General features: G+C 36.3%; 201 protein-coding genes, 17 tRNA genes, 6 rRNA genes, 2 other RNA genes, 2 pseudogenes, 3 riboswitches and 1 other annotated feature (2 of these 232 only partly in view). Of the genes and pseudogenes, 35 read left to right on the top strand and 193 right to left on the bottom strand.

Going from position 1 to position 230,686, the window contains the following annotated elements; genetic code table 11:
• Positions 1-345: the final stretch of a gamma-glutamyl-gamma-aminobutyrate hydrolase family protein gene (locus CAR_RS02225; RefSeq protein ID WP_013710102.1), read on the top strand. The gene continues 384 nt to the left of window position 1, outside the view; the window shows 345 of its 729 coding nt (coding positions 385-729); its start codon lies beyond the left edge, outside the window; the stop codon is at positions 343-345.
• Between the two features lie 82 nt (positions 346-427).
• Here the strand turns inward: CAR_RS02225 and CAR_RS02220 are convergent, their stop codons facing one another.
• The 5 genes from CAR_RS02220 to CAR_RS02200 all read right to left on the bottom strand — a co-directional run bounded on the left by CAR_RS02220 (position 428) and on the right by CAR_RS02200 (position 5,901).
• On the bottom strand, positions 428-901 hold the full coding sequence (locus tag CAR_RS02220; protein ID WP_238526702.1) for a PH domain-containing protein: 474 nt from the start codon (positions 899-901) through the stop codon (positions 428-430).
• Entirely contained in the window at positions 891-2,411 is a 1,521-nt protein-coding gene (locus tag CAR_RS02215; protein ID WP_013710100.1) for a PH domain-containing protein, read from the bottom strand. Before CAR_RS02215 ends, CAR_RS02220 begins: the two co-directional genes overlap by 11 nt.
• Positions 2,404-2,886, bottom strand: a complete 483-nt coding sequence (locus CAR_RS02210) for a PH domain-containing protein (RefSeq protein WP_013710099.1) — start codon at positions 2,884-2,886, stop codon at positions 2,404-2,406. The genes CAR_RS02215 and CAR_RS02210 overlap by 8 nt, the downstream gene beginning before the upstream one ends.
• 130 nt (positions 2,887-3,016) lie before the next feature.
• A complete protein-coding gene (gene celB / locus CAR_RS02205) occupies positions 3,017-4,354 on the bottom strand; it encodes a PTS cellobiose transporter subunit IIC (protein ID WP_013710098.1) in 1,338 nt (445 codons plus the stop codon).
• Between the two features lie 122 nt (positions 4,355-4,476).
• A complete protein-coding gene (locus CAR_RS02200) occupies positions 4,477-5,901 on the bottom strand; it encodes a 6-phospho-beta-glucosidase (protein ID WP_013710097.1) in 1,425 nt (474 codons plus the stop codon).
• A 198-nt stretch (positions 5,902-6,099) separates the two neighbouring features.
• On the opposite strand from CAR_RS02200, the gene CAR_RS02195 reads away from it, so the two are divergent.
• Entirely contained in the window at positions 6,100-7,071 is a 972-nt protein-coding gene (locus tag CAR_RS02195; protein WP_013710096.1) for a LacI family DNA-binding transcriptional regulator, read from the top strand.
• Between the two features lie 163 nt (positions 7,072-7,234).
• On the opposite strand, the gene CAR_RS02190 is transcribed toward CAR_RS02195, so the two are convergent.
• From CAR_RS02190 to ald, 9 genes are all read right to left on the bottom strand, one after another.
• Complete coding sequence (locus tag CAR_RS02190) at positions 7,235-8,077, bottom strand: MetQ/NlpA family ABC transporter substrate-binding protein (RefSeq protein ID WP_013710095.1); 843 nt, start codon at positions 8,075-8,077, stop codon at positions 7,235-7,237.
• A 107-nt stretch (positions 8,078-8,184) separates the two neighbouring features.
• Positions 8,185-8,889 carry a methionine ABC transporter permease gene (locus tag CAR_RS02185; protein ID WP_041556088.1) on the bottom strand — a complete coding sequence of 235 codons (705 nt, stop codon included), beginning with the start codon at positions 8,887-8,889 and terminating at the stop codon, positions 8,185-8,187.
• Positions 8,873-9,913 carry a methionine ABC transporter ATP-binding protein gene (locus CAR_RS02180; RefSeq protein ID WP_013710093.1) on the bottom strand — a complete coding sequence of 347 codons (1,041 nt, stop codon included), beginning with the start codon at positions 9,911-9,913 and terminating at the stop codon, positions 8,873-8,875. Before CAR_RS02180 ends, CAR_RS02185 begins: the two co-directional genes overlap by 17 nt.
• Positions 9,914-9,979: 66 nt before the next feature.
• Positions 9,980-10,244: a binding site (T-box leader), on the bottom strand.
• 50 nt (positions 10,245-10,294) lie between these two features.
• On the bottom strand, positions 10,295-10,645 hold the full coding sequence (locus CAR_RS02175; RefSeq protein ID WP_013710092.1) for a glycine cleavage system protein H: 351 nt from the start codon (positions 10,643-10,645) through the stop codon (positions 10,295-10,297).
• A gap of 24 nt (positions 10,646-10,669) precedes the next feature.
• Positions 10,670-11,026 (bottom strand): arsenate reductase family protein, encoded by a 357-nt coding sequence (locus CAR_RS02170; RefSeq protein ID WP_013710091.1) that lies wholly within the window; start codon positions 11,024-11,026, stop codon positions 10,670-10,672.
• A gap of 29 nt (positions 11,027-11,055) precedes the next feature.
• Entirely contained in the window at positions 11,056-12,231 is a 1,176-nt protein-coding gene (locus CAR_RS02165; protein ID WP_013710090.1) for an FtsW/RodA/SpoVE family cell cycle protein, read from the bottom strand.
• A gap of 168 nt (positions 12,232-12,399) precedes the next feature.
• Complete coding sequence (locus CAR_RS02160) at positions 12,400-13,395, bottom strand: YihY/virulence factor BrkB family protein (protein ID WP_013710089.1); 996 nt, start codon at positions 13,393-13,395, stop codon at positions 12,400-12,402.
• A gap of 143 nt (positions 13,396-13,538) precedes the next feature.
• On the bottom strand, positions 13,539-13,769 hold the full coding sequence (locus CAR_RS02155) for a DUF2969 family protein (protein ID WP_013710088.1): 231 nt from the start codon (positions 13,767-13,769) through the stop codon (positions 13,539-13,541).
• Positions 13,770-13,880: 111 nt separating this feature from the next.
• Positions 13,881-14,996 (bottom strand): alanine dehydrogenase, encoded by a 1,116-nt coding sequence (gene ald, locus CAR_RS02150; RefSeq protein WP_013710087.1) that lies wholly within the window; start codon positions 14,994-14,996, stop codon positions 13,881-13,883.
• Between the two features lie 273 nt (positions 14,997-15,269).
• Here ald and CAR_RS02145 point away from each other — a divergent pair, with 273 nt between their 5' ends.
• Positions 15,270-15,641: a hypothetical protein gene (locus tag CAR_RS02145; RefSeq protein WP_013710086.1), complete on the top strand. Its 372-nt coding sequence runs from the start codon at positions 15,270-15,272 to the stop codon at positions 15,639-15,641.
• 243 nt (positions 15,642-15,884) lie between these two features.
• Positions 15,885-16,251: a transfer-messenger RNA gene (ssrA, locus tag CAR_RS12880) on the top strand.
• A gap of 315 nt (positions 16,252-16,566) precedes the next feature.
• On the opposite strand, the gene argF is transcribed toward ssrA, so the two are convergent.
• From argF to CAR_RS01815, 67 genes and pseudogenes are all read right to left on the bottom strand, one after another.
• Positions 16,567-17,526 carry an ornithine carbamoyltransferase gene (gene argF / locus CAR_RS02140; protein WP_041556086.1) on the bottom strand — a complete coding sequence of 320 codons (960 nt, stop codon included), beginning with the start codon at positions 17,524-17,526 and terminating at the stop codon, positions 16,567-16,569.
• Positions 17,527-17,551: 25 nt separating this feature from the next.
• Positions 17,552-18,742: an acetylornithine transaminase gene (locus CAR_RS02135; RefSeq protein ID WP_013710084.1), complete on the bottom strand. Its 1,191-nt coding sequence runs from the start codon at positions 18,740-18,742 to the stop codon at positions 17,552-17,554.
• Entirely contained in the window at positions 18,735-19,538 is an 804-nt protein-coding gene (gene argB / locus CAR_RS02130; protein ID WP_013710083.1) for an acetylglutamate kinase, read from the bottom strand. Before argB ends, CAR_RS02135 begins: the two co-directional genes overlap by 8 nt.
• Positions 19,539-19,547: 9 nt before the next feature.
• Positions 19,548-20,783 (bottom strand): bifunctional ornithine acetyltransferase/N-acetylglutamate synthase, encoded by a 1,236-nt coding sequence (gene argJ, locus CAR_RS02125; RefSeq protein ID WP_041556773.1) that lies wholly within the window; start codon positions 20,781-20,783, stop codon positions 19,548-19,550.
• 22 nt (positions 20,784-20,805) lie between these two features.
• Positions 20,806-21,840: an N-acetyl-gamma-glutamyl-phosphate reductase gene (gene argC / locus CAR_RS02120; RefSeq protein WP_013710081.1), complete on the bottom strand. Its 1,035-nt coding sequence runs from the start codon at positions 21,838-21,840 to the stop codon at positions 20,806-20,808.
• A 201-nt stretch (positions 21,841-22,041) separates the two neighbouring features.
• Positions 22,042-22,824 carry a Cof-type HAD-IIB family hydrolase gene (locus CAR_RS02115; RefSeq protein WP_013710080.1) on the bottom strand — a complete coding sequence of 261 codons (783 nt, stop codon included), beginning with the start codon at positions 22,822-22,824 and terminating at the stop codon, positions 22,042-22,044.
• A gap of 37 nt (positions 22,825-22,861) precedes the next feature.
• Complete coding sequence (locus tag CAR_RS02110) at positions 22,862-23,536, bottom strand: histidine phosphatase family protein (protein WP_013710079.1); 675 nt, start codon at positions 23,534-23,536, stop codon at positions 22,862-22,864.
• Positions 23,537-23,661: 125 nt separating this feature from the next.
• Positions 23,662-25,656, bottom strand: coding sequence for a fructose-bisphosphatase class III (locus CAR_RS02105; protein WP_013710078.1), 1,995 nt, complete (start codon positions 25,654-25,656; stop codon positions 23,662-23,664).
• Between the two features lie 175 nt (positions 25,657-25,831).
• A complete protein-coding gene (locus tag CAR_RS02100) occupies positions 25,832-26,305 on the bottom strand; it encodes a glutathione peroxidase (RefSeq protein WP_041556085.1) in 474 nt (157 codons plus the stop codon).
• 110 nt (positions 26,306-26,415) lie between these two features.
• Complete coding sequence (gene smpB, locus CAR_RS02095; RefSeq protein WP_013710076.1) at positions 26,416-26,874, bottom strand: SsrA-binding protein SmpB; 459 nt, start codon at positions 26,872-26,874, stop codon at positions 26,416-26,418.
• 32 nt (positions 26,875-26,906) lie between these two features.
• Positions 26,907-29,270, bottom strand: a complete 2,364-nt coding sequence (gene rnr, locus CAR_RS02090) for a ribonuclease R (protein ID WP_013710075.1) — start codon at positions 29,268-29,270, stop codon at positions 26,907-26,909.
• 3 nt (positions 29,271-29,273) lie between these two features.
• Positions 29,274-30,026 carry an alpha/beta hydrolase gene (locus CAR_RS02085; RefSeq protein WP_013710074.1) on the bottom strand — a complete coding sequence of 251 codons (753 nt, stop codon included), beginning with the start codon at positions 30,024-30,026 and terminating at the stop codon, positions 29,274-29,276.
• 182 nt (positions 30,027-30,208) lie between these two features.
• Positions 30,209-30,445 carry a preprotein translocase subunit SecG gene (gene secG, locus CAR_RS02080; protein ID WP_035021456.1) on the bottom strand — a complete coding sequence of 79 codons (237 nt, stop codon included), beginning with the start codon at positions 30,443-30,445 and terminating at the stop codon, positions 30,209-30,211.
• A 100-nt stretch (positions 30,446-30,545) separates the two neighbouring features.
• Positions 30,546-31,793, bottom strand: coding sequence for a DUF1015 domain-containing protein (locus CAR_RS02075; RefSeq protein ID WP_013710072.1), 1,248 nt, complete (start codon positions 31,791-31,793; stop codon positions 30,546-30,548).
• 8 nt (positions 31,794-31,801) lie between these two features.
• Entirely contained in the window at positions 31,802-32,983 is a 1,182-nt protein-coding gene (locus CAR_RS02070) for a 3-phosphoglycerate dehydrogenase family protein (protein ID WP_013710071.1), read from the bottom strand.
• A 4-nt stretch (positions 32,984-32,987) separates the two neighbouring features.
• Positions 32,988-34,067 (bottom strand): 3-phosphoserine/phosphohydroxythreonine transaminase, encoded by a 1,080-nt coding sequence (gene serC, locus CAR_RS02065; RefSeq protein ID WP_013710070.1) that lies wholly within the window; start codon positions 34,065-34,067, stop codon positions 32,988-32,990.
• Positions 34,068-34,534: 467 nt separating this feature from the next.
• On the bottom strand, positions 34,535-35,032 hold the full coding sequence (locus tag CAR_RS02060; protein ID WP_013710069.1) for a mannose/fructose/sorbose PTS transporter subunit IIB: 498 nt from the start codon (positions 35,030-35,032) through the stop codon (positions 34,535-34,537).
• 57 nt (positions 35,033-35,089) lie between these two features.
• The gene (locus tag CAR_RS02055; RefSeq protein ID WP_013710068.1) at positions 35,090-37,930 is read right to left on the bottom strand and encodes a sigma 54-interacting transcriptional regulator; all 2,841 of its coding nucleotides are present in this window, start codon (positions 37,928-37,930) and stop codon (positions 35,090-35,092) included.
• 455 nt (positions 37,931-38,385) lie between these two features.
• Positions 38,386-39,684, bottom strand: coding sequence for a phosphopyruvate hydratase (gene eno / locus CAR_RS02050; RefSeq protein ID WP_013710067.1), 1,299 nt, complete (start codon positions 39,682-39,684; stop codon positions 38,386-38,388).
• A gap of 200 nt (positions 39,685-39,884) precedes the next feature.
• Positions 39,885-41,414, bottom strand: a complete 1,530-nt coding sequence (gene gpmI, locus CAR_RS02045; protein ID WP_013710066.1) for a 2,3-bisphosphoglycerate-independent phosphoglycerate mutase — start codon at positions 41,412-41,414, stop codon at positions 39,885-39,887.
• Positions 41,414-42,169 carry a triose-phosphate isomerase gene (tpiA, locus tag CAR_RS02040; protein WP_013710065.1) on the bottom strand — a complete coding sequence of 252 codons (756 nt, stop codon included), beginning with the start codon at positions 42,167-42,169 and terminating at the stop codon, positions 41,414-41,416. Before tpiA ends, gpmI begins: the two co-directional genes overlap by 1 nt.
• 31 nt (positions 42,170-42,200) lie before the next feature.
• The gene (locus CAR_RS02035) at positions 42,201-43,388 is read right to left on the bottom strand and encodes a phosphoglycerate kinase (protein WP_013710064.1); all 1,188 of its coding nucleotides are present in this window, start codon (positions 43,386-43,388) and stop codon (positions 42,201-42,203) included.
• Positions 43,389-43,513: 125 nt separating this feature from the next.
• Positions 43,514-44,518, bottom strand: coding sequence for a type I glyceraldehyde-3-phosphate dehydrogenase (gene gap, locus CAR_RS02030; RefSeq protein ID WP_041556084.1), 1,005 nt, complete (start codon positions 44,516-44,518; stop codon positions 43,514-43,516).
• A 41-nt stretch (positions 44,519-44,559) separates the two neighbouring features.
• On the bottom strand, positions 44,560-45,597 hold the full coding sequence (locus CAR_RS02025; protein ID WP_013710062.1) for a sugar-binding transcriptional regulator: 1,038 nt from the start codon (positions 45,595-45,597) through the stop codon (positions 44,560-44,562).
• 270 nt (positions 45,598-45,867) lie between these two features.
• Entirely contained in the window at positions 45,868-46,395 is a 528-nt protein-coding gene (locus CAR_RS02020) for a thioredoxin domain-containing protein (protein WP_041556083.1), read from the bottom strand.
• Between the two features lie 184 nt (positions 46,396-46,579).
• Positions 46,580-47,173 carry an ATP-dependent Clp endopeptidase proteolytic subunit ClpP gene (gene clpP, locus CAR_RS02015; RefSeq protein WP_013710060.1) on the bottom strand — a complete coding sequence of 198 codons (594 nt, stop codon included), beginning with the start codon at positions 47,171-47,173 and terminating at the stop codon, positions 46,580-46,582.
• 319 nt (positions 47,174-47,492) lie between these two features.
• Positions 47,493-48,473, bottom strand: a complete 981-nt coding sequence (locus CAR_RS02010) for a tRNA dihydrouridine synthase (protein WP_013710059.1) — start codon at positions 48,471-48,473, stop codon at positions 47,493-47,495.
• A 321-nt stretch (positions 48,474-48,794) separates the two neighbouring features.
• Positions 48,795-48,866, bottom strand: a tRNA-Arg gene (locus CAR_RS02005).
• A gap of 177 nt (positions 48,867-49,043) precedes the next feature.
• A complete protein-coding gene (whiA, locus tag CAR_RS02000; protein WP_013710058.1) occupies positions 49,044-50,000 on the bottom strand; it encodes a DNA-binding protein WhiA in 957 nt (318 codons plus the stop codon).
• Positions 50,001-50,034: 34 nt separating this feature from the next.
• A complete protein-coding gene (locus tag CAR_RS01995; RefSeq protein WP_013710057.1) occupies positions 50,035-51,051 on the bottom strand; it encodes a gluconeogenesis factor YvcK family protein in 1,017 nt (338 codons plus the stop codon).
• A complete protein-coding gene (gene rapZ / locus CAR_RS01990) occupies positions 51,048-51,935 on the bottom strand; it encodes an RNase adapter RapZ (protein ID WP_013710056.1) in 888 nt (295 codons plus the stop codon). The genes CAR_RS01995 and rapZ overlap by 4 nt, the downstream gene beginning before the upstream one ends.
• 247 nt (positions 51,936-52,182) lie before the next feature.
• Positions 52,183-53,910: a phospho-sugar mutase gene (locus CAR_RS01985; RefSeq protein ID WP_013710055.1), complete on the bottom strand. Its 1,728-nt coding sequence runs from the start codon at positions 53,908-53,910 to the stop codon at positions 52,183-52,185.
• A gap of 249 nt (positions 53,911-54,159) precedes the next feature.
• Complete coding sequence (gene trxB / locus CAR_RS01980; protein ID WP_013710054.1) at positions 54,160-55,125, bottom strand: thioredoxin-disulfide reductase; 966 nt, start codon at positions 55,123-55,125, stop codon at positions 54,160-54,162.
• A 105-nt stretch (positions 55,126-55,230) separates the two neighbouring features.
• Positions 55,231-55,662 (bottom strand): tetratricopeptide repeat protein, encoded by a 432-nt coding sequence (locus CAR_RS01975; RefSeq protein WP_013710053.1) that lies wholly within the window; start codon positions 55,660-55,662, stop codon positions 55,231-55,233.
• 139 nt (positions 55,663-55,801) lie between these two features.
• A complete protein-coding gene (gene galU / locus CAR_RS01970) occupies positions 55,802-56,683 on the bottom strand; it encodes a UTP--glucose-1-phosphate uridylyltransferase GalU (protein ID WP_013710052.1) in 882 nt (293 codons plus the stop codon).
• 45 nt (positions 56,684-56,728) lie between these two features.
• Positions 56,729-57,733, bottom strand: a complete 1,005-nt coding sequence (locus tag CAR_RS01965) for an NAD(P)H-dependent glycerol-3-phosphate dehydrogenase (protein ID WP_013710051.1) — start codon at positions 57,731-57,733, stop codon at positions 56,729-56,731.
• 15 nt (positions 57,734-57,748) lie between these two features.
• Positions 57,749-58,597, bottom strand: a complete 849-nt coding sequence (gene lgt / locus CAR_RS01960; RefSeq protein ID WP_013710050.1) for a prolipoprotein diacylglyceryl transferase — start codon at positions 58,595-58,597, stop codon at positions 57,749-57,751.
• Positions 58,598-58,613: 16 nt separating this feature from the next.
• The gene (gene hprK, locus CAR_RS01955) at positions 58,614-59,549 is read right to left on the bottom strand and encodes an HPr(Ser) kinase/phosphatase (RefSeq protein ID WP_013710049.1); all 936 of its coding nucleotides are present in this window, start codon (positions 59,547-59,549) and stop codon (positions 58,614-58,616) included.
• A gap of 322 nt (positions 59,550-59,871) precedes the next feature.
• On the bottom strand, positions 59,872-60,222 hold the full coding sequence (locus CAR_RS01950) for a phage holin family protein (RefSeq protein ID WP_013710048.1): 351 nt from the start codon (positions 60,220-60,222) through the stop codon (positions 59,872-59,874).
• A complete protein-coding gene (locus tag CAR_RS01945) occupies positions 60,222-60,527 on the bottom strand; it encodes a PspC domain-containing protein (protein ID WP_041556082.1) in 306 nt (101 codons plus the stop codon). The genes CAR_RS01950 and CAR_RS01945 overlap by 1 nt, the downstream gene beginning before the upstream one ends.
• 32 nt (positions 60,528-60,559) lie before the next feature.
• The gene (liaX, locus tag CAR_RS01940; RefSeq protein ID WP_041556081.1) at positions 60,560-62,146 is read right to left on the bottom strand and encodes a daptomycin-sensing surface protein LiaX; all 1,587 of its coding nucleotides are present in this window, start codon (positions 62,144-62,146) and stop codon (positions 60,560-60,562) included.
• Positions 62,147-62,517: 371 nt separating this feature from the next.
• Entirely contained in the window at positions 62,518-65,382 is a 2,865-nt protein-coding gene (uvrA, locus tag CAR_RS01935; protein WP_013710045.1) for an excinuclease ABC subunit UvrA, read from the bottom strand.
• A gap of 165 nt (positions 65,383-65,547) precedes the next feature.
• The gene (locus tag CAR_RS01930; RefSeq protein ID WP_013710044.1) at positions 65,548-66,192 is read right to left on the bottom strand and encodes an HD domain-containing protein; all 645 of its coding nucleotides are present in this window, start codon (positions 66,190-66,192) and stop codon (positions 65,548-65,550) included.
• A 143-nt stretch (positions 66,193-66,335) separates the two neighbouring features.
• Complete coding sequence (gene phoU, locus CAR_RS01925; RefSeq protein ID WP_013710043.1) at positions 66,336-67,016, bottom strand: phosphate signaling complex protein PhoU; 681 nt, start codon at positions 67,014-67,016, stop codon at positions 66,336-66,338.
• Positions 67,017-67,057: 41 nt separating this feature from the next.
• The gene (gene pstB, locus CAR_RS01920; RefSeq protein WP_013710042.1) at positions 67,058-67,822 is read right to left on the bottom strand and encodes a phosphate ABC transporter ATP-binding protein PstB; all 765 of its coding nucleotides are present in this window, start codon (positions 67,820-67,822) and stop codon (positions 67,058-67,060) included.
• Between the two features lie 11 nt (positions 67,823-67,833).
• Positions 67,834-68,640 (bottom strand): phosphate ABC transporter ATP-binding protein PstB, encoded by an 807-nt coding sequence (gene pstB / locus CAR_RS01915; protein ID WP_013710041.1) that lies wholly within the window; start codon positions 68,638-68,640, stop codon positions 67,834-67,836.
• A 55-nt stretch (positions 68,641-68,695) separates the two neighbouring features.
• Positions 68,696-69,580, bottom strand: coding sequence for a phosphate ABC transporter permease PstA (pstA, locus tag CAR_RS01910; RefSeq protein WP_013710040.1), 885 nt, complete (start codon positions 69,578-69,580; stop codon positions 68,696-68,698).
• Positions 69,580-70,500 carry a phosphate ABC transporter permease subunit PstC gene (pstC, locus tag CAR_RS01905; protein WP_013710039.1) on the bottom strand — a complete coding sequence of 307 codons (921 nt, stop codon included), beginning with the start codon at positions 70,498-70,500 and terminating at the stop codon, positions 69,580-69,582. Before pstC (CAR_RS01905) ends, pstA (CAR_RS01910) begins: the two co-directional genes overlap by 1 nt.
• A gap of 116 nt (positions 70,501-70,616) precedes the next feature.
• Positions 70,617-71,480, bottom strand: coding sequence for a phosphate ABC transporter substrate-binding protein PstS family protein (locus CAR_RS01900; protein WP_013710038.1), 864 nt, complete (start codon positions 71,478-71,480; stop codon positions 70,617-70,619).
• 299 nt (positions 71,481-71,779) lie between these two features.
• Entirely contained in the window at positions 71,780-72,445 is a 666-nt protein-coding gene (gene phoU / locus CAR_RS01895; protein WP_041556080.1) for a phosphate signaling complex protein PhoU, read from the bottom strand.
• A gap of 30 nt (positions 72,446-72,475) precedes the next feature.
• On the bottom strand, positions 72,476-73,228 hold the full coding sequence (gene pstB / locus CAR_RS01890; protein ID WP_041556079.1) for a phosphate ABC transporter ATP-binding protein PstB: 753 nt from the start codon (positions 73,226-73,228) through the stop codon (positions 72,476-72,478).
• Positions 73,228-74,043 carry a phosphate ABC transporter permease PstA gene (pstA, locus tag CAR_RS01885; protein ID WP_013710035.1) on the bottom strand — a complete coding sequence of 272 codons (816 nt, stop codon included), beginning with the start codon at positions 74,041-74,043 and terminating at the stop codon, positions 73,228-73,230. Before pstA (CAR_RS01885) ends, pstB (CAR_RS01890) begins: the two co-directional genes overlap by 1 nt.
• Positions 74,044-74,045: 2 nt before the next feature.
• Complete coding sequence (pstC, locus tag CAR_RS01880) at positions 74,046-74,906, bottom strand: phosphate ABC transporter permease subunit PstC (protein ID WP_041556078.1); 861 nt, start codon at positions 74,904-74,906, stop codon at positions 74,046-74,048.
• 239 nt (positions 74,907-75,145) lie between these two features.
• Positions 75,146-76,048: a substrate-binding domain-containing protein gene (locus CAR_RS01875; RefSeq protein ID WP_052303128.1), complete on the bottom strand. Its 903-nt coding sequence runs from the start codon at positions 76,046-76,048 to the stop codon at positions 75,146-75,148.
• Between the two features lie 298 nt (positions 76,049-76,346).
• On the bottom strand, positions 76,347-78,122 hold the full coding sequence (gene pnpS / locus CAR_RS01870) for a two-component system histidine kinase PnpS (protein WP_041556077.1): 1,776 nt from the start codon (positions 78,120-78,122) through the stop codon (positions 76,347-76,349).
• The gene (locus CAR_RS01865; RefSeq protein ID WP_013710031.1) at positions 78,122-78,847 is read right to left on the bottom strand and encodes a response regulator transcription factor; all 726 of its coding nucleotides are present in this window, start codon (positions 78,845-78,847) and stop codon (positions 78,122-78,124) included. Before CAR_RS01865 ends, pnpS begins: the two co-directional genes overlap by 1 nt.
• A 48-nt stretch (positions 78,848-78,895) precedes the next feature.
• Entirely contained in the window at positions 78,896-80,074 is a 1,179-nt protein-coding gene (locus CAR_RS01860) for a PDZ domain-containing protein (protein WP_148229380.1), read from the bottom strand.
• A 229-nt stretch (positions 80,075-80,303) separates the two neighbouring features.
• Positions 80,304-81,515 (bottom strand): C40 family peptidase, encoded by a 1,212-nt coding sequence (locus tag CAR_RS01855; protein WP_013710029.1) that lies wholly within the window; start codon positions 81,513-81,515, stop codon positions 80,304-80,306.
• Between the two features lie 55 nt (positions 81,516-81,570).
• Positions 81,571-82,458, bottom strand: coding sequence for a permease-like cell division protein FtsX (gene ftsX, locus CAR_RS01850; protein WP_013710028.1), 888 nt, complete (start codon positions 82,456-82,458; stop codon positions 81,571-81,573).
• Positions 82,448-83,134: a cell division ATP-binding protein FtsE gene (ftsE, locus tag CAR_RS01845; RefSeq protein ID WP_013710027.1), complete on the bottom strand. Its 687-nt coding sequence runs from the start codon at positions 83,132-83,134 to the stop codon at positions 82,448-82,450. The genes ftsX and ftsE overlap by 11 nt, the downstream gene beginning before the upstream one ends.
• Before the next feature lie 369 nt (positions 83,135-83,503).
• Positions 83,504-84,617 (bottom strand): peptide chain release factor 2 gene (prfB, locus tag CAR_RS01840; RefSeq protein ID WP_148229379.1). Its coding sequence is split into 2 segments (ribosomal slippage): positions 83,504-84,544 and positions 84,546-84,617, totalling 1,113 coding nucleotides; the frame shifts between segments, so codons are not numbered across the junction.
• A gap of 109 nt (positions 84,618-84,726) precedes the next feature.
• Positions 84,727-84,807, bottom strand: a pseudogene (locus tag CAR_RS13450) (SEC-C metal-binding domain-containing protein); the annotation flags it as partial.
• A 65-nt stretch (positions 84,808-84,872) separates the two neighbouring features.
• Positions 84,873-87,255, bottom strand: a pseudogene (gene secA, locus CAR_RS01835) (preprotein translocase subunit SecA); the annotation flags it as partial.
• 290 nt (positions 87,256-87,545) lie between these two features.
• Positions 87,546-88,088, bottom strand: a complete 543-nt coding sequence (hpf, locus tag CAR_RS01830) for a ribosome hibernation-promoting factor, HPF/YfiA family (protein ID WP_013710024.1) — start codon at positions 88,086-88,088, stop codon at positions 87,546-87,548.
• Between the two features lie 136 nt (positions 88,089-88,224).
• A complete protein-coding gene (locus tag CAR_RS01825; protein ID WP_013710023.1) occupies positions 88,225-88,911 on the bottom strand; it encodes a ComF family protein in 687 nt (228 codons plus the stop codon).
• Positions 88,908-90,257 (bottom strand): DEAD/DEAH box helicase, encoded by a 1,350-nt coding sequence (locus CAR_RS01820; protein ID WP_013710022.1) that lies wholly within the window; start codon positions 90,255-90,257, stop codon positions 88,908-88,910. Before CAR_RS01820 ends, CAR_RS01825 begins: the two co-directional genes overlap by 4 nt.
• Positions 90,258-90,388: 131 nt before the next feature.
• Positions 90,389-91,240: a DegV family protein gene (locus CAR_RS01815; protein WP_013710021.1), complete on the bottom strand. Its 852-nt coding sequence runs from the start codon at positions 91,238-91,240 to the stop codon at positions 90,389-90,391.
• A gap of 182 nt (positions 91,241-91,422) precedes the next feature.
• Between CAR_RS01815 and CAR_RS01810 the strand changes: the two genes are divergently transcribed.
• Positions 91,423-92,061 (top strand): YigZ family protein, encoded by a 639-nt coding sequence (locus CAR_RS01810; protein ID WP_013710020.1) that lies wholly within the window; start codon positions 91,423-91,425, stop codon positions 92,059-92,061.
• 149 nt (positions 92,062-92,210) lie between these two features.
• Positions 92,211-93,260 carry an LCP family protein gene (locus tag CAR_RS01805; RefSeq protein WP_013710019.1) on the top strand — a complete coding sequence of 350 codons (1,050 nt, stop codon included), beginning with the start codon at positions 92,211-92,213 and terminating at the stop codon, positions 93,258-93,260.
• Between the two features lie 45 nt (positions 93,261-93,305).
• Here the strand turns inward: CAR_RS01805 and CAR_RS01800 are convergent, their stop codons facing one another.
• The 15 genes from CAR_RS01800 to CAR_RS01730 all read right to left on the bottom strand — a co-directional run bounded on the left by CAR_RS01800 (position 93,306) and on the right by CAR_RS01730 (position 111,315).
• A complete protein-coding gene (locus tag CAR_RS01800) occupies positions 93,306-94,385 on the bottom strand; it encodes a glycosyltransferase family 4 protein (RefSeq protein WP_337999049.1) in 1,080 nt (359 codons plus the stop codon).
• 139 nt (positions 94,386-94,524) lie between these two features.
• Positions 94,525-95,241, bottom strand: a complete 717-nt coding sequence (locus CAR_RS01795; RefSeq protein ID WP_013710017.1) for a GntR family transcriptional regulator — start codon at positions 95,239-95,241, stop codon at positions 94,525-94,527.
• 10 nt (positions 95,242-95,251) lie between these two features.
• A complete protein-coding gene (gene nagB, locus CAR_RS01790; protein WP_013710016.1) occupies positions 95,252-95,959 on the bottom strand; it encodes a glucosamine-6-phosphate deaminase in 708 nt (235 codons plus the stop codon).
• 33 nt (positions 95,960-95,992) lie between these two features.
• Positions 95,993-97,123, bottom strand: coding sequence for an N-acetylglucosamine-6-phosphate deacetylase (gene nagA, locus CAR_RS01785; RefSeq protein ID WP_013710015.1), 1,131 nt, complete (start codon positions 97,121-97,123; stop codon positions 95,993-95,995).
• A gap of 74 nt (positions 97,124-97,197) precedes the next feature.
• Positions 97,198-99,096 (bottom strand): LTA synthase family protein, encoded by a 1,899-nt coding sequence (locus tag CAR_RS01780; RefSeq protein WP_052303127.1) that lies wholly within the window; start codon positions 99,094-99,096, stop codon positions 97,198-97,200.
• A 36-nt stretch (positions 99,097-99,132) separates the two neighbouring features.
• On the bottom strand, positions 99,133-100,077 hold the full coding sequence (locus CAR_RS01775; RefSeq protein ID WP_041556764.1) for a glycosyltransferase family 2 protein: 945 nt from the start codon (positions 100,075-100,077) through the stop codon (positions 99,133-99,135).
• A 134-nt stretch (positions 100,078-100,211) separates the two neighbouring features.
• Entirely contained in the window at positions 100,212-101,039 is an 828-nt protein-coding gene (gene nadE, locus CAR_RS01770) for an ammonia-dependent NAD(+) synthetase (RefSeq protein ID WP_013710012.1), read from the bottom strand.
• A 124-nt stretch (positions 101,040-101,163) separates the two neighbouring features.
• Positions 101,164-102,642, bottom strand: a complete 1,479-nt coding sequence (locus CAR_RS01765; RefSeq protein WP_041556076.1) for a nicotinate phosphoribosyltransferase — start codon at positions 102,640-102,642, stop codon at positions 101,164-101,166.
• A gap of 80 nt (positions 102,643-102,722) precedes the next feature.
• On the bottom strand, positions 102,723-104,144 hold the full coding sequence (locus CAR_RS01760; RefSeq protein WP_013710010.1) for a glycosyl hydrolase family 28-related protein: 1,422 nt from the start codon (positions 104,142-104,144) through the stop codon (positions 102,723-102,725).
• A gap of 29 nt (positions 104,145-104,173) precedes the next feature.
• On the bottom strand, positions 104,174-104,629 hold the full coding sequence (locus CAR_RS01755; protein WP_013710009.1) for a SprT family protein: 456 nt from the start codon (positions 104,627-104,629) through the stop codon (positions 104,174-104,176).
• A 170-nt stretch (positions 104,630-104,799) separates the two neighbouring features.
• The gene (locus tag CAR_RS01750; protein WP_013710008.1) at positions 104,800-106,977 is read right to left on the bottom strand and encodes a Tex family protein; all 2,178 of its coding nucleotides are present in this window, start codon (positions 106,975-106,977) and stop codon (positions 104,800-104,802) included.
• A gap of 155 nt (positions 106,978-107,132) precedes the next feature.
• On the bottom strand, positions 107,133-107,969 hold the full coding sequence (locus CAR_RS01745) for a metallophosphoesterase (protein ID WP_013710007.1): 837 nt from the start codon (positions 107,967-107,969) through the stop codon (positions 107,133-107,135).
• A 72-nt stretch (positions 107,970-108,041) separates the two neighbouring features.
• Positions 108,042-109,559: an ABC transporter permease/substrate-binding protein gene (locus CAR_RS01740; RefSeq protein ID WP_013710006.1), complete on the bottom strand. Its 1,518-nt coding sequence runs from the start codon at positions 109,557-109,559 to the stop codon at positions 108,042-108,044.
• Position 109,560: 1 nt separating this feature from the next.
• Positions 109,561-110,541: an ABC transporter ATP-binding protein gene (locus CAR_RS01735; protein ID WP_013710005.1), complete on the bottom strand. Its 981-nt coding sequence runs from the start codon at positions 110,539-110,541 to the stop codon at positions 109,561-109,563.
• 39 nt (positions 110,542-110,580) lie between these two features.
• Positions 110,581-111,315, bottom strand: a complete 735-nt coding sequence (locus CAR_RS01730; RefSeq protein WP_041556762.1) for a metallophosphoesterase — start codon at positions 111,313-111,315, stop codon at positions 110,581-110,583.
• Positions 111,316-111,508: 193 nt separating this feature from the next.
• On the opposite strand from CAR_RS01730, the gene CAR_RS01725 reads away from it, so the two are divergent.
• The 3 genes from CAR_RS01725 to CAR_RS01715 are packed head-to-tail and all read left to right on the top strand — an operon-like array spanning position 111,509 to position 114,317.
• Complete coding sequence (locus CAR_RS01725; protein ID WP_013710003.1) at positions 111,509-112,372, top strand: efflux RND transporter periplasmic adaptor subunit; 864 nt, start codon at positions 111,509-111,511, stop codon at positions 112,370-112,372.
• Between the two features lie 14 nt (positions 112,373-112,386).
• Positions 112,387-113,076 (top strand): ABC transporter ATP-binding protein, encoded by a 690-nt coding sequence (locus CAR_RS01720; RefSeq protein ID WP_013710002.1) that lies wholly within the window; start codon positions 112,387-112,389, stop codon positions 113,074-113,076.
• 14 nt (positions 113,077-113,090) lie between these two features.
• Positions 113,091-114,317: an ABC transporter permease gene (locus tag CAR_RS01715; protein WP_013710001.1), complete on the top strand. Its 1,227-nt coding sequence runs from the start codon at positions 113,091-113,093 to the stop codon at positions 114,315-114,317.
• A 446-nt stretch (positions 114,318-114,763) separates the two neighbouring features.
• On the opposite strand, the gene CAR_RS01710 is transcribed toward CAR_RS01715, so the two are convergent.
• The 3 genes from CAR_RS01710 to CAR_RS01700 all read right to left on the bottom strand — a co-directional run bounded on the left by CAR_RS01710 (position 114,764) and on the right by CAR_RS01700 (position 120,712).
• Positions 114,764-116,155 (bottom strand): L-cystine transporter, encoded by a 1,392-nt coding sequence (locus CAR_RS01710; protein WP_013709999.1) that lies wholly within the window; start codon positions 116,153-116,155, stop codon positions 114,764-114,766.
• 329 nt (positions 116,156-116,484) lie between these two features.
• Positions 116,485-117,837 carry a DUF1576 domain-containing protein gene (locus CAR_RS01705; protein WP_041556075.1) on the bottom strand — a complete coding sequence of 451 codons (1,353 nt, stop codon included), beginning with the start codon at positions 117,835-117,837 and terminating at the stop codon, positions 116,485-116,487.
• Between the two features lie 202 nt (positions 117,838-118,039).
• Complete coding sequence (locus CAR_RS01700) at positions 118,040-120,712, bottom strand: cation-translocating P-type ATPase (protein ID WP_013709997.1); 2,673 nt, start codon at positions 120,710-120,712, stop codon at positions 118,040-118,042.
• 238 nt (positions 120,713-120,950) lie between these two features.
• Between CAR_RS01700 and CAR_RS01695 the strand changes: the two genes are divergently transcribed.
• Positions 120,951-121,640, top strand: a complete 690-nt coding sequence (locus CAR_RS01695) for a zinc metallopeptidase (RefSeq protein ID WP_041556074.1) — start codon at positions 120,951-120,953, stop codon at positions 121,638-121,640.
• 70 nt (positions 121,641-121,710) lie between these two features.
• Here the strand turns inward: CAR_RS01695 and CAR_RS01690 are convergent, their stop codons facing one another.
• The 22 genes from CAR_RS01690 to CAR_RS01590 all read right to left on the bottom strand — a co-directional run bounded on the left by CAR_RS01690 (position 121,711) and on the right by CAR_RS01590 (position 137,716).
• A complete protein-coding gene (locus tag CAR_RS01690; protein ID WP_013709995.1) occupies positions 121,711-122,124 on the bottom strand; it encodes a hypothetical protein in 414 nt (137 codons plus the stop codon).
• Positions 122,125-122,250: 126 nt separating this feature from the next.
• Entirely contained in the window at positions 122,251-123,993 is a 1,743-nt protein-coding gene (locus tag CAR_RS01685; protein ID WP_013709994.1) for a Na+/H+ antiporter NhaC family protein, read from the bottom strand.
• Between the two features lie 98 nt (positions 123,994-124,091).
• A riboswitch (Lysine riboswitch) is annotated at positions 124,092-124,272 on the bottom strand.
• 86 nt (positions 124,273-124,358) lie between these two features.
• On the bottom strand, positions 124,359-124,535 hold the full coding sequence (locus tag CAR_RS13370; RefSeq protein ID WP_274413424.1) for a DUF554 family protein: 177 nt from the start codon (positions 124,533-124,535) through the stop codon (positions 124,359-124,361).
• Between the two features lie 38 nt (positions 124,536-124,573).
• Complete coding sequence (locus tag CAR_RS01680) at positions 124,574-125,047, bottom strand: DUF554 domain-containing protein (protein WP_274413423.1); 474 nt, start codon at positions 125,045-125,047, stop codon at positions 124,574-124,576.
• 234 nt (positions 125,048-125,281) lie between these two features.
• On the bottom strand, positions 125,282-126,640 hold the full coding sequence (glmM, locus tag CAR_RS01675) for a phosphoglucosamine mutase (RefSeq protein ID WP_013709993.1): 1,359 nt from the start codon (positions 126,638-126,640) through the stop codon (positions 125,282-125,284).
• A gap of 53 nt (positions 126,641-126,693) precedes the next feature.
• Positions 126,694-127,860 (bottom strand): CdaR family protein, encoded by a 1,167-nt coding sequence (locus CAR_RS01670; protein ID WP_013709992.1) that lies wholly within the window; start codon positions 127,858-127,860, stop codon positions 126,694-126,696.
• The gene (cdaA, locus tag CAR_RS01665) at positions 127,860-128,699 is read right to left on the bottom strand and encodes a diadenylate cyclase CdaA (protein ID WP_041556073.1); all 840 of its coding nucleotides are present in this window, start codon (positions 128,697-128,699) and stop codon (positions 127,860-127,862) included. The genes CAR_RS01670 and cdaA overlap by 1 nt, the downstream gene beginning before the upstream one ends.
• 175 nt (positions 128,700-128,874) lie before the next feature.
• A tRNA-Lys gene (locus CAR_RS01660) sits at positions 128,875-128,947 on the bottom strand.
• Positions 128,948-128,964: 17 nt separating this feature from the next.
• Positions 128,965-129,080: ribosomal RNA gene (gene rrf, locus CAR_RS01655) — 5S ribosomal RNA — on the bottom strand.
• Positions 129,081-129,119: 39 nt separating this feature from the next.
• A tRNA-Gln gene (locus CAR_RS01650) sits at positions 129,120-129,191 on the bottom strand.
• A gap of 4 nt (positions 129,192-129,195) precedes the next feature.
• Positions 129,196-129,279, bottom strand: a tRNA-Tyr gene (locus tag CAR_RS01645).
• A 41-nt stretch (positions 129,280-129,320) separates the two neighbouring features.
• A tRNA-Thr gene (locus CAR_RS01640) sits at positions 129,321-129,393 on the bottom strand.
• A gap of 22 nt (positions 129,394-129,415) precedes the next feature.
• Positions 129,416-129,487 (bottom strand) — tRNA-Glu (locus CAR_RS01635).
• 208 nt (positions 129,488-129,695) lie between these two features.
• On the bottom strand, positions 129,696-129,974 hold the full coding sequence (locus CAR_RS01630; protein WP_013709990.1) for a GNAT family N-acetyltransferase: 279 nt from the start codon (positions 129,972-129,974) through the stop codon (positions 129,696-129,698).
• Between the two features lie 90 nt (positions 129,975-130,064).
• Positions 130,065-131,060: a zinc-dependent alcohol dehydrogenase family protein gene (locus tag CAR_RS01625; RefSeq protein WP_013709989.1), complete on the bottom strand. Its 996-nt coding sequence runs from the start codon at positions 131,058-131,060 to the stop codon at positions 130,065-130,067.
• Between the two features lie 273 nt (positions 131,061-131,333).
• Positions 131,334-131,406, bottom strand: a tRNA-Thr gene (locus CAR_RS01620).
• A 38-nt stretch (positions 131,407-131,444) separates the two neighbouring features.
• Positions 131,445-131,518 (bottom strand) — tRNA-Asn (locus CAR_RS01615).
• Positions 131,519-131,530: 12 nt separating this feature from the next.
• A 5S ribosomal RNA gene (gene rrf / locus CAR_RS01610) occupies positions 131,531-131,646 on the bottom strand.
• Positions 131,647-131,735: 89 nt separating this feature from the next.
• Positions 131,736-134,656 (bottom strand): 23S ribosomal RNA (locus CAR_RS01605).
• Positions 134,657-134,819: 163 nt separating this feature from the next.
• A tRNA-Ala gene (locus CAR_RS01600) sits at positions 134,820-134,892 on the bottom strand.
• Between the two features lie 102 nt (positions 134,893-134,994).
• A 16S ribosomal RNA gene (locus tag CAR_RS01595) occupies positions 134,995-136,556 on the bottom strand.
• The 16S, 23S and 5S rRNA genes sit together here with 3 tRNA genes alongside, the layout of an rRNA operon.
• 455 nt (positions 136,557-137,011) lie before the next feature.
• On the bottom strand, positions 137,012-137,716 hold the full coding sequence (locus tag CAR_RS01590; protein WP_013709988.1) for an O-methyltransferase: 705 nt from the start codon (positions 137,714-137,716) through the stop codon (positions 137,012-137,014).
• Positions 137,717-137,940: 224 nt separating this feature from the next.
• Between CAR_RS01590 and cbpA the strand changes: the two genes are divergently transcribed.
• On the top strand, positions 137,941-138,582 hold the full coding sequence (cbpA, locus tag CAR_RS01585; protein WP_013709987.1) for a cyclic di-AMP binding protein CbpA: 642 nt from the start codon (positions 137,941-137,943) through the stop codon (positions 138,580-138,582).
• A gap of 48 nt (positions 138,583-138,630) precedes the next feature.
• Here the strand turns inward: cbpA and CAR_RS01580 are convergent, their stop codons facing one another.
• The 16 genes from CAR_RS01580 to CAR_RS01505 all read right to left on the bottom strand — a co-directional run bounded on the left by CAR_RS01580 (position 138,631) and on the right by CAR_RS01505 (position 154,924).
• The gene (locus CAR_RS01580; RefSeq protein ID WP_041556072.1) at positions 138,631-139,122 is read right to left on the bottom strand and encodes a QueT transporter family protein; all 492 of its coding nucleotides are present in this window, start codon (positions 139,120-139,122) and stop codon (positions 138,631-138,633) included.
• Positions 139,123-139,131: 9 nt separating this feature from the next.
• Positions 139,132-139,177, bottom strand: a riboswitch (PreQ1 riboswitch).
• A gap of 110 nt (positions 139,178-139,287) precedes the next feature.
• The gene (locus CAR_RS01575; RefSeq protein WP_013709985.1) at positions 139,288-139,638 is read right to left on the bottom strand and encodes a type II toxin-antitoxin system PemK/MazF family toxin; all 351 of its coding nucleotides are present in this window, start codon (positions 139,636-139,638) and stop codon (positions 139,288-139,290) included.
• Between the two features lie 27 nt (positions 139,639-139,665).
• Positions 139,666-139,914 carry a hypothetical protein gene (locus CAR_RS01570; protein WP_013709984.1) on the bottom strand — a complete coding sequence of 83 codons (249 nt, stop codon included), beginning with the start codon at positions 139,912-139,914 and terminating at the stop codon, positions 139,666-139,668.
• Between the two features lie 284 nt (positions 139,915-140,198).
• Positions 140,199-140,549, bottom strand: a complete 351-nt coding sequence (gene acpS / locus CAR_RS01565) for a holo-ACP synthase (protein WP_013709983.1) — start codon at positions 140,547-140,549, stop codon at positions 140,199-140,201.
• 209 nt (positions 140,550-140,758) lie between these two features.
• Positions 140,759-142,345 carry a DEAD/DEAH box helicase gene (locus CAR_RS01560; RefSeq protein ID WP_041556071.1) on the bottom strand — a complete coding sequence of 529 codons (1,587 nt, stop codon included), beginning with the start codon at positions 142,343-142,345 and terminating at the stop codon, positions 140,759-140,761.
• A 488-nt stretch (positions 142,346-142,833) separates the two neighbouring features.
• Positions 142,834-143,544, bottom strand: coding sequence for a Bax inhibitor-1/YccA family protein (locus CAR_RS01555; protein ID WP_041556070.1), 711 nt, complete (start codon positions 143,542-143,544; stop codon positions 142,834-142,836).
• Positions 143,545-143,624: 80 nt separating this feature from the next.
• Positions 143,625-145,019, bottom strand: coding sequence for a UDP-N-acetylmuramoyl-tripeptide--D-alanyl-D-alanine ligase (locus tag CAR_RS01550; protein WP_041556069.1), 1,395 nt, complete (start codon positions 145,017-145,019; stop codon positions 143,625-143,627).
• Positions 145,020-145,130: 111 nt separating this feature from the next.
• Positions 145,131-146,222, bottom strand: a complete 1,092-nt coding sequence (locus CAR_RS01545; protein ID WP_013709979.1) for a D-alanine--D-alanine ligase — start codon at positions 146,220-146,222, stop codon at positions 145,131-145,133.
• Positions 146,223-146,464: 242 nt separating this feature from the next.
• The gene (locus CAR_RS01540; protein WP_013709978.1) at positions 146,465-147,232 is read right to left on the bottom strand and encodes a hypothetical protein; all 768 of its coding nucleotides are present in this window, start codon (positions 147,230-147,232) and stop codon (positions 146,465-146,467) included.
• Between the two features lie 480 nt (positions 147,233-147,712).
• Positions 147,713-147,988: a type B 50S ribosomal protein L31 gene (locus tag CAR_RS01535; RefSeq protein WP_013709977.1), complete on the bottom strand. Its 276-nt coding sequence runs from the start codon at positions 147,986-147,988 to the stop codon at positions 147,713-147,715.
• Positions 147,989-148,130: 142 nt separating this feature from the next.
• On the bottom strand, positions 148,131-149,426 hold the full coding sequence (gene rho, locus CAR_RS01530) for a transcription termination factor Rho (RefSeq protein WP_013709976.1): 1,296 nt from the start codon (positions 149,424-149,426) through the stop codon (positions 148,131-148,133).
• 12 nt (positions 149,427-149,438) lie between these two features.
• Entirely contained in the window at positions 149,439-150,707 is a 1,269-nt protein-coding gene (locus tag CAR_RS01525) for a UDP-N-acetylglucosamine 1-carboxyvinyltransferase (protein ID WP_013709975.1), read from the bottom strand.
• Between the two features lie 266 nt (positions 150,708-150,973).
• On the bottom strand, positions 150,974-151,831 hold the full coding sequence (fba, locus tag CAR_RS01520; RefSeq protein WP_013709974.1) for a class II fructose-1,6-bisphosphate aldolase: 858 nt from the start codon (positions 151,829-151,831) through the stop codon (positions 150,974-150,976).
• Between the two features lie 133 nt (positions 151,832-151,964).
• Positions 151,965-153,563, bottom strand: coding sequence for a CTP synthase (locus CAR_RS01515; protein ID WP_013709973.1), 1,599 nt, complete (start codon positions 153,561-153,563; stop codon positions 151,965-151,967).
• 267 nt (positions 153,564-153,830) lie between these two features.
• A complete protein-coding gene (gene rpoE / locus CAR_RS01510) occupies positions 153,831-154,448 on the bottom strand; it encodes a DNA-directed RNA polymerase subunit delta (RefSeq protein ID WP_013709972.1) in 618 nt (205 codons plus the stop codon).
• Positions 154,449-154,492: 44 nt separating this feature from the next.
• The gene (locus CAR_RS01505; RefSeq protein WP_013709971.1) at positions 154,493-154,924 is read right to left on the bottom strand and encodes a DUF1934 domain-containing protein; all 432 of its coding nucleotides are present in this window, start codon (positions 154,922-154,924) and stop codon (positions 154,493-154,495) included.
• 208 nt (positions 154,925-155,132) lie between these two features.
• Here CAR_RS01505 and CAR_RS01500 point away from each other — a divergent pair, with 208 nt between their 5' ends.
• Genes CAR_RS01500 through yidA form a run of 3 tightly spaced genes read left to right on the top strand, consistent with a single transcriptional unit; the run spans position 155,133 to position 158,229 of the window.
• The gene (locus CAR_RS01500; RefSeq protein WP_013709970.1) at positions 155,133-156,002 is read left to right on the top strand and encodes a lipoate--protein ligase family protein; all 870 of its coding nucleotides are present in this window, start codon (positions 155,133-155,135) and stop codon (positions 156,000-156,002) included.
• Positions 155,999-157,393, top strand: coding sequence for an HD domain-containing protein (locus CAR_RS01495; RefSeq protein WP_013709969.1), 1,395 nt, complete (start codon positions 155,999-156,001; stop codon positions 157,391-157,393). The genes CAR_RS01500 and CAR_RS01495 overlap by 4 nt, the downstream gene beginning before the upstream one ends.
• Positions 157,390-158,229, top strand: coding sequence for a sugar-phosphatase (yidA, locus tag CAR_RS01490; protein ID WP_013709968.1), 840 nt, complete (start codon positions 157,390-157,392; stop codon positions 158,227-158,229). The genes CAR_RS01495 and yidA overlap by 4 nt, the downstream gene beginning before the upstream one ends.
• Positions 158,230-158,360: 131 nt before the next feature.
• On the opposite strand, the gene CAR_RS01485 is transcribed toward yidA, so the two are convergent.
• The 12 genes from CAR_RS01485 to arfA form a co-directional block, all read right to left on the bottom strand.
• Positions 158,361-159,446 (bottom strand): GntR family transcriptional regulator, encoded by a 1,086-nt coding sequence (locus CAR_RS01485; protein WP_013709967.1) that lies wholly within the window; start codon positions 159,444-159,446, stop codon positions 158,361-158,363.
• 165 nt (positions 159,447-159,611) lie between these two features.
• The gene (gene araA, locus CAR_RS01480) at positions 159,612-161,036 is read right to left on the bottom strand and encodes an L-arabinose isomerase (RefSeq protein ID WP_013709966.1); all 1,425 of its coding nucleotides are present in this window, start codon (positions 161,034-161,036) and stop codon (positions 159,612-159,614) included.
• A gap of 15 nt (positions 161,037-161,051) precedes the next feature.
• A complete protein-coding gene (locus CAR_RS01475; RefSeq protein WP_013709965.1) occupies positions 161,052-161,756 on the bottom strand; it encodes an L-ribulose-5-phosphate 4-epimerase in 705 nt (234 codons plus the stop codon).
• A 14-nt stretch (positions 161,757-161,770) separates the two neighbouring features.
• Positions 161,771-163,378 carry a xylulokinase gene (locus CAR_RS01470; RefSeq protein ID WP_041556068.1) on the bottom strand — a complete coding sequence of 536 codons (1,608 nt, stop codon included), beginning with the start codon at positions 163,376-163,378 and terminating at the stop codon, positions 161,771-161,773.
• A gap of 247 nt (positions 163,379-163,625) precedes the next feature.
• Positions 163,626-165,074 (bottom strand): alpha-N-arabinofuranosidase, encoded by a 1,449-nt coding sequence (locus CAR_RS01465; protein WP_013709963.1) that lies wholly within the window; start codon positions 165,072-165,074, stop codon positions 163,626-163,628.
• A 31-nt stretch (positions 165,075-165,105) separates the two neighbouring features.
• A complete protein-coding gene (locus CAR_RS01460) occupies positions 165,106-166,062 on the bottom strand; it encodes a glycoside hydrolase family 43 protein (RefSeq protein ID WP_013709962.1) in 957 nt (318 codons plus the stop codon).
• A 24-nt stretch (positions 166,063-166,086) separates the two neighbouring features.
• Entirely contained in the window at positions 166,087-167,505 is a 1,419-nt protein-coding gene (locus CAR_RS01455) for a glycoside hydrolase family 43 protein (protein WP_041556067.1), read from the bottom strand.
• A 54-nt stretch (positions 167,506-167,559) separates the two neighbouring features.
• Positions 167,560-167,964, bottom strand: coding sequence for a hypothetical protein (locus CAR_RS01450; protein WP_041556066.1), 405 nt, complete (start codon positions 167,962-167,964; stop codon positions 167,560-167,562).
• Positions 167,965-167,979: 15 nt separating this feature from the next.
• Complete coding sequence (locus tag CAR_RS01445; protein ID WP_013709959.1) at positions 167,980-168,822, bottom strand: carbohydrate ABC transporter permease; 843 nt, start codon at positions 168,820-168,822, stop codon at positions 167,980-167,982.
• 14 nt (positions 168,823-168,836) lie between these two features.
• Positions 168,837-169,757 (bottom strand): carbohydrate ABC transporter permease, encoded by a 921-nt coding sequence (locus tag CAR_RS01440; RefSeq protein WP_013709958.1) that lies wholly within the window; start codon positions 169,755-169,757, stop codon positions 168,837-168,839.
• Positions 169,758-169,845: 88 nt separating this feature from the next.
• Positions 169,846-171,102: an extracellular solute-binding protein gene (locus CAR_RS01435; RefSeq protein WP_041556065.1), complete on the bottom strand. Its 1,257-nt coding sequence runs from the start codon at positions 171,100-171,102 to the stop codon at positions 169,846-169,848.
• A gap of 18 nt (positions 171,103-171,120) precedes the next feature.
• Complete coding sequence (gene arfA / locus CAR_RS01430) at positions 171,121-172,617, bottom strand: arabinosylfuranosidase ArfA (RefSeq protein ID WP_013709956.1); 1,497 nt, start codon at positions 172,615-172,617, stop codon at positions 171,121-171,123.
• Positions 172,618-172,870: 253 nt separating this feature from the next.
• On the opposite strand from arfA, the gene CAR_RS01425 reads away from it, so the two are divergent.
• Complete coding sequence (locus CAR_RS01425) at positions 172,871-173,773, top strand: ArsR/SmtB family transcription factor (RefSeq protein WP_013709955.1); 903 nt, start codon at positions 172,871-172,873, stop codon at positions 173,771-173,773.
• 115 nt (positions 173,774-173,888) lie between these two features.
• Here CAR_RS01425 and CAR_RS01420 read toward each other — a convergent pair whose 3' ends face one another.
• Positions 173,889-174,068, bottom strand: a complete 180-nt coding sequence (locus CAR_RS01420) for a 2-hydroxymuconate tautomerase (RefSeq protein WP_013709954.1) — start codon at positions 174,066-174,068, stop codon at positions 173,889-173,891.
• A gap of 163 nt (positions 174,069-174,231) precedes the next feature.
• Between CAR_RS01420 and CAR_RS01415 the strand changes: the two genes are divergently transcribed.
• Positions 174,232-174,672, top strand: a complete 441-nt coding sequence (locus CAR_RS01415) for an organic hydroperoxide resistance protein (protein ID WP_013709953.1) — start codon at positions 174,232-174,234, stop codon at positions 174,670-174,672.
• A 57-nt stretch (positions 174,673-174,729) separates the two neighbouring features.
• Here CAR_RS01415 and CAR_RS01410 read toward each other — a convergent pair whose 3' ends face one another.
• Together CAR_RS01410 and CAR_RS01405 are read right to left on the bottom strand one after the other, a co-directional pair.
• Positions 174,730-175,197, bottom strand: coding sequence for an NUDIX hydrolase (locus CAR_RS01410; RefSeq protein WP_013709952.1), 468 nt, complete (start codon positions 175,195-175,197; stop codon positions 174,730-174,732).
• Between the two features lie 122 nt (positions 175,198-175,319).
• Entirely contained in the window at positions 175,320-175,835 is a 516-nt protein-coding gene (locus tag CAR_RS01405) for a folate family ECF transporter S component (RefSeq protein WP_013709951.1), read from the bottom strand.
• Positions 175,836-175,876: 41 nt separating this feature from the next.
• A riboswitch (THF riboswitch) is annotated at positions 175,877-175,979 on the bottom strand.
• A gap of 825 nt (positions 175,980-176,804) precedes the next feature.
• Between CAR_RS01405 and CAR_RS01400 the strand changes: the two genes are divergently transcribed.
• From CAR_RS01400 to CAR_RS01380, 5 genes are all read left to right on the top strand, one after another.
• Complete coding sequence (locus CAR_RS01400) at positions 176,805-177,878, top strand: methionine ABC transporter ATP-binding protein (protein WP_013709950.1); 1,074 nt, start codon at positions 176,805-176,807, stop codon at positions 177,876-177,878.
• Between the two features lie 13 nt (positions 177,879-177,891).
• Positions 177,892-178,572 carry a methionine ABC transporter permease gene (locus CAR_RS01395; protein WP_013709949.1) on the top strand — a complete coding sequence of 227 codons (681 nt, stop codon included), beginning with the start codon at positions 177,892-177,894 and terminating at the stop codon, positions 178,570-178,572.
• Positions 178,573-178,593: 21 nt separating this feature from the next.
• Positions 178,594-179,418 carry a MetQ/NlpA family ABC transporter substrate-binding protein gene (locus CAR_RS01390; RefSeq protein WP_041556064.1) on the top strand — a complete coding sequence of 275 codons (825 nt, stop codon included), beginning with the start codon at positions 178,594-178,596 and terminating at the stop codon, positions 179,416-179,418.
• A 48-nt stretch (positions 179,419-179,466) separates the two neighbouring features.
• On the top strand, positions 179,467-180,666 hold the full coding sequence (locus CAR_RS01385; RefSeq protein ID WP_013709947.1) for an amidohydrolase: 1,200 nt from the start codon (positions 179,467-179,469) through the stop codon (positions 180,664-180,666).
• 198 nt (positions 180,667-180,864) lie between these two features.
• Positions 180,865-183,414 (top strand): vitamin B12-dependent ribonucleotide reductase, encoded by a 2,550-nt coding sequence (locus tag CAR_RS01380; protein ID WP_013709946.1) that lies wholly within the window; start codon positions 180,865-180,867, stop codon positions 183,412-183,414.
• A gap of 41 nt (positions 183,415-183,455) precedes the next feature.
• Here CAR_RS01380 and mgsA read toward each other — a convergent pair whose 3' ends face one another.
• Positions 183,456-183,884, bottom strand: coding sequence for a methylglyoxal synthase (gene mgsA / locus CAR_RS01375; RefSeq protein ID WP_041556063.1), 429 nt, complete (start codon positions 183,882-183,884; stop codon positions 183,456-183,458).
• Positions 183,885-184,053: 169 nt separating this feature from the next.
• On the opposite strand from mgsA, the gene CAR_RS01370 reads away from it, so the two are divergent.
• From CAR_RS01370 to CAR_RS01355, 4 genes are all read left to right on the top strand, one after another.
• A complete protein-coding gene (locus CAR_RS01370) occupies positions 184,054-184,572 on the top strand; it encodes a type 1 glutamine amidotransferase domain-containing protein (RefSeq protein WP_013709944.1) in 519 nt (172 codons plus the stop codon).
• A gap of 532 nt (positions 184,573-185,104) precedes the next feature.
• Positions 185,105-187,747, top strand: a complete 2,643-nt coding sequence (locus tag CAR_RS01365) for a cation-translocating P-type ATPase (RefSeq protein ID WP_013709943.1) — start codon at positions 185,105-185,107, stop codon at positions 187,745-187,747.
• A gap of 215 nt (positions 187,748-187,962) precedes the next feature.
• Positions 187,963-188,784, top strand: a complete 822-nt coding sequence (gene proB, locus CAR_RS01360) for a glutamate 5-kinase (protein ID WP_013709942.1) — start codon at positions 187,963-187,965, stop codon at positions 188,782-188,784.
• A gap of 18 nt (positions 188,785-188,802) precedes the next feature.
• Positions 188,803-190,047: a glutamate-5-semialdehyde dehydrogenase gene (locus CAR_RS01355; RefSeq protein WP_013709941.1), complete on the top strand. Its 1,245-nt coding sequence runs from the start codon at positions 188,803-188,805 to the stop codon at positions 190,045-190,047.
• 66 nt (positions 190,048-190,113) lie between these two features.
• Here CAR_RS01355 and CAR_RS01350 read toward each other — a convergent pair whose 3' ends face one another.
• Positions 190,114-190,551 (bottom strand): Lrp/AsnC family transcriptional regulator, encoded by a 438-nt coding sequence (locus tag CAR_RS01350; protein ID WP_013709940.1) that lies wholly within the window; start codon positions 190,549-190,551, stop codon positions 190,114-190,116.
• Positions 190,552-190,813: 262 nt separating this feature from the next.
• Here CAR_RS01350 and CAR_RS01345 point away from each other — a divergent pair, with 262 nt between their 5' ends.
• Both CAR_RS01345 and CAR_RS01340 read left to right on the top strand, forming a co-directional pair.
• Entirely contained in the window at positions 190,814-192,235 is a 1,422-nt protein-coding gene (locus CAR_RS01345) for an aspartate ammonia-lyase (RefSeq protein ID WP_041556061.1), read from the top strand.
• A 282-nt stretch (positions 192,236-192,517) separates the two neighbouring features.
• Positions 192,518-193,648, top strand: a complete 1,131-nt coding sequence (locus CAR_RS01340) for an NAD(P)/FAD-dependent oxidoreductase (protein WP_013709938.1) — start codon at positions 192,518-192,520, stop codon at positions 193,646-193,648.
• Positions 193,649-193,770: 122 nt separating this feature from the next.
• Here the strand turns inward: CAR_RS01340 and CAR_RS01335 are convergent, their stop codons facing one another.
• Positions 193,771-194,616 (bottom strand): hypothetical protein, encoded by an 846-nt coding sequence (locus CAR_RS01335; protein ID WP_013709937.1) that lies wholly within the window; start codon positions 194,614-194,616, stop codon positions 193,771-193,773.
• Between the two features lie 239 nt (positions 194,617-194,855).
• On the opposite strand from CAR_RS01335, the gene mscL reads away from it, so the two are divergent.
• Positions 194,856-195,263 (top strand): large conductance mechanosensitive channel protein MscL, encoded by a 408-nt coding sequence (mscL, locus tag CAR_RS01330; RefSeq protein ID WP_041556060.1) that lies wholly within the window; start codon positions 194,856-194,858, stop codon positions 195,261-195,263.
• A gap of 115 nt (positions 195,264-195,378) precedes the next feature.
• Here mscL and rsmI read toward each other — a convergent pair whose 3' ends face one another.
• From rsmI to ffs, 14 genes are all read right to left on the bottom strand, one after another.
• Entirely contained in the window at positions 195,379-196,257 is an 879-nt protein-coding gene (rsmI, locus tag CAR_RS01325; protein WP_013709935.1) for a 16S rRNA (cytidine(1402)-2'-O)-methyltransferase, read from the bottom strand.
• Positions 196,235-196,591, bottom strand: coding sequence for a GIY-YIG nuclease family protein (locus CAR_RS01320; protein ID WP_013709934.1), 357 nt, complete (start codon positions 196,589-196,591; stop codon positions 196,235-196,237). The genes rsmI and CAR_RS01320 overlap by 23 nt, the downstream gene beginning before the upstream one ends.
• The gene (locus tag CAR_RS01315; protein WP_013709933.1) at positions 196,578-197,354 is read right to left on the bottom strand and encodes a tRNA1(Val) (adenine(37)-N6)-methyltransferase; all 777 of its coding nucleotides are present in this window, start codon (positions 197,352-197,354) and stop codon (positions 196,578-196,580) included. Before CAR_RS01315 ends, CAR_RS01320 begins: the two co-directional genes overlap by 14 nt.
• A 66-nt stretch (positions 197,355-197,420) precedes the next feature.
• Positions 197,421-198,407, bottom strand: coding sequence for an NAD(P)H-quinone oxidoreductase (locus CAR_RS01310; RefSeq protein ID WP_013709932.1), 987 nt, complete (start codon positions 198,405-198,407; stop codon positions 197,421-197,423).
• Positions 198,408-198,595: 188 nt separating this feature from the next.
• A complete protein-coding gene (locus CAR_RS01305) occupies positions 198,596-198,940 on the bottom strand; it encodes an initiation-control protein YabA (RefSeq protein ID WP_013709931.1) in 345 nt (114 codons plus the stop codon).
• A 53-nt stretch (positions 198,941-198,993) separates the two neighbouring features.
• Positions 198,994-199,980: a DNA polymerase III subunit delta' gene (gene holB / locus CAR_RS01300; RefSeq protein WP_013709930.1), complete on the bottom strand. Its 987-nt coding sequence runs from the start codon at positions 199,978-199,980 to the stop codon at positions 198,994-198,996.
• A gap of 12 nt (positions 199,981-199,992) precedes the next feature.
• Positions 199,993-200,322, bottom strand: coding sequence for a cyclic-di-AMP receptor (locus CAR_RS01295; RefSeq protein ID WP_013709929.1), 330 nt, complete (start codon positions 200,320-200,322; stop codon positions 199,993-199,995).
• Between the two features lie 20 nt (positions 200,323-200,342).
• Positions 200,343-200,978, bottom strand: coding sequence for a dTMP kinase (gene tmk / locus CAR_RS01290; protein WP_013709928.1), 636 nt, complete (start codon positions 200,976-200,978; stop codon positions 200,343-200,345).
• A 103-nt stretch (positions 200,979-201,081) separates the two neighbouring features.
• Positions 201,082-202,512, bottom strand: coding sequence for an aminotransferase class I/II-fold pyridoxal phosphate-dependent enzyme (locus CAR_RS01285; protein WP_013709927.1), 1,431 nt, complete (start codon positions 202,510-202,512; stop codon positions 201,082-201,084).
• A gap of 23 nt (positions 202,513-202,535) precedes the next feature.
• Positions 202,536-202,775, bottom strand: a complete 240-nt coding sequence (locus CAR_RS01280; RefSeq protein WP_013709926.1) for a YaaL family protein — start codon at positions 202,773-202,775, stop codon at positions 202,536-202,538.
• Positions 202,776-202,802: 27 nt separating this feature from the next.
• The gene (recR, locus tag CAR_RS01275) at positions 202,803-203,399 is read right to left on the bottom strand and encodes a recombination mediator RecR (RefSeq protein ID WP_013709925.1); all 597 of its coding nucleotides are present in this window, start codon (positions 203,397-203,399) and stop codon (positions 202,803-202,805) included.
• A gap of 101 nt (positions 203,400-203,500) precedes the next feature.
• Complete coding sequence (locus tag CAR_RS01270) at positions 203,501-203,812, bottom strand: YbaB/EbfC family nucleoid-associated protein (RefSeq protein WP_013709924.1); 312 nt, start codon at positions 203,810-203,812, stop codon at positions 203,501-203,503.
• 28 nt (positions 203,813-203,840) lie between these two features.
• A complete protein-coding gene (gene dnaX, locus CAR_RS01265; protein WP_013709923.1) occupies positions 203,841-205,658 on the bottom strand; it encodes a DNA polymerase III subunit gamma/tau in 1,818 nt (605 codons plus the stop codon).
• A 195-nt stretch (positions 205,659-205,853) separates the two neighbouring features.
• An RNA gene (ffs, locus tag CAR_RS12875) (signal recognition particle sRNA small type) lies at positions 205,854-205,940 on the bottom strand.
• 276 nt (positions 205,941-206,216) lie between these two features.
• On the opposite strand from ffs, the gene CAR_RS01260 reads away from it, so the two are divergent.
• A complete protein-coding gene (locus CAR_RS01260; RefSeq protein WP_041556059.1) occupies positions 206,217-206,966 on the top strand; it encodes an ABC transporter ATP-binding protein in 750 nt (249 codons plus the stop codon).
• A complete protein-coding gene (locus tag CAR_RS01255; RefSeq protein ID WP_148229378.1) occupies positions 206,959-207,708 on the top strand; it encodes an ABC transporter permease in 750 nt (249 codons plus the stop codon). Before CAR_RS01260 ends, CAR_RS01255 begins: the two co-directional genes overlap by 8 nt.
• Positions 207,709-207,782: 74 nt before the next feature.
• Here the strand turns inward: CAR_RS01255 and CAR_RS01250 are convergent, their stop codons facing one another.
• The 3 genes from CAR_RS01250 to CAR_RS01240 all read right to left on the bottom strand — a co-directional run bounded on the left by CAR_RS01250 (position 207,783) and on the right by CAR_RS01240 (position 209,962).
• Positions 207,783-208,757 carry an ABC transporter substrate-binding protein gene (locus CAR_RS01250; RefSeq protein ID WP_041556058.1) on the bottom strand — a complete coding sequence of 325 codons (975 nt, stop codon included), beginning with the start codon at positions 208,755-208,757 and terminating at the stop codon, positions 207,783-207,785.
• Positions 208,754-209,512, bottom strand: a complete 759-nt coding sequence (locus CAR_RS01245; protein WP_013709919.1) for a polysaccharide deacetylase family protein — start codon at positions 209,510-209,512, stop codon at positions 208,754-208,756. Before CAR_RS01245 ends, CAR_RS01250 begins: the two co-directional genes overlap by 4 nt.
• Positions 209,513-209,689: 177 nt before the next feature.
• Complete coding sequence (locus CAR_RS01240) at positions 209,690-209,962, bottom strand: hypothetical protein (protein WP_013709918.1); 273 nt, start codon at positions 209,960-209,962, stop codon at positions 209,690-209,692.
• Positions 209,963-210,232: 270 nt separating this feature from the next.
• On the opposite strand from CAR_RS01240, the gene alr reads away from it, so the two are divergent.
• Positions 210,233-211,405 carry an alanine racemase gene (alr, locus tag CAR_RS01235; RefSeq protein WP_013709917.1) on the top strand — a complete coding sequence of 391 codons (1,173 nt, stop codon included), beginning with the start codon at positions 210,233-210,235 and terminating at the stop codon, positions 211,403-211,405.
• 63 nt (positions 211,406-211,468) lie between these two features.
• Here alr and CAR_RS01230 read toward each other — a convergent pair whose 3' ends face one another.
• Both CAR_RS01230 and CAR_RS01225 read right to left on the bottom strand, forming a co-directional pair.
• Positions 211,469-211,987: a GrpB family protein gene (locus tag CAR_RS01230; RefSeq protein ID WP_013709916.1), complete on the bottom strand. Its 519-nt coding sequence runs from the start codon at positions 211,985-211,987 to the stop codon at positions 211,469-211,471.
• 41 nt (positions 211,988-212,028) lie between these two features.
• Positions 212,029-213,987 carry an ABC transporter ATP-binding protein/permease gene (locus CAR_RS01225; protein ID WP_013709915.1) on the bottom strand — a complete coding sequence of 653 codons (1,959 nt, stop codon included), beginning with the start codon at positions 213,985-213,987 and terminating at the stop codon, positions 212,029-212,031.
• 263 nt (positions 213,988-214,250) lie between these two features.
• Between CAR_RS01225 and CAR_RS01220 the strand changes: the two genes are divergently transcribed.
• Positions 214,251-215,237 (top strand): biotin--[acetyl-CoA-carboxylase] ligase, encoded by a 987-nt coding sequence (locus CAR_RS01220; protein ID WP_013709914.1) that lies wholly within the window; start codon positions 214,251-214,253, stop codon positions 215,235-215,237.
• Positions 215,238-215,266: 29 nt separating this feature from the next.
• Positions 215,267-215,797 carry a biotin transporter BioY gene (locus CAR_RS01215; RefSeq protein WP_041556057.1) on the top strand — a complete coding sequence of 177 codons (531 nt, stop codon included), beginning with the start codon at positions 215,267-215,269 and terminating at the stop codon, positions 215,795-215,797.
• Between the two features lie 110 nt (positions 215,798-215,907).
• Here the strand turns inward: CAR_RS01215 and CAR_RS01210 are convergent, their stop codons facing one another.
• The 5 genes from CAR_RS01210 to CAR_RS01190 all read right to left on the bottom strand — a co-directional run bounded on the left by CAR_RS01210 (position 215,908) and on the right by CAR_RS01190 (position 220,659).
• A complete protein-coding gene (locus tag CAR_RS01210) occupies positions 215,908-216,117 on the bottom strand; it encodes a YwbE family protein (RefSeq protein ID WP_013709912.1) in 210 nt (69 codons plus the stop codon).
• A gap of 93 nt (positions 216,118-216,210) precedes the next feature.
• Positions 216,211-216,771: an anaerobic ribonucleoside-triphosphate reductase activating protein gene (gene nrdG / locus CAR_RS01205; RefSeq protein ID WP_013709911.1), complete on the bottom strand. Its 561-nt coding sequence runs from the start codon at positions 216,769-216,771 to the stop codon at positions 216,211-216,213.
• Positions 216,758-218,974 (bottom strand): anaerobic ribonucleoside-triphosphate reductase, encoded by a 2,217-nt coding sequence (gene nrdD, locus CAR_RS01200; protein ID WP_013709910.1) that lies wholly within the window; start codon positions 218,972-218,974, stop codon positions 216,758-216,760. Before nrdD ends, nrdG begins: the two co-directional genes overlap by 14 nt.
• A gap of 162 nt (positions 218,975-219,136) precedes the next feature.
• Positions 219,137-219,673, bottom strand: coding sequence for a methylated-DNA--[protein]-cysteine S-methyltransferase (locus CAR_RS01195; protein WP_013709909.1), 537 nt, complete (start codon positions 219,671-219,673; stop codon positions 219,137-219,139).
• 17 nt (positions 219,674-219,690) lie between these two features.
• Positions 219,691-220,659: a tocopherol cyclase family protein gene (locus CAR_RS01190; protein WP_013709908.1), complete on the bottom strand. Its 969-nt coding sequence runs from the start codon at positions 220,657-220,659 to the stop codon at positions 219,691-219,693.
• A gap of 154 nt (positions 220,660-220,813) precedes the next feature.
• Between CAR_RS01190 and proC the strand changes: the two genes are divergently transcribed.
• A complete protein-coding gene (gene proC, locus CAR_RS01185; RefSeq protein WP_013709907.1) occupies positions 220,814-221,626 on the top strand; it encodes a pyrroline-5-carboxylate reductase in 813 nt (270 codons plus the stop codon).
• Positions 221,627-221,664: 38 nt separating this feature from the next.
• On the opposite strand, the gene tadA is transcribed toward proC, so the two are convergent.
• The gene (gene tadA, locus CAR_RS01180; protein ID WP_013709906.1) at positions 221,665-222,189 is read right to left on the bottom strand and encodes a tRNA adenosine(34) deaminase TadA; all 525 of its coding nucleotides are present in this window, start codon (positions 222,187-222,189) and stop codon (positions 221,665-221,667) included.
• A 124-nt stretch (positions 222,190-222,313) separates the two neighbouring features.
• Between tadA and CAR_RS13365 the strand changes: the two genes are divergently transcribed.
• Entirely contained in the window at positions 222,314-223,177 is an 864-nt protein-coding gene (locus CAR_RS13365) for a helix-turn-helix domain-containing protein (RefSeq protein ID WP_013709905.1), read from the top strand.
• 64 nt (positions 223,178-223,241) lie between these two features.
• Here the strand turns inward: CAR_RS13365 and CAR_RS01170 are convergent, their stop codons facing one another.
• The 13 genes from CAR_RS01170 to CAR_RS01110 all read right to left on the bottom strand — a co-directional run.
• Complete coding sequence (locus CAR_RS01170; RefSeq protein ID WP_013709904.1) at positions 223,242-223,625, bottom strand: hypothetical protein; 384 nt, start codon at positions 223,623-223,625, stop codon at positions 223,242-223,244.
• 126 nt (positions 223,626-223,751) lie between these two features.
• On the bottom strand, positions 223,752-226,244 hold the full coding sequence (locus tag CAR_RS01165; RefSeq protein WP_013709903.1) for an ATP-dependent Clp protease ATP-binding subunit: 2,493 nt from the start codon (positions 226,242-226,244) through the stop codon (positions 223,752-223,754).
• Positions 226,245-226,268: 24 nt separating this feature from the next.
• Positions 226,269-226,730 carry a CtsR family transcriptional regulator gene (locus tag CAR_RS01160; protein ID WP_013709902.1) on the bottom strand — a complete coding sequence of 154 codons (462 nt, stop codon included), beginning with the start codon at positions 226,728-226,730 and terminating at the stop codon, positions 226,269-226,271.
• A 376-nt stretch (positions 226,731-227,106) separates the two neighbouring features.
• Positions 227,107-227,180: transfer RNA gene (locus CAR_RS01155), tRNA-Pro, on the bottom strand.
• A 30-nt stretch (positions 227,181-227,210) separates the two neighbouring features.
• Positions 227,211-227,284 (bottom strand) — tRNA-Arg (locus tag CAR_RS01150).
• Positions 227,285-227,287: 3 nt separating this feature from the next.
• Positions 227,288-227,376, bottom strand: a tRNA-Leu gene (locus CAR_RS01145).
• Between the two features lie 50 nt (positions 227,377-227,426).
• Positions 227,427-227,498, bottom strand: a tRNA-Gly gene (locus CAR_RS01140).
• Between the two features lie 7 nt (positions 227,499-227,505).
• Positions 227,506-227,578, bottom strand: a tRNA-Thr gene (locus tag CAR_RS01135).
• 35 nt (positions 227,579-227,613) lie between these two features.
• Positions 227,614-227,698, bottom strand: a tRNA-Leu gene (locus tag CAR_RS01130).
• A gap of 41 nt (positions 227,699-227,739) precedes the next feature.
• Positions 227,740-227,812: transfer RNA gene (locus tag CAR_RS01125), tRNA-Lys, on the bottom strand.
• Position 227,813: 1 nt separating this feature from the next.
• Positions 227,814-227,889 (bottom strand) — tRNA-Val (locus CAR_RS01120).
• 27 nt (positions 227,890-227,916) lie between these two features.
• A 5S ribosomal RNA gene (gene rrf, locus CAR_RS01115) occupies positions 227,917-228,032 on the bottom strand.
• Positions 228,033-228,122: 90 nt separating this feature from the next.
• Positions 228,123-230,686 (bottom strand): 23S ribosomal RNA (locus CAR_RS01110) (it continues 357 nt past the right edge of the window).

Below are 230,686 nucleotides of genomic sequence, written 5' to 3'. Positions count from 1 at the left end.
GATGTTTCAGATTACCCGGACTTGACTGTTCAACACATTCAATTGACACACTTTGAAACCGGTGCTCACACGATCACCATTGATCCTGAAAGTAAGATTGGAAAGATTTTTGGCGACCAATATGTAGTCAATACGTATCACCACCAAGCCATCAAAGAGTTAGCTGAACCCTTTAAAGCTGTGGCTTGGAGTAAAGATGGCTTGATTGAAGCATTCGAAGCAAAATCTCCCCACCAAAGTATCGTAGCCGTGCAATGGCACCCCGAATTAATGATTCCGTACGATTTGATGATGCAACGTTTATTTACTGACTTTGTCAAACGCACCATCAAAAAAATGAATTAAAAAAAGCTCGTCCAGATTCTTTCCTTCACAACAGTAGTTCTTCTACTATTGTGGGTCAGATCATGAACGAGCTTTTTTTGTATTATAAACTGTTGCGAATCAATCGCTGAATCCTTTTTTTTAATTCCAAAGCCTCTTCTTCAGGCATCTCCGGCAACTTATGACTTGTAGCAGCTGTTGAGATGGTTAAAGACATGACGCCTAATTTTTTTGCTAACGGTCCTACATTGGATTCGATATTTTGGATGCGAATGATTGGAACCGTGATTCGTTTTTTAATAAAAATACCTGAGATGAAATCAATCTCATCCATTCTATAGTTTACTCTCCAAGACCGATAATGCCACGTTGGCAATACATAAATAGAGATAAATCCTCCAACCAGAGCCAAAGCAATGGTAATATAAATACCTTCTTCTGGCAATGGAGTATGGGGCATGATTTGGTAAAAAAAGTTATACACTAGTGCAACAATGACCATTGGAATGCTATTCATAAACCCATGTATCCTCCATAATTTTAAAACTAGAGGATCCAGCTCTTTTTCAGGCTCCATGCTTTTCACTCCTCTCTTTTGCCATGAACCAATCAAATAATCGCTCACAGTCGGCTTCTTCGATAAAAGACAGTTCTTTACTTTGGGAAGTATCTCCTAAAGCACTAAAGACTTCTACTTTCCCCAATCGACTTCTTTTCAAAAAAGGATTTTGTTTGATCGTTAAATTTAAAATACGATCTTTACGCAAGTAAATGATCTCGGTACCTAGAAAGGTTGTCAACTGAAAGGTCGCTTCTTCTGTGGATAAAGCATAACCTGTCTTTTTGTAACTGCGGTAGCCATAAAAAAGTGACAGCAAGCTACCCGCTAAACCGATCGTCCATGCGTAAGACCATAAAAAGTAAGAAACTAAAGCTGCTGCAATGATCCATAATAGCAATGGAAATTGTACAAACCGTCTAAACGATCGAATTGGAATGATTGTTTGAGCAGGCTGAAAGTTAAACTGCGGAATAATCTCAGCTCTTAACGCTGCAAGTTGATCTTTTTTTATTAACGGCAACAATAAAATTTTTCCTTCTTCAGTGACTTCACTCGCAGCATTTTTCTTATCCACTTCATCATCACTGGTAATCCCTACCCAAAAGGTTGTATAGCCAGCCAGTTTTTGGAACCAATTTTGTTTTTCCCACACGCTTTGAACATTAGCTAAAGCAATCGTCTGGCTTTTAACTTCGAGTAATCCTTTTTCAATAGTCACGTGATTTTTTGTTAATTCAACTTTGTATTCAAAATTCTTAATAATCGAAAGGACTGTAGCTACAACATACAATAAGATAAACAGTAGGACCCCAATAAAAAGGAAAGAGGTAATCGCCGTTTGGCTAAAAATTGTTCCCGCTTGATTAAAAATTGAATCAGGAATAAAATCCCCAAAAACATTTATTGCTCCTACCATTATGATCAGACCTTTAAAAACAGTCCCTCCCATAAAATTCATCTTGAGGATATCTACTAAACTCATGGAATACAATTTTTTCGTGACTCCTGCTTCTTGCAATGAAAAACCACTGTGTCGGTCAATCTGTTTTTCTTCATGTTCTTCATTTCTATCCCTGTCAACATCAAGTGATGTTTCTTTAAGGTAATGCAGTTGGTTCGCCAATTTCAGTGCATCTTCTTTAGACAATGCATCTAACGATATCCCTTTTCCAGGAGTCTTGATCTCCAACTTTGTGACATTAAAAATACGGTGAATCAAATTTTCACTGTAATCAATGCTTTGAATCCGACTAATTTGAACGTCTTTTTCTTTTTGAATAAATAATCCGCTTTTTACTACAAATCGATTTCCTGCGATCCAAAAAGTTGTCCGTATGTACCTTAAAACGTCCACTAGGTACGACAACCCAAAAATCGTAAAGAAAAGGAGTGGCAAAATAAATCCAAATCCTTCCATATCTGGACCGGCAAAAGCAAAGAAAAGAATAGGCAAGATAAAAGAAATCAAGCGTTTATAAGCCTCAGTAACCAGTGTTAATGGGTGTAATTTTTTTTCATTATACATCTGATTTCACCGCCTTTATCTGGTCTAGCAATTGAATTCTTAGCTCTTCTGCATCCTTTTTCAACAACAGTGGGATCTCATGTCCGGTTCCTGCAGTAAAGACTTCGATTATTTGGATTCCATATCTCCTAGTCAATGGTCCTTCTTTGACGACCACGTGTTGGATCCGCTCAATTGGAATCAAAGTTCTCTTTTTAAAAAAAAGCCCCACCATAATTTCAAGATGAAGCGCATGCATCTCATAACGTACAGCCTTTAACTTTAAATAAGGCAATAAGAATAGACTCAATAAAAAATCAATGATCGGCAAAATAATCCAGATAGCCATCAACCAGATTGGCCAATTAAATCGGATAGTCAAAAACATTAAAAGGACAAAAACAGCTAAGGTAAAAAAACTTTCAATAATATCTTTTGTTCGTTCATAGCGAATGGCACGTTTATCTAATTTTTTCGCTGGCATTTCTTTATACACACTAATCACTCCCAACCATTATCCTTTCTTTGAGTGTATCATTATCTTGAAAAGAGTACTATCTAAAACGCTGTTTTAAAGACATAAAAAAAACGAGTGAGAGATCCACTCGTTTTTTTCACTGATTGATTTAAACTGTTTTCGTTTCAGTAATAGAAATGGCTTCTTCCATTTCACTATTTACAGCATCTTGACCTTCAGTTTCAATCATATAGGCTTTGTTATCTACCAGTTTAAAGAACGGATAGTAGATAACTGTACTGGCAGCAATTTGAATGATTTGGAAAACGGCGCCTCGCCAACCACTAACCAAGAAACCTGCAATGACTGGTGGTGTTGTCCATGGTATATTGGCACCATTCGTTATTGGAACGAGTCCAATCGACATAACAAAGTAAGTTGACACAGCCATTAGAATCGGAGTAATCAAAAATGGAATCAGCATGATTGGATTCAACACGATCGGTAATCCAAAAATCAGTGGTTCATTGATATTAAATAAGGCTGGGCCAAACGCTAATTTGCCCAATGTCTTAAACTGTGCTGATTTAGCCATCACTAAACAAAGTAAGGCTAATCCGATCGTTCCACCAGCGCCTCCTACTTTTATGAAGTTTTGATAAAATTGATAGTTTACAATATTGGGAAGTGTTTCTCCCAGACTGAAAGCAGCAGCATTTTCTGCTGTTAACGATAACCAAATGGGTTGCATCACTGCACCAACGATATTAGAACCATGGATTCCAAATGACCATAATAAGATTTCAAAAATTACAATAACTAATGTCGCTGGCAATGAACTGCCTAAAGCAGTCAGTGGTGTTTGTAAAAATTGGAAAATAAACGTTTGAGCTGTTTCATATGAGGTAAAGCTAAACCCGATACGCGTAAAATTAAAGAATAAAATAACAAATAATGCCGGTATTAAAGCTGTAAATGATTTAGCTACGTTTGGTGGAACAGATTCAGGCATTTTGATGGTCCAACCTCTTGCAACCACCCAACGAGTGATTTCAACGGCAACAATTGCTGTAATCATCCCAACAAATAATCCACTTGCTCCTAAATTGTTCACAGGAATTCCAACTATACCCTCTTCTGTAGAAATAGTGGGTGTTAAAACTAAGAAAGCCACAACTGAAATTACGATTGCTGCTAGATCATCTAGATCATAGTATTCAGCTAATGATTTTGAGATACCAAAGATAACAAAAATCGTCATGATGTTCATAGTCATATCATACGGTACCATAAAGTAGGTGGACCAATTTTCACCTAATATAGAAGCCATAAATTCTGGGTAGCCCGTTATAGGTAAGTTAGCAAACAAAAGAAAAATTGAACCTAAAATCAAAATAGGCATAGCGCCAAAAAAACCTGTCTTTATAGCAGATAAATAGCGATTTGAATCTAGTTTATAGGCAATAGGCCCCATCTTATCTTGAAGAAATTCCATAAATTTATCCATTTTTCATTCTCCCTCCATTTTAAAAAGCGCTTACATAATAACTTTTAAATTACTTACCTAGGTTACTAAAAATAGTAGACATAGGTAAGCTCTTTTAATCGGTATTTGCTCACGTTAGTTTATTAGACCATTTGAGCTGGAATTTCTTTATAGTTGCTTTCCATTAACTGATCAACATAGCTAGTTGTTTCAGGTTGGTCAGCTTCGATTTCTTTGATTTTCTCTGCAAATTGTGGCAGGTGTTCTTTATGCGCATACAACATTTCATCAAGTATGGTTTTTGCAAGCGTGCCGCCTGGTACTAAAGGATTGATGGTAAAGGCTTGTAAAGCTGCTCCATAATTCCCTTCAATAGCTGCTCGAATCACCGTTTCCTCCATGGCTTTCATGTTTTGAATGATGCCACGTGCTGCTGGAGTAAATGTGCCCCAGTTGTAAGGCTCTACTCCATGTGCCGTAACGGATCCCGATACTTCAACGATGCTATCATATGGCAAGTCATCGATTGTACCATTGTTTTCCGTTGAAACGACCATATCTGTCCGCTTGTCATTTTGAATGGAAGCAATGATCTCACAAGCTGCGTCACTGTAATGAGTCCCGCCACGTTGTGATAACTCTTCTGGTTTATAATTTAGTGCCGGATCTTTATACAATTCAAATAATCGTGTTTCAGTAGCTTTTACAACTTGTGCTCTTGTTTCACCGTTTTCAAACTCTTCAATAGAATGTTTTAGCATCTCATCTTCAATGTAATAGTAACGGTGGTATCCGCATGGCAGCATACCCAAGTCTTTGATTTGTTCATAGTGGAATTCAGCGTCATGGATATTTTTAAAATCTGTATTTTCGCCTTCTTTATGAGGTCCATAAATCATATCGATCAGTTCAGCAGTTCTTTCTTTTCCTGTTTTATCCCAAACACGGTGCCAGTGGAAATGATTGATCCCAGCAAATTTAAAGAAAAGCTCATCTTCTGGTATGCCTAATTTTTGTGATGCCGTTGAACAGTGTCCAATCGGAACATTACATAAACCAACTGTCTTTTTCCATCCTCCATGTTTAATAGCTGCTTCAGTTACCATACCTGCTGGATTTGTGAAGTTTACCAACCAAGCATCCGGACAAACTTCTTTCATATCTTTAATAATATCTAAAATGATTGGAATGGTTCTAAAAGCTTTCAACATTCCACCGGCTCCATTTGTTTCTTGTCCTAATACACCATGGGATAAAGGAATTCTCTCGTCCTTGATTCGCGCATCCAACAATCCAACGCGAAATTGCGTAGTAACGAAATCGGCATCTTTCAACGCTGTTTTTCGATCTAATGTCAGTTCAACAGTCCAATCTAAACCGGCAGCCTCAATTTGACGCCTAGCCATTGCACCTACAATTTCAAGTTTCTCTTTTCCAGCTTCAATATCTACTAAAACGATTTCTTTAATTGGTAGTTGGTCCTTGCGTTTGATATACCCCTCAATTAATTCCGGAGTGTAGCTTGATCCTCCACCAATTGTAACGATTTTTAATGCTGTTTTCGACATTTATTCTTCCTCCTTATTAAAACGTTTTCAATTCCTACATTTACTATAGTTTATGTAATGCATTACATGTCAAGTACAAACTTTTTATTTATCAAAAATAATTTCAGGATTTTTCTTAGCTGTGTTCTGCGTATTTTTTCTATCGATCATTTGTTATACTGATTACTATACAACCGTTTACAGAAAGAGGTTTTCGAAATGACGAATATGAAAGATATTGCAAAAATTGCTGGTGTATCTTCTGCTACCGTTTCAAGGGTCATTAACAATAATGGTTATGTCAGCCATATTACTCGCCAAAAAGTCGAAAGCGCTGTGGAAAAATTAGATTATGTTCCAAACAGTCAAGCGATTTCGTTGAAAAAAGGAGCGACCAAAACCATTGGCATCATTGCACCGAATATTACTGAGACCATTACTGTGTTAGTCAAGAATTTTACATTAGCTGCCCAAAAAAAAGGCTATACGGTCATTCTTTATTTAACTGAAAATGATCCTAAAAAAGAATTAAGTGCTTTAGAGCTGATGCGCAGTAAACAATTAGATGGTATTTTTTTGATCATTCGTTCGAACGACTGGTCAACTATTGAATCGTACACAAAATATGGTCCTATCGTTACTTGGCAGAGAGTCAAATCTTCTTGTATTTCGTCTGTTTTTATTGATCAGTATGATGGCTATCTTTTGGGGCTTGAACATCTTTATGCTACAGGATGCCGTACGATTATCAATCTATACAGCGATATTCGCCGCTTGAATACTAAAAGCCGAATCAAAGCTTATGAATATTTTTGTGAAAAGTACGACTTGACCCCACATTCACCCGAACGGTTCAATAATATCAACAGCATCCAAGATGGTGAGCGCATTGCTCATTGGTTAGACGAACAAAAAATCAAGCCCGATGCCTTCATGACAAGCTCTGACGCTGTTGCAGCTGGTTTAGTTTCGCAAGCAAAACGTTTAGGGTACTCTTTACCTGAAGATTTTTCAGTGATCGGTTTTGATAATATTGAAATCTCACATTTGTTAGACATCACTACCATTGATTACTCTATACATAAGCAAGCCGAAAATGCGTTTAAGATAATCAACAATGATCTGACTTTACAGAAATTAACACCTGAAGAACTAGCCTTTACTTTAATCGTACGTAAAACAACAAAATAAAACAGCAATCATGACAATTACAGGCTTTTGACGTTCGTTCCCCAAGGGTTTCTAAATTTATCCCGTCTATTCCAAAATAAATTTAACCCCATCGACTTAACTTATTTATCTGCACAAAAAAAGTAAGAAGCCATTTTATCTGCTTCTTACTTTTTTATTTAGCTTATTCTTTTACGGGCACAACTGCTCCATCCCATTCTTCTAAGATGAAATCTTGTACTTCTTCAGATTTCAATACTTCTATCAATTTCAAAATAGCTGGATCTTCAGCATCTTCTGAACGTACAGCAACAATATTTGCATATGGTGAAGACGAACTTTCAATAGCAATTGAATCGTCAAGCGGGCTGATATCTTGATCTACAGCAAAGTTTGAGTTGATGGCAATTAATTCTGCTTCATCTTGTTGGTACAATGTCGTCATCAATGCTGGATCATTTTCGTATTCAAATTTCAAGTTCTTAGGGTTTTCATCAATGTCATCAAATGTAGCTGTTGTAAGGTCTACGCCATCTTTCACGGTTACTAGACCAGCTTCTTGGAAGATTCCAATTACGCGTCCCCAGTCTGCTTGGTTGTTGCTGACTAAGACCGTTGCGCCATCTTCTACATCTTCTAAGCTTTCATAACGTTGAGAAAAAATAGCTAAAGGTTCGATATGAATGCTTCCAGCATTCACAAAATCATAACCATTTTCTTCTACAGCTGCGTCAAAAAATGGAATATGTTGGAAGTAGTTGGCATCAATTTCACCTTCATCTAAAGCCACATTTGGAATGACATAATCGTTATAAGTTGTGATGTCTAATGTGACGCCTTCTTCTTCAAGGATAGGTTTTGCAAACTCAAGAATTTCAGCATGTGGCACATTGCTAGCCCCAATTTTGATTGTTGTTTCTTCTGTTCCTGAACCGCTTGATTCGTTGCTTCCTTCGTTGCCACAAGCAGCTAATGTTAGTACTACCCCTGTTGTTACTAATGCTGATAAAATTGTTTTCTTTTTCATCTTTAAATCCCCCTATTTTTCACTGTTTTTTTAACGCTTTTAAATCCCCTATTTAAACTGCAATACTGTTTTTTAATCAGCTAATGATTATTATTTATTTAGCTGTTTTAACGTTTGTCTACTTTCTTAACGATCACATCTCCAATGGCTTGAATAATAAAGACAATGACTAAAATGATCAATGTTGCAACTAGAGTTACGGCTGGCTGGTTTCGTTGGAATCCATCAAGATAAGCGAGGTTTCCTAAACCGCCTGCCCCAATCACGCCGGCCATTGCGGTATACCCTACTAAAGAGATGGTTGTGACTGTAATTCCTGATACAATAGCTGGCAGACTTTCTGGAATCAAGACTTTATAAATAATTTGCCATTTGCTGGCCCCCATTGCTTCAGCTGCTTCAACAACACCTTTATCGATTTCTCGAAATCCAATTTCAACCAGTCGTGCAAAAAATGGTGCTGATGAAATAATCAATGCTGGCAATGCAGCTATTGGCCCAATGATAGACCCTACAAGTGTTTTTGTGATTGGTATCAGCAATACGATTAAAATAATGAAAGGAATAGAGCGGAAGATATTGACTAAAATAGCAACGACTCTGTACAATGTTTTAGCTGCCAACGTATCTTTCCCATTTGTTTCATACAATAGTAAACCTAGCAGCAAACCTGCAAAAAAGATGATAACTACTGAACCGATTGTCATACCGATCGTCTCTAAAGTTGCTTCTTGCATTTTTTCCCAATCAACTTCTGAAAAGTCGAGATATTGTGATAAAACACTCGCTCCTAAATTAAGCTTCGACAACATGTTCTACCACCTCTACTTCTACTTTTAGTTTTCTTAATTCTTCGATAGCCACTTCAATTTTTTGATTTTCGCCTGTTAGTTGGACATAAAGAGAACCAATTGCGCCATCTTGTGTTTGTTGAATGTTTCCTTGAATGATGCTTAAATCAACGCCATCATCTCGAACAATTTTTGACATGATTGGCAACTTGGCTTGTTGTCCGTGGAACGTTAAGTGAACGATTTTTCCTTCTGGATATTCTGCCAATAATTCCTCAAAAATCATATCGGTGTCTTCACTGTCTGGATTTGCATCTTGGCGGATAAAGCGTTTAGTAATATCTTGCTGTGGTTTTTTGAATACATCAATGACAGAACCTTCTTCAACAATTTTCCCATCATCCATGACTGCAACTTTATCACAGATTTTGCGAATCACGTGCATCTCATGTGTGATCAAGACAATCGTTAGATTTAAGCGCTTGTTGATGTCTAATAGTAAATCGAGTACTTCATCCGTAGTCTGCGGATCAAGTGCACTTGTTGCCTCGTCACACAACAATAATGTTGGATCATTAGCTAATGCTCGTGCAATTCCTACACGTTGCTTTTGACCACCTGAAAGTTGAGACGGATAAGCTTTTTCTCTTCCTTCCAACCCTACTAAACCAATTAGTTCTTTTGCTCTAGCTTCGCGTTCATTTTTAGGCATTTTTGCCAATTCAAGTGGAAAAAGAATATTTTCTTCAACTGTCCTAGACCATAAAAGGTTGAAATGTTGAAAGATCATCCCAATTTTTTGGCGTTCTTTTCTAAGTTTTTTTCCTTTTAATTGCGAAATAATATTTCCTTCAATAGATACGGTACCGTCTGTTGGCGTTTCTAACCCATTGAACATTCGAACCAATGTACTCTTTCCAGCTCCAGAATACCCAACGATTCCATAAATTTCACCATCTTTGATGGAAACATTGATATCTTTAACAGCCGTTAAACTGCCTTGTTTTGTTTGAAATACTTTTTTTATATTTGTTAGTTCAATCACTTCTGGTCACCTCCTAATTCATTCAAATAAAAAAACTTCCATCCCTATACCAAGCGCACTGCTTACTATAAGGACGAAAGTTCTGACTTTTCGTGTTACCACCTTAATTTGTTGATTCATCACTAAATCAACCTCATACAGTACTCAAGCATTTTTCAACTTTTTTATACTGTGGCACGTTATCGGGTGCACCCGGAATAGGCTTATGCCAAGGCATTCACTTATTCTGCTCAAAGACCATCTTCGGTTCAATTCCCATTACCTATTTTCAGCAAACAAGGCTCTCTATAAATGGTTATTACAAACGTACTCTTCTTATCATCGCGTTATTGATATTTAACATATTCTAACAGAGCATTTTTTCCCTGTCAACTTTAATTTCTAGACTTCAGCCGACAATTTTTCAAAAGCTTCTGGTTCTACATCTTTTAATTCAAGAATCCAATTGTCGTTTTTGTCCATGCTGTTTAGTTTTTCAGGATTATCTGTTAGTTCTGCATGGAATTGAACGACTACACCCGTTAATGGAGACAATAATTCAGTAACAGCTTTTGCCCCTTCAACTCCTAGTAAGACATCATTTTCACGCACTTCAGCTAGCATACTTGGAAGTTCAACAAACATGACTTCTCCTAAATCGTCTTGCCCTTTTTCAGATAATCCAATACGGTAATTGTCGCCTTCTTTTAGTACCCACAAGCCATTTTCACTATATTTCATTTGCTTTTCCAATTTGATCGCTCCATTCTGGTTTTTTTATTTTATCCAAGTCTGTTCATAGACATCTTCTTTAAAACCAAGAGTCGTTGTTTTGCCATCAGTTAGTAAAGGCCTTTTAATCAACATTCCATCTGAAGCCAAAACAGCTGCACATTCGGTTATATCCATGTTTGGCACCCTCGTTTTCAACCCTAATTCGCGGTATCGGTTCCCGCTAGTGTTAAAAAAGCGAAGTACAGAAAGATCCGTTTGTTTCATCAAGTTGATTAATGTTTCTTGTGTTGGTGGATTCTCAATCATATTTATCGCACGGTACTCGATTAAATGGTCATCCAGCCATTTTCTTGCAGCCTTACAGGTTGAACACGTCGGATGCTGATACAATTCAAGCATTGAAACTCACTCCAATATAGTACTCTTTTTTATTTAAAATCTTCATCTTCCTGAGAGAACATGTAACTGCGGTAATGGTACCTCATGGACATAATGAGTCCAACACCCATCATATTTCCTAACAGCGCCGTTCCTCCTTGAGAAATAAATGGCAGTGGTATCCCAGTTAATGGAAGCAATCCAATACTCATCCCAACATTTTCAAAAACATGGAATAGAATCATCATGATAACGCCTGTCGCAATATATGCATAAAATTCGTTTTTCGTATCAAAACAAATGCGGATCATCTGATAGATCAGTAAGAAGTAGATAAAGATTAAAATACAACTACCAAGAAAACCAAAATTTTCTCCAATCGTTGAAAAAATCATGTCAGACTCTCGAACGGGTACATACACTTCTGATGTCCCAAATCCTTTACCAAACATTTTACCTGACCCGATTGCTTTAATACTCTGAATCAGTTGATAAGAGGTATCACCTGAATCTCCGTATGGATTTAGCCAGGAATCTATCCGAGAAAATTGATACGGTTTAAAACCCAATCGTAGTAAAAAGTCACGATTGTATACAACTAATATAAGTAAGGTTCCACCAAGCGCGGCCACTCCTGCAAATAGTGGCATAATGATCTTCCAAGAGACTCCTGAAATCAACACTAAACCAATAATAATGGCAATAAACACTAATGTTGAACCTAAGTCATTTTGTAGCATAACTAGTACAAGTGGCGGAATAGACGTTAATATGATTTTGCCTAACAATAAGAAATCTGCTTTAGGGTAATGAGTGGGGTAATCGCCGTTGTGTTTTGTAACTACACGAGCCAGCATTAGAATAAAGGCTATTTTCATGATCTCCGAAGGCTGAAAGGTTAGTGGACCTATCTTAAACCAGCTTTTTGCTCCGGTACTTAACTCAGTCGGCCGGTCATAAAAGAATAGCACCAGCACTAACAGAAAGAGCCCAAATCCATATGCTACCGGTGCCAATTTCCATAACTGTTCAGAATCAAACTGCATGATCACAACGATGGCAACTGCACCAACGACGTACCAGATGACTTGCATCAATGTAGCACCGATTCCAGAGTTCCCAGTTAAATGAGTGGTTGAATAGATAGTCGCAATACTAATGATTGCTAGCAACAATACGGATAAGATAATCCCATAATCTATTTTTGTTTCTTTATTTTCTATCATTTTTTAAAATTCTCCTTGTGTCCTATCTATTAAAAAATGTCTTTATCAAACTTCATCCATTATATAAGAAAACCAAGCTAAAAAAAAGGGCTGTCTCCTTTCTTAGAAAAATCTTACGGTGCTCTTCTATTAACTACGACTAAAGAAAAAAGAAAACTGAGTCTTCACTCAGTCTTCTTTGTGTTTCTCTACTGTTTTTAATTTCACTAATTTTTTATGTTGAATTGCTTCTGATTGATCTGGGTACTCTCTTTCAATTTCGACTTTTTCTTCTTTATCTTTTTCAATCTTAACTTCCTGAACCGATTTACCTATTTTAATTTCAAAGTAAACGGCATTGATTAGTGCACCTAACAGTAAAATTATAGCCGATAAATAGAGCCACAGCATTAAAACAATGAATACCCCAAACGTCGCACTAGCAGCTGCTTCTCCTCCAGCAAATTGCACATAGAGTGTAAAGGCTTGTGATAAGACCATCCAACCTATCGTAGCAAATACTGCTCCTGGAAGAGCATATTTGATGTGCATACGATGATTTGGTACTAAGAAATAAACCATTGTAATGATTAGAATCAAGACGATAAATAAAACCAACCATTTATAACTAAACACTTGTAGAACTAAGTCTAACTCAATTCCAACAAAATCTTCAAGGAATAACAAAATAAATTCACCAAAGACAAAGACAAAAATCACTACCCCTACAATAGCCACAATAGCTAACTGTACTAAGAAAGAAACTAATCGAACAATAATAAAATTATTTCTTTTTTCTACACCGTAGACCTCATTCAATACATCTTGCAAAGCATTAAAAGCTTTACTGGCCGACCACAATGACGTAATCAAACCAATAGATATAGCGCCTCCGCTTGAACTACTTAAATAATTTTCTAGAATTGGAGCTAAAACATTGTAAATATCCGGCGGGACAGCTGTTTCTACCATTGGCAGTATGTCAGCTGCATCTATAGGAAAAAGGGGAATAACGTTCGCTACAACCAATAAAATTGGGAATAAGGATAATAGGGTGAAGTAAGCAAGTTGAGCTGCATTTGCTGATACTTCAGCTCTTGCCCAATTGGGTTTAAATACTTCTAGGAAATGCTTAAATTTATCTTTAAAAGAAGCTGACTTGGCATTCGTTGACAAAACAATCACATCCTTTACGTTATGTATAGAAAAAGCATAGCATAGATGGGTTTAAAAAGCTTTTAGGACGCTCTTAATAACAGCATCCATAAAAAAAGATCGATCCTAAAGCAGGATCGATCTTTTAGATTTAATTTGTTATACGTTCAAATTTACATTTGGTATAAATTATAGTCCATAATTAATTTATTTATACCTTCATCAACAGTTCTCACTTTAGACTCTGTTCCTGAATTGGTTTTTACGGTAACAGTTTGGCCTTCTTCTTGTTGCAATTGACCAATTTTTTCGTCATTCACATAAAGCTCTAACTCAACAAAACCTTCTCTATTATTAGGGGTTTCTTTTACTTCTACTTGAATTTTTTTATTTCCTTTTGACATGCGAATGCTCCTTTTTGCAGTTAGTTTCTTCATTAGTATACTGCATTTCGGAAAGAAATTCATTTATTTATGCATTTAATGCAACTTCTACTTCAAAACACACTGGCTTGATTATATAAACGAACTCAATGCTTCATGATACGGAAGATTTAATGACTCTCCAACTTCTTTTTTAGTCAATTTTCCAGCCATAACATTAATGCCTGTATAAATTGTTGCATTTTCTTTAGCGGCTTTTATCAACCCTTTATTTGCGATCTCAACTGCATAAGGAATAGTTACATTGGTTAAAGCTAGAGTAGATGTTTTTGGAACAGCTCCTGGCATATTGGCAACTGCATAATGTACAACTCCATGTTTTACGTACACAGGATCATCATGTGTCGTCACTTCAGATGCTGTTTCAAAAATCCCCCCTTGGTCAACCGCTATATCAACGACAACCGAACCTGGCTCCATTTGTTTAACCATTTCTTCTGTCACTAAGGTTGGTGCTTTAGATCCTGGAATTAATACAGCTCCGATTACTAAATCTGCTTCTTTAACCGCTTTTGCAATATTGTATTCATTTGACATCAGTGTGTTGATTCTATTTTCAAATAAATCATCTAATTCTTCTAATCGTTTAGGATTGACATCTAAAATGGTCACTTCTGCTCCCAGACCAATTGCAATTTTAGCTGCATTCGTTCCGGAAACTCCGCCACCTATAATGGTTACTTTTCCTTTTTGAACTCCAGGTACTCCGCTTAACAAGATACCTTTTCCTTGATTGACACTCTCAAGAAATTCAGCACCGACTTGTGCAGCCATTCTTCCGGCAATTTGGCTCATTGGCGTCAACAAAGGTAACGTTCCGTCAGTTCCAACCATTGTTTCATAGCCGATAGCTGTAACTTCAGCCTTCATCAGCTCTTTAGTTAATTCTAAAGCTGGCGCTAAATGCAAGTAAGTGAACAGTATCATACCTTTTTTGAAATACTTGTATTCACTCGGAATAGGTTCTTTTACTTTAATGATCATTTCAGCATCCCAAATTTGCTCAGCATCTTCAAGCAACGTGGCTCCTGACAGTTGATAGTCTTCATCCGTAAATCCGGCAGTCTTTCCTGCATTCACTTCTATGATGACTTCGTGTCCATTTTCCACAAGGCTATTTACACCGGCAGGAGAAATAGCTACTCGACTTTCGTTGTTTTTTATTTCTCTTGGTATCCCAATCTTCATTGTTCGTAACCTCCATCTTTATAACTTCTATGTCCATTGTAACGCTGAATCAAATAGAACCCAACTATTTTGGAGCATTCTCTTTATTTCTCTTTCATTATTCTTTATCAAATCTATTCATTTTCAAAGCTAATTTAAACAATTCTTAGTATCCTAGACATATTTTGTCTATAAGAACACCTATTATTTAATTCTATTTTTAAATTCTATGTTCATTCTGTTTAGAATATTATATAATCAGTTGTTGTTATTGTTATTGTGGAGGTGTAATTAGTGTTAATCGATGTTAACGATATGTTTTTTAATGAATTAGAAGAGGTTTCAACTTCACTAGATATGACTGTTGGAGAATACTTAGAAAACCTTCATGAAAAAAACCAAAATTTAAAACATGTTTTACTAGAAGATAAAGAAGGTCTCCAAGAATTCGTAAAAAAATACCATACATTATTAGACGATTTGTTTATACTGAATCGGGAAGCCTTAGCTATTGTTAGCGAACATGATGATGCTGAGCTTATGAAACCTGTATTTTTGAAATTATCAAAAATTGCAAATGGTGATATTACTGTATTGTCTAAATTATACGATGTTTACGTTCAAGCATCCGAACAGCAAATAGTAAGTTCTTCAACTTTAGAATAACTTACATCCATTCTAATGACTAAAATAGAAACCAAAAAACACATCTTTTTAAGATGTGTTTTTTAATTTCTATATTATCTTGAAGTACCTAGCGCAATCCTTAATCATTTCTAAGAAATCAATCTAGAAACTGTTTCTCACCCTTTATTTTCTTTTCCGCTAAAATATGTTATACTATTTAGAGAGAGTTAACCAGATTAATGATGATTCAAAACAGAACATTCTCTGTATACATCCCATTTAGGGAGCGTTACGGAATCGACAGGTATAGGTCGAGCTTGGATCGCGTTTCGTAGGTTACGGCTACGCTAAAACGTTACAGTTAAATATAACTGATAAAAACAATAATAACTCTTACGCTTTAGCTGCGTAATAACAGCTTAGTGTAGATCCTCTCGGTATCGCCCATGTGCTCGAGCAAGGGTCCTATAATTAGTGGGATACGCTAAAACTTTCCGTCTGCAAGTTTTAGAAGAGATCATCAGACTAGCGACGTATGATGCCTGTTGTGCGGCTAATACTGAGCGAAACCTTAATAGTACAACTATGAACGTAGACGTCTAGGTGCCGATATATTTGGACAGGGGTTCGACTCCCCTCGCTTCCATAGGAAATTAGTTGGAACAACTAGTAAGATAAGGTTTGGTAAATACTGCTATTTCAGTATTTATCGGCCTTTTTTTTGTAGTTATTTACTAATTTGCGCGAGTATTGTCAATCATCTTTCTGGAGGAATAGGAAGTACTTGTAGCCATGTAAAGGCAATAAAGTAGTCGTTATGAATAAGTCTCCTCTTAAAATGAAGTTGACTGCTGACTTATTCATTAATAATGTTGTTCTACTTTTAGCCAACTCAGTATCTAGTGTACAATTTTGTGTCATCTAACCTAAAAAAGCCATCAGGAATTAATTCCTGATAGCTTTTTTAGATTTTAAGATTTTCCATTAATTTTTTCAATACAGCTTTTTGGGCATGCAAGCGATTCTCTGCTTCATCAAATACAACGGAGTGGTTGCCATCAATAATTTCAGCGGTCACTTCTTCGCCGCGATGTGCAGGTAGGCAATGTAGGAATATAAAATCCTCTTGTGCATAATGAGTCAGTGCTGCATTCACTTGATAAGGCAGAAATGCCGTTAATCGTTCTGTTTCTTCACTTTCCATTCCCATACTTGTCCATACATCCGTTACAACAATATCTGCTTCTTTTACTGCTTCTATTGGATCATATGTAAAGTGGATAGTGGCTCCTAGTTTTTCAGCTTTGGTTTTTGCGTGTTGAAAAACAGCTTCTAGAGGTTCATACCCTCTGGGACTAGCTATGCGCATATTCATTCCCATAATGGCGGCTCCCTCCATTAATGAATGGGGCATATTATTGTTCCCATCTCCTACATAAGCCATTGTTAATCCTTCTAATTTTCCCTTTTTTTCATAAATCGTCATTAAATCTGCTAGAACTTGCATCGGGTGGTGTTCATTGGTTAATCCATTTATAATAGGCACCGACGAATTTTCTGCAAATTCCTCAATGATTTCGTGTCCAAACGTGCGAATCATTAGTCCATCCACATAACGAGAAAGCACTTTTGCAGTATCCGCGATACTCTCACCTCTACCTAATTGGATATCCTTCGAACTTAGAAATAAGGCATGGCCTCCTAATTGCGTCATACCTACTTCAAAAGATACCCGTGTTCGTGTAGAAGACTTTTCAAAAATCATACCCAGTGTTTTCCCTTGCAAGTGTGGATGTGGAATTCCTGCTTTGGTTTGTTGTTTCATGACGATTGCATCTTGAATAAGTGCAGTTAACTCTTTTCTTGTTAAATCCACTACTTGTAAAATATCCTTTTTGCTTAGTTCCCAATTTTGTTCTGCCATTCTCAATTTCTCACTCACTTTCTCTTCACTTATTCTTTTGTATTGAAATGAGCACTTCTTCAAATTTTTGAAGAAACTCGTTTATTTCTTCAGTTGTAACGGTCAAAGGTGGCAAAACACGTAAGACTTGTGGACCTGCTGTTAACGTCAAAACATACTTTTCTTGCAATAAAGTTACGAGTTCTTTGGCTTCCATATCTACTTCAATTCCGATTAGAAAACCCATTCCTTTTACATTTTTTATCACATTAAACCGATTGGTTAAGTGTTCCAATTGTTCTTTAAAAGAAGTTGCTTTTTTCTGTACGTCTTTCATAAATCCCTGTTTGGTCATTTCGCTTAAGGTAGCTACTCCGGCTGCTGCTGCTAATGGGTTCCCTCCAAAAGTTGTGCCGTGGGTTCCTGGAGTAAAAGAATCTGCAACATATTTTTTGGCTAGCATTGCTCCAATCGGAAAGCCCGATCCCAAACCTTTTGCTAGGGTCATAACATCCGGCTCAATACCGTATTGTTCATAAGCAAATAACGTTCCCGTTCTTCCCATACCCGTTTGAACTTCATCAACCATTAAAAGAATGTCGTACGCTTGGCAGATATCTTGCAAAGAATGAAGCCACTCTTTATGTGCCGGATTGACTCCACCCTCGCCTTGAACAAGTTCCAACAAGACTGCAGCTGTTTTTCCGTTATGAATTTTCCCAAGGTCAGATTCTTCATTAAATTTTAAAGACCGTACACCTGGCATTAAAGGTTCATACCCCGTTTGAACTTTTTCTTGTCCGGTTACAGACAATGTGGCAAAAGTTCTTCCATGAAAGGAGTCTTTAAAGGAAACTATAGATGTGCGTTCTGAATGACCATGATCTTTTGCGTATTTACGAGCAATTTTTAACGCTGCTTCATTAGCTTCTGCTCCGCTATTGCAAAAAAAGACTTGATCAAATTGCGAATAATGAACGAGCTCTTCTGCTAATTGGGTTTGCAATGGAATCTCATATAAATTGGAACAGTGCCATAATGTATCTAATTGTTGGTGCAACTTTTGTGCTACTGAATCAGGAACGTGTCCTAAGTTGCATGTCGCAATACCCGATGTAAAGTCTAAGTACCTTTCATTTTTTTCATCCCATACATACGTTCCTTTTCCTTTAGTAATGGTGATTGGAAAACGCGCATAAGTTGACATAAGAACGGTCTGGTTTTCTTCTTTAGCCATATATTACTTCCTCCTTATAGACAAATCGTGTACCTACTTCATTTCCCTTTAGATAACTTGCAATGTCTTCTGGTTTCAGTCCATTCAAAATAACCGCTTGTTTCATATGAACAGAAAGACTTCCAATAGCAGAACGCACTTTAGGAATCATTCCATCAGTAATGATTTCTTCTTTGATTAATTGTTCTGCTTCTCCTTTTGTTAGTGAAGAGTGAATTTTCAAATAATCTTTTTTTTGTTCCATGACTCCAGAAACATTGCTGATAAAAGCTAGCTTTCCGCCTAACGCTTTTGCGATAGCTGCTGCTGCCATATCCCCATTGATATTGTAATGTTGACCTGTCTCATCCATTCCTATAGGTGAAATCACTGGAATAATATTATTTTCCAGTAAGTTCATTAGAAAAGCTGTATTGACATCAGTCACTTCTCCAACAAAACCGATTTCTTCAGTAGTTTGGATAGGTTTGACCTTTAGCAATCCATGATCAATGCCACTCATTCCAATAGCTTGTAGTTGTTGAATTTGGCAGTGAGTCACGATTTCATTGTTGATGGATCCGCTTAAAACCATTTCTACTACTGTTAAAACTTCTTTTGTGGTCACACGCAATCCATTGACAAATTTTGTAGGAATCGCTAATTTTTCCAATAACTCATTAATCATTGGACCTCCGCCATGAACAATCACCGGATAACATTTTTTCGTTTGTTGCAGTTGGGCAATCATTTGATAGAATGACTCTGGTAATTTATCTTGTATGCTTCCGCCGATTTTCATAATCAGTATATCCATTTTCTCACCTCATGTCCGATAGGATGAATTGATTCGAATGTAATCATAGGTTAGATCGCAGCCCCATGCTGTTGCTGAATGCTGATCTTGTTGTAAATCGATGGTCAACTTGACATCATCCTTCACTAACGTAAGCATAACGGCTTCTTCATCGAAAGGAACGCCGATCCCTTTCTCAACCACTACTGTATCGCCAATTAAAACTTTTACGTGTTCCGGTTCAATTTTTTGATTGCTATATCCTATTGCTGTGATAATTCTTCCCCAATTGGCATCTGAACCGTACATTGCTGTTTTTACTAAATTCGATGAAATAACTGATTTGGCCACAGCTTGAGCCACTTCGTCTGTTTTTGCTCCGATCACTTCTACTTCGATTAATTTGGTAGCACCTTCTCCGTCACGTGCGATTGATTTAGCTAGCGTTTTGCAAACGTATTGAAAGCCTTCCAAAAAAACTGCCCATTGTGGATGATCTTGAGTTAAAAGAGTGTTACCTTGTGTTCCATTGGCTAACGCGAGTACCATATCATTGGTACTCGAGTCTCCATCAACCGTAATCATATTAAACGTCTTATCAGTCGTTGCTTTCAATGCTTGCTCTAAGCTTTTGCTATCTACAATAGCATCTGTTGTAATAAAACCAAGCATCGTTGCCATATTAGGGTGGATCATACCCGAGCCTTTTGCAGCTCCTCCAATCGTAATGTGTTTCCCATCAATCTCAAATTCCACCGCAATATGCTTCGTTTCAATATCCGTTGTTAAAATAGCCCGTTCAAAATCAGATACATTTTGACAAAGCGGATCGTTTAGGTAGTGAATGCCAATTTTTATCGGTTCAAATGGTAGCGGAATGCCAATAATCCCAGTAGATGCAATGGCTACTAAATGCTCTTCAATGCCTTTTTCTTTCGCAACCAATTCCGCTGTTGCTTGAGCTTTTTTCATACCGTCTTCACCCGTACAAGAATTAGCATTTCCAGAATTCACTACTATTGTCTGGATTTTTCTTTCTGTATCTACATGCTGTTTGGTCAGCTTCAATGGGGCCGCTTGAAAACTATTCAAGGTGTAGACTCCTGCCGCAGTAGCAGGTACTTCTGAATGGATCCATCCAAAATCAAGAGCTGCTTTTCGTAAACCAGTATGCACACCTCCAGCTGTAAAACCTTTTGGAGACGTAACATGTCCATCCTCTACTATATGGATTTTTTGTGTAGGCTGCGTAATATCTATTACCATCATCATTTTTCTCCTCACTTTTTCAAGGGTATAAGGGACTATACTCTAGTCCTTCGTCAATCGGCCAGTTGTTCATCAAGTTCAAGTTTTGAATAGCTTGACCTGCTGCTCCTTTGACTAAATTATCTATCGCTACAACAACGATCAATTGTTCTGTTCGTTCATCGACATGAATGCCTATATCAACGTAATTGCTCCCAGTAACTTGTTTCGTTTGAGGCAATGATCCAAGTGGTTGAAGGCGAATAAAAGGATCATGTTCATAAAAGGATTGGTACAGCTCCCAAATGTCTTTTGACGTTACGGATTGGTTCAATGGAAGATACATTGTACACAAGAGGCCTCTGGTCATAGGTACTAAGTGGGTCGCTAAGGTCACTTTTATTTCTTCGCCCGCTTCTTTAGATAAGTAATGCTCAATCTCAGGTGTATGCTGATGCTTTCCAAACTTATAAGGAATGAGTGCTTCATTCATTTCTGAAAAATGAGTCATTCTTGAAAGTGTCCGTCCTGCGCCTGAAGTACCACTTTTGGCATCAATAACGATGCCCTTTTTGGTAATCCATTCCGTTTGGACAATAGGAATCAATCCTAATAAAGCAGCGGTTGAGTAACATCCTGGATTAGAAATGAAAGCAGCATTTTTTATTTCTTCTTTGTAAATTTCAGCTAATCCAAAAGTGGCTTTTTCTTGCACTTCACTTGCTGCAGCCTCTGCTCCATACCATTCTTCATAATCATTTTTTAATAATCTAAAATCTCCACTTAAATCAATGCATTGCAAAGACGTTTTTAAGACCTCCGGAATCAACGACTTACTAATACCAGACGGCGTTGCAAAAAATAATACATCTACTTCTTTTTCAAGATAAGGAAGATCATATTCAATCATAGGTTTTTCAATAATAGACTTCATATGAGGGTACATATCACTTAGCAATTCTTCATCATGAGAATGCGAAATCATTTCCGTAACGGTTACATGTGGGTGACGGTTTAATAAACGGATAAGTTCTAATGCGCTATATCCCGTTGCACCAACAATAGCTGCTTTCATCAATTCTTAACCTTCTTTCATGTAATTTTAATTATTCTTATTATAACAAAACGAATTATTTATGCAACTAAAAAGAGTAAATTAATTATTTTATACAATTATTAATTGTTTAATGTATAAAAAATGCATAATACGATTAATTAATACAAAAAAAGAGACGTTAGGAAAAATCCTAATGCCTCTTTTTAAAGCTTTATCAGCTTATTTAATTAAGTCGTAAAACTCTAATCCTTCAATAATTCCGCCTTCAACGTGACTAGACGTTATATAATCCGCAGTATTTTTTAACACATCAATACCATTTGCCATGGCTACACCGTAATCAGCATGACCTACCATCTCTAAATCATTTGGACCGTCTCCAAATGCATAAGTTGGAATATCATCAAATTGCATTAATTTGACCAATTCTTGAATACCAGTAGCTTTTGAATTGCCTTTTGTGATCACATCGATGCTGAATGGTGTATTTCTGTAGAAGGACAACTCAGGAAATTTTTCTCTAAATTGATCATCAATAGACGTATCAGTCGTTAAAATCAAGGCCATTAAGACTTCTTCATTTAAATGAATAGCAGCATCGACAGCCGGTGCTTTTGCATGAAGAAAGTTATAGGCGCGCTCGACTTCTTGGGAAGTAGACGTAACCCGAATTTTATCACTTGTATAGAAAGAAACGGCTAGATCTAAATCGTCAGCCGCTTCTTTTAAGCGAATTAATAACTCTTTAGGCATTTGACTGCGATAGATTTCTTTGCCTTCATACATAATGTATTGACCGTTAAGCGTAATAAACGATTCAATAGGCGTCGTGTCTAATACATGTTGAATTTCAAGAGGACTTCTTCCAGTGGCGATAAATGGAACTCCCCCATTTTCTTTCAGTTTTTCTAAAGCATGAGTGACTTCTTGGTCTACTTCAGATTTACTATTTAAAAGTGTCCCATCTAAATCGAAAAAAACTAATGCTTTTGGCAATACCATATTGATCTCCTTTTTGTAAAAAACTTTCAACTTACTATTACAACTCTATAAAATGCCCAACTTCATTGTAGGCTTCCAAATGGTATCTCCCATTGTAATATTTTACAACTGAGACACTTGCATTCAATAATGGTTGTGGATTTTCAAGTTCAGGAACCAGATTATTCAGCAAGTAGCGAATGGTGTTTCCGTGAGCCACAATCATGACTTTATCTCCGGTATCACGATGTTTGTCCACTAGTTTCATCAATCCTTGTTCTACTCTTAGCCAAAACGTTAAAAAGTCTTCAGCATCGTGGTAAGGATCAGCTTTTTTAAAGGCATTCATTTGTTCAGGAATAGACGTTTCAGCCCACATCTCAGCAACACTTGAATAACCCATTTCTTCATTCACTTTTCCCCAAGTTTCATCCACATCGCTACCTTCGAATGATCCGAAGAAAACTTCACGAAATTCTGGCATCGATTTCAGTGTCATATCTTTGCCTTTTTTATTTTCTTCTAATATGATTGTCGCTGTTTCAATCGTACGACTTAAATCACTTGTATAAGCGGCATCAAATTCAACATCTGCTAAACCTCTTCCACTGCTGCGAACATCTTCGCGTCCTTTTGGCGTTAACGGAGTGTTAGACCACCCTTGCATTCTTTTGTAATGATTAAAGTAAGTTTGGCCGTGACGTACAAAATAAAAAGTGCAGCCTTCTTCCATAAAAAATCTCCTCCAGTACAGTAGTTGTGTTTATTCTTTTAGTGTCTACCTCATTGTACCAAAAAAACGAGCCATAATATAAATATCCGTTTAATTTTAAGTAAACATTGTATTAAAAACCTTTATTACTTAAGAATGGTGTAATTCTGTTTTGGCTTTTCAATGATATCTCCATTACGATAAGCTTCTAATAATTCTTTCAAATCACTAACTTGCTTAGTCAGTTCTTTACCCACATCGGTTTCTCGAACCTTTTTACGGTCTAATTCTCGGTCAATCACTCTTCTGGTAGACATGATGTCTATTTCATTTTCAATCGCGTCATTTACAGAAGTGAACGGTTGATGAGAAACTAAAACCATTCCATAGGAGTTGTACAACAAGGTATACCCTGCTAACCCAGTTGTCCCTTGATACGCTTTAGAAAATCCGCCATCAATGACAATGATCCGGCCATTCGCCTTTATAGGATCCTCTCCGCGTTTTTCTTTCACGGGGGTGTGTCCATTAATGATATGCCCTTTAAGAGGATCTAATCCAAACTCACTTAAAATCTTTTCGCATGTTTTTTCATCATTGCGCATAGCATAATAAGCATTTTTCTTTTCTTCATGAGTAACTTTATCCGCAACGTAATACCGTTCGAATGTCGTCATTTGATCTTTTCCAAAAAGTGAAGATACTGGACCGGTCCATAAATACCAAATGTAGTCTAAATACTTGTCATTGTCTTTATGGCCTTTATTTAAATACCCTTTTCGTAGTACTTCCTCAAACTTGTCCAATAATTTTTTTCCAGCGTATTGCTCCCCTTGGATTTCCATTCCCATAAACTCACCGGTTTCCGTCAGAGGCATACAGCCATGGAACAATAAATTATCATTATACGTGAGGTACATATTGCCTTTGCTGTACAAATAAGAAATATGATGCTGCAGGCGCCCACAATTTTTAAATGCTGTGATTAATTTTTCAACAACAAACTCTTCTTCTAAAGTTAATTTATAAGGATCAGCTGGATCAATCGTTGGAAAATTGGTATTTAATAACGGGTAATCTTTTCCTTTGATTGAAATTGTCCCATTTTCATAATCAATTCCGTTTAACACTAATCGGTGGTCTAATTGAAACTCAGGATGTCTGTTAATGATTTCACCCTCAAGTTTAAACTGAATCACTGAAATAGCTTGATGCATTTTGGTGATTTGGCGAATTTCATCTTCAAAATAATCTTCTTTATTTGAATCCACTTTAGGATAAAAACAACTTTTTAGGTCTTCTGGATACGTCATTTCCGCAAAAGTAAGCAATTGACGTAACGAAATGCCGTAAGCGTCTTCAATAATTTCTAAATTATCATAGCGAGCACTGATGCGCAGGACATTTGCAATACAAACCGCTGAACCACTTGCTGCTCCCATCCACAAGATATCATGGTTTCCCCATTGTACATCCACCGAATGATGTTCCATTAGTGTATCAATAATTTTATCAGGGTAAGGACCTCTGTCATAAATATCCCCAACAACATGCAATTGATCCACTACAAGCCTTTGGATCAGATAGGATATAGCTGTAATAAAATCAGTTCCTCTATCCAATGAAATGATGCTGCCAATAATTTCACTGTAGTAATCTTCTTTATTTGTATAGCCATCTCCATCTTTTGATAACAGCTCTTCAATAATATACGCAAATTCATTTGGCAAAGCCTTTCGGACTTTTGACCTGGTGTACTTTGAAGCTACAAAAACACATAATTCTATTAATCTAGACAGTGTAATCCTATACCATTCATGTACTTCTTCTTGATTTTCAAAATCATTACAGACCAATCGAATTTTATTTTCAGGATAATAAATTAATGTTGCTAAGCTGTTCATTTCTCTTTGGCTTAAGCGATTATGAAAAATTTCTCTTATCTTTTCTTTTACATTACCTGATCCATTTCTAAGCACATGTTGAAAAGACTCGTATTCTCCATGAACATCGCTAACAAAATGTTCCGTACCTTTAGGTAAATTCATAATAGCTTCCAGATTGATGATTTCAGTAGTTGTATCCCCAATCGTTGGGTATTCTTTAGCTAATAAATTCAAATATTTTTTAGTTGTGTTCATGTTTTCTCACCCCTTTATAATCTATACCAAATCAGTATACCATGTTTCTTATTTATTCTTTCCTTCTTAATGTACTAAAAAAACTCTCCTATTTACAAGAGAGTATTCATTATTCAAAATGTTCCTACTAAAAAAAGGTCCCAAGACTGCTTGTCTGAGACCTTTCTTAACACCTTTAACTATTTGTTACTGCTTCAGCTATATCCGTTTCCATTTTTTCAGGTACCTTTGTTGAACCAAATCGTTTAATGATTTCACCATCTCGACCAATTAGAAATTTTGTGAAATTCCATTTGATTTTTTTGTTCCCTGTCTCTGATGTAAGATAGTGGTAAAGTGGATCTGCATTTTTCCCATTCACCAATATTTTTTCATGAAACTGAAAAGAAACACCATAATTTTTTTGACAAAAACTTGCGATTTCTTCACCTTCACGAGGTTCTTGATTCATAAACTGATTAGAAGGGAAACCTAGTATAACTAGTCCTTGTTCTTTATACGTTTGATACAATTTTTCTAAACCTTCTAATTGAGGAGCCAAACCACATTCTGTAGCTGTATTCACAATTAGTAAAACTTTTCCTTTGTATTCTGATAGCGAAACTTCTTCCCCACCAATTTCAGTAACCGTATAATCGTAAACAGACATTGTTAGTCCTTCTTTCACATTCAATTTTTAAATCTTACATTTCTTATATTTACTTTACATCACTTACTTTATCAAAGTCAATAATAACGAATAGGCAAATTTAACCGTATTTATCTTGATCTTAATGCACGATCCAATTCACGTTTTTGGTCTTTTCGTTTTAAATCTTCACGTTTGTCGTATTTTTTCTTCCCTTTTGCTAAGCCGATCAATACTTTTGCGTACCCATCTTTTAGGTAGACCTTTAAAGGAATCAGCGTATTTCCGCTAGATTTTGTTTCCCCCAATAAATTCGTGATCTGTTTTTTGTGCATCAACAATTTTCTTGTTCTTAAAGGATCATGATTAAATTGATTTCCTTGTTCATAAGGACTGATATGAACATTGTGCAAATAAATTTCACCATTTTGTATTTTAGCGTATCCGTCTTTTAGATTGATTCGACCTGCTCTAATAGATTTGATCTCTGTTCCTTGCAATACTATTCCAGCTTCTACTGTATCTAATATTGAAAAATCATAGCTCGCTTTTCTATTTTGTGCAAGTACTTTACCTGAACCTTTTGGCATCTATGATCGCCTCCTAACTCATTAAAAACCTTTTATTTTTTCTTAGGTTTTTTATTTTTAGCTACCTCTTTATAAAAAGGTTTGCTTTTCTTTTTGCTTGTTTCTTTTTCTTTAGGTTTATAAGATGAAAATTTCTCTTTTGAACCACTTTCTTTTCCACGAGTTTGACTATTCCCTCTACCTCTACCTTTTGTTGAACGTTTAGGTCCATCATATTTAGGTGCATTCGGATCTGGAACCAGTTCAAAATCGATTTCACGTGTTTCAGGATCAGCTTTGGTTATTTTCACTTTTACTTTTTGTCCAATACGGTAAACGACCCCAGTACGTTCTCCAACGAGCATCATTTGCTCCTCGATATAATTAAAGTAGTCGTCTTTCATATTTGAAATATGGACCAGACCTTCAACTGTATTCGGCAATTCAACAAACAAACCAAATTTCAACACCGAACCAATGATTCCTTCATAAATTTCGCCAACTTTATCAGCCATAAATTCAGTTTTCTTCAATGCATCCGTTTCTCTTTCAGCATCGACCGCACGACGTTCCGCTTTTGATGTCTGCTCAGCAATATCCGGTAAACGATTTTCCCATTTCGCTTTTTGAGCAGATCCTGTTCCTTTTTCACCATATGAACGAATCAAACGGTGTAAGATCAAGTCAGGGTAACGACGAATTGGAGACGTGAAGTGTGAATAGAATTCTGCTCCAAGACCAAAGTGACCTAATGGTTCTACATCATATTTTGCTTGCTTCATGCTTCGTAACATCATCGTTGAAACAACTTGTTCTTCTGGCTTACCTTTAACACTATTAACGACTGTTTGTAATGTCTTAGGAGAAACATCTTGGCTAGTACCTTTAACGGTAATACCGAATGCTGTAACAAATTCCATGAATTTTTGCATACGATCGCTATCCGGTTGTTCATGGATACGGTAAATTAACGGAACTTCCATTTTAGAAAAATGCTCAGATACCGTTTCGTTCGCTGCCAACATGAATGATTCAATCAAGCGTTCACCAACACCGCGTTCTCTTAAAACAATATCTAAAGGCTTGCCTTCAGGGTCAACAATAATTTTAGCTTCTTTTGTATCAAAGTCAATCGCTCCACGAGATTTGCGTTTTTTCTCAAGTGTGTGATGCAGATTTTCCATTAATTCAAACATATCTACTAAGCTACTATATTTTTCACGTGTTTCTGGATTCTTATCCGTTAATATTTCGTTTACTTCAGTATAAGTCATCCGTTCAGTTGTCCGTATCACACTCTGGAAAATATCTTGTCCGACAATTTCTCCATCTGGTGTCAGTTCCATCAAACAGCTCATCGTTAGACGGTCTACATGAGGGTTTAACGAACAGATTCCATTAGATAAACGTTGAGGAATCATTGGAATAACTCGATCGGTTAAGTATACACTGGTTCCTCTTTCAAATGCATCTTTGTCTAAAGGGCTATCTTCTGTTACATAATAGGAAACATCTGCTATATGAACGCCAAGTTGATAATTTCCATTATCTAATAATTTCAAGCCTACAGCATCATCTAAGTCTTTTGCATCTTCTCCATCGATTGTCACAAGGACTTCATTTCTTAAATCACGACGTCCTTCAAAATCAGATTCTTTAATACTGTCCGGTACTTCATCTGCTTGTTGTATAGCCTCTGGCGAAAATTCAGTTGGGATACCATGTTTGTATACGATTGTTAAAATGTCGATCCCTGGATCATTTATGTGCCCTACAACTTTTTTAACAATCCCCTGCATACTTCTTGGAAACTCATCATCTGGATACAACGTTATTTCTACGACAACAATAGAACCGTCAACCGGTTTGATCCCTTCTGATTCAATAAAGACACGAATGTCTGTAATTTTTTTATCTTGAGGATCGATGTAACCATATAAACCAGTTTCTTCAATTCCTTCTTCACTGTACGCATAAAATTCCCCAACTAATTGAGTAAATTTACGTTCAATAATAGCATTTATCTTTCCTTCAGCACCTTTATCTGACCAAGGTTCTGCAGGTTTGATAATGTCTACCGTTACTTTATCTCCATCTAATGCATAATTGGTCATATTAGGTGGGATATAAATATCTTTTTCCTCATCTTCGATTGCAACAAATCCAAAACCTCGATCGCTTGCTCTGAAAGTACCGGTTAAAATAGGATCATTACTTGGTAACTTAAAGTGCCCTTTTTTGTTTAAAAAGAGTTTACCTTCTCGCTCCATTTCAGCTAATGAACTGACAAGGACTTTAAAATCGGCTGCACTAGTCAAACCCATTCCCTCACTGATATCACTAACTTGAAACGAAACTTTCTTATGTTCATCCATAAAAACTAAAATCGCTTCTTGTAACGCTTTTTTGTCGTTCATTTTTTATCCTCCATTCCAATCTAACTGTTTTAAAAAGTTGCTAACATCTTCTTGCAAGGCTTTTCTATCTACACCTACCGTTACCGCATGTTTACTGTTTTCATACCAATGAAAATCAACTACGGGAGCTTGTGTTAATGCTTCTTTAAATGCGACAGCAACTTGTGGATCAATCATTTCATCTTGACCAGCTTGTGCAATAAAAAAGGGATGTGTAATCTCACTATAATGAGCCTTCATTGATTTTGTTAGTTCACTTATTTCGTTTAATTGGTTATCTAATTTTAGTTCTACTTCTGGCATGCGGTTATCTATATCTGTCTCAGAATAACCTGCTTTCTTTTTCAGTATACGCACAAAAGTTAAAAATTCTTCTCTCACGTTATTGCCTTTATGAAAATCAATCACTGGTGAGCAAAACGTGCCACCAGCTATTACTGGTTCTTTATCGACTACCATTTTAGTCGCTATGATTCCGCCTAAAGACAGACCAAATACCACAATTTCTTCGTAGCCCTTTTTTTGTAAAAAACGGATGGCTTCTTTTGCATCTTCTATCCAATCGTTTGGTGAGGCATCTAAAATATCCTCTGGTTCCATTGTGCCATGTCCTTTGAATAACGGCGCATAAACGGTATAATTTTCTTTCTCCAACGCTCTTCCCAACATCCGTACATCATTAGGTGTACTAGAGTAGGCATGCATCAAAATGACGGCTTGAGGCCCCTTTTCAAAAAAAAATGATTTTATTGCCATGGGTATTCTCCTTCTTCTCTTTTCCTGTAAGTCTTCATTCTACTATTTTACTGTATAATTACCTTTTTTCATACTCAAACACTATGAATGGTTATGAAGAGTATCTCGTTCTTCTAAAGAACTCATAGATTTTTTTAGAAAAAAAAGCCACCTGAAGATTTCAGGTAGCTTAACTAAGTTCCTTAATTAATTGCTATATAAGCAAGTGCAAGTGCCAACGCAAAGAATAATGTTCCAAGTACTACTGTAGCACGTTGCAATACAGCCTCAAATCCGCGTGCTTTTTGTTTCCCAAATAATTGTTCAGCCCCACCGGTGAATGCACTAGCAGCATTGCTGGTCTTTGTAGGTTGCATAGCAACTACAATGATAAGTAAAACTGATACAATTAGTTCAGCAATTAAAAGTGTATCGTACAATTTCAATGCCCTCCTGTCTACCGTTTCTTCTACCCCTAACTCTAACATAAAACATAGTAAATTACTAGAAAATAAATGAACTTATCAGCTTACTATTTTCTCATTTCCACTTACTTTCAAGATCGTGAACAAATAACCCACTTAATAACTTAGGCTCAAACCAAGTCGATTTCGGAGGCAACACCTCACCACTATCTGCAACACGTATCAGTTCGTCAATAGTTGTAGGATACATAGAAAATGCCGCTGAAAATGCCCCTTCATCTACAGCATCACTCAGTGCTTGCATCCCTCGTATTCCACCAATGAAATCAATTCTTTTATCGGTACGAATATCTTCTATACCAAACAAAGGCGTCAATATATGCTCTTGTAAGAGTGAGACATCTAGTCCTTGTACTGGATGATTTGAAATGTAGGCAGGTTTTACTGTTAACTTATACCACTTGTCATTCACATACATCCCAATTGTCTTTGGTTGTTCAGGCTTGTAAGGAGAAGGTACTTTTTCAACATCAAATTTTTCAGCTAGTTTTTCTAAAAAGTCCTCTTGGATCAATCCTTTTACTACACGATTGTAATCCCAGATTGCCAATTGTGATTTTGGAAACAGTACAGCTAAGAAATAGTTGAATTCAGACTCATCTGGTGCATTTGGGTGAGTCTCTTTTCTTTTTAATGCAACTTTTACAGCCGATTCAGTTCGATGGTGACCATCCGCAATATACAATTCCGTTACGTCTTGATCAAATAATTGTTTCAACTTGTCCCTAACAGCTTCTTGATCAATGACCCATACTGTATGTTCTACCGCATGAAAACTTGAGAAGTGATAAATTGGTTCATTTTCTGCTGCCCATTTTTTAATGAGTGCATCAATCGATTCTTGATCTCGGTACGTTAAAAAAATCGGACTAGTATTTGCATCCGTTGCATCAACATGTCGAATGCGATCCACTTCTTTTTCTTCACGCGTAAATTCATGTTTTTTAATGTTATTTCCCACATAGTCCTCAATTGATGCGCAGACGACTAATCCCATTTGTGAGCGTCCATTCATCGTTAACTGATAAAGATAAAACTGCTCGGCATCCTCTTGGACCAACCAACCTTTTTGTAAAAAGTCCTTCAAATTCTCTGCGGCCTTTTGATACACTTGTTGCGCATAAGGAGAACCTTCTTCCGCTAAATCGATTTCAGCTTTATCAATGTGTAGAAAAGACTTCTCATTTTGATCTCCAATGATTCGTGCTTCGTTTGAATTCAAGACATCATAAGGAAGAGACGCAATTTCACTTGCATATTTTTCAGTTGGGCGAATAGCCTTAAACGGTTTAATTTTAACCATATCTTCTCCTACTTCCCATTTGTATTTTTAATTATGCGAACGCTTAATATGCCTTCGACACTACTAATTTTCTTAACGATCTCTTTCAACTTGTCCTCAGAAATTGATTCCACATCAATCAATGTATAGGCATAGTCTCCTCGGCTTTTATTCATTATGTTTACAATATTTACTTCATATTCTGCTAATCCAATCGACATTTGTGCTACCATATTGGTCACATTGCGATTGATAACAGCTAGTCGGATTGGCGAATTGAGAACCATTTCTACACTTGGAAAATTAACGGAGTGAACGATGTTGCCTGTTTCTAAGAAATACTTTAATGTTTTTGATGCCATTTTGGCACAATTGATTTCTGCCTCTTCTGTTGAAGCGCCTAAATGCGGTAAAACAACAGCATTATCCATCTCAATTAAACGTTCATCAGCGAAATCAGTTAAGTAGCTTTTCAATTTCCCTTTTTCAAGAGCAGCAATAACAGCAGCCACATCAACCAACTCGCCACGTGCAAAATTCAATAAAACAGCATCTTTCTTTACTAAGAGTAACTTCTCAGCGCTGATCATAGCTCTAGTTGAAGGCATCAATGGTACATGAACAGTGATATAATCAGAAGTTGTTAGTACTTCCTCAATGGTTAGCACTCTTTTGACACGACTGGAAATGCTCCAAGCCGTATCAACTGAAACATATGGATCATACCCCACTACGTCCATTCCAAGACGATATGCATCGTTTGCTACCATCGCTCCAATTGATCCCAAACCAATAACACCTAGCTGTTTTCCAGCTAACTCACTCCCAACAAACCGATTTTTTTCGGCTTCTACTTTTTTTTCTACGTCTGGACCTTTGAGCGTTTTGACCCATTCCACCCCTTCAATGATTGGACGGACCGCTAAGAGTAGACTAGCTATGATCAATTCTTTTACCGCATTTGCATTGGCTCCGGGGGTATTAAACACAACAATTCCTTTCTCAGAACATTCTTGTACTGGAATATTATTGGTTCCTGCTCCAGCACGAGCGATTGCTTTTAACTGACTGGGGAAAGTCATGCCGTGTAAATTGTGGCTTCTTAACACTATCCCATCTGGATTATCGGTTTCATTTAACTGATAATTTTCTGTTTCAAATTTTTTTAAACCATCTTCGGCTATTGCGTTATAAGTTTTAATCGCATACATACTGTTACTCCCCTTCTACTTTCGTTTCAAATTCTTTCATAAGAGCTACCAATTCAATTACTCCTTCTATTGGAAAAGCATTGTATAAACTAGCTCGCATTCCACCTACAGAACGATGCCCTTTTAAATTGATCATCCCTTGGCTTTCGGCTTGTTTGATAAACAATTTGTCTAGTTCAGCATTTCCTGTAACAAATGGAATATTGGTTAACGAACGAGAAATTTTAGAAACGGGCGAACGAAACAGCTTTGAAGAATCAATAGCTTCATAAAGTATAGCCGCCTTTTTCCGGTTTATCTTCTCAATTTCAGCAACACCGCCTAATTCTTTTAGCCATTCAAACATTAATTTAGCGGCATAAATAGCAAATGTCGGTGGAGTGTTGTACATGGAACCATTATCCGCTAGTATCTTGTAATCCAACATAGCAGGTAGGTTTTCTTTTAGTCCAATTAAATCTTCACGAACAATAACCACAGTCACACCGGCAGGCCCAATATTCTTTTGAGCTCCAGCATAAATCAATCCAAAGTCAGATACATTATAGCTACTAGACAAAATATTAGAAGACATATCCGCAACCAGCGGTACTTCACCACTAGCAGGAATGTTGAGAAAAGCTGTTCCTTCAATCGTATTATTTGTTGTGATATGCACATAATCGTATTCTTTATCTACTAAGGGAATTTCCGGATTTTCTGTAAAGCTATTTTCTTTTGAACTAGCAATAACTTCTACTGTTAATCCATCAACTTCCTGGGCTTCTTCTATAGCTTTTTCAGACCAACTTCCAGTATTAACATAAGCTACTTTAGTTTTCCCTAAATTCATGGGCAGCATTGTAAATTGTAAACTTGCACCGCCTTGCAAAAATAATACTTTATAATTTGACGGAATAGTCATGAGTTCCCGTAAAAGGGATTCTGCATCATTCATAATGGACTGGAACAAGGAAGATCGGTGACTTAATTCCATAACCGACATCCCACTGCCCTGATAGGACAATAAGTCTTCCTGTATCGTTTTTAATACGGATACCGGCATAATCGCTGGTCCTGCTGAAAAATTGTAAACTCGCTCCATTTTAATCCACTCCTAATAAATTCCTTTTAACGCTAATCTAAATCTCATAAACATGATTTTAATTATACCAGTATTTTTTTATTTAAACAGACAAATCCCCATTTTTTATATAGAAATAAAAAAAGAACTAGGAAAAATCCCAGTCCGTTTGTTTGTTAAGTTAATTTTAGTGGTTCTATAATTTTTAGTGTTGATAGGTTAATCAAAATACTCACCAAAAATTTCTGGAGGAATAGGGTGGCTTGTAGCCCTGTATAGGATTCAACGAGAATTACAAACCGTTGACGCTTCAGCGATTACGGTTTCTTTAAAGCTTGAAAGTCTGTAAGACTACAGGCTTACAGGTGGTCCTAGGGCTCCACAAGCATACCCGCCCATTCCAGAAGAAATTTCATTTTAAAGCATCCCTACTATTTGTCATACAGCTAATTTAATTGTTTTTTTCGAAATAGTTGTCTTTTTCAGTACTACACTGTTCCTTCTTTTTTCAATAAATCCATCATATAAACCTTATTATCTGTTACTACTTTACGAATCTCTAAATCGATCCCTTGCTCATTTAAATAGTGTAAATCCTGGATATCATGATGATTGACTGCAACTGCGTTTGTGATCATTTTTTTCCCATCTGAAAAACTCATTCCGCCAATATTAATGGAATCAAAACTGACTCCACCTTCCACTACTCTTCTGACATCACGTGGATTGGTAAACAGCAACATAGATTTAAAAGTATTGAATGTAGGATCATCATAGATTGAAATCATTTTATCAATAGTGATCACATTGACATTCACACCAGGAGGAGCCGCATGTTTTAACAAAGTTTTTCGCATAATATCTTGTGCTACCTCATCACTAACGACCAAAATACGGTTTACTTTTGTTACTTTTGCCCATACGGTCACAACCTGGCCATGAATCAGTCTGTCATCAATACGAACTAATCGAATTTCCATTGACATGGTACCTCATTCTCCTCATTATTATTTAAATTGATCAATACGTTACCTGTTACTTTGTTAAATAATTTCTTGATGTACATCTACTATTTTAACAATGTAAAATAATTCTGATTCTGGAATCGTCATATTTAATCTCGATTCAAGCAGTTCATTAGCTTCTTTAACAGATTGATAATAAATCGACTCTTTATTAATTGTTTCATCAGACTGACTCATCGGATCGCTGAGCAATACTCGTTCAATCACACCAGCCATATGCATCAACAAGCCTATTTGAACACTGTTGCTGAGTTTTTTATTTAATTTCCCTTCTATAATTTCTGTATAATCCCACAATATATTGATAAACTTTTGCGGATTGAGAAAGGTAAAGTAAGTACCCAAATATTCTTCACATAGCTGCTTCGTATCAACAGATTCCACATAACTTCCTTCAGCATATTGCTGTTCCAAAATGACTTGCTTAACTTTTTCATCTCCGGAAGACTGGAACAATTCTTCTAAAGATAAATGCGGAACATTTAATGCTGGTTTTGCTATTCCTGCTGTGGCTAACACTTGATAATCTTGCGAAATTTTTTGAACTTCTTCTTCCATACCCACTAAAGAAATGGAAAAAATTTCAATGGTTTCATCAATAAAATCTTCTAATAAACTTTCTACACGTTCTTTGATACGGATGGCTGTTCCTTCACCTGTTGAACAAATCGTAATAATAGCTTTCGGCTTGTAGATCTCTTGTTGTTTTGATGCGGATAGAAAGACCGGTTTGTCTTCGGGAAGGTTGCTATATCCTCTGAAGTTTTTTAAAGACCAATAAATTTCATCTAATTGATTGTCCATAAAAGACGTCTTTCGTGCAGCTTCTAATACTAGAGGTGTGGTTACCATATCCAGTGTTTTTACAGCGATATCTGTCTCACGCATCGCTTTCACGCCAAACGTTGTTAAGGAACCCATATCAACCAATAGCAATACACCTTTGCCTTCATTTACATTTTGAATAGACTTTAGTACCAATTTATAGGCTTGCTGAGGACTCATTTCCAAAGGCATGTCTACAGCCTCAATATTTTCAACGTCCAGTAATTTAGCCACAACTTGAACCATGCTTGTCGCTGTCGAGCGTCCATGCGCGGCAACAACGATCCCAACATCGCCTAAATTATTTTGTTCCTTTAAAGAGACCAACAACATGGTTAGATACCAGCACTCTACTTCTGGAACATTAATTTGGTAGTTCTCTTTCATATGATTTTTAATCATAATGGCTACTTCATATTCATTTTGGTAATTCAAAATCAATTTATCCAATTCACTGTTTTGTTTGATTTGAACAAAACCTTCTTTTGAACGTTTGATAAATGAACTAAGATGCAAACTCATAGCGTATAAGAAATTTTGTTTAAAATGATACCCTAAATGGTCTTCTGCCATTTTCCAAATTTCTTTCGTTAGTGTGATTACTTCTTGCTCAACAATATCTCTTAAATTATGCTCATTATTAGGAATCAATTGATTGGTTTTATAAAATGATTTCAAATGAAGATTAATGTCTGTTGTAATAAAATTCTCAATGTCATCCTGGTTCAATCCTTCATCTTTGAGCATAACAGCCTTATCTCCGATGATTTCATATAAGTTAAACGGTAATTCATAAGTATCCTGTTCTAACATATAGACAGAATCTTTAGGATGGATAATCATGCGCGGTTCAAGGTAGTTACTGATTTCATTCAGTTCATCTCGATTTCTCGCAAGATTAACCAACCCTTCCTGCAGCTCTCCTGTTAATAAATCCATGTTGATCAGCATCTCTTCATTGTTGTCCATGCTGTTCAAAAAAGCTTTAGCACAAGCCAATTGAATACTTGATTTCAACTGACCAATGTTTCCATAAGTAACGCTTCCCAGTAAGGCTTTAACAACATTTTCTTCAATAACGATTCGTTTATCAATACGATTCGCTTCAATAGACAATAATAATTTGAGCAATTGAATGCGTTCATTGGCTGGCCGTTCATTAAATGCTGGCAACTGAATCGTTACTGGAATACGTCGTACAAACGTTTTCAATAAAGCTGAACTTGGATCTTCGGTTGTTGCACAAATAATTCGAACTTTAGCTGAATACCTTTTTTCAGTTTCTCCCATTGGTTGAAATGTACCAGTATCCATAAAGTAAAACAACATTTCTTGTCCTTCTGGTGGTAAGCGATGAATTTCGTCTAAGAACAACATATTGTTGTCTGATTTTAACAATAAACCTTCTTTTGCCTCTGTAGCTCCAGTATAAGCGCCCTTAGTGTGTCCAAATAAGTGAGACATCAGCAACTGCGGATTTTGCGAATAATCTGCACAGTTAAAAATAATTAAGGACTGCTTCGGTTCAATGATGCCTTTATCCTGAGAATACTGATACATAGCATTGGCAAAAAAAGTTTTTCCTGATCCAGTCGGTCCAATAATCAGGCTGTTTAATCCTTTTGGTGGATAAAAAATGGCCGCTTTTGCTTGCTCCATTTGATTTTTCAGACTGCCCTTTGACCCAATCATGTATTCAAATAAACTATGGTCTTTTTTTCTAGCATCATTTGTTTTTTCTATTGTCGGTTTCTTTTTGATTAGTGATTCATCTTTATAGGATTTTACAGCTTTAGATAAAGGTTTCCACTTTAAGCAACTGCTGTCAATATATCGCACAGGTCTTCCTTCAAGTTTCGCTATTTTTCCTTCACGAACTAGAAGATTTAATTCTTTGCTTACATTAGTGCGAACAATATTCAAAGCATCAGAAATTTCGCTAGTCGTTAGTCCTGACCCGAAATCTATTTCTTCACTAGTAAGTTTTTCCGTATGCTTTTTAACAAACTGATAAACTAAATCTTTTCTCTTCATTTAGTTACCTGCCTTCCTATATTCTTAATCGCTTACATTCTATCACAAATATACCAATTTGTATCATTAATTTTGATACAGTAAAATTTGTGTATCAAAATCAAAACGATTGTTCATTTTTTGTTCACTTTTAATATAAAAAATTTGATGATTGATATGGTGCTTAAAATAAAATCTCTTCTGGAATGACAGGTTTGCTTGTGGATAACCATGGGACCGCTTGAAGCCTGTAGACTTCAGAGCTTTCAAGCCTTAAACAAAGTGTACATTGAACCCTTTACATGGCTACAAGCACTCCCTATTCCTCCAAAGATTTCCTGTAATCGACTTGTTGATTATATTCTAATAGCTTAAAAAAAAATAAATTTTTAACAAAACAAAAAACACTTCATTAGTTGCGTTGCCTCAACTAATGAAGTGTTTCTCTATTAAAGAATTTAGTTTAACTTAAATTCTTATTTGTTTTTTAGGTTGTAGAAAGCTTGTAAACCTTCGTATACAGCTAAGTCGCCTAATTGATCTTCGATACGTAACAATTGGTTGTATTTAGCAATACGGTCAGTACGACTTAATGAACCAGTTTTGATTTGTCCTGCATTTGTTGCAACTGCGATATCAGCAATAGTTGAATCTTCAGTTTCACCAGAACGGTGAGAGATTACTGCAGTGTAACCAGCTTTTTTAGCCATTTCGATAGCGTCAAATGTTTCTGTTAATGTACCGATTTGGTTAACTTTGATAAGGATAGAGTTTGCTACTCCCTTATCAATAGCTTTAGCTAATTTTTCAGTGTTTGTAACGAATAAATCGTCACCAACGATTTGAACTTTATCGCCTAAAACTTCAGTTAATTTTTTAGTACCTTCCCAGTCATTTTCATCTAATCCATCTTCGATAGAAATAATTGGGTATTTTTCAACTAAGTTTTTGTAGATTTCGATCATTTCTTCAGCAGTTTTTTCACCTTCGCCTGAATCAGCTAAGTCATAAACACCTTTTTCACTGTTGTAGAATTCTGATGAAGCAGCATCCATTGCAAGCATAACGTCTTCACCTGGTTTGTAACCAGCTTTTTCGATAGCTTCGATAATAACTTCGAAACCTTCTTCATTAGAGCTTAGGTTAGGAGCGAATCCACCTTCGTCACCAACTGAAGTAGCTAAACCTCTTGATTTTAAGATTCCAGCTAATGCATGGAATACTTCAGCACCCATACGTAAAGCTTCTTTGAATGAAGGAGCTCCTACAGGCATGATCATGAATTCTTGGAAATCAATACTGTTGTCAGCATGAGATCCACCATTGATGATGTTCATCATAGGAGTTGGCAATACTTTAGTATTGAAGCCTCCTAGGTATTGGTATAAAGGAACATCTAGGTAGTCAGCAGCAGCACGTGCTACAGCGATAGAAACACCTAAAATAGCGTTAGCGCCTAATTTAGATTTGTTTGGAGTTCCGTCTAATTCGATCATTGTTTTGTCAATTGCCATTTGATCGCGAACGTCAAATCCAATAAGAGCTTCAGAGATAACGTTGTTTACGTTTTCTACTGCTTTCAAAACACCTTTTCCAAGGTAACGAGCTTTATCTCCGTCACGTAATTCAATTGCTTCATGTTCCCCAGTTGATGCACCAGATGGAACCATACCACGGCCAAATGCTCCGCTTTCTGTGTAAACTTCTACTTCGATTGTTGGGTTACCGCGTGAGTCTAATACTTCACGAGCTAAAATATCTGTAATAAATGGCATTTAATTTCTCTCCTTTGAGTGTACAAAATTTTTAGTGCCAGGGCTTTGCCCATAGCTTCATTTTAGTGATTTTGGCTGTTAAATGCAAACACTTTAGGTCTTGTCTAACAGTTTCTTTTACTAAACTTATCTAATTGAAAGAATCTATGCAAAGTCTGCAGCTTTTACATCGTTATCTTTCGCATAACAGATAGTTTATTTTACTTTTGAATCAAAGATTCACCAGTCATATCATCTGGTTTTTCAATGTTTAATAAATCTAACATCGTTGGTGCAATATCAGCTAAACGTCCGCCTTCGCGTAGTGTTGCTCCTTCTTTAGTTACAATTACAGGAACAGGCACAGTTGTATGAGCCGTATGCGGTTTGCCCTCAGGTGTCATCATTGTATCTGCATTACCGTGATCGGCAAAGATAATTGCATATCCGCCTTTAGCAGTAATTGCATCTACTACACGACCTAAGTTTTCATCAACAGCTTCGATAGCTTTGATTGTCGGTTCAAGCATACCTGAGTGTCCAACCATATCCGGGTTAGCAAAGTTTAAGATAATCGCGTCATGCTTATCCGCTTCAATATCTGCTACTAATGCATCCGTTACTTCGTAAGCACTCATTTCAGGTTTCAGATCATATGTTTCCACTTTTGGAGATGGAATCAAGATACGATTTTCACCCGGGAACTCTTCATTGCGTCCGCCATTCATAAAGAAAGTAACGTGCGGATATTTTTCCGTTTCCGCAATACGCAATTGAGAAAGTCCATGAGCTGATAGAACTTCACCTATAACATTTTTCAATGCAATCGGTGGGAAAGCTATTTCAGCTTTAATGCTTGGGTTATACATTGTCATTGTTACAAGTTTAAGATTTTGTGCTCTTTGTCCACGATCAAAGAATTCCCATTCGTCATCCGTAATGGCATTTGACAATTGGATAGCACGGTCAGGACGGAAGTTGAAGAAAATGATGGAATCATTGTCTTGTAAAGTTGCTACAGGTTTCCCATCTTTTTCAATAACTGTTGGCATAACAAACTCGTCAAATTTTTCTTTGTCATAACTTGTTTGTACAGCTTCTAGTGCGCTAGTTGCCTTAACGCCTTCACCATGAGCAACAGCGTTATACGCTTTTTCTACACGTTCCCAACGTTTGTCGCGGTCCATAGCATAGAAACGACCAGAAACAGTAGCAATCTCTCCTGCTCCGATTTCTTTGATAGCTTTTTCTAATTGTTCCACATATTTGATTCCAGAATTAGGTGCTACATCACGTCCATCAAGGAAAGCATGAACATAAATATTTGGTACACCTTTTTCTTTTGCTGTTTTAATTAATGAAATCAAATGATTGATGTGACTGTGTACTCCACCATCTGATAAAAGTCCAAACAAGTGCAAATTAGATTGGTACTTGATCGTTCTTTCCATTGCATCGCTTAAAACAGGATTTGTTTGAAATTCGCCATCTTCAATTGCTTTATCAATACGTGTTAAGCTTTGATAAACAACTCGTCCAGCTCCGATATTTGTATGTCCAACTTCAGAATTCCCCATTTGTCCTTCTGGAAGACCTACATCTAGTCCTGAAGCTTTTAACGTACTATGAGGGTATTTTTCTAAAAGATGGTCAAAATTTGGTTTATTGGCTTGAGCTACAGCGTTACCCATTACTTCATTACGCCATCCTAATCCATCTAAGATGATGATGGCTACAGGTGCTTTTGTCATTATTTAACAGCCTCCAATAATGCTAAGAACGATTCTGCTTCTAAGCTTGCTCCTCCTACTAAAGCTCCATCAATATCTGATTCAGCCATGTATTCAGCAATATTCTCAGGTTTTACACTTCCGCCGTATTGAATACGTACAGCATCAGCAGCATCTTGAGAAACTTCTTTTGCAATTGTTTGACGAATAACTGCACAAGTATCGTTTGCGTCTTTTGAAGTAGAAGATTTGCCAGTTCCGATTGCCCAGATTGGTTCATAAGCAATAACTGATTCAGCTATTTGACCTTCTGTTAAGCCAGCAATTGCTGCTTTAACTTGTCCGCTTACCCATTCATTTGTTTCTCCAGCTTCACGTTGTTCTAACGTTTCACCACAGCAAATGATTGGAGTCATACCATTTTTGAAAATAGCATGTGCTTTTTTATTAATTTCTTCATCTGTTTCATGGAAGAATTCACGACGCTCAGAGTGACCAATGATTACATAGTTTACTCCTAAGTCTCCTAAAGCAGCAGGACTGATTTCGCCTGTGAATGCTCCAGCTTCTTCAAAGTAGCTGTTTTGAGCTGCAATTTTTAATTCTGTTCCTTCTGATGCTTTAACTAACGATTGTAAGTATAAAGCAGGAGATCCAATAACTGAATCTACTTGTTCAGAAGAAGGTATTCTTGTTTTAACTGCTTCTACAAACTCAGCAGCCTCAGCAGCTGTTTTGTTCATTTTCCAGTTACCAGCAATAATAGGTTTACGCATAACATAACTTCCTTTCTCTAATTGAACTGAATTATTTATCTGAAATAGATGCTACTCCTGGAAGCTCTTTACCTTCAAGGTATTCCAATGATGCTCCGCCACCTGTAGAGATGTGAGTAAATTGATCTGCAAAGCCTAATTGCATTGCTGCAGCTGCAGAGTCTCCTCCACCAATAATTGTCGTTGCATCTGTTAAGTTAGCAATTGCTTCACAAACACCGACTGTTCCTTGAGCAAAGTTAGACATTTCAAATACGCCCATAGGTCCGTTCCATACAACTGTTTTAGCACCTTGTAATTCTTTAGTGAATAATTCAATTGTTTTTGGTCCAATATCAAGACCCATTTGATCAGCTGGTACAGCACCATCATGAATTTCAGTTGGTGCATCGTTACTGAATTCTGGAGATGTAACAGAATCGATTGGCAAGACTAATTTGTCTCCGCCTTTTTCAATCAATGTTCTAGCTAATTCAATTTTGTCTTCTTCGACTAATGATTTCCCAATTTCAACACCTTTTGCAGCATAGAAAGTATACGTCATTCCGCCACCGATAAGAACTTTATCTGCTTTGCTTAATAAGTTTTCGATAACACCAATCTTATCACTAACTTTTGCTCCACCTAAAATTGCCACGAATGGACGTTTAGGTTCGTCAACTGCGCCACCGATAAATTTGATTTCTTTATCCATCAAGAAGCCAGCAGCACTTTCAAGATTTGAAGCAATCCCTACGTTAGAAGCATGCGCACGGTGAGCCGTACCAAATGCATCATTAACAAAAACATCGCCTAAGCCAGCCCAATATTTCCCAAGTTCAGGATCATTTTTGCTTTCTTTTTTACCATCGATGTCTTCAAAACGTGTATTTTCAACTACTAATACATCACCAGTGTTTAATCCAGCAATAGCAGTTTCTAATACTTCGCCACGTGTTTCAGGTACAAATGTTACATCTTTTCCTAATAATTCGCTTAAACGATCAGCGACTGGACGTAAACTTTTACCTTCTTTATCTTCTTCAGTTTTTACTTTTCCTAAGTGAGAGAATAACACTACTTTCCCACCTTGTTCAATAATATATTGAATAGTTGGCAATGCTGCTTGAATACGGTTGTCATTAGTAATAACTCCGTCTTTCATTGGAACGTTGAAGTCTGCACGCACTAAAACTTTTTTACCATTAAGGTCTAAATCAGTTACAACTTTTTTTACCATTAAGGTTCCTCCTCTAAAGAGTAATTATGTGTAAATACTAATCTTTGAAAAAAGAAAAGCGAGGAAGCGCGCTGCCTCCCCGCTTTTTACTATTCTCTATCCTAATTTAAGTTTCTCGTTAAAGATTAACCTAATTTAGCAAAGTATTCTAAAGTACGAATTAATTGTGAAGTATATGACATTTCGTTGTCATACCAAGCAACAGTTTTAACGATTTGTTTGTCACCAACAGTGATAACTTTCGTTTGTGTTGCATCGTATAATGAACCGAATGACATTCCTAAGATATCAGAAGAAACGATTGCGTCTTCAGTATATCCGTAAGATTCGTTAGCAGCTGCTTTCATTGCTGCATCTACTTCTTCAGCAGTTACTTTTGTTCTTAATACTGTTTGTAATTCAGTTAATGAACCAGCAGCAACAGGAACACGTTGTGCAGCTCCATCTAATTTACCTTTTAATTCTGGTAATACTTCACCGATTGCTTTAGCAGCACCAGTTGTGTTAGGAATAATATTAGCTGCTGCAGCACGAGCACGACGGAAGTCGCCTTTTGGATGTGGAGCATCTAATGTATTTTGGTCACCTGTGTAAGCGTGGATAGTTGTCATTAATCCTAATTCAATACCAAATTTGTCATTTAGTACTTGAGCCATAGGAGCTAAACAGTTAGTAGTACAAGAAGCACCAGAGATAACTGTTTCAGAACCGTCAAGAATTTCGTGGTTTACATTGTAAACGATTGTTTTCATGTTACCAGTTGCTGGTGCAGAAATAACAACTTTTTTAGCTCCTGCTTTGATGTGTAATTCAGCAGCTTCTTGAGTAGTGAAGAAACCAGTACATTCTAATACGATTTCAACTCCAAGCTCTCCCCATGGAAGTTCTTCTGGGTTACGGTTGCTTAAAACTTTAACGTCTTTACCATTAACAGTAAATGCGCCATCTTTAACTTCAACGTCACCGTTGAAACGTCCTTGTGTTGTATCATATTTTAATAAGTGAGCTAACATTTTTGGATCTGTTAAGTCGTTAACTGCTACCACTTCAATACCTTCTAATTCTTGAATACGACGGAATGCAAGACGTCCAATACGTCCAAAACCGTTGATACCTACTTTAACTGTCATAAATAGATTTCCTCCTTTAGGAATCATGCAATATATTTATTTTAAAGGGTTATCCCTGTTAAAATCTCGTTAGCAGCACCCTCATCTGTGATGAGCCACGTATGGCGTGGTGCCTTTTTCATATGAGCCTCAATTGCTTTTGCTTTGGATTTACCACCAGCTACTGCGATCACACTAGCAATATCTGCCAGTTTTCCAGATTGCAAACCAATGCGTGGTATTTTATAGACCACTTCACCAGACTGATTGTAAAATTCTCCAAACGCTTCCCCAACTGCTGCTTTAGTTTCAATCAGAGCTAGAACCTCTTCTTTCATCCCTCTGCGTTCTGCCATAAGCTTAGCGTCTCCGATGCCATATAAAACACAATTCGCATCATCAACCAGCTTAAGTGTTTTTTTTATTCCCGGTTCTTGTAATAGCGGTTTATATGTTTCTACGCTTACTTGTTCCGGAACATAAAGAACACGGTTTTTGCCACCTGTTTTTTGTGCCATTAAAGCACTAATTGAATTAGCTTGAATATCGACTGATTCTCCTAATCCACCTCTGGCAGGAACAAACATTAACTTTCTTTTGCGAGAAAGAGTTTCATTCATTTGATTTGCCGCTTCTGCCATAGTAGTACCACCCATAATAGCAATAATATTATCGCCTTCCGGAAGTAAAAAGTCTAAAGCTTCTACTGCAGCACGACCCATCTCTTCATGTAATTTCGACTGTTCATCTACATCACCAGAAATAATCACACAGTGTTCAATCTCCAAATAAGAAGCGAGTTTTTTCTCTTTCTCTTTCATCCCCAAAAGTTGACCCATTAACTGATCTAATTGGTGGTAAACGGATTCCCCTTTTTCGGTTAGCTCCATTCCCATTTTTGAAGTTTTTATCAGCCCTTGTTTCTTTAAGCCTTCTGATTCTGTACGTAGAACACGTTCTGTAATCCCCATACGATCAGATACAACTCTTCTTCCAACAGGACCCAATAAAAAAACATTGCGCAAAATGTGGTAACGATTCTGCAGTGTATACATGATATCTGGAATGACTTCTTCAATAACAGATAATACATTTTGCATAAGCGACCTCTTCCTACGTTGGTCGCTTTGTGACCGCGTTAGTCGTTCAGCGACCATTGCTACTTAAAAAAACAAGAGAATCAAAATGAAAATCAAACTTTCAGTTTCCTGTACATGTTTTCTTATCATTCAACAGTAGCACTAAAAAAGTGCTATTACCATCTCTCACAACGTTAATTGTACCAGTTATCTATTAATCTTTCAACTATTATGTTTATAAGTTTTCCATTAAAATTGTGTAGAAGATATGTCTTTTTCACAAGCTATTTTTTAAATGCGCGCTTCAATCAAGTTTTTGAGTTCTTGTTGCGTAATATGCTCATCAAAAATTTCTTCACCAATAAACACGGTTGGTACAAATACAACATTTGCTTGGTTCGCCTCTTGGATAATTTCTTGAGCTGCCAATTCATTTGATTGTAAGGTTAATTTTCTTTTCTCAACTACATAAGCAGCTATATCATCAAACGATTCTAAATTTCCCCACTCATCTTGGTGAGCAAAAAAGAAATCGATGTCTTCAAGCGCTTTTTCAGGATTTGAATAATCTAAATAACGGTGCACAATATTCCCTTTTTTTAAACTCGGTTTTTCTTTATCAAAATGCTTAATGATTCGCTGTACTTTCCCAGCAAAAACATATTCGGTTAATACATCTTTTGAATCTTCATACCACATTTTGCAATAAGGGCATTTTAAATTAATAAATTCAATCACTTTAACTGGAGCGTCATCACTTCCAATTTTAATTCCATAAGCGGTATTTACTTTGTCTGCCTTTATGTTACTGATATCCATCAAATATCCTCCCTTTTTCACTTGTTAATTCTATTATACAGATAATATTGGATCAATTAAATGGATTCAACTTATAATCATTTCACTGACTAATAGAGCAAAAAAAAAGAGACTGAAGCGTTGCTCTAATCTCTTTTTTCTTTACTCTTCACTTATATTACTTATCTAAACGAGTCTACACTATTTAGCTTAAAGCTGAGCTGTTTTCCATGATTTCATCAATCAAACCATAAGCTTTTGCATCTTCTGCAGACATATAGTTATCACGATCTGTATCGCGTTTGATTACTTCAATCGGTTGTCCTGTGCGATCTGATAAAATTTTATTCAAGCGTTCACGTGTATTAAGAATGTGACGAGCAGCAATTTCAATTTCAGTAGCTTGCCCTTGAGATCCGCCTGATGGTTGGTGAATCATAATTTCAGCATTCGGTAATGCGTAACGTTTTCCTTTTGTACCAGCTGTCAATAAGAAACTACCCATTGAAGCAGCCATTCCCATTGCTATAGTTTGTACATCTGCTTTAATAAAGTTCATTGTATCAAAAATCGCTAAACCAGCAGTTACACTACCACCTGGAGAATTAATATAAATATAAATATCTTTTTCAGAATCTTGTGCATCTAAAAATAATAGCTGAGCGATTACAGCATTTGCTAGATCATCGTCTACTGGACCACTTAACATGATAATACGGTCTTTTAAAAGACGTGAGTAAATGTCATAGGCACGTTCACCTCTTGATGACTGTTCGATTACTGTAGGGACTAAATTCATAATTTGTTTCCTCCTCAATTATTCGTTTCTTTTATAGTGCAATTAAACGATTCACACTATGAGTTACTAAGTATATTTTACTCCATTGGTCAAAAAAGGTCAATTTTTTTCGTTTGCTAACTTTGAAAAAAAAGTGATTAGAATTTATACTCTAATCACAAAAACAACCTTAAAAACTTTAATACAATTCAATCATTTTCAATAAAATAATTATAACATAAATATTTTATTCAAAAAATCATAAGCTTCTAAAAGGTTATTATCTACTTCATCTTTTATCCACCATAAAAAAATTAATCTTAATAGAGCGATACTCTTTTTATTCCCCTAAAATATCCTTATTCTTTTCTTCAAATTCATCAAGTAATGCACGGGCTTGATTCGTTGTTTCTGTTTCCATCAACTGCACTCTTAAATCACTCGCTCCACGAATACCACGAACATAGATTTTAAAAAAACGACGAAGTGGTCTGAATGCACGGGGTTCATCAACGGTATATTTATCAAAAAGATCTAAGTGCAATCTAAATAAATTCAGCAATTCTTGGCTGCTGTGCTCTTTTGGTTCTTTTTCAAATGCATAAGGGTTATGAAAAACACCACGCCCAATCATAACGCCGTCCACACCATATTCTTCAACAAGTTTCAAACCTGTTTCGCGATCTGGAATGTCTCCATTAATCGTCAAAAGTGTCTGAGGTGCAATTTCATCACGCAATTTTTTTATTTCTGAAATCATTTCCCAGTGCGCATTGCCCTTACTCATTTCTTTTCTTGTCCGTAAATGGATAGAAAGATTAGCAATATCTTGTTCAAAAACGTGTGTCAACCAATCACGCCATTCATCGATATTTGTATAACCCAATCGGGTCTTGACACTTACCGGTAGTCCTCCTGTTTTTGCTGCTTGGATTAAATCTGCAGCAACAGTAGCACGACGAATAAGACCACTACCTTTTCCTTTACCTGCTACATTTGGTACCGGGCAGCCCATATTAATATCGATTCCTTTAAAACCTTGTTCTGCCATACCAATGCTCATTTGGCGGAAGTGTTCTGGTTCGTCTCCCCATATATGAGCTACCATCGGTTGTTCATCTTCAGTAAAGGTTAAACGACCACGTACACTATCGCGCCCTTCTGGATGGCAATAACTAACGGTATTTGTAAACTCTGTAAAAAACACATCTGGTTTACCTGCTGCACTCACTACATGACGAAACACAACATCCGTTACATCTTCCATCGGTGCCAATACAAAAAACGGACGTGGCAAATCTTGCCAAAAATTTTCTTTCATTTTCAATAATCGATCCTTCCATAACGGGCTATTAGCTCATACCTTCACCCAAATTGTATATACACAAACTATATATATATCCGTTCAATAATGATTTTTTAACAGTTGGAATTATACAGCCATTTGTAAAATAAGTCCAACCAATGAAAATTACAAGAGATATTGCAGAACAAATGAGATAGAAAAAAAGATCCAAAAATCGCAAGTATTCCCACGAAATTCGGGTCTGAATTTTACATGTATTCACTTCAATAGTATGTGGTAATTGTACGACACACATTTCAAAGTATTGTTATACCAACATCGTTAGGCACGCTTAAATGCCCCCTGAGGGAATCGAACCCCCATTTCAAGAATCGGAATCTTGCGTGATATCCATTACACTAAGGGGACTGCTATACTCAAACGAACTTGTTTAAGAAGCTATCCTATTTTGACAATCGCCAAAATACCAACTATTACAGTGTAGCCCAGTTATAATGAAAAAACAAGCAGAATTTATAGACTGACCAAGTCTACATTTCTCTCCGAAACGATAAATTTCTTTCATGTCTTTATACATATATTTTTTTAATTGCCTACAACGGATCTTGTATGTTCCTTAGTTCTTAAGTTTTCTGCCATCTCATTCAGCTTGCGCAAACGATGATTGATTCCGGATTTACTAATTGTCCCGCTAGGAATCATTTCTCCTAATTCTTTTAGCGTTACTTCTGGATATTCTAAACGCACAAGTGCGATTTCTCTTAGTTTTGTGGGAATTTTATCTAATCCAATCATCTCATCAATAAATTTAATGCTTTCAATTTGTTTACTTGCCGCATCAATCGTCTTATTTAGATTGGCATTTTCACAATTGACTAAACGATTTACTGAATTCCTCATATCTCTGATGATTCGTACATCTTCAAACTTAAGCATTCCACTTGTTGCGCCAATTAAAGCTAAAAAATCCGCAATTTTTTCTGCTTCTTTCAAATAAGTAATATACCCATTTCGTCTTTCTAATGTACGAGCGTTCATATCGAATTGATTCATCATTTGACAAATATCATCATTATGTTCCTCATAACTCGAATGAATTTCAAGATGATAACGACTTGTTTCTGGATTATTCACGGATCCTCCTGCTAAAAAAGAGCCTCGTAAATACGATTTTACTTTTTGAGTATTCATCATTACTTCGTCTGAAACATGGCTATGAAAAGACATTCCCTCCATAATAGATAAATCTGAGAGAACCTCTTTCGTTCCGTGTTTTAACCGTACAATATACACATTGTTTTTCTTTAATTTCATTTTCCGCCGAACCAACAATTCACTTTCAACATCAAAATGATCTTTCAACAACACATAGATTCTTCTTGCAATAGCTGCATTTTCAGTTTGTACGTTTAAAATAAATTTTTTATCAACTAAGCCAACCGTTCCATTCATGCGAATTAACGCAGCTAACTCAGCTTTAGCGTGCTCCCTATGAACTTCTAATTGAGTCAATTCTTTTTTTACTTCTGAGGCATAAGACATGGAGTAACCCCCTTTCTATTATTTATTCCTTTATTTAGTAATTATTTCTTTTTTCTAATCGTCTATTATCAAAAGCTATTTTAAATAATTCATCCACAACTTTTGTTCCATTATGAAAGACTCCTTGGTCTCTTAATTCAAGGAAATCATCCGATATAATAGAAGGAACTTCCTCAGCTAATCCTTTAAAATCATGGGCTACTTGTACTAAGTACTCATTATAGCGTTCGGTATCCATATAGTTTTCCGGAACTTCACCGATATTAACCAAAACCGTATCAATGAATTTTTTTCCTAAGTGTTGATGCAACACACATATGTGATCAGCATCCGTAAAATTTTCGGTTTCGCCAAGCTGAGTCATGATATTGCAAATGTAAACAACTTTTGCTTCAGTCTCTTTAACCGCTTCCCCTAAATCATCAATCATTAGATTGGGTAAAATACTCGTGAATAAGCTTCCTGGTCCTAAAACAACCATATCTGCATCATGAATAGCTGCAATGACTTTTCTAGAAGCTTTAGCTTTATGATCATCTTCTACTGTTGTTACATATACACGTTCTATTTTTTTTCTTTCTTTGGCAATTTTTGATTCGCCTGAAATTTTAGACCCATCTTCAAAAATAGCATGCAACGTTAAAGGTTCTTCTGCTGCTGGGTAAACGTGTCCCTCTACTAACATCATTTTAGACAATAATTGAATGGCTTCAAAAATACTTCCTCTCATTTCAGACATAGCCGCAATGACCAGGTTCCCAATTGAGTGTCCTGCTAAAAAGTTATCATTTGTATCAAATCGATACTGAAAAATTTCTTTTTGAACAGGAGGAATATTGGAAAGAGAGATCAACACATTACGAATATCTCCTGGCGGAACGATATTGGCATAGTTCCTTAACGTTCCGCTACTTCCTCCATCATCAGCAACAGTTACAATGGCTGTTACATCTGCTTCTTTTGATTTTAAACCATTCAAAATTACAGGTAATCCAGTACCTCCGCCAATGACCACAATTTTAGGTCTATTTTTCTTTCTTTCTTGTATCATGAACGATTCACCGATTCTTTAACCTTTCCTTTATCGCGATGAGTTACATGGACAGGGTACCCATCGATTTCAATTTTCTGAGCAATCCGTTCAACTAAGGCTACTGAACGGTGTTTTCCACCCGTACAGCCAATTGCGATAGTAACATTGTTTTTACCTTCTTTTTTGTATCCCGGCAAAATATACTCTAATAAATCTGTAAATTTACGATAAAATATTTCTGTTTCTGGTTGTTTCATTACATAGTCATAAACAGGTTTATCTTGACCTGTTAATGGTCTTAAACTATCAATATAATGAGGATTAGGTAAAAAGCGGACATCCATCACTACATCTGCATCAATTGGTAAGCCATATTTGAATCCAAATGATACCATTTCAATTCTAAATAACTCAGTATCAACAGTTTTAAAATTACTATTGATTTTTTCTCTTAATTGTCGTGGCGTCAATTTCGTTGTATCAATCACAATTTGTGCTCGCCCTTTTATGTCTTCTAATAATTCTCTTTCTTTTTTTATTCCTACAATAAGACGTCCATTCATTGCTAAAGGATGTGTGCGTCGTGTTTCTTTATAACGAGAAACCAATTCTTCATCACTTGCATCTAAATAGACTATTTTTGTGGTCACAAAAGAGGTATTATCCATAGATTCCAAAGCTGTTACGATTTCTTCAAAGAAGGCTCTCGAACGTAAATCAATCACTAAAGCAATTTTTGTTAATTTACCAGATTCTTTAACTAATTCCCAAAATTTCGGCAGTAAGCTTGGCGGCATATTGTCCACACAAAAATAACCCATATCCTCAAAACTCTGCATTGCCACTGTTTTACCTGCTCCACTCATTCCAGTAAGAATGACTAATTGTAGACTATCTACCATCTTATTCGCCTCTTTCTTTTGGTTCTTTGGACTTCACTTAACTCATTATAGCATGCCGGGTGTGTCGTGTATAGTTATCTCAAGCTTTTCCTTGAAACTTAATCAATCCTTAGTCAATTTGCCAAAGGTACGACATTTTTGTATTCTAGATTACATAAAAAAACTGACCTCCAAACGCTAGATTTTTGGTCTAACATTTAAGGGTCAGTATAAATTTAGTTACTTTGCGTTGTTTTTCCGTTATTTTTTATTCCTTCACAATTGAATTGATGCTTTCTTCAAGACGAATAACTTTATTTTCAATCTCTACGCCTGAATCATCACATGCACCAATGTAGAATTTGATTTTTGGTTCTGTTCCTGAAGGACGGATAGCAATCCAACTGTTGTCGACTAATTTGTATTTCAAGACATCAGCTGTAGGCATATCAATATCTTCAATTGTCCCATCATGAAGCGTACGTTTGGAGATTGAAAAATCTTCTACGCATTCAACTTCAATTCCAGCAAATTCTTTTGGTGACTCTTCACGGAATTTCACCATTAACGCTTTAATTTTTTCAGCTCCGGTAATGCCTTGCATGCTGATGGAAATTGTTTTTTCTTTAAAGTGACCATAGTTATGGAAAATTTGTTTCAATCCATCGTATAATGTATCGCCTTTTTGTTTATAATAAGCAGCTACTTCTGCAATCAGCACAAGAGCTTGAATGGCATCTTTGTCACGTACAAATGGTGACACCAGGTAACCATAGCTTTCTTCAAAACCGAACAAGAAAGTTTGACTGCCATCAGTTTCATATTGCTTGATTTTTTCAGCAATAAATTTAAACCCTGTTAAAACGTCCACCATTTTGACATTAAAACTATCTGCGATTTGCGTAGGCAATTCACTAGAAACAATCGACTTAAGAACCACTCCGTTAGTTGGTAATGTGCCTGCTTCTTTTTGTGCAGTTAATAAATAGTGTAGCATCAAACTTGCAATTTGATTTCCTGTTAACACTTCATAATGGCCTTCTGCAGTCTTAACAGCTATTCCCAATCGGTCAGCATCTGGATCTGTTGCCACTAATACATCAGCATCAATTTCTTGACCTAAATTGACTGCATATTCAAATGCGCCAGGTTCCTCAGGATTAGGAGATTTAACAGTCGGGAAATCAGGATCTGCTTCAGCTTGTTCTGGAACAAGGTAAATAGATTCAAATCCGGCATTTTTCAAAGCTCTTTCGCCTAACATTTTTCCAGTTCCATGAAGTGGCGTATAGACTAATTTCATCTCTTTGCTCATTTCCTTCACTAACTCTGAATTAACCGTAACTTTTTCCACATTTTTTAAGTATTCGCTATCTACATCTTCTCCAATAATCGTAAGTAGTCCTTGTGATTCAAGGTCTTCTTGTGATAATGCTTCAATTTCAAGAATATTTTCGACACTGCGAACATAGGCTGTTAAAGCATCTGCTTCTTTAGGCGGCATTTGGCCACCATCTTCTCCGTACACTTTGTACCCATTATATTCAGCTGGGTTGTGACTTGCAGTAATCATGATTCCTGCAAATGCATTTAAATGACGAACAGCAAAAGATAATTCTGGTGTTGGACGAAGACTTTCAAAAACAAAAGCTGGAATTCCATGTGCTCCAAGTGTTCTTGCAGCTTCCATAGCAAATTCTGGAGACTTATGTCTTGAATCATAAGCGATTGCGACTCCACGTTTTTGCGTTTCATTTCCAAGGCTGTCCATAAAAAGAGCTAGCCCTTCTGTTGCTTGTCTTACTGTGTAAGCATTCATACGATTAACACCTGCACCAATGATTCCGCGCATGCCTGCCGTTCCAAATTCTAGAGGAGCATAAAATGCATCTTCTAATGTATCCGAATCATCTTTTAAAGATTTTAATTCTTCTTTTAATTCAGTTTCTAAATCATTAAAATTTTCCCAAAGTTGATAAGTCTCTCTCCAGCTCATTTCAATTCACCCTTTACATAATTAGTAGTTTTTAATTTTTTCGTTAACGCTTCCCTTGTAAGTATACCACTTCTTATTCATCCTAGCACACTTTTCAATTCAAATAATCGGTTGACCTTTTTATAGTTCATTAACCATTCTAATTGCAAAAAATAATCAATATGGGTAACGATTATTTCCACAAAAAAAGAAACAAGATTTCTCTTGTTTCTTTTTTTGTTACTTTTTAAAATTATTTTTACTTTGCTATTATTTTGAACTAATCGCTTTTGCTTCTAAGCTTTCCTTTAGTTTCTCAACATAGTGGAAGACAGCATTACCTGCTAAACTACCGTCACCAACAGCTGTTGCAACTTGACGTAAAGGAGTTAAACGAACATCTCCAATAGCAAAAATTCCAGGTTGTGAAGTTTCCATTGTTTCATTAGTTGGAATCCAACCTTCTTCATCCGTAATACCTAAGTCTCTAAATTTATCTGTGTTTGGCAAGATACCGACATAAATAAATGCGCCATCTGCAGGAAATTCTGTGACTTCACTTGTATGAACGTTTCTAACTTTGACACCTGTTACTTTGTTTTCATCACCATAAATATTTTCTACGGTAGAATCCCAAATGAAATCAACTTTTTCATTCTTAAAAGCTCTATCTTGAAGGATTTTTTGAGCTCTTAGCTCATCACGACGGTGAATGATTGTAACTTTTTTAGCAAATTGAGTTAAATAAGTTCCTTCTTCAACAGCCGAGTCTCCTCCGCCAACAACTACTAACTCTTTATTACGGAAAAAAGCTCCATCACAAACGGCACAGTAAGAGACACCACGGCCATTGTATTCATTTTCGCCACCAACACTTAATTTACGGTGTTCTGCACCAGTTGCAATAATGATTGAGCGTGTTTTAAAGATTTTTTTTCCAGCAATAATTGTTTTGTATTCTGTTCCTTGTTGAATTTCTTTAACATCAGCATACGCATACTCTACTCCAAATTGCTTAGAACCTTCAAACATCTTTTCAGATAACTCTGGTCCTGCGATACTATTAAACCCAGGATAATTTTCAATTTCTGCTGTATTGATCATTTGTCCGCCGGGTACTCCGCGTTCCAACATCAGCGTAGATAAATTTGATCTTGAAGCATATAAAGCAGCTGTCATCCCTGCTGGGCCGCTTCCAATAACAACAACATCATAAATTTTTTCTTCTGTTTCCATTATAAAACCCCTCATTTTCCTTAATCGTTTAATCTTACTTTACACCTTTTTGGAAATAATCGCTATTTTTTTGCTTACAAATTAGAAGTAAATAAGCATTTGCTATTAAAATTCATTTAATTCCATTTTTAGTGTTTCTTGCAACTCAGATGCTTCGTCAACAAAGTCACCGTCTGGGTCTAGAGTCAGGTATTGTTCCACTAATATTAATGACTGCTCTAAATCTTCTAAAAAAGCATAATTATTGGCTTGGAAATAGTAGGCTTCTGCGAAAATATCGCCACTGTTTTTAATTAGTTCATCTAAAATTTTGATTGATTCATCGTATTCACCAGTATGTTGATAACAAATAGCTAATTGGCAAGAGGCAAAAATACTTTCCTCTTCGTTTTTTGATAAAGTTACTGCTCGTGAGAAGTATTTTTTTGCACGATCCATTTCATTTTTTTGAAATGCAGCAATTCCACGCTTAAAATAAAATTCACTTGTTGGAATAACTTCTATAATCGTCGCCTTTTGATTTTCAATTTCAGACATATGCAATCCTCCTCTAAAGTAACATTTACTAATCAGTATAGCATATAGGTGGTATTTTTAATAGGTCTTGTTCAAGGCAGAAAAATACAAAGAGGTAAACGATTTTTCGCTCACCTCTTTGTATTTTATTTAATATCTGTTATTCAGCTTCTAATTTTTTGCCTAATTCAATAATGTATTCATTTAAAGAATCTTTTATTTCTGGGTGTCTCAAGCCATATTGGATGCTTGTTTTCAAGAAGCCAAATTTATCTCCAACATCATAACGGGTTCCTTTAAACTCATGTGCAAAAACACGTTGCGTTTTATTTAGAGTATCGATTGCATCCGTTAGTTGAATTTCATTTCCAGCACCTGGTTCTTGTGTTTCTAAAATATCAAAGATTTCAGGAGTTAATAAGTAACGTCCAATGATCGCTAAATCACTTGGTGCATCTTCTGGATTTGGTTTTTCAACAAAACGACGAACATTATAAGTTGTTTCGTCTACTTGTCCTTCCACATCAATAATTCCATATTTTGAGGTTTCCTCATGAGGCACTTTCATTACGGCAATATTTGATGCATGGGTTTTGTCGTATCCGTTAATCAGTTGTTTGGTTAGCGGAACTTCATCTTCCATTAAATCATCTCCAAGCATAACAACAAATGGTTCATTTCCGACAAATGCTTTGGCTTGTAAAACTGCATCGCCTAAACCTTTTGGATAAGATTGGCGAACAAAAAATAAATTTAAGCCAGTTGTTTCTTCGACTAATTCTAAAAGTTCCATTTTTCCTTTAGATTTTAGATTAGCTTCCAGTTCTGGATTTGAGTCAAAGTGGTCTTCAATAGGTCGCTTGCTTTTCCCAGTTACAATTAAAATATCCTCAATCCCAGAGTTAATTGCTTCTTCTACAATAAACTGAATCGTTGGTTTGTCTACAATTGGTAACATTTCTTTAGCCATAGCTTTTGTTGCTGGTAAAAATCGTGTTCCTAATCCTGCTGCGGGGATAATCGCTTTACGTACTTTTTGCATGTCTTTTATTCCTCCAATTGATTTAGATAATGGGTATTTATTTCCTTATGCTTCTGATTTTCCTTCTCGTTGCATCAATGAGACAATAATATCTTCAACTTTAGCTCCATTATACAATACTTCGTAAATTGCTGCAGTAATTGGCATCTCAATCCCTTTTTCCTGAGCTAATTCATATGCTGCTTTAGTGGTTGCAATTCCTTCTACTACCATTCCCATACTTTCAAGAACTTCTTTCAAGCTGTTTCCTTTGCCTAACATGTGACCAGCTCGCCAGTTTCTAGAATGGATACTTGTACAAGTGACAATTAAATCCCCTACACCACTTAATCCAAGAAAAGTGATTGGATCTGCACCAAAGGCTACACCTAAGCGGCTTATTTCAGCTAACCCTCTAGTCATTAAAGCTGCCTTTGCATTATCGCCATAACCTAATCCTTGAAGTGCTCCGGCTCCTACTGCAATAATATTTTTCAAAGCTGCACCCAATTCAACGCCGATAATATCATCGTTAGTATAAATTCTAAAGTAATCGTTCATAAATAATTCTTGTACGATTTTAGCAGCTTCGTCATTTTTTGAGGCTGCTGTTATTGTCGTTAAATCTTTAAGCGCAACTTCTTCAGCGTGACTAGGACCCGATAAAGCTACAACCGCTTGACGTTTGCTTTCGGGAATTTCTTCTTCTAAAATTTCTGAAATACGTTTGTGACTCTCTTGCTCTAGCCCTTTGCTTGCATGAACAATGACCGTTGGCTTAGTTAAAAATGGTGCAACTTTCTTAGCGACTTCACGAATAGCTTTTGTTGGAACCACAAAAACAATCACTTCGGCATCTTTAATCGCTTCTTCAATATGATGAGTTGCGTTAATCCTGTCAGCTAAAACAACTGCAGGCAAATAAAATTTATTGGTGTGTTTAAGATTAATTTCATCTGCTTGTTTTGCTTTATGACTCCATATACGAACATCATTTCCATTTTCTTCTAATACCATTGCTAAAGCAGTTCCCCAAGAACCAGCTCCTAAAACGGCTACTTTCTTTGACATTTTACTCAGGCTCCTTTATTTCGACTGTTTCTTTTCTGGTTGGTTCATTCCATCTAAATAATACGGAACAGGCGGGTAATCTCTTCTTCTGTAAATCCATAGGCTGAGTGCTCCTATAAATAAAACAACAGATAAAGCTTGCGACACACGAATAAAATCAAAAATCCATAAGCTATCTGTCCTAAGACCTTCAATAAAGAAACGTCCAAGAGAATACCATAGTACATAACTCAATGCCACTTCACCTTGTCTAAATAAATGTTTCTTATTTCGCAAGATAACAATTAGTACAAAACCAACTAAACTCCATACAGACTCATATAAAAAAGTAGGTTGGTAGTACAGACCGTTAATTTCCATCTGATTAATAATAAATTCAGGCAAGAATAGATTTTCTAAAAACGATTTTGTTACTTCTCCTCCATGAGCTTCTTGATTCATAAAATTGCCCCAACGTCCAATTGCTTGCGCTAGCAATACGCTTGGTGCTAAAATATCCAACATTAACCAAAGCGGAATCCCATGTTTCTTTGTGTACCAGTAGACAGTTAATCCCCCCGCAATCAAGCCACCATAAATCGCTATACCACCATTCCAAATTGCTATGATTTCACCAGGATTTTGAAGATAATAGTCTAATTCAAATACTACATAATACAAACGTGCTCCAATGAAAGCTATCGGGAGCGCCCAAAGAGCCATATCCACGATATGCTCTCCATCAATTCCTCTTTTTTCAGCCTCTCGTGTACTTAAAAAAATTGCTACAAATATAGCTGCAGCGATAATGATTCCGTACCAATATACATCAAGAGGTCCTAATGAAAAGGCAATTGGATTAATTGCTCCTAACAGATTGCTCATACTTTAATCTCCAATCTTACTGTTCAGTTGAATTTTTTTTGATTAATTTTTCTAAATTGCGTTCGAATGTTTCAGTAGCATTGTACCCCATGATTTTTGCTCTGGTATTCATCGCTGCACTTTCAATAATGATTGCCAAATTACGTCCCGTTCTAACTGGAATCGAAATTTTGGGTACATCAACATTTAAAATACGTTGTTTTTCATCTCCACTACCTAATCGATCATACGTTTTTTCTTTATCCCAAAGTTCTAAATTAACCACTAAATTAACCACTTTACTTAAACGGATTGATCCAACCCCAAATAGATTGACGACATCTATAATACCTATTCCACGAATCTCCATTAAATGACTTAAAATTTCAGGTGGCTCTCCTACGATTTTTTTATCATCGATTACATACAACTCAATGCGGTCATCGGCTACAAGTCGGTGTCCTCTTTTAATTAATTCCAAAGCCGTTTCACTTTTACCTACTCCACTATCTCCAGTGATCATAACACCCATTCCATAAATATCTACTAGCACACCATGCATAGCAATACGTTCAGCTAATTCAGCTTCTAAGAAATTCGTTACATTGCTAGATAAACGCGTAGTTGATTGTGGAGATAAGAGTAAAGGAATGCTTTTTTCAGTTGTTGCTTGTACCAACTCTTTCGGAGGAGTTAGTCCTCTTGAAATAAGAAATGCAGGTGTATCTGGCTGACACATTCTTCGCATCACAATTAACCGTTCATCACTAGTCATTTGCTCAGAAAAAGAAATTTCCGTTCTACCGAATAATTGTATCCGTTCTTGAGGATAATAATTAAAATAACCAGTAAGTTCAAGACCAGGTCGTGAAATATCATCTGTTAAAATTTTGCGATCAAGAAATTCCTCTCCGTTATGTACTTCTAACTTCAGAGAGTCTACTAATTGTTTTACAGTTACACTTTTGGTCATAATTTTTTCTCCTCTGTTTAAAGATCTTTTTTTACTTTCATTTTTAATAGTTTAAAACCCCTACATGATTCTCATTTTACCATTTTAATCCTTCTGTTTAAAGGAAATAGAAAGAAAACCTATTCAAAAAAATAAAAGCTTCAACATTACTCATTTTATAAGTTTAATTTTCTTTTAAAAACAAAAAAATAGTCATAGGAAATGAAACAACCGTCTCAGCTCCTATGACTATCTGATTATTTTGGTAAAATGTATTAAAAAAAGACCCGACATCTAATTTAGAAAACTCGGGTCTTAATACACCTTTTCTCATATTGCCAAATCACTTAGGTTGTCTTATTTGACTATTTAATAACATATTGACTAGCGACATCAAGATAGCAACAAGCATCGTTGCTCCAAATGATGAAAATTCAAATCCGCTACCTACAATTGCAGCGGTCAAACTCAACATGGCTGCATTAATAACGATAGTGAATAGTCCAAGAGTTAAAAGAGTAATAGGTAAGGATAGGATAAACAATATCGGCTTTATAGCCATATTCAAAATGGCCAAGACAAGACTTGCTCCTAACGCTACCCATACGCTTTCCACGTAGAACATATTTTGCAAAAAACCAGCTAAGGCTAAGAAAATCAAGGCATTAACAACAATTTTTTGCCAGAATCTCACTAAAAGTCACTCCAGTCTTCCTCTTTAACTTTCTCAGCTTCTTTACGTGGTTCTTTTTTTTCTGGTCGATTATTTCCTGGTTTGAATCCATACGTACCTGTATTTTCTGAATTATTCGTTCTAGGAGCTTCTGGAATCACAATAGCTAGCACGATGTACAGAATAAACGGCGAACCGACTCCGATTAAAGTAGCTGCTCCATAAATAATACGGAGCATTGTTGGATCAAAGCCGAAATATTCTGCGATACCAGCTAAGACACCGCTCACCATTTTATTGTCTCTTGATTTAGTCAATTTTTTCATTTTCATTCACCTCTCTGAGTTTTCACATTTTTTCAAACTAGTTCATCTGCTTCTTTTAATAAAATATTACCTGTTGTTGTTTCTAATTTCAACACTAATAGTTGCGTATCCGCTATTCTTCTAAACTCTAGAAGTTGACTTGTACGATCTTTTCTTTCCTTAATAGTTTCAAGATTCCCAACTCTATTTTGAATCGTTCCTAAATTACTTTTTGCTTCGCCTTCTATACTATACTGTTTAGGAAAAGAAACTTTTACACTTCCATTAACAGAAGAAGCTGCCATACGTGTTAAATCTTCACCTTCTAATGTAACTTTTACAGTACCATTAACCGTTGAAAGATTTCCACTCTTAATTTTACCCTGTGCAACGATTCCGCCATTAACACTTTTCACCATCAGATCTCTTACTGTGCTATCTAATACTGTAACGGTACCATTAACACCATCAGTTTCTAACATGGTAGCCGTTAGATTTTGGAAAAATACATTGCCATTTGTACATTTAACATAGAAATCTTTTCCTTCAAAATCTTCAAATTTCACATTTCCATTCAAAAGATTGATTGCGGTATGATCGTATACTCTTTCAGGAAGGTAGAATACTAAGTCACAACGTATCCGTTTGTTAGGAACATGGAATACCATTTTTTCATCAGTCACTTCCACCGTGCTACGTTTTTCAAATGCTTCTAATGGTGTTGCAGTGTCTAATTTACCATAAATTTTAACATCAGCTTCAACTTTGATATCTTGGCTGTCCCAGTTTTTAAATAGTACATTTCCGTTTGCAACTTTTACATCTAAAATAGATGCTGTACTTTCAGGATAATTAAACTCATGTGTGAATTTTGTTGAAGCTAAACCTGGTACACGAACATTAACGTCTTTCCAGTCCATATTTTCCATCACTGTGGAGAACGTTTCTTTCATGAACTTACCAAATTGATTTCCAGTATCCACTACTTTTCCTGTTACTTGATTCAATGTTTCATTGGCTGTTTCTTTCCAATCTTCTGGTATCTCAAATTTTTCTGAAATTTGTTTCTTTTGAGTACCCCATTGTTTTCTTTTTACAGTTCTCAATTGATTTTCTAATTCACCTTTGTCTTCTTCTAAATCTTTCAGTTGAACTTCTAATTCAGTGATTTCATTTTTCATTTGATTCATTTCAGGAGCTTTTTCAGGATGTAATTCATCTAAATCTTCTTTGGTTTCAAGTACCATTAATTTTTCTTTTACCATTTTAAGTTTAGCTTTAAGTGTAGCAATTTCCAGATTCTTTTCATCTAATTCAGCAGAATAAGACGATGCTTCATTAGATAAACTTTCTAATATCTTTTCAAGCTGCTCACGATCCTTTTGCTCTTCAGCAGAAAACGCTTCATCTTGACTAGTTTCTTCTGATTTTAAGAACTCTGAATCAGTTTCTGTTTCTTCATTAAAAAATGGTGTTTCAGGTTTAGGTGGTGTATCTGTTTTCTCTTGCGTATGAGCTTGTTCTTTTTTAATTGCTTCTTTACCTTCTTTTTTTGCTGCATTTTCTAGTAAAACTAAGGCTTCTTCAGTAGAGATGATCCCTTGTTTAACTAGTTCGAGTATTCTTTCTCTTTGTTTCATGGTCATTTCCTCCTTAAAATTTTCTAATTCCTCTAGTAGTGTTTGCCTGATAATGTTAAAAGTTAGTTGTATACTGTCTTTGTTGTTACCATTATTATGCGTCATCTAAGGAAATTTGTCATAGGACTTAAGTACGATTTTACTATCGTTACATAGTCTGAACAGGAGGTCAGTTTTCACGCTAAGTTTAACATGAAACAACTAAATTTAAAAAAGAAATACTTTAAAAAGGACGAATTCAGCTGATTGATCACAGCTAAATTCGTCCTTTTTGTACAATTTGATTTTACGCGCATTTGTTAATGTTGGTAGAGTAGTTCATTCCGGAAGTAATTTCTTTTAAATTCCAAAACCGTTTTGTTAAACAACTCTTAATTTCCAATTGACTGTTCAATCATTTTTTCGCGTTTTTTATCTCTTTTCAAAATTTCATTCAAGTATTGTCCAGTGAAGCTTTTCTTGACCTTAGCAACTTCCTCTGGGGTTCCAGTAGCGATAATCGTACCTCCGCCAGCTCCACCTTCTGGTCCTAAATCGATCACATAGTCCGCTGTTTTAATCACATCCAAATTATGTTCAATGACTAAAACGGTGTTGCCAGCTTCAACTAATCTATTTAGTACCACTAATAGTCGCGCAATATCATCTGTATGCAATCCTGTAGTAGGCTCATCTAAGATATAGAAGTTATCTCCATTTGAACTTTTACGCAGTTCACTAGCCAACTTCATTCGTTGCGCTTCCCCACCTGATAGTGTAGTAGCCGGTTGCCCAAGAGTTACATATCCCAATCCAACATCGATGATTGTTTGTAATTTTTTACGAATTTTAGGAACATTTTCAAAAAAGACAACCGCTTCTTCTATTGTCATGTTCAGCACCTCAGAGATATTTTTCCCTTTGTATCTGACCTCTAATGTTTCTGAATTGTAACGTGTCCCATGACAAATTTCACACGGTACGTAGACATCAGGAAGGAAATGCATTTCGATTTTTAAAATCCCATCTCCTCTACATGCTTCACAACGTCCGCCTTTCACATTGAAACTAAACCGCCCTTTTTTGTACCCTCTTATTTTAGCTTCATTTGTTTGAGCAAATAAATCGCGCATATCATCAAATACACTTGTATACGTTGCTGGGTTGCTTCGAGGTGTACGCCCTATTGGACTTTGGTCAATATCAATAACTTTTTCTAATCCTTTATGACCTTCTAACGATTTGTATTTCCCCGGTTTTTGTTTTGAACGATTTAAATCACGAGATAATGTCTTTTTCAAAATAGAATTGACTAAAGAACTCTTACCAGAACCCGAAACACCCGTAACAGCTACAAAACGGCCTAGTGGAAAATCAACATTTACATTTTTTAAGTTGTTCTCAGCTGCTCCTTTAACACGAATGACACCTTTATCTTCTGCCCTTCGCTCTTTAGGAACAGGTATGAATTTTTTCCCCGATAAGTAAGCACCTGTTAAGGAATTCTTATTATTAGCGACTTCTTCAGGTGTTCCGATGGCCATGATTTCTCCGCCTTTTTCACCCGCACCAGGACCTATATCAATCAAATAATCGGCAGCTCTCATAGTGTCTTCATCATGTTCAACAACAATCAGTGTGTTTCCTAAATCACGCATTTTTTGCAATGATTCAATAAGCCGATTGTTATCTCTTTGATGCAGCCCTATTGAAGGCTCGTCTAGTATATATAAAACACCCGACAAATTAGATCCAATCTGAGTTGCCAGGCGAATACGCTGTGCTTCTCCCCCAGATAAAGTACCTGCAGTTCGACTTAGGGTTAAATAATTCAACCCAACATTCTTCAAGAAACTCAATCGATCGTTTACTTCTTTCAAGATAGGCTTTGCAATAATGACATCATGCTCAGATAGAGATAATTCTTCGAAAAATTGCATCGATTTTTCAATCGGATATTCACAAACTTCCCCAATATCTTTTCCAGCAACTTTTACAGATAATGCTTCTGGATTTAATCGTTTTCCACCGCAAGATTGGCAAGCCAATTCCGTCATGTACAACCTCATTTGGTCTCTTGTAAAATCACTGCTTGTTTCACGGTACCGTCTTTCAATATTCGTCAATACACCTTCAAATGGGATATCGACATCACGTACACCGCCAAAATCATTTTTATAATGAAAATGGAACAATTCTCCTTTTGAACCTTTTAAAACAAAATCTTGTTCTTCTTCGGGCAATTCTTCAAATGGAATGGTCATATCAATGTTAAAATGTTTACAGGCTTGTTCCAACATTTGCGGATAATAATTTGAACTAATCGGATTCCATGGCAAAATAGCTCCGTCTTTCAACGATAAGCTTTTATCTGGCACAACTAAATCAACATCTACCTCTAATTTAATGCCTAGTCCATCACAATCGGGACAAGAACCAAATGGTGCATTAAATGAAAATAATCGAGGTTCTAATTCACCAACAGTAAACCCACAGTAAGGACATGCGTAATGCTCGCTAAATAATACTTCTTCTTGACCCATAATATCCGCAATCGCATACCCTTCTGCTAAGCGTAAGGCTGCTTCGAAGGAATCAAATAAACGCGAACGGATGCCTTCTTTGACTACAATTCGGTCAATAACAATTTCAATATCGTGTTTTTTATTTTTTTCCAACTCAATATCATCAGTAATATCATACATTTCTTTGTTTACTCTTACACGAACGTAGCCTTCAGTTTTAACTTTATCAAAAACTTTCTTGTGCTGACCTCTTTTTCCAACAACAATAGGAGCTAGTAATTGGATTCTTGTTCCCTCAGGATATTCTAGTACACGGTCCACCATTTGCTCAACAGACTGACTAGAAATCTCCGTACCATCATTTGGACAAATAGGATGACCAATACGAGCATACAATAATCTTAAATAATCATTGATCTCCGTTACCGTTCCTACTGTAGAACGTGGATTTTTACTGGTTGTTTTTTGATCGATCGAGATAGCCGGACTTAATCCATCTATACTATCCACATCTGGTTTATCCATTTGACCAAGAAATTGACGAGCATACGCTGAAAGACTTTCAACATAACGTCTTTGTCCTTCAGCATATAAAGTATCGAAAGCTAAAGAACTCTTACCTGACCCTGATAATCCGGTAACAACTACTAGTTTGTCTCTTGGTATCGTTACATCAATGTTTTTCAGATTATGTGAACGCGCGCCTTTGACAGTAATTTTATCATGTGCCATTTGCTTACTTCCTTTTTAGTTATTTTTAATGCTTCAAATTTAGTTTATAAGAATAGTTTAACGAAAACACAAAAAATAGGATAGCTACATGCATCCTACCTTTATCTTACTAGTTTATCATATTTTATTATCTTTGGCGAACGTTTGTTCATCATCAATCACCTGTTAGTCACTTAATGAGTCATTAACAATTCGTTGCGTTATTTTTTGTAATTGATCTTGATTCGTAAAATTCCCACTTAATAAATCAGGTAGCACTTCTTTCAAAAAGTAATGCGCGCTCGTCAAATGTCTGAATTCTAAAATTGTTTTTAAAGATTCTTCATAAATTTCAGTAAAAACTCGTTCCGGATTTCCCTTTTGAATTTCCCCAAAAGATTCATAAAGTAGATCAACTTTGTCTGAAACAGATAAAATTTGACCTTCTAAAGTTTCATCTTTTCCTTCTTTTAATCGTTCAAAATACGCAGCTTGGAATTCTTTTGGAATTTCTTTTTTTATGAAGTTGTCCGTCATTGAATCTTCAACATCTGCTAACATTCCTCTTAATTCAGGTGTCGCATATTTAACAGGCGTTTTAATATCTCCTATGAAAAGTTCTGTATAGTCATGATTGAGCGCTTTTTCATATAGTGCTCTCCAATTGATTTCATTGCCTGCTTGTTCTTCTACAGTTCCTAGAAACTGTGCAATTTGAGTAACTTTAAACGAATGAGCTGCGACAGAGTGATCTTCGTATTTAAACTTTCCAGGACAGCGAAAGATGTTTTCTAAATCACTCAAGCTTTTAATGTATTGATGCATTCCCATCTCATTTCATTCCTTCCCTTTGGTAAATTTTTATAATCCTAACATAGAAAACCAAATAAAGCAAAAGATGCTTGGTTTTACGCGTCTCATTATGTGCTAAAAAAAAACGACTAGAATATTATTCCAGCCGTTTTTTTCTATATTTAGTTTATAGGAGTACTTTTGTTATGAGTATTTAATTCAACTACTTTACCAGTATCCAAATAAACGATCCACTCAGAGATGTTTGTTACATAATCCCCAATTCGTTCTAGGTATCCAGCAACCAGCATATAGTCTGTTCCTCCTAATACAATATCTGAATCAGCTTTCATGTGTTCAATACAGTCATGATGAATTCTTTTTGCATCTTTATCTACTGATCGATCACTTAAAGCTACTTTTTCAGCTTTTTCTGCATCAAAATTTACATATGCATCTAAAACGCCTTGAACCATCACTTTGACTTTTTCAGACATTTCAGCAATCTCTGCTTCAACTTCATAAATGCGTTTATTTCCTTTTACTCGAATAGTAGATTTTGCAATACTGACCGCATGATCACCCATTCTTTCAAGATCCGCACAAGCTTTCATAACCGTTACAATTTTTCTTAAGTCTGTTGTAACCGGTTGTTGTAATGCAATCATTTCAAAACATTGTTTCTCTAACTCAACTTCGTGTCTGTTAATTTCTAAGTCTCCGACAATCACTTCTTGAGCAAGCTCTTTATCATGATTTACAAAGGCTTTTACTGATTTATAGATTGCTTCATTAACCATTTTTCCCATTTCAAAAAAATGAACGTGTAAATCATTTAGTTCCTCTTCAAATACTCGTCTCACTTTCCATCACTCCTATACCATTTTCTTAATTATGCAACGAATTACCCAAAACGTCCAGAAATATAGTCTTCTGTTTCTTTTTCTTTAGGACTTGTAAAAATTTGTCTTGTTTCCCCATGCTCAATCAAGTGTCCATTTAAGAAAAATGCTGTATTATCAGATATTCTTGATGCTTGTTGCATGTTATGGGTAACAATTATCATGGTATAATCTTTTTTTAGTTCTAATAGCATGTTTTCAATTTTTGCGCTTGAGATAGGATCTAGAGCACTTGTCGGCTCATCCAATAGAATCACAGATGGTTCAATTGCTAATACTCGTGCAATACAAACCCGTTGCTGTTGTCCACCTGAAAGTGAAAGAGCACTTTTATGCAATTTATCTTTAACGTCTTCCCAAACTGCTGCTTTTTTCAGGCTTTCTTCTACAATAGCATCTATCTTAGCTTTGTCTTTCATCCCTGCGATTTTCAAACCGTAAGCAACATTTTCATAGATTGAAAAAGGAAAAGGATTCGGTTGTTGAAATACCATTCCTACTTTTTTTCTTAGTTCGACAGTATCCATTTTAGGACTGTAAATCTGTTTATTTTCAAATGTTACATTACCTGTGATCGTCACATTCGGAATTAAATCATTCATCCGATTTAAGGTTCTTAGAAAAGTAGATTTCCCACAACCACTTGGACCAATTAAGGCAGTAATTTCTCGTGGCTTAAAGTCTAAGGAAACGCCCTTTAGCGCCTCGTTATTTCCATAGTATAAATGAACATCTTTAGATTCAATAATAAATTTTTCATTACTCACTCTTTTTCCTCCTACCCAAAATGACCAGATACATAATCTTCTGTTGCTTGAATTTTTGGACGAGTAAAAACTTTTCTCGTTTCATCGTACTCAATCACGTTTCCAACATAAAAGAAAGCTGTATAATCACTGATTCTTGAAGCTTGCTGCATATTGTGAGTAACGATAATAATTGAATAATCTTCTTTCAATTGCAGTAGTGTTTCTTCTACTTGACTAGTAGAAATTGGATCCAATGCACTTGCTGGTTCATCTAATAATAAAATATTTGGTTTAAGAGCAATTGCTCTTGCGATACATAAACGTTGTTGTTGTCCTCCAGATAAGGCCAAGGCACTTTTATTTAATTGATCTTTCACTTGATCCCATAAAGCGGCTTGTTTTAAACTGGTTTCCACTGCTTCATCTAACGTATTTTTATCTTTGACTCCATGTCGTCTTAAAGCAAAGGCAATATTGTCATAAATCGATTTACTAAATGGGTTAGGACGTTGAAATACCATTCCAATATTTTTACGCATTTCATATACATCGATATTTGAAGCATTTACATCAATGCCTTCGTACATGATTTTTCCTGTTACTCTAGCAGATTCGATTTCATCATTCATCCGGTTTAAAGAACGCAAGTAAGTTGATTTTCCACATCCACTTGGTCCGATAAGAGAGGTGATTTTATTTTCTTCAAATTCTAACGAAACACCTTTGATTGCTTCATTATCTCCATACCATACATGTAAATCTTCGGTAGACAAATCAATCTTCGCACCGGGGGCCATTTTTAAAACATTTGTCTCTAAGTTAGCTTGATTGGGCATTCCTTAAATCCTCCTTATCTAACTGAAGCCATACTTCCACAATTCATTTCTTTTGCTAAGCAGAAGTAGCTTTCTTTTGAAGTTTTCTTCCTAGGTAACGAGCGACTAAATTAAATAATAATACTGCAAGGATTAGAACAGCGGAAGCTCCTGCCGATACTTGTGCTCCATCGGGCATAACACCTTCACTATTGATTTTCCATATATGAACAGCCAGTGTTTCAGCTGGTCTCATAATATTTAATGGACTTGTGATCGATTGTGGATTCCAGTTAGCAAAATCTAATGCCGGTGCACTTTGTCCAGCAGTGTAAATCAATGCTGCTGCTTCACCAAAAATACGTCCAGCAGCTAAGATCATTCCTGTTAAAATACCAGGTAACGCTGCAGGTAAAATAATGCGAGTGACTGTTTCCCAACGAGACAAACCTAAAGCTAATCCAGCTTCTCTTTGAACACCGGGTATGGCTTGCAGTGAGTCTTCTATCGTTCGCGTTAACAATGGCAAGTTAAAGATCGTTAATGCAAGAGCACCAGAAAGGATTGAAAAGCCAAAATCAAATTGAATAACAAAGATCAAAAATCCAAAAAGCCCAACAACTATGGAAGGCAAGGAACTCAGCACTTCTATCGCTGTCCTGATGATATCTGTCACCCAGTTTTGTTTTGCATATTCTGATAAATAAATGGCAGCACCCAACGCTAAGGGTGCACTAATCACCATCGTTAAAAGTAACAAGTAAAACGAATTGAATAATTGAATTCCTATCCCGCCGCCCACTTGGAATGATCTTGCAGGTTGAGTTAAAAATTCCCATGAAATTTGTGGTACACCTCGCCATAAAATAAAGGCTAGTAGGCTGAATAAAATAAGAACGATGAACATAGATAAAGCATATAAGACACCGACTGCGAATTTATCCCATTTTTTTGCATTCATTATTTTATAGCCCCTTTCTTACCAATCCAACGAGTTAAGATGTTAAAGAATAGTGCCATAACCATTAGAATCAAGGCTAATGACCAAAGAACATTATTTTCTAAGGTTCCCATTACTGTATTTCCCATGCTCATAGTCAAAATACTTGTTAATGTTGACGCCGGAGTCACTAAACTTGTCGGCATCAAAGCAGCATTACCAATAACCATTTGAACAGCAAGAGCTTCTCCAAAGGCACGAGCCATTCCAAAAACAACAGCTGTCAACAATCCTGGCATTGCGCTTCTTAAAACAACTTTATAAATAGTTTGCCATCTTGTTGCACCCATAGCAAGAGATGCTTCACGGTAATATCTTGGTACAGCATTTAAAGCGTCCACTGCCATGCTGGTTACGGTTGGCAGAATCATAACAAATAACACAAAAGTAGCAGACAAAATACCAAAACCCGTTCCTCCAAAAATAGAACGAACAAAAGGAACAACGACGGTCAGCCCAATAAATCCGTAAACAACAGATGGGATACCTACTAATAATTCAACTACCGGCTGTAAAACTCTTTTCCCAGTAGATGGTGAAATTTCAGTCATGAAAATTGCCGCACCGATTGCAAATGGTGTCGCTAGTGCTGCCGATAGCAGTGTCACTAAAAATGACCCTGTAATCATTGGAAGTGCACCTACCAGAGGCAATCCTTCTTCACTAACATTTCCTGGATTCCAGATTGAACCAGTTAAAAAGCCCCAAAAAGAAACTCCATCAGTAAAGAAAGTAGAAAGACCTTTGCTCGTAACGAAATACAAGATCGACACAACTACAAGTACGATAATAGCGATACAAATAAAACTAACGGTTTTTCCTAATTTTTCCAGTCTGCCTTTTTTTGAGTTTCCAAGTAATCTTGCTTGAATCTCTTCCAAAAGAAGCCCTCCTCTTATCTCAAATACAACAAGCTGAAAGTCGGTTTTTCATATTGAAAAATCGTCTTCAGCTTCATGCTATCTTTTCTATCTCATTATTCATTTTATTTAATGATCTATTCTATAGGTACTGTATTTCCTTCAACATCTCGTTCAACTTCCATTTCACTAGTTGGAATATAGCCTAAAGCTCCAATCAGTGTAGCTTGAATTTCGTCCGATAAAATGTAATCTAGAAATTCTTTTGTTAAACCAGTTGGTTCTCCATTCGTATACATGTGTTCATAAGACCAAATCGGCCATTCATTTGTTTTTACATTTTCATCTGTTGGTTCTACCCCATCTATTGATAAAGCGACCACATCTTCATTTACATATGAGAAAGCTACATAACTGATTGTTCCAGGCGTACTAGCAACAATTTGACGTACTGTTCCACTTGATTCTTGCTCTTGTGTAATAATACTGTTTTGACCTTCTTCTAAGACCCATTGTTCAAATGTAGCACGTGTTCCGCTACCAGCTGCACGATTTAAAACCGTTATTGGTAAATCCTTCCCGCCTAATTCTGACCAGTTAGTAATTTTACCAGTAAAGATGTCTTGCAGTTCTTGTATACTAATATCAGTAACTCCAGTTCCGGGTGTCACAATTGGTGTGATTCCGACAACAGCCACACGATGATCAACCAATTTAGAGGCATCAATGCCCTCTTTTTCTTCAGCAAAAATATCTGAATTCCCAATTTCTACTGCATCAGCAGCAATTTGACTTAACCCAGTTCCACTACCTCCGCCTTGTACATTAATAAATTTCCCAACATTTTCAGAACTGAATTGTTCACCAGCAGCTTCTACAAGTGGCTGCAAAGCAGATGACCCAACTGCAGTAATCGATTCTTCTTCTACTACAGGTCCACATGCTGTTAGAATAAATCCAAATGCAATGATCAACAGAAATCGACTATTTATTAATTTCATATTATACCTCCTAGGCATTTACCTAAATTACATACTTCCTAATAATAACGTACTATTGTAAAAATTAAATAGCGTAATTGTAAATTTTGTGTAAAGGCACAATGTACCTTATTATCATTTTAGCTTTTTTAAATTAAAAGAGCAAAGAAAAAAGCGTTAGATCGAGTTTCATCTCTGGTCTACGCTTTTTTCTTTGCCTTTTTAGTTTATTGGCCACCAAATCAAATGAGAGTTTTTTTACCTCTCTCCAATTTAAATACACTTATTTTTTTATAGAAAGCAGCTCAAAATATTTCTTTCTATCCTTTACTTGTATTTAATTCTACAACTTTACCCGTTTTTAAATAGACGATCCATTCACAGATATTTGTAACATAATCACCGATACGCTTTAAATATCTTGCAGCCAACATATAATCTGTTGCCCCTAAAATCAATTCAGGATCTGCTTTCATTTCATCAATACATTGTTGGTAAATGCCATAAAATTCATGATCAATATCGTTAATAGCCGTTGATAAATTCTTTGCTTTGTTGGCATCTTCCTTGATGTAGGCTTCTAACACACCTTCAACCATCACTTTTACTTTCTCTGAAAGCTCTGCTATATCAGCTTCAATTTTTGGAACACGTTTTGTACCTTTAACTCGAATAGCGGCTTTTGCAACACTTACTGCATGATCCCCCATTCTTTCTAAATCAGCACTAGCTTTCATAACTGTTACTATTTTACGTAAATCACTTGTAACAGGTTGTTGTAATGCAATCAATTCAAAACATTTTTTTTCTAATTCAGTTTCACGTGCGTTGATCATGATATCGTTATCGATCACTTGCTGGGCAAGTTCTTTGTCGTGGTTAGTAAATGCTTTGACTGACTTATAAACTGCTTCATTAACCATCATACCCATCTCCGAAAAATGAACATGCAAATTTGCCAGATCTTCTTCATATACTCTTCTCAAATCATTTCTCTCCATTTCTTATTAAGATGATTAACCAAAACGTCCTGAGATATAATCTTCTGTTTGTTTTTGTTGAGGATTTGTAAATATTTTTCTTGTTTCACCAGTTTCGACAATTTTTCCATTTAGGAAAAAGGCTGTTCTATCTGATACACGAGAAGCCTGCTGCATGTTGTGTGTAACCATTACAATGGTGTAACTTTCTTTCAACACTGTAACCAGCTCTTCTATTTTAGCAGTCGAAATAGGATCTAATGCACTTGTAGGTTCATCCATCAGTAAGATCTCAGGCTCAACTGCTAACGCACGTGCAATACAGATTCTTTGTTGTTGTCCACCTGATAAAGACAGCGCATTTTTTTTCAAATCATTTTTTACTTCTTCCCAAATGGCTGCTCCTCGAAGGCTTTTTTCAACTAACGCGTCCAACGTTTTTTTATCTTTGATACCGTGTGTTCTTGGCCCATAAGCAATATTATCGTAAATACTCATTGGAAAAGGATTCGGTTGTTGAAAAACCATACCGACTTTTTTACGTAACTCATTGACATCAAAGTCTTTTTTATAGATATTTTCTTCATCTAATAAAATGGATCCTTCTATCTTACAGCCTTCAATCAAATCATTCATCCGATTTAAACTCTTGATTAACGTTGATTTGCCACATCCAGACGGTCCAATAAAAGCTGTAATTTGGTTTTTAGGAATTTCTAAGTTCACATTGTGCAAGGCTTGAAACTCACCATAAAATAAATCCATGTTTTTAATACTTAATTTACTCATTATTTTGTCCCCTTTGTCAGTCTATTACTCAAAAATGTTGACAAACCATTAATAATTAAAACAAATAAAATCAGAACAACTCCTGTTGCATAGGATTCATTTACATGCATTCCTTCACTTGATAGAACATACATGTGCAAGGCTAACGTTCTTCCTGATGAAAAGAGACTATCTGGTAAGTTTGTTGAGCTTCCTAGCGTATACAATAATGCAGCTGTCTCACCAACAACTCGTCCACTTGCTAGAATGACACCTGATAAGATTCCAGGCATAGAAACAGGTAATATTACTCTAAATATTGTTCTTAATTTGCCCGCTCCTAAAGCAAAGCTCGCTTCTCGTAAAGAGTCGTTTACTGACAGCAATGCTTCTTCTGTGGAACGAATAATCAACGGTAAAACCATTATTACCGAAGTTAGTACTCCAGCTAAGACGGAATATTGAAAGTTTAAAAAGGTGACAAAAAACAACATTCCGAAAAGACCATAAACAATAGAAGGAACAGCTGCTAAGGTATCCGTTGCAATACGAATAACTTCAACGACTTTATTTCCTTTTTTTGCATACTCTACTAAATAAAATCCTGTAAATACACCAAGCGGAGTTGCAATCAGTAAAGTCATACCCACTACAATAAGGGTTGTAATTAGAGATGGCATCAATGAAACATTATCTGTTGTATATTTCCAAGCAAACATTTCAGGAGTAATATAAGGTATCCCTTTTGCTAAAATAAATGCTACGATATAAAACAAGGACCCAAAAGTTATGGCTGCTGCTAAATAAATTAAACTTCTCATTAATTTACTGGCCATGATTATTTAGCCCCCTTTTTCTTAATGATTAAGAAAGTACCATTAATGATTAAAATAAATACAAACAATACTACTGCCGTTGCAATAAGTGCTTCTCTGTGCGAACCACTTGCATAAGCCATTTCCAGTACAATATTCGTTGTTAATGTACGAACACCTAAAGTTAAACTTTCTGGCATAATAGGTTGGTTTCCAGCGATTAAAACGACGGCCATGGTTTCTCCAATTGCACGTCCAATTCCTAAAATAACTGAGGAGATGATTCCAGATTTAGCAGCAGGTACTACTACTTTCATGACTGAGCGTTCGTGTGTCGCTCCTAGAGCCATACTCCCAGTATAATAACTTCTAGGAACAGCTCGTATAGATGATTCGGACAATCCAATAATCGTTGGTAAGATCATAATCCCAAGTAAGATGATGGCTGTCAGCATGTTCATCCCTGTACCACCGACTAGATTACGCATGATTGGTACAATAGCTTGTAAAGCAAAGAATCCATAAACGATAGAAGGTATAGCTGCCATTAAGTTAACAGCTGGCTTAAGAATTTTGTATAACCAAGCTGGACAGAACTTTGCCATAAAGATAGACGTTAAAATCCCTATTGGCACCCCAACAACAATCGCACCAGATGTTACAGCTAATGAACCCATGATCATTGGCAATATCCCAAATGAGGCTGGGGTATTAGATGGTGCCCATTTTTGACCGAATAAAAAATCAAACACTCCATATTCAATCATAAATGGAACGCCACCTGCAAAAATAAAGATACAGATTAAAACGATAGCTAAGACCGATGTCAGTGCAGATACAAAAAAGACACCTTTCATAAATCCATCTAATTTTTTCGTCTTCATATTGATCTCCTTTAACATAAAACAGAATAAATCATCCATAAACACATTCTTTTTCAATTGTATTTATGGATAATTGTAAATTTTTTTACCTACTTTTATCCCCATATATGAAAAACCAGCCTACCTTGATGGATACAAGTTGATAGGCTGGATTCATTTGTCAATTTCCCAATTGACTGAAACTCACTTCATAAAAATAACCAGAATCTCTCTGGTTATTTTTATGTTTTACCTAGTTATTATTTAGCAACTTCATCCCAAGTTGTTACTTCACCTGTAAAGATTTGTCTTACTTGTTCCATTGTTAAATCTTCAACAGAGTTTTCATTATTAACAATTACAGCGATACCATCAATAGCCAGTGGTTCAGCTGTTAACACTTCTAATTCTTCATCTTTTAATTCACGAGAAGCCATTCCAATATCAGCCGATCCGTCCATTGCAGCAGTCATACCAGCAGAAGAACCGTTTGATGTAACATCGATTGTAACTTCTGGGTTAAGAGCTGTATATTCTTCAACTAGAACTTCCATTACTGGTGTTACTGAAGTTGAACCAACAATACTGATATTTCCAGTCATGTCTTCAGCTGCTTCATATGCAGGTGCATCTGTTACCGCTTCAACGTATCCTTCGTTTACAACAACTTCTTGTCCTTCAGCACTCATAATGTATGTCCAGAAATCTTGAGCAACTTCACTTAGTTCTCCATTGTAAGCAATATTGAATGGACGAGAAATAGCATATGAACCATCTTGTACGGTTTCAGGAGTTGCTTCTACGCCTTCAATGTTCACACCTTTAATACTGTCATCTAATGAACCTAAAGAGATGTACCCGATTGATGCTGGGTCTCCAGCTACTGTTGTCATAACACCACTAGTACTATTTTGAATAGTCGCTCCAGAATACGTGTTATCTGTTTCAGTATCGCCATCTTCAACTAGTACGCCTGTGATTTCAGTAAATGCTCCACGAGTACCAGAACCATCTTCACGTGAAATAACATTGATTGTTTGCGTTGTGTCAAATTCTTCCGTGTTTTCTGATGAACCTGCAGAATCTGATTCTGCTCCACAAGCTGCTAATGTTAAGCCTAAGCCTAAAGTTAAAGTTAATTTTGATAGTTTTGTAATAGTCATTTTACCCATCCTTTTAGTATTAGTGTTGGACACCCATACCCCTTGTCCACATACATATCTTAACGAATGAATATTAATTTTACTCTCGCTTTATGTAATGTTTTTGTAGATTATTGTAAAGAGTATTAACTTTGTGTAAATATTGTTGTATTTGCCTATCGATATAGAGTTTCTACTTGTTGTAAGTGGTTGTTAAAATTCGTTCAACAATTTGTTAAACAAGTAAAAAAAAGCCTTGAGATTTACTCAAGGCTTTTTTTACTACAATTTAATTTAATGATGCATTGCCTATAACTAGTTATTTTGGTTGTATAGGCAGTCTTACAATGAAAGTTGTTCCTAACCCAAGTTTACTTTCAACGGCAATCGATCCATTCAAGTTTTCCACTAAATACTTCACTATAGATAATCCCAATCCCGTTCCGCCAGAATTACGACTACGGGCTTTATCAACTCGATAAAACCGTTCAAAGATCCGATCTTGTTCATCTTCAGGTATTCCAATTCCATTATCTGAAACCAAGATAACAGCTTGATTATTTTCTTTTCTTATAGTAACCGTTACTTCTCCGCTATCTTGAGTATAGACAACTGCATTATTAATGAGATTAGCCAATATTTGTTTTAATCGACTGCTGTCCACTGTAATAAACAAAGTATCTTCTTCAATTAAGTTCAGTTTCATCTCTTTTTCATCTGCTGTTTGTTTCACGAGTTGAAAGGTAGATAATACTGCTTCGGTAAGATTGACTTCTTGCATGTTCATAGGCACTTGTTTTTGTTCCAGTTTCGACAACTCTAGAATATCATTCACTAAAAAATCTAAGCGACTGCTTTCAGCCAACATAATTTCTAAAAATTGTTTCAGTACTTCTTTGTCTTCCATTGCTCCATCCAACAATGTCTCTGAGAAACCTTTAAGAGCTGTAACAGGTGTCTTTAATTCGTGTGAAGCATTGGTTACAAAATCTGTCCGTACTTTTTCAAGCCTTCTAATTTCTGTAATGTCATACAACAAGACAATTAAGTTCTGCTCTCCTGGTTCTTTCCCGTCAATTGGAACAATATTCGCATCAACAATTTTATCTTTGGGATAATAAAAATAAATTTCATCATTTTGTTTTTCATTTTTTTGGTAAGCTATTTCAATCAAGTGGCTTAATCCATAGCTCTTTGTTGCTTCGACGTAAGAATTTCCAACAAGTTTGGTGACATCTTCCCCTAGAATAACACTCATTGCAGGATTCACCATTTTTATAGTTCGATGTTCATCTATCAGCATCACACCAATAACCAAATGATTGATCAATTCATAAAGCCGTTTGTCATTTTGTTCGATTTCTTGCGTTTGTTCTTCTAAACTTGTTGCTAGTTCATTTATCGTTTGCCCTAAATCTGCCACCTCACCATATGCATTCCCTTTATACCTAACCTCATACTGTTTATCAGAAAGACTTTTAGCAACGGTCATAATATCATTGATCGGTTTTGCAATGCGTTTTGTTATAATTAGTGTGATTAATGTAGTTAAAATAAGAGCTAATAAACTAAACAGTAATAGAGAGGTTTTTATTTGTTCACTAATTTGATTGATTTCAGCTACTGGTCTAGATAATCGCAAGACACCTGCTAATTCATTTTGCTCTCCCAGCAAAGGAACTGCAACGTAATACAGCGTTTCATTTGTACTTTCGCTATTCCTGGCTGAAACACCTACTTCATTTCCAGCTAATACCGCTTGAAATTCTTCACGATTGCTATGGTTTTCCAATGTTTCTTCATTTGTTGCTGTATCAAAAACGACAACACCAGAAAGATCAATGATCGTTAATCTTTCATCTGATTGCATCTCAAGAGCTGTTGCCTCATTTGTTGCAGCTTCCAAGTTTGTCGGATCATCAACATTCATAGGAAGTAAGCTTGCTATTGTTTTAGCCTGCTTGATCAACTCCTCTTCTTGACTATTACTAGCATAATCTTGTAGTAAATTAATCGAGTAAAGACCGATTGACAAACTAAAAATAGTGAATATCGCAATAAAAATAGCTAGGATTCGAAATTGAAGTTTCCTCATTATTTAGGAGCCTCAAATTTATAGCCAAAACCTCTTACTGTTCGAATATAAGTAGGATTCTTTGTGTCTACTTCTATTTTTTCTCTTAAGTGACTAATGTGTACATCAACAATTCTGGTTTCACCTGCATAATCAAAGTTCCATATTGCATCCAGCAATTGTTCTCTGCTTAGAATACGATTGATTCGTTTGATCATATACATCAGTAATTCGAATTCTTTTGGAGTAACATCTATTTTTTTTCCTCTTACAATTACTTCATACTGGCTAGGGTCTATTTGAATATCTCCTACTTTAATTAATTCATCCTGTTCTGCTGTACTATTCGACTCTTTTAAAGCTTCTTCTGCCTTACTTTTACTGCTCATCCGTCTCATGATTGCTTTCATTCTCGCAAGCACTTCACGAGGACTGAATGGTTTAGTCATATAATCATCCGCACCTAATTCAAGACCGATAATTTTTTCAAGTTCATCATCTTTAGCTGTTAACATCATTATTGGTGCTTCAATCTTTTCTTGTCGCAATTTTTTACAAATGTCCATCCCACCCATTGATGGAAGCATTAAATCTAAAATAATAAAATCATAAGGATGAGCAACGGCCATTTCATATCCCTCTAAACCATCCAAAGCTGTATCTACTTGATAACCTTCTTTTTCTAGATTAAAAGCTAACAATGTTAAAATAGATTGTTCATCATCGACAATTAATACTTTTTTCATTTTATCCCGCCTATATTGATATTTTTAATCTTCCCTTTTTGCCTTAACCTACTTTTCTAAGATTACTACGCCAATTTCATGAGGAGAGTCTGCATAAATAGCTGTTTCAGTTAAGCGAAGCTCACCATCTATACCTCTAACTTTCAAATGACAATAGACACTGTTCTTTGATAATGCTTGATAAAAATCAGATTCGGTTTCAATAGGCATATTATTGCAATAAACAATTGTGTCTCCAACTACCAAATTCATTTTTTCCGCTGGCGTATCTGGACGAATACCAATAATTTTTATCCCGTTTTCAGCGGGTCCAAAAAGAACATTCCAGTTTTTTTCTCGTTTACGGTGACGATATAATACAATCCCTCCACCAATAATCAAGAACACAAATCCAAAAATCGGAGCATAAGGAAGCCAAATAGAAGCGATGGCAATAATCACTGCCACTCCTGTTATTACTACTAAATCATTAACTAACTTGGAAACAGCAGCTTTTGGCACTTGAGATTGGATAGTGAATTGAAAACCGATTAAAATCGGCAACCAAAAGAAAGAATACAATTCGTTTCCAATTGAAAAGACTGGCCACCAGCTAAAGAATGCTTGGAAACCTTCACCTGGAACAACTAATAACAATGGCAATACCCAAAAAGGTTTTATTGGATATTTCGCAATCCGTTTTCCTCGTTTTGTTTTTAAAAAGCGAGCAGATAAATGAGTATCCGCTTTTCTTTTAATGGTAAAAATAGAAGCCCCTAATAAAAAAATAAGAATAATGAAGCTATTCATAAATAATGGCATACCGATAAATTCACTTTGACTTAAAGGTTGGTACCAGTTATTCGGTATAAAAGAAAAATCATGACTGGCTAAAACTAATGGTAGTCCTAACAGAATTAATGAACTGATTGAAATTGTAAATATCGGATGAACAAACCGATAACCAACAACCAAGCTCAAAATTGTTACAATTTGATACACAATAATCCAATCCATTGTAAGTGGAATGCCAACAATGGTTAAAAGAATTGAACCAATTACTCCAGAAAGAAGTCCTAAAATTAAATAGTTTTTAATTTCATACAATGTATTATAAACAGCAACACGATGATTACTTCTTTCATGGTTGATCCTACGGTGACTTGTCCAAATTGCAAAAACTAAACCCACTAAAAATGTAGGTTGGATAAAAAATAGCACTAGCGCAATTAAAAAATTTGCTGCCATTTGCATCTACTCCTTCTCTTCTTTTCTATTTTATCAAACTAAATCAATATAATCATGAATTTATCTATTTCTAAATATAGTTTACATGATTTTTACAATAAAAAGCAGTTTATACCCCATATTTATTTTTTTATCTAAAAAAAAACCAATCGCTAACACGATGTTAGCGATTGGTTTAAAACGTTTTTGGGAAACGATCAGAAAAAAAATCTGTATTTTATTAAGTGATTTAGTTTATACGGCCAAAACCAACCAAGTATTGAGCCCAGTAAGCTTGACTAATCGTTGTAACTGAAACACCTTTTGACGATTGTGAACCAATGAATTGATTGTTTCCAAGATAGATACCTACGTGATCAATACTTCCTGTTTGGTTAAAGAATACTAAATCACCAGGTTGTGCTTCAGATTGTGAAATCTTTGTTGAAGCTGCGTATTGAGCGCCTGCTGTACGTGGAAGACTGATACCAGCTGCTGCAAATGCATAGCTAGTGAAACCAGAACAGTCAAAACCGCTGGTAGTTGTTCCACCATAAAGATACGGTGTTCCAATAACCCCATAGGCAGCACTTTTAATTGTTGCCCATGAACCATTTGAAGAAGTTACTGCTGTTGCTGTTGAATCAGCTTTTTTTGTTTCAATTGGTTTAGCTGTTAATTCTGAAGCCTCATTTGCTTTAGTTTCAGAACTCGTTAATTCAACAGTTGCAGAACTTGTATTTTTAACAGAAGACGTTGTTTTAACAAGCGCTAATTCTTCTGCCCCTTTTTCTGCTGCTGCTTTAACAGCTAGAAATTTTTCTTTTTCATTTGTTACAATAGATTTTTCAGCAGCAATAGATGCAACAACTGCTTCTTTTTCTAATTTTTGTTGTTCTAAGTCAGTCTTAGAGGCTTCCAATTTTGCAGCCAATAAAGTTTGCTCTTCAGCTTTTTTTTCAGTTTCTTTTTGTTTTGTAGCTACAGCTTCTTTATCAGCTGCTTGAGCTTTTACTAAATCTTGATTTGCAGATACAATTTGGGAAACGACATCAGTGCGTCCAATAATATCAGCAATTGAGTCAGCATTTAGTACAAAATCTACATAATTTTGATTATCTCCATCAACTTGTACAGAGCGTGCTTGATCTTGCAATTTAGCTTCGCGTTGCTCAATAGCAGTAGTCAAATCAGAAACTTCTGTTTCCAACTCGTTTAAACTTGTTTGTGTTTTTTTCATTTCAGACATCAAAGATTTCGCGTTGTTTTCGTTATCAGTGATGGTAGCTGTAATGGTTGCTAATTGAGATTCTGCTGAAGCTTCTTTCTTTTCTAGATCAACCAATTTTTCTGTAGATGTTTGGATATCCTCATCTGTACTTGCAAATGCTGTCATAGGTGCAACATAGGTTGAAAAACCTAATGCTGCAACTAATGCTATATTAATGAACTTTTTATTCAATTTTGTTATCCCCCGTTTTCCCAAATAGTTTAGTTTTTGTCTTTAGTTAAAGTCATTATACTTTTAAGAATTTTCTAATTGACATGAATGATCCGATTGCACCGATAATAATCCCGATTGCCAGCATTAATCCGCCAACTTGGTATAAAAATGGATTTGGCGTTAGGAGTGCAAAATACGTACCTTTTAAGAAATTTGTTAGTACATCAAATGATGCAACGTATACAAAGCTCAAAATCGTTACTGGTATAATTGCACCAATCAGCCCTATTAAAGCTCCTTCAATTAAGAAAGGCCATCTGATATACCAATTTGTTGCACCGACTAATTTCATAATTTCAATCTCAGTACGGCGTGAAAAGATTGTGATTCGAATCGTATTTGAAATTAAAAATACAGCTGTCAGAATCAACGCAACAATCACGACTGCTCCAACGTTACGAACCGTATTCATCGTTTTAAATAAGTTATCTGCAGTTGCTCCACCATAATTGACTTGAGTGACGTAATCTAACTCTTCAATCTGTTCTGCAACAGGTGCTGTATTTTCTGGATCATCTGTATTTACAATATATACATCGTATAAAGGATTATCGTCTCCATCAAATAAATTAAATTCATCACCATAGCTGCCGACTACTTGCTCTAATTCATCTTCACGACTTGAGAATTCAACTGATTCCACATTATCAAGTGTTTCTAATTCTGACTGTAATTGTTGTTGTTGTTCTTCATTTGCGGCTAAATCAATATATACTCTAACACTTACATCATTTTCAATATCAGTAGCTAGCTTATTTACGTTCATTAACATTGCAATAAATGATCCAACTAATAGTAGAGTTACTGTTACAGCACTAATAGCTGCAAATGACATCCAGCCATTTCTCTTCAAACTTTTCAAACTATCAATAACATGTCTTTTTGCTGTTCTAGGCTTCATAACCGTAATCTCCTTCCAATTGATCTCGGACAATGCGTCCATTCTCAACCGCAAGTACACGGTGTTTAACAACGTTAACGATTTGACTATTATGAGTTGCCATAATTACAGTTGTTCCTTGATTACTGATTTCTTCCAAAATTTTCATGATTTCCCATGATGTATCTGGATCAAGGTTCCCAGTTGGCTCATCTGCAATTAAGACATGAGGCGTATTTGCAATAGCTCTTGCAATGGCAATTCGCTGTTGCTCTCCACCTGATAATTCATTAGGAAACATACGTACTTTGTGTTTTAGACCGACTAGTTCGAGAACTTCTAATACTCTTTTTTGAATGGCTTTAGGGTTTTTTTCGACAACTTCCATCGCATAGGCAATATTTTCATACACTGTTAATTTTGGAAGTAATTTAAAATCTTGGAATACAACTCCGACATAACGTCTTAAAAAAGGAATGTTTTTTTCTTTAATAGTCATTAAATCAAAATCTCCGACTTTAATTGTACCTTTAGTTGCTTTTTCTTCACGATAAATCATCTTTATAAAAGTTGATTTACCAGCTCCACTAGGCCCGACAACATATACAAATTCACCTGACTCTATACGAACAGATAAACCATTAATAGCTGTAATACCGTTAGGATACTTCTTGTAGACATTTTGCATTTCAATCATTTTTTTATCACCTAACTTTTTTAGTTTCTAACACACAATTCAGGTGTTTCTTCTACCGCCATGGGTATTTTGCCTCAATGCTTAATCATTATAGCACTATAAAAACTTCTGTCAGTTGTATTTACTTTACAAATTCATTTCAATCTGTATTATTTCTGTAACGTTACTGTCTTATTTAGATGTACTGAATGATTTCCAGTTCTTTTTTTTACTTTTTTTTATAAAAAACGGTTTAATAAGGATAATCCCTACCACTTACCCATCTAATGAACTCTAATTTTGGGATTCGGTAGATTTCTTTTGTTACAAACGAAAAAATCAAAATTCTGACAATTCAGCTAAATTTGTCGGAATTTTGACTTTTCTTTATTATTCTTCAGTTGTTGAGATTTTACTTCTCAGATAAGCTTGTATAAACGGGTCAATTCCGCCGTCCATAACCTGACTGATATTACCTGTTTCATAATTTGTCCGATGATCTTTTACCATTGAATAAGGATGGAAGACATAGGATCTAATTTGTGATCCCCAACCAATTTCTAACTGTTCGCCTCTAATAGCGGCCATTTCTTTTTCATGCTCTTCTACCTCAAGTTGATGCAATTTCGCTTTTAGCATGCTCATTGCTTGTTCTCTATTTTTTAATTGTGAACGTTGTGCTTGACTAGCCACTACAACTCCAGTTGGCATATGCGTGATTCGGACAGCTGAATCTGTTGTATTAATGTGCTGTCCACCAGCTCCACTTGCCCGATAGGTATCCACTTTCAAATCATCCGAATTGATTTTTATATCCACACTGTCATCTAGTTCGGGTACAACATCAATTGAAACAAAAGAAGTATGTCTGCGACCTGCAGAATCGAATGGGGAAATTCGTACTAAACGATGAACGCCTTTTTCAGCTTTCAAGTAACCATAAGCATTCATTCCTTTAATCAGCAGAGTTACACTTTTAATCCCTGCCTCATCACCAGATTGGTAATCCAGTGTTTCAATTTTAAATCCTCTTTTTTCAGCCCAGCGTGTATACATTCTAAGCAGCAGGTTGCCCCAATCTTGTGATTCAGTTCCACCTGCTCCTGGATGCAGCTCAATAATCGCATTATTCTTATCATATGGGTCACTCAATAGTAGTTCCAACTCATATTGATCTAGTTTATCTAAGAAGGGATTGATTTTACTATCCAATTCTTTTACTAGTTCTTCATCGTTTTCTTCTTTTACCATTTCTAGTAATAGGTCTAATTCCTCTTTTTCAGTTAAAAGATCTTTATATTGATTGTATTTTTCTTTCAACTCATTTGCTTCATTGATAATCGCTTGAGCTTTTTGTGCATCATCCCAAAATGTGGGTTCTGTCATTCTATCATTGTATTCAGCAATGTCTCTTTCTAATGTTTCTAAGTCAAAGAGACCTCCCAAAACCGTTTATTTTTTTATCCGCAGTTTCTAAATTATTTCTAATATCACTTAATTCCATTATCTTCACTCCAATTTAGAAAGAACACGACTCATCTTACAAATCGTGTTCTTTTCTATATTATATTTTTTAGTTGATATGATAATTGAACAAATCACTAATGGTTTGTTTAATCCAATTTTCCATGACAATTTTTATACTTTTTACCGCTTCCACATGGACAAGGATCATTACGCCCTACTTTTGAACTATCTATTTTCATTGGTTTTTTTTGTGCTTCTTTAACAACTTGTCCGTCACCTGTTGAACGTGCCGTTGTTCCTTTGGCAACTTGTTCTCTTTGTAAGTTTTGACGAATTTGTGATTTCATTAATAGACGAGTCACTTCGTAATCAATAGAACCAATCATTTCTTCAAACAATTTGAACCCTTCTGCTTGGTACTCAACTAATGGATTGCTTTGTCCATATGCACGCAGACCAATACCTTGGCGCAGTTGTTCCATTGTATCAATGTGCTCTGTCCATTTGCTATCCACTACACGTAAAATAACAACTTTTTCAAATTCTAGAACTTGTTCTTTACCATTTAATTGTTTCTCTTTTTCAGCATAGATTGATTTTGCAGCGTCCAATAAGACTGTTTCAATTTCTTCAACTGTTTTACCTTCTAAATCACTCATGGCAATATCATCTGGGTGAACTAGAGAAGCCTGTGCAAAATCAAGAATAGTTTGTAATTTCCACTCTTCTTTTGGTCCTTGAGTATTGATTTGTACAATACGTGCTATCGTACGTTGGATCATTGGAACAGTGACATGTTTCAATGAATCTTCAGCCATGATCACTTCTAGTCGTTGATTGTACATAATTTCGCGTTGCTCACGCATGACATCATCATACTGCAAAACATTTTTACGTGTATCATAGTTATTTCCTTCCACACGTTTTTGAGCAGATTCAACTTGGCGTGAAATCATTTTACTTTGGATTACAGCATCTTCTTCACTCACTTTAAGTCTTTCAAGAACAGCTTGGATACGTTCTGAACCAAATCTCTTCATTAATTCGTCTTCTAATGAAAGATAAAATTGAGTAACCCCAGGATCTCCTTGTCGTCCAGAACGTCCACGCAATTGATTATCAATACGACGTGACTCATGTCGTTCTGTACCAATAACACATAGTCCGCCTACTTCACGAACACCTGCACCTAATTTAATATCTGTTCCACGTCCAGCCATGTTGGTCGCAATTGTAACTGAACCTTTTTGACCAGCATTTGTAATAATTTCAGCTTCTTTAAAGTGATTCTTAGCATTCAAAACTTGATGAGGAATGTTATTTTTTCTTAAATAACCGGATATTAGTTCAGATGTTTCAACAGCTACCGTTCCTACCAATACTGGCTGGCCATTAGCATGCCGTTCTTTGATTTCTGCAACCACAGCATGGTACTTGCTTTCCAATGTTGGGTAAAGTAAATCTGGTTTGTCATCACGAATCAATGGTTTATTTGTTGGTATAGACACTACGTGAATGTTGTAAATTTCACGGAACTCTTCTTCTTCTGTCTTAGCTGTACCTGTCATACCTGCTAATTTTCTGTACATACGGAAGTAGTTTTGGAATGTTATATTCGCCATTGTTTTTGATTCATTCTGTATTTCTACATTTTCTTTAGCTTCAATAGCTTGGTGCAAACCATCAGAATAGCGACGACCTTCCATAATACGACCAGTAAACTGGTCTACGATCATTACTTTACCATCTTGAATAACGTAATCTACGTCATGATGCATAATAAAGTTAGCTCTTAAAGCTTGATCGATATGGTGTGTCAGCGCTTGATTTTCCACATCATATAAATTATCTATTCTAAACGTTTTTTCAGCTTTCTCAATTCCAGTTTCCGTTAAAGCAATCGTTTTAGATGGAATGTCAATTGTGAAATCTTCTTCCTCTTTTAATCCTTTAACAAAGAAATCTGTTCGATTGTATAGAGCTGTCGATTTCGCTGCTTGACCTGAGATGATCAATGGTGTTCTAGCTTCATCAATTAAAATAGAATCGACTTCATCGACAATCGCATAATTTAATGGTCTTTGCACCATTTGTTCTTTGTAAACAACCATATTATCTCTAAGATAATCAAATCCTAATTCGTTATTCGTACTATACATAACATCCGCTAAATAAGCTTCACGTTTTTCTTCTGAAGATTTTGAATTTAAGTTTAAGCCTACTGTTAGGCCTAACCATTCATATAACTCTCCCATTTCAGTAGCATCACGACTAGATAAATATTCATTTACTGTGACAACGTGTACGCCTTCTCCTGTTAACGCATTTAAATAAACAGGCATTGTTGCGGTTAGCGTTTTACCTTCACCAGTTTTCATTTCAGGAATGTTTCCACGATGTAGCGTAACCCCACCCATTAATTGTACGTGATATGGATACAACCCTAGTACACGTTTAGCTGCTTCTCTGACAACCGCAAAAGATTCAGGCAGTAAAGCATCTAACGTTTCTCCATCTTGGTATCTTTTCTTCAATGCAGGTGTTTTTGCTTTTAGTTCATTATCTGACAAATTAGCCATTACATCTGCAAATTCTTCAACTTGCTTAGCTATTTTGCTTAAGCTTTTTAATTCTTTTTTATCGTTCTCAATTAAGTTACGTAAAAAATTAGCCATTAATCTTTCTCCCCTATATCTTTATCTATATTTCTGTTTAGTTTAAGTTAAGTTTCATTTTGTTAGTAGACTAGTTGACTTCAGCTTTACGCTAGAATTTTCGATTTTTATGACAATAGTCAATATTCTTATTAATTCTATCATTACTGATTCACAATTGAAACCTTTTTATCCACATTAAGCGTTCCTTATCTAGATGCTTTTTTAGCAATAAAAGAAAATCTAAAAAACTTCAAGGCAAGAAAGAAGTTTCTCTTGCCTTGAAGTTTTTTCATTTTCAGCATTTTAAGTTATTCGGTTTCAATTAATCCATATTTTCCGTCTTTACGACGGTATACGATACTTGTACCATTTGTGTCTGCATCTTCAAAAATGAAGAAATTATGTCCTAACATGTCCATTTGTAACACAGCTTCTTCACTATCCATTGGTTTCAATGATAAGCGTTTCGTTCTAACGATATTCACTTCATCTTCCATTAATTCTTCCTCTTCTCCTGGTAAAGCAGGTGGAACAACAACGTTGGATCCGCGAGATCTGCGGTTAACTTTAGTTTTATATTTTCTCATTTGGCGTTCAAGTTTATCTGTTACCAAATCAATACTTCCATATAAATCAGGCGAGGTTTCTTCCGCGCGTAGAACTAAATAAGGTAAAGGAATTGTTACCTCCACTTTAGCCGTTTTATCGGAATACGTTTTTAAATTAACGTGGGCTGTTGCTTCAGGTACATCATTAAAATATTTTTCAACTTTCCCCACTTTTTTTTCAACATAACTACGAATAGCTGCAGTTACCTCAATATTTTCGCCACGGACATTATATTTAAACATAAACACTCTCCCCTTTCATCTGATTGTGTATCAGAATCAGCATCATCAATTGGACCACTCAAATGATGATATGCTTAAATTAATTATATATCAACACCAATAGATTGCAAATAAAATCGATTACATTGGGCTAAATTTAGCGAGAAACAGAAAATGTTTCAATACTTTGTGCCCCACTTCTCATTAGACAGTCGGCTGCGTGAAAAAAAGTTCGGCCAGTCGTATAGATATCGTCCACTAGGATTAGATGTTTTCCTTTTATACTAATTTGAAGACTTTTATCAACCACAAACGGCTGGGGAGATAGCATACGCATTTTTCGATCTTTACTTGATTGTTTCTCTCCGGTTCCGCAATGAATCAAAACCGATGTGTAGGTTACTCCGGCAAAGTCCAGCATACCTTCTACTTGATTGAACCCTCTTAATTGTTTGCTTTTATCACTTATTGGTATGGGGATAACTTGTTTTTTTTGCTTTAAAAAAAAGAATTGAATTTCTTTTTTGAATAATTCCCCTAGTCGATAATCACCCGTGTATTTGTAAGCCTCTATCCACTCTTTTATGAACGTATTGTATTGATATAATGCTGTATGTTTGAAGTCATAGCCTGGATAATCAGCTTTCCATTTCTTGCAATCTGGACAGAGCCCTTCTTCTACCCAGTGCCGGCTGCACCCTAGACAAACAGGACCATTTTGTAACGACACTAGTTTACTAGAACAAGAATGACATCTAACAGTTGGTTCAACTCTGGTAAAAGACAACAATTCTCTTAAGTGTAAGACTTCTTTAGTTGTTTTTCCGCACCACAGACAGTTCATTTTCCTATCAATAATCCCCTTTCACGAGCTAAGTGGTTCATCTTTTTTATTTGGCTAATAGCATTTTTCAACGCTTTTGTTTGTCCATAATGGAGATAACGAACTTCTCCTATTGGAAAATCACGATGTCTTCCAACACGACCGGCAATTTGAATCAATGCAGCTTCTGTGAACGTCCGGTCTTCAGCACCTAAAACAAGAACGTCAATATCTCGAAAAGTAACACCTCGCTCCAGAATAGTTGTTGTCAGCATGAACTGATAGTTTTCATCACGCATCTTCTGTACTTTTTTTTTGCGCTGCTCATCCTCTGAAGAAACACTTGTAAATGAACAGTCTGGGAAAAATTCTGCAAGACAGCGCGAAAATTCAAGCATTAATTCAATATTAGGTACAAATACGAGGAATCGGCGTTTTGCTTGTAATAAACGCTGAATCTCTTTGAAAATCACAGCTTTTTTTTTTCGTTTCATAATAGATTTACGCCAATCGCCTACCCAAATAGCTTTAGGTTCAGGTAGCGCAAACCCATGATAGCGCGCTGGTAATACTGAAGCGGCTAATTTTTTTTGTACAATATCTTGTCTCATTTGTTTGTTTGGGGTGGCAGATAAATAAATAATGGTTCCTGTAGTTTTTTTAGCTTTCTGTGCAGCAAATTGTAAGGCTTTATCTGTATTAAACGGAAAAGCGTCAATTTCATCGATGATTAAGACATCAAATGCCTCTCTAAATCGCAAAAGCTGATGAGTAGTCGCAATAACTAATTGGGTGTATCTGTAACCTTCTTCCATCTCTCCATAAAGAGTGATTTGTTCTACAGGTTGAAAAGCGCTTTTTAGACGAGGGGTTAATTCCAGACACACATCCGTTCTTGGAGAAGCAATACAAACTCTTTTTCCACTTTTGATTGCCCATTCTATTCCTTTAAAAAGCATTTCTGTTTTCCCAGCACCAGCCACAGCCCATATTAGTCTTGTTTGCCCAGTCTTTATAGTTGTTTCAATCTCTTTAGATGCACGTTCCTGCTGCTGCGATAGTTGACCTTTCCAAGTCAAAATGGGTTCTTTTATAAGGATAAACTGGTTTTTTTCAGGAGCATGATACAGCGTATTACATCGTTTAACTTTCCCCATCTGAAGGCAGCGAATACAATAAAAACAATTTTTTCCACAAGTGCAAGGAGCTGCTTGTCGATCTTTTGGTTGATTAGATCCACAGCGCCGGCAAGTCAGTTGTTGGCCTACTTCCATAAAACCTTTTGAAGTTATACCTTTAAATTCTTTAAGAAAGTCTTCTTTTAATTCACTCATTAATAACTCTCTTCCCATCAAAAAATGATCCATTTTTCCATCACCTCTTTTTTACTGTACGCAAAAAAAGGCTCGGGATTCTATTTATCCCAAACCTTTACCTATTCAACTATTCGTTCTATAATGTCATTCACTTTTTACTTGTATAAAATAATATAATGGCTTTATTTGCTTGTCTGATCTTCTGCCCAAGTTATACCTAAAGCACCTTCACCTAAGTGTGTGCCGATAACTGGACCAAAGTAACTGATCTCATAACGTAATGTTGGGTACTGCTGTTTTAAATCTTCCATCCACGCTAGAGCTTCTTGCTCAGCATTAGCATGAATAATCGTTGTAACGATCGGATAACCTTTTGCGACATCTTCTCCTAATAGTTGTTCGATTCTTTTAAGAGCCTTTTTCTTCGTTCTTATTTTTTCAAAAACCGTAATTTTTTTATCTTCGAAATGCAAAATAGGTTTTATCTTCAATAATGAACCAATCATTGCTGACCCATTAGACAGTCGTCCTCCGCGAACCAAATGATTTAAATCATCTACCACAAAATAAGCCTGCAAGGTTTTTTGTATTTTTTCAAATGTATGAAAAATATCTTCAACGGTAAAACCTTCTTTAGCCATTCTTGCTGCTTCTAATACAAAGTAACCTTGTGCTGAACAACTGATTCCCGAATCATATGGGTAAATTTTAAAATCTTCATAGATAGCAGCTAAACTTTTTATCGTATTGTAAGTTCCACTCAGCTCACTCGATAAATGAATACTTATAACAGCATCATACGTTTTAAATAGCTCATTAAATAACACTGATGCTTCACCTATAGGTGGTTGTGAACTTGTCGGTAAAGTCTCCATTGTTTTAACTTTTTCAAAGAAAGTAGCAGGGTCTATTTTTGTTTCTTCAATAATTTCTTTTTCCATTATAACCGATAACGGTAATCTATAAATGGAATACTTTTCACACTGTTCATCAGTTAAATAAGCTGTACTGTCTGTTACCACTGCAATTTTCAATTTATCGCCTCACTATTAATTTTTCCCACAGTCTAGTGGCCAAGTTAAAATTATATCATACTTTTTTTTTTGTTAAAACTCCTTCTTTAGTAGATCACTTTTCTATTGCTCTTGTTCAATTCTTATACTAACGGTACACTATTTGTATAAGACACTTACTTAGTTTAAGGAAAGGACTAACTATGTTAACTCATTACTATACCATTGAAAAAGATGGACAATTTGAATTTGAAATAAAAAAGTCTCGTTTTATTTGTCATTTAAAACGTGTATCAGATGAATTACAAGCTCAAGAATTTATTCAGTCTATAAAAAAAGAACATAGCAAAGCTAACCATAATTGTGTAGCTTATCTAATTGGCGATCATAATGAAATTCAACGTGCTTACGATGACGGAGAACCTTCTGGTACGGCCGGGGTTCCTATGTTAGAAGTTCTAAAGAAAAGAGATCTTAAAAACGTTGTGGTTGTTGTTACACGTTATTTTGGAGGTATCAAACTTGGTGCAGGAGGTTTGATACGTGCTTATGGAAAAGCTGTCAGCCAAGGTTTAAATGCGATTGGAGTTGTTGAAAGACGACTACACACTCAAGTAACGATTACTGTTGCTTATCCAGCCTCGGGAAAATTGGAAAACTCTCTACGTGAGGCGAACTATGCTATTAAGGATATTGTTTATACTGATGTTGTTTCTTTTTTATGTCTCATTGATCACGAACAATTAACTGATTTCCAAGCTAACGTTATTGAGTGGCTCAATGGTCAAGTAACATTTAAACTAGGAGAAGATGTTTATTGTGACGAAAGGATTGTAAATTAAATATTAAGAAATGATTACATTTCCGAATAATCTTCCTACTTGTATTCATTCGTGATAAAATAAACAGGATATTTTAGGCTATATGCGCCTAGATAACAAGTACCACTTGATCAGTCCAAAAGCAAATGATTTTCTGAAGGAGAATGTGTGTGAAGAAACATCCTAATACTAGTAGAAGTGCGTCATATATTGATAAACGAAAAAAAAGAAAGAATACGATTATTCTTAGTATCTTGATTCCAATTATGATTATTATTTTAGGGGCAGCGGTTTATGCAGCTAAGCTTTATGCAACTGCTCAAAAAACAATTGACGATTCTTATCATGAACTAGACCGTAGTAAAGAAGTTGTAGTAGATCCAATTAAAGAAACCACTTCTATTTTAATCATGGGTATTGATGATACAGAAGAACGCGACCTTGGAAGTGCAAGAACCGATTCGCTAATCTATTTGACTATCGACCCAAATAATCATGAAGTTAACATGGTCAGTATCCCTAGAGACACGTATACTCCAATCATGTATCAAGGAGAATACGTGCGTGAGGATAAAATCAATGCAGCTTATGGTAAGGGAGAAGAACAAGCAACAATTGAGTCCGTTGAAGAATTGTTAGATGTTCCTATTCATTACTATGTGACCTTTGATTTTGACGCCTTTTTGAAAATCATAGATGCATTAGGCGGCATTGAAATGGATGTTCCAATAGCTTTTTCAGAACAAAATTCTGATGGCAAGATGAATCAAATCACCTTAGAAGAAGGTTACCAAACATTAAATGGTGAAGAAGCGTTAGCCTTGGCTCGCACAAGAAAAATTGATAATGATGTTATGCGTGGAGAAAGACAGCAATTGTTGATACAAGCAATTGTTGAAAAAGCCTTAAGTGCTGGTTCCATTTCAAAATATACAGATGTCATAGAAGCAGTTGGTTCAAACATGCGTACTGATTTGACCTTTAATGAAATGCTAGGGATAGCTCAGACAGGATTAGAGGGCTCTTACGCCTTTAACTCTTATACCTTTGAATGGACAGATTTCACAATGAATGGAGCAAGTCTGGTTGAACTTTATCCAGACAGCGTTGATTTTGTCAGTCATCGTTTCCGAGTAGCTCTTGGATTAGATTCTTTAGATGAACGAGATGATGAAGATTATGAATTTGAAACAAACGGCCTAACAAATTACGCTTACTAAAAAAAACGGGTACAAGACTTAAAAGTCTTGTACCCGTTTTTTTAGTTATCTTTTTCGATTTAATTTTTTTGCAAAACGTCTAAATCTAGATAATAAGGGTCTTCTTTCTTCGCTAACTAACCCAATTAATTCCATGAACAACTCCAGCCCAAGCAGTAAGCCTACCGTTAACATAATAGATCCCCAAAAAGTAGACAAAGGATACATCAATGCAATTAATGAAAACATAGCGGCAATACTATAAATAGCAAGTACCGTTTGTCTGTGGGTCAAGCCTAACGTCATTAAACGATGGTGCAAATGCATTTTATCCGCACTCGAAATTGGTTTTCGATTTAACCGTCTTCTCAATATAGCTGCAACCGTATCTGTAATCGGTATGCCTAGTATGACAACCGGTATGATAACGGTGATCAATGTTGCGTTTTTCAGTCCCTGAAGCGACATAATAGATATCATAAAGCCTAAAAATAGAGCACCTGTGTCGCCTAAAAAAATACGCGCTGGAAAAAAGTTATAGGGCAAAAATCCAATGGATGCTGCAACAAGAGTGAAAATCATGATTGGAACAGCTACATCAGCTATCGTTAAAAAGAAGAATCCAATAATACCCATGGTTGTTAAAGCAATAATTGAAACTCCAGTTGCTAACCCATCTAAGCCATCTATTAAATTGACAGCGTTCGTAATAGCTAATATCCATATTAACGTTATGGGTAAGCTAAAGACTCCCAACTGTATTTTTCCAATTAATGGTAAGGTGACGAGATCCATTCGTATATCAGCTACATAGTAAATGATTAATGCAGCTATTATGATACCCAAAAGCTTCATTTTTGGAGAAATCTCGATTAAATCATCGATCATTCCTGTAATAATAATTACCGTAGAAGCAATAAATAACGGTAGAACTTGTTTAATTGGAATCGGCTGTAGAAAAAATAGGGAAAAATAAAAAGACAAGTAGATCGCCAATCCACCTAAAGTTGGCATCGCCTTTACATTTACTCGTCTTTCGCCAGGCTTGTCTATAGCATTTACTTTTAATGCCAATTTTTTTATTAGCGGCGTCAGCATAAAACTGATTATGATCGTTAATAAGCAGAACACCAATACTTGAAACATATCATACATAAAAAAGAAACCTACTTTCAAAGCCATTCTTGCTCTCATTATACAAACTTAATGGCTAAAATACAATTGCAATTTAGTTTTGACTGGACTGAGGAACTTTAACAGCAAAAAAATTTACGCTAATTGTTGCTTAGCGTAAATCCTTTTCTAAATAAAATTCAAATCTTTCCCCAACGTATTGAGTACGAACATACTCAAATGGCAAGTTTTCTTCTGAGTAACTGATTTGTTTCAACTGAAGAATCGATTCGCCACGTTTTATAGATAAATACTCCGCAATTTTTTCAGAAGCACGCATAGCGGAAATTGTTTGTTCCGCTCGTTTAACCGTGATGCCTTGTTCCGCTTCTAAAACTTTATAAAGTGATTTAGTAATTTCTTGTTTTCCTAATGATTCAACAAGATGATACGGAATCGTAGCCACTTCAAAACAAATAGGAATATCATCTGCGTATCGAATGCGTTCCATTCTTAAAACCATTTCTTCTGGTTCAAGCTTTAAATTTTCTGCTTCACTTACACTAGCAGGCTTGACATGATAAGAAATCGTTTTACTTGTAGGTTTTCTTCCTTGTGAAGTCATAATGTCGGTAAAACTTTGAATACCAGCCATTTTTTCTTGTACTTTTTTATTGGATACATAGGTTCCAGAGCCTACTTTTCGCTCTAATATTCCTTCATCTACCAGAGTTTGTACGGCTTGTCTCAAGGTCATTCGGCTGACATTAAATTGGATAGCTAAATCTCTTTCAGAAGGAATACGCTCTCCTATTTTCCAAACTTCTTGTTCTATCATTTTTCTTATTTGATTATGAATTTGAATATAAATTGGTGTCGCCTTAGCCATGAGTTCGCTCCTATCGTTGCATTAATTTCGCTGCTGCTTCATCTACAATCATAATCACATTCTTATGATTTTGCAAGATGCTTGCCGGAACTTCTTCCGTTACAGGTCCTTCTACAGCTTTTTTAATAGCTTCTGCTTTTGTTTCACCATACGCCATTAAAATAATCTTTTCAGATTGCATAATTGATTTGATTCCCATTGAATAAGCTAAACGTGGAACGTCTTCAGCATTATCAAAAAAGCGTTTGTTTGCTTCAATAGTAGATGGCACTAATTCTACTTTATGCGTTGTTAAATCAAAAGAAGTACCTGGTTCATTAAATCCAATATGTGCATTACTTCCAATACCTAAAATTTGAATATCAATTGGGTGTTTTTCAATAATTTGATCATAGCGTTCACACTCTTGTTTTGCATCTTTAGCCATTCCATTGGGCACAAATGTTTCTTTGAATGGTTTCTTAGAAAATAACTGTTCTTCCATAAAATAATGGTAGCTTTGAGGATCTGTAGGAGCAAGTCCAACATATTCATCTAAATTAAGAGCGGTCATATCTGAAAAATCCACGTCACTTTGGATCATTTCGTGATACAACGAAACAGGTGTACTTCCTGTAGCTAATCCTAATACTTTTGCTCCTTGTTCCATACCTTCTTTAATCAATTCAAATGCTTTCTTTCCGCCTTCTACGTTATCTTTCACAATAATTATTTCCATTTTTAATTTCCACCTTTTCTTTTCGATTCTAGTTTAATAAACCATTTTTCCGTAACTAAATGTATGCTCTACATCAAATTCACTATTCATTACGATCATATCGGCATCTTTACCCGCTTCGAGACTGCCTTTTTTACTTAAACCAAATTCTCTTGCTTGATTGACAGAAGTCATTTTCACAGCATCCTCAATGGAGCAACCTGTAAAAGCCATAATATTTTTAAATGCATCATTAAACGTCAATACACTTCCTGCTAACGTTCCATCTTCTAATCTTGCTTGATTATTTTTTACTAGGACTTTTTGCCCGCCTAATTCGCTCTCGCCATCAGGTAAACCTTTTGCACGCATCGAATCCGTGATGACTTCAATCCGGTCTGGTCCTTTAATTTTATACGCTAAGTTGACCATATCAGGATGAATATGATAGCCGTCAACAATCATTTCTGTATAAATTGAGTCTTCTAGAAACGCATGTCCTGTTACTCCTGGCTCGCGATGATGCAGCCCTCTTTGTGCATTATACAAATGTGTAATATGAGAGGCTTTAGAGTCCATCAACTGAGCTCTAGTTGCATTGCTGTGACCGATTGAAAGAACAACGTTATTATTCATACAATAATCTTCAAATTCTGACGCATCACTAGTTTCAGAAGCATAAGTGACTAAGCGAATACGATTTCCACTTAATTTATTCCATTTTTCCATTTGTTTTGCATCTGGTATGCGAATGAATTCTTCTGGTTGTGCTCCTTTAAACTCTTTTGATACAAATGGACCTTCTAAATGAATTCCTTGAATCACAGGATTTTTACTAGCTGCTTCATTGATGGCGATAAGTGCTTTATCAATTGCTTCATAAGACTGTGTCATTGTTGTTGCAAAGTAAGAAGTGATGCCTTCTTTATACATTTCTTGAAGCATCTGATTGATCTCATCTGCACTGCTGTCCATGTTGTCATAGCTATAACCACCATGACTGTGAACATCAATAAAACCTGGTAAAATTATTTTTCCAGCAGCATCTTGTTCTTGATCTGTTGATTCTTTTTTATACTCACTCATTTTTCCTACAGCTAAAATTTCTTCTGAAAAGCGAATAAACGCATTTTCAACTTTTTCTTTTCCTGTGTAAATAGTTGCATTTATTAGTACATTAGCCATTTTGTATTCTCCTTTGCTCTTTTTTATTATTATAAATGGTATAGACCAAAAAAGCAAGCAAAAAAGTAAAGCACTTAATCTTCAAAAAAATCATGTGCTTTACTATAATTTTCACCTACCGTAACATCGTATTGAATCATATCGTATATCTTTAACAACTCTTGTGTGTTTTTTGAAAGGTCTCCTCGTTTTGCAGCTACAACTGTTGAATCACGTTCAAGGTATGTCCCTTTTTCAAAAGCAGGCAAGGCCTCTTCCAACTCCATTAAAAAAGCATGGTAAGGAGTAACTTGAGCATTTGCAATGTCTAAAATATGATTCATGTAATAAATAGGACTAATGGTTCCCATTGTATCGTAGTTTTCAGCAAAATTAGAATAGATGAGCAATGGCGTTTGGTGCATTTTTAAACGTCCATTCGTTTCGACTACAGTCTCATTATAAAAACTTGGCAGGTGGTCTCCCCAAAAAACAACGATCGTTTTTTCAGTTGATTGACCTATTGTTTCTAAAAATTCATTTAATGCATCATCACTATATGCTAGATCTTGTAGGTAATTGGCTGCTTCTCTAGCATTTCCTGTCCCTTGAGCAGAATAGTTTGTATTAGGGTATTTACCGCTGTAAACCATATGGTTCTGCATCGTAACCAGATGGATAAAATCAGGCTCTTGTGTTGTTTTCATTTGTTGCAAGACTTCTTGATAAGCGGATTCATCTGAAATATACGGATTCCGATCTTTTTTACCCACAAACTCCATAGTTGTTTCCGTCAAAAACGTTTTAAACCCTAATTTTTGGTAAACTTCATTTCGTTTATACATCGTTGTATCATACGGATGAATAGCCGTTGTGGCATGACCCTGCTGATTCAGATAAGAAACAACTGATGGCAACTCGTTCATCCTAGAAACCAATTGCGTATAAGGAGTTGTTAAACTAGCAGTCATCGGCTCCATTGACAAGCCCGTTAAGGCTTCGAATTCGATATTAGCTGTTCCACCTCCATAACCTTGAGATAACATCGTTCCACTTAAGGAAGTGTCCTTTAATGCTCGTAGCTTCGGAATCGGGTCTTTTGAAACGGTAACTCCTTCAAGAGCTGTGGGATCTGAAAAACTTTCATTCATGACATAAATAATATTTACGTCTTTTAGTGATGCTAATCTTGTCTGATTTACTTTAACTGCTTTTTCTTCATATTCTTGAACAATTTTTATTATTTGTTCTTCTGAATACCCTGTTGGTTTGGTCATAGCTTCTACACCCAGGTTATATAAAAATCCACCTATGAAACCATTGTTGTAATAATTCATTTGCTGACTGTAAGGAATCCAGTAAGCATGTCGGTCATAAGCAGCTTTCACCAAATTACTCGGCTGATTAAACCCTAGACTATAAAAAAGAATAGCGCTTGTCACAATGAATGTGACGCCTCGTACAAACCAATTCCATTTTTTTTGTTTAGAATCAATAAAGGTTTTTGACCTCTTTTTATGCTTAATAAAAATAGATATGCTTAGTATGATGGCACTGATTAGAAAAATACTGATGACTAAAAGCAGCTTGCTATCGATCATTTGGATCAAAAAAGGCAACTCTTGAATCATGGTCAAGTCAGATGGATACAAAGGCTCGCCACGTAAAGCCATTTTTTGTTGTGTCGTTATACCTGTTGCGACTACCGCAACTGTCAGAGTAAGGGTACTCAACCAACGCGAACCACCTATGGCTGTTATCCATAAGTAGATAGTAAACAGCAAAAATACCCCTATTAAAAACATCTCTGTATGCCATTGAAAGGCAAATTTTACGGCTAAAGAAAAACTGTATTGATTTTGAAAAAATTGCAATAAGAAATTTCCTATAAATGAAGCAATCAAACCTAGTAAGACCGTATTCAAACACTCTTTAAAAACAGTTGGATAGCGGTACGTAGACGAACTCATTTGTTTTCCTTTTAGTTTTCTCATTTCATACACCTTCACTAAAAAATTCTTGATTTGTCGTTAATTTTTTTTATTTTTGTCGGTTTCTTTCAAAATGTAGATGGGTCTTTTCTTTGATTCCAAATAGGTTTTTCCTAAATATTTGCCTACTATTCCTAAACAAAATAGCTGCAATCCACCAATAGCCAATATAATGGTAACTAAAGAAGGCCAGCCGGCTGTTGGGTCATCAAATAAAACCGTTCGGATAACAATCACGACCATAAAGAACAGGGCAATAAAAAAGGAAAATAATCCTACAAAAGAAGCTATTGCCAATGGAATATCGGAAAAATCAACAATTGCATCCAACGAATATTTAAATAAGGACCATAGTGACCAAGACGTTTTTCCGGCAGCACGCTCTTTATTTTCATACTCTAAATAAGTTGTATCAAATCCTACCCAGCTAAAAATCCCTTTTGAAAAACGGTTAACTTCCGTCATGGAAAGAATGGCCTCGACCATTTGACGAGTCATTAATCTGTAATCACGCGCTCCATCCACAAATTCAACCGCTGAAATGCGGTTCATGAGCCGATAAAATTCTTTGGCTAAAAATGACCGGATAGCCGGCTCACCTTTTCGACTTACCCTTCTAGTTCCTACACAATCATATTTTTCCTGACGTATAAGATTAAGCATCTGAGGCAATAGTTCCGGAGGATCTTGCAAATCAACATCCATTACTGCTACGTAATCTCCCGTAGCATGCTCCAGTCCTGCAAATAATGCAGCTTCTTTTCCAAAATTTCGCGAAAAGGATAAATATCGGATAGCATCGGGGTATTTTAATGCCATTTTTCTCAACACAGTTAATGTCTGGTCTTTCGAACCGTCGTTAACAAAAATATATTCAATACTTATATTTGCTAAGGTTGGCCGGATTTTTTCAACTGCAGCAAAAAAAAGGGGGATTGTTTGCTCCTCATTGTAACAAGGAACCACAAGTGACAATTTTTCCATTTCCACTACTTTCACCTCTTTATCTAATTTTTGAACAGTCATAAATGAATAATGGTTGTCTGTAACAGAAAAAAGCTGGAATAAATTTCCCAGCCTTTAAGTGTCTCCTATCTCCATATATTCCTGGTTCTTTTTTATTTCCAAAAATCATCAAAAATAGTGATTGGAAGATGACGTTTATGTTCTGTTTTCACGTACCAATTTTCAATTTTTTGCGCTGCTTCTTCTGGCACATCTTTACCCTCTAAGTAATCATCAATTTGATCGTAAGTGACACCCAAAGCTTTCTCATCTGGTAAAGAAGGTTTATTTTCTTCTAAATCAGCAGTTGGGATTTTTTTGTATAGATGTTCAGGCGCCCCTAGTTCTTCTAATAAAGCTTTTCCCTGACGCTTGTTTAATCTAAAGATAGGATTAATATCGGTACCGCCATCTCCAAATTTTGTGAAAAAGCCAGTAACCGATTCCGCAGAATGATCCGTACCTACTACTGTCCCATTATGACTTCCAGCTATCGCATATTGAATAATCATACGTTGACGAGCTTTGATATTTCCTTTTACAAAATCACTCACAGATGTCCCACTATCTTCTAGTGTTTTTACTGTTGCATCTACTCCAGGCTTTACATTCACTTTAACTACTTTATCCGCTTCAATAAAAGCTATTGCATCCATAGCATCTTTTTCGTCTGCTTGTTCGCCATAAGGAAGACGTACAGCAATAAATTGATAATCATTGTCTCCAGTCTCTTCGCGCAATTCTGTCATAGCCAACTGGCTTAATTTCCCAACTAATGTAGAATCTTGTCCTCCACTAATACCTAATACTAGCGTTTTTAAAAATGACTGTTTCTTCAAATAGTCTTTTAGAAAATCCACACTTTTTCGCACTTCAACCTTTGGATCAATAGATGGACGAACACGCATTTCCTCAATAATTTGGTTTTTCAAATCTGACATAACTGTAGCCTCTCCTCTTTGATTAATCGTTAAACGTAGTATAGCATAGTTCTTTTTACGGCTCTAATATTTCTAATTTCAAAAAAAGAATCATTAACTGATTCTTTTTTTTACTATTTTACTGTTAGATAATTGGTTTTTTCGACATTTTATTCACGTCATCACGTGCTTTTTCAATGGACTTAATTTTATGATGATACGCTGATTGAGATAAATCTACTGGGTAAGCTTCCGGATTCAAGCTGCGTTTGTACTCTTCCCAAAGCATTCCTAGACTGACTTCAGCATACGTTTTAATTTCCGTTAATTTTGGCAAATCATATACTAATTTTCCATCTACAAAAATTTCTTTCAGCAGAGGTCTAGCACTAAAATTCGTTACTGTTTTATTAATATATGTGTGTACCGGATGGAACATGAACAATTCTTCCTTTTGATCGGGTCTTTCTTCCCAAAGAGTGATGTAATCGCCTTCTGACTTCCCATCATCATTCTTAGTGATACGCCATACTTGTTTTTTACCAGGAGTTGAAACTTTTTCAGCATTACTGGAAAGTTTCAATGTATCCACCATATTGCCTTGTTCATCTTCAATGGAAACCAATTTGTAAACAGCTCCCAGAGCAGGTTGATCATAAGCAGTAATCAGTTTGGTTCCTACACCCCAAACATCGATCCGTGCACCTTGCATTTTTAAATTTAAAATTGTTTTTTCATCTAAATCATTTGAGGCATATATTTTTGCTTCAGTAAATCCAGCATCATCAAGTTGTTGACGTACTTTTTTTGAAATGTATGCCATGTCTCCACTATCAATACGCACACCTAAAAAGTTGATTTTGTCACCAAGTTCTCTTGCAACTCGTATAGCATTTGGCACACCCGATTTCAATGTGTCATAAGTATCAACGAGAAAAACGCAATCTTTGTGTGTCGTAGCATACGCTATGAATGCATCATAATCATTCCGGTAAACTTGTACTAATGAATGTGCATGTGTTCCGCTCACCGGTATATCAAATATTTTGCCTGCACGTGTATTGCTGGTAGCGTCGCACCCTCCAATAAAAGCAGCTCTTGTTCCCCAAATAGCCGCATCCATTTCCTGTGCTCTTCGTGTACCAAATTCTAAAACAGGCTCATCTTTTACAATTGATTTGATATTAGATGCTTTGGTTGCAATCAAGGTCTGATAATTCAAAACATTTAAAATAGCTGTTTCAACTAGTTGGCAATCTGCTAAAGGACCTTCTACTTGAATAAGCGGTTCACCTGCAAAAACAACTTCTCCTTCAACCATCGAACGAATTGTTCCTTTGAATTTAAAATCTTTTAAATAATCTAAAAATCCTTCTGGGTATGTGTTTAAACTTCTTAAGTAATCAATGTCACTTGATGTAAACTTTAATTTTTGAATGTACTGTACAATGCGTTCTAAGCCAGCAAAAATAGCATACCCACTATTAAAAGGGTTGCTTCTAAAATAGGATTCAAAAACCGCATGTGAATCTGCTTTTCCGAGTTCCCAATACGTTTTCATCATATTTATTTGGTATAGATCAGTGTGTAATGCCCAACTGTCATCTGGATATATCGTATTCATTACTCTTCCCCTAACTCTCATTTTTTCCTTTTTATCATACCATAAAAGCTTGAAAAAAAAGATGGTTTCAACATTTTATCTCATTCATTTCCATCATCTATATATACCCGTCCAGTTTCTTTCCCGAGACGAATAGGTTTTTTAGCTCCTTCATAATTTTTTAATCGAATTTCTTTGATGGCTACTTCTCCTGCACGGTATTGAACAGATAAAGCAATTTTATCTAAACGATTTTCAAGTTTTGTTATTGTGAAAAAATGATGGATCGCTACTTTTTGATAAGCTGATACTACTAGCGCTCTTGGAGTCGAGGCTGTATACAACTTTGTCACTTGAGGGTAGCAAGCTGCAAGAAAGGTTGCCCGTATACCAAATGCTGACATAGAATACGACTCTTCTGCTTGGTGGTGACCAATGTGTCTAAAATTGTATGAGCGGTTATCGTGGTCCGAAAAATGGCCAATGATTTGGGTATCGGAGGCTGCAGAGCTTGTTTCATGTGCTTTTATTTCGACTCCTCCAAAACAAAAAGCCGTATGGTTATTCGTCAAGGTGACATGTTGTGAACCGTCATCGATCTCAATTCCATTTGAGTTTGAATAGCCCTTTTTATGAGCACGACCACTAGGATGATGAGCATAAGAGTTAGAGATGAATATATAATCACTATGGTGAGTCGTTATCCCATCATCGCCAAAACCACTGGCTTCAATTTGGTCTATCCAGATATACTCACTACCACCTCTTGCTCTAAGACCATCTCCAAGATAATTGTATACTGGAGATGTGACATCAATGCCATGCAGTCCTGGGTCACTGATTTTCACATTACGAACGAGTGCATACTTAACGTGAGCTAAGGTAATGCCACTGGAAAATGTCCCACCACTAGCTGTTTTTTCATGCCCCTTCAATCTTGCAACGTTCCAGTCTAAACTCATTCCTTCAATACGAATGTGATGATTTCCATTTAAATAGTGTTTATTTGTGATCAATCGTGTTTTTTTAGGAGCATCTTTATGCAAAATGAGAACAGTTTCGTCTATGCCACTTCCAATCAATTCTGTACAAGAAGGGAGCTCAATTCCTCTAACGACATATTTGCCTGGTGGTACGAGGACACGTCTATACCCGGAGGAAAGTGCTTTTTTAAAAGCTTTTGTACAATCTAATTTACCATCTCCGATTGCCCCATAATCAACTACTGAAACAGTCGTTAATTTATTTTCCAACCAAGTCATTTCATAGTCTAATACTATTTTCCAAAGTGGAGAAACTTTTCCATTTTGATCGACCAAGACAGGTCTTTCTGTAGTAAAGTCAGTCTTAGTCCTACTGGGGCCATTTATCTTTAGGCCATTCATTTTAGGTTCAGCCAATCTGCCAGTTAACGTACGAAACAAGTCTTCCGTTTGCTTAATTGCTCGTTGTTTTTGCATTGGACTTTCGTACATTGGAAAAATAGCCGTTAATTTTTGCTGGATCGCTTGCTCTTGATTCATTCTCTTCCCTCCTAAGGTCCGCTCGTTTCCTATTGAATCTCAATATACACTAATTTACCTCTACATTGACCACAAACATATTTCTGTGTATTAACTTTGCGCTGTCGGTAAATCACTTGAGAACATCCTTGGCATTTGTAAAGTAGTTTTTTCTTTACTGCCTGAGGTTTGCTTAACGATTTTACAAATCTTGATCCACCAACAGCTGTTAACAATTGTTTGAATTCTTTGTCTTTGTGTTGAAAACCAGCATCTGATAAATGCAAATGGTAATGGCATAATTCATGCTTGATCACTCCTAAAAATTCTTCCAATCCAAAAGCTTCTAAAATCCTTAGATTAAAATCTAGATTATGGGATTTTAGATGATAGCGTCCTCCAGTTGTGCGCAAACGAGGATTAAATACTGCTTCATGTTGAAAAGGTAACCCAAAAAAATCATGTGAGGTCTTTTCCACTAAGGTTTGTAGTTCCGCTTGATTCATAACTTACTCTTCCTTTTCCAATTTTCATTTTGCTTCCTAATCTGTTTACTTATGGTTTATTTTACAAGTTTATACGTTGTCTCACAACTAAAAGCCGTTACGAAAAAAGAGGATGGGAAAAAATCCCAGCCTCTTCTCTATATACGAATATTTATGCTAAAATATATCACTTATTCTTTTGGTTTCAACATTGTTAAGGCGATTCGACCTTTTTTCAGATCCACACTATCAACCCAAACCGTCACAACATCGCCTACAGAAACAACATTTGTTGGATGTTGAATGTAGCCTTTGCTTAATTTAGAAATATGAACCATTCCATCTTGTTTGACTCCGACATCTACAAATGCTCCAAAATCAACCACATTTCTAACCGTTCCTTCTAATTCCATACCCGGTATTAAATCTTCCATGCTTAAAACATCTGTACGCAATAACGGAGCTGACATTTCATCTCTTAAGTCACGGCCAGGTTTTGACAATGCCTGTAGCATATCTTTTACAGTTTCTTTACCTAAACCAACTTGCTCAGCCAATGCTGCTACGTCCATTTTCTCCAAAACTTTCTTGGCTTCTAGACTCCCAACATCTGATAAAGTTAATCCAGCTAATTCTAAAATTTGTTTTGCCTCTTTATAGGTTTCTGGATGAATACCTGTATTGTCTAAGACATTTTTTCCGTCAATGATGCGTAAGAATCCTACAGCTTGTTCATAAGCTTTAGGGCCTAAGCGAGCAACTTTTTTCAATTGAGCACGACTTTCAAAGCGACCATTGTCTTCACGGTAAGCCACAACATTGGTAGCTGTTGTTTTATTTAATCCAGCAACGTGTTGCAATAAAGGTGTACTTGCAGTGTTTACATTTACACCCACTTGGTTAACTGCCGTTTCTACAACAAAATCCAAGCGTTCTTCCAAGCGTTTTTGAGAAACATCATGTTGGTATTGACCAACACCAACTGATTTAGGGTCAATTTTTACAAGTTCAGCTAAAGGATCTTGCAATCTGCGGGCAATGCTAACCGCACTTCTTTGCTCAACTTGCAGATCAGGGAACTCTTCACGAGCTGTCTTACTTGCTGAGTAAACAGATGCACCCGCTTCATTTACAATCACGTAGAAAACTTGTCGTTCCATTTCTTTTAAGTTTTCCGAAACAAAGGTTTCAGATTCACGGCTAGCTGTTCCGTTTCCAATTGCGATCATTTCAACTTGATACGAGTCAATCAATTTTTTGAATTTAACTGCGGCTTCAGCACGTGCAGCTGCACCTGCTGGTTTGTGTGGATAAATCACATCAATCGCAAGCACCTTCCCTGTCGGATCAATAACCGCGAGTTTACAACCTGTACGGTAAGCCGGATCTAATCCTAAAACAATCTTACCCTTTAGTGGGGCTTGTAGTAATAAATTACGTAGATTTTCTCCAAAAATATGAATGGCTTGTTCTCCAGCTTTTTCTGTTAATTCTGCACGGATCTCACGTTCAATAGATGGTCCGATGAACCGTTTATAACTATCTTCAAAAGCTGCTTTTATAAAAGGAACCGCAGTGGAATTAGACTGCTCAATTAATTGTTTTTCCAAATACTCATGAATTTTTTGTTCGTTCAAATCAAAAGAAACTTTTAAGATATCTTCTTTTTCTCCGCGATTCATCGCTAAAATACGATGAGATGCAACTTTTGTCAACGGTTCGCTGTAGTCATAGTACATTTCAAAAGTTCCTTTTTCATCTTTATCAGCATTTTTAACTTTAGCTTTGATTGCCCCATTTTTAGAACTGTATTCCCGAATCCAAGTTCTGTAAGTTGGTTCATCCCCAATTCGTTCAGCAATAATTTCGTGTGCTCCAGCTAATGCCTCTTCACCTGTAGCAATTTTGTGTTCTTCATTGACGTATTTTTCAGCTTCCACTTGTACATCGGTCGTTGGAAATGACAACAACCATTGTGCTAGAGGTTCTAAGCCACTTTCTTTAGCTATCGTGGCTTTTGTACGTCGTTTTTGTTTGAATGGACGATACAAATCTTCCACTAACTGCATTTTTGTCGCTTTTTTAATTTTACCTTCAAGTTCTGGTGTTAATTTTTCTTGTTCTCCAATACTTCTTAAAACGTCATTTTTACGCTTTTCTAAATTTGTTAAGTATTGATGACGTTCTTCTATTTCGCGTATTTGGACTTCATCCAGCGTATCGGTCATTTCTTTCCGGTATCGAGCTATAAATGGGACTGTATTCCCTTCAGCCAATAGATCTAAGACTGTTGTTATCTGCTTTTTAGAGTAGCTTTTTAATTCATTTTTTAATAAATCTATTACAATTGATTCGTTTGTTTCCATCATGTATTTCTTCCTCTCTCGTTCCACTTTACTTAACTATTTTACCATAAACATATGAGGCTAACCAAACTCCTCTTAAATACAACTGTAATTTATTAACTAAACAAAAAAGTATGCAAAAAGAGTTTAACCTTTTTGCATACTTAGCTCACTTTTAGTTACTTCGTTCTTTCTGGCAATTGAAATGTCAGTAGTGCATTTACTACTTCTGCTTCCGGATCTTTGGTCAGCCAGTGTTTCGAGCCTCCCAAACAAGCACAAATATAATTCACTTGGTCCTCTACTAAGGTTTTTCTGAAATGGACATGACCCATAATACTATAAACAATTGGGTAGTTTTTATACAGCTTTTCATAAGAAGAGCTTCCTAGAAAAGCATTAAAATAATCATATATTTTATGTGGCAATGACACAACAAATTTCGGATGAGTAACAACATGAGTCATCAAGATAACTTTTCGGTTTCCAACAGATTGAAGATCAGCTTCTAACTTATCTAACATCCATTGGGCAACTTGTTTATTGCCTTCTCCCCAATGGACATAACGTTTATCTTGCCATACACCAACTCTCAATTTCATATCATCGAATTCTGACTTAGTGTATTTCCCCTGATTCGCGTAGCCATAATCATACCAACCGCCATTACCAACCACTGCCCATTCGTCATTCAAAATATACGGTTTGTTCAATAAACTATCTGGTTGGTTCTCAAAAAACCGGTAGATTTTTTTTGTATCTGTTTCTCCATTTCTTAATGACCAAAAGTCATGATTTCCTGGGACAAATAAAATAGGAATACCACTTTTGTCTGTGACTTCATCTATAAATTGTTGAGACACTAAATAATCGCTACTGATATCCCCAGCAATTAATAGGACATCGATGTTTTGGTGGTTAATTTGTTTGACAATAATGTTCGCAAACGTTTCTGTTCCATTTAATTTTTTCTTATTGGTATCAATGTGTAGATCTGATAGCACACCAATTTTCATAAAAATCTCCTTTATTGCATCTTGTACAAATATTTTATCTTTCTCTTCTTACCCTACCCGTGTAAAAGCTTTTCAGTCTTTTAGCAAGCCTTTTTCAGTTAAATATTTTAGCGCGACATCACTTGCACTAGCTCCAGTTACATTTACAGCATAATTCATTTCACGCATTTCTGCATCCGTAATTTTTCCAGATAATTGATTTAAACTGTCTTCAATTTCCGGAAACTCCTCTAGCGTTTCGTTCAATAGTAACGGAGCTCCTTGATAAGGTGGAAATAATCCGCGATCATCTTCCAAAACAACTAGATCATATTGAGCAAGTTCGCTATCCGTTGAATACGCATCTACTAAATTGATATCTCCTGTTTCAATTGCTGAATAGCGAAGTTTTGGTTCCATTGTTTGAACCTCTCCAAAACTCAATCCATATAAATCTTGGATCCCTAGATACCCATCTTGACGATCAGAAAATTCTAAAGTAAAACCGGCTTTAATTTCTTCTGCAATTGGGACCAAATCTGAAATGGTTTCAAGCTGGTATTCTTCTGCTAGTTCTGAAGTAACCGCAAGCGTATAGGTATTATTAAATGCCATTGGTTCCAATAAAGTCATATTATACTGATCTGCTAAACCATCTCTAGCTTGTTGGTAAACATCTTGTTCATTTGTTGACGTCAATTCTTCATTTAAAAATGTTGCCAGAATTGTTCCTGTATATTCTGTGTAAATATCAATATCTCCTGATTCTAATGCATTGAACACAAAAGTGGTTTTCCCCATATTCGGCTCTAATGTGACAGCCACATCTGTTTCATCTTCAATCAAGTATTTATACATATTCATAATAATTTCGGGTTCTGCACCTAATTTCCCGGCAATAACCAGTTCCTCTTTGTCTTTCATCAAAAGCGGTGCAACCAGTAACCCTAAAATAAGAATACTAAGTATGCCTAGTGTAGTCACTGTTTTCTTAAACGAGATTTTTTCAAATATGCTCAAAAGGTAATCAAAGAAAATTGCTAATAAAGCAGCAGGGATCGCTCCTAATAAAATCAGGTAGTTATTTCCGCGATCGATTCCTAATAAAATAAGGCTTCCTAATCCACCGGCTCCAATTAAAGCCGCAATAGTCCCAGTTCCAATGATCAAGACCATTGCATTTCGAATTCCTGCCATGATGATGGGCATAGCAAGCGGAATCTGCACTTTAGCGAGCTTTCTCCATCGATTCATTCCCATTGCATCTGCTGCTTCAATTAGTGATGGATCTACTTCCATTATTCCAGTGTAGGCATTTCTTAGAATAGGCAATAAAGCGTAAAGAACCAACGCTATAATAGCGGGTACAGATCCTATTCCTACTAAGGGAATCATTAATCCTAAAAGGGCTAGCGATGGAATGGTTTGAAAAATAGACGTAATTTGGATCATAACAGTTGCTGATTTTTTATGCTTAGTTAAGTAAATAGCTAGTGGAATTGCTATAATTACCGCTATAAATAATGAAATAAATGACAGTTGCATATGTTCAATCAAAGCTGTTAATAAATCACTTTTTCGTTCTTGAAAAGTGGCAATAAATTCATTCATACTAGTTCACCACTCTTTCTTGTTCAACATCGATTTCTTGTGCCAAATAATTGAGCAGTTGTTGCTTTGTAATCTTGCCTATCTTCTGGCCGTTAGTTTCTTTGATGATCACAAAATCTTCTTTAGCTAAAGCGACCACCAATGCATCAATCGTATCCTCAGGAGATAAATAGATCTTCGCCTCTTCAATAATTTCATCAAGTTCTATTTGTCCTGCTTCTATGAGATGTTGAATTGTTGGCGGCTCTTTCAACTCACTAATTCCCATCTGTAAAAAGTTCCGAACAAAATCATTTTTGGGGTGTTTCCGAATCTCATCTGGCGTTCCTATTTGTTCTATTTTCCCGTTATTCATTAAACAGATGCGATCTCCTAAAGCCAATGCTTCTTGCATATCATGTGTTACAAAAACAATCGTCTTATTCAATTTTTTTTGCAGCTTAGCCACATCTTTTTGTAAATTACGTTTACTGATAGGATCTAAAGCACTAAAGGGTTCATCCATTAGAATGATATCAGGGTTAGCTGCTAACGCTCGGATAACGCCAATTCTTTGTTGCTCTCCGCCTGAAAGCTCAGAAGTTTTACGCTTTCGATAAACATCTGGATCTAGATCAACACTCGAAAGAAGTTCAGTCACTCTTTCTTGCATATCTTCTTTAGACCATTTCTTCATTTCAGGTACAAGTGTAATGTTTTCTTCAACCGTCATATTCGGAAACAGAGCGATTTGCTGCAGGACATACCCGATATTCCATCGTAGCTCTTGCAAATTATAGTCGCTGATTGGTTTGCCCTCTATCCGAATAAAACCAGACGTTAACGAAATCAATCGATTAATCATTTTTAAAGTTGTTGTTTTCCCGCTACCACTGGGTCCAATAAGCACGAAAAATTCCCCAGCTTTTATTTCTAAATTTATATTTGATACTACGGGTTTTCCTTTTTCATATTCTTTAGAAACATTTTCAAAAAGTATCATCTTCTCTCTCCTTTAAACCCCATTTTGTTTAGTCTACAGTTATGTCAATCCATCCCAGACGTAACCTTTATTGTCTAATTTGATATCTCTAACTAATTCTTTTTCATTAAATAGTACCCCATGAAGTGCACCACCGTATACAGCTCCTCCATCTATTCCTATTTTGTTATCTTTTATCCATAAATCAGTCGTTTGATTGTCTCCATATAAAAATGGTGTAATCGTATGGCCAAATACAATGATCTTTCCGGTAGTATTTTTCGCTTTATGAAATACATCTCGAATCCAGACATAATCTTCACTAGATGTTTGATGCCAGTCACTTTTTGATAAGTCAACTCCTGCATGAACAAATAAAAAACGTCCCCATTCATAGTAAAGAGGCAATGACTCAAGGAATGGTTGCAAGGTAGGGTATCGACTATTTAAAAACATCACGATTTCTGTAGGCGAATATTCCGCATCTAACCCCGGATGCAAGAAAGTTTCAAGAGTTTTCATCCCACCGTTCAAACAATACAAATCATAGTTCTGTTCAGGATGTTTCAAAAAAGCTAATAACATGTCTTCATGATTTCCTTTTAAGTAAATGGCGTCTTTTTTTTCTACAAGTGATTGTGCCAATATGAAACAGTCTTTTGGGTTCTCTCCCCGGTCTCCTAAATCACCAATCAAAAGCAACTGCTGTGTTTCTTCATTCCAGTTTGTTAGCATTTGTTGGAACAGTGTAATTTGACCATGAACATCTCCAATTGCAAACAGTTCTCTCTTCATCATCCAACACCTCATTAGGACTTTTCATTATTATACCAGTTGTCGGATTATTTTTATAAAATAATGGTTTACCATCTTTTTTTATATAAGCCATTAGTCTAGACTATAAAAATAATAATCCTTATAATAATCCTTATAAATGAACGAGAGGTTACCAATACAAATCACACTACTGAAGGGATGACGAGTTGCTATGAATTGGAAAAAAGGACTTGGAATAGTTGCAGCAATCGCGGTCTTAGCATTTATTATTTACAGTGTCACAGAATCCAATACGACAGATGAAATGATAAAGGTACAAACAGCAAAAGTAACACAAGAATCAATTGAAGAACGGTTAAACACAACTGGATTAATTGAATCTGCTCAAACTCAGTCTGTCTTTGGCCAAGGTATGGTCCAAGAGGTATCTGTAAGTGTTGGCGATGCCGTTGAGGAGGGTGATGTCCTCATTTCATATAGCGATGGAACAAATCAAACTGCTGAATTCAGCGGAACCGTTACATCTGTTAATGCACGAGACAACCAAATAGATCTTAGCAGTCAAAGTGGCGATCCAGCTATTTCACTAGCTAATTTGACTAATCTACAAGTTGTGGTTGATCTCAGCAAATCAGATGCTCAACTTGTTAAAGAAGGTCAAGTTGCGCTTTTGACTTCTGGAGAAGATGTATTTAATGGAACTGTCTCTCAACTTGATCCTATCGCTACTACCATAACCAATCAAACGGGTACACCTGCTGCTACTTTAAAATCTATTATTTCCTTTGATACACCACCAGAGAATTTATTTGTAGGTTTCGATATTGATGTTGATATCATAACCAATACCGCAGAAAACGTTTTGGCCATTCCCATAGAATCTTTAATGTACGACGCAGACAATAAACCCTATGTTTATGTTGTAGAGAATGGACAAGCCATTGCTACAACAATAGAAACAGGTATTCAATCCACTACTCATGTAGAAGTAACAGATGGATTGACTTTAGATCAAAGCATTGTGTTATCACCAGATGATACAATTCAAGATGGTACCAAAGTGACCATTGACTAGAAAGGAGTTCTACTATGATTCAGGTTAAAGATATTGTTAAGACCTATACAACCGGTTCGGAAACTTTGGTAGCTTTGGACTCTATTTCTCTGGAAATAATGGCTGGTGAATTTACAGCAATAATGGGTCCTAGTGGATCTGGCAAATCAACTTTAATGAACATAATAGGTTTATTAGACCGTTTTGATTCAGGTACTTATATACTGAATGGACAAAATGTCAGCGATTTAACCGACAATGAAAGTGCAAAAGTTCGGAACAAAGAAATTGGTTTTGTCTTTCAATCCTTTAATTTAATGCCTCGGATGTCCGTTTTAGAAAATGTTGCGTTGCCTTTAGTCTATGCGGGCGTAAAACCGAAAGAAAGGAAAGAACGTGCTTTAGCGGCCTTAGAACGAGTTGGATTAAGCAATCGCGTCAAGCATAAGCCAAACGAAATTTCTGGTGGTCAAAAACAACGTGTTGCCATTGCTCGAGCAATCGTAAATGAACCTTCTGTTTTGATGGCGGATGAACCTACTGGAAATCTTGATTCTAAAACAACTGTTGATATCATGCGTATTTTTCAAGAGTTAAATGCTGAAGGAACAACCATCGTGATGGTCACTCATGAGCCTGAAGTAGCGTTGTACACTAAACGAATTGTTACATTTAGAGACGGCGCATTAGTAAACGATCAGCTGCAGCAGAACAAATTAATGTAGAAAGGAATTTCGGCATGAATATTCATGAAAATTTTAAAATGGCCGTCGATAGTATCTTTTCAAATAAATTACGCTCTATTTTAACGATGTTAGGCATTATTATAGGAATTGCTGCTGTTATCGCTATCCTAGCTGTAGGAAATGGTGCAACTTCAGAGATCACAAAAACGTTTAATGATTTTGGCGCATCTACTATTTCGTTGTCCGTCAGCGATGAAGCATCTTTTGATGCAACAATTACAGATGCAGATATTGAAGCTCTAAAAAGTTCCATTCCAGAAATCACACGTATCTCTCCAGATAATACAGCGAATACTACTGTGAGGTCTGATTTTGAAAACCGTTCAGCTTTAGCCTTTAGTGGTACACCAGATTTGCAATACACAAACCAGTCAATGGAAAGCACTATTGTTGCTGGTCGGTATTTCAATCAAAATGATTATGAGGATGCAAAAGAAGTCGTTGTAATCAGCGAAGATACCGCTACAGCTCTATTCAATGGCCGCCAAGACGTTATTGGTGAAACGATCCAGCTGATTGGAAATACAGGAAACGTGTTGAACTTAAAAATCATAGGAATCGTAGAGGGAACCTTTCAAGAATTACAAGGATCATTTGACCTAAGTCAAATGCCTTTATCCTTAGCACTTCCCCTTACAACAATGGAAAAGTTAAATCCTGCTGTAGCTGTTATCAATAGTTTAACGGTTCAAGTAACGGATAAGGACGCGATAGAATCTGTCTCTAATCGTATGGTTCGTTTATTAGAAACCAGACATGACTTTGTAGGTGATGATTACTATACAGCAACTAATTTTTTACAAGCTTTAGATCAAGTCGATTCTGTATTAGGTTTATTCGTCAACTTTATAGCTGCCGTCGCAGCCATTGCTTTATTAGTAGGCGGAATCGGTGTTATGAATATTATGCTGGTATCCGTGACCGAACGCACGCGGGAAATCGGAACAAGAAAAGCTTTAGGTGCTACAACTAATACAATTCTTTTCCAATTCTTAATGGAAGCCGTCATCTTAACTTTGATTGGCGGAATCATTGGACTTGTATTGGGTATACTTCTTGCAAATGGTATTTCCAACGCCTTAGATATTGTACCTAATATCACTTTAGGTTCTGTTATTTTAGTACTCCTTTTCTCTACTGCTGTTGGGATATTCTTTGGTATCTACCCAGCTCGAAAAGCAGCAAAGTTAGATCCAATAGAAGCCTTAAGATACGAATAATTTTAAAAAGTAACTTTATGTCGAATAGTATTGGTCGTTCAAAATATTTTTTTGCTTAGCTAATGGAATAAAACTTAGTATTCCTATGGTACTTTGTAGAAACTCAGAAGTTGTTGAGTTTCTTAACCATCCTGATAGAACAACTTCCGTTAGAATCAAAAATAGTTTAGGCAAGTTTGATCGATAGGTTTGTATTATTAGTCAAATGAAAACTTATTTTGATACTCATTTAATCAATAAACCTACTTTATTAGTCAAACAGAAACTTATTTGGTGCTTATTTAATCAATAAATCTATTTTATTGGTCAAATAGATTCTTCTTCGGCATCTGTTTAATCAATAAACCTAAACGAAAGCCTTTATACATGGAATACGTAAAAAATTATAAAAACAAACCAAAAAGCACCCAATAGAATTCTTGGGTGCTTTTTGGTTTATTATGAATTTAGATATCAGACTTTACAACTGCAGAGTCATCGTTGAAAATCGCTTCATCAAATGTTTTTAATCGTTTAGATGAAACAATACCAGCTATGATACTGTCATTTACATTTAACATAGTACGACCCATATCGATAATAGGCTCTACGGAAATAACTAATCCGACAATTGCTACAGGTAAGTTTAATGATCCTAATACAATTAACGCAGCAAATGTTGCTCCGCCACCTACACCAGCAACACCAAATGAACTAATTGTAACGACAGCCATGATTGTAAGAATATACGCTGGACTAAAAACATCTATACCGGCTGCTGGCGCTACAATAGCTGCCAACATTGCTGGATAAATACCTGCACAACCGTTTTGTCCGATAGACAAGCCGAACGTTCCAGAGAAATTCGCAGAAGCTTCATCCACACCTAATGCTTTTGTTTGTGTTTCAATATTTAAAGGTAATGCTCCCGCACTAGAACGTGCAGTAAATGCAAAACTTAATACTGTAAAAGTCTTTTTCAAGTATTGAATAGGGTTTACTTTTAAACCAATCAAAATAATCATATGAATGATGAACATAACAATAATTGCTGCATATGAAGCAATTACAAATACACCTAGGTTAAGCAATGCATTAAAATCACTCGTCGCTAATGCTTTAGTCATCAATGCAAAAATTCCATATGGTGTTAAACGCAATACTAGTGTAACAATACGCATGACAATAGCATATAAACTTCTAATTAGTTTAGCAAAAAATTCTCCAGCTTCTGGATCTTTTTTATGAACACCTAAGTACGCTATGCCGACAAAAGCTGAAAAGATAACAACAGCGATTGTACTTGTAGAGCGAGAATTAGATAGATCCGCAAAGAAATTAACAGGAATAAATTCTAAAATTTGTTCAGGAATACTTAAATCTGCTACTTGTGCTTCTCTTTCACTTAATTCTGCAATTCGTGCAGTTTCAGCAGTACCTTGACTAAATTCTGCTCCGTCTAAGTTAAACACCATTACACTAGCTATCCCTATTAAGGCCGCTACTGCTGTTGTAGCAAGCAATGTTGCTAATACGTTAAAACTGATTTTACCAAGGTTTTTAGACCCTTCAATTTTTGTAAAAGCTCCTACAATGGATACAAAAATCAATGGCATGATCAACATTTGTAGAAATTTAACGTAACCAGATCCAACAATATCGATCCATTCGATCGATTGCGTTGTTACTTCACTACCAGAGCCAAAGATCACTTGTAAAATAGCTCCAAATAAAACACCTGATCCTAAAGCAATAAAAACACGTGTTGAAAATTTTATGTGTTTTTTTTGTAATTGCCAGAATCCAATAAGTACAGCAATAAATAATACCAATACAATACCTATATAAAGATTTGTCATAATAAATCCTCCCTTTTTTGCTTCCTTAATAAAATTAAGAAAACAGATCCATCATAAGATTAAAGGTCTCAAGTAGCCCCGTCCAAAGTAACTACCCTAAAAAATAAGGAATTTCCTTAAATTTTCAGTGACCTATAAATTTTACTTTACTTTTGTAAGGAAATCAAGTGAAAATTAATATCCAGGAAAATCACACTAAAAAACTCTTTATAATCTATGATTTCATCTTTAAGAATGACAAAAAAATCTATCAAAAATAAACGCTTCAAACTAATAATGGTTCATCAGTTTGAAACGTTTAATTTACTTACATTGTATTATCTAGATTATTACTTGGTCTTTTTGATATCTTCAATAGGTTCAATATTAATTATAGGCTTTATTAGTTCTTTATTTTTCCGATTGTTTTTATGGAAGAAAACAACTTCTAATAATGGAACGATTATAGCCGCTGTAAATCCTCCTGAAAAGCCATTGTTATAAAGGTTCATACCCGCGTGTAAATAACTTATATTTGTTACAATAACCATATGCAAACTGCCTGCTAAAACTCCTGCGATTACTCCGTAGTGCCCGCTAACAGGTGCTAAAGTTGTTCCGAATAATGCTGTAAGTAAAAAACTAGTACTTGTTAATTCAGTTGATGTTAACCAACCTCCGAGCAATACTCCTAAAAGAATAGGAAAAACATTTTTCACGTGTTTTCCAAAAGCTCCAAAACCAACTACTGTAAATATTCCTCCAATAACTGGGCCGTTTAATTCTCCTCTTACAACTAAAACCAACGTAGTGGTCAGAAAACCTAGCAAAGCCATATTTATTAAAGTCAATCCTAAACCATAGTGCTCTATAAAATCTGATCCGCCTTTTCCATCTTCTTTCAAAAAACTGCCGTATCCGGAAAACGAACCACCATTAAAATAAAGTCCGCCACTGAATAATAAAATAAATAAACTATAAAGATAAATGGATAAAGGTTGGTTATAACCACTTGACACTAAATGAACCGTATCCACTTCTATTCCGTAAGCTCTAAAAAATGCAATAAAAGCCATGCCAATAATTCCAGCCGTAAATCCAATATTGTAAAGACTAAACCCTTTGTGAAAACTAGCAAAATGACGTGATAGAGGAGGTAAAATCAGACCCACTATGGCTCCTGCTACACAACCTAAAAAAATTCCTGTAAAAAATGAAAATCCGCTATTAAATGCTACCTCACTCACTAATGGACCTAAAGCAGTCCCATATAAAGCAGATAACAAATAATTTTTAAAGGGTGTACGTGTCAGTTTAGCATACAATAATACACCTAAAATTATCGGAATAGAATTAAACAAATTTTTACCAAATAAAGAAAATCCTGCTATCGTAAAAATGGCAGCAAATAATGGACCAGATAGCGGAACTTTCGTTGAACGGATAATGAATAAACTTTTTATGATCATCAATGCTGCATTAATAAGTGCAGCACCAACATTTGCGAGTTTAAAATAGTCCGTTACTAAATTAGCTGGAGAAATAAGAATTTTAAGACTTCCATACCAAATTTCTTCAAGTGTATTGAAATTTAGCGCTAGTCCGACTAGTGTAAGAGCGAATAAAAAAGCAATACTGTATTTTATTCTTTCCATTACTATTGGATTTTCATCCTGTAACGGTAAGATTCTTACTTTTTTCATACGCATAACCCTCTTTTCTGTATTAAGCTATTTAGACTTTTAAATTCATTTTCGTATAAAGCGAGCACTTGCTATTTAAAAAAATAATAACACGACTTTTTATTCAGTACAATTTATTTTTTTAAATAATAGCAAATCTATAAAAAAAGCATCCCTTAATCTTCAGGGATGCTTTCCAAAATATCCAATTGATGATCATTCGTTACTTTTTATTATTAGCAACCTTCCGTATAAAGAATTTCACTATTTCTACTAAAGGAATAATTGAAAAAGCTGCTCCTAATACTAACAGCCACTGATTAACGTTCAATGGTGATACACTGAACGCATCATTTAAGCCTGGGATCAAAATGACTACACTTAACAATGCCGCTGATACTAAAATAGCCAAGTTGAAAGTTTTATTTTTGAAAAATCCAACCGTAAATAACGATTTTTCAATCGATTTAACATTAAATGCATGGAACAATTGAAGCAACCCTAAAGTAGCGAATGCCATGGTTAATGCATCTGCATGAATCAAGTCAAGATCATTTGGATGTGCTGGGTAATGCGTTGCCCACCAATAAACAAATAAAGTAATTCCACCTTCAAAAATCCCTTGGTAAATCAAGCTAGGTAAAACACCATTTGAAAAGAACGTTGCTTTTCTTCCTCTTGGTGGTTTTTTCATCGCATCCGCTTCCGCAGGCTCTAAACCTAATGCAATAGCTGGAAATGTATCGGTCACAAGATTGATCCATAAAATATGAACAGGAGCTAAGATACTCCATCCTAGTAATGTAGCAATAAATAACGTAAGGACTTCTCCTAAGTTAGCCGATAGCAAAAATTGAATCGCTTTTTGAATATTTGAGAACACCTTACGTCCTTCTTCTACTGAAACGACAATGGTTGAAAAATTATCATCTGCTAAAACCATGTCACTTGCGCCTTTTGAAACTTCTGTACCTGTAATTCCCATTCCAATTCCGATGTCAGCTGTTTTAAGCGCCGGTGCATCATTAACGCCATCACCTGTCATAGCCACTATCTTCCCTGCTTTTTGCCAAGCTTTAATAATTCGTACTTTATGTTCAGGTGATACTCTGGCATATACAGAATAATCTTTTACTCTAGTTGCAAAATCAGTATCTTCTATTTGATCTAACTCAGCGCCCGTCAATATACCACCTTGTTGATCTTCCTTTAAAATACCCAAACGACGTGCAATCGCTTCTGCAGTATCTCTATGATCTCCAGTAATCATTACAGGACGTATTCCTGCTTCTCTTGCTACTCTAACAGCATCTTTTGCTTCTGCCCTTTCTGGATCGATCATTCCAGTCAGTCCCGCAAAAATGAGTCCTTGTTCAACTCCCTGTGTGGTTAGATCCGTTGGCACTTGATCCACAATTTTATAAGCCATTGCTAGCACCCTTAAAGCTTGAGTTGCTAAATCGTGATTTATATCTAACAGCACATGTTTAGTTTTTTCGTCTAGTACTGTTATTTCCCCTTTATTATCTATTTGCGTACATCTTTTCAGCAGTTCATCCGGTGCTCCTTTTGTCCCAATAAAAATTTTCCCATCCGGTAGCTGATGAATCGTTGACATCAATTTACGATCTGACTCAAAAGGAACTTCAGCCATCCGCGGCTCTTTGGCCAATTCTTCTTTAACGTTCATTCCTTTGTCTATAGCGTATTGAACCATTGCTGTTTCTGTCGGATCACCAATTAATGTTCCATCATCTGCAATCTGTGTATCATTACTATATGTCATCACTCGAACAACTGGAGTTCGTAAATCAATTTCGTCTTCGACCGTTTGTATTGCTCCATTGACATAAACTTTTTCAATCGTCATTTTATTCATAGTTAATGTTCCCGTCTTATCTGTACAAATAATATCGGTACTGCCTAAAGTCTCAACAGCTGGCAAATTTCTGATCAGTGCTTTGCGCTTTGCCATTTTTTGCGTTCCTAAAGCTAAAATAATCGTTACAATGGCTGGCAGTCCTTCTGGTATCGCAGCTACCGCTAATGAAATCGACGTTAACAACATATCTAACCATTCACGACCGTTGTACATACCTACACCAAACATGACGACAGCAACAATTAAAATCACAATCGTTAAGTATTTTCCTAAACGATTTAAATTTTCTTGCAATGGTGTTATGGTTTCTTCAGAGCTTGCTAACATATCCGCAATTTTCCCAACTTCTGTATTCATACCGGTCCCAACAACGATTCCTTCCCCTCGTCCATAGGTAACATTGCTGTTCATGAAAGCCATATTGTCTCGATCCCCAATTCCAGCTTTCTCATTTTCAATCACCTTGATATATTTTTCTACTGCTTCTGACTCCCCGGTTAGTGCTGATTCTTCTATTTTTATTGAAGCTACCTCAATTAACCTCACATCTGCGGCTACAACGTCACCAGCTTCTAATAACAAAATATCTCCTGGAACTAATAAATGACTTTTCAATAAAACAACATTGCCATCTCGTTTAACTCGTGCTTCCGGGGAAGACATTTTTTTCAAAGCATCAATAGCTTCTTCTGCTTTTGCTTCTTGATAAACCCCTAATATAGCATTTAAAACAACAACGACTAAAATAATAATTGCATCTGTAACATCACCAAAAATAGCAGAAATAAGAGCCGCTGCCAGTAAGACTACTATCATAAAATCTTTGAATTGTTCTAAAAATTTGACAACGATGCTTTTGGATTTGCCTTGGTCCAGTTCATTTGGTCCATATTCAGCTAATCGTTTTTCAGCTTCACTCGACGTAAGACCTTTTTCGTTTGTTTCTAACTTTTTCAAAACTGTTTCTTCATTTTGAGCAAAAAAGGGTTCTTTAAGTTGTTGCTTTCTCTCCATCTTTCATCCATCCTCTCCGACTTGAAGCGATTACTAGAAATAAGAAAATTTTGTTTGCCTTTATAAAATTGATTATAACTTTCACTATTTTTTTTAGCAAAGTATAAGTGCTTTCTATTTCATTCTTTCAACTACTGATTTTTTTGTAGTTCAAAAGAGTATTATAAACATCTTAACTTCCTGTATTAACTGCTTATGTTATACTAATCAAAAGAAATGTAGAAAGGTGGAAACGATGATGTTTTTCTTTGATCAAACGTATTTCTTAATTATCATTGGAGTCATATTATCAGGAATTGCTAGTTCCTATGTCAGAAGTACGTACGAAAAGTATAGCCATGTAACTAATTCAAAAGGATATACTGCTAGCGAGGTTTCTCGTCTTATTTTAGATAATGCAGGGCTACAGCATGTGAAAATAGAGGCTGTCAAAGGAGATTTAACCGACCATTACGATTCAAGCACAGATATTTTACGTCTTTCAGATGCCACACGTCATTCAAAATCTGTAGCAGCTATTGGTGTTGCGGCTCATGAAGTCGGCCATGCTATTCAAGATCAAAAGAGCTATATCCCGTTAAAAATAAGAAGCGCTTTAGTTCCAGCAACAAACTTTGGGCAAAAAATTTCGTTTCCAATGATTTTATTAGGTGTTATTTTCGGTTATAACCAAACACTGATTAATCTTGGAATCATTTTCTTTTCTGTAGCGCTTCTTTTTCAGCTGGTCACTTTGCCTGTTGAATTTAATGCTTCTAACCGAGCAATTGTTATTCTAAGAGATCAGCATATCTTGACTGCTACTGAAGTTCCACAAGCAAAAAAAGTCTTAGATGCAGCAGCACTTACTTATGTTGCAGCTGCCATAGCTTCCTTCTTGCAAGTCCTAAGATTAGTTTTACTATTTGGTGGCAGAAGAAACAATTAAAGCAACAACCACAAAAAGAGAATCCATATTGGATTCTCTTTTTGTTTTGACTATTAAGTTAATTAACTGTTTATTTAAAAGAATGTGGTCCATGATCTCTTTTTGAGAGTAATTGTTTTAATAATACAAGGAGTGAAAATAATCCACTTACTTGAGTGATAATTAAAGCCATGGTGCTGTTATCTTGAAGAAAGAAAATACTTCCAATCAAGACACCAATAAACGCGCCTAAATGATAATAGACTTTTTTGGTTTGTTCTTCTATTAAAGAAATCAATAGTCCCATCAACGGAAAGTTTGGGATAAAGAGAAATATCCAAGCAGCTAGCAAGGCATTACCTATTTTTGCAACCGGACTAAAATCTAGGATAGCATCACTACCAAAGGAACCATATAAAAACAGCGGGATCGTAAGAAAATTCCAAGCAATCAAAACGACTATAACAATTGCTATCAATAATGTTCTTTTTCGATTTGCTTTCATTATTGCTCCCTCATTTCTAATTTATTTTTAGAATAAAGTAAGAATAATGCCTTAATCCTGTCCATCTAGTCTCTATTTATACTTAATTATAGCATATCACTATACTTATTTATTTAATCAAACTCTTTATTTTAAATCCTCTTTACTCTTAATGAATTCAAGGTCATTTGCTTCTTCATCAATCGACTTACCAAACAATTGAACGGATAAAATGATCACTACCATTGAAACTGGAAGAACGATCCAGATTGGTATTCCTAAACCAACTGGAATAAAACCAAACAAAACAGTGATCATCCCCACTAAAAGAGCATAAGGTAATTGTGTGCGAACATGGTCCATATGGTTCACACCGGCTCCCATAGAAGAGAGGATAGTAGTGTCCGAAATAGGTGAACAATGATCACCAAAGATCGCTCCACTTAAAACTGCCCCTGCAGAAATGACAATAAATTCAGGATTTGGAGATAATGCTGCAGCTAGTGGTATAGCCAATGGCATTAAAATTCCCATCGTTCCATAAGAGGTTCCTGTTGCAAAAGAAATGATTGAACCTAATATAAAGATAATGGATGGAAGCAGGAACGCCGGCATTGAATCAGATAACAATGACACTAAAAATTGTGCTGTTCCTAAATCATTAATAACTCCACTTAGAGACCATGCTAACAACAAAATAGCTCCCGTAATAATAAGTGACTTCATCCCATTGATCCAGGTTTCTACTGCTTGGCCCCATGTAAATGTTTTTTGAGATACTCCCATAAACATAGCAACAATACTAGCAAACAAGGCAGCTTGGAACAATACAATACTCGCATCAGATGCTCCAAAAGCTTCTTGAATAGCTGTAAATGAATACGGATTTTCTTTCAACAAATTAATAATTGCTGTGTTCTCTCCAGCTAAAATAGCATTGTATCCATTAACATAAAATCCAACTATGGCAAACACGATTAAGGTAGCAATAGGTATAATAGCATTCCATATACTTAAGTGAACTCCTTCAGCCGGTTCCATTTCTTCCATTTCTTTTGAAGCAGCAGGATTTATTTCTTCTTTATTTGTTTGATCGTATTTTCTAGCTCTTCTTTCAGCTGTCAGCATAGGACCAAATTCTTTTAAAAATACAGCCGTACACAATACAAACAGCAGCATTAAAATGTTATAAAAACGATAAGGAATAGTTTCGACAAAAATACTGTAAGCATTAACCTCTTGGCCAATAGCTTCATAACCATCTTTGATCAACCCTACTTCATACCCTACCCAAGTAGAAATCAATGCAATTCCTGCAATCGGAGCAGCAGTTGCATCTACAATAAAAGAAAGTTTTTCACGCGAAACTTTCTTTTCATCTGTAACTGGTCGCATAACTGGTCCTACAATTAATGAATTTGCATAATCATCGAAAAAGAGTAAAATCCCTAAAATCCAAGTAATAATTTGAGCACTTATAGGCCCCTTTGCTTTTTTTGATAATGCATTTGCAACAGCTTTGGCTCCACCCATTTTCGTCATTAACGCGATCAATCCGCCAATTGTTAATACTTGTAAAATAATTCCTGCGTTCCAAGGATCCGCTAACGAGGATAACGAATAATCAACGATGCTCAAAAAAGATTGAATGAAGGCATACAAAATGGACCCATCTGCCAAATGTAAGACAAAAGCTCCAGCAAAAACTCCTAAAAACAATGAAATGATAACGTCTTTTGAAATAAATGCTAAAATAATGGATACCACTGGTGGTACTAAAGAAAACCAACCAAAATTCACTGTAGAACCTGTAGACTCTCGAAACTCTCCATTAATTGAAAATAAAATAAATGCAACGATAAATAAACCGATGATAACTTTCTTCTTCATTTTAAACTCCCTCTCTTTTTTGCGCACAAAAAAACACCTTGAGCGCTATACAACTCAAGGTGCTAGAATAGTTTCATATGTAATGACCCTTTAACCCTTTTGTTGACAGCCCTCCGCAAATTTCCTATTGAAATTTACGACAGTGTTAAGCATATTTTACTTAACCCCAGCATAAAGTACTTGGCAATACTCTACACTTCGGCAATTTTCCCTTTCCAGTTATCCGCTTGTGCCTGCATAAATAACTGTACTCTTAAAAATCGCGCCTCTATCCTTACTATTAAATTACGCTTTTAAATATACTATATTAGTGGTAATGATGCAACACTAACACATTCAATTCTTTTTACAATTGGTTAGTTCTATTAATAAAACAATCCAAAAATAATTGGAATAAATGCTGCAGGAGCATAGTTCATAATTTTTAAGTCTGTAATCTTCAGCATATTTAACGCTAGACCGATTATCAAAAGGGACCCCACACATGTCATTTCATTAATTACACTTTCTGTTAGCAGAGGAGCTACTACACTGGCTAGCAAAGAAATACTTCCTTCATAGATTAGTACTAACCCTCCTGCTAATAAAACACACCTACTCCCAAGCTAGAAGCCAACACAAGAGCTGCTATACCATCAATTAGCGATTTAGCTAATAATGTTTCATGATTACCAGTCAACCCACTTTGCAAGGCCCCTACGATTGACATTGCCCCCACACAAACCAATAAACTCGCTGATACGAATCCTTTAGTAATAGATAATGTATCGTCTTTTGTTTGAAATTTGGTTTCTATTAAGTTTCCTAGGTTATTTACTTTTCCCTCTAAATTCATACCTTCACCGATAATAACCCCAATAACCATTGAACCTATTGTAATGAGTATATTTTCCCCAGCTAATGCTCCACTGAATCCAATGTACAATATACAAAGAGCTAAACTGTTCATAATTGCTGTACCAATCCGTTTTGATAGTCCCTTTTTTAATAATAACCCAATGCTGCCGCCAAGAACTACAGCTAAACCATTTACAATTGACCCAAACAGAATCACTTTATCTACCCCCTTACTATTTTATTAAACGCTAATTAAAAATAAGTATAGTAGCAATCTAACTTTTGGTCAACGACCTTTAGTACTTTTGATTTTTATTCAGACATAATTTCTAGTTTAGACTAGTTAGAACAATCAAAAAAAGAGCTTTAGATCAATGATTAAACATTAGGATCTAAAGCTCTTTAGTTCGTTGCATTCATTTGTGGAAATAACGATTAAAAAATGTCAGTCTTATTCAGCTAAACCAATTTCTTGTTTTACAACTGAAGCAATTCGGTCAACATAAAGATTTACTTTTTCTTGTGTTGGAGCTTCTGCCATAACACGCAGCAATGGTTCAGTTCCACTAGGACGAACTAAAATACGCCCATTTCCATTCATTTCACTCTCAACTTCTTCAATGATCGCTTTTATTGCTGGAACATCCATTGCGCCATTTTTATCGCTAACACGAATATTAACCAATTTCTGAGGGTAGGTTTGAACCTCTTCAGCTAATTCTGAAAGTTTTTTCCCTGTTTCTTTCATAACATTCAGCAATTGAATTCCTGATAAGATTCCATCACCAGTTGTATTATAATCTAGGAACACCATATGTCCTGATTGTTCTCCACCAAAGTTATAACCATTTTTACGCATTTCTTCTACTACATAACGATCTCCAACTTTTGTTTGAAGAGCAATCATATTATTAGCCTCAATTGCTTTATGGAACCCTAAGTTACTCATTACAGTAGAAACAATGGTATCTTTTTTCAAACGGCCTTTTTCTTGTAAATACTTTCCACAGATAAACATAATTTTATCTCCATCAATGATATTTCCTAATTCATCAACAGCAATTACTCTATCCCCGTCACCATCAAATGCTAATCCAGCATCGGCTCCTTTTTCGACTACAAATTTAGCCAAACCTTCAGGATGAGTTGAACCAACACCGTCATTAATATTTAATCCATTTGGTGTTGATGCCATAACATCGAACTCTGTTTCTAAATCTGCAAATAATCGATTTAGAAGAGGACTTGTAGCTCCGTTTGCACCATCTAAACAAACTTGCAATCCAGCTAAATCATTTGGAATTGTTTGTTGTAAAAATTGAGTGTATTTTAAAGCACCTTCTGGATACTCATCAACCGTACCTAATCCAATTGCACTAGGACGAGGTAAATTATCTTTCTCTTCATCTAATAATGCTTCAATTTCTAATTCAGTATCATCAAATAGTTTAAACCCATCTGATCCAAAGAATTTAATACCATTGTCAGGTGCTGGATTGTGTGAAGCTGAAATCATTACACCAGCTGCAGCGCCTTGAACACGAGTTAAATACGCTACTCCAGGAGTAGATATAACTCCTAGTTTCATTACTTCGATTCCAACGGATAAAAGACCAGCAATTAATGCAGATTCTAGCATCTCGCCAGAAATACGAGTATCTCTTCCAACTAAAACACGTGGATGCTCTTCGCCTTCAGCGTGTTGAGTTAAAACATACCCACCGCATCTCCCTAATTTAAAAGCTAATTCTGGAGTTAGTTCTGAATTAGCAACTCCTCTTACTCCATCTGTTCCAAAATATTTTCCCATTCTAACATGCCCCTTTTCAAAGTTTAAACCTTATCCATTTAGGTTTGCTATTTCTATTCACTTACTTCTTCACTGGATTCGCTTGATGACTCATCTAATGACTCGCTTGATGATTCAGAAGAAGTGTCACTTTCTGATGATTCACTTTCTTTTTGTGTTGATTCACTCGATGAACTAGATTCGCTCGAACTTGAGCTCGAACTTGAACTTGAAATTTCGTTGCTAGTTTCATTGTTACTTTGCCCATTTCCCTGTGAATTTTGAGTAACAGTAATCGTGACTTCAATTTTTTCAGGCTCTATAGCTGTTACTCCTTCAAGTAAAGGCAAATCAATCGATTGAGTCGTTGTTTCAGTTATATCCGTGATATCAATATCTACTGGATAACTGCTTAAACTATTTACCAGTTCACTTTCACCCTGTATCGCAACCGTTGTAGCTGATTGATTACTAATGCCTAACTCATAACTCAAGTCCGCATTTGGCGTACCAGTTTGATTTAATACTACAGGCACTTCCTTCGCAATTGGATCAACAGGTATCGTCACTGTTACCTCACTAGGATTCAGATTAACGTCTAATTCATTTCCTTCAGCATCAGTAACGATAACTGGAAGAGTTTGAACAATGTCTTCTGTAACATTTTCTTCTTCATCTACAACAACTTTAACATCTGCAACTTGGTCAATTGTCGAAGCTGTCCCTGTTAGTTCTACCGTTTCATAATTTACCGTTGGTGTACCGGTCTCAAACTCATCACTAATGAATGAATTGTCAAATTCAACATCGACACTAAAAGTTTCAACTTTTTTTTCTTCAATCGTTATCGTGACTTCTTCAGGTAAGATTTGATAATCTAGCTGAGGTGAAAGTCCTTCCGCAACTAATTCAATAGTATGAGTACCAACGCCTAAACTATCTAAATCAGTTGCTACAACGTCAAAATTTTTAGTCGTTTTTGTATTTAATACAAGACTTGACGGTCCTGATATTTCTACTGAAACTGTTTCAGGAAACCCAGTTACATAATAATTATCTTGATCAATTTCAACTACTATAGGCACTTCAAGTATGGTTTCTGTTGTAGATGCACTTAATCCATCAATACCGCTGGTTGTTTGAACCCGGTTATTACTACTGTTTACATAAGTAAAAAGAAGAATAGCAAATGCGAGTGCAACGATCTTCATAAACCATGGATTGTTGTAAAGTTTCTCCATTATTTAGAAGCCCCCTTTTTAAAACTATCCACCATTTCTTGAAAAGAATTTTTCTTTTCTTCTTTTTCAACAACAATTAAGTTTTTAGCTAAGAATTTTTCAAAATCCTCTTTGGATAATTCACGTAATAACTCGCCTTTATATGAAACGCTGACTCCGCCGGTTTCTTCAGAGACAATAATTGTTATGGCATCTGTTACTTCACTTAGACCAATGGCCGCACGATGCCTTGTTCCTAATTCTTTAGAAATAAGCGTGCTTTCTGACAATGGTAAATAACTAGCAGCAGAGGCTATTTTATAATCTCTGATAATGACTGCTCCATCATGCAGTGGTGTATTGGGAATAAAAATATTAATCAACAATTCACTGGATATATCAGCATCTAGTGGAATTCCTGTTCCAATAAATTCATCTAACTCTGTATCCATTTGGATAGAAATCAAAGCTCCAATTCTTCTTTTCGCCATATATTGAACAGCTTTTGCTAATTGTTGGACTAAATTTTCTCCAGGATTGACTTTTCGTTTTGCTCGATTAAAAATGGAGCCGCGACCGAGATGTTCTAACCCTCTTCGCATTTCTGGTTGGAAGATAATGATCATTGCAAGAACACTCCATTGAATAACTAAATCAACGATCCAATCAACTGTTTGCAATTCCAGAAAAAAACTAGCTACTTTTATTAACATGATAACAGCAATTCCCTTTAATAACTGAACAGCTCTGCTCCCACGTAAAATATTTATCAACTGATAAATAAAGAATGTAACCACTAATATATCTACCACGTTAAGAAAATTTCGCCACGTTACTAATTGTGACCAATCTATAGACATATGCGCACCTCCGATAATGTTTCTGATTGTCACCCATTGTGTATTATACCATAATATTTCCTATGAATAACATTAATCCACCCAATTAATAGACCCAATCATTAATAATTAACTACCTATTCCTATTTTTAACACAAAAAAACTTGCAACGGATTACCGTTGCAAGTTTCTATTATGAGTCATGCAGGATTCGAACCTGCGACCCTCTGATTAAAAGTCAGATGCTCTACCAACTGAGCTAATGACTCAACTTAAAAATGAATTTGCATGGCAACGTCCTACTCTCACAAAGGGAAACCCTTCACTACCATCGGCGCTAAGAAGCTTAACTTCTGTGTTCGGCATGGGAACAGGTGTGACCTTCTTGCCATCGTCACCACACAATTTTCATTTTTGTATGTTTTTTGCATATTCATGCAACTGGGCTAGCTGGATTCGAACCAACGCGTGAGGGAGTCAAAGTCCCTTGCCTTACCGCTTGGCTATAGCCCATAAATGGTGGAGGGGGGCAGATTCGAACTGCCGAACCCGAAGGAGCGGATTTACAGTCCGCCGCGTTTAGCCACTTCGCTACCCCTCCAAATAAAATTATCTTTCCTATTAAATGAACAACTAAACGCATGCCGGCTAAAGGAGTTGAACCCTCGACCCTCTGATTACGATTCAGATGCTCTACCAACTGAGCTAAGCCGGCAAAATTTAATAAAAAAAGAATATGACCCGTACGGGAATCGAACCCGTGATACCGCCGTGAAAGGGCGGTGTCTTAACCGCTTGACCAACGGGCCATGATGTTTAAAAAATATTCAAGCACAAGGAATATTATATAAATAATTCACAGAAAAGTAAAGGCTATTCTTCCATTTTCCTGTATTTTTAATCATTTTATAATCTTTCGGGTTCTTAAATCGATCAAACTAATAAAAAGCGATTAAGAATTATGGCACTTCTTAATCACTTTACCAATAAATGATTGGTTTTTCAATAGCATAATAACTATTCGGCTTCTATATGTTTATATTTTTCAGGTTTTCTATCAAATAATTCTTTTGCATATGGACAAAGTGGGACAATTTTTTTCCCTTCCTTTTCCATCTCTTCAACAACTTTATCAACCAATTGGGCAGCGATGCCTTGTCCTCTTAAAGATGGATCAACAAAAGTATGGTCCAAAATCACTTTATCCTCACCAGAAGGAACATACGTTACTTCCGCAATCATTTTCCCGGATTCATCATTTTTCAAAAAACTGTTTCCATTTTTTTCAAATTCCATGCTAACACTTCCTTTTACATTTGCTTCATTAAGTTTAACACTTATTAAATTAGATACCAAGAAAAGCCTTACAAAAAATAGGAATACGTCTTATCTACTAATGCGTATTCCTATTTTACCCATTTGCTCTGCTGCTTCTAATCTACTAAAGGCCATTTCATAATCCTCAAAATCATAAGTAGTATCAACAACTGGTTTAATTGAGTGACTTTCAATAAAATTAAGCATTTCCAGGTATTCTTCCCTGCTTCCCATCGTGGTTCCTAACATTGTATATTGACCATAAAAGAACTCTCTTAAATTCAGATCAACAACATCACCGGTAGAAGAACCGAATAAGACTAATTTTCCGCCTTTTTTTAATTGTTTCAATGATTGATTGAAGGTTGCTGCTCCAACTGATTCGATTACTATGTCCACTTTTTCGCCGTTTAATTCTTTTTCCCAATCATTTTTACTATTTATTCCTTTAGCTGCTCCGATTTTTTTTGCTTTATTTAATTTTTCTTCCGAGCGTGATGTGACATAAACTTTTGCGCCCACTGCTTTACTGAATTGAAGTAAGCTAGTCGCCACACCTCCACCTATTCCAGGGATTAAGATCGTTTGCTGACCATTTACCTCCCCTTTTGTAAAAAGGGCTCTATATGCTGTTAATGCCCCTAATGAAAGTACACCCGCTTCTTCCCATGTTAAATAACTTGGTTTTAAAGCGACAAAATTTTCGTTAATGATAAATTCTTCTGAGAATGTTCCCTGCATTGGATTTCCTAGTATTTGAAAATTTTCTGGTGGCGCTGGTGTATTGTTCAACCACCCTATACTAGGGTTTACAACGACTTCATCTCCTACCTTAAACATTGTCACTTCTTTGCCTACTTCGTTTATAATACCTGCACAATCTGACCCAATTACTAAAGGTTTACTTGTTTCATCACGCCCTTTAATAGTTGCCAAATCACGGTGATTCAATCCTACTATTTTCACTTTAATACGTACTTCTTTCTTATCTACTTTTCTAGATTCCATTTCTTTTATTCTTAGTCCTTCTATACCACTGATTTTTTCATGGATTAAAGCTTTCATTATTAACTTCCTCTCTTTAACTCAATTGTATGCTAGGTTAAGTATAACAGTCCTATCCTTTAGACTCAAAGAGAGTGTTAGCTTATGTATGAGAAGTCTATTTGAATTCATTCTTATTTTTAGCACAGTCTCGAATTGAACTTACTTCACAGTGGTTTAAAAGTTGTCTTCAGGACTGTTAAGTATCCTGAAGCATTTGAAAAATAAAAGTTACAAAACAAAAAAAAGAAACCCCTATGAATAAAGAGTTTCCTTTTTATGTTGGTTACATGAAGCCACTTGCCGGATTCGAACCGGCGACCTCTTCCTTACCATGGAAGCGCTCTACCGACTGAGCTAAAGCGGCACTACTAAGTCATAGTATTTACTTGCAAAAAAAAAGAACTCCGCAAGTAGGACTCGAACCTACGACATCATGATTAACAGTCATGCGCTACTACCAACTGAGCTATTGCGGAATAATTGAATCTGCGTGGCAACGTCCTACTCTCACAAAGGGAAACCCTTCACTACCATCGGCGCTAAGAAGCTTAACTTCTGTGTTCGGCATGGGAACAGGTGTGACCTTCTTGCCATCATCACCACACAATTTCAATCGAAAGTCCGTTGGACTCTCAAAACTGGATAAAGTTTAAAGTGTGTTTCGTTTGCTTACCTTTGTACACCGGTATTGCTTTGGTTAAGTCCTCGACCGATTAGTATTGGTCCGCTCCGTATATCGCTATACTTCCACTTCCAACCTATCTACCTGATCATCTCTCAGGGGTCTTACTCACTTACGTGATGGGAAATCTCATCTTGAGGGGGGCTTCACGCTTAGATGCTTTCAGCGTTTATCCCGTCCACACATAGCTACCCAGCAATGCCCTTGGCAGAACAACTGGTACACCAGAGGTGTGTCCATCCCGGTCCTCTCGTACTAAGGACAGCTCCTCTCAAATTTCCTACGCCCGCGACGGATAGGGACCGAACTGTCTCACGACGTTCTGAACCCAGCTCGCGTACCGCTTTAATGGGCGAACAGCCCAACCCTTGGGACCGACTACAGCCCCAGGATGCGATGAGCCGACATCGAGGTGCCAAACCTCCCCGTCGATGTGGACTCTTGGGGGAGATAAGCCTGTTATCCCCAGGGTAGCTTTTATCCGTTGAGCGATGGCCCTTCCATGCGGAACCACCGGATCACTAAGCCCGACTTTCGTCCCTGCTCGACTTGTAGGTCTCGCAGTCAAGCTCCCTTATGCCTTTACACTCTGCGAATGATTTCCAACCATTCTGAGGGAACCTTTGGGCGCCTCCGTTACTCTTTAGGAGGCGACCGCCCCAGTCAAACTGCCCGTCAGACACTGTCTCCCAGCCCGATAAGGGCTGTGGGTTAGAGTGGTCATACAGCAAGGGTAGTATCCCACCAACGCCTCCACCAAGACTGGCGTCCTGGCTTCAATGGCTCCTACCTATCCTGTACAAGCTGTACAAACACTCAATATCAAACTGCAGTAAAGCTCCATGGGGTCTTTCCGTCCTGTCGCGGGTAACCTGCATCTTCACAGGTACTATAATTTCACCGAGTCTCTCGTTGAGACAGTGCCCAGATCGTTACGCCTTTCGTGCGGGTCGGAACTTACCCGACAAGGAATTTCGCTACCTTAGGACCGTTATAGTTACGGCCGCCGTTTACTGGGGCTTCAATTCTGAGCTTCGCCCGAGAGCTAACCCATCCTCTTAACCTTCCAGCACCGGGCAGGCGTCAGCCCCTATACGTCATCTTACGATTTTGCAGAGACCTGTGTTTTTGATAAACAGTCGCCTGGGCCTATTCACTGCGGCTGACCAATTGGTCAGCACCCCTTCTCCCGAAGTTACGGGGTCATTTTGCCGAGTTCCTTAACGAGAGTTCTCTCGCACACCTTAGGATTCTCTCCTCGACTACCTGTGTCGGTTTGCGGTACGGGCAGTTTGTTTCTAACTAGAAGCTTTTCTTGACAGTGTGACATCGGGAACTTCGGTACTTAATTTCCCTCCCCATCACAACTTGTTCTTATAGAAGCAAGCATTTGACTCACTTCAAAACTTGTTGCTTGGACGCGCATATCCAACAGCGCGTATTCCTTAGCCTACTGTGTCCCTCCATTGTTCAAACAAAACAAACTGGTACAGGAATCTCAACCTGTTGTCCATCGTCTACGCCATTCGGCCTCGACTTAGGTCCCGACTAACCCTGGGAGGACGAGCCTTCCCCAGGAAACCTTAGTCATTCGGTGGACGGGATTCTCACCCGTCTTTCGCTACTCATACCGGCATTCTCACTTCTAAGCGCTCCACTAGTCCTCACGATCTAGCTTCAACGCCCTTAGAACGCTCTCCTACCATAGAACCAATGGTTCTATCCACAGCTTCGGTGTTATGTTTAGCCCCGGTAAATTTTCGGCGCAGGGTCACTCGACTAGTGAGCTATTACGCACTCTTTAAATGATGGCTGCTTCTGAGCCAACATCCTAGTTGTCTAAGCAACTCCACATCCTTTTCCACTTAACATAAACTTTGGGACCTTAGCTGGTGGTCTGGGCTGTTTCCCTTTCGACTACGGATCTTATCACTCGCAGTCTGACTCCCGGATATAAATCAATGGCATTCGGAGTTTATCTGAATTCGGTAACCCGAGAAGGGCCCCTAGTCCAAACAGTTGCTCTACCTCCATGATTCTAATTCCGAGGCTAGCCCTAAAGCTATTTCGGAGAGAACCAGCTATCTCCAAGTTCGATTGGAATTTCTCCGCTACCCACACCTCATCCCCGCATTTTTCAACATACGTGGGTTCGGTCCTCCAGTGCGTATTACCGCACCTTCAACCTGGACATGGGTAGATCACTTGGTTTCGGGTCTACGACCACATACTCATTCGCCCTATTCAGACTCGCTTTCGCTGCGGCTCCGTCTCATCAACTTAACCTCGCATGGGATCGTAACTCGCCGGTTCATTCTACAAAAGGCACGCTATCACCCATTAACGGGCTTTAACTATTTGTAGGCACACGGTTTCAGGGGCTATTTCACTCCTCTTCCGAGGTTCTTTTCACCTTTCCCTCACGGTACTGGTTCACTATCGGTCACTAGGGAGTATTTAGCCTTGGGAGATGGTCCTCCCGGATTCCGACGGAATTTCTCGTGTTCCGCCGTACTCAGGATACTGATCAGAGTGAAATTGGTTTCGATTACAGGGCTTTTACCTTCTTCGGCGGACCTTTCCAGGTCGCTTCTTCTACCAACTTCATTTATGACTCTATGTGTTCAGTCCTACAACCCCAGAAAGCAAGCTTTCTGGTTTGGGCTATTCCCGTTTCGCTCGCCGCTACTCAGGGAATCGATTTTTCTTTCTCTTCCTGCAGGTACTTAGATGTTTCAGTTCTCTGCGTCTACCTCTACTGACCTATGTATTCAGTCAGCAGTAACATCCTATCAAAGATGCTGGGTTCCCCCATTCGGAAATCTTTGGATCAAAGCTCACTTACAGCTCCCCAAAGCATATCGGCGTTAGTCCCGTCCTTCATCGGCTCCTAGTGCCAAGGCATTCACCGTGCGCCCTTATTAACTTAACCTATGGTTAACAGTTAATTTTTAAACCTCATCTTTCGATGAGAACCTTAAAAAAACTCATTTTTAAAACTTTTTCGGTGTGTTTCTGGTTTGTTACTTGAATTACACTTTTTAACTTTATCCAGTTTTCAAAGAACAACGTATTTTCGCAACAAAAAGTTGCAATGGAGCCTAGCGGGATCGAACCGCTGACCTCCTGCGTGCAAGGCAGGCGCTCTCCCAGCTGAGCTAAGGCCCCAAGAGCATTTCTATTTATATGGTAGATAATTGAGAAGTATATTAACCTCTCAAAACTAAACAAAGTAAGTACGAATGTGTGGGTTTCCGTTATATTCCTTAGAAAGGAGGTGATCCAGCCGCACCTTCCGATACGGCTACCTTGTTACGACTTCACCCCAATTATCTGTCCCACCTTAGGCGGCTGGCTCCCAAAAGGGTTACCTCACCGACTTCGGGTGTTACAAACTCTCGTGGTGTGACGGGCGGTGTGTACAAGACCCGGGAACGTATTCACCGCGGCGTGCTGATCCGCGATTACTAGCGATTCCGGCTTCATGTAGGCGAGTTGCAGCCTACAATCCGAACTGAGAATGGCTTTAAGAGATTAGCTTGGCCTCGCGACCTTGCGACTCGTTGTACCATCCATTGTAGCACGTGTGTAGCCCAGGTCATAAGGGGCATGATGATTTGACGTCATCCCCACCTTCCTCCGGTTTATCACCGGCAGTCTCACTAGAGTGCCCAACTGAATGCTGGCAACTAATAATAGGGGTTGCGCTCGTTGCGGGACTTAACCCAACATCTCACGACACGAGCTGACGACAACCATGCACCACCTGTCACTTTGTCCCCGAAGGGAAAGCCCTATCTCTAGGGTGGTCAAAGGATGTCAAGACCTGGTAAGGTTCTTCGCGTTGCTTCGAATTAAACCACATGCTCCACCGCTTGTGCGGGTCCCCGTCAATTCCTTTGAGTTTCAACCTTGCGGTCGTACTCCCCAGGCGGAGTGCTTAATGCGTTAGCTGCAGCACTGAAGGGCGGAAACCCTCCAACACTTAGCACTCATCGTTTACGGCGTGGACTACCAGGGTATCTAATCCTGTTTGCTCCCCACGCTTTCGAGCCTCAGCGTCAGTTACAGACCAGAGAGTCGCCTTCGCCACTGGTGTTCCTCCACATATCTACGCATTTCACCGCTACACGTGGAATTCCACTCTCCTCTTCTGCACTCAAGTTCTCCAGTTTCCAATGACCTTCCCCGGTTGAGCCGGGGGCTTTCACATCAGACTTAAAGAACCGCCTGCGCTCGCTTTACGCCCAATAAATCCGGACAACGCTTGCCACCTACGTATTACCGCGGCTGCTGGCACGTAGTTAGCCGTGGCTTTCTGGTTAGATACCGTCAGGGGATGAGCAGTTACTCTCATCCTTGTTCTTCTCTAACAACAGAGTTTTACGATCCGAAAACCTTCTTCACTCACGCGGCATTGCTCCGTCAGACTTTCGTCCATTGCGGAAGATTCCCTACTGCTGCCTCCCGTAGGAGTCTGGGCCGTGTCTCAGTCCCAGTGTGGCCGATCACCCTCTCAGGTCGGCTACGTATCATCGCCTTGGTGAGCCATTACCTCACCAACTAGCTAATACGCCGCGGGTCCATCCATAAGCGGTAGCCGAAGCCACCTTTTTTCCATTCGCCAGGAGGCGATTAAAAGTATGCGGTATTAGCATCCGTTTCCGAATGTTATCCCCCACTTATGGGCAGGTTACCCACGTGTTACTCACCCGTCCGCCACTCTTTGACTTCGGTGGGTGCAAGCACCCGGTGAAATCAAAGCGTTCGACTTGCATGTATTAGGCATGCCGCCAGCGTTCGTCCTGAGCCAGGATCAAACTCTCATATAAAATGATGCTTGAAGCTCATATTGATTGCTAGCGAATAATTATTCACTAATTTTGTTACTGTTGACTTAGCACTGCTAAGTCACCCTCACATTTGGTTCGTCTTACTTTGTTTAGTTTTCAAAGGTCAATCACTTCATCTGACAACTATTGAAGTATAACACCCTCTAAATAAGTTGTCAACGACTTTTAAATAATTATTTTTTATTCTGTATAATTATCCAAGTAACCGCTACATCGTAATTTCGATGACCACAGTATAATACCATCTTAGTATTACATTTGTCAAGAATTACTTTTCATTCTTTTTTCTTGCTATCGCTATCGCAACAACGTGTTCTACTATACCAAGATTTTTCTTTTTCGTCAATACTAAATACCTAATTCTTTTATTAACTTTACAAACATTTCAGCAAAAAATATACATCGTGGTATTTTCACTGAAATGCGCTTCATGCTTAAACCTTCTCTTCTATCATATAAGAAAAATCAGTATCATCTTGTTTTACTACCATTAACAAACCATCGCCTAATGGGACGATACTTGATTCTAATGATGGATGATGCATAACTACATCTAAAAATGCATTTAACTTGCGGTGTATTGTTCTTCTATTCTTAGGTATCTCTTCTTTCGGAGTAAGAATTGTTCCACCTTGTAAAACATCATCAACAATTAACATTCCACCTTTTTTCAACAATCGCATACAATCTGGGAAAAAATCATAATACTTAGATTTCGCACTATCCATAAAAATAAAATCATACGGTCCTTCTAGCGTAGAAAGAATATCTGCTGCTTGCCCTTCCAACAAAGTAACTTTATCCGTTAATCCCAAAGCTTCATAATTTTTTCTCGCTTTTTTAATCATGACGTCAAAACGATCAATAGTTGTAACGTGACCTTGGTCCCCAACATGTTGCGCCATCAAACTCGACGAGAAGCCGATTGCTGCTCCAATTTCTAAAATTTGTTTTGGCTTTATCTGCCCTAGCAGTAAGTTCAAAAACACTACTGTTTCATGCGGTATGATTGGCACACCATCTTTATTCGCTTGTCTTTCAATCTCACCAAGACTTCCGTCAAGTGGCTTTTGTTCGTTTCTAAGAAATTCTACTACTTCTTTATCCACAACTGGTCTGTACATCATTTCATTTCTCACTGTATTTCCCTCACATTTCTAATTTTATCAGTCATTATTTTAATTTCTATTTGCTTTTTATTATAGAATGCCAAATACTTTCAGACAAGTTAATATTGTTAATGCTTAACTGCTTTATCATTAAATAAATTTTCATCCGTTTTCAAAAGCATTGGATACCTTAAGCGCTATATGTTATTATCAAATTAAATAAATCAATCCCAATCCTTAAAGGAGGATACGAAATGCTTATAAAATCTCTTTGTATTCCTAAGAACAAACTTACTACTGTAAGCGAAACGGTTACCCTTCAAGAAGCAATTGACATACTTGAAAAGTCCGGATTTCGCTGCATACCTATTCTAGATGAAACCGGAACAATATTTAGAGGAAATATCTACAAAATGCATATTTACCGTCACAAAGCTAATGGTGGAGATATGAACTTACCAGTAACACATTTATTAAAAAATGCTACTAAGTTCATTTCTATTGACGCATCTTTTTTCAAAGTATTTTTCTCAATCAAAGAATTGCCATACATTTCTGTATTGGACGAAGATAATCGATTTTATGGCATTTTAACTCATAGTTCGTTGTTAAATATGTTGCAACAATCTTGGAATGTGAACACAGGTAGTTACGTTTTAACAATAGCTTCTACTGGTCAAAAAGGCGATTTAGCAAACATGGCAAAAATCATTAGCCGTTTTTGTTCAATTTCAAGTTGTATTACACTAGATGTTGAGCAAGATGATTTAGTTCGCCGCACAATGATCACTTTAGAATCTGGCATGACAAAAGATACTCTGAAGGAATTAACTGCCGCTCTAAGCAAAAAAGGATTTCGTGTAGTTGAAGTAGAAGATTTAAAAAACGTTGGTTAATTTATTACTATCTAAAAAAGCTAAATGCTGATGCATTTAGCTTTTTTTCTATTCTTCTATTCGTTTACTAAAATGAATTTTTTTATCGATATACATCATGATTGGCATACCAATTCCCATAACAACAAATTCACCAATCGCAACAGTTAAGTAACTAAACCAGAACGGCAATTGCAACGCTAGATACAATTCCCACGCAATCAAGGCTGAACCGATAGTGAACACTACCGTATTGACACTCATTTTCACCCAATCATTTGTTATCCTTCTTGTTATCCCACTCATTATAAGTAACGACAAAAGCGTGTGCGCAACACCAAACACTACGTCATAGACAACCATAGTCGAGAAGAACAGGTTGGAAATGAACACTCCACCAACTATTCCTATAATATATTTTTTATTAAATACAGCTAAATGATTCAACATTTCGGCTACTCGAAATTGAATTGCTCCAAAAGACATAAACGCAAATGCCGAAGTGATTGCCACATATAAAGCTGCAACTACAGCATTTATTACCAAACCTTTTATTTTCATTCTTTCCACTTCCTCCTAGTTTTTTTTCGTGGGATGGTCAACGAACCACGTTTTGCAACTTTTATAGCATACCATTTTACTCTAATTTATTCAATTTCGTTTAAGTACACAAACAAAAAAAGCATTCGTAAATGAACGAACGCTAAAAGCTAGGTACAATTTTTATTAGACCTGTCTTGATAATCCAACACTTATCTCAAGAGCTTCATCTATTTTTTTCATCATTTTAAAATCTAATTGAGTTACTTTTTCCCGTAAACGTTGTTTATCAATGGTTCTTATTTGTTCTAACAAGACAACGGAATTTTTTTCAAGATTATACTCTTCTGCCGAGATTTCAACATGGGTAGGCATTTTAGCCTTTTGGATTTTCGCTGTTATTGCTGCAATAATAACGGTTGGACTGTAGTGGTTGCCTACATTATTTTGAATAATCAAAACCGGACGCATTCCACCTTGCTCCGAACCTATAACTGGCGATAAATCAGCGTAATAAATCTCTCCCCGTCTTACCATAGGTATTTTCCTCCTTATAACACCTGGTTAGAATTGGGCACCGACCTCTTTTTCACAAACTTCAAATTCATCACAAATATCAAGATTGATACGAGACATCTCTGCATATCCTTTACGCATGGTATCATAGATTATCAAATTTTCATCTAAAAAACAATTTACTACCGAACTAACAAAATCATTTTCATCAATATTTGCAATTGCACAATATTCTTTAACTTCTCTGTAAATTCCCGGTGCTAAATTAACTTTCATTATGTTTTCATTCTCATCCATTACCCCATACCCCCTAAAAAGATTACCTTTTCATACCCCATAAAAAGGATTCGCTTCAAGAACATGGTAACACGAATTGAAAAGCATTGAAACTCTAGACAAGATTTAAAACCAAGTTACATTTTATAGACAAATTTGACCTTTTCTTTAAGTATTTTAAAGCGTTAGCTGAGCCGTTTCGCAAAAATTAATTGGAATAATTCCAATTAGTTTTTGCAAAACAGTAAACTGACACGTATGTATGTTTAGTTTTCAAATACTAGTTACTTCATTATTCTCCTTTTCTATTTTTCTAAAATCACTTGTGCTGCCGCAATGGTATCCGTATGCGTAATAGACAAAAACACCTGCCCATTAAAAGGAGACCTTTCAACAACTGGTTTCCCATAACGATCGGGTAAAATCTCAATATCTTGAAAACCCAATTTTCCGATTCCGGTTCCCATCGCTTTTGAGAAAGCCTCTTTCGCTGCATATCTACCAGCTAAAAACTCAATTTTACGAGTGCCTGTTAAATCAGAAAACATTTCCCATTCCATTGGGGTCAACACACGCTTGGAAAAAGTTTCTCTTTTCAAATACGCTTCTTCTATACGCACAATCTCTGTTATATCCAAACCAATCCCTATTATCACTTTACACCTCATTTACACTAAGCTATTTCTTTAGTACTGTAAACTGAATTCTATAATATTACGCTAATTTTATCAAATAATCGTTCTTATGTCACTTCTAAATTATAAGAAAAATGATTTCATTTAGTTTTTTTCCACTCATATTTAATAACTACTCAACCATACAAAAAAAGATTGAGACAATGTCCCAACCTTTTCCACTTACATTTTTAGTCTTTATCGCGAATAGTAAATTTACGTTCTCCGCCAGCTTTACGACGGTTATCAGTAGATTTGCCACGGCTGTCTTTACGACGGCTGTCGCTTCCAGCACGACTTGAATCTTTATTCCATTTTCCGCTTCCGCCAGTTCCTGTTCCACTTCCGCCACCACGACGTTCAGAAGGTTTGCCACTACGGCTGCTTCCGCCACGGTATCCGCCTTTACTTGCACTTCCACCACGGTTGCTTCCGCCACCATGACTTCCGCCTTTACGGCCAGGTAATGGACGTTCTGGAGTAATTTTAACTGGTACTTCATCAGCATCTTTTGTCACACTCTTAAGGAATGCAGCAGCCAGATCTTCAGCTGTATAAGTTTCCAACAATTGTGCAGCAGCTTTTTCGTAACGGTCTAAACCATTAGCGTCAATGATAGAACCTACTTCATCAATTGATGCTTTAATTTGACCTTCAAAAGCTTCAGCATTTGTTGGTGGACGCAATGGAGTCATTGTTTTTTTAGTTAAATCTTCAATAACACGCAAGTAGCCCATTTCATTAGGTGTAATAAATGTTACAGAAACACCCTCTTTTCCTGCACGACCAGTACGTCCAATACGGTGAACATAACTTTCTGGATCTTGAGGAATATCATAGTTGTATACGTGTGTTACTCCGGAAATATCTAATCCACGAGCAGCTACATCGGTTGCTACTAAGATATCTAATTTACCAGTTTTAAATGATTTCAAAACACTCATACGTTTTTGTTGAGAAAGGTCTCCATGGATTCCTTCTGCACGGTATCCGCGAGCTTCTAATCCACGAGCTAATTCGTCTACGCGACGTTTTGTACGACCAAAAATGATCGTTAATTCTGGTGTTTGAACATCAAATAAACGAGTCATGATATCGAATTTTTCGAAGTCTTTACAACGTACGAAAAATTGTTCAATCAAACTATCAGACATTGTTGTCGCTTTGATTTGAACGTGTTCAGGGTTACTCATGAAACGTACACCAATGCGTTTGATAGCAGGTGGCATTGTAGCAGAGAATAATAAAGTTTGACGTTCAGCTGGAACTTCATGAATGATTGTTTCAATGTCATCAATGAATCCCATGTTCAACATTTCATCCGCTTCGTCCAATACTAAAGTTTCAACATGTCCTAATTTCAATGTTTTACGTTTGATATGATCTAATAAACGACCTGGTGTACCAACAACAATGTGTGGCGCGTCTTTTAAAGCACGAATTTGGCGACTGATGTCAGCTCCACCATAAACAACTTGAACACGAATTTTTTTATCGCGACTCAAACGGAATAATTCTTCTTGTGTTTGGATAGCTAATTCACGAGTAGGTGCAATAACTAATCCTTGTACATTACGGTTATTTACATCAATTTTTTGTAACATCGGTAAACCAAACGCAGCCGTTTTACCAGTTCCTGTTTGTGCTTGCCCAATAACGTCTTTTCCTTCAAGTGCCAGTGGAATAGTTTGTGCTTGGATTGGAGTTGCTTCCTCAAATCCTAAACGTTCTACTGATTTTAATAACTCAGGTGCTAAACCTAATTCTGTAAATTTCAATATATTTCCTCCCAATTTTAAAACCTTAAAGAGAGATTTTTGCGAAATACAGGCACCTTCATTAGTTTAATCAATGCACCTGTTGCTGTAACTCCATATAAAAACTCGATGTTCGTTCGGTTGAATGTACACCAAGTTTCTCATTTCATATAAAAAACTTGAAATATTTTCCAAGTTTATCTGCTTATCTAGTTTCACAAAACCCTCGATGGCTTCATTTTTTTATTAAAGAATATTCTTCAATCTAAACCATTCTATCATGTATATTTTAGTTTATCAATTGATTTGGTCTTTTGTTTCAATGAACACGTTTCCTTTTTCACTTTTCTTTTCAATCTGTGAATTCACCTATTTTAGTTTGCGTTTTCAATCTTCCTCGCTCATCCAACTGACATAATCCCTTTTCAAAAAAAACTAAAAGCTGTGTTTGCACACGCTGCTTTTAGTTTTTTTGTGTATTCACTTTTAATTCGGTCGCTAAAAATTGATTAATCTCTTCCGCCACCAAAGATGCGCAACAAGCCAAGAAAAATATTAATAAAATCTAGGTATAAACTTAATGCTCCACTGATAGCTAGTGCCCCTAAATTTTCTTCTCCTGAATGATGCACATAAAGTTCTTTTAATTTTTGAGTATCATATGCTGTAAAACCAATAAAAATTACGACTGTGATAAAAGATAGAACCATATCGGCCGGTCCACTTTGAAGGAAGAATCCATTCACTAGCATAGCTATAATCAAACCGATCAAGGCCCCTCTTAATTGTCCACCTAAAGAAGTTAAATCCTTTTTAGTTGTAAAGCCTACTAAACTCATACCTGCAAATGATGCTGCTGTAGAAATGAACGCTGCACCAATACTGCCTAAATCATACATTAGAAAGATAGATGAAAGTATGATTCCATTAATAATCGCAAACGCAATAAATCCAACAATCGAAGCACCTGCTGATTTTAGTTTAGCTCCATTTGCAGATAATTTCATTACTAATGCAATTTCAGCGATAAAAAAGGCTAAAAATCCGAAGCGCGTCCCAAAAACCAAATTCAAAATAAAAGCACTTTGAGATGCATAAAAAGCTGTTATTCCTGTGATCGTTAATCCTACTGCCATGTAACTATAGATTGACGCAAAAAACTTTGACAAGCCAGCAGTATTGATTGATTGATTGGACACTTCTTTTCTTGGTGTGTTCATATTATCCATCCCCTTAACTCATTCTTTAGTAACAGTATAACAAATTTCCTCTATTAATCACTCAGTCTTTAGACATATTTTCATCTTATTACTTGAAGTGCTCTTACAACTGAAAGCAAATCAGTTCCCAAACTTGATTTTAACAAAATATAATCTCCATGTTCAATTTGTTTTTTCACAAATTGAATCAACGGTTCCTTAGCTCCAGTAAAATAAGAAAGGTTTTCTTCATCGAATTTCCCTTTTAAAACTTCATATAATACATTCATCTGCTCGCCATAAAGAACCACTTTTTCAATTTGGGTTGGATCAAGCGAATCTTTAACACTTAGATGCAGCTGAGTAGACTGTTCTCCTAACTCCAACATATCTCCTAAAACAACTATTTTTTTACCTGTATTTGTAAATGTACTAAAATTATCCAAGACAGCTTTCATAGCAGTAGGATTCGCATTATAAGCATCATTTAAAATACTGCTCTCATTTATCCCTTTTAGCCATTCTGTTCTGTTTTTAGTTAACTGAAATTGGGCTAGTTTTGGAGCAGATTTCTCAATCGAGATACCTAAAGTCATCCCTGCCATTAAAGCAGCTAACGCATTGTTCACGTTATAGGTTCCTAAAACAGGTAAACTTACCACTAAATCAGGCCTTTCATTGGTTACAAAACTCGTTTGGTTCATTTGAGCATCTATATTTAGTGGATACAAGTCATTTTCAGGAGATGTTCCAAAGGTCTTCAATTGTGAGCCCTTTAAAACCGCTACTCTTTCTTGTAATAATGGTTCTTCACCAGGATAAATCAGTACACCGTTTTCTTTTAACCCTGAACAAATTTCCATTTTTGCATCCGCAATCCCAGCTCTTGATCCGAAAAACTCAATATGGGATTCCCCAATCATAGTTATAATAGCAACATCCGGCTTAGCTAAATCTGATAACACTTTAATTTCTCCAGCACGACTCATTCCCATTTCTAAAATAACAACTTCAGTCTCAATAGGCATCTCAAGAATCGTTATCGGAAGTCCAATATGGTTATTAAAATTCCCTTGTGTTTTATGCACCCGGTATTGACTAGATAAAACAGCGTCCGCCATATCTTTCGTAGTCGTTTTTCCGTTACTTCCAGTAATACCAACAACTTTAGGATTTACTTTAGTTAAATAAAATTTAGCTAGATCCTGCAACGCTTTCAATGTATCGTTTACTTGAACGATAGGAAACTCATTTTCCAGTTCAAGCGGCAAGTCTTTTAAAGGTTTGCTCCATAAAGAAACGGCTGCTCCATTTTCAACAGCTTTTAAAATAAAATTATGTCCATCATTATTTCCTAATAACGGTACAAACAATGAGTCTTTAACTAATTTTCGAGTATCAAAATTAACGGATGTTATTTCTCGATCAGACCATTTACTTGTATCATTTATTGCTCCAACTGCCATTGCAATTTCTTTCACGGTTAAAGAAATCATCATTACCCTCCTTCAAGTTCAATAAAACAGTACATCATCCATGCTTCCTGAAAGAAACAGAGACTAGGCACATAGCCCAACCTCTGTTCCTAGTAGTATTTATTCTTATTCTTAGTTTTCATTCTGAAAAGACATACGTTCTCGATGTCTTCTTAAGGCTAGCTGAATCAACTCTTCAACTAGATCACCGTAGTTCAATCCAGTATTTTTCCATAAACTAGGGTACATACTAAATTGTGTAAAACCAGGCATTGTGTTTACTTCATTAATAAATAGTTCATCATTGCTTGTTAAAAAGAAATCACAACGACTCAAGCCGCTTCCATCAAGCGCTTGGAAAGCACGCACCGCATATTCACGCAAACGTGTGTTAACATCTTCTGGAACTAAAGCGGGAATTTGCAATACAACCTCATTATTAAGATATTTCGATTCATAGTCATAAAAATCAACGGTTTTCACTAATTCTCCTGGAACTGAGATATGAATATCATCATTTCCTAAAATAGCCACTTCAATTTCTCTGGCTTCAATGCCTTGCTCAACAACGACTCTTCGATCATAACGCAGAGCTAATTCAATTGCTTCAATTAATTCATCTCTATTTTCAGCTTTGCTGATTCCAACACTAGATCCGAGGTTTGCCGGCTTTATATACATTGGGTAAAATAATGTGCCTTCACAATGTTTGAAAACACTCTCTTTATCGTTTAACCATTCAGCTTTCCTTACAGGCACATAGGGAACTTGTGGCAAACCAGCTTGTTGAAAGAGCTGCTTACTAATGATTTTATCCATTCCACACGCACTAGCTAGAACACCAGCTCCAACATAAGGCATTCCAATAACTTCAAACAACCCTTGAACCGTTCCATCTTCTCCATTAGGTCCATGTAGAACTGGAAAAATAACAGCATTTTCTTCTTTTAAATCAGACGGTTGAACAAGGATACCTTCTGAGTTTTGATTTTCATCAGTTGCAAATTTGCTACTATCCGAAATGGTTAATTTTAATGCATCTGAGTCCTTAACCTCATTGGCTTGTTTAACGATTGCACCTTTAACCCATTGGCCACTTTTTGTAATATATATAGGTTCCACTTCATAATAATCATAATATACTTCTTTAATGATAGAAAAGGCAGTTAGAATTGAAATATCATGCTCTGCACTTTTTCCGCCATATACTAGAAAGATTTTCATTTAGTTATCCTCCGAATTTACTTAGGTATCTTTATCTTAGTCTTTATAATTCAAAAATTATTGTACCATATTTTTTTATAGAAAAATAGCACACCTCAAGTTAGAAACAATTATTCAGAATTAGTCTAAATCTAATTCACTTTTCTCCATTCAAAAAAAGCCTTTCAAGCTACCTATACGACCGATATGTTAAAAAACACACAACATACGAGGCGACTCCAGTTAACTAAAAAGACTTTCCCTTAAAATAGTTGTGCAATTGTTTCTTTTTTAAAGAACCATTTCTGATCTATCTCATCAAAGCAGATACTTCCCAACAGATCTTTATCAACCAAATTTCTACCTTCAAACTTCAACCGGTCTTCGGCTAGGTAGATTGGAATTTCATAAACTTCTTGAGTTATACTTATCTGTTTATATGAAAAAAAGACACCTTCTTTGAGCATAGGTAACAAGTCTTTTATTTCAGAAACTGGTATACGAGTAATTTTTTTAGCTTTTTTAAAAGTAAACAGGTTTCTCTTATCATTTATTTTTTTTTCTAAATTATTTGTGATATTGACCGATAAAAGACTATAAAATTGTTCTAAATGTCGATGGTAGACTTTCGTCATCCCTTTAGGCAATGTTAAATAGATAAAATTATTTTGCAACTTGTAATAGAAAGGCGAATGTAAATGTGTGTGGGCGTGAGCAATATACAGTAATTCCGCAATTTCAACCGGTGTTACTTGTCTCATTAATTCAACACTGTCGAAATCAATCCATTTGGAAGGAATTTCACTTATATATTGACTTTTATCGAAGTATTCTTGGATTTTAGCTATCCCTCGAATCATACGAAATCCAGTGTGGGAGTCATATTCGCCAACGCCTTGAGGGGCATTCAGCAGCAAAATATTTTTAGGTGGTTTCTTAACGACATCTTTGTATTCATTCATCGTGATACCCTTACTCAAAACAGCATTTGTAATAGTATCTAAATGAATATAAGTGAATTCTGAAGGCACGACACATTCTCCCCTTATTTTTTTATCCTTACATTGTACTATCTACGCAGCAACTTATCTGTATCAATTAGGTAATAATCTGATTACAGATAACTGCCGTATCCGCTTTATTAAGACAATGTTGTGACAATTAGCACGTTATGAAGAATCAGTTTCAAATTAAGTGATCTTAAACAGGCTAGTTAGTTTTTTAATTGTCATTGAACTTGCTTGTAGGCATCTAAATATTTTCATTGGCCTTGAATATGGTCAACTTTCAATTAGAGTAAAAATAATTTTGACTGTCTCTCTTTTTATCATCGTACCAAAATAGCCGTTGAAAAGCACGTAATCTGTTAGCACAAATTAAAGGACCCTTAAATACGGGGAGGCACAATTGTTTTATCAATTACCAATAGCCCAATAGCGTGTTAATTACCTTTAACCACACGAAAAAAGAGACCAGACAAATGTCTGGTCTCTTTCAAAAGTAGATAGCTATTATGCTTCTTCTTCTTCTTTTTTGTTTGCGTCTGCAATACCATATTTTTTGTTGAAACGGTCCACACGTCCGTCTGCTTGTGTAAATTTTTGACGTCCTGTATAGAATGGGTGTGAGTCAGATGAAATTTCGACACGAATCATTGGGTAAGTAGAACCGTCTTCCCATTCAACTGTTTCGCTTGAATTTTTAGTAGATCCTGATAAGAATTTATAACCTGTTGTAGTATCCATAAACACAACTTGTCTGTAATCTGGGTGAATTGCTTGTTTCATATATAAATCTCTCCTTATGCCCTGATACATCTGCTGAATCAGAGTTGATTTTTTGTCTTTAGACAACATTAGCATGATAGCATATTTCTCTTAGCAAGGCAATTCTTTTTTATTGGTAATATCACCTAAACCTAATTAGTTTTTAGCGATGAGAATTTCTTGTTTTTTTCGTTTGAGTAAGTGTATTATCTGTAAAATTAGCGAAAAAGTGTTGATTGTTTTCTGATTTTTGTAATTTTTTTATAAACTGATCTGTTAAATCTAAGGAATCTCCGATCATTGCGTGACGCAACTTCCAAATCACTTCTAACTTATCATTTTCCAATAAGAGTTCTTCTTTTCGAGTACTTGATTTTTTGATATCAATTGCTGGGAAAATACGTCGTTCAGAAAGTTCTCTTGATAAATGCAATTCAGAATTTCCTGTACCTTTAAATTCTTCGTAGATCATATCATCCATTCGACTTCCAGTATCAATCAAGGCAGTTGCTAAAATAGTTAAGCTTCCACCTTCTTCAATATTTCTCGCTGCTCCAAAGAATCGCTTAGGTCGATACAAAGCTGCTGGATCAAGTCCCCCACTTAACGTCCTCCCGCTTGGAGGAAGGACTAAGTTATAGGCGCGAGCTAATCGGGTAATGCTGTCCATTAGGATAATGACGTCTCGTTTATCTTCTACTAATCGCATCGCTCTTTCTAGAACCAATTCCGTTACCCGTACATGGTTTTGTGGCTGTTGATCAAATGTTGAAGATACAACTTCACCTTTAACGCTTCTTTCGATATCCGTCACTTCTTCTGGACGTTCATCGATCAACAAAATTATCAATTCAGCATCAGGATAATTTTCAGCAATACCATTCGCAATTTCTTTTAACAAAATTGTCTTACCGGCTTTTGGAGGAGCTACAATCAATCCACGCTGGCCAAAACCTACAGGAGCTAAAATATCAATCATTCGATTTGAAATTTTCGTTTGCGTTGTTTCGAGAGAAATCTGTTTTTCAGGATAAAGAGGCGTTAATGCTGGAAAATGGGGACGTTCTTTCGCATCTTCTGGATTTTTTCCATTTACAAAATTTACTTGCATCAAACCATAATAACGCTCTGATGGTTTTGGTGGTCTGGCTTTACCTGACACCTTATCCCCGTTTCTCAGCCCAAAGCGTTTAATTTGAGAAGAAGAAATATAGATATCTTCTTTACTTGGTGTGTAATTGATGGGACGCAAGAAACCAAAATCTTGTTGCTCCATAATGTCCAATACACCTTCAACAATAAAAAAGCCTTGTTTTTCTTCTTGCGCACGTATAACAGCTAACGCTAATTCTTTTTTATTCATTTGGCTATAATAAGGAATTTTAAGTTCTTTTGCATAATTGTAAATTTCTTTTAATGTCTTTCCTTCTAACTCGACTAACGTTACTAAATCGCTCATATTAGTTAACTCCTATTTATTGTCATCTTTAATCATTTGAACATCTGCACCTAAAGCCGTTAATTTTTCTACGATTTGATCATATCCACGTAAAATATTTTCAACACCAGTAATTGTTGTAGTCCCTTGTGCCATTAATCCAGCTGTTATAAGACATGCTCCAGCTCTTAAATCACTCGCTTCTACTTCTACACCTTGCAGTTGATTCGGTCCCTCAATTAAAATCATATCACTTTCAACCCGGGCTTTTGCACCCATACGGATCAACTCTGGGATGTGCTTAACGCGTTTAGGGTAGATTGTGTCTGTAATTAAAGAAGTGCCAGTTGCTTTTAATAAAAGAGGTGTTAAAGGTTGTTGTAAATCCGTTGCGAATCCAGGGTAAGGAAGTGTTTTGACATTTACAGCTTTTAAATTTTTAGCTTCTTTTATTCGAATGCTGTCTTCTCCAATTTCCATTGGGACACCCATTTCTTCCATCTTAGCCAATAGCCCTTCCAGATGTTCTACAATAACATTTTTAATCGTAATATCCGTACCCACAGCTCCTGCTAGCGCAAGATATGTACCTGCTTCTATCCGGTCCGGTATAATCGTATGGCGACAACCGTGTAATTCATCAACGCCCTCTATACGAATGATATCGGTACCTGCGCCTCTTACTTTAGCACCCATATTATTTAATAGTGTTGCAACATCAATTATTTCAGGCTCACGCGCGGCATTTTCAATAATTGTTTTTCCTTTTGCTTTTACTGCAGCAAGCATAATATTGATGGTCGCACCGATTGATACAACATCTAGATACATTCTTGTACCCACCAATCCTGTTTCATCGGTTCTTAGATACATAGCACCCATCTCATTCTCTACACTAGCACCTAAAGCACGAAATCCTTTTAAATGTTGATCTATAGGACGAGGTCCTAAAAAACATCCACCAGGCAATCCAACAACACCTTTACCAAATTTAGTGAGTAGTGCACCCATAAAATAATAAGATGCTCGCAAACTTTTAATTTTTCCATTCGGCATAGGAATAGAAACGATATTTGTGGGGTCAATTGTAAGCGTTGAGCCATCAAAAATTGTTTCTACATTCATCACATTCAGAATATCAATTAATGAATGGACATCTTGAATATCTGGTACACCCTCTAAAACAACAGGTGAATCTGCCAGTATTGCTGCTGGTATTAAAGCAACCGTACTATTTTTTGCCCCATTGATGGTTACTTCGCCGGATAATTTCTTTCCACCATTAATGACTAATTTCTTCATGTAATACCTCCAATTTCTTCTTAAAACTAGTTTTATCTTAGAAACCTTAAAAACCATCGTACACTCTTATCTATTTAGTTTGAATAGTTGTTTTTTTGTAGTACTCAGATGATTTCATTTCAGCAAAAGATTTGATGACTCTCTCTTTTTTCATGTAAAATAAGCTGTTTTAATCTTACTATACCTTGAAACAACTTACAATTACTATATCTTTTACAAAATTAAAAAAACCTTGCCTAAATGGCAAGGTTTTTTAGTTTATTCAATTAAGCTTTGTTAGAAGATCCAAATCTTTGCATTGTAGTTTTAACTGTTGCAACGATTGCAGATTTACCAGGCGCAATAACTTTACGTGGATCGTAAACTTTAGAGTCAGAGTTTAATTTTTCACGTACAGCTTTTGTCCAAACTTGTTGTAATTCAGTATTTACATTGATTTTAGAGTGTCCATTTTCAATAGCTTTTTTAATTTGGAATTCTGGAATTCCAGATCCGCCATGTAATACTAAAGGAGTTTTAGTTAAATCAGAGATGATTTTCATTTCGTCAAAACCTAGAACAGGTTCGCCTTCATAATCACCATGTACTGATCCTAAAGCTGCAGCTAAAGCATCGATCTTAGCGTCAGTTACCATACGTAGACATTCTTCTGCGTCTGCATAGTTAACTCCACCAGTAACGCCATCTTCAGTACCACCAACAGTTCCAACTTCTGCTTCTACTGATGCACCTTTTGAATGAGCGTATTCTACAACTTTTTTAGTTTCTTCAATATTTTTATCAATTGCAAATGCAGAGTTATCAATCATTACAGAAGAAAAACCAGCATCTATTGCAGATTTACAATTTTCAAAAGAAGAACCATGGTCTAAGTGTAATGCAACTGGGACTGTAATGTTCATTGTTTCCATCAAAGCTTCAACCATTGCTGCTACAACTTTAGAGCCACCCATGTATTTACCTGCTCCTTCAGAAACACCTAAAATAACTGGTGATTTTTCTGCTTCTGCAGCTTCCAATACAGCTTGTGTCCATTCAAGGTTGTTGATGTTGAATTGACCTACAGCATATTTACCCTCTAATGCTTTATTTAACATATCTGTCATACTAACTAAACGACTCATATATCTTTTCCTCCTTAAGGAAATCTTTTTATTTACTAAGATGCTCTTAGTCAACGTTGTTATTATACCAAACACACGCTGAAATATCCATAAATATTATAATACTTATCTAGTTTTCATAACCTTTTCATAATTATTTATTCAATGTTGCAGTTACAAAACCTAAAAATAATTTTTGCGGGCGATTTGGACGAGATATAAATTCTGGGTGAAATTGGCAAGCCACATAAAATGGGTGGTCCGATAATTCCACTATTTCAACTAAGCGATTGTCTGGCGAAACTCCTGAAAATACTAACCCTTTTTCTTCCAATTGAGTACGGTAATTATTGTTAAACTCATAACGATGGCGGTGGCGTTCTTGAACAACTTCAGCATTATCATATGTTCTTGCTGTTACAGAACCTGGTTTTAATTTGCAAGGATACAGTCCCAGACGCAACGTTCCGCCCATATTTACAACCTCTTTTTGATCCAACATTAAATCAATGATATTATGTGGTGTTTCCGGGTCTGTTTCTGCAGAATGTGCTCCTTCTAGCCCTGCAACGTTACGCGCAAATTCTACACAAGCTAATTGCATGCCTAAGCAAATTCCTAAGAAAGGAACCTTATTTTCACGTGCGTATTGAATGGCTAAAATTTTACCTTCTAAGCCACGATCTCCAAAACCTCCTGGAACTAGAATGCCATCTACATTTTTCAATTTACTTTCAACATTCTCAGCAGTCACTTCTTCTGCATTGATCCAATCGACTTCAATTTCAGAATCTAGCGCATATCCTGCATGATTTAATGATTCAATAACCGATAAATAAGCATCTGGTAATTCAACATATTTTCCAACTAATGCAATTTTTGTTTTCTTAGACAGGTGCAATACTTTTTGTTCTAACGCAATCCACTCTGACATATCTGCAGGCGGTGCATCGATTTTCAAATGATCACAGACGATTTGATCCATATTTTGTTTTTGCAAATTTAACGGAATAGAATAGAGAGTATCTACATCACGCGATTCAATAACAGCTTCAGGATTAACATCACAAAATGAAGCCAATTTATCTTTCAAGCTTTGTGGAGCAGGTTTTTCTGTCCGGATAACTAAAAGATTGGGTTGAATGCCTAGTCCGCGTAATTCCTTCACACTATGTTGTGTGGGTTTTGTTTTCATTTCACCAGCTGCACCAAGGTAAGGGATAAGGGTTGTATGAATGTACATCACATTGTCAGAACCAACATCGCTTTTCATTTGGCGCAATGCTTCTAAAAAGGGTAGTGACTCGATATCTCCCACTGTACCGCCAACTTCTGTTATAACAATATCAGAATCCGTTGTTTGTCCTGCACGCATAATTTTTCCTTTGATTTCATTGGTAATGTGCGGAATAACTTGTACCGTTGCTCCTAAATATTCTCCCTTACGCTCTTTGCGTATAACTTCTGAGTAAATTTTCCCTGTTGTTACATTAGAATATTGATTTAGATTGATGTCGATAAAACGTTCATAGTGACCCAAATCTAAGTCGGTTTCAGCTCCATCATCTGTTACGAAAACTTCGCCATGCTGGTAAGGACTCATTGTCCCCGGATCAACATTGATATACGGATCAAATTTTTGGATCGTTACTTTTAATCCTCTATTTTTTAACAATCTTCCTAGAGAAGCTGCTGCGATTCCTTTACCTATGGAAGAAACTACTCCGCCTGTCACAAAAATATACTTTGTCATTTTTACCGACTCCTTCTAATCTTAATTAGGGTAAAGAAACAATCATTCCCATTATTGTTTCTCATTTGGGTAATAAAAAAAACAAAGCTCCCTATTCATAGTAGAATAGGGAGCTTTTTTGATTACTTTTCCGTTCTTGTCCCTTAAAAATGAATTTAAGGGAGCCCAATATACATAATACACAGTTCCATGAGAACAGTCAAACAATTCCTAAAAATAGAATGTCATCTAAAAAATCATCAGCCATTTACTTTGACAGAATTTTTATTAATATTCTTCCTCAGAATCGTCTTCGTCTTCGTCTTCAATAATTGTAAGATCTCCTTCGACACCGTCAGGCAACTCGTCTTCTTCATCATCAGTACCTAATTCAGTTAGATCTGCCTTGTATTCACCAAGATCTTCTTTGTCTTCATCGTCAATCATTACACCGTGTTCATCAACAGTCACACGCCCACCGTAAGTAGTAGCATCATCTTCTTCTTCCTCTTCAGGAGAATCATCATCTTCAGGATCATCATCATTGTAATCAATGTCATCTTCCCCTGTAACAAATGCACTAGCCTTTTTACGTTTTTTACGACGTGGTGCTTCGTCTTCATTTCCTTGAGTTACTTCTTCATCGATAAAATCGATTGGATACCATGAACGTAGTCCCCAACGATTTTCTCCTAAAGAAATGAAACTACCGTCAATATTTAAGTCTGTATAAAATTGAGAAGTTGCATTAGCAATTTCTTTTGAGTTTATGTTTAAAAATTCTTGTACTTCTTTTAGTAAAGCTGAGAAATCAAGGATCTCTCCTTTTTGATCTAAGATGGCATGAGCTACTTCAATCATTGACAATTCATTTTTGTTTTGCCCGTCAAATTGTGTTAATTTCACGAAAGCCACGTCCTTTCAACAGTCTATTCTTTATCATACAATATTTAAATAGTAAAAAGCAATTGTAATTTGTAATCTCCTAATTTTTCTTTTCCTAAAAATAAATCATATTCAATATAGACACTTCCAGAAAAAGGTTTATCTGTATAACTGATTTGCATATCTTTTGTCATAGTCTCTATACTCACTGTACCTTGAGGCGTACGGTAGAGCGTTTCAAATCTTTCACCTTTATCAAATCTCATGCGCGTAGTTGTTTCACCTTTACGTGTAAGAGTCACAATGCCTGAAGGGTCGATTTTAACTGTCACAGGAACAGTTCCTGTTTCATAAGTTTCTTGAAAACGAATATAATAAGATGAATTCATTTGCACAACTTTACCTGCTTCATCAAATACATGTTTCTCGGTTTCATTGCCTTGAGAGATAATCGTCTCTAAACGTATCTGTGCTGCTCTTCCTTTTGATAAATCCAATTTATTTCACCTCATATTTTTTATTCCTGTCATTTAACTACACACTAACCATTTTTAGCTAGTTGATTTTACTTTATTGCATATCTATCTTATCATAAATCATAAGATTATTATGCTTTTTTAACATGGTAAGAGAAGAACACTGCAATAAAATTTGCTATAATAAGGAAGAGTTACTGTTTCTAATTATATAAAGGAAGTAAAACCAATGAATACTACTGATACTAAAGACTTTTTAACCAATCATTCTTATGAACTTTATGAATCAACAACAATGCCCTTTACTAATAAAACTATTTCTCACTTCGCATTAACGGATAGTTTATTGCGTTATGTTGGAAAGTATAAAAAAAACATTTTACATTTTTGGCCAACTTCAAATTTGGTGATTTTAGGTATGATGGATACGAAATTGCCTTACTTCAAAGATGCGCTAGATGTCATAAAAAAATATGACCACTCCTTTATTGTTCGAAATTCAGGTGGATTGGCTGTAGTTGGTGATGAAGGTGTATTAAATTTTTCTCTTATATTGCCTGAAGATACTCAACAAAAAATGACGATTAATACTGGATATGAATTTATGTTTCAATTGATTAATGAAGTTATCAAACCTTTTGGAAAGATAAGTGAGGCTTATGAAATCAAAGATTCTTATTGTCCTGGAGATTTTGATTTAAGTATCGATGGTAAAAAATTTGCTGGCATCTCACAAAGACGCTTAAAAAATGGCGTAGCAATCATGATTTACATTAGTGTAAACGGTGATCAAGCGAAAAGAGCTAAAATGATCCGCGATTTTTACCAAGTAGGTCTAAAAGGTGAAACAGTCAAATGGCATTTTCCATCAGTCGATCCGTCTGTTATGGCTACTTTAGAAGAGTTACTGTCTATTTCTTTAACTGTGGAGGAAATGAAACAGTTGATTTTAGATACCTTGCTTCAAAAAAACTGCACCATTTCAATAGGCGATTATTCTTCAGAACTATTAGCCAATTATAATGAAGGATTTGAAAAAATGATTCGCCGCAACCAACAAATGCTTGGCAATTCTATTGATAAGGAGTTAATCGAATGAGCAGCCTTTACGATGCAAATTTTTCATTACCAATAGAACACGTTTTTCGTGACCCTGTCCATGATTACATTCACGTTCAACATCAAATTATTCTAGACCTAATCAATTCAAGCGAATTTCAACGCTTGCGTCGAATCAAACAATTGGGTACTTCTTCTTTAACGTTTCATGGTGCAGAACATACCCGGTTCACTCATTCATTAGGTGTATACGAGATTACTCGTCGAATCTGTGATAAGTTTCAGCGAAATTACGCTACTCAGACACCAGGAGATGGTGGTTGGGATGATAATGAACGATTAGTCGCCTTATGTGCAGCGCTGTTACACGACATTGGACACGGTCCCTATTCTCATACATTTGAACATATTTTTAAAACCAATCACGAAGAAATCACGGTGGCTATTATTACATCTCCAGAAACTGAAGTTTACAATGTGTTAGCTAAGGTTAGTGAAGATTTTCCAGCAAAAGTTGCTAGTGTTATCCAAAAAACGTATCCTAATCCACAAGTGGTTCAACTCATTTCTAGTCAAATCGACGCTGATCGAATGGACTATTTGTTACGTGATGCCTATCATACAGGTGTAAACTATGGTACATTTGATTTAACTCGTATCCTTAGAGTGATTCGCCCTTACAAAGATGGAATCTATTTCCAATTATCCGGTATGCATGCTGTTGAAGATTACGTCGTGAGTCGCTATCAAATGTATATGCAAGTTTATTTCCATCCTGTTTCAAGAGGTATGGAAGTCATTTTAGATCATTTGCTGAAACGCGCTAAAAAAATGTACCTTAATCCAGAAATTCAATTTAACGACCAACTAAATTTACTCGTCCCTTTTTTCGAAAAGAACTTTACACTTAAAGATTATTTAAAACTGGATGACGGTGTTTTAGCTACTTACTTTACTTTATGGAAAGATGAAAATGATCCTATCTTAAGCGATTTAGCTACACGATTTCTTGATCGACACCCTTTCAAATCCGTTAAATTCTCCAGTAAAACGGATTTGGCTTTGATCGAAGATTTAAAAGGTATTATTCGTGAAGCTGGTTACGATACGGATTATTATACAGCGGTTAACAACAGTTACGATTTGCCGTATGACTTCTATCGACCAAATCAAGATACAAACCGCACGCAAATTGAATTGGTGTATCAAGATGGCACATTGGTGGAATTATCTAAAGTCAGTGAAATTGTGTCTTCCATAACAGGAAAAGTTCGTGGTGACGAACGCTTTTATGTACCAAAAGAATTTTTAAAACCAAGAACTTCTGAAGAAATCACGTTGTTTGAAGATTTGTATCATGAATTTAATCGTTATATTAAAAATGGGGCTATTACAGACCCAAATAAACCAGTGGAGGATTCACTTAAATGACTATCGAATTAATTGCTATCGATCTAGACGGTACCTTGTTAACTCCTGAAAGAAAAATAACGGCTAAAGTAAAAGAAACGATTGAGATTGCTAAAACAAAAGGCATCAAAGTTGTTGTTTGTACTGGTCGCCCATTACCAGGAGTGTCGCCAATCCTAGAAGCCTTAAATCTAGAAGAAGAAGGCGATTATGTGATTACGTATAATGGCGCATTAGTCCAACAATCACATAATGGTAAAGCTATCGCTCACCATACTTTAAGCCATAAAGATTTTTTGAGAATTGAAGAAATGAGCCGTCAAGTTGATGTACACTGTCATACAATTGATGAAAAATACATTTACACTACTAACAAAGACATTAGCCCTTACAGCGTAAGAGAGTCATTTTTAGTCAATATGCCTATTCGGTATCGCACAATTGAGGAAATGGATCCAGCTCTTGAAATCAGTAAAATGATGATGATCGACGAACCCGATATTTTAGATGTAGCTATTGCCAAATTCCCAGACGATTTTTATGAGGAGTACACTATTTTAAAAAGCGAACCTTTTTATCTGGAAGTCTTGAATAAATCTGCCAGTAAAGGACAAGCATTAAAAGATTTAGGAGAAATTTTAGGCATACCAAGAGAAAACATCATGGCCATTGGCGATAATGAAAACGACATAGACATGCTTGAATATGCGGGTATGGGTGTAGCTATGGGAAATGCTATCGCCAGCGTAAAAGAAATCAGTAATTACATTACTGATACAAACGAACACGATGGAGTCGCTACGGCTATTGAGACCATTGCTTTTGAATCACTTCCCGCTGAGAGCTATACTAAATAAAAATAGCAACCTAAAAAGGCTGAAACAAACACAAAGTTGTGTAAGTTTCAGCCTTTTTATCGTACTTCAGAATACGTATAATCTAATATATTTGTATTTCCTATATATAAAAAAAATGATTTTTAATTTGTTCAGTCATATTTTTTTGTCGATTCTCTTATAATGAGTTCTGGTTGATAAATAACCGATTCCTTTTTAAAAGAAGGTTTTTCAAGTGCTTGTATAATCCAATTAGCAGCTTCTTTACCGAGTTGCTCTTTTGGATGGTTAATCGAAGTCAATTTAACATCTGAAGCTGTACTCAAAAATGAATTGTCATGACTTACAATTGAAAAGTCATCTGGAATATTTTTACCAATCGCGTTGATTTGCTCAATGACTGTCATTGCAATTTGATCATTATAACAAACAAAAGCTGTAGGTAGGTTTTCTAGGTTTAAAAGAACTTGTATCTTATCAGCCAACTCTCCTTTTGTTTCTGTATCAAAAGTAACGATTAGCTTATCATCAAAAGATTTTTTCTTTTTTGAAAAGGCTCGTATAAAGCCTTTCATCCTACTTTTCCCTTGCATGTCATCTGTTTTAGTAATCATACTGATTCTTTCATGTCCTAAATCTAATAAGTGAGTCGTTAACATTTCATTTGCCAACGTATCATCTATCCTGATTTCCGGGACATCCAATTCTTCATAAGAAGCATTTATAGATACAAACGGAATACCTGCTTCTTGAATTTTAAGATAGTAATTTAGATTAGGGTTTAACAGAGCACTTTTCGTAGGTTCAACGATCAGTCCATCTACTTGTTTTTCCAACATCATTTCAAGGATTCTTTTTTCATTTTGAGCGTCATTTTGTGTACTAGATAACAACAAAGAATAACCGCTCTCACTTAAAGTTTCTTCCATTCCTCTAATGATTGAAGGGAAAATATAATCTGAAAGATAGGTTGTAATGACACCAATTGTTTTGTTGCCTTTTTCTTTAACTCGTTGTTGATTTTGATCATTCACATAAGTTCCAGAACCCTGCTCTTTCTTTAAAAAACCTTCATTAACAAGTTCTGCGATAGATTGTCGAATAGTATGTCTGCTAACACCAAATTGTTCTCTTAATTTTGCTTCTGAGGGTATCTTGCTTCCTGCAGAATACTCCCCACTTAAAATGAGTTCTTTTAATTGATTTTTAATTACTAGGTATTTCGGTTTATTAGACATTTAATCACCTTCCATAAGTTGTACGTACGTGAATAGTACATGATGTCAATGAACAAAGCAATATTCTGTACTATTTTCACCCGAAGATCCTTATCGTATTTTATTACGTACAGCCATTAGTAATTTTTTGTCCAAGAAAAAAGTGCTTTTTCAAGCACTCTTTTTTTATTTAATGACTACATAATCCAATTCAACCATTTTAGCCCATGTAGCAATTTGGTCTGTTGTCAAATTTAAAGAAACTACAGTATGGTGACCGCCACCATTTTCAATCCATGATTGGACACCATCTGTAAAGTTTGGCTTCACTTTCCATAATACCCGAGCAACTGGTAAGTGAGGAGCCTTTTCTTCCGGTTCAAATGCAGAGACTTCATTAATTAGAAGTTTGAAGTGTGTGCCAAAATCGGACATAGTAACAACTACGCCTTCGCCAGCTTTACCGTCAAAGACTAAACGCGCAGGATCTTCACGATCTCCCATCGATAATGGTGAGACAACTACTTTTGGCTTATTACTTGCTAAGGTAGGATCTACTTCCATCATATGAGATTGTAAAATCGATTCTTTTCCTTCTGCTAATTCATACGTGTAATCTTCCATGAATCCAGTGTTTTCATTGTGTGCCATAACTTTCATCAGACGATCAATAGCAGCAGTCTTCCAATCGCCTTCGCCAGCAAATCCATATCCATCAGCCATTAAACGTTGAACTGACAGACCTGGCAATTGTTGCATGCCATAAAGGTCCTCAAAATTTGTAGTAAAAGCATTGTAGTTTCCAGCTTCTAAAAAGCGACGTAAGCCAATTTCTTGTTTGACTTGAGCCTTAACATGGTTTTCCCAATCTTGATGGTCATAGCTACCATAATCAAAATCGTAAAGAGTTTTATACTCATTAAAAAGCTCTTCTATTTCTGTTTCTTTTACTGCATCTATATATTGCACAAGGTCTCCAATACCAAAATAATCTACTGTCCATCCGAATTGAATTTGCGCCTCTACTTTATCTCCTTCAGTTACAGCTACATTTCGCATATTATCGCCAAAGCGAGCTACCTTAATATTAAAACTTTCATTGTAAGCAACTGCTACATCCATCCATTCCGCAACTTGTTTTTGTACCGTAGGGTTTTTCCAGTAACCAACCACTATTTTATTTTGTTTCTTTAAACGAGCATTGATAAATCCGTATTCTCGGTCACCATGAGCAGATTGATTTAGGTTCATAAAGTCCATATCAATAGTCTCCCATGGAATGCTTTCATTAAATTGAGTCGCTAGATGTAACAGCGGTTTTTGCAACAACTTTGTTCCTCGAATCCACATTTTTGCTGGTGAGAATGTATGCATCCATGTGATGACTCCAGCTACTTCATCATGGTAATTAGCTTCTTTCATTACTTTAGTGATTTTATCCGCAGTAACAGCTAATTCTTGTAGTACAATTGGATACGGAAGTTTACCGCTTTCATTCAATTCACTAACTAAAATTTTAGCATGTTTTTTTACTTCCAATAATGTTTCTTCTCCATACAAGTGTTGTGAACCAACAACAAACCAAAATTCTTTTTTTCCTATAGTCAACATAATTTATTCTCTCCCTTAATGTTTGTTTTTTTGTCCATAATATGCATTTTCACCATGTTTACGTAAATAATGTTTATCTAAAACCCTTTGTGGAAGCTCTTCAGAAAAGCTATTCAGTTGTCTAGAAAAAAGATTCATTTTACACACTTCATCTAATACTACTGCATTCATCACTGCCTCTTTTGCATTTTTTCCCCAAGTAAAAGGTCCATGTCCATGCAATAACGCTCCTGGGATTTCCATTGGTTTAATATTTCGTTCTTTGAAAGTTTCTACGATCACATGACCGGTTTGTTCTTCATAACCTTCGTCGATTTCTTTTTGATTCAAAAAACGTGTACAAGGGATTGAACCATAGAAAGTATCAGCATGCGTCGTTCCCATTGCCGGTACATCCAATCCAGCTTGAGCCCAAATTGTTGCCCAAGTTGAATGCGTATGGACAATACCACCAATTTCTGAAAACTCTTTGTATAGCACGGCATGAGTAAGCGTATCAGAAGAAGGGTTTAATTTTCCTTCAACAACTTTTCCATCCATATCACAAACGACCATATCGCTAGCTTTCATTTCCTCATAACTAATGCCGCTTGGTTTTATTACAAATAATCCTTGTTCACGATCTACAGCACTTACATTGCCCCATGTATATTTGATTAATCCTTGTTTTGGAAGTTCCAGATTGGCTTGAAAAACTTCTTCTTTCAATTGTTCTAACACAATAGTCTCCTCCTTTAAATCAAATGGTCAATGGCGGCCTGTTCAATAGGAATTCCTGCTTTATACCGCTTAATAAAGACTTCAAAACCTTCAACATCTTCTTTTTGAGGTGTTTCTTCCGTTCCTGTATCACCTGCAAATACTTGATTCTCCAGAAACTCTCCTAGTGATTCATTTTCATTTTTTATTTTGATATAGCTTGCTAACAAGGCAATTCCCCATGCTCCACCTTCTCCAGCTGTATCCATTACTGATACAGAAGCATTCATAGCGGCCGCCATAATTTGTTGTCCAACTTTCTCTGTTTTAAACAAACCACCATGACCATAGATTTTATCGATTTGGACTTTTTCCTCTTTTAAAAGTATGTCCATACCGACTTTTAACGCTCCTAATGCTGAATAGAGATGAACACGCATAAAGTTGGCTAAATTAAATTGACTTTCAGGTGAGCGTACGAATAAAGGTCTTCCCTCTTTTATTCCTGTGATGTTCTCTCCAGAATAATAACCATAAGACAATAATCCACCGCAGTCCTTGTCTCCTTCAAGCGCTTTCGTAAATAGATGCTCAAACAACTTATCTGTTTCCATCTCTATTCCTGCTGTTTCCAAAAATTCACGAAACAGCTTGACCCAAGCGTTAATATCAGAAGAACAATTATTTGCATGTACCATACCAACCAAATCACCAGTAGGGGTTGTTACTAAATCAATTTCCGGATATACTTTTTGTAATTCTTTTTCCAAGACAATCATAGCAAATACGGAAGTTCCAGCAGATACGTTCCCGGTACGTTTAACAACACTATTTGTAGCAACCATTCCTGTACCCGCATCGCCTTCGGGTGGACATAATGGAATGCCAGGTTGTAAATTTCCGGTTGGATCAAGAAGTTCTGCACCTTCTTTTGTCAGATACCCAGCTTCTTCTCCGGCTAATAATATTTGAGGTAAGATTTCTTCGAGTTTCCAAGTGTGATTCTTATCTGCAACTCGTTCATTAAATTGCTTAATCATCCTTACATCATAATTTTTTGTTTTTATGTCAATCGGAAACATTCCCGAGGCATCTCCAACTCCTAAGACCTTCTTATTTGTCAGCTTCCAATGGATGTAACCAGCTAAAGTTGTGAAGAATGTTATATCTTGTACATGAGATTCTTGATTTAAGATTGCCTGATGCAAATGAGCGATGCTCCATCTTTGAGGGATATTAAAGTTAAACAGTGTCGTCAATTCTTTTTCTGCCTGTTCAGTCATTGAATTACGCCAAGTACGAAAAGGAACCAACAACTCATCTTCCTGATTAAATGCCATGTATCCGTGCATCATAGCACTAAATCCAAGAGATCCAATCGTTGTTAATGTTTCTCCATATTCTTCTTTTACCATTAAAGCCATTAGCTGATAACTGTTTTGTAAACCCTTCCATATATCTGTAAGTGAATAAGTCCAGATATTGTTTTCTAAACGATTTTCCCATTCGTAACTCCCTGAAGCAATGGTATTAAATTCCTGATCAATTAATACGGCTTTAATGCGAGTAGATCCAAATTCAATTCCTAAGGATGTTTCCCCTCTAGCAATTGCTTCTTTTATCAGCCTTTGTCTTTCTTCCAAAGCTTTTCCTCCTCTTTCGCTTAACAGCACCAGTTAAAAAAATTTAGCAGTATTTATTACCGCTAAATCGTAACCGTTTTCCATAAAACAATTATAAAATAGTTATACGTACATGTCAATGAATTTTAAAAAATACGTACGAACAAATCTGTCTATTATCAATATAAAAAAAATAAAAACGACTCTGCTGTTTGTATGAAAAACCACTCAGCCATTTCCATTTTTTAAATTCACTATTCTGCTTACATTAATTTTTTGCTACTATAGTAACCACACTCATGGGAGGCATTTTGAGTGTTAATTTAGATTCATTGATTGAATAACCTTTATAGATTTCTTTTTTTACATTATCTGGTGTTTCAAATGTATTATGGGCATCTGTCGTTTTAGCAGCTAATACCCAAGCTTCTATATTTCCAAAGCTTTCGTTATTTACTTCCAATACTATCTCCTCTTCATTAGTAATGCTATAGTTACATAATGATACTGTTACCGTTTTTTCTTTTATAGACGCTGTATAACTGATAGTATCTGAAGTTTCACCAACTGCATCAATTAATGATGCGTCTTGATGATTTTGATACATATCAAATACATGATACGTTGGGGTTTTTATCATTTTTTCCCCATCCGTTAAAATCATCGATTGCAAAACATTTACCATCTGAGCAATATTAGCCATCTGAACACGATCTGCATGCTTATGAAAAATATTTAGAGTAATGCTGGCAATCATAGCATCTCGAATAGTATTTTGTTGGTATAAGAAACCTGGATTTGTTCCTTCTTCAACGGCTAACCACGTTCCCCATTCATCCACAATTAAGCCAATTCGTTTTTCAGGGTCATATTTATCCATAATAGTACTATGTTTTGTAATAAATTCGTCCATTTTATACGCGCTATGAATCAACGAGAACCATTCCTCATCAGGAAATCCAGTTGCTGGTCTTTTATCTTCCCATTCAGACGCCAAAGCATAATGATGTAGACTTAATCCATCCATAAAAGGAGCAGCATTCTTCATTAACACTTCCGTCCAATTATAATCGTCTATATTTGCTCCACAAGCAATCTTATAAATTTTTCTATCTGTATAGTTTCGAACAAAAGTCTGATATTGTCGATATAAGTCAGCATAATACTCTGGTCGCATGTTGCCGCCACCACCCCAACTTTCATTTCCTACTCCAAAGAAATCAACATTCCAGCCTTCTTCTTGGCCATTCTCTTTTCGTAAATTAGCCATTGGTGACTCACCAGGAAAAGACATATAATCAATCCATTCCTGCATTTCTTGAACAGTTCCACTACCTACGTTTCCATTAATGTAAGTTTCTGTTCCCAGTTGCTTGCAGAGTTCAAAGTATTCATGTGTTCCAAAATGATTGTTTTCTACAGTACCGCCCCAATTTGAATTAACAATTTTTTTTCGTTTTTCTCGGGGTCCTATTCCATCTTTCCAATGATACTCGTCAGCAAATAATCCTCCCGGCCAACGCAGTACTGGAACATTAATTTCTTTCAACGCTTCAACTACATCCGTGCGAATACCATTTTTATTAGGAATATCCGAGTTTTCTCCTACCCATAGTCCTTCATAAATACATTTTCCAAGGTGTTCAGCAAATTGCCCATATATGTATTTGCTGATTTTTGCTTTTTTTCTTTCTGGTGTAAAAGTAATATGATTCATGTTTTATTCTCCTTTGTTAGTCACTTTTAATTTATGTTCCTGGCATCCCAAATACAGGCATACCTTCGTCATTCCAAGTAAAAACTTGTGCATTTGCATGTCTATCTGGAACATCTAAGGGCTCTTCTTCTGTGACTTTTTTTGGCCGAGCATGATAGATCAATACATCTTCCTTATTATCTTCACTAACTGTAAATGAATTGTGTCCTGGTCCAAATAAAAAGTTCTCTTCAGATGAAATAAATACTGGCGTTTCTAATTTGTTCCAACTATTTTTGTTTAATAAGTCATCTTCTACATCGGCCCACAACAGTCCCATACAGTAATTTTCATCTGTTGCACTAGCAGAGTAACTAATGAAAATTTTATCGTTACGGATAATAACTGCTGGTCCTTCGTTAACCAAAAAACCGATTTTTTCCCAATCATATTCAGGAGTACTCAATAGCGTTTGATTTCCAACTAATGTCCATGGATTTTTCATTTCTGATAGATATAAATTTGAATTACCAGGAATAGCTGGATCTTTTTGCGCCCAAACATAATATAATTTATCGTTATATTCAAAAGTAGTAGCATCTAAACTAAAACTCTCGGTTTCTGTTTTCACTTGGCCTTTTTCAATCCATTCACCTGTTAAAGGATTTTCATCAGCACATTCGAGTACATACATCCGATGTTGAAATGTTCCCTCATCTATAGTGTCATCACTAGCAGCTGCAAAATAGATATACCATTTCCCACGTATAAAATGGATTTCTGGAGCCCAAATTAATTTACTCATTTCTCCATTTTCATGAGCATGCCAAACAGTAGCTTTTTCTCCATCTTCTAACTCGTTTAGATTTCTAGCTCTTCTTACTTCGATCTCCTGATAACCTGGAACAGAACCAGTAAAGTAGTAGAAGCCATCAGTATGCTTGTACACCCAGGGATCAGCCCGTTCTGTGACAATTGGATTTTTGTATCGTGTTATTGTTTCTTTCATATTGTTAAATACTCCTTATTTTTACTATTTTATAGTTCTTATACCAAAAACAGATACTCCTGTAGATGACATTCCAGTAAATGTGATAGTGGGCTTATTCTCATAATCATTCCATTGAGAAAGAAATACACCATTGTATTCGACATCATCTATTATCACTGAAGCTGACTTGTCATCCGTTATTTTCCAACTACCTGTTAATTCTCCCGAAATTTTTCCATTTTTCTTTAATTTAGCAAACTTAGTCGCCTTGATATCCTCACTTATATCAGTACCATGGTTAACGAATTGATATTCACCAAAAACTTGGTTTGTTTTATATATTTGAATAGTTTCTCCGGCATATCTCAAGGGTGCAATAACTGGCCAGTCTTTTTCATTAAAAAAGAACTGATGAACTCTTACTTCGTGTTCTTCTCCTCTATTCGGAAAGCGTGTATGAAAGAATAGAAAATATTTATTTAATTTAGGATTATAGAACGCTGAGTTATGACCTGGAGATACATATCCTGCAGTAGAAGTGATTTCATTAGATTTGAGACTAAAATTCCCAATTAATTTTACTCCGTAGGGTTCAATTGCTTTATCATCAAAGAAACTTCCGATTGCACCTTTCGCTTCAATCATATTTTGATTTTTGGCATCAATATAAGGCCCATCAGGATTTTCAGACCTTGCAACTCTTATGTTGTATCCTCCTTTTGAATCTAATCCTCCAAATGATAGAAATAAATAATAATATTTCGTTTCTGGGCTATATAAAATGTACGGAGCTTCAATTCTACTATGATTAGCACCTAATAATTTTTTACCGTATCCTTGATTAGGTTCTGGCTTGCCAGTTGATTCATCCATTTTAAGTATATAAATGCCTCCTGAATAAGAACCATAAACCATCCATAAATGATCCTCATTATCAAAAAAAACATGTGGGTCAATTACATTTGGTTCAACTGTTGCATCATGCATTTTTCCATTTTCTTTTATAGATCCTGATTTCAATATAACTCCAAGATCTTCATAGGGGCCTTCTACATGGTCAGATATTGCAACTCCTAATGTCGAAAGAGGTGTTGTTCCTTCTGCCGCAGTATAGTACATATAGAATTTATCATCTTTTAATTGTATGATATCTCCTGCCCACAGAGTTTTTGTTTTAGCATATTCAAAAGATTCAGCTAGTTCTTTATAGACATTGGAAAATAAAGTATTAGTTGGAACACTTGTTGAAAGTTGCTCCCACTGTATTAAATCTTTACTTTTAGCAAATTCCAAATGCGAACCTATGACATAAAAGTAATTATTAACAAAAATTACTGATGGATCATGCACTGTAGCATTTTCAAATTCTGGTTCCTCAAAGTTATGATCCACAGATTCTGTTTCTGAACACCCCTCTAAAAATAAAGCTGACAATAAAAGAAACATGATAAAATATTTCATGTAAATCTCCTTCTGTTTTATTAACTTTATAGAATTTTATTACTTATTAAATAATTAGACATTTACTAAACGAATAGCCTTGTTTTTAGATTGATACACTACAAACATCATTAAATAAGAAAGTAGTGAAATTACATCTAAAGTTATTAAAGAGAACATCACTAAAATTCCTGACCAAATTATAATTTTTTTTTGTATTTTTCCATCTTCTATTGTTTTAATAATGAAAAAGTTTATAAAACCTATAACAAAGAGAAGCAATCCATAGGTTACAGAAACAGTGAACAGAGAATCCACTAAGTTTCCATTTACTTCTAACTCATTAGTAGGGATAGTTCTTAGGTGAGATATTCCTTCTGACCTAACCCACATAGAATATCCAAAGACTGTTATGAAAGCATTAATTATATTCCATATAGATCCTATTAAAAATAATTTTCGTTCGATATTCCTTTTCATTAATTCCCACCTCTATTATCCTTTTACACCCGCGTTTAGATTCATTGATTCTATAAAGTATTTTTGAGCGAACAAGAAAAGTAAAACTGTTGGTATCATAGCAATAATAGCTGAAGCCATTAACTCTCCTGTCATTGCATATCCACCATATAAATCTTGAAGTAATTGTAATCCCGCAGTAATAGTCAGTTTATTTACATCATTTAATACAATTGTAGGCCATAAGAAATCATTCCATGATCCTATAAAAGAGAATAATCCTGTTACAATTAAAACTGGTTTAACTAAAGGTAGAATAATTTTAAAATAAATAGTGAAATCTGAAGCACCATCCATTCTAGCAGATTCATCAAATTCTTTAGGAATTCCTAACATAAATTGACGTACAAGAAAGACATTTCCAACTCCACCTAGTCCAGGAACAATTACTGCTAATGGTGAATTTACCCATCCAAGTGCTTCGACAATTTTATAAGATGGAATAATATTAACAACTGCTGGAAACATAGATAATGCAAGAATAGTAAAGAACAATGTTTCTTTTCCTTTAAAATCAATACGAGTATATCCAAACGCTGCTAGTGAAACAATAAGTACAACTAAGAAAGTATGTGAACCAGAGATCACCAATGAATTTAAAAACCATTGGACAATTGGTGCACTTGATGTATTGGTTAAGACACTAATATAATTTTGAATAACCCAATTTGCAGGAAGCATACTAAATCCTACTGTCATGATGTCTCCTTGAGCTTTAAAGGATGTAAAAAAACCAAATAATACTGGAAAGACCCATACTACACAGGAAGTTACCAAAAAGAAGTAAGCTAAATACTTTGTTATACTAATTTTCCTCATATTCTCTCTCCTTGCTATCCTTTAGAATTACGATACATAACGATAAATTGAAAAACGGAAATAGAAACAATAACAAGTCCTAACAATACTGACATCGCTGATGCCATACCAGCAACTGACTCTCCAGTACCAAATGCTAGTTGACGGATATACATCATCATTACATGTGTAGACTGTTCAGGTCCTCCGTTTGTTATCATTAATGGTTGTGCGTATACATTAAATGCTCCCGCCGTAGACATGACAACTGTGTAAAACAATGGAAAACGGATAGAAGGTAAGGTGATACTAAAAAACTTCCGCACTGGACCAGCTCCATCAATATCAGCTGATTCATATAAATCAGCTGATACTCCACTAATAGCTGATCGATAAATAATTAAGTTACCACCAATAGCGCCCCATAATGACATGAAAACTATAATAGCCCATGCATTAGGTTGATTTACCATCCATACAGTTGCTGAACTAAGCAAGTTATTTACAGGTCCTAAACGTGGATTAAAAATCAGTAACCAAATAATCGCTGCTGCTGATACCGAAATTAGTCCTGGAATATAGAAAATAGCCTGAAACAAGCTTTTGAATTTCACTTTTTTATTTTCTAAAGCAACTGCTACTGTTAATGGTATCAAGATTTGTAATGGTACCGTCAAACCCACAAATAGCAACGTATTCTTTAATCCATTTCTAAGTTGAAAATGAAATGTTGAACTTTTATCAAAAAGAAGTGTTTTAAAATTGCTAAGACCTACCCATTCCGGTTCTCCAATTAGATTCCACTGTGTGAAAGATGCATATATACCATATATTGTTGGTATAAGTATAAATATTAAAAAAAGAACAAGGTGAGGTCCAATAAAAGCAAATTGCTTCATCGATTTTCTCTTTTTCTTCTTTTCAGTCTCAACGACTAATAAATTTTCACTTTGCATTTATTTATGTCATCCTTTCTCATACAATAATTTGCGGTACCATGAATGTGATACCGCAAATTATTTCAGCATTTAATAAGTGAGTAATTTATTCCGCTACTTCTGCTGCCTCTACTTCTCCTGCTCCACCTTGAGCTACTAAATCTTCAACTTGACGTTGTGCTTGAACTAGACCATCTTCTATTTCAATATTTCCATAAATCATATCAACTAATACTGTTGCTAACGCTTGTTCTACATAACCGTAGTGCTCGTATTCAAAAATATGAAGAGATTCTTTTTCTTCTTCAGAAGATGTAAAGAATGATTGCGGATATTGTTCATACTCTGGATCTTCAAAAACATCTCTACTTGCTACAATTTGTCCTGCTTTAGCCCATTCCATAGAATTTTCGCGTACGTAATTTAAAAAATCAGCAATCCCTTGTTCTTTTTCATCTGTTCTTTCTTCACTTTCTAACATTGAGAACAAATGTGCTGATGAACGGTTATTAAATGTACCTGGCTCGAATGCATACGTATTTGTTACACCCCAGTTTAATGTTTCAACTGAATCATGTGCTGTTGAAGTCCAAGTTCCATCAGTTGAAAACAGGACATCTCCTCCTTGAAAAATGGCATAACCGTCCTCACCATTTGGAGTAATTAGACCTGCTTCTGCTAATTGACGTAGCTGACTTACTACTTCTTTCATTTCGGGTGTATCAATCGTTGGTTTTCCATCTTGTTCAATATTTCCACCACGATTTACTACATTAGCTAAAGTTGTCCATTCAATCAAAGCATTGTTGATTGCATATTGACCTTCATCTAACTTACCTTTCAATGAAAGTATTTCTTCAAATGTAACTACATCATCATCTAAAAAATTAGAAACCCCGTACTTTTCTAGCATATCAACATTATAATACATCGCACTACCATGTATATCTAAAGGAATAGTATATTGCGTACCATCTACAGTACCAGGTACCCAAGCCTGCTCTAAGTAATTATCAGCATTTAAATCTGTATTGTTTTTCATTAAAGGATCAATTGATTCTAACATTCCCAATCTTACAAATCCCGGTACTCTATCAGCATGTATTAAAGTTAAATCTGGAACCCCTTCACCTGAGTTCATTACTGTATAAATTTTCGTATACATGTCAGGAGATATAACTGCTTCTAATGGAAATTCTGGATCAGTTTCATTATATGCTTCTACCATGTTATCCATATAAGCACCATCATCACCTGTCAAAGGATTCCAAAATGTAATAGTATTGGGATTACTACAACCAGAAAGAGTTACTAATACCAAACTAGCAATTCCTGTTAGCAAATATTTTTTAAACCTGTTCATTATTTAACCTCCATATTTTTATTTAACACTTATTCTAATCACATTCCAAGATAGCGGTTTCAATTTTGTTTTTACAGAGTTAGTCTGTAATTCTATTGAATTTCCTTTACTTAAATTAACCTTTTCTTTTTCTTGATTTGTTTCTTTAATATCATATCCGGACATCTGAGTAGTTTCCACAATCTCTTCCATTTCAAATCCTTCAACATTTATTGAAAAATCTAAATGCTCATTTTTAGAACGATTTACAGCAAAAACAACCATTTCTTTTTTATACTCATCATACGTTGCGATGCTTTCAAGAAACGGAACTTCATCAAAATCTTTAGTAGCATAAGTATCGCTCTTAGTTTCAGGTTCTAAAACAACACCTCTGCCAAAATTTGAGACCTGCATAAATGGATAAAAAATAGTTTGCTTCCAAACATCCCCTTCTTTATTTGTCATAATTGGTGCAATTACATTAACTAATTGAGCTAGACAAGCAATTTTAACTCTATCAGCATTTTTTAATAAGGTAATAAGCAGACATCCGATAAGCAAAGCGTCTTCAAAATTATAAATATCTTCTAATAAAGGAGGCGCTACTTGCCAAGGCTTGATTTCTTTATCTTGTTCATTAGAATGATACCAAACATTCCATTCATCAAAAGAAAGATTAATTTTTTTATCGCTTCCCTTTTTAGATTTAATGGCATCACACATCGCCACTACACCTTTTATAAAACGATCCATATCTAACGATTGAGCTAAGTAATTTTCCAGATCATTTTCTGGATTTCCATAGTAGCAATGAAGTGATAGATAATCTACGTGCTCATAAGCATGTTCCAGAACAGTCATTTCCCAAGAACCAAAAGTTGGCATCTTACTTGTCGAGCTTCCACACACAACTAATTCAATATTATCATCTACCAGCTTCATAGCTTTTGCAGTTTCTTCAGCTAAACGTCCATACTCATAAGCTGTTTTATGCCCGATTTGCCATGGTCCATCCATTTCATTTCCAAGACTCCATGTCTTAATTCCAAACGGTTTTTCGGCCCCATTTTTCTTTCTTAGATCACTCCAATAGGTCCCTCCTTCAAAATTACAATATTCTAGTAAGTTTCTTGCTTCGTCGATTCCTCTAGTACCTAAGTTTACTGCCATATTTACTTCGGCATTAGCTTCTTTAGACCATTCCATAAATTCATGAAGTCCAACTTCATTTGTTTCTATCGTTCGCCATGCTAAATCTAATCTTCGAGGTCTTTCTTCTACAGGTCCAATTCCGTCTTCCCAGTTATAGCCAGAAACAAAATTACCACCTGGATACCGAATTAGAGGGACATTTAATTCTTTAATCAAACTCAATACATCTTTCCGAAATCCTTTTTCATTCGCACTCGGATGTTTTGGTTCATAAATCCCTTCATAAACAGCTCTTCCCATATGCTCGATGAAGGATCCGTATAAACGCGGATCAATCTCTGAAATAATTTTATTTTTGCTTATTGCTATAGATGATTTCATTATTTTACTCCTTACTATTTTTTTAATATGTTATATTGTAAAACTATCTTCTAGAATTAGTTTATAAACATAATATAAACATAAATGTAATCGCTGTCAATAGTTTTATAGTTAATTGTTTTGTTTTTATTTTAAAACAATTAGCTGATTAGTTAATCTTCTTCTCAAAAAAAGAATTGACAATAATTTGATTAGCCATTACACTAATATTAAATCAACAAATCAAGACATTCATTAACTTAGGAGTGATTTCATGCAAATAGATATATCGGATGCTTCATTACCTGTTTATGAAGCTTTAGCCAGTCCTGTGAGACTCAACATTATTCAATTGCTTTCTAAAAATAAAATGAATATAAAAGAAATCGCTGGAGCTATTGGATTAAGTAGTGCTGTAATAACAAAACACATCAAAAAATTAGAAGCATCTGGCTTAATTAAAACCGAACGAATTCCAGGGAAATCAGGATCACAAAAAATTTCGATATTAAAAGTTGATCACATAGAAATTCTATTTCCTAAAAAAATCTATCGTTCTTTTGAGACAAGAGAAACTACTATTCCAGTAGGACAATACACAGATTATTCAGTTTCCCCAACTTGTGGTCTAGCTACTGTCAAAGATTTTATCGGAGAAGTTGATGAACCGAAATTTTTTATGGATTCAAAAAGAATGGATGCCCAAATTCTTTGGTTTACTGAAGGTTATGTAGAATATAAGACACCCAATTTTTTAAATGAAGATGAAAAGTTAGAACAACTTGAAATCAGTATGGAAATTTCGTCAGAATTTCCATTCTCAAATGATGTATGGCCATCTGATATCACTTTTAGTTTAAATGATATTGAATTAGGAACTTGGACTAGTCCAGGTGACTTTTCAGATACAAGGGGTAAACTAAATCCAGAATGGTACCCTTCTAAATTAAATCAATATGGATTACTAAAAACAATAAGAATTACTTCTCATGGAACATATATGGATGGTGAGGCTCTATCAGACTTTACAATTCAAGATATAAATACAAAAAACGAGATTTGGAGTTTACGAATTGAAGTAAAGAAGGATGCTGAAAATTTAGGTGGAGCCACTTTATTTGGAGAACATTTTGGGAACCATCCGCAAGATATAAAATTTAAGATGTACTATTCTTAAACTAAAAAACCCCAAATTTACTTAAGTATAAGTAAATTTGGGGTTTTTAAACTCAACTTTTTATAAAGTCTTTTAACAAATATAAACCTTTTCCAAGAACTTTTACCTCTTTAATTTAACCCAGTAATTTCCCGCCAACAGCGTAATTGTTTTTTTTCATATCTTCTATAATAACATGAACTCGATCTTCTGTTGCTCCGGTATTCTTTACTACTGCTTGCGTAATGTCTTTAACTAAACCTGCTTTTTGTTCCGCAGTCCGACCTTCAACTAATTCAACATGTACAAATGGCATAAAACTCTCTCCTTCCTATGTCTTCTTCTCTCAATTTTAGCGATACACTTTTTACTTTTCAACTAGTTTTTCTTTTTATCTATCCCAAACAGATGATTAGGGTTTTATCTTCACTATTAGTATACTTGGTACGTACGATAATTTAGAGAGGAGAATTACAAATATGGCAGATTCAAAATTAATGTATCAAACTACAGCAATTAATACTGGTGGACGAAATGGAGAAAGCCATTTACCAGATAAGTCATTTTCTGTACGTGTTTCTACTCCAAAAGATATGGGCGGTCCTGGACAAGGGAGTAACCCAGAACAATTATTCGCACTAGGATACAGCGCATGTTTCAATTCGGCTTTAGAACATATGATGAAAGAAGAAAAAATTTCTGGAAAAAGCCAAGTTATTGCAACTGTTGAATTGCATTCAGATCCAACTGACGGCGGATTTAAACTTGCAGTAAGATTGGATGTTGGAATTGAAGGTCAAGATGAAGCAACTACCAAAGAATTAGCAGATAAAGCTCATGCTTATTGTCCTTACTCAAAAGCTACGAGTGGCAATATCGATGTAACCGTCACTGCTGTTGATTACGAAGCAGATAAATAATAGTATATTCTTAAGCGGGAGGTGAGACAAAAGTCTCACCTCCCTTTCGTATGTTTATTATTCTGTTGAATGACTCATCTTCATATACGATTTTTCGTATTGTTGTACAGCCCATTTATGGCTACCTCTTTTTAATTTGGCTAACGCTTCAGAAATAGTCATCCATTCTAATTGATTGAAATCCTCTAGTGGATCACAGATGGATTTCCATGACTTAACAGTATAAAAATATGCAGGATTATGATAATGCTGCTTACGGTGTTTAGAATAATAGTAATCCTCTGCTTCACCGATAAATTCCCCGAGCTCTATTTCAAAACCTAATTCTTCCATGGATTCCCGTTTTGCCGTTTCTTCATGCGTTTCATTCGCTTCAATTTCTCCTCCTGGCAGTAAAAAAGAACCATTCGGTGGTGAAACAAGTAAAATTTGTTTCCTATCTTGGTCAAAAATCACAAAGTGTACACCAACACGCGTGCGATAATTTTGATTCTCAATTTTTATACCAAACGTTTTTACTACCATTCCGCGTTCCTCACCCTCATCAAAATCTCATCTTGTACATATTATAGTACATATACTAAAAAAAGACAGCTTAAATTTAAGCTGTCTTAGTTTGGATGTTGCTTTGTTTATTTAATTAAACCCTATTCAATTCCGATCGCTTTTCGCAAAGTCTTATTTTGAACAACAAAGTATAACAACATGATATTAACCGGTGCTAAAACAAGGTTTTGCACTACTCGTGTTGGAAAAATTACTAGGATAGCTTTATCTAACATTATTGTTAACCAGATTGTATTCAATCCTAAATTCACAAAAACGGTAACCAACAGAATCGCGATAATGATTCTTTTTAATGATTTTGGTTTCTTGTAAAGAATCAGACCATAAATCATTCCTCCGATAAATGCAGATAAGACAAATCCTGGGAAAAATACTCCCCCACCAAATAAAATCGTCCCCACTATATCTGCAATAGCTGAAGCCGTTCCAGCTATCCAAGGGCCATACAGCATACCAACAATAGCTATTGGCAAAAAACCAAAGCCAATCCGGACTATTGGTGTTTCAATTGAAATAAATTGGGTTAATACAATTTCTAATGCCATTAATAACCCAATTTTAGAAATACTTCTTGCATCGTACTTGTTCTCACTCATTTTGAAGATCTCCTTTGATGAGCTCCACACATAAAATCTTATGCAGCGAATGCAGAAACAAAACCGCAAATTGTCTACACAATTTTTCGTCCGTGGGCAACATCCCATCCCTACGACACTTAACGCTTTGTCTCCTACTCTGATATATTGCCTAAACTATTTAGTAGATATTTTAGGCAAATCCACTATAGCACATTCTATCTGTTTGGGGTAGTAGCGAATACTGCTAGTTAAAATAAATACTTTCAAAAATAAATTTAGTTATTGACAATCATTTTTTTCTTCTGTATATTAAGAACAAGTTAAGGAATATGATAATCAAATGATAAAACACTATGAAAAGAAGAGTACGTTTGTACCTGTCTATTTTAGAGAACCCAGTAAGTTGCTGAAAATGGGTTAGTCAGATTGAACCGAAGATGGTCTTTGAGTGGAGTTAGCGAAGCACTTTTAAATGTGTCAGCTTTCTACGGGAACACCCGTTACAGTGTCACAGTATAAAAAGGCGATTTAGTCTTACGTACTGGATAAGGTAAGTATAGCAATATACTTATAAATTAAGGTGGTAACACGAAGCAGATAACTGACTTTCGTCCTTACAAAGAAACGAATTCGTTCGTTTCTTTGTAAGGACTTTTTTAATTTTACAATTACATAACTAAACGCAATGAAGAGAAAAGTATTTTTACTGAATGCACTAACAGAGAGCCTGAATGCTGAGAACAGGTTTGCAGGAGTAAAAAGAAAATGGCCTCTGAGTGGGATACCAAGTGTTTTAAACATTAGGCTATCATGGGCGCACCCATTACAGTGCTAGAGTATCAGAAGTTTTCTTCTCGTACTTGATAAGGAGTCGTTTGTGAGAACAACTCAAATAAAGGTGGTAACACGACGGTAAAGCGTTCGTCCTTTAATCTACAGCAGTAGGTTAATGGGCGAATGCTTTTTCTATTTTAAGGAGGAATATATATGATCACACTAAACAATGTCAGTGTTACGTTTGAAGGAAGAGAAACAAGTATAAAAGCAGTAGAAAATGTTCAGTTAACCATTGAAAAAGGAGATGTTTTTGGAATTGTCGGCTATAGCGGCGCTGGGAAAAGCACTTTAGTCCGTACCATCAACCTTCTTCAACGACCGTCAGAAGGATCAGTAATCGTTTCAGGTCAAGATTTATTAAGTTTAAAACCAAAGCAATTACGAGCTGCGCGCAAGAAAATCGGGATGATCTTTCAGCATTTCAACTTAATGGGCTCTCGCACGATTGCTGAAAATGTTGCTTATCCTTTAAGAAAATCGGGTTTAACTAAATCACAGATCAAAGAAAAAGTTGCCGAGTTATTACAGTTGGTAGGACTAACCGATAAAAGTTCCGCATACCCTTCTCAGTTATCTGGTGGACAAAAACAGCGTGTAGCTATTGCTCGTTCTTTAGCCAACGATCCTGAAGTCTTATTATGTGATGAAGCCACAAGTGCCCTAGATCCAAAGACAACTCTTTCGATTTTAGAATTATTGAAAGAGTTGAACAAAAAATTAGCACTGACGATTGTCATCATCACCCACGAGATGCAAGTTGTAAAAGAAATTTGCAACAAAGTAGCTGTCATGGAAAATGGTCATGTTGTTGAAGAAGGTGATTTGGTTTCTATTTTCACCGAACCTAAAGAAAGGATCACAAAAGAGTTTATCAACACTTCAACTCATGTTGATCAAGCGCTAGAAAATATTTTAAAACATCCTACATTACTCGATTTGCAGACTAATGATGTCTTAGCTAATATTTCTTACGTTGGTGCAAGTACAAGTGATCCATTGATTGCTACACTGACTACTCGTTTTGGAGTTACCACCAATATTTTATTTGGAAATGTGGAGATTTTACAAGAAACGCCTGTCGGCAATCTGATTGTTGTCTTAAGTGGCGAACCAGGCCGTAGAGACAACGCCCTTGCCTATTTAAAGTCTAAAAACGTAAAAGTAACCTTGATTCACCATCACCAAAAAGTTATTCCATTAAAAAAAGAACACTATATTGTTTAAGGAGTGAACGACTATGACTGAATTTCTTACAACCTATTTTGAAAATGTTATTCCATTAAAAGATGAAATTGTTGAAAGTACTTTACAAACATTGTACATGGTAACTGTTACAGGATTGATTGCAGGTGTCCTTGGTTTAATTTTAGGAGTCGTTCTTGTTGTAACAGACCAAGGTGGTATTTTAGAAAGACCGCGACTTTACAGTTTACTCGATCAAATTGTTAATCTCTTTCGTTCTTTGCCATTCATTATTATGATGGCTTTAGTTGTTCCCTTTACCCGTTTTCTTGTTGATACGTCAATTGGAACAACCGCAGCTATTGTCCCTTTGGTCATTGGAACCGTTCCGTTTTTTGCAAGACAAATTCAAAATGCTCTTCTAGAAGTTGATCCTGGCGTTATAGAGGCTGCTGAATCTATGGGTTCCAGCCCTTTAGAAATCATTTTTCTTGTGTATTTAAAAGAAGGTCTAACAGCCATTATTCGTGTCTCTTCTGTAACCATTATTAACTTGATTGGGTTAACAGCCATGGCAGGAGCAATTGGAGGCGGCGGGTTAGGAAATTTAGCCATCTCTCGAGGGTACAATCGTTTCCAGAATGATGTGACATTAGTCGCAACCGTTATTATTTTACTTATTGTTTTTATTAGTCAATTTATAGGAAATGCGTTAGTTAAAAAAACGAGTCACTAGATGACATTGGAGGAAAATAACATGAAAAGATTAAAAAAAGGATTTTTAGGATTAACATTAGCATTAGGACTCTTGGTAACAACAGCTTGTGGAACAGATACTGCTTCAGATGCAAAAGCATCTGAACCCATTAAAATTGGGGTAGTTGGCGAAGTGAATGAAGTATGGGATTTCGTGAAAGAAAAATTAGCTTCGGATGGTATTGAGATCGAACTGGTTAAATTTACAGATTACGCTACGCCTAATGTCGCTCTTGCTGAGGGAGAATTAGATTTAAACTCGTTTCAAACGAAAATTTTCATGGATTCTTTTAACGAAGACCATGGAGAAAATCTAGTCGCTATCGCTGATACGGTTATCGCTCCTCTGGGCATTTATTCATCAAGTATCCAAGACGTTTCAGAAATAAAAGAAAATGATGTGATTGCTATTCCAAATGATGTTTCTAATGAAGGAAGAGCTTTACTATTACTTCAAACAGCCGGTTTAATTGAAGTTAATCCTGAAAAAAAACAAATCCCTGTAGTCGATGACATTACTTCCAACCCCTTGAATTTAACATTTGAAACATTGGACTCTTCTCAAACTGCTCGTGCTTTAGATGATGTGACTGCTTCCGTTATTAATAGCGGAATGGCCGTTGATGCTGGCTTCATTCCAACTGAAGATGCGGTTTTCTTAGAACCGGTTACTGAATCATCTGATCCTTATTACAATGCGATTGTTTCAAGAGAAGAAGATAAAGATAATGAAGTGTTCCAAAAAATTATAGAAGCTTATCAAGCAGAAGATACAAAAGAAGTCATCGCAGAAACATCAAAAGGTTCTTCTATTCCAGTTTGGTAATTAGATACAAATAGAAAGTGTCAACTAAATTAGAGAGGATGATAATTAATGTCAACATTACTTACTCAATCTACAGTACACGAAGAAGTTCAACAAGGAGCTCAAGAGGTTATTGCATTGCGTCGTTATCTTCACCAACATCCTGAACCAAGTTTAAAAGAATATGAAACGATTAAATTCATCAAAAATCAATTAGATCAATTAGAAATCCCTTACGAATCTGTGGGTGAAACAGGAGCTATCGGAACCATAATTGGTCAAAAAGGACCAGGAAAAACCATTCTCTTAAGAGCTGATATTGATGCTCTTGAATTAGAAGACGCAAAAGATAAACCCTACAAGTCACTTAATGAAGGCTTACATCATGCATGCGGTCATGATGGTCATACCTCAGCTTTATTAGGGGCCGCAAAAATTTTAAAAAATCATGAAGCAGATTTTGCAGGCACTATCAAATTAGCTTTCCAACAAGCTGAAGAAATCGGCGCTGGTGCAAGACAATTTGTATCTGGCGGGTTTGTTCACAATGTCGATCAATTTTTTGGTATCCATGTCGACTCTTCTATTGAAACTGGAAAAATCGTTTCTACTGCTGGTCCCACAAATGCATCTTGTGATATTTTTAAAATCAAAGTGACTGGCGAAAGTGGGCATGCTGCTAGACCTGATTTAGGAAGAGATGCTTTACTGACCGCCGCTGCTATTACTGTCGAATTGCAGAGCATTGTTGCCCGTGAAGTTAGTCCTTTAGACAATGTCGTGGTTGCTGTAGGCGTATTGAATGCTGGAACTCGTTACAATATTATTGCCAACGAAGCTTCCCTTGAAGGAACTGTTCGTACTTTCAGCCACACAACACGCCAATTTGTATTAGAGGCTGTCGAACGCGTGGCACGAGATGTGGCAACAGCCCATCGTACTACTATAGAATTTGAAAATTATGATGCGGCTGCGCCTCTTATCAACCATCAAACTGCTGCAAGTCGTGCAGCTCGTGTAGGAGCTGATATCGTGGGTGCAGAAAATGTTATTCAAAATAATCCAAAAAGCTTAGGCGCAGATGATTTCGCTGACTTTTTAGCTGTTGCTGAAGGGGTTTATGCTCGTGTTGGGACAAAAGACCCTACTAATCCGGACACGTGGTATGGACATCATCACGAAAATTTTGATATTGATGAACGAGGATTAGCTATCGCTACAGAATTACATGTCAACTATGCACTTGATTTTTTAAATGACCTCTACTAAAATAATTTTTTTTAAAATTTATTCTCTGAAAAGATTGAAGCGAGTTGTTTTTGCTTCAATCTTTTTATTTTTTATAGTTCTTTAGCCACTTTCTTAATGCAAAAACACTATATATAGTGTAATATGAATTGTGTATAACGACATATAGTATTTTATACTTATCTATTGATTTACATACATTATTAAGGAGTGATACCCATGATCGCAGATACCTCTACAAAAATGCACTTAAATATCACAAAATTAAATGAGGCTATACAAGCTTTCCCACAAGTACATCCGATAACGGATGATATGAATTTAACCTATAAAGGTGTTTCACGTTTAGTTATGTTAGATCGTTATTCATTTAAAGACATTTCTAAGTCTACTCTTTCTATCGGAGACTTAGTTGTTTTAACGATTAAAGCTGACCCTCAATACCCTACAAGAGGCACTGGATTTGTTACAAGCATCAACTATTCTAACCACACTGCTTCAATTTTAATTGATGAGGAATTCCGAGGATCCATTGAAGAGGATCATGAAAAAAAAACAGGATTAATCACTTGTAGCTTAGATGTGATTGAAAAACCACTTGAAATCTTTTACGAACAAATTGCAAAACGAAACGCAACTGGTTTAGCCGCTATCGAATCAACTCCTGAAAAAAGAAAAGTTGCTTATACTGCTTTTTATGAAGAATTAAAAAGTTTGAATTTTGTTCCTGCAGGTCGCGTTTTATATGGTGCAGGCTCAAAAACCGATGTCACTTACTTCAACTGCTATGTGATGCCCTTTGTCCCTGACTCACGCGAAGGCATTTCAGATCATCGAAAACAAGTGATGGAAATCATGAGCCGTGGGGGCGGCGTTGGAACAAATGGTTCTACACTTCGCCCACGTCATACGCTAGCACGTGGTGTGAACGGCAAATCATCAGGAGCTGTTTCTTGGTTAGATGACATCGCTAAGTTGACTCATTTGGTTGAACAAGGAGGCAGTCGTCGTGGGGCTCAAATGATTATGCTGGCTGATTGGCATCCCGATATTCTTGAGTTTATTATTTCAAAAATGCAGAATCCTCGTATTCTACGGTATTTGATTGAAAATACAACAGATGCTCAAATAAAGAAATTAGCTACCGATAAGTTACTTTTCACACCTTTTACTGAACGTGAGATTGCCATGTATCAAAGTATTTTAAATTATAAAAATGTACCTGGTTATGGTGGATTTGATGCGACTCTAATAAAAGAAGCGGCAGCTAAATTAAACGAAGGCGGCACGTATAGTGTACACGATCCAGACTTTTTATCTGGAGCAAATATTTCAGTTTGTCTAACAACTGATTTTATGGAGGCTGTTGAAAAAGGTGCAGACTATCCTCTTCGCTTCCCTGCCGTAGAAACATACAGCCCAGAGGAAATGGAAGAATACAATGCTCATTGGTCAGAAATTGGCGATGTCCGTGATTGGGAATCTTCGGGACATGGCGTTCATACGTATCGAACCATACCTGCTCGTGAATTATGGAAACTAATTACTATTTGTGCGACTTACGCTGCTGAGCCTGGCATTTTCTTTATCGATAATGCAAATCAGATGACGAATGCTTCTGCTTATGGGCAAAAAGTCGTTGCTACAAATCCGTGCGGCGAACAGCCTCTTGCTCCTTATTCTGTTTGTAATTTAGCAGCTGTCAATCTAGCTGAAATGGCCAATAAGAAATCTGGAACAATTAATTTTGATAAATTAAAGCAAACCGTTCAAGTCGGTGTACGTATGCAAGATAACGTGATTGATGCCACTCCTTACTTCTTAGCAGAAAACGAAAAACAAGCTTTAGGCGAACGCCGTGTTGGTTTAGGGATTATGGGACTCGCTGATTTACTAATTTACTGTGGCGCAGAATACGGTTCTCAAGAAGGAAATCAGTTAGTAGACAAGATATTTGAAGTTATTGCGGTTTCAGCCTATGAGGCTTCTATTGAGTTAGCAAAAGAACGAGGCAGCTTTCCATTTTTAATTGGAAAAACTGAAGCAGAGACCACTAAACTAAGAGAAAAGTTCCTTCAATCTGGTTATATGAAGAAAATGCCAAAACATATCCATGAAGGTATTATGAGATATGGGATACGCAATTCTCATTTATTAACGGTCGCCCCAACAGGTTCGACAGGTACCATGGTTGGCGTTTCCACCGGACTCGAGCCCTACTACTCTTTCAGTTATTTTAGAAGCGGACGCTTAGGTAAATTTATCGAAGTAAAAGCTGATATCGTTCAAGAATACCTAGATCATCATCCAGAAACAGATCCTGAACGGTTGCCAAAACAATTTGTATCAGCTATGAGCCTAAAACCTGAAGCTCATGTTGATGTTCAATGTACGATTCAACGATGGATTGACAGTTCTATTTCAAAAACAGTTAATGCTCCTAGAGGGTATACAGTCGAACAAGTTCAAACAATCTATGAACGTCTTTATAAAGGTGGAGCAAAAGGCGGTACAGTTTATGTAGATGGTAGCCGTGACACACAAGTCTTGACCTTAAAAGCTGAAGAAACAATATGGGATGAAGAAACAAAAGAAGAATTGTCTCCCACAGCACAAAAAACGATTCAAGTCGCTCCTATTAGCGAAGAAAATAAGTATGGAAATGAAGTTGGAGATACTTGTCCCATCTGTCGCCAAGGAACAGTAGAAGATTTAGGCGGTTGCAATACTTGTACTAACTGCAATGCTCAATTAAAATGTGGCTTGTAAATAAAAAGATGGAGCTGGGAAATCGTCCCAGCTCCATCTTTTTATTCGTACTCTTTTAGTTCTTCTAATTGGGCTTCTCGTTTTGTTTTGCGCCATTCAATAAAACCATTTCCTAAGCCTCGTAATAAAATTTCACTCGTTCCGAGGTTTGTTGCTAAAGGGATCTCATAAACATCACATAACCTAAGCAATGCTGAAATATCCGGCTCATGCGGTTGTGCTGTTAACGGATCTCTCAAAAAAATAACTAAATCTATCTTATTGTCCGACACATATGCTCCAATTTGTTGGTCTCCACCAAGTGGGCCTGATTTAAAGCGATGAACATCTAAACCAGTTGCTTCAATAATTCGCTGTCCGGTAGTTCCTGTCGCAAATATTTGGTGATCTTTGATAATTTCTCGATAAGCTGTGGTTAATTTTACCATTTCATCTTTTTTCTTATCATGAGCAATAAATGCAATATTCATCTCTTTCCAACTCCATTCCACCTTTTATCATTTAATGATAACATGTACTTGATAAAAAAGATAAGACTATGTTAGCGATTACTTTATGTAGAAAAGCCTAATACTTGATGACACTTTTCATCTGCGCTACACTTATCGTAGTTAAATTTTAAGGAAAGAGGGATTATACATGGGAAAGAAAATTGCAACAGTTGTGACCAATTTATTTGAAGATGTCGAATTCACTTCTCCAAAAGAGGCTTTAACAAATGCAGGTCATGAAGTGATCACTATCGAGAAAAAAGCAGGGAATACTGTTACAGGTAAAAAAGGAGAAACCACCATTACCATTGATAAAGGTATTGATGATGTTTCACCGGAAGAGTTCGATGCACTATTGATTCCCGGTGGTTTTTCACCAGATCAATTAAGAGCGGATGATCGATTTTTAGCTTTTACTAAGGCATTCGCTGATGCTAAAAAACCAATTTTTTCAATTTGCCATGGTCCACAACTTCTTATTAACGCTGAAGTTGTTAAAGGCAAAAGAATGACTGCTGTTAAACAAGTGGGTGTCGACTTAAAAAATGCAGGCGCATTATTTGAGGATAGCGAAGTTGTGGAAGACGAAAGCGGCATTATTTCAAGCCGTACACCTGAAGACCTTCCCGCTTTTAATAAAGCAATCGTGAACGCTTTATCTAAGTAATGATTAAATAAGTATTTTTTAATTTAATTCCATTAAATTTTTTACTTGTTTATCATAGGATGTTTAATTGATTATGATAAACTATAAGCGTTGTTTAAATAAAACTGAATTTATTTTCACTCTCTTTTCTCCCCCTATTGAAAAGAGTCTTATCCCCTTAGCTATCTCTTAATTGAGATAGCTTTTTTATCTTTTATCATTACCTTAAGGGATATATATAAATTTCATCACATTTTCTTCATAACTTATCGTTATAGTTTACTTATACCAATAACAACCAACTTTTTATATTGCCTTTTCTCCTCCAAAGTAAATGGCAATGACTCCTCTACCACCCTTTTTATATGGGTGGTTTTTTTTACCTAAAATAATATTGCCCTACTAATATTTTAATATTACTTACTTTTTTTCAAGCTCCTAACTTGACAAAAGCAAAAAAATATTGGTATACTTATAGAAACAAACAAGTGGTTGCTTGTCTAACTTACTTGTTTCATCCATTATGTTAAAAATACTTATTAGGAGGAATGTTATGGATTTTAGAACAAAAAAATTAGATTCCATTATATCACAGTTCAACAGCAACGCAGAAACAGGGTTATCCCCGAAGGAAGTAGAAGAACACAAAAAACAATTTGGTGCCAACCAATTTGATGAAGAGGAAAGTGTTTCTTTATTTTCAAAGATTCTTGATCAATTAAAAGATGTCACCGTTATTATCTTGATCCTTGCCGGAATTATCTCCACGTATATTGCCATTACTGAACACCCCGACGATTTATCAGAACCTATTGTAATCTTCTCTATTATTGTCATCAATGTTGTTATTGCTCTTAGGCAGGAAGGAAAAGCTGAAAAAGCTTTGGCTTCATTGCAAAGTCTATCTGCTCCACAAGCACGCGTTATAAGAGATGGTCAAGAAGACGTTATTGACGCTGCCGAGTTAGTACCAGGAGACATTATACTATTAGAAGCAGGTGATCAAATACCTGCAGATGCTCGTTTAATTTCTAGTGGTGATTTACAAGTCGAAGAGTCTGCATTAACTGGTGAAAGTGTGCCTGTCGAAAAAGACGAAAATGCAGAAATTGAAGAAGACAGCCCTGTTGGTGATGTATTTAATACTGTTTTTTCTGGAACCTTGGTTACCAATGGACGAGCAAAAGCTATTGTCGTAACAACTGGTATGGACACAGAAATGGGTTCTGTTGCAAACTTATTGAACAGTACTAAACAAGGAAAAACACCTTTACAATCTAGAATGGATAGTTTAGGAAAACAAGTAAGTGTCATAGCTTTAATTGCTGGGGTTATTATTTTCATTTTAAGCTTCCTTCAAGGAGAAGCATTTATCCTTAGCTTAATGACTGCTGTATCACTTGCTGTTGCAGCTGTTCCTGAAACCTTACCTGTTATCGTCACTATTTCATTAGCTAATGGTGTGAAAAATATGGTAGATCGCAATGCGATCATCCGAACCATCCCTTCCGTTGAAACTTTAGGTAGTGCTTCTGTTATTGCTTCAGATAAAACAGGAACATTAACTCAAAATCAAATGACCATTCAAAAGCTTTGGGCTTTTCCTCATGAACCAATAAATGTAAAAAATGAGTTTGGTGATGATGAAAAATGGGTTCTTAAGATGATGAGCCTAGCCTCAAATGCGACTATTGAAGATCGTGATGGCGAGGAAGTTATTAGTGGTGATCCTACTGAAACAGCGATTATCCGCTTGTTACAAAAAAAAGGACTACAAAAAGATGATTTAGATGAGTCTTACCCACGTGTGCACGAGATACCTTTTGATTCTATTCGTAAGTTGATGACGACTGTTCATGAGATAGATGGTCATTACATTTCCATTACTAAGGGAGCTTTTGATCGTTTACCAGTTGAATTTTCGTCTATTACAGATGAAGTAGGTCAAAATGCACGAGATATCCATGACTCATTTGCTAATGATGCTTTACGTGTTATCGCTGTTGGATATAAAACATACGATACACTTCCAGAAGATTTAAGTCCCGAAGAACTTGAAGATGGGATTACATTTGCTGGGATTGTCGGAATGATTGATCCTCCAAGAGAAGAAAGCATCCAAGCAGTTAAAGAAGCCAAGTCAGCCGGTATTAAAACCATTATGATTACTGGTGACCATGCTGCTACAGCTTCTGCCATCGCTAAACAAATAGGTATTTTTGAAGAAGGCGATAAAGCAATCACAGGTGCTGAATTAGGTAAACTTTCAGATGAAAAACTAAAAGAAACAATTCGTGATTATTCCGTTTATGCACGTGTTTCTCCTGAAGACAAGATTAGAATCGTTAAAGCTTGGCAATCACATGGAGAAGTAGTAGCCATGACCGGAGACGGTGTCAATGATGCACCCGCCTTAAAAGCGGCTGATGTTGGTACTGCCATGGGAATTACCGGTACTGAGGTTGCTAAAAGTGCTTCTGACATGATCTTAACCGATGACAAATTTGATACTATTGTCCATGCTGTTGAAGAAGGTAGACGTGTTTATGAGAATATCAAAAAAACCGTTTATTTCCTATTATCATGTAACATTTCAGAGATTTTCATTATGTTAATTGCTGTCATTATGGGCTGGGGCTTACCAGTTATTGCGATTCAACTACTATTTGTTAATGTAGTAGCAGATGGAATTCCTGGTTTTGCATTAAGCAAAGAAAAAGCTGATCCGACTATTATGGCTAATGAACCAACAGCTAAAGGTGAAAGTATCTTCGCTAAGGGCGGCTATCGGAATATTGCAATTGCAGCTTTAACGTTCACAATTACGACTCTTATTGGTTTCTACGTGGGTTCATTTATTGATATCGATTCTACGATCACCGCAAGTCATGACGTTGGTCAAACAATGGCTTTCTTAATTCTTGGTTGGTCTTCTGTACTGCACATCTTCAACGCACGTAGTAAAGAATCTATTTTCAAAGTTGGGATCACATCCAACATGAACTTGTTCTGGTTAGCAATGCTCTCAATTGCATTGATTACCATAGTGGCTACTGTACCATTCTTAGCTGGTATTTTTAACTTAGTTGCTATCAGTATGACGCATTGGATAATTGCTATTGGACTATCACTTACTATTCTTATAGTAGTTGAACTTCAAAAATTCATTATGCGTAAAATGAATAAAACATTTTAAGTTATCAAAAAAAACTAAAGTATAGAAGAAAAGGTCCTAGGCATCTGCCAGGGCCTTTCTTTTGGTTCTTTAGTCTATCTCTTTAGTCAAAAGCCAGAAAAAATAGTTTTTTACCTTAGAAACTGGTAGAATAAATGGAACAGAATGTCTTACTGTTTAATGAACAAATTCATTAAACTAAACCGAATTTTTTAGGGTTATTAAGTATAGAATGGATGAAAAAAATGACGACTACTTCTCGACAATTATTATCTTCTTGTAAACGAATCGTTGTAAAAGTTGGAACCAGCACGATCATGTATCCTAATGGTACTATTAATTTACAACGTTTAGAAAAATTAGCTTTTGTCTTATCTGATTTAAAAAACCAAGGAAAAGAAGTGATTCTAGTCTCTTCTGGAGCTGTAGGAGTGGGAATCTCTCGTCTGCATCTTAGCGAACGACCAAAAACGATTCCTGAACAGCAAGCTGTAGCTTCTGTAGGACAAACCGAATTGATGAATTTATACAGCAAATTCTTTTTTGGCTATGGACAAATCATCGGTCAAGTTTTAATGACACGAGATATTGTAGAGTTTCCAACTAGCCGTCTAAATGCGATCAATACATTTGAACAATTGCTTGTAAAAGGTATTATTCCAATCGTAAATGAAAATGATACTGTTGCAGTTGATGAATTGGATCATTTGACCAAATTTGGTGATAATGACCGTTTATCCGCTATTGTTGCAGAAATTACGGATGCTGATTTGCTGATTATGTTATCAGATATTGATGGGTTTTATGATAAAAACCCAAATGATGAGCCTGACGCTGTTCTATTTGATGAAATCCACACCATTACGGATGACTTATACGCTCTTGCGGGCGGAAAAGGATCCAGCTATGGAACTGGCGGAATGTCTACCAAGTTGATTGCTGCTAATCACATTTTAAAAAATGCCCGTCAAATGGTGTTAGCTAACGGTGAAGACCCAACGATTATTTTTGATATTATTGAAGGCAAACAAATTGGAACTTTATTCTCAGCTGACTAAATTAGGAGGAGTGTTTTTATGGAAACTTTGATTCAATTAGGTGAAAAAGCAAAGAAAGCAGCACGCTCGCTGGCAAGAGCTACTTCATCTGAAAAAAATGAAGCATTAAAATTAATGAGCCAAGCTTTGATTGCTCATACAGAAACTATTCTCACAGCAAACAAGTTAGATTTAATAGCTGCTAAAGAAAACGGAATATCAGAAAATATGATGGATCGTTTAATCTTAACTAAGGAACGCATCGAGGCTATGGCTGATGGAATCCTTAAAATAGCCGACTTACCAGATCCAATTGGAAAAGTTGATGGAATGTGGAAAAACGAAGCTGGATTGACGATTGGAAAACAACGTGTCCCATTAGGAGTCATTGGGATTATTTATGAATCTCGTCCAAATGTAACGACCGATGCTGGATCGTTGTGTTTTAAGGCCGGTAATGCGGTCATTTTACGTGGCGGTAAGGAAGCCATCCATTCAAATAAGGCGCTCGTTCGCATCTTACAAGATGCACTTGCAACAACAGTTTTCCCTTCTACAACGATCCAATTGGTTGAAGATACCACACGCGAAAGTTCTAACGAAATGATGCGATTAAACCGTTATTTGGATGTTTTGATTCCACGTGGTGGAGCAAAATTAATTCAAGCCGTTTTAGAAACAGCTACCGTCCCTGTAATTGAGACCGGAACCGGAAATTGTCATATTTATATTGATAAAGATGCTCAATTAGCAATGGCAACTGATATTATTGTAAACGCCAAATGTTCTAGACCTTCCGTATGCAACGCTGCTGAAACTTTATTGATTCATGAAGACGTAGCGGAAAGCTTTTTGCCTGTAATTGAAAAAGCTTTAGCTCCTTGGAATGTTGAATTAAGAGCAGATGAAAAAGCCTTATCTTATTTAAAAAAAGCCATACCAGCTACTCAAGAAGACTGGGAAACAGAATTCTTAGACTTTATCTTAGCTGTTAAGGTTGTTTCTTCTCTAGATGAAGCGATTGAGCACATTGATCGTTACAGTACTGGCCATTCTGAAGCCATCGTGACAGATGATTATGCTTCTGGTCTGCAATTTCATCGTGAAGTTGACTCTGCTGCTGTTTATATTAATGCTTCTACTCGTTTTACAGATGGTTTCGAATTTGGATTTGGTGCAGAAATTGGAATAAGCACTCAAAAATTGCATGCCCGTGGGCCAATGGGTCTAAATGAACTGACTTCATCCAAATACATTATTTTTGGTGAAGGACAGATTCGATAAAACCTAGCTATAAAAATAAAAAAAGGATCTCACTTTCTAATAGAAAATGAGATCCTTTTTTTTACTCTACTCTTTTAACTGAACCCCTCTAGGTTCTATGCTAGTCGAAAAAACAATCTGTGTATAGGTTTTTCCAAACTGCTGTAATTCACCAATAAACCCATCTAGCTCAACCGTAGATGGAAAAGCCACTTTTAAAAGCATGGAGTACTCTCCTGTTACACAATTGCATTCAAGGATATTAGGGCATGCTTTGACAAATGGATAAAATGTCGGTTTTTGATTAGGACTCAGTTCCAAATTGATGAACGCAGTAATATGATAACCTAACTTATGTAAATTTATTTGAGCTGAATAGCCTGTAATGATCCCTTCATTCTCTAAACGAGCAATCCGTGCAGATACGGCGGGAGAGGATAAAAATGTTTCAGCTGCAATCTCTTTTAATGATGCTCGTGCATTATCTCCCAATAATTGAATAATCTGTTTATCAATACTATCCATTTTATCCCATCCTTTTTTTAAAGACTTTCTTTCTATTTAGATTATACAGATTGAGGTAGACATTTCAAACATAAAAAACTTTACGCTTAATAAAACAAATTTTAATCAAGCAAAAATCGTATTATCTAACTAAAAACACACCTATACCAATCATTTGTTTTTTCTTATTCTTTGGCTATTTACTCCTCGTTTCTAGCATGGTATCTTTTAAAATAGATTTTAACAAAAGTCTTTTACCCTACATTTGAGGAGTGTGACAGAAATGAATACACGAATAGAATTTGACTCAATCGGCAGCTTACCCATTCCAAATGAAGCTTATTATGGAGTACAGTCCCTACGAGCAAAAAATAATTTTTCCCTATCCGGTGAAAAGTTGCATCCTATCCTTATAAAAAAATTAGCGCTCATAAAAAAAGTAGCCGCACTCACCAATTATCAAGAAAAGAACCTATCAGCTCCAATTACAGAGGCTATCTGTAAAGCAAGTGATGAAATTATTGCCGGACACTTTCAAGCTGATTTTATCGTTGATGCTATTCAAGGCGGCGCTGGAACTTCAGCAAATATGAATATGAATGAAGTTATTGCACACCGTGCCAGTGAAATTCTTGGAGGAACAAAAGAAACCTATGAACTGGTCCACCCTAATGATCACGTGAACTGCTCTCAATCAACGAATGATGTTTTTCCAACAGCCGGAAAGCTAACGGTCTTAGAACTTCTGCCACAACTTATTTCAACTCTCACCTATTTGGAAAAATCATTGGAGCGAAAAGCAGCAGAATTTTCAAACGTTATCAAAATGGGAAGAACGCAATTGCAAGATGCTGTACCTACAACTTTAGGACGTTCTTTCAAAGCCTATCAATCTGCTGTTCAGCGTGACATTCAACAGTTAACTACCATCACAAGTGAGATGTATACTCTTAACATTGGCGCTACAGCTATTGGAAATAGCATCAATGCCTCCGCAGGTTATTCAGCGACAATTGCCAAAAATCTTGCTCATGAACTGAAGCTGCCTTTACAACAAGCTGATGATCTATACGATGCTACTCAAAACGTTGATGGATTTGTTCGTGTTTCAGGAGTTGTAAAAACAGCTGCTGTTACTCTCTCCAAAATGTGCAACGACCTCCGCTTATTGTCTAGTGGCCCAAAAACTGGTTTCGGGGAAATCAATTTGCCCGCGATGCAAAATGGATCTTCAATCATGCCAGGAAAAGTTAACCCGGTTATTCCAGAAGTCGTTTCTCAAGTGGCTTTTCAAATTATCGGCAATGATCTTACGATTACCATGGCTGCCGAATCTGGTCAGCTTGAATTAAATCCATTTGAACCTATTATTTTTCGGAATCTTTTCAGCTCTATAGAACTGCTGACAAATGCTGTGACGACCTTAACAGATAACTGCATTATTGGCATTACTGCCAATGAAGCACACTGTCGGAGTCAAGTTGAACAAAGCCCCGGAATCGTTACCGCTCTTTGTCCTTTGATCGGTTATCAAAAGGCAAGTGAACTAGCAAAAGAATCCTTACAAACTGGAATTTCCATTCGCCATATTCTCCTTGAAAAGAACTGGTTATCCGCAGAAAAAGTCAATGAACTGCTTGATTTAGAAAAATTAGCTAAAGGTATTGTTTCATCAAACCATGCAGCTGTTTCTGTGTTAGCATAAATACTTTGACATGTGTGTACGAATTGACTACTTTTTCATAGTAAACGATACGTTTTTTAACTCTTTAAGTAAATCTCATTTATAAAGATCAACATTTGTTTTATACTTATCCGTGTTACGATTCTTTTTATTGGTCTTGGCAGCTGATCCAAGAGCGGTATAAAGAATTTTTTTATGTACATACCTAAAGTAATATTGTGATAAAAAATAGTTCACGGAACACTAACACTTTGTTATTTACGAATAAATACATGTAGTTGTAGATGTAAAGGATGAGGATCAATGACACAACACAAACGAATTGCAATAATCGGCGGTGGTATAGTAGGAGCGACTGCTGCATTTTACCTTAGTCAAAAAAATTATGAAGTAGCTCTCTATGATGATGGTGTAGGACAAGCCACTTCTGCTGCTGCTGGAATCATATGCCCTTGGCTATCTCAACGACGCAATAAAGAATGGTACCAATTAGCTTCAAAAGGCGCCGCTTTTTATCCACAACTTATGGATGATTTGGGCGAATCGCTTACTCATTCAGATATCTATCAACAAGTAGGCGCTTTGGTCTTTAAAAAAAATCTAAGTTTATTAAAAAAGTTAGAAAAAACAGCGCTCAAACGTCTAGAAACAGCTCCAGAGATTGGGGAACTGACTCTCCTATCACCGAAGGAAATCAAAGCTAAGTTTCCATTATATGACTCTGAAGAATCTGCTTTATTTGCTTCCGGTGGCGCGCGAGTAGATGGCTCTTTATTGACAAAAAGACTGATTAATCAAGCTCAATCTAATGGTCTTCGTTATTATTCAGAAAAAGTCACCCTCTCTTCTCCAAATTCAAGTGAGTATGTTATTCATACCAAAATCCAAGCTAAAACGTATGACACAGTTGTTTTAGCAGTTGGCGCCTGGTTACCCGAATTATTAAAACCACTTGGCTTAGACGTTGATATTCGCCCACAAAAAGGGCAATTAGTTCAACTTCACTTACAAGAAGAGATGTCAAACTGGCCTGTTATCATGCCTGATGGTGAAAAAGATATCATTCCTTTTGCAAATGGAAAAATCATTGTAGGAGCTACTCATGAAAATGATGGCGGATATGATTTAACACCTACTAAAGAAAAGTTAGAGCTTATGCTAGAAGAAGCGATAGAACTTGCTCCTGGATTGAAAAACGCAACCATTACAGGAATCCGCGTAGGTACAAGGGCTTATACATCTGACTTCGCACCTTTTTTTGGTGTTATTCCAGAGTACCCTAACCTTTTTACAGCTAGTGGTTTAGGATCTTCAGGGTTAACTTCTGGACCTTTGATTGGGCACATGTTAAGCCAACTTATCTCAGGTGAAGCTACTGACTTACCGCTCTCTAATTATCCAGTTGACCAATACATTAAAAAAAATGAACACTAAAAATAGGAGGCTGGGAATAAAAAAATCCAGCCTCCTATTTTTATACGAATGTTTATTCTAAAATATGTTCCAAAAAGCAAATCCGAACCACTTTTTATCTTACTCTCTTATTTTTTTAATATTTAAACGCCGGAATCTGTTCCAGTGAAGACAGAATATTCACCCGTTAATGGATCCATTTTTTTCAATTCTTTTGTTGCTAAATTGTATTCGAACATACCAACCATATTTGAGATCCCTACTCCATCTACTTCATGTGAATGACGAATTTCAATAGTATATATTTGTTCATTTGTTTTCGTTGCATAAAATTGGTTATCTTCTGGAGATATTCCAGTAATCGAAACGACTTCATTTAATACTGCATTCAGTTCTTCTTCAGGTGTCGGTGTTACCTCCGCTGTTTCTTGACTAGCTTTTTCTGCTTCTTCCTTTGCAGCTGTGTCTTTTTCCGTTAACCAACTACCGATTTCATCATCTGAAGCAGTTTTGATATCTTTACCTGTAGCTGTTGAAAATTCTTCAGCAGCTAAATCAGAAGTTCGTTCTGTTTTATAAGTAGAATTTTCAATAAGCGCTGTAGCTTCATCTGCTTTAGCCTTTTCAGCTTGAGCAAGCGTTATGTCTTCTTTTAAACTTGTAGCTTTTGTTTCGATATCGTTGTGCTCAGATAAGTCATTTTGTAGCAATAGGCCAATTGTACCTGCAGCTTCATCATATTTTTCAGCATCATACTGAGCTAATCCATCTGTATACATTTTACTATAGGTTTCTTGTAGCGAAACTTCTTCTGTTGATGAATCTGTTGCTTGTGAGGAGGATGACTCGGATACAGTTGATTCCGATACAACAGACTCTGATTGTGTTGCTTCAGAAGTCGCTCCTTCATTTTCATTATTTGTTCCACAAGCACTTAATGCCACCATACTTAAAGAGATGATTAATAGACGACTCCAATTTTTTTTCATTTCTTTTCCTCCTTGTAAAACTATTTCTTACTTTTATTATACCCTATTTCATCTAACTCCTCATTCATTTCAAATAATTTAGTGAAAGTTTATTTTTTAAGCTTTATTTCATTTGATTTATATGAAGAGTTCCACGTAACGGTAGACAATGAAACAAATATTCTGTTATAGTTAAACGAATGAACAGAATGGTTGAAATTAAAAAAATGTTTGTTTTATTCTTATTTGGAGGTGAAAACATGAAAAAATTTATGGACGAATTTAAAGAATTTGCTTTCAAAGGAAATGTTCTTGATTTAGCCGTCGGTGTTGTTATCGGTTCTGCCTTTACAGCCATTGTTACTGCTCTTGTTAATTTTATTATTATGCCTCTTGTGGGTATTTTAACCGGTGGAACGGATATACAAAATCTATCCATCGAAGTTGGAGGCGCTAAATTAGAATATGGTGCTTTCTTGCAAGCAGTCGTGGATTTCATTCTAATTGCGCTTGTCGTCTTTATCTTTATTAAATTCATTAATAATGCTGCAAATAAATTTAAAAAAGCCGAAGAAGTTGTTGATGAAGTTGAAATTCCGGTAGCAGAACAATACCTTAAAGAAATTCGCGATTTATTAGCAGAAGATAAAGAAAATCGTAACAGCTAGGTTTCAGATAGTATCTTAACTACTAAGCGCTAATAGTATTAAAAAGCATTTGCTCTCCTCTGGAAGACTATTCCACGAAGAGGGCAAATGCTTTTTAAAAATTATTTTTAGAAATCTAAAATTCATGAAAAGCTGCATAAACTTCTTGTTTTTTTAACCCTCGTAATTTAGCAACTTCTTTAATGGCATCTTTACTAGTAAAGTCCCTATCGTTTATCATTGCATCAACATGCTCCTTTAGCGACAAAGATTCCCAACTAGTGTCTTCTTCTGCTAAAAGAGTCCCTTCACTATTGCCTTCAATAATCAAACAAAATTCGCCTCTAATTTCATTCGTCATGGACCATTCAATCGCTTCTTCAATCGTTCCTCTTATAAATTCTTCATAGCGTTTCGTTAATTCACGGCAACAAACAATGCGGCGATTCATTCCAAAAACGGTTGACATGTTTTTCAAAACTTCTTTTAAACGGTGTGGCGATTCGTATAAAATAATCGTTTCAGGTCGATGATTCAACTCTTCTAAAGCAACGAGTTGATCTTTTTTCTTACGCGGTAGAAAGCCAAAGAAATAAAACGGCTGAGGGCTTATTCCAGAAGCAATCAATGCTGTTAGTCCAGCATTTGCTCCAGGCAAAGGAATAACTGGAATACCAGCTTGGATACACGCTACCACTAATTCATGACCGGGATCACTAATAGAAGGCATTCCCGCATCACTTACTTGCGCAATCGTCATCCCCGTTTCTAATTTTTCAATCAGTTGATGAATTCTTTCTTGTGTATTATGCTCATGAAAACTGATTTGAGGTGTTTTTATTTCATAGTGATTTAACAGCTTTTGTGTTGTACGTGTATCTTCAGACGCAATCAAATCTACTTCTTTTAACAATCTTACCCCTCTAAAAGTCATATCTTCCAAATTGCCAATAGGCGTAGGGATAAGGTATAAACTTCCGCCTTGAGATTGCTCAAAACTCTTTTGACTCTGCATTTTTTTCACCTTCCTTTATGTTCATTTGCTCCATATTTAATAAACAAGGATTCGCTAATTCGATGGGAAATATAATTCCTTGATTGGTCAAATAAGTGAGTTTATTTTTTCGAGTTTGTTTTTTAAAAGCATATTCTGCTTTTGTCGCTTCACTTCTAGAACAGTACCCTTCTGCATAAATCATTTTTACCGGTCTTCTCGTTTGCGGCTTAGTATACTTAGCGCCAATACCTTGATTATGTTCTAATTCTCTTCTCTCAAGATCTGTAGTATATCCGCCATACAAACTTCCATCTTGACAATATAAGACATAAAAATAACTAACGGATTCCATGCAGCATCGCACTCACTTCTGGTAGATAATTGTTGTCCTCACCATATACAAATAATGGTGGTAAAACACGAAATCCTGTATCTTTCCCATCTTTTATCCCTTCAATCAATAACGTGTTAGCTTCTTTTCCAACTTTAGGGTAAACCAAACGCATCTTTTTGGGGGCAATCCGGTGTTTTTTCATGGTTTCCAAGATTTCAATTAACCGATCTGGACGATGAACAAAGTAAGCTTTTCCATTCATTTTTAATAAGTCACTCGATACTTTCATAACCTCATCTAAGTTTGTATGCAACTCATGTCTGGCAATAGCTAAATGAGAATTAGGATTTTTTATGCTTTTTTCTCCCACAGCAAAGTACGGCGGGTTACACGTTAAGGTATCTACAGTGTCTTTTTGTATCCACTTGGACGCTTCACTTAAATCTCCATGTATAATAGAAACTTGGTGTTCTAATTCATTTAATTGGATGGTTCTTTTTGCCATCCCAACCAATCTTTCTTGTATTTCAATTCCAACAATCGGACTACTCGTTTTTTGACTGAGCAACAAGCCAACAACTCCATTGCCTGCACATAAATCAACAACTTTGGCACGATTGTGTTTAGCAGGTTGAGCAAAATCTGCTAACAATACTGCATCTAATGAAAATGAAAAGACTGATGGGCTCTGGATGATGGATAAGTTATGACTGAGCAACTGATCCATCCGTTCATCACCTTGTAACCACTGATTCACTATGACACTTCCTTCAATTATCATCGTTTTGACTGTAAAGTATGGAGTATTCCTTATTTGGTTTTAAGTAATCTCCTATTTACGATTCATCTATTTTTCAATTTTTAAAATGATTTTCCCTGTGTTTTTACTTTCTTCCATATAGCGATGAGCTTTGGCTACATCCTCAAGCATAAAAGCAGTATCTACAATAGGTTTGATTACTTTTTTTTCAAAATAAGGCATAACATTTTCAATAAATTCATTGGTTAAGCGAGCTTTATAATCATCACTTCTAGGTGTTAACAACGTACCTTTTAATGTAATTCGTTTTTGCAATACTTTACCCAAATTGACATTTTCAACTATTGCTCCACCTAATACCCCAATAACGATCCAACGTCCATCGATTTTTATACTGTTTAAATTTTTTTCCCAGTATGAAGCACCGATGAAATCTAGTATCAAATCAACACCTTTTTGTTCAGTGTAGTCTAGTATGATTTGGTCAAACTCTTCTTCTTTATAATTGATTAGTTTATCTGCACCCAGTTCTTTGCAAAATTGCAATTTCTCGTCTGAACCTGCAGTAACAATTACCCGTGCTTTTGTCACTTTTTTTGCCATTTGAATAGCCGCTGTTCCTACACCACTTGCTCCTGCATGAATCAAAACCGTTTCTTCTGGTTTTAAATTACCTAACCAATAAAGGGTTTGATAGGCAGTTAGAAAAACTTCTGGAATAGCAGCTGCGTCTTCATAGTTCATGTTATCCGGTATAACAATGGCACGATTTGAAGGCATTACTACATATTCTGCATAACCACCATGGTTCACTAGTCCTGCAACGCGTGTTCCAGGAACCAATTCTTTATTTGCAGTACTACTATTTTCAACTACAACTCCTGCAACTTCTACTCCTAATATTGGATAAGGCTTAGTCAATTGCTTATTCTCACGTGTCATGATATCGGTTCTATTTATAGCACTTGCTTTAACTTTAACTAACAGCTGGCCTTGTTTGGCTTCTGGAATTAATTTTTCTTGAATTTCTAATACTTCACTACCACCTGGATTTTTAATGGATACAGCTTTCATTATATGCATTTCCTCCTTAGTTTTTAGCTAATTTCACTATAACATGCAGCAGTTATCTTTTCTATGAACCTTCTTTAACTACCCATTCGCTAAACTAATGGCTTCATTATCGAAATGGGAGGATAAACACAAAAAACTTGTAGCCATTTCATCCATACGGTTACAAGTTTTTTTTATTCAGTTCGCGGTTATCTTCTTTCACCATAAATAACATCTAAACAAAAGGCGCAAGGCTCATCATTTACTCTTCTTGAACCATAAAATACATTACACACATGAAATCCATCTTCATATAACTTTTCAAGATTTAAACGCGATTTACTCATTTCTGGTTCCACAACTTCCTCGTCTGATCGTTGCAACTTTTCAAGATCACTTAACCGGTCTCTCAAGTGTTGATTTTCAATGCGAAGAGTAGCATTTTCTTCGACCAATGTTTCAACCTCTTTTTTGATTTTAGAAATTTGATGGAGTGTAGCATCCGTATCAAGTTCTATTTGAGTAAAACTATCATATAAAGTTTTTTTGTCCATCCATTTTCACCCACTCTTTGCTATGATCATCGTTTTAGTCATCTTTATGCCTTTTACTTCATTAATTGTAAGACCAGCTGTTCGAAAACACCTTGAGCATTAACATTACTCTCTAGTTTTTTGCGACTGAGTAAGACTGCTTCAATAGCTTGCACAACGGCTTTACTTGAATACTCTGTTTTAATGTGATCCAGTTCTTTTTGGTAACGTGCGTATGCTAATACATCAACTGTACCATAATGGAGCATCAATATGTCTCGATAGGCTAACAAAATTAAATCCACTAACCTTCGATGTGCATCGCGATCTTTAAAATGAGGCATGATCGTTGTTTGTACGTAAACAAAACTTTGATTATCTTTATTTGTAATTAGTGTAAACCATTTCCAAATAATCGTTTTAGCTTCTTGAAACCATTCGTCTCCATTTAGTTCAATAGCTTCTTCTACACTATTAGTCAATTGCACTAACAATGAAGCTTGATTAACTGAAAGTCCTCTAGTTTCAAGTTCAGCCATCAATTTCTTTTTAGTTAAAGATTGAAAATGAACCAACTGACATCTCGATAAAATAGTTGGAAGTATGCGGTTCTTAGCAGTTGTCAATAAAAATGCTACGGCGCTGCCTTCCGGTTCTTCTAAAAATTTGAGCAAACTATTCGCAGCCCCTGGAGTCATCTTTTCAACATCTTCAACAATGAAGATCTTCTGTTGACTTTCTACACCGCTTTTTGAAAACTCCGCTTTTAAATTACGAACTTGTTCTACTTTTATAGATAAGCCCTCTGGCACAATTTCTATCACATCTGGATGTTGGTGTTCAAAGACGCGTCGACAGTTTTGGCAGTTTTCACATGGGAGATTTCCAGAGCTCTCTTTGCAAAGTAAACTAGCTGCTAACCACAAACTCATCTCTTTTTTTCCGGTTCCTGAAACGCCTTCAAAAAGGTACGCATGAGCTAATTGTTTTTGCTGTACCGTTTTTTTGAATTGCTTGAGTAATAAAGGCTGTAGCCAAATTAATTTTTCTTCGATTTTCATCACGACCCGGATTTAAAATTGTTGAAATTGATCAACTGGTAATACAAAGACAGTAGCTCCACCGACTTGAACTTCCACTGGATAAGGCATATTTGTTTCCATTGAAACATCTAAACTGACAGGAGGAGTCATAAATTGTTCTCTAGATTGACAATTTTTACGAATAAGATCTAACACCTCGTCTACACGTTCTTCCTCAATACCTATAATAAAAGTTGTGTTTCCTGCTTTTAAAAAGCCACCAGTTGTTGAAAGTTTGGTTGCACGTATGCCTGCATCTACAAATTCATTAGACAAGCGTCCTCCGTCTTTATCTTGAACTATCGCTAATATTAATTTCATCGCAAATCAACCCCTCTTTTTTATACTCTTAGTTTCTCAATAATAACTTGGTAACATTGTTCAACGACTGTTTCTAAATCTTGGCTTGCATCAATTTGAACAATTCTCTCAGTATGCTCGTTTGCAATCTTTAAATAAGCAGATCGAACTTTTTCATGAAACTCCAGTGTCTCTTGATCCAAACGATCAAATTGGCGATTCTCTTTATTCAGATTAATCCGTTCTAAACCCGCATGAGCTTCAATATCTAAGTAAAGCGTTAAGTCAGGAGAAAGATTTTCTGTTGCAAATTGGTTTATTTCAGCTACCTCAGAGATCCCAATACCACGAGCGACTCCTTGATAAGCCAATGAACTATCTACAAAACGATCACAAACCACGACTTTTCCGGCTTTTAGAGCTGGAATAATTTTTTCAACTAAATGCTGCCTTCTACCGGCTGCATACAATAATGCCTCTGTACGTATATCCATTTCAGTATTCGTTGGATTTAAAATAAGTTCACGAATTTCTTCGGCGATCCGACTTCCGCCAGGTTCTCTTGTTGCAACAATATCTTGTTGAACTGCTTTTACCAACATTGGAATCAGTTTCTTTATAACGCTGGTTTTTCCTGCACCATCGGGACCTTCAATTGTAATAAATGTTCCTTTCACTATTCTAAGCCCCTAACTTCTTAATTTAGCTTTATAGCTACTTTCATTATACTGTATCTATGGCTGACAGTCTAATAGCTTTTCTTTATTGCTCCCAATAGAATCAGTCATTTTCAGAAAAAACAGTGAGTTCCATTTTATTTCCGAGTCCAACAACTCTCATTGACTGCTTGACAAAATGGTTTAATTGTCTGATCTGCTCGATCGTGATTCTTTCCCCTTTTAAGACAAGTGGAATCCCTGGTGGATAGGGCGTTATATTTTGTGCAGCAATTTGCCCTTCGGCATCTGCTAAAAGAATACGTTTCATCCTACTACTATTTTGACTCTGATAACTCAAATCTAGCTCCGTATAAGATGCAATTGAAAAATTTGTTTCTTCATTTTCAATCTCCTTAATTTCTAGATGCTCAGGCAATTGTATACAGAAAGGCTCTCTTACTTCAGTCGTTTGTTTCAATAACGGAAAAGTGAGCAACACTGTAAAGTGATCTGCCTTTTCACTAAAAATACCTTGTTTTTCTAATTGTGCGGCTAGTACTTCGCCACTATGATTCCCCCAAGATACCCTTACTTTCAGTGGATCGCTACTCTGAAAACTCTTCAGACCAGCCTTCTCAAATTGAATTTTCCACAAATCACGATACGCTAAAGTAGCGTTCAAGTCGTTTTCATTAAAACAGGCTAGGAAGTAGCGTGCGTATTCTAATGAGAGCATCAATGGATAAGAAGGACTGCTCGATTGAAAAACATGCAAATAATGTTCAATTTTGTGTTTTATAAGAGAGGATACTTGATGTCCAAGATGCAGATAAGCTGTTTGTGTAAGGGAAGGTAACATCTTATGAGCCGACTGTACCACTACATCTGCTCCTAGATCTAATGCTGAAACAGGAAATGGTTCTCCTAGTGTAAAGTGGGGCCCATGAGCTTCGTCTACTAAAACGAAGCACTTTCTTTTTCTTGCATAGGCAATTAACTCCTCAAGAGGATAAACCATTCCATCATATGTAGGATAGGTAACAATTAATGCCGTTACAGATGGATAGTTTTCAAAAGCTTCTTCCAACCTTGCTAAGGTAATCCCTAGAGGCGTTTCATCTAATTCTGTCAGTTCAGGTGTTAAAAAAATTGGACGCAATTCTGCCAATTCTAATGCATGTATAACAGATTGATGGCAACTTCGATCAACAAATACTTGATCTCCCTTAGTTGTTGATCCCATAATCATTGCTAAATTACCCACAGTCGAGCCATTGATCAAATAATAGCTTTTCTTGCTACCATATAGTTCACCTAACAAATCCTGACTTTCTTTTAGAGCGCCAACTGGTTCATGCAAATAATCCAATTCTGAAACTTCAGTTTGGTCAAAAGAAAGCATAGTATGAAAAGAGGTTAATTGTTCATCCCAGTTCACACCATTCTTATGTCCAGGTACATGGAATGAAACCTTTTCCTTTTTTCTATGTTGATTTAAAACTTCAAACAGAGGGCGACGATGCTGGTTTTCATCGTTAGTTTTCTTGTTCATCCTCGCTCCTCCTTATTTTTTGTTTACTTAAGGGATTCTAAAGTAGATGTGTCGCCTTTAATGTGTCTTGTTTTTGCTTCTTTGAATAAATAGAAATACTTCGCTTTAGCTAATTTGGTTTGAGCAAACAATAAACTGTCTTTTTCAATAACGGAATGCTCAATTCTTTTAGCATATTCCCATTTCCCTTTTGTTTCCGTCATCAATTTTAGCAAGGCTGCATCGTACTCTCTTCGTAATGCGTATTTTTTCTTAAATAGCATTTTTTTAGCCTCCTTCCTAAATCCTGTTTAAAGTTCTCTACGCCCTTCCACTGCTTTCAGCAATGTAATTTCATCGGCATACTCGATATCGCTTCCCACTGAAAGCCCGTGAGCTAATCGTGTTACTTTGATTCCAGCTGGTTTGATTAATCTTGATAAATACATCGCTGTAGCTTCACCTTCAGCAGATGCGTTCGTTGCAATGATCACTTCATTTATTTCGTCAGACTGCAATCTCTTGATCAAACTTGGTATATTGATATCTTCTGGACCGGTTCCTTCTATTGGAGAAAGAACGCCATGTAAAACATGGTACAGTCCATGATATTCACGCATTTTTTCTAATGCCATGACATCTTTTGGATCTTCTACCACTAAAACTGTACTTCTGTCACGCGATTTATCTTGGCATATTTGACAGGGATCATCTTCGGTAATTTGGCCGCAATTGGAGCAATAATGCAAATCTCTTTTCGCACTAATCAATGATTTAGCAAAATCTGTTACATCTTCTTCACGCATATCAATAGTGAAAAAGGCTAATCGAGCAGCTGTTTTTGCTCCAATTCCAGGTAGTTTCATATAACTGTCCATTAATTTTGATATCGGTTCTGGATATTGCATAGTCATTTCCTTTCTTAATCCTTTAGACGTACTTTATAGGATTCAAAAAACGGGACCCACAAGGAATCCCATTTTGATTATTATCTGTTTGGTTCATTATTTTAAAGTCCGGGAATCCCTTTAGTGTATTTCCCCATAGTAGCTTGTGTTTCTACTTCTACTTTTTCTAAAGCATCATTTGTTGCCAATATAATCAAGTCTTGCAACATCTCAATATCTTCAGGATCCACTGCTTCAGGTTTAATAGAGATGTCTTTCATTTTCTTTTCTCCTGTTAACGTTACTGTTACCAAGTCTCCATTAGATGTCCCCATAAATTCTTTTGCATTTAAATCTTCTTGAGCTTTAGCCATATCTTTTTGCATTTTTTGCATTTGCTTCATCATACCTTGCATATTTCCCATTCCGCGCATTTTATTCTTCCTCTCAATTGGTTATTTTTTAATCATTTTTCACTTCAACTATTTCTTCTCCAAACAACTGCATGGCTTCCGTAACAATCGTTTCCTCTTCATCAGGCTCAGGTAAAATCGACTCTAAACTATTCAAGTTTTCTTGCTCAAAATCAGAGGCTGTTTGGGTAGGCTTTTTAGTAGCAGGAGAATCGACTTTATCGGCTGGACGATTCTTCAACAACTCTTTATTTTGCTTTAAGAATTGTTCTCGAATAACGGGCCATTGTTCTGATGGAACACAGATCATTTGTGGAGAGTAGCCCACTAACCGTCTTAAATCTTCACTCACGGCTTCTAGCAATTCATTATCGTTAGTGGCCTTTTGACACAAAATATCATATTCAAATGAAACAATCAAGCCATTAGGACTCGCGGCAACTGGTGTAGAAGCTTTCATGATGGCTCTTTGAGTAACAGAAAGCATATTTAACAAATCAGGCCAAATATCAATCAACTGTGCTAAATTTTCTTTTGTGGCTTCACTCAACACTTTGTAGATAATTGTCGTATTTGTTTTAAACTGATTATTTCCAGGTTTAGCCGTCGCTTTAGCCGCTTTCTTGGCCGGTTGAGGCGTACTGCCATTCTTAGCCAGTTCTTTAAGTTGTTTCCTCATTTGACTGAGCTCTTTTTCCATATCTATCATTTTTTGTTGCTCAACTTGCCCGAGTTCATTGCCATTTGATTTTTCAACCAAGGCACTAATTGGTGCTTTAATGTCCGTTAACTGGGTCAATTTTACCGTAGCAACTTCTAAATAGACTTCTGCATGGTTTGTAAACCGTATCTCTTGTTGGGTATCATTTAAAAGCTCAATCACTTTATACAGCTGTTGAGCTGTGATCGTTTGACTAAGGCTTTTAAATCCTTCGTCAACATTTGCGCCTTCCAATAAATCTGTCATTTGAGGAGCTTGTTGGTAAACCAATAAATCTCGACTAAATAGAATCAAATCTTCTACAAAACGACTGGCGTCTTTTCCTTCTGCTAAGATACTTTGCAAAAGAGACAATCCTTTTTCAGTATTGTGTTGAATAATAGAATCGAAATAATCTAAAACCAGTTCTTGCGTTAAACTTCCAGTAACACTCATTGCATTTTCAACGGTTACTGAATCGTCTCCATATGAGATAGCTTGGTCTAGTATGCTCAATGCATCTCGCATACCACCCTCAGCAGCTCTAGCAATAACGGTTAAAGCCTCTTCTTGATACTCTATTTTTTCTTGGCCCAAGATATACGCCATGCGTTCGCAACTGTCTCGAACACTGATCCGTTTGAAATCAAAGCGCTGTGTTCGAGAAATAATGGTTAGTGGAATTTTATGAGGCTCTGTTGTAGCTAAAATAAAAATAACATTTTTAGGCGGTTCTTCTAATGTTTTTAATAAAGCATTAAAAGCTCCAGTGGTTAACATGTGGACTTCATCAATAATGTAAACCTTATATTCTGCACTAGTGGGAGCATATTTAGCTTTATCCCGAATGTCTCGGATTTCTTCTACTCCATTGTTGCTGGCCGCATCAATCTCAATCACATCATTTAACTGACCTTGAGTAATAGACTGGCACATTTCACACTCATTACAAGGCTCGCCATCTTTTAAGTTAGGACAATTAATCGCCTTAGCAAAGATCTTTGCTGCACTCGTTTTTCCTGTTCCACGTGGCCCAGTAAAGAGATAAGCATGACTTGTTTTCTCTTGTGCTAAAGCATTTCTTAACGTTTGTGTAATGGCTTTTTGCCCAGCAATATCTTGAAACCTTTGTGGACGCCATACTCGATAAAGTGCTTGATAACTCATGCATTTCTCCCTTTCTTGAACCGTTCTTCATTACTCTTTATTATACGTTATTTGAGGGGAAATTTAAACAACTAGACAGAGACTCTTTTTAGTTTCGCTAATCATTTGTCTATTGCATTGCCTTTGCTTAAAAATTTAGTCGCTAAAAAAAAAGAAACCGTTGATTATATAATCAACGGTTTCTTTTTTTGTTCTATGTACGAACGGCACATGACGAAACATCCTTAGTGCTGCTTCCTTCCGGATCTGACACGATTCGAAAGTTCGTCATTGCCATACGGCCTTGCGGCATTTCTTATTATAAAGGAATATCAAATGAAAAGCCAGTGTTTTTTTCAATTTAGTAATCACCGTTTTCAAAACCTAATTTTCTGAATTTTTCAAACTAGAAGAAAAGCTTTTATCTCGCTTCTACTTTAAAAATTCTTATTTTATCCAGCTATTGATTAGATAACTATTTTTATAGCTAATGTAAACCTTTTATATCTTTAAAAGTCGTTTGTATCTTGAGACTAAAACTTTTATAATTGAATGAACGTATGTTATGGAGGTAAAGGAATGACTAGAAACGCTATTTTTGTGAATAAACTAACTTGTTCGTTTGAAGATAAACTTGTCTTGAATGATATCTCTTTTGTCGTGCCATCCAACTCAACTTGTGTAATCATTGGCCCCTCTGGCTGTGGTAAAACAACTCTTCTACATACCCTGGCTGGATTTGTTAAACCTATCAGTGGAGAGTTAAGAATGAATGATGTTCCAGTAACGGATTTTCCTAAACAGACTGGAATGATACTTCAAGAGTACGCTTTGCTTCCATGGTGCACCGTTTTTGATAATGTCGCCCTAGGTCTAAAAATAGCCCATCACAATCCAGAAAGAATTAAAGAAAAGACAAATCAAGTTTTAAGAGAATTAGGTATTTTAAGTTTAGGGCAGCGCTACCCTTCTCAAATAAGTGGCGGTCAAAAGCAGCGTGTAGCAATTGCACGAAGTTTAAGTTTAAATCCTGAGATTCTTCTTTTAGATGAAGCAACTTCGGCTTTAGATGCAATGACCAAAGAACAATTGCAGGATATGCTTTTATCCATTCATCAAACAAAAAAAACAACTCTTTTGCAAGTAACCCATTCTATCGAGGAAGCCGTATTTTTAGGAGAGCAGATCATTGTTATGAATCAAGGCGGAATACACGACATCATCCAAAATCCTTTGTTTGGAGTTGAAAACAGTCGTAAAAAAACAGCTTTTTATGACATGTGTTTAATGGTTAGAGGAAGTTTAGAAAGTGGGACGCAACATGAATAAACAGATGAAAATGCCTTTAGATACTTTTATTGGCTTGATAGGATTATTTTTGGTTTGGGAGTGTCTCTATTATGTCGTGGCACATCCAGTTATTCCAAACCCAATCAAAACCATATACTTATTTATCCAATTATTCCCGGTTCTCCTTCCTCATATCTTCAGCAGCTTGTTTCGTATCTTATCGGCTATTCTTATTTCTATTTTGATTGGTGTGCCTCTAGGTATTTGGATTGGAGCCAGCAAATGGGCTAATAAATTGTTGTCTCCTTTGCTGTATCTCATTTATCCCATACCAAAAGTCGCATTTTTACCAGTCTTTATGTTGCTGTTTGGTCTAGGTGATGCTTCAAAAATTAGTCTAGTTGTCTGGATTATTGTTTTTCAATTGATTCTATCCGTACGCGATGGCATCAAACAAATTGATCCATCTTATTATCAAGTCCTGCGTATGATGCATGCGAGTAAATGGCAAACCTTTATCTATCTTCTCTACCCAGCTATTCTTCCTCAAATTATCAGTGGGTTACGTGTCTGTATTGGAATTGCGGTAGCCTCACTATTTTTTGCAGAAAATTATGCTACCCAATATGGTCTTGGTTATTACATCATGAATGCTTGGTCTGTTATTGACTATCCGCAAATGTTTTGCGGTATATTGGCGCTTTGTTTACTTGGATTTTTATTGTTCAAACTGATTGATCTTCTAGAACGATTTTTAACCCCTTGGAACAAATCAGCTTGATTGATCATAGTCTAAAAAAATAACTCAATTTGAATGATTCTCTTTAACAGAGCCATTCAAATTGAGTTATTTCGCTACTTATTCAGCATGGAAAAATCGGTCAATTCTTCATACGTATACTCTTTACTAATCATTTCTTTTTCTTTTGTCCACTCTTCAATACTATTATATTGTTCTTCAGTAACCGTCGTTGCTTTAGTATAGCCATCTTCTTTATTGGACAAATAATCTCCCATTTCTTTAGGGAAGTTATACTCGTTTAAAACAGTGCTGTATTCAGCCGGATCAGTTGAGTTAATATACTCGACCGCTTTGTCATAGGCACGATAGAAAGCAGCAATGTCATCAGTTTTTTCTTCGATACTCTCCGCACTAAACAAAATCGTTCCACCTTTTATTCCATACTCTGATGAACTTGCCAATACATGAGCCCCATTTACTTTAAGTGCTGTAGCTTGAGGTTCAGTGAATATAACCGAATCAATTTGATTCTCAAGTAATGCTTCGTATCTTGCAGGGATAGACGGGATAGACACTACTTCATAACCAATTTTATTTTCAGCAGCTATTTCATCCATAATGTATTCTAGTAGAAGTTTAGGGATTAATGAAACGTTTTCACCATCTAATTGTTTGATATCTGTAATTCCTGAATCAGGTGAAGACAACAATTTAAATTCCTCATTGATATCTGATGTAATCGTTAAATCGATTCCGCCTTCCCGAAATGAAAGAGCCGTCATCACATCTGCAATCATCCCATCCAGTTCACCAGATTGAGCAGCTGCATTACGATCATTTGGTGAATTAAACGCTGTAATATCCACAGCTACTTGTTCATCTTCAAAATAACCATTTTCTTTTGCTAATATAATTGGAATAGCCGATTCTGCTGGCAATGTACCAAATCTAAGTGGTTCATTTGAACTTTCTGAAGAACTTGTTTCACTATTTTCAACAGATTCGTTAGTATTTGAACAAGCCGCAAGTGCTAACACGCCTACCAATAATAGTAGCATTACTATGAACAGTCTAACCAATTTTTTCATTTTCTCGCTCCTCGTTCTATAATTGTTTTAAATTCTTCTAGTGTGCAGCCAAGAGTAACAGTATCCCGGTGCAATTCTAGCACTGGTGTATGTAATGTATTCACACCCGGAACAGTCGTAAACGCATACTTTATACCAGCTTCAATTAACCGTTCTATATCCTTAGGTGTATAAATGCCAAATGGATACGCAAATACATCTGGGCAAGTCACATACTCTCCACACGCCGCTAAATCTTTTTTCAATTCTTGTAGAGAGGTCGCTTGCATTTCGCTCGTACCATCAGGGTATCGCTTATGAAGATTGGTTGTGTGATTAGCCAATTCAACTACATCAAGCATCTCTTCAAGTTCTTGCTTACTCATAACTTTTGATACTGTGGGATCAAAAGGTTCTCTTTCATTTGATAACCAGCCCAACACGACAAAACTAACGGCATGAAATTGCAGTTCTTTTAAAATTGGGTATGCATACTGATATACTGACTGAAAAGCATCATCGATCGTTACCAAAATTGACTTTTCTGGAAGTTGAATTCCTTTTTCATAAAAGTCTTTTATTTCTTGAAGCGTTAAGGTATGGTAACCCCCACTTTTTAAATACATCATTTGTTCTTTAAAATCATCTATGTAACTGAAAAGTACTGTTGGTAAGGCATCTTGATAATATTGCTCAACGGAAATAGTTGAGGGACTTGTAACATCAATGTCACCTCGTTTTCGAAACTCATGATACATCAAAACTGTAAAACTCATGGCAGATTCTCCTTTTTTGTGAAATGATTCACTTGAATTAGTAAAAAATGAAACTTTTTTCCTTCATGAATCATACCATGTATTCAGAACTAAATTCATTAACTATTAAAAACATTTGAATAAAAAAGGCAGAACCAAGCTCTATTCGACGAATAAAGCTTGGTTCTGCCTTTGCCTTTAGTGTAAAAAGTGATTCACTTTACTCTTTTCACCTTCTATGTATTCTTCCTTTTCGTTTTGAATTCTTAAAGCTCCTTTGATCTCTAAATACAAAGTAATAGCATCGTAATTATCTGTATTGTATTTCTCTATTTCGCCTGTTCGAATTTCAAAAATTTGATCCATTTGGCTCAAAATAGCTATTAATAATTCGCTTTTTTTACTATGCTTTAGTTTCTTTGATTTAAGAATAGCTAAATAATTTTTCCGAAAATCTTGAATATTCCCCATGTAATTCACCCTATCTTTAAACAGTGATAATAGAATGCCTTTATTTATTCTAAAACAGCGTTCTTTACTTTATCAACCTATATTTAACACCTTCCATACTAGTATACCATGTATTTTGCTTACGCTTTTTTATTTTAGTCAATAATATAGTTTTTAAATAAACCATTCTTTTTCTTGTTATTGTCTTAAATTTATTTTTAAAGTACATTAATTTAATGTTAAGTGGTATCATTATAAAAAATGTACTAGATACTTTTAGGAAGTGAACTAATGAAAATAGGAAGCTCTAGAGAGACTTGGGCCGAGATATCTCTTGATAACGTAGAAAATAATATAAAAAATTTCAAAAAAATCCTCTCATCAAATACAGCTTTAATGGCTGTTGTAAAAGCTGATGGATATGGACATGGGGCAAAAGAGATTGCTGAAACGGCTATTGAAGCCGGGGCAACTTATTTGGCCGTAGCTTTTCTAGATGAAGCAGTGGTTTTACGAAAGGCCGGATTCTCCATTCCGATTTTAGTCCTTGGTTATACGAGTTTAGATACCGAAACCATAGAAAAAGCAATCGACTATGGTCTTACATTAACAGTGTACTCTAAAGAAGCTGTTGAAATCATTCAACAGTTAGCTGATCAAAAGAAAAAAGTTTGTCGCATTCATTTGAAAATTGATAGTGGAATGAATCGAATTGGCGTACGAACTGCAGAAGAAGCATTACAAATTGTAGCATCCATTACTTCAGATTATTTACTTTTGGAAGGTATTTTCACCCATTTTGCTGATGCTGACGCTATTGAATCTACCTTTGTTCACGAACAATTTGATCACTTTATGCATATCACTTCCAAAATTCAGGAGGCTGGATATACGATTTCCTTAAAACATTGCTGCAATACCGCAGCAACCATTGCTTTTCCTGAAATGCATCTGGACATGGTTCGAATTGGCATCGGGCTTTATGGTTTGTATCCAGAGCAACACTTGCAAGATCACATTGAGTTAAAACCCGCGATGACTTTTAAAACGAAGCCGATTTTAATCAAAAAAGTTCCAGCCGGACAAAGTGTTAGCTATGGACGAACCTATACCACGACAACGGATTCCATTATTGCTACTATTCCTGTAGGCTATGCAGATGGATTTTCAAGGGCCTTATCCAACAATGGGAATGTGACGATAGACGGGTATAAAGCGCCTATTGTCGGACGAGTATGTATGGATCAGACAATGGTAGACCTTACTGAAATTGACCCTGTCCATTTTGATAAAGAAATCGTTCTTTTTGGAGATTCTAAAGATAGCTGTATTTCCATTAGCGAAGTCGCTACACAAATGAATACGATTCATTACGAAGTGGCTTGTTTGGTAGGAAAAAGAGTACCTAGAGTTTACCTCAGTCACAATAAGATAATATCGGCTAATGGATTAGTAAAACCTTAACTAGCAATAGCCATAAAAATAAAAACCTAGTGCATACTGTTGATTCACAGTATGCGCTAGGTTTTATTTGGTGGTTTTATACCAGTGTAGGGCTAATTGTTCTATTTCTTTTACCACTGTCATCTTAGCCTCGATATAAGCAGCAATATCATTTGGATACTGTAACGCACTTTCTTTTTTTAACTGTCCATACCTTTGAGCTTCTTTAGGGTGCGCTCTTAAATAATCGCGAAAAGCTAAGTGCCGTATAATTTCTTGATTGCCTATTTGAAAAAGATGTACGTGATGGGTGCGGTAGTCGCCGCCTTTTTCAAAGTAACGTCTACCCGGCAAACCATTCTCACCCTTTACCACATATCCCAACTGTTCCATTTCTTCATTCAATGCATCTGTTCGATGCAAGTTATAAACTACAGGCATTAAATCAATAATCGGCTTTGCTGCTAATCCTGGAACAGCTGTACTGCCAATATGAAAAACCACATGGCTATTTTCTTGGAATAGTTGATGAAGAACTTTTTTCTCTTTTTCAAACAACAGTGGCCATTCTGTTTGATAGTCCAGTACCTCTACTTTTCTCATCTTCGCTCACCAGCCTGTAATTTAGTTCTCCAACATGTAAATTAGTCTCTTCTTAATGACTCTACCGGATCTAATTTTGCTGCTTTTGCTGCAGGCATTAAACCGGCTACCATACTGATGAAAATGCTTAGCACAATACCAGATAAAGCATACGTTGGTGTTAAATTAATAATAGCAACATCAAAGTAATTTATACTTATAGCATTAGCAGCTAATGATAACCCCCAAGCAATGCCAACTCCAAACAATCCGCTAAATAAACCAATTAAGAAAGATTCAGATACAAAAATACGGCGAATATCTTTTTTACGCCCTCCAATTGCTTTGATGACACCAATTTCTTTTGTACGTTCAACTACACTGATGTAAAGAACGGTTAAGATCATAATAGCTGATACAATTAACGAAATTCCAGCAACTCCTGCTAGTACATACGTAAAAATATCCAGCATTTGACTAAACGTATCTGCTAATGCTTCGGTTGTAGAGCCTTTGTAGTTTAACTCCTCAACTTCAGCCTTGATAGACTCTGTGTTATCCGCACTATCTGAAACAAGGTAAACGATATTAGGATTTAGTTCGCCACCAGCTTCTTCTACAAATAATTTTAAATCTTCATAGGTCAAATATACCGTGTCTAATCCCCCTTCAGAACCATAAATACCGCTGACAGTCATTGTTAGATCCAGTGGCTCTTCATTAACAATTGTTTCTATCTGAATATCCTGTCCTACAAGGTCTTCACCTAAAGTATCAGCCATATTTTGAGTGATCACAACTTCACCATCTTTAGGCAATGATCCTTCTATAATATCTGCACTAGTAATCATGGAAGAAACAGTTGTTACACTCATAAACTGAGCAGTATTTCCATCAAATGTTGCTTTGTTTGTTCCAATAGAAAAATTAGTAAAGCCTTCTTCAACAGCCTCTACATGATCAATTTCAGATAGTTCTTCAATATTTTCAGATTCAAATGATCCTGCGCTAGATAACCCTAACATAGGATTTTGATCTTGCATTTCATTTACATCTGTCTGATTTCCAGTTTCTTCATCTGGCATATGAACTTCACTAACTAATGGATTCACTTGGCTATTCATGGTATCTGTTAAATAGGCGTTTACTCCGTTACCTAGAGAAAGCATCAAAATAACACTCATAATTCCGATGCTTCCACCTAGTGCTATCAAAATATTACGAGATAACTTTTCTTTCATGTTTAGCAATGCTAATTTCATTGCTCCAAACAAACTCAAATTCTTATTACGGTTTGGTTTGCTTGTTTTGTATTTATTATCTGTAACCGTTAAGGTATCTTTTACTTGATCATTGATTACTCGTCCATCATCAATCGTCACAACTCGACTAGAATAAGCTGCTACTCTTTCAGAATGGGTTACCATAATGACAAGTTTCCCATTTTCGGCAATCTCTTTGATCATTTCTAAGACTTGCTCCGTTGTTTCTGAATCCAACGCTCCAGTTGGTTCATCTGCAATAATAATATCAGGATCATTCACTAACGCACGAGCAATGGCTACACGTTGCTTCTGTCCTCCAGATATTGCATCAGGTTTTTTGTGTAATTGATCTTGCAGACCTACCGCAGCTAATATTTCTTTAGCTCTTTTCTCACGTTCCGCCTTCGAAACATTCGACAGCGTCATAGCCAAGGTTACATTATCTAAAACTGATAAGTGCGAGATCAGATTAAAACTCTGAAATACAAACCCGACTTTTTCTTTATGGTACTGTACTAAATCTTTTTCAGAATAGTCGCGGATATTATCACCATCAACAACGATTTCACCTTGAAAATCAGAATCTAATCCACCAATTAAATTCATCAGTGTAGATTTCCCACTACCTGACTCTCCAATGATGGAAACCAATTCTCCTTTTTCAAAAGACAAATTAACATCTTTCAATGCTTGAAATGTTTCTCCACCATTAATTTTATATGATTTATTTACATGTTTTAATTTCATTACAGGCATCTTTATTCTCCTTTAATTTTTGTGTCACTTTATTTTTTGTAGAATGTTCTAATATTACTACTTCTATAACGATTAAACAAGCGTTATTCCTATGCTTTACTTCCCTAATCTTCAGCTAATAATATGATTTAATCACTCTATCAAATATTTCCCCCTATTAAACCTCCAGGATATTATATACTATCCAAACAATCGTTACCTTTAATTTTTATTTTGGTTGACAATAGATTTTTGACCTCTTATACTAAAAAAGAGGTGAACTTATGTCTACAAAATTACGCATTCTTTCTTTATTAGAACAACAAAAAGGAAACAGCATTTCTGGACAATCCTTAGCAGATAGCTTGGGTCTTTCAAGAACATCTATTTGGAAAGGCATCAAATCTTTGCAAGAAGAAGGATACATTATTGAAGCGGTCACAAATAAAGGCTACCGACTTTCTTTAAGTTCAGATATTATTTCTACTGATGCGATTAGATCCTATTTACAACCTAATTTACAACATTTTCCTATCTATCCATTTAAAACAATTGATTCTACAAATAGTGAAGCTCGAAAACTGGCCATGCTAGATTCTTCACACCAAGGACTTGTTGTATCTGAAGAACAAACTAACGGTCGAGGACGATTAGGTAAATCGTTTTATTCACCTAATCAAACTGGGGTGTACTTAAGTTTTTTTCTAAAACCTAATTTAAGTATGGCGGATGCTGCTCTAGTTACTACGGCTGCGGCTGTAGCTGTTTGCTTAGCTATTGAAAAAATAACCACTAAACAACCCCAAATTAAATGGGTAAACGATATTTATCTTAACGAAACAAAAATATGTGGGATTCTAACAGAAGCTGTCTCCGATTTTGAAAGTGGAAAAGTAGAAACATTGATTGTTGGTATAGGGGTAAATGTTAAAGAACCTTCCACTGGCTTCCCTGATGAGTTGACTACTATTGCAGGATCCCTTCTTTCTTCTGAAGAAACAGAATATTTTGACCGCAATCTTTTAGTGGCCGAAATTACGAATCATTTCTATGACATCTACCAAACCATTGAAGATCGTTCTTTTCTGGATGAATATAAAAAACGTTGTTTTGTAATTGGTAAAAAGATTACTTTTAAAGAACGCAAACAAGAATTTGAAGCTATTCCGATTGATATTGATTCTCAAGGAGGATTAGTAATCCAAATGTCTGATGGTCATCAACGGACATTGTCTTACGGAGAGATTGTTATGAAAAAACCGTTCCAGTAATTTATTGGTGCATCTAAAAGGAGACTCTTATGTCAAAATTAACTATACGAGAAGTAACTTTTTGCAGTCTTATGGCGGCATTAACTTATATTAGCAGCTTTATCAGCTTACCATTAGGGCCAGTCCCGTTTACATTGCAAACTCTATTTGTCTTGTTAACGGGTCTGATCTTACCAAAAAGAGCAGCTTTTGTAGCACAAGCATTGCATTTATTCTTAATCTTGATCTTTAAAGGATTCCAATCCTTTTTAAGCCCTAGTTTTGGATTTGTATTTGGTTTTATCATTGGAGCCTATGTGATGGCTTGGTTCTTAGAAAGCAGAGGATTTACAACAAAATCTGCTATATGGGCTCTCCTCATTGGTTCAAGTATTTTTTATTTGTTTGGATTACCTTATATGGCTCTTATTGTACGAGGTTATCTTCATTTGACAATGAGCACTAGCCTTATTTTAAAAACCGGATTTTTATTGTTTATTCCAGGAGATATCCTTAAAGCTATTTTTGCTTTTCTTATTGGTTCACGTTTGCAGACTTTTGTACGTCGACAGCCCAACTGATACTGAACAATAAAATTTTTTTAATTAATTATTACACGAACTAAAAAGGGTACCAAGATAATGTATTCACATTATCTTGGTACCCTTTTTCATTCTCTTTAATTGCTTAATTATTTAGCATCATCTGTTAAGACTTTTTGCACGCGACCAACTTGGTCTCCTTCTTTCAACATCACTTTAATGCCATGCGGATGCTGAGCACTATTTGTTAAAATGCGTTTCACATGTCCTCTAGTTAATTTATTCGTGCGTTGATCTTTTTTTAAAACAATATCGACTAATCCATCAATTTTAATGTTCGCTCTTGATTTTCCATCCATTGCTATCCGCTCCTTTAACTAGTTGTAGTGTAGCACATTCTCTGCATTTCATGCTACTTCTTCCCAAAAATAAAGGATCGATTGTTTCTATCTTCAAATAAACTGATTTTTCCATAAAATAACTTCATTCTGTTTCAATGATGTTTGTACATCAATAATGCGCTGATTTGAACTTCCTCTAAACTGTAAGCTCAAATCTTTTTTCGCCAATTCAAAACGCCCGTCTACCACAACATCTAGCAAGGAAAGCAGTTCTAACTTGTCGTCAGATTCTTGCATCAATTCTTGCCAAGTATATCCTGTCCATGACCAGATATCTTTTGTTTCACCATATTCAGAACGAATTCTTTTGGCCAGTGGGACAGCCACCTGAGTATTTAAAAATGGCTCTCCGCCTAAGAGCGTTAAACCTTGGACGTAAGGTTGCCGTAAGTCTTCTATAATGGTATCTTCCAGTTCTATTGTGTAATCAAACCCGTATGCGAAATTTTGAGCGATTTTATTGTAACATCCCTTGCATGCAAACAAACACCCACTCATATACAAACTGCATCTCACACCTTCTCCATCAACAAAATTAAACGGTTTATAATCTGCGATTCGGCTTTGGCTGTAGTCCTTAGCCAGCCACTCTTTTGGTTTAGGATTTCTCATCTTGTTTCTCTTCCTTATCATTTGGCATATGTTTGACTCGTGCTAAAATTTCTTTATGTCTTCCATGAACCATTGGTCTGGCTTGAGGATTACCTAGGTAGCCACAGGTTCTTTTTACAACGTCACATGTTTCTGGATTCGTGTTGCCGCATTCTGGGCATTTAAATCCTCGTTCTGTTGGATCAAAATCGCCATCAAAGCCGCAATCATAACAATGATCAATAGGAGTGTTGGTTCCTAGGTATCCAATACGGTCATATGCGTAATCCCACACAGCTTCCAATGCTTTTGGATTCTGTTGCATATTTGGATACTCACAGTAGTGAATGAACCCTCCAGAAGTGTATTCCGGATAATCTTTTTCAAATTCTATTTTTTCGAATGGTGTCGGTTTTTTACGAACATCATAATGAAAACTATTCGTATAATACTCTTTATCTGTAATATCATCTATTACACCAAACTTTTTCGTATCTAAACGACAAAAGCGATCGGTTAAACTTTCACTTGGAGTTGAATACACACTAAAATGGTAACCCTGTTCTTCTCCCCACATATCTGCATTTTGTTTCATTTTTTTGAGGATTGTTAAAGTAAATGTTTTAGCTTCTTCATTCTTCTCCCAATCGGGCCCAAAAAATACCGTTGCTGTTTCATATAGTCCAATATACCCTAAAGATACCGTAGCACGTTTGTCTTTAAACAAATCATCAACATGATCTTCTTTTTTGAGTCGCTTCCCAAAAGCTCCATGCTGATATAGAATGGGTGCATTTTCAGGTGTGGCTTCTTTTGTCCGTTGAACACGATAAACTAGTGCATCACGACAAACCATTAGTCGTTCATTCAATATTTCCCAAAACAACTCCATACTTCCATTAGACTCCAAGGCTATACGCGGTAAATTCATGGTGACCACGCCTAAATTCATTCTCCCAGAGTTCACTTCATTTCCTTCTGTATCTGTCCACCCTTGCAAAAAAGAGCGACAGCCCATTGGAGCTTTAAAACTACCTGTTAAAGCGACAATTTTATCGTACATCAAAACATCAGGATACATTCTTTTCGTTGAACAAGTTAAAGCTAATTTTTTCAAATCGTAATTTTTATCTTCTGGATTTAAATTGATTCCTCGTTGAAGCGAAAATACAAGTTTTGGGAAAATAGCGGTTCTTTTTTCTTTACCCAAACCATTAATGCGCACAAGTAAGATGGAACGTTGAATTTCTCTTTCAAACCAATCAGTTCCCAGGCCAAATCCTAATGTTGTAAAAGGTGTTTGTCCTTGAGATGAATAAAGTGTATTGATTTCATATTCTAAGCTTTGCATTGCATCATAAATATCTTTTTTTGTTTTGTCTTTTGCGTATTGCTGCTGCTTTTCTTCACCTATAATCCATTCTTTAGCTGTTTCTAAATGTTTTTGATAATTTAAACGGCTGTATGGAGCCAATACTTCATCGATTCGGTCTGCACTACATCCGCCATATTGACTAGAGGCTACATTGGCAATAATTTGAGCCATTTGAGCTGCAGCTGTTTGGATAGAACGAGGACTTTCTACTTCTGCATTTCCGATTTTAAACCCTTCATTAAACATACTTTTAAAATCAATCAAACAACAATTTGTCATTGGAGAATAGGGTTGATAATCTAAGTCATGATAATGAATATCTCCTTTTTGATGGGCATTAGCTACATGTTTTGGCAAGAGTTTAAGGCCAATAGATTTAGCAACTACCCCCGCAGTAAGATCTCTTTGCGTATTAAAGATATTGCTGTCTTTATTCGCATTTTCATTAACTAGAGTTTGTTCTTTACGCAATAGATGGTGAATAGCATAATTGATATCCGTTGATTGGCTTCTTTCCAAATCACGACGAGACCGATAAAGTAGATAGGCTTCTGCTAAATCATGTTCGTGAGCATCTAATAAAGTATGTTCTACGATACTTTGAATTTCATAAATCTTGATATCTGCTGAAAATCGTTTTGCAATTTCCTCTTTTACTTTTGTGACAATCCCTTTTAATTCTTTCACTGTTTCTTTATCGGTCTCTTTTTCTAATGACTGGTGTGCTTTCAATAAAGCAGAAAAGATTTTTTCTTCCTTAAATTCAACTTCACGGCCATCTCTTTTCAATACTTTAAGCAAATGTTTGTTTGATATTTCACAAATACTCACGTCTTTTTCATATGCCATACGTTTACACCCTCTTATTTTCATTAAATACTATATATAGTTTTTTCAAACAACATAATTCTATATCTAGTATATACGGAACTTGCGATTTCGTCTACGCTTTTCATGAATCATAAAAAAAAGAATCATACATTGAAAAATGTATGATTCCCATGTTTTAGATTAGTTCATAGTGGCCCTGCTTAAAGCAGTCTTTTCTAGCATCAATAATTTTGCTTTCATCTCTAATGTTCCTCGATACCCAGATATTTTTCCATTTTTATGAATCACTCGATGGCAAGGAACGACAATCAACAACGGATTTCTTCCTACTGCTGTTCCAACAGCTCGATAAGAACCCGGCTGTCCAATTTGAGTGGCAATCTCTCCATATGATTTTGTTTCGCCATACGGGATGCCTTTTAAAGCTTCCCATACTTTCTGTTGAAAAAAAGTTCCATTGACATCTATTGGAAATGTAAACGTCGTTCTAGACCCCGTAAAATATTCCAAGAGCTGATGATGATACATCTCTAGTCTTATCTCATCTTCAATTAAAATGGATTTTGGGAACAGTCTTGCGATTCCTAATTCAAGTTCACTCAAAGGTTCGTTTAAAGATCCTACAAAACAAAGTCCATTTTCAGTTGCGGCTAGGGAAAGCGTTCCTAGTTCATAGTCAAAAAAACTGTAAAAAATCTTCTTTTGATCGCTTGTCATTTTTCCATCCCTTTCGTTTAAGGTTCTACTATTTCTATACCAGCTAGTTTACTAAAATCTTGATATACACTCTGACTTTTTTTATCTTTCAGAAAAATTTCAACTTCGCCAGATAAGCCTTCTTTTATCACTTTGGTCATAATGCCATCTTTTGGAGCAATCAATTCACCAGCAGTTGTAATGGTGCCTTTTATAGTCAGTTCAGCGTCTTTATTCTCAAGAAAAATAGTTACTGTATCACTCTTTTGATTCTCTATTGTAATTTTACTGTTATTGTATGTTGCAAATCGGTACTCCTTATCATCTACTACTAGAGCACAGATAAATCCTTTAAAGGTTGTCACATGAAAGGGAATATGTGCTACTGAAAAAAAGATACTAGTACTTGGATTTTTAAAATGATTTGACTGTATCCATGTGTATTCCTTTGGAAAAGAAGTACCCCAGTCTTTTTCAATGTAGCCTTTTCCCATTGTAAAATCAATTTTTTGATTATTTATATTCAAGAAGCCTTTTAAAGTATGATTCATGCTAATCACACCATGGTAACACTCCATTTTTGGAATATACGCAAACCCGCCCATAATAGAAGGGGAAAACACGGTCTTTTTTATTTCTTGAAAAGCATTTAAAATTAATTTCCCTTGAATAGTTAGCTGTTCATCCCTGAGTTGAATCGAAATAAACGATTCTGTGAATACATTATCTCCAATTTGAACTAAAAATGGTTTATGTTGATAACTAAATTCATCTAACCGGTACCGGATATACCCTGTTTTTGTAACCTGCTCATTTTGTTCATTTAACGCTACATAGATATACTGGATAAAACTATGCTCATCGCCTTTAAATAAACTCACTCCTGGAATAAAACTGATACTGGTTTTTTCGTCTATTGAAACTTGTTTATAGTACCAGCCCTCAAAATAGTTCTTTTTGGTTAACGTTCCTTGAAAAAGAATTGGATTCCGTATCTTGTCAAACATCAGCTAACCCCCTACTTCTGCTTATATACCTGTATACTATCATACTACTAAAAGCTTATACACTTCTACCTAGCTATTGTAAGGGATAAATAAAACTATTTCTCTATCTATGGTAAAATAAATAAAGAAAATGAAAATGTAGGAGTGTTGACTTATGAAAGTAGGATTCATTGGTATTGGAAATATGGCTGGTGCCATTATTAAAGGAATGATACAAAATGGACATACCTCGAATCAAGATATTTATGTACACAATACAACTCCAGAAAAACTGGCACAGTTTACTGGAGAAACCGGAACTCAAGCTTGTTCATCGAATAAAGAATTAGTATCCAAAGTTGACGTATTAGTACTTGCAGCTAAACCAAATGTTTTTCCAACTATTTTAGCAGATATAGAAGAAGAAATTGCTGTTCATCAACCAGTAGTGGTTTCTATTGCTGCTGGAACAACACTTCAAAAGCTATCCGAACTATTGAGTGAAGGCAATCAAACACCTATCATACGAGCAATGCCAAATCTAAACTCACAAGTTGGAGAAGGGATGACCGCCCTTTGCGGAAATGACTATACTACTCCGGAACAGTTATCATTCGTTTTAAATATGTTTAAAGCAATTGGCGAAACGATTGCATTACCTGAAAAAGACTTTAGTACCTTCACAGCGATTGCTGGGAGTTCACCTGCATTTGTCTTTTTGTTTATCGATTCATTAGCACGGGCCGCTGTGAAAAACGGGATGCCAAAAGACGTAGCAACCAAAATTGCTGCTCAAGCTGTTCTCGGAAGTGGAAAATTAGTACTAGACAGTAAAGAAACACCATGGAATTTGATTGACCAAGTCTCTTCTCCCGGTGGAACAACCGTCGAAGGGATTCTAACCTTAGAAGATACCGGGTTTATATCTTCTATCACTAAAGCGACTCAAGCTGTAATTACAAAAGATCAAGATATGATGCAGCAATAATGTAACTAATTTAACAAAAAATAGACGGCAACCTTGTATTATACTTGGTTGTCGTCTTGTTTGAGTTGTTTAGCTTTTCTTTGTAACTTTTCTTCTTTTTTACGCTTTCTTAATTCTCGGAAAAAGGTGCTTAGCAATTCGCCACATTCTTGTTCTAAAAGACTTGATTCAATTTGAACTTGATGATTAAACCGTTCATCAGTCAATAAATTCATCAATGTGCCTGCTGTCCCGCCTTTAGGATCACTAGCTCCATAATAAAGCTCTTTTACACGAGACAAAATCATCGCGCCACTACACATAGGACAAGGTTCCAATGTCACAAATAACTGAGCTTCTTCTAATCGCCAATTCCCTAAATACCGGTTGGCTTCTTGAATAGCTAACATTTCAGCATGTGTCGTTGCATCATTCGATTCTTCTCTTCTATTGTGTCCACGACCAATAATTTTTCCATTTAATACAACGATTGCACCAATGGGAACTTCTAATTTTTCTTCGGCTTTATGAGCTTCCTTAATCGCTTCTTGCATAAAATACGTTTTATCTTCTGTTGTTAACATCTTCCCATTCCTTCACCTGTTCTTTTTCTTTATCATAGCATAATTTATCTACAAACTTATAAAAAAATGATAGAATAGCATTATAGACTATAATGTAATGGTTTTCATTTAAAGGAGTGCTTTTATGAATTTTAATCAGTTTAAATCTATTTACCCATCTGCTTTTTTAACCGATGACACAAAAAATGATCAGAATTATTTAACGTTTCCTTACAACAACAAATGGATCCACTTTGATAAAAAACAATTGACCTCTTCAGAAATAAAATTACTTTATCTTGTATTTAACAAAACTGCTTCTACTCAAAACACAGGTAATCCGCAATCAAAATGGTCTGACTTTTTATTAGAGGGTCAGCCACACTTGCCTGTTGAAACTGGAGTTTATCGAATTATTCAATTTGATATTAATAAAAAAGATACACAATTTGATAAGAAACTATGGCTAAGTTCTTTTAAAAGTTTCTTTAAAGATGTACAAGAGGCTTTCTTTATCAATGACCACTATGGGCTATTGATCCACCGTTATTCAGATTATTCGATCACCCAAGACGAAACAATTGGAATCTTACAAACCTTAGACGATGATTTTTCTACTAAAACTAGTGGCTATATCGGTCAACATTGGTCCATTTCTCTAGAATTCAAACGTTTTTTTAAAGAAGAACAAGCTATCTTTTTTAATCAGCTGAAAGGAAATAAACAAGTCTTTTCATTACCTGATGTCGCACTTAGTTATTATGCTTCAGATGCTCTCTCAAAAAGTCCCATTATCCAGCACTTAAAAAAAGACTTGGCTTCACATCCCGAAACTAAAGAATTGATTACAGCAATATGGTTAAATCAAGGAAATATCAGTTTGGCCGCAAAATATCTTTTTATCCATCGAAACACTTTGCAGTATCGGCTAGATCGCTTCTATGAAGAATCAGGTCTTTCATTAAAAAATAGAAATGATTTACTTCTTTGTTACTTATTAACAATCTAAAAAAATACTCTTGCGTTAAGTAATAACTTAACGCAAGAGTATTTTTTCATGAATGACAACTACTTTATTTTTTTAATTTATGTTTTAAATCTTTTTTATGATGTTTAAGTTCATGTTTCAAATCATGTTTTTTTTCCATGAAAGCATCTCTAAAATCACTTGTTGTATCTTTGAAATGGTCTCCATAAGAGCTTACACTACCTCTTAAATCTGAAACTTTGTCTACGACACTCAATAAGTTCGCTACTTCCACATCTGATAAGTCATCTACAACAGTCATTGCTTTTTCGTTTCCTTTTAATTTTTCTTTTACAAAGTATCTTGCTCTTTTACGATTGATTTTAGACTCGATTTTTTCCATTGCCATGTTTGAAGACGAAACAACAATTGCTCCCATCGCAAATACTGTTCCAACTCCTATTAATAAAGCTTTAGTTGAATTTTTCATGAATAGCCACTTTCCTTTCGTCGTTTCTTTATTTTATAATAGCAGAAAGAAAATCAAAACACGAATAAAAACATCTACTATCTTTAAAAGATAGTAGATGTTTTATTTTTCCTGTTAACAATCGAATTATACATTCTCACTTGTAGCTAACGATTTTTCATTTACCTTTTTAAGATCTTTTACTGTAATCCGAATAGTTCCTTTTGAAGCACCAATGGTGATCTGATCACCGATTTTAACTCGGCCACTCAATAACTCTTCACTCAATCGATCTTCCACTTCTTTCTGAAGTGCACGACGAATTGGGCGTGCTCCATATTCAGGATCATAACCAGCTTTAGCAATCACATCTATAGCCGCTTGAGTGATTTTAACTTCAATATCCATATCTTTTAATCGTTTAATAATGGTGTGTGCCATTAATTTAACGATTTGAGTTAACTCTTCTTTTTCCAGAGAATGGAAAACAATCGAATCATCAATCCTATTGATAAACTCAGGTTTGAACGTTTTCTTCAATTCTTCCATGATTCGTTTTTCCATTGCTGAATGATCTTTTTTATTGTTTGCTGTACCAAATCCAACAGCTTTTTCATCTCTTAATGCTGTTGCGCCTAAGTTAGATGTCATAATCATTACTGTGTTTTTGAAATCAACTTTTCGTCCTTTAGCATCTGTTAAATGACCATCATCCAAGACCTGTAATAAAATATTAAATACATCTGGATGAGCTTTTTCGACTTCATCAAATAGAATAACTGAATAGGGTTTTTGACGAATTTTTTCAGTTAATTGACCACCTTCATCATAACCAACATATCCGGGAGGTGAACCAATTAAACGACTTGTACTATATTTTTCCATAAACTCAGACATATCTACTCGAACTAGAGCTTCTTCATTACCAAACATAGCTTCCGCAAGTGCCTTAGCTAATTCTGTTTTACCTACACCAGTAGGCCCCAAGAACATAAATGACCCGATAGGACGGTTTGGATCTTTCAATCCACTTCTAGATCGTCTAATCGCCCTAGAGACTGAACCCACAGCTTTCTCTTGTCCAATTACACGTTTATGCAATACTTTTTCTAAATTCATTAAACGGTCTGATTCTTTTTGTTCCATTTGTTGAATTGGAATACCTGTCCATAAAGCAACAACTTCCGCAATATCTCTTTCCGTTACTTGTAAGGAATTTGAAGCAGCTTTTCCTTCTTGTTTTTGAATTAAACTTTCGATCTTTTTGCGTTGCTTCATTTCTTTTGAACGAATTTTCGCTGCTTTTTCAAAATCTTGCAATTGAATAGCTTCTTCTTTTTCTTGTATTAAACCTTCTAAATCTGTAACCGCAGCTGCAACTGGCGAAGGTTTACTCGAAACATCTAATCTTACTTTAGAAGCTGATTCATCTATCAAATCAATGGCTTTATCTGGTAACTGTCTTGACATAATATAACGTGATGAGTACTTAACCGCAGCATGTACTGCCTCATCTGTAATTTCAACACCATGATGCTCTTCATAACGAGAACGTAATCCTAACAATATCTCTTCAGCTTCTTCTTCTGAAGGAGCATCCACATGAATGGGTGCAAATCGTCTTTCTAAAGCTGCATCCTTTTCAATATACTTTTGGTATTCATCTAAAGTTGTTGCTCCAATCGTTTGCAACTCGCCACGCGCTAATGCAGGCTTCAAAATATTCGATGCATCAATTGCACCTTCTGCTCCACCAGCACCAATTAAAGTATGCAATTCATCTATAAATAAAACCACTTCGCCATCTTGATAAATCTCATCAATCACTTTTTTCATTCGTTCTTCAAACTCACCACGATATTTTGTACCAGCTACCAATGAACCCATATCTAGCATCATTAATCGTTTATTGGCTAATGCAGCTGGAACTTCTCCATCAATAATTTTTTGTGCTAAACCTTCTGCAATGGCTGTTTTACCGACACCAGGTTCCCCAACCAAAACAGGGTTATTTTTTGTTCGGCGACTTAAAACTTGAATAATACGTTGGATTTCTTTGTGACGACCAACAACTGGATCTAGCTTTCCTTCTCTTGCGACAGCTGTTAGATCACGAGCTAGTGAGTCCAAAGTAGGTGTACCGGCAACTTGTTTAGCAGCTGGCTTAGCTTTTCTTCCTTTACCATTCGTTACATCGCTCAAACCGATTTTTTTCAATACGATTTGACGAGCTTTATTTAAATTAATGTCTAAGTTGTTTAAAATTTTAGAAGATAAAATATCTTCTTCACGCAATAATCCTAGCAATAAATGTTCTGTACCAACAAGCGCTGATCCCATGCGTCTTGCTTCATCTGTTGCAAACGTAATGGCTTGTTTGGCTCTTGGTGAATAAGGAAGAATCGCATTTTTAGAAAGGTACTTCATTGTTCCATAACCCGTAAAGTGTTCAATTTCTTCACGAATATCCATTTCAGTAACAGAAAATTGTCTTAACGTTTTTCCTGCAATACCATCTTGTTCCATAATTAACCCTAAAAGAATGTGCTCAGTTCCTACAGAATGATGACGAAATCCTTTTGCTTCTTCTTGCGCCATGATCAAAACCATTCTTGCTTTTTCAGAAAATAATTCATCCATTCATTTCGCCTCCGTTTTTATACTTTACTCATATTTTAAATTGTTTAAAAAAGCTATTAGTAATTTAGCTCTTAATTCATTTTCATCTGCTCCGCTAGAATTTAGGAGTGACTTTTCCATTACTGCTAACATGATGTTTGCCTCTCGTTTAGTCAACATCTCAGATTCAAATAATCTCTCTATAATAGAATAAGCATTCTTTTGAGAAATCTTTTTCCCAATAATATCAATCATCATATCCAGCATTTCAGCTTCAGCTAACAACTTCACTTTAATGATTCGTATATACCCGCCACCACCACGTTTACTTTCAACCAAATAGCCTTGTTGTACAGTAAAGCGAGTATTTATCACATAATTTATTTGAGAAGGAACACAATTAAATCGATCTGCCATTTCACTACGCCTAATTTCGACTTGTTCATCTTGACCTAAAACTTTTTTTAAATAAGCTTCAATGATATCCGACATGTTTTGATTGTGCATGGGGTACTTGTTACTAAAACATTTTAATGTATGGTAAAGATTTTATCTCTAATTGCTCTACATTGCAATGGTGTTTTTTTAGTAACACTCCTTTTCTTTTAGTCCTAACACTAGACGTATTATTTAGCTTACCTTTAAAATTGCTAAAAGCAAATTAAATTAATAGTGGAGGATGCCTCCAGTTAACCCCTGGAGCATTCTTGACTAATACTGACTTTCATTATACGAGAAATAAGAAGATTTGAAAAGCATCTCTACTCACTTTCTTCTAATTCAGCTTGTAAATTCCCTTTATGTGCAATCATGCTCACCTGGCTAATAAACAAAAAAAGATAATTCCTCTAAAACAAGAGAAATTATCTTTTTAAATTATTTATCGGGAAGACAGGATTCGAACCTGCGACCCCTTGGTCCCAAACCAAGTGCTCTACCAAGCTGAGCTACTTCCCGTTACTGAGTTATTCTCTTTTTCAAAAGAAATGCACCCAAGAGGACTTGAACCTCTAACCCCTTGATTCGTAGTCAAGTACTCTATCCAATTGAGCTATGGGTGCAAATGGTGCCGAGGGCCGGAATCGAACCGGCACGGTGATCACTCACCGCAGGATTTTAAGTCCTGTGCGTCTACCTGTTCCGCCACCCCGGCATTAGAACAGCTGTTTATTCTTGCGAATGACCTCACTAGTTGAACTAGTAAGCGAAAGACGGGATTCGAACCCGCGACCCCCACCTTGGCAAGGTGATGTTCTACCACTGAACTACTTTCGCAAAAAAATGCCGGCTAAAGGAGTTGAACCCTCGACCCTCTGATTACAAATCAGATGCTCTACCAACTGAGCTAAGCCGGCTAAAGTGGTACTTCACTAATCATTCAACTAAAAAATGGTGCGGGTGAAGGGACTTGAACCCCCACGTCTCGCGACGCTAGATCCTAAATCTAGTGCGTCTGCCAATTCCGCCACACCCGCAATAAGTCTGGCATAACTAACCCTGTTTGAATGATTAGTTATGAGTCATGCAGGATTCGAACCTGCGACCCTCTGATTAAAAGTCAGATGCTCTACCAACTGAGCTAATGACTCATGGTGGAGGTTGACGGGATCGAACCGCCGACCCTCTGCTTGTAAGGCAGATGCTCTCCCAGCTGAGCTAAACCTCCATGGGATAAAAAAAAATAATTGAATTTGCGTGGCAACGTCCTACTCTCACAAAGGGAAACCCTTCACTACCATCGGCGCTAAGAAGCTTAACTTCTGTGTTCGGCATGGGAACAGGTGTGACCTTCTTGCCATCATCACCACACAATTTCAATCAAAAGTCCGTTGGACTCTCAAAACTGGATAAAGTTTAAAGTGTAATTCGTTTGCTTACCTTTGTACACCGGGTATTGCTTTGGTTAAGTCCTCGACCGATTAGTATTGGTCCGCTCCGTATATCGCTATACTTCCACTTCCAACCTATCTACCTGATCATCTCTCAGGGGTCTTACTCACTTACGTGATGGGAAATCTCATCTTGAGGGGGGCTTCACGCTTAGATGCTTTCAGCGTTTATCCCGTCCACACATAGCTACCCAGCAATGCCCTTGGCAGAACAACTGGTACACCAGAGGTGTGTCCATCCCGGTCCTCTCGTACTAAGGACAGCTCCTCTCAAATTTCCTACGCCCGCGACGGATAGGGACCGAACTGTCTCACGACGTTCTGAACCCAGCTCGCGTACCGCTTTAATGGGCGAACAGCCCAACCCTTGGGACCGACTACAGCCCCAGGATGCGATGAGCCGACATCGAGGTGCCAAACCTCCCCGTCGATGTGGACTCTTGGGGGAGATAAGCCTGTTATCCCCAGGGTAGCTTTTATCCGTTGAGCGATGGCCCTTCCATGCGGAACCACCGGATCACTAAGCCCGACTTTCGTCCCTGCTCGACTTGTAGGTCTCGCAGTCAAGCTCCCTTATGCCTTTACACTCTGCGAATGATTTCCAACCATTCTGAGGGAACCTTTGGGCGCCTCCGTTACTCTTTAGGAGGCGACCGCCCCAGTCAAACTGCCCGTCAGACACTGTCTCCCAGCCCGATAAGGGCTGTGGGTTAGAGTGGTCATACAGCAAGGGTAGTATCCCACCAACGCCTCCACCAAGACTGGCGTCCTGGCTTCAATGGCTCCTACCTATCCTGTACAAGCTGTACAAACACTCAATATCAAACTGCAGTAAAGCTCCATGGGGTCTTTCCGTCCTGTCGCGGGTAACCTGCATCTTCACAGGTACTATAATTTCACCGAGTCTCTCGTTGAGACAGTGCCCAGATCGTTACGCCTTTCGTGCGGGTCGGAACTTACCCGACAAGGAATTTCGCTACCTTAGGACCGTTATAGTTACGGCCGCCGTTTACTGGGGCTTCAATTCTGAGCTTCGCCCGAGAGCTAACCCATCCTCTTAACCTTCCAGCACCGGGCAGGCGTCAGCCCCTATACGTCATCTTACGATTTTGCAGAGACCTGTGTTTTTGATAAACAGTCGCCTGGGCCTATTCACTGCGGCTGACCAATTGGTCAGCACCCCTTCTCCCGAAGTTACGGGGTCATTTTGCCGAGTTCCTTAACGAGAGTTCTCTCGCACACCTTAGGATTCTCTCCTCGACTACCTGTGTCGGTTTGCGGTACGGGCAGTTTGTTTCTAACTAGAAGCTTTTCTTGACAGTGTGACATCGGGAACTTCGGTACTTAATTTCCCTCCCCATCACAACTTGTTCTTATAGAAGCAAGCATTTGACTCACTTCAAAACTTGTTGCTTGGACGCGCATATCCAACAGCGCGTATTCCTTAGCCTACTGTGTCCCTCCATTGTTCAAACAAAACAAACTGGTACAGGAATCTCAACCTGTTGTCCATCGTCTACGCCATTCGGCCTCGACTTAGGTCCCGACTAACCCTGGGAGGACGAGCCTTCCCCAGGAAACCTTAGTCATTCGGTGGACGGGATTCTCACCCGTCTTTCGCTACTCATACCGGCATTCTCACTTCTAAGCGCTCCACTAGTCCTCACGATCTAGCTTCAACGCCCTTAGAACGCTCTCCTACCATAGAACCAATGGTTCTATCCACAGCTTCGGTGTTATGTTTAGCCCCGGTAAATTTTCGGCGCAGGGTCACTCGACTAGTGAGCTATTACGCACTCTTTAAATGATGGCTGCTTCTGAGCCAACATCCTAGTTGTCTAAGCAACTCCACATCCTTTTCCACTTAACATAAACTTTGGGACCTTAGCTGGTGGTCTGGGCTGTTTCCCTTTCGACTACGGATCTTATCACTCGCAGTCTGACTCCCGGATATAAATCAATGGCATTCGGAGTTTATCTGAATTCGGTAACCCGAGAAGGGCCCCTAGTCCAAACAGTTGCTCTACCTCCATGATTCTAATTCCGAGGCTAGCCCTAAAGCTATTTCGGAGAGAACCAGCTATCTCCAAGTTCGATTGGAATTTCTCCGCTACCCACACCTCATCCCCGCATTTTTCAACATACGTGGGTTCGGTCCTCCAGTGCGTATTACCGCACCTTCAACCTGGACATGGGTAGATCACTTGGTTTCGGGTCTACGACCACATACTCATTCGCCCTATTCAGACTCGCTTTCGCTGCGGCTCCGTCTCATCAACTTAACCTCGCATGGGATCGTAACTCGCCGGTTCATTCTACAAAAGGCACGCTATCACCCATTAACGGGCTTTAACTATTTGTAGGCACACGGTTTCAGGGGCTATTTCACTCCTCTTCCGAGGTTCTTTTCACCTTTCCCTCACGGTACTGGTTCACTATCGGTCACTAGGGAGTATTTAGCCTTGGGAGATGGTCCTCCCGGATTCCGACGGAATTTCTCGTGTTCCGCCGTACTCAGGATACTGATCAGAGTGAAATTGGTTTCGATTACAGGGCTTTTACCTTCTTCGGCAG

The organism is Carnobacterium sp. 17-4 (assembly GCF_000195575.1).
Classification (GTDB): Bacteria; Bacillota; Bacilli; order Lactobacillales; family Carnobacteriaceae; genus Carnobacterium_B.
The sequence above is the reverse complement of the archived record's forward strand: the minus strand, read 5'-3'. Positions and strand labels throughout refer to the sequence as shown.

Coding starts and splice junctions, on each gene's coding strand:
- CAR_RS01395 (WP_013709949.1), top strand. CDS start 177,892: ATGACTGAATTTCTTACAACCTATTTTGAAAATGTTATTCCATTAAAA.
- CAR_RS01745 (WP_013710007.1), bottom strand. CDS start 107,969: ATGAAAATTGGTGTGCTATCAGATCTACACATTGATACCAATAAGAAA.
- pstA (WP_013710040.1), bottom strand. CDS start 69,580: ATGAATGCAAAAAAATGGGATAAATTCGCAGTCGGTGTCTTATATGCT.
- argC (WP_013710081.1), bottom strand. CDS start 21,840: ATGAAAGCAGCTATTGTTGGTGCAACGGGATATAGCGCATTAGAACTT.
- nagA (WP_013710015.1), bottom strand. CDS start 97,123: ATGGCTAATGTACTAATAAATGCAACTATTTACACAGGAAAAGAAAAA.
- CAR_RS01270 (WP_013709924.1), bottom strand. CDS start 203,812: ATGCGCGGAATGGGAAATATGCAAGGTATGATGAAGCAAATGCAAAAA.
- CAR_RS01420 (WP_013709954.1), bottom strand. CDS start 174,068: ATGCCATTTGTACATGTTGAATTAGTTGAAGGTCGGACTGCGGAACAA.
- CAR_RS01760 (WP_013710010.1), bottom strand. CDS start 104,144: ATGAATCAAGAGCAAGCGATCCAGCAAAAATTAACGGCTATTTTTCCA.
- CAR_RS01335 (WP_013709937.1), bottom strand. CDS start 194,616: ATGAAAAAAAATTGGAGTCGTCTATTAATCATCTCTTTAAGTATGGTG.
- CAR_RS01755 (WP_013710009.1), bottom strand. CDS start 104,629: ATGAATCAAGCGGAACTACAAACCTTAGTGGAAAAGACCTCACATGAT.
- pstA (WP_013710035.1), bottom strand. CDS start 74,043: ATGGCCAGTAAATTAATGAGAAGTTTAATTTATTTAGCAGCAGCCATA.
- proB (WP_013709942.1), top strand. CDS start 187,963: ATGAAAAAAATGACGACTACTTCTCGACAATTATTATCTTCTTGTAAA.
- CAR_RS01995 (WP_013710057.1), bottom strand. CDS start 51,051: ATGATACAAGAAAGAAAGAAAAATAGACCTAAAATTGTGGTCATTGGC.
- alr (WP_013709917.1), top strand. CDS start 210,233: ATGAAAATAGGAAGCTCTAGAGAGACTTGGGCCGAGATATCTCTTGAT.
- CAR_RS01385 (WP_013709947.1), top strand. CDS start 179,467: ATGTCAACATTACTTACTCAATCTACAGTACACGAAGAAGTTCAACAA.
- CAR_RS01985 (WP_013710055.1), bottom strand. CDS start 53,910: ATGAGCTGGAGAGAGACTTATCAACTTTGGGAAAATTTTAATGATTTA.
- CAR_RS01240 (WP_013709918.1), bottom strand. CDS start 209,962: ATGGGGAATATTCAAGATTTTCGGAAAAATTATTTAGCTATTCTTAAA.
- rapZ (WP_013710056.1), bottom strand. CDS start 51,935: ATGGTAGATAGTCTACAATTAGTCATTCTTACTGGAATGAGTGGAGCA.
- CAR_RS01975 (WP_013710053.1), bottom strand. CDS start 55,662: ATGTCTGAAATTGAAAATCAAAAGGCGACGATTATAGAAGTTATTCCA.
- CAR_RS01295 (WP_013709929.1), bottom strand. CDS start 200,322: ATGAAATTAATATTAGCGATAGTTCAAGATAAAGACGGAGGACGCTTG.
- arfA (WP_013709956.1), bottom strand. CDS start 172,617: ATGAAATCATCTATAGCAATAAGCAAAAATAAAATTATTTCAGAGATT.
- CAR_RS01285 (WP_013709927.1), bottom strand. CDS start 202,512: ATGAACAAGAAAACTAACGATGAAAACCAGCATCGTCGCCCTCTGTTT.
- CAR_RS02165 (WP_013710090.1), bottom strand. CDS start 12,231: ATGATAGAAAATAAAGAAACAAAAATAGATTATGGGATTATCTTATCC.
- CAR_RS02190 (WP_013710095.1), bottom strand. CDS start 8,077: ATGAAAAAGAAAACAATTTTATCAGCATTAGTAACAACAGGGGTAGTA.
- CAR_RS02155 (WP_013710088.1), bottom strand. CDS start 13,769: ATGTCAAAAGGAAATAAAAAAATTCAAGTAGAAGTAAAAGAAACCCCT.
- CAR_RS02115 (WP_013710080.1), bottom strand. CDS start 22,824: ATGGTATTGCCAAAAGCATTAGTTTTTTTCGATTTAGATGGGACACTT.
- CAR_RS01435 (WP_041556065.1), bottom strand. CDS start 171,102: ATGAACAGGTTTAAAAAATATTTGCTAACAGGAATTGCTAGTTTGGTA.
- CAR_RS01210 (WP_013709912.1), bottom strand. CDS start 216,117: ATGGATGGAAAATCAAGAGCGAACATTAAAATTGATGGATTAGTCGAT.
- clpP (WP_013710060.1), bottom strand. CDS start 47,173: ATGAATTTAGTCCCTACAGTAATCGAACAGTCATCAAGAGGTGAACGT.
- CAR_RS01190 (WP_013709908.1), bottom strand. CDS start 220,659: ATGTTTGACAAGATACGGAATCCAATTCTTTTTCAAGGAACGTTAACC.
- CAR_RS01160 (WP_013709902.1), bottom strand. CDS start 226,730: ATGCACAATCAAAACATGTCGGATATCATTGAAGCTTATTTAAAAAAA.
- tpiA (WP_013710065.1), bottom strand. CDS start 42,169: ATGCGTAAACCTATTATTGCTGGTAACTGGAAAATGAACAAAACAGCT.
- galU (WP_013710052.1), bottom strand. CDS start 56,683: ATGCAAAAAGTACGTAAAGCGATTATCCCCGCAGCAGGATTAGGAACA.
- nagB (WP_013710016.1), bottom strand. CDS start 95,959: ATGGAAATAATTATTGTGAAAGATAACGTAGAAGGCGGAAAGAAAGCA.
- CAR_RS01245 (WP_013709919.1), bottom strand. CDS start 209,512: ATGAGTTTTACAGTTTTGATGTATCATGAGTTTCGAAAACGAGGTGAC.
- CAR_RS01260 (WP_041556059.1), top strand. CDS start 206,217: ATGACTAGAAACGCTATTTTTGTGAATAAACTAACTTGTTCGTTTGAA.
- CAR_RS01370 (WP_013709944.1), top strand. CDS start 184,054: ATGGGAAAGAAAATTGCAACAGTTGTGACCAATTTATTTGAAGATGTC.
- CAR_RS01775 (WP_041556764.1), bottom strand. CDS start 100,077: ATGGAAAAATTGTCACTTGTGGTTCCTTGTTACAATGAGGAGCAAACA.
- gap (WP_041556084.1), bottom strand. CDS start 44,518: ATGACAGTTAAAGTAGGTATCAACGGTTTTGGACGTATTGGACGTCTT.
- CAR_RS01795 (WP_013710017.1), bottom strand. CDS start 95,241: ATGGCTAAGGCGACACCAATTTATATTCAAATTCATAATCAAATAAGA.
- CAR_RS01900 (WP_013710038.1), bottom strand. CDS start 71,480: ATGAAATTAATAAATAGTCGATTTCTGTTGATCATTGCATTTGGATTT.
- smpB (WP_013710076.1), bottom strand. CDS start 26,874: ATGCCAAAAGGTTCAGGTAAAGTACTTGCACAAAATAGAAAAGCGAGC.
- CAR_RS02055 (WP_013710068.1), bottom strand. CDS start 37,930: ATGAAGAGAAAAGATTTAGTTTATCAGTTTGTTAAAAAGCATACGGAA.
- eno (WP_013710067.1), bottom strand. CDS start 39,684: ATGCCATTTATTACAGATATTTTAGCTCGTGAAGTATTAGACTCACGC.
- fba (WP_013709974.1), bottom strand. CDS start 151,831: ATGAGTCGTTTAGTTAGTATGACAGATATGTTAAATAAAGCATTAGAG.
- CAR_RS01735 (WP_013710005.1), bottom strand. CDS start 110,541: ATGATACTTTTTGAAAATGTTTCTAAAGAATATGAAAAAGGAAAACCC.
- CAR_RS01255 (WP_148229378.1), top strand. CDS start 206,959: ATGAATAAACAGATGAAAATGCCTTTAGATACTTTTATTGGCTTGATA.
- glmM (WP_013709993.1), bottom strand. CDS start 126,640: ATGGGAAAATATTTTGGAACAGATGGAGTAAGAGGAGTTGCTAATTCA.
- dnaX (WP_013709923.1), bottom strand. CDS start 205,658: ATGAGTTATCAAGCACTTTATCGAGTATGGCGTCCACAAAGGTTTCAA.
- argB (WP_013710083.1), bottom strand. CDS start 19,538: ATGGATATACTGATTATGAAAATCGGCGGAAGCATACAAGATAAATTA.
- CAR_RS01875 (WP_052303128.1), bottom strand. CDS start 76,048: ATGACTATTACAAAACTATCAAAATTAACTTTAACTTTAGGCTTAGGC.
- CAR_RS01690 (WP_013709995.1), bottom strand. CDS start 122,124: ATGAAAGCAAATCGAAAAAGAACATTATTGATAGCAATTGTTATAGTC.
- argJ (WP_041556773.1), bottom strand. CDS start 20,783: ATGGTAATAGATATTACGCAGCCTACACAAAAAATCCATATAGTAGAG.
- CAR_RS01400 (WP_013709950.1), top strand. CDS start 176,805: ATGATCACACTAAACAATGTCAGTGTTACGTTTGAAGGAAGAGAAACA.
- CAR_RS01460 (WP_013709962.1), bottom strand. CDS start 166,062: ATGAAAGAAACAATAACACGATACAAAAATCCAATTGTCACAGAACGG.
- CAR_RS01715 (WP_013710001.1), top strand. CDS start 113,091: ATGAATATTCATGAAAATTTTAAAATGGCCGTCGATAGTATCTTTTCA.
- CAR_RS01710 (WP_013709999.1), bottom strand. CDS start 116,155: ATGACAAATCTTTATATAGGTATTGTATTGGTATTATTTATTGCTGTA.
- CAR_RS01345 (WP_041556061.1), top strand. CDS start 190,814: ATGAATACACGAATAGAATTTGACTCAATCGGCAGCTTACCCATTCCA.
- CAR_RS01355 (WP_013709941.1), top strand. CDS start 188,803: ATGGAAACTTTGATTCAATTAGGTGAAAAAGCAAAGAAAGCAGCACGC.
- CAR_RS01230 (WP_013709916.1), bottom strand. CDS start 211,987: ATGAGAAAAGTAGAGGTACTGGACTATCAAACAGAATGGCCACTGTTG.
- celB (WP_013710098.1), bottom strand. CDS start 4,354: ATGGATAAATTTATGGAATTTCTTCAAGATAAGATGGGGCCTATTGCC.
- CAR_RS02010 (WP_013710059.1), bottom strand. CDS start 48,473: ATGAAAGAAAATTTTTGGCAAGATTTGCCACGTCCGTTTTTTGTATTG.
- uvrA (WP_013710045.1), bottom strand. CDS start 65,382: ATGGCACATGATAAAATTACTGTCAAAGGCGCGCGTTCACATAATCTG.
- CAR_RS13365 (WP_013709905.1), top strand. CDS start 222,314: ATGAATTTTAATCAGTTTAAATCTATTTACCCATCTGCTTTTTTAACC.
- CAR_RS01580 (WP_041556072.1), bottom strand. CDS start 139,122: ATGAAAATAAAAGGTTTGGTAATAAATGCTGTAGTTGCAGCTTTATAT.
- CAR_RS01250 (WP_041556058.1), bottom strand. CDS start 208,757: ATGAAAAAATTGGTTAGACTGTTCATAGTAATGCTACTATTATTGGTA.
- CAR_RS01280 (WP_013709926.1), bottom strand. CDS start 202,775: ATGCTATTTAAGAAAAAATACGCATTACGAAGAGAGTACGATGCAGCC.
- CAR_RS01220 (WP_013709914.1), top strand. CDS start 214,251: ATGTCTACAAAATTACGCATTCTTTCTTTATTAGAACAACAAAAAGGA.
- trxB (WP_013710054.1), bottom strand. CDS start 55,125: ATGGAAACAGAAGAAAAAATTTATGATGTTGTTGTTATTGGAAGCGGC.
- cdaA (WP_041556073.1), bottom strand. CDS start 128,699: ATGTCTATAGATTGGTCACAATTAGTAACGTGGCGAAATTTTCTTAAC.
- araA (WP_013709966.1), bottom strand. CDS start 161,036: ATGTTGACTATAGGAAAAAAAGAATTTTGGTTTGTTGTTGGTTCACAA.
- CAR_RS01415 (WP_013709953.1), top strand. CDS start 174,232: ATGGCAGATTCAAAATTAATGTATCAAACTACAGCAATTAATACTGGT.
- CAR_RS01465 (WP_013709963.1), bottom strand. CDS start 165,074: ATGAATCATATTACTTTTACACCAGAAAGAAAAAAAGCAAAAATCAGC.
- CAR_RS02170 (WP_013710091.1), bottom strand. CDS start 11,026: ATGCTTGAATTGTATCAGCATCCGACGTGTTCAACCTGTAAGGCTGCA.
- CAR_RS01720 (WP_013710002.1), top strand. CDS start 112,387: ATGATTCAGGTTAAAGATATTGTTAAGACCTATACAACCGGTTCGGAA.
- proC (WP_013709907.1), top strand. CDS start 220,814: ATGAAAGTAGGATTCATTGGTATTGGAAATATGGCTGGTGCCATTATT.
- nadE (WP_013710012.1), bottom strand. CDS start 101,039: ATGTCAGATTTGAAAAACCAAATTATTGAGGAAATGCGTGTTCGTCCA.
- CAR_RS02220 (WP_238526702.1), bottom strand. CDS start 901: ATGGAGCCTGAAAAAGAGCTGGATCCTCTAGTTTTAAAATTATGGAGG.
- CAR_RS02100 (WP_041556085.1), bottom strand. CDS start 26,305: ATGTCTGTTTACGATTATACGGTTACTGAAATTGGTGGGGAAGAAGTT.
- CAR_RS01535 (WP_013709977.1), bottom strand. CDS start 147,988: ATGAAACAAGCAATTCACCCAGATTACAGACAAGTTGTGTTTATGGAT.
- CAR_RS01740 (WP_013710006.1), bottom strand. CDS start 109,559: ATGAATGAATTTATTGCCACTTTTCAAGAACGAAAAAGTGATTTATTA.
- pstC (WP_041556078.1), bottom strand. CDS start 74,906: ATGAAGACGAAAAAATTAGATGGATTTATGAAAGGTGTCTTTTTTGTA.
- CAR_RS01750 (WP_013710008.1), bottom strand. CDS start 106,977: ATGATGGAAACAAACGAATCAATTGTAATAGATTTATTAAAAAATGAA.
- serC (WP_013710070.1), bottom strand. CDS start 34,067: ATGGAGCGAGTTTACAATTTTTCAGCAGGACCAGCGATTATGCCGGTA.
- rsmI (WP_013709935.1), bottom strand. CDS start 196,257: ATGCAGAGTCAAAAGAGTTTTGAGCAATCTCAAGGCGGAAGTTTATAC.
- tadA (WP_013709906.1), bottom strand. CDS start 222,189: ATGTTAACAACAGAAGATAAAACGTATTTTATGCAAGAAGCGATTAAG.
- CAR_RS01725 (WP_013710003.1), top strand. CDS start 111,509: ATGAATTGGAAAAAAGGACTTGGAATAGTTGCAGCAATCGCGGTCTTA.
- CAR_RS01500 (WP_013709970.1), top strand. CDS start 155,133: ATGAATACTACTGATACTAAAGACTTTTTAACCAATCATTCTTATGAA.
- CAR_RS01700 (WP_013709997.1), bottom strand. CDS start 120,712: ATGGAGAGAAAGCAACAACTTAAAGAACCCTTTTTTGCTCAAAATGAA.
- CAR_RS01820 (WP_013710022.1), bottom strand. CDS start 90,257: ATGGATCATTTTTTGATGGGAAGAGAGTTATTAATGAGTGAATTAAAA.
- CAR_RS01525 (WP_013709975.1), bottom strand. CDS start 150,707: ATGAAGAAATTAGTCATTAATGGTGGAAAGAAATTATCCGGCGAAGTA.
- CAR_RS01780 (WP_052303127.1), bottom strand. CDS start 99,096: ATGAGAAAACTAAAAGGAAAACAAATGAGTTCGTCTACGTACCGCTAT.
- CAR_RS01310 (WP_013709932.1), bottom strand. CDS start 198,407: ATGAAAGCTGTATCCATTAAAAATCCAGGTGGTAGTGAAGTATTAGAA.
- CAR_RS01570 (WP_013709984.1), bottom strand. CDS start 139,914: ATGGATGAGAATGAAAACATAATGAAAGTTAATTTAGCACCGGGAATT.
- cbpA (WP_013709987.1), top strand. CDS start 137,941: ATGCTTATAAAATCTCTTTGTATTCCTAAGAACAAACTTACTACTGTA.
- CAR_RS01965 (WP_013710051.1), bottom strand. CDS start 57,733: ATGTCAAAGAAAGTAGCCGTTTTAGGAGCTGGTTCTTGGGGAACTGCT.
- CAR_RS01450 (WP_041556066.1), bottom strand. CDS start 167,964: ATGAAAAGGAATATCGAACGAAAATTATTTTTAATAGGATCTATATGG.
- ald (WP_013710087.1), bottom strand. CDS start 14,996: ATGAAGATTGGGATACCAAGAGAAATAAAAAACAACGAAAGTCGAGTA.
- recR (WP_013709925.1), bottom strand. CDS start 203,399: ATGCAATATCCAGAACCGATATCAAAATTAATGGACAGTTATATGAAA.
- CAR_RS01445 (WP_013709959.1), bottom strand. CDS start 168,822: ATGAGGAAAATTAGTATAACAAAGTATTTAGCTTACTTCTTTTTGGTA.
- CAR_RS01455 (WP_041556067.1), bottom strand. CDS start 167,505: ATGAAATATTTTATCATGTTTCTTTTATTGTCAGCTTTATTTTTAGAG.
- CAR_RS02195 (WP_013710096.1), top strand. CDS start 6,100: ATGACGAATATGAAAGATATTGCAAAAATTGCTGGTGTATCTTCTGCT.
- pstB (WP_013710041.1), bottom strand. CDS start 68,640: ATGCCCAATCAAGCTAACTTAGAGACAAATGTTTTAAAAATGGCCCCC.
- holB (WP_013709930.1), bottom strand. CDS start 199,980: ATGAAAATCGAAGAAAAATTAATTTGGCTACAGCCTTTATTACTCAAG.
- liaX (WP_041556081.1), bottom strand. CDS start 62,146: ATGAAACAAAGAGAAAGAATACTCGAACTAGTTAAACAAGGGATCATC.
- CAR_RS02035 (WP_013710064.1), bottom strand. CDS start 43,388: ATGGTAAAAAAAGTTGTAACTGATTTAGACCTTAATGGTAAAAAAGTT.
- CAR_RS02075 (WP_013710072.1), bottom strand. CDS start 31,793: ATGGTTAAAATTAAACCGTTTAAGGCTATTCGCCCAACTGAAAAATAT.
- yidA (WP_013709968.1), top strand. CDS start 157,390: ATGACTATCGAATTAATTGCTATCGATCTAGACGGTACCTTGTTAACT.
- CAR_RS01195 (WP_013709909.1), bottom strand. CDS start 219,673: ATGACAAGCGATCAAAAGAAGATTTTTTACAGTTTTTTTGACTATGAA.
- CAR_RS01320 (WP_013709934.1), bottom strand. CDS start 196,591: ATGGAATCCGTTAGTTATTTTTATGTCTTATATTGTCAAGATGGAAGT.
- CAR_RS01225 (WP_013709915.1), bottom strand. CDS start 213,987: ATGCCTGTAATGAAATTAAAACATGTAAATAAATCATATAAAATTAAT.
- CAR_RS01705 (WP_041556075.1), bottom strand. CDS start 117,837: ATGAAAAAAGTAAGAATCTTACCGTTACAGGATGAAAATCCAATAGTA.
- CAR_RS01730 (WP_041556762.1), bottom strand. CDS start 111,315: ATGAAGAGAGAACTGTTTGCAATTGGAGATGTTCATGGTCAAATTACA.
- ftsE (WP_013710027.1), bottom strand. CDS start 83,134: ATGATTGAAATGCAAAATGTCTACAAGAAGTATCCTAACGGTATTACA.
- CAR_RS01860 (WP_148229380.1), bottom strand. CDS start 80,074: ATGGCAGCAAATTTTTTAATTGCGCTAGTGCTATTTTTTATCCAACCT.
- CAR_RS01695 (WP_041556074.1), top strand. CDS start 120,951: ATGTTTTTCTTTGATCAAACGTATTTCTTAATTATCATTGGAGTCATA.
- CAR_RS02215 (WP_013710100.1), bottom strand. CDS start 2,411: ATGTATAATGAAAAAAAATTACACCCATTAACACTGGTTACTGAGGCT.
- CAR_RS02070 (WP_013710071.1), bottom strand. CDS start 32,983: ATGTATGCGATTAAAACTTATAACGCAATAGCCGAAGATGGTTTAAAA.
- CAR_RS01315 (WP_013709933.1), bottom strand. CDS start 197,354: ATGATAATTGAAGGAAGTGTCATAGTGAATCAGTGGTTACAAGGTGAT.
- rnr (WP_013710075.1), bottom strand. CDS start 29,270: ATGAACGACAAAAAAGCGTTACAAGAAGCGATTTTAGTTTTTATGGAT.
- CAR_RS01865 (WP_013710031.1), bottom strand. CDS start 78,847: ATGAAAAAAGTATTAATTGTCGATGATGAACAATCTATTTTAACATTG.
- lgt (WP_013710050.1), bottom strand. CDS start 58,597: ATGAGCAATCTGTTAGGAGCAATTAATCCAATTGCCTTTTCATTAGGA.
- CAR_RS01545 (WP_013709979.1), bottom strand. CDS start 146,222: ATGAAAATCTTTCTAGTATATGGCGGAAAAAGTGCAGAGCATGATATT.
- CAR_RS01550 (WP_041556069.1), bottom strand. CDS start 145,019: ATGATTTCTTTAACCGTGAAAGAAATTGCAATGGCAGTTGGAGCAATA.
- CAR_RS01800 (WP_337999049.1), bottom strand. CDS start 94,385: ATGTTTCAAGTATTGGTGTTCTGCTTATTAACGATCATAATCAGTTTT.
- CAR_RS01630 (WP_013709990.1), bottom strand. CDS start 129,974: ATGGAATTTGAAAAAAATGGAAACAGTTTTTTGAAAAATGATGAATCC.
- CAR_RS01425 (WP_013709955.1), top strand. CDS start 172,871: ATGCAAATAGATATATCGGATGCTTCATTACCTGTTTATGAAGCTTTA.
- CAR_RS01380 (WP_013709946.1), top strand. CDS start 180,865: ATGATCGCAGATACCTCTACAAAAATGCACTTAAATATCACAAAATTA.
- whiA (WP_013710058.1), bottom strand. CDS start 50,000: ATGTCTTATGCCTCAGAAGTAAAAAAAGAATTGACTCAATTAGAAGTT.
- CAR_RS02110 (WP_013710079.1), bottom strand. CDS start 23,536: ATGGAAGAAGGCTGCACTTTTTATTTTGTACGTCACGGCCAAACTTAC.
- pnpS (WP_041556077.1), bottom strand. CDS start 78,122: ATGAGGAAACTTCAATTTCGAATCCTAGCTATTTTTATTGCGATATTC.
- CAR_RS02020 (WP_041556083.1), bottom strand. CDS start 46,395: ATGGATATCAGTAACATAAAGGCAGACAAAGTAAATACCGCTTATGGA.
- CAR_RS02185 (WP_041556088.1), bottom strand. CDS start 8,889: ATGTTGTCGAAGCTTAATTTAGGAGCGAGTGTTTTATCACAATATCTC.
- CAR_RS01670 (WP_013709992.1), bottom strand. CDS start 127,860: ATGGAGAAACTTTACAACAATCCATGGTTTATGAAGATCGTTGCACTC.
- CAR_RS01515 (WP_013709973.1), bottom strand. CDS start 153,563: ATGACAAAGTATATTTTTGTGACAGGCGGAGTAGTTTCTTCCATAGGT.
- gpmI (WP_013710066.1), bottom strand. CDS start 41,414: ATGACAAAAGCACCTGTAGCCATCATCATCTTAGATGGATTAGGATGG.
- CAR_RS02200 (WP_013710097.1), bottom strand. CDS start 5,901: ATGTCGAAAACAGCATTAAAAATCGTTACAATTGGTGGAGGATCAAGC.
- nrdD (WP_013709910.1), bottom strand. CDS start 218,974: ATGGCATATGAAAAAGACGTGAGTATTTGTGAAATATCAAACAAACAT.
- argF (WP_041556086.1), bottom strand. CDS start 17,526: ATGGCAGAACAAAATTGGGAACTAAGCAAAAAGGATATTTTACAAGTA.
- CAR_RS01365 (WP_013709943.1), top strand. CDS start 185,105: ATGGATTTTAGAACAAAAAAATTAGATTCCATTATATCACAGTTCAAC.
- CAR_RS01945 (WP_041556082.1), bottom strand. CDS start 60,527: ATGAAAAAATTGACTAAATCAAGAGACAATAAAATGGTGAGCGGTGTC.
- CAR_RS01340 (WP_013709938.1), top strand. CDS start 192,518: ATGACACAACACAAACGAATTGCAATAATCGGCGGTGGTATAGTAGGA.
- CAR_RS01440 (WP_013709958.1), bottom strand. CDS start 169,757: ATGCAAAGTGAAAATTTATTAGTCGTTGAGACTGAAAAGAAGAAAAAG.
- CAR_RS01410 (WP_013709952.1), bottom strand. CDS start 175,197: ATGGTAGTAAAAACGTTTGGTATAAAAATTGAGAATCAAAATTATCGC.
- CAR_RS02085 (WP_013710074.1), bottom strand. CDS start 30,026: ATGGCAATAAAATCATTTTTTTTTGAAAAGGGGCCTCAAGCCGTCATT.
- hpf (WP_013710024.1), bottom strand. CDS start 88,088: ATGTTTAAATATAATGTCCGTGGCGAAAATATTGAGGTAACTGCAGCT.
- CAR_RS01215 (WP_041556057.1), top strand. CDS start 215,267: ATGTCAAAATTAACTATACGAGAAGTAACTTTTTGCAGTCTTATGGCG.
- CAR_RS01810 (WP_013710020.1), top strand. CDS start 91,423: ATGTTAACTCATTACTATACCATTGAAAAAGATGGACAATTTGAATTT.
- nrdG (WP_013709911.1), bottom strand. CDS start 216,771: ATGAGAAATCCTAAACCAAAAGAGTGGCTGGCTAAGGACTACAGCCAA.
- CAR_RS01405 (WP_013709951.1), bottom strand. CDS start 175,835: ATGAGTGAGAACAAGTACGATGCAAGAAGTATTTCTAAAATTGGGTTA.
- CAR_RS01495 (WP_013709969.1), top strand. CDS start 155,999: ATGAGCAGCCTTTACGATGCAAATTTTTCATTACCAATAGAACACGTT.
- mgsA (WP_041556063.1), bottom strand. CDS start 183,884: ATGAATATTGCATTTATTGCTCATGATAAGAAAAAAGATGAAATGGTA.
- CAR_RS01930 (WP_013710044.1), bottom strand. CDS start 66,192: ATGGGAATGCATCAATACATTAAAAGCTTGAGTGATTTAGAAAACATC.
- hprK (WP_013710049.1), bottom strand. CDS start 59,549: ATGACCAAAAGTGTAACTGTAAAACAATTAGTAGACTCTCTGAAGTTA.
- rho (WP_013709976.1), bottom strand. CDS start 149,426: ATGAGCGATTTAGTAACGTTAGTCGAGTTAGAAGGAAAGACATTAAAA.
- CAR_RS01170 (WP_013709904.1), bottom strand. CDS start 223,625: ATGAAAAATTCAACTAAAGCTTTATTAATAGGAGTTGGAACAGTATTT.
- CAR_RS01350 (WP_013709940.1), bottom strand. CDS start 190,551: ATGGATAGTATTGATAAACAGATTATTCAATTATTGGGAGATAATGCA.
- CAR_RS01685 (WP_013709994.1), bottom strand. CDS start 123,993: ATGAAGAAGAAAGTTATCATCGGTTTATTTATCGTTGCATTTATTTTA.
- CAR_RS01390 (WP_041556064.1), top strand. CDS start 178,594: ATGAAAAGATTAAAAAAAGGATTTTTAGGATTAACATTAGCATTAGGA.
- CAR_RS01165 (WP_013709903.1), bottom strand. CDS start 226,244: ATGGATGAATTATTTTCTGAAAAAGCAAGAATGGTTTTGATCATGGCG.
- CAR_RS01305 (WP_013709931.1), bottom strand. CDS start 198,940: ATGGACAAAAAAACTTTATATGATAGTTTTACTCAAATAGAACTTGAT.
- CAR_RS01625 (WP_013709989.1), bottom strand. CDS start 131,060: ATGAAAGCTTTAATCCATGAAAAAATCAGTGGTATAGAAGGACTAAGA.
- CAR_RS01765 (WP_041556076.1), bottom strand. CDS start 102,642: ATGAATACGATATATCCAGATGACAGTTGGGCATTACACACTGATCTA.
- CAR_RS02105 (WP_013710078.1), bottom strand. CDS start 25,656: ATGAACACAACTAAAAAATATTTGAATTTATTAGCTAAAGAATACCCA.
- pstB (WP_041556079.1), bottom strand. CDS start 73,228: ATGAGTAAATTAAGTATTAAAAACATGGATTTATTTTATGGTGAGTTT.
- CAR_RS02025 (WP_013710062.1), bottom strand. CDS start 45,597: ATGCAAAATGTATTATCTGTTATTGAAGAAGTCATTCCAGATATCATG.
- CAR_RS02135 (WP_013710084.1), bottom strand. CDS start 18,742: ATGGCTAAAGAAGAAAACCAGACCGTTCTTATGTCAACTTATGCGCGT.
- CAR_RS02060 (WP_013710069.1), bottom strand. CDS start 35,032: ATGTCAATGGAAATTCGATTAGTTCGTATTGATGACAGACTGATTCAT.
- mscL (WP_041556060.1), top strand. CDS start 194,856: ATGAAAAAATTTATGGACGAATTTAAAGAATTTGCTTTCAAAGGAAAT.
- ftsX (WP_013710028.1), bottom strand. CDS start 82,458: ATGAAGCCTAGAACAGCAAAAAGACATGTTATTGATAGTTTGAAAAGT.
- CAR_RS01575 (WP_013709985.1), bottom strand. CDS start 139,638: ATGGTAAGACGGGGAGAGATTTATTACGCTGATTTATCGCCAGTTATA.
- CAR_RS01485 (WP_013709967.1), bottom strand. CDS start 159,446: ATGTCTAATAAACCGAAATACCTAGTAATTAAAAATCAATTAAAAGAA.
- CAR_RS01555 (WP_041556070.1), bottom strand. CDS start 143,544: ATGAACACACCAAGAAAAGAAGTGTCCAATCAATCAATCAATACTGCT.
- CAR_RS01825 (WP_013710023.1), bottom strand. CDS start 88,911: ATGAACTGTCTGTGGTGCGGAAAAACAACTAAAGAAGTCTTACACTTA.